This window comes from Stenotrophomonas sp. 62841_Sma (genome assembly GCF_056482945.1).
Genome location: NZ_CM151224.1, coordinates 1660395 through 1881491, shown reverse-complemented (window position 1 = coordinate 1881491; position 221097 = coordinate 1660395). Strand labels below are relative to the sequence as shown.

213 protein-coding genes, 14 tRNA genes and 1 riboswitch (2 of these 228 running past the window's edge) are annotated in these 221097 nt (G+C 65.8%); of the genes, 76 read left to right on the top strand and 151 right to left on the bottom strand.

All coding sequences use genetic code 11. From position 1 onward, the window contains the following. The 5 genes from ACZK5G_RS08895 to ACZK5G_RS08875 all read left to right on the top strand — a co-directional run. Positions 1-1524, top strand: the 3' portion of a protein-coding gene (locus tag ACZK5G_RS08895) for an esterase/lipase family protein (RefSeq protein ID WP_478466062.1). The gene continues 498 nt to the left of window position 1, outside the view; only the last 1524 of its 2022 coding nucleotides appear in the window; the start codon falls outside the window, past its left edge; its stop codon occupies positions 1522-1524. An 84-nt stretch (positions 1525-1608) separates the two neighbouring features. After that, positions 1609-2481, top strand: coding sequence for a glyoxalase III HchA (gene hchA / locus ACZK5G_RS08890; protein ID WP_107432382.1), 873 nt, complete (start codon positions 1609-1611; stop codon positions 2479-2481). A gap of 5 nt (positions 2482-2486) precedes the next feature. Next, positions 2487-3191, top strand: coding sequence for a PA1136 family autoinducer-binding transcriptional regulator (locus ACZK5G_RS08885; protein ID WP_049423583.1), 705 nt, complete (start codon positions 2487-2489; stop codon positions 3189-3191). Positions 3192-3278: 87 nt separating this feature from the next. Continuing rightward, a complete protein-coding gene (locus tag ACZK5G_RS08880; protein ID WP_032128272.1) occupies positions 3279-3512 on the top strand; it encodes a hypothetical protein in 234 nt (77 codons plus the stop codon). A gap of 308 nt (positions 3513-3820) precedes the next feature. Continuing rightward, positions 3821-4675 (top strand): endonuclease/exonuclease/phosphatase family protein, encoded by an 855-nt coding sequence (locus ACZK5G_RS08875; RefSeq protein WP_478466060.1) that lies wholly within the window; start codon positions 3821-3823, stop codon positions 4673-4675. Between the two features lie 19 nt (positions 4676-4694). Here the strand turns inward: ACZK5G_RS08875 and ACZK5G_RS08870 are convergent, their stop codons facing one another. Then, positions 4695-4955: a hypothetical protein gene (locus ACZK5G_RS08870; protein WP_180844920.1), complete on the bottom strand. Its 261-nt coding sequence runs from the start codon at positions 4953-4955 to the stop codon at positions 4695-4697. Between the two features lie 140 nt (positions 4956-5095). Between ACZK5G_RS08870 and ACZK5G_RS08865 the strand changes: the two genes are divergently transcribed. Beyond that, the gene (locus ACZK5G_RS08865; RefSeq protein ID WP_154263208.1) at positions 5096-5473 is read left to right on the top strand and encodes a VOC family protein; all 378 of its coding nucleotides are present in this window, start codon (positions 5096-5098) and stop codon (positions 5471-5473) included. A gap of 41 nt (positions 5474-5514) precedes the next feature. On the opposite strand, the gene ACZK5G_RS08860 is transcribed toward ACZK5G_RS08865, so the two are convergent. From ACZK5G_RS08860 to ACZK5G_RS08835, 6 genes are all read right to left on the bottom strand, one after another. After that, the gene (locus ACZK5G_RS08860) at positions 5515-6936 is read right to left on the bottom strand and encodes an efflux transporter outer membrane subunit (protein ID WP_121503706.1); all 1422 of its coding nucleotides are present in this window, start codon (positions 6934-6936) and stop codon (positions 5515-5517) included. Beyond that, on the bottom strand, positions 6930-7667 hold the full coding sequence (locus ACZK5G_RS08855) for an SDR family oxidoreductase (RefSeq protein ID WP_012510730.1): 738 nt from the start codon (positions 7665-7667) through the stop codon (positions 6930-6932). Before ACZK5G_RS08855 ends, ACZK5G_RS08860 begins: the two co-directional genes overlap by 7 nt. A gap of 64 nt (positions 7668-7731) precedes the next feature. Beyond that, a complete protein-coding gene (locus tag ACZK5G_RS08850; RefSeq protein WP_478466059.1) occupies positions 7732-10911 on the bottom strand; it encodes an efflux RND transporter permease subunit in 3180 nt (1059 codons plus the stop codon). A 127-nt stretch (positions 10912-11038) separates the two neighbouring features. Further along, positions 11039-12265 carry an efflux RND transporter periplasmic adaptor subunit gene (locus ACZK5G_RS08845; protein WP_032128263.1) on the bottom strand — a complete coding sequence of 409 codons (1227 nt, stop codon included), beginning with the start codon at positions 12263-12265 and terminating at the stop codon, positions 11039-11041. A gap of 91 nt (positions 12266-12356) precedes the next feature. Then, positions 12357-13127: an SDR family NAD(P)-dependent oxidoreductase gene (locus tag ACZK5G_RS08840; protein ID WP_049400332.1), complete on the bottom strand. Its 771-nt coding sequence runs from the start codon at positions 13125-13127 to the stop codon at positions 12357-12359. Next, positions 13124-13351 carry a hypothetical protein gene (locus ACZK5G_RS08835; protein ID WP_032128321.1) on the bottom strand — a complete coding sequence of 76 codons (228 nt, stop codon included), beginning with the start codon at positions 13349-13351 and terminating at the stop codon, positions 13124-13126. Before ACZK5G_RS08835 ends, ACZK5G_RS08840 begins: the two co-directional genes overlap by 4 nt. A 147-nt stretch (positions 13352-13498) precedes the next feature. On the opposite strand from ACZK5G_RS08835, the gene ACZK5G_RS08830 reads away from it, so the two are divergent. Continuing rightward, the gene (locus ACZK5G_RS08830; protein WP_005409107.1) at positions 13499-14530 is read left to right on the top strand and encodes a LysR family transcriptional regulator; all 1032 of its coding nucleotides are present in this window, start codon (positions 13499-13501) and stop codon (positions 14528-14530) included. A gap of 469 nt (positions 14531-14999) precedes the next feature. Here ACZK5G_RS08830 and ACZK5G_RS08825 read toward each other — a convergent pair whose 3' ends face one another. Further along, entirely contained in the window at positions 15000-15695 is a 696-nt protein-coding gene (locus ACZK5G_RS08825; protein WP_008267948.1) for a YiaD family glycine zipper/OmpA-like lipoprotein, read from the bottom strand. 139 nt (positions 15696-15834) lie between these two features. Beyond that, positions 15835-17250, bottom strand: coding sequence for a cryptochrome/photolyase family protein (locus ACZK5G_RS08820; protein WP_478466058.1), 1416 nt, complete (start codon positions 17248-17250; stop codon positions 15835-15837). A 109-nt stretch (positions 17251-17359) separates the two neighbouring features. Here ACZK5G_RS08820 and ACZK5G_RS08815 point away from each other — a divergent pair, with 109 nt between their 5' ends. Continuing rightward, positions 17360-17944 carry a hypothetical protein gene (locus ACZK5G_RS08815; RefSeq protein WP_478466057.1) on the top strand — a complete coding sequence of 195 codons (585 nt, stop codon included), beginning with the start codon at positions 17360-17362 and terminating at the stop codon, positions 17942-17944. Positions 17945-17963: 19 nt separating this feature from the next. Here ACZK5G_RS08815 and ACZK5G_RS08810 read toward each other — a convergent pair whose 3' ends face one another. Genes ACZK5G_RS08810 through ACZK5G_RS08795 form a run of 4 tightly spaced genes read right to left on the bottom strand, consistent with a single transcriptional unit; the run spans position 17964 to position 23602 of the window. Next, entirely contained in the window at positions 17964-18578 is a 615-nt protein-coding gene (locus ACZK5G_RS08810; RefSeq protein ID WP_478466056.1) for an inorganic diphosphatase, read from the bottom strand. A 10-nt stretch (positions 18579-18588) separates the two neighbouring features. Next, positions 18589-19956: a purple acid phosphatase family protein gene (locus tag ACZK5G_RS08805; protein ID WP_478466054.1), complete on the bottom strand. Its 1368-nt coding sequence runs from the start codon at positions 19954-19956 to the stop codon at positions 18589-18591. Beyond that, positions 19953-21068 (bottom strand): phytase, encoded by a 1116-nt coding sequence (locus tag ACZK5G_RS08800; protein ID WP_478466052.1) that lies wholly within the window; start codon positions 21066-21068, stop codon positions 19953-19955. Before ACZK5G_RS08800 ends, ACZK5G_RS08805 begins: the two co-directional genes overlap by 4 nt. Then, the gene (locus ACZK5G_RS08795) at positions 21068-23602 is read right to left on the bottom strand and encodes a TonB-dependent receptor (RefSeq protein ID WP_478466506.1); all 2535 of its coding nucleotides are present in this window, start codon (positions 23600-23602) and stop codon (positions 21068-21070) included. The genes ACZK5G_RS08800 and ACZK5G_RS08795 overlap by 1 nt, the downstream gene beginning before the upstream one ends. 214 nt (positions 23603-23816) lie before the next feature. Between ACZK5G_RS08795 and upp the strand changes: the two genes are divergently transcribed. Together upp and ACZK5G_RS08785 are read left to right on the top strand one after the other, a co-directional pair. Beyond that, positions 23817-24449 (top strand): uracil phosphoribosyltransferase, encoded by a 633-nt coding sequence (upp, locus tag ACZK5G_RS08790; RefSeq protein ID WP_005409099.1) that lies wholly within the window; start codon positions 23817-23819, stop codon positions 24447-24449. Between the two features lie 147 nt (positions 24450-24596). Further along, positions 24597-24890, top strand: coding sequence for a PsiF family protein (locus ACZK5G_RS08785; RefSeq protein ID WP_107432886.1), 294 nt, complete (start codon positions 24597-24599; stop codon positions 24888-24890). 85 nt (positions 24891-24975) lie between these two features. Here the strand turns inward: ACZK5G_RS08785 and ACZK5G_RS08780 are convergent, their stop codons facing one another. The 6 genes from ACZK5G_RS08780 to rsmD all read right to left on the bottom strand — a co-directional run bounded on the left by ACZK5G_RS08780 (position 24976) and on the right by rsmD (position 29791). Further along, the gene (locus ACZK5G_RS08780; protein ID WP_121503714.1) at positions 24976-25863 is read right to left on the bottom strand and encodes an MBL fold metallo-hydrolase; all 888 of its coding nucleotides are present in this window, start codon (positions 25861-25863) and stop codon (positions 24976-24978) included. 120 nt (positions 25864-25983) lie between these two features. Beyond that, positions 25984-27714: a gamma-glutamyltransferase gene (gene ggt / locus ACZK5G_RS08775; RefSeq protein WP_478466050.1), complete on the bottom strand. Its 1731-nt coding sequence runs from the start codon at positions 27712-27714 to the stop codon at positions 25984-25986. Further along, positions 27711-27992: a YfhL family 4Fe-4S dicluster ferredoxin gene (locus ACZK5G_RS08770; RefSeq protein WP_004153175.1), complete on the bottom strand. Its 282-nt coding sequence runs from the start codon at positions 27990-27992 to the stop codon at positions 27711-27713. Before ACZK5G_RS08770 ends, ggt begins: the two co-directional genes overlap by 4 nt. Positions 27993-28124: 132 nt before the next feature. After that, a complete protein-coding gene (locus ACZK5G_RS08765; protein ID WP_004153167.1) occupies positions 28125-28616 on the bottom strand; it encodes a hypothetical protein in 492 nt (163 codons plus the stop codon). A gap of 60 nt (positions 28617-28676) precedes the next feature. Next, entirely contained in the window at positions 28677-29186 is a 510-nt protein-coding gene (gene coaD, locus ACZK5G_RS08760) for a pantetheine-phosphate adenylyltransferase (protein WP_032130277.1), read from the bottom strand. 26 nt (positions 29187-29212) lie between these two features. Further along, positions 29213-29791, bottom strand: coding sequence for a 16S rRNA (guanine(966)-N(2))-methyltransferase RsmD (gene rsmD / locus ACZK5G_RS08755; protein ID WP_478466048.1), 579 nt, complete (start codon positions 29789-29791; stop codon positions 29213-29215). Between the two features lie 649 nt (positions 29792-30440). Between rsmD and htpG the strand changes: the two genes are divergently transcribed. Further along, positions 30441-32330 carry a molecular chaperone HtpG gene (gene htpG / locus ACZK5G_RS08750; RefSeq protein ID WP_478466046.1) on the top strand — a complete coding sequence of 630 codons (1890 nt, stop codon included), beginning with the start codon at positions 30441-30443 and terminating at the stop codon, positions 32328-32330. Between the two features lie 364 nt (positions 32331-32694). On the opposite strand, the gene ACZK5G_RS08745 is transcribed toward htpG, so the two are convergent. After that, positions 32695-32994 carry a hypothetical protein gene (locus tag ACZK5G_RS08745; RefSeq protein WP_277778607.1) on the bottom strand — a complete coding sequence of 100 codons (300 nt, stop codon included), beginning with the start codon at positions 32992-32994 and terminating at the stop codon, positions 32695-32697. 129 nt (positions 32995-33123) lie between these two features. Here ACZK5G_RS08745 and ftsY point away from each other — a divergent pair, with 129 nt between their 5' ends. The 3 genes from ftsY to ACZK5G_RS08730 all read left to right on the top strand — a co-directional run bounded on the left by ftsY (position 33124) and on the right by ACZK5G_RS08730 (position 35934). After that, positions 33124-34452, top strand: coding sequence for a signal recognition particle-docking protein FtsY (gene ftsY, locus ACZK5G_RS08740; protein WP_279913381.1), 1329 nt, complete (start codon positions 33124-33126; stop codon positions 34450-34452). Between the two features lie 82 nt (positions 34453-34534). Next, a complete protein-coding gene (gene mutY / locus ACZK5G_RS08735) occupies positions 34535-35659 on the top strand; it encodes an A/G-specific adenine glycosylase (protein WP_478466044.1) in 1125 nt (374 codons plus the stop codon). A gap of 5 nt (positions 35660-35664) precedes the next feature. Continuing rightward, positions 35665-35934: an oxidative damage protection protein gene (locus ACZK5G_RS08730; RefSeq protein ID WP_032128874.1), complete on the top strand. Its 270-nt coding sequence runs from the start codon at positions 35665-35667 to the stop codon at positions 35932-35934. 74 nt (positions 35935-36008) lie between these two features. Here ACZK5G_RS08730 and ACZK5G_RS08725 read toward each other — a convergent pair whose 3' ends face one another. From ACZK5G_RS08725 to ACZK5G_RS08680, 10 genes are all read right to left on the bottom strand, one after another. Next, positions 36009-36458: a DUF6491 family protein gene (locus ACZK5G_RS08725; RefSeq protein WP_049460626.1), complete on the bottom strand. Its 450-nt coding sequence runs from the start codon at positions 36456-36458 to the stop codon at positions 36009-36011. 204 nt (positions 36459-36662) lie between these two features. Then, positions 36663-37376, bottom strand: coding sequence for a lipoprotein-releasing ABC transporter ATP-binding protein LolD (gene lolD, locus ACZK5G_RS08720; RefSeq protein ID WP_005409083.1), 714 nt, complete (start codon positions 37374-37376; stop codon positions 36663-36665). Beyond that, positions 37369-38610: a lipoprotein-releasing ABC transporter permease subunit gene (locus tag ACZK5G_RS08715; RefSeq protein WP_049434175.1), complete on the bottom strand. Its 1242-nt coding sequence runs from the start codon at positions 38608-38610 to the stop codon at positions 37369-37371. Before ACZK5G_RS08715 ends, lolD begins: the two co-directional genes overlap by 8 nt. Positions 38611-38633: 23 nt before the next feature. Beyond that, complete coding sequence (locus ACZK5G_RS08710) at positions 38634-39083, bottom strand: hypothetical protein (protein ID WP_125895115.1); 450 nt, start codon at positions 39081-39083, stop codon at positions 38634-38636. Continuing rightward, on the bottom strand, positions 39034-39282 hold the full coding sequence (locus ACZK5G_RS08705) for an FAD assembly factor SdhE (RefSeq protein ID WP_005409080.1): 249 nt from the start codon (positions 39280-39282) through the stop codon (positions 39034-39036). Before ACZK5G_RS08705 ends, ACZK5G_RS08710 begins: the two co-directional genes overlap by 50 nt. A 98-nt stretch (positions 39283-39380) precedes the next feature. Next, entirely contained in the window at positions 39381-40166 is a 786-nt protein-coding gene (locus ACZK5G_RS08700; protein WP_005409079.1) for a succinate dehydrogenase iron-sulfur subunit, read from the bottom strand. Between the two features lie 66 nt (positions 40167-40232). Then, the gene (gene sdhA, locus ACZK5G_RS08695; RefSeq protein WP_134951043.1) at positions 40233-42023 is read right to left on the bottom strand and encodes a succinate dehydrogenase flavoprotein subunit; all 1791 of its coding nucleotides are present in this window, start codon (positions 42021-42023) and stop codon (positions 40233-40235) included. A 31-nt stretch (positions 42024-42054) separates the two neighbouring features. Next, positions 42055-42441, bottom strand: coding sequence for a succinate dehydrogenase, hydrophobic membrane anchor protein (gene sdhD, locus ACZK5G_RS08690; RefSeq protein WP_099554226.1), 387 nt, complete (start codon positions 42439-42441; stop codon positions 42055-42057). Further along, complete coding sequence (sdhC, locus tag ACZK5G_RS08685) at positions 42438-42830, bottom strand: succinate dehydrogenase, cytochrome b556 subunit (RefSeq protein WP_478466042.1); 393 nt, start codon at positions 42828-42830, stop codon at positions 42438-42440. Before sdhC ends, sdhD begins: the two co-directional genes overlap by 4 nt. 56 nt (positions 42831-42886) lie before the next feature. Then, positions 42887-43057: a DUF1674 domain-containing protein gene (locus ACZK5G_RS08680; RefSeq protein WP_005409075.1), complete on the bottom strand. Its 171-nt coding sequence runs from the start codon at positions 43055-43057 to the stop codon at positions 42887-42889. Positions 43058-43096: 39 nt separating this feature from the next. On the opposite strand from ACZK5G_RS08680, the gene ygfZ reads away from it, so the two are divergent. Beyond that, a complete protein-coding gene (ygfZ, locus tag ACZK5G_RS08675) occupies positions 43097-43972 on the top strand; it encodes a CAF17-like 4Fe-4S cluster assembly/insertion protein YgfZ (RefSeq protein WP_478466041.1) in 876 nt (291 codons plus the stop codon). 87 nt (positions 43973-44059) lie between these two features. On the opposite strand, the gene ACZK5G_RS08670 is transcribed toward ygfZ, so the two are convergent. Beyond that, positions 44060-45142 (bottom strand): ABC transporter ATP-binding protein, encoded by a 1083-nt coding sequence (locus tag ACZK5G_RS08670; RefSeq protein ID WP_071229277.1) that lies wholly within the window; start codon positions 45140-45142, stop codon positions 44060-44062. Between the two features lie 352 nt (positions 45143-45494). Between ACZK5G_RS08670 and zwf the strand changes: the two genes are divergently transcribed. The 5 genes from zwf to eda all read left to right on the top strand — a co-directional run bounded on the left by zwf (position 45495) and on the right by eda (position 51497). Then, on the top strand, positions 45495-46931 hold the full coding sequence (gene zwf / locus ACZK5G_RS08665; protein ID WP_478466039.1) for a glucose-6-phosphate dehydrogenase: 1437 nt from the start codon (positions 45495-45497) through the stop codon (positions 46929-46931). Continuing rightward, positions 46928-47935 (top strand): glucokinase, encoded by a 1008-nt coding sequence (gene glk, locus ACZK5G_RS08660; RefSeq protein WP_478466038.1) that lies wholly within the window; start codon positions 46928-46930, stop codon positions 47933-47935. Before zwf ends, glk begins: the two co-directional genes overlap by 4 nt. Further along, positions 47932-48657 carry a 6-phosphogluconolactonase gene (gene pgl / locus ACZK5G_RS08655; RefSeq protein WP_478466036.1) on the top strand — a complete coding sequence of 242 codons (726 nt, stop codon included), beginning with the start codon at positions 47932-47934 and terminating at the stop codon, positions 48655-48657. Before glk ends, pgl begins: the two co-directional genes overlap by 4 nt. A 58-nt stretch (positions 48658-48715) precedes the next feature. Further along, a complete protein-coding gene (edd, locus tag ACZK5G_RS08650) occupies positions 48716-50632 on the top strand; it encodes a phosphogluconate dehydratase (protein WP_478466034.1) in 1917 nt (638 codons plus the stop codon). A gap of 205 nt (positions 50633-50837) precedes the next feature. Continuing rightward, positions 50838-51497, top strand: coding sequence for a bifunctional 4-hydroxy-2-oxoglutarate aldolase/2-dehydro-3-deoxy-phosphogluconate aldolase (gene eda, locus ACZK5G_RS08645; RefSeq protein ID WP_032128859.1), 660 nt, complete (start codon positions 50838-50840; stop codon positions 51495-51497). A 334-nt stretch (positions 51498-51831) separates the two neighbouring features. On the opposite strand, the gene ACZK5G_RS08640 is transcribed toward eda, so the two are convergent. The 3 genes from ACZK5G_RS08640 to ispG all read right to left on the bottom strand — a co-directional run bounded on the left by ACZK5G_RS08640 (position 51832) and on the right by ispG (position 54675). Further along, complete coding sequence (locus tag ACZK5G_RS08640) at positions 51832-52479, bottom strand: response regulator (RefSeq protein WP_004153112.1); 648 nt, start codon at positions 52477-52479, stop codon at positions 51832-51834. 200 nt (positions 52480-52679) lie between these two features. Continuing rightward, on the bottom strand, positions 52680-53429 hold the full coding sequence (locus ACZK5G_RS08635) for a phosphatase PAP2 family protein (protein WP_478466032.1): 750 nt from the start codon (positions 53427-53429) through the stop codon (positions 52680-52682). Then, entirely contained in the window at positions 53410-54675 is a 1266-nt protein-coding gene (ispG, locus tag ACZK5G_RS08630) for a flavodoxin-dependent (E)-4-hydroxy-3-methylbut-2-enyl-diphosphate synthase (RefSeq protein ID WP_032128857.1), read from the bottom strand. Before ispG ends, ACZK5G_RS08635 begins: the two co-directional genes overlap by 20 nt. A 114-nt stretch (positions 54676-54789) precedes the next feature. Here ispG and ACZK5G_RS08625 point away from each other — a divergent pair, with 114 nt between their 5' ends. Next, positions 54790-56016, top strand: coding sequence for an ATP-binding protein (locus tag ACZK5G_RS08625; protein WP_032128856.1), 1227 nt, complete (start codon positions 54790-54792; stop codon positions 56014-56016). Continuing rightward, a complete protein-coding gene (locus ACZK5G_RS08620) occupies positions 56013-56582 on the top strand; it encodes a response regulator transcription factor (protein ID WP_087922228.1) in 570 nt (189 codons plus the stop codon). The genes ACZK5G_RS08625 and ACZK5G_RS08620 overlap by 4 nt, the downstream gene beginning before the upstream one ends. An 18-nt stretch (positions 56583-56600) precedes the next feature. Here the strand turns inward: ACZK5G_RS08620 and ACZK5G_RS08615 are convergent, their stop codons facing one another. The 9 genes from ACZK5G_RS08615 to pcnB form a co-directional block, all read right to left on the bottom strand. Beyond that, on the bottom strand, positions 56601-59498 hold the full coding sequence (locus ACZK5G_RS08615) for a type 2 lanthipeptide synthetase LanM family protein (RefSeq protein WP_478466030.1): 2898 nt from the start codon (positions 59496-59498) through the stop codon (positions 56601-56603). A gap of 80 nt (positions 59499-59578) precedes the next feature. Further along, positions 59579-59785 carry a DUF6229 family protein gene (locus tag ACZK5G_RS08610; RefSeq protein ID WP_049400943.1) on the bottom strand — a complete coding sequence of 69 codons (207 nt, stop codon included), beginning with the start codon at positions 59783-59785 and terminating at the stop codon, positions 59579-59581. Positions 59786-60101: 316 nt separating this feature from the next. After that, complete coding sequence (gene pgi, locus ACZK5G_RS08605) at positions 60102-61616, bottom strand: glucose-6-phosphate isomerase (protein WP_478466028.1); 1515 nt, start codon at positions 61614-61616, stop codon at positions 60102-60104. Continuing rightward, the gene (gene panD / locus ACZK5G_RS08600; RefSeq protein WP_032128853.1) at positions 61613-61993 is read right to left on the bottom strand and encodes an aspartate 1-decarboxylase; all 381 of its coding nucleotides are present in this window, start codon (positions 61991-61993) and stop codon (positions 61613-61615) included. Before panD ends, pgi begins: the two co-directional genes overlap by 4 nt. A gap of 87 nt (positions 61994-62080) precedes the next feature. Then, on the bottom strand, positions 62081-62578 hold the full coding sequence (locus ACZK5G_RS08595) for a hypothetical protein (RefSeq protein ID WP_478466026.1): 498 nt from the start codon (positions 62576-62578) through the stop codon (positions 62081-62083). Between the two features lie 66 nt (positions 62579-62644). Further along, entirely contained in the window at positions 62645-63484 is an 840-nt protein-coding gene (gene panC / locus ACZK5G_RS08590) for a pantoate--beta-alanine ligase (protein WP_329810788.1), read from the bottom strand. Next, positions 63481-64296, bottom strand: coding sequence for a 3-methyl-2-oxobutanoate hydroxymethyltransferase (gene panB, locus ACZK5G_RS08585; RefSeq protein WP_005416119.1), 816 nt, complete (start codon positions 64294-64296; stop codon positions 63481-63483). Before panB ends, panC begins: the two co-directional genes overlap by 4 nt. A 34-nt stretch (positions 64297-64330) precedes the next feature. Then, on the bottom strand, positions 64331-64816 hold the full coding sequence (gene folK / locus ACZK5G_RS08580) for a 2-amino-4-hydroxy-6-hydroxymethyldihydropteridine diphosphokinase (protein WP_032128850.1): 486 nt from the start codon (positions 64814-64816) through the stop codon (positions 64331-64333). A 3-nt stretch (positions 64817-64819) separates the two neighbouring features. Then, complete coding sequence (gene pcnB, locus ACZK5G_RS08575; protein WP_032128849.1) at positions 64820-66199, bottom strand: polynucleotide adenylyltransferase PcnB; 1380 nt, start codon at positions 66197-66199, stop codon at positions 64820-64822. A gap of 52 nt (positions 66200-66251) precedes the next feature. Here pcnB and ACZK5G_RS08570 point away from each other — a divergent pair. After that, positions 66252-66326, top strand: a tRNA-Glu gene (locus ACZK5G_RS08570). Between the two features lie 457 nt (positions 66327-66783). Here the strand turns inward: ACZK5G_RS08570 and ACZK5G_RS08565 are convergent. Beyond that, the gene (locus ACZK5G_RS08565; protein WP_478466024.1) at positions 66784-68208 is read right to left on the bottom strand and encodes a sugar porter family MFS transporter; all 1425 of its coding nucleotides are present in this window, start codon (positions 68206-68208) and stop codon (positions 66784-66786) included. A 192-nt stretch (positions 68209-68400) separates the two neighbouring features. On the opposite strand from ACZK5G_RS08565, the gene fdxA reads away from it, so the two are divergent. Further along, positions 68401-68724, top strand: coding sequence for a ferredoxin FdxA (gene fdxA, locus ACZK5G_RS08560; RefSeq protein ID WP_004153066.1), 324 nt, complete (start codon positions 68401-68403; stop codon positions 68722-68724). A gap of 243 nt (positions 68725-68967) precedes the next feature. On the opposite strand, the gene ACZK5G_RS08555 is transcribed toward fdxA, so the two are convergent. Together ACZK5G_RS08555 and dapA are read right to left on the bottom strand one after the other, a co-directional pair. After that, positions 68968-69483 carry a hypothetical protein gene (locus ACZK5G_RS08555; protein WP_006432432.1) on the bottom strand — a complete coding sequence of 172 codons (516 nt, stop codon included), beginning with the start codon at positions 69481-69483 and terminating at the stop codon, positions 68968-68970. 32 nt (positions 69484-69515) lie between these two features. Then, a complete protein-coding gene (gene dapA / locus ACZK5G_RS08550) occupies positions 69516-70409 on the bottom strand; it encodes a 4-hydroxy-tetrahydrodipicolinate synthase (protein WP_049463695.1) in 894 nt (297 codons plus the stop codon). 164 nt (positions 70410-70573) lie between these two features. Here dapA and ACZK5G_RS08545 point away from each other — a divergent pair, with 164 nt between their 5' ends. The 10 genes from ACZK5G_RS08545 (at position 70574) to ACZK5G_RS08500 (ending at position 76481) form a co-directional block, all read left to right on the top strand. Continuing rightward, positions 70574-71134, top strand: a complete 561-nt coding sequence (locus tag ACZK5G_RS08545; RefSeq protein ID WP_005409051.1) for a glycine cleavage system transcriptional repressor — start codon at positions 70574-70576, stop codon at positions 71132-71134. Positions 71135-71213: 79 nt separating this feature from the next. Next, positions 71214-71693, top strand: coding sequence for a peroxiredoxin (locus tag ACZK5G_RS08540; protein WP_049445310.1), 480 nt, complete (start codon positions 71214-71216; stop codon positions 71691-71693). 84 nt (positions 71694-71777) lie between these two features. Beyond that, a complete protein-coding gene (locus tag ACZK5G_RS08535; protein ID WP_010484287.1) occupies positions 71778-73178 on the top strand; it encodes a PhoH family protein in 1401 nt (466 codons plus the stop codon). Next, the gene (locus tag ACZK5G_RS08530; RefSeq protein ID WP_478466022.1) at positions 73175-73681 is read left to right on the top strand and encodes a hypothetical protein; all 507 of its coding nucleotides are present in this window, start codon (positions 73175-73177) and stop codon (positions 73679-73681) included. Before ACZK5G_RS08535 ends, ACZK5G_RS08530 begins: the two co-directional genes overlap by 4 nt. Positions 73682-73693: 12 nt before the next feature. After that, on the top strand, positions 73694-74362 hold the full coding sequence (locus tag ACZK5G_RS08525) for a YoaK family protein (protein WP_478466020.1): 669 nt from the start codon (positions 73694-73696) through the stop codon (positions 74360-74362). A gap of 64 nt (positions 74363-74426) precedes the next feature. Continuing rightward, on the top strand, positions 74427-75236 hold the full coding sequence (gene thiD / locus ACZK5G_RS08520; RefSeq protein WP_049423499.1) for a bifunctional hydroxymethylpyrimidine kinase/phosphomethylpyrimidine kinase: 810 nt from the start codon (positions 74427-74429) through the stop codon (positions 75234-75236). Next, the gene (locus tag ACZK5G_RS08515; RefSeq protein ID WP_065428277.1) at positions 75233-76159 is read left to right on the top strand and encodes an alpha/beta hydrolase family protein; all 927 of its coding nucleotides are present in this window, start codon (positions 75233-75235) and stop codon (positions 76157-76159) included. The genes thiD and ACZK5G_RS08515 overlap by 4 nt, the downstream gene beginning before the upstream one ends. Further along, positions 76150-76226 (top strand) — tRNA-Arg (locus ACZK5G_RS08510). Before ACZK5G_RS08515 ends, ACZK5G_RS08510 begins: the two co-directional genes overlap by 10 nt. A gap of 69 nt (positions 76227-76295) precedes the next feature. Next, positions 76296-76372 (top strand) — tRNA-Arg (locus ACZK5G_RS08505). 32 nt (positions 76373-76404) lie between these two features. After that, positions 76405-76481: transfer RNA gene (locus ACZK5G_RS08500), tRNA-Arg, on the top strand. 868 nt (positions 76482-77349) lie between these two features. On the opposite strand, the gene ACZK5G_RS08495 is transcribed toward ACZK5G_RS08500, so the two are convergent. Further along, positions 77350-78270 carry a LysR family transcriptional regulator gene (locus ACZK5G_RS08495; RefSeq protein WP_065723159.1) on the bottom strand — a complete coding sequence of 307 codons (921 nt, stop codon included), beginning with the start codon at positions 78268-78270 and terminating at the stop codon, positions 77350-77352. Between the two features lie 140 nt (positions 78271-78410). Between ACZK5G_RS08495 and ACZK5G_RS08490 the strand changes: the two genes are divergently transcribed. Further along, positions 78411-79112: a pirin family protein gene (locus ACZK5G_RS08490; RefSeq protein WP_012510689.1), complete on the top strand. Its 702-nt coding sequence runs from the start codon at positions 78411-78413 to the stop codon at positions 79110-79112. A 115-nt stretch (positions 79113-79227) separates the two neighbouring features. Here ACZK5G_RS08490 and ACZK5G_RS08485 read toward each other — a convergent pair whose 3' ends face one another. Both ACZK5G_RS08485 and ACZK5G_RS08480 read right to left on the bottom strand, forming a co-directional pair. Further along, the gene (locus ACZK5G_RS08485) at positions 79228-81432 is read right to left on the bottom strand and encodes a TonB-dependent siderophore receptor (RefSeq protein ID WP_478466018.1); all 2205 of its coding nucleotides are present in this window, start codon (positions 81430-81432) and stop codon (positions 79228-79230) included. Positions 81433-81579: 147 nt separating this feature from the next. Continuing rightward, positions 81580-82275, bottom strand: a complete 696-nt coding sequence (locus ACZK5G_RS08480; RefSeq protein WP_478466016.1) for an alpha/beta hydrolase — start codon at positions 82273-82275, stop codon at positions 81580-81582. Between the two features lie 184 nt (positions 82276-82459). On the opposite strand from ACZK5G_RS08480, the gene ACZK5G_RS08475 reads away from it, so the two are divergent. After that, the gene (locus tag ACZK5G_RS08475; protein ID WP_121504080.1) at positions 82460-83599 is read left to right on the top strand and encodes an MFS transporter; all 1140 of its coding nucleotides are present in this window, start codon (positions 82460-82462) and stop codon (positions 83597-83599) included. A gap of 82 nt (positions 83600-83681) precedes the next feature. Here ACZK5G_RS08475 and ACZK5G_RS08470 read toward each other — a convergent pair whose 3' ends face one another. Continuing rightward, the gene (locus ACZK5G_RS08470) at positions 83682-84800 is read right to left on the bottom strand and encodes an alpha/beta fold hydrolase (RefSeq protein ID WP_478466015.1); all 1119 of its coding nucleotides are present in this window, start codon (positions 84798-84800) and stop codon (positions 83682-83684) included. Positions 84801-84985: 185 nt separating this feature from the next. Between ACZK5G_RS08470 and ACZK5G_RS08465 the strand changes: the two genes are divergently transcribed. Further along, positions 84986-86332, top strand: coding sequence for a c-type cytochrome (locus ACZK5G_RS08465; protein ID WP_478466013.1), 1347 nt, complete (start codon positions 84986-84988; stop codon positions 86330-86332). Next, positions 86329-87255, top strand: a complete 927-nt coding sequence (locus ACZK5G_RS08460) for a c-type cytochrome (protein WP_478466011.1) — start codon at positions 86329-86331, stop codon at positions 87253-87255. The genes ACZK5G_RS08465 and ACZK5G_RS08460 overlap by 4 nt, the downstream gene beginning before the upstream one ends. A gap of 12 nt (positions 87256-87267) precedes the next feature. On the opposite strand, the gene ACZK5G_RS08455 is transcribed toward ACZK5G_RS08460, so the two are convergent. Further along, positions 87268-88407 (bottom strand): OmpA family protein, encoded by a 1140-nt coding sequence (locus ACZK5G_RS08455; RefSeq protein ID WP_478466010.1) that lies wholly within the window; start codon positions 88405-88407, stop codon positions 87268-87270. Between the two features lie 129 nt (positions 88408-88536). Here ACZK5G_RS08455 and ACZK5G_RS08450 point away from each other — a divergent pair. The 3 genes from ACZK5G_RS08450 (at position 88537) to ACZK5G_RS08440 (ending at position 91110) form a co-directional block, all read left to right on the top strand. Then, a protein-coding gene (locus ACZK5G_RS08450; RefSeq protein ID WP_181859227.1) for an IS3 family transposase occupies positions 88537-89639 on the top strand; the annotation gives its coding sequence in 2 pieces (ribosomal slippage) (positions 88537-88795 and positions 88795-89639; 1104 coding nt in all). Positions 89640-89698: 59 nt separating this feature from the next. After that, entirely contained in the window at positions 89699-90835 is a 1137-nt protein-coding gene (locus tag ACZK5G_RS08445; RefSeq protein ID WP_478466009.1) for an RHS repeat-associated core domain-containing protein, read from the top strand. Further along, a complete protein-coding gene (locus tag ACZK5G_RS08440; protein WP_478466007.1) occupies positions 90832-91110 on the top strand; it encodes an immunity 53 family protein in 279 nt (92 codons plus the stop codon). The genes ACZK5G_RS08445 and ACZK5G_RS08440 overlap by 4 nt, the downstream gene beginning before the upstream one ends. Positions 91111-91181: 71 nt before the next feature. On the opposite strand, the gene ACZK5G_RS08435 is transcribed toward ACZK5G_RS08440, so the two are convergent. The 4 genes from ACZK5G_RS08435 to ACZK5G_RS08420 form a co-directional block, all read right to left on the bottom strand. Next, positions 91182-91832, bottom strand: a complete 651-nt coding sequence (locus ACZK5G_RS08435) for an integrase domain-containing protein (RefSeq protein WP_478466006.1) — start codon at positions 91830-91832, stop codon at positions 91182-91184. A 59-nt stretch (positions 91833-91891) separates the two neighbouring features. Further along, positions 91892-92149 carry a phage integrase N-terminal domain-containing protein gene (locus ACZK5G_RS08430; RefSeq protein ID WP_478466005.1) on the bottom strand — a complete coding sequence of 86 codons (258 nt, stop codon included), beginning with the start codon at positions 92147-92149 and terminating at the stop codon, positions 91892-91894. A 1018-nt stretch (positions 92150-93167) separates the two neighbouring features. After that, positions 93168-93557: a hypothetical protein gene (locus tag ACZK5G_RS08425; protein WP_478466003.1), complete on the bottom strand. Its 390-nt coding sequence runs from the start codon at positions 93555-93557 to the stop codon at positions 93168-93170. A 64-nt stretch (positions 93558-93621) separates the two neighbouring features. Then, entirely contained in the window at positions 93622-94338 is a 717-nt protein-coding gene (locus tag ACZK5G_RS08420) for an STY4528 family pathogenicity island replication protein (RefSeq protein WP_478466002.1), read from the bottom strand. A gap of 546 nt (positions 94339-94884) precedes the next feature. Here ACZK5G_RS08420 and ACZK5G_RS08415 point away from each other — a divergent pair. After that, positions 94885-97263, top strand: a complete 2379-nt coding sequence (locus tag ACZK5G_RS08415) for a TonB-dependent receptor (RefSeq protein WP_478466000.1) — start codon at positions 94885-94887, stop codon at positions 97261-97263. 8 nt (positions 97264-97271) lie between these two features. Next, positions 97272-99380, top strand: a complete 2109-nt coding sequence (locus tag ACZK5G_RS08410) for a phosphocholine-specific phospholipase C (protein ID WP_478465999.1) — start codon at positions 97272-97274, stop codon at positions 99378-99380. Between the two features lie 102 nt (positions 99381-99482). Here the strand turns inward: ACZK5G_RS08410 and ACZK5G_RS08405 are convergent, their stop codons facing one another. The 4 genes from ACZK5G_RS08405 to ACZK5G_RS08390 form a co-directional block, all read right to left on the bottom strand. Beyond that, positions 99483-101078, bottom strand: a complete 1596-nt coding sequence (locus tag ACZK5G_RS08405) for an alkaline phosphatase D family protein (protein ID WP_478465997.1) — start codon at positions 101076-101078, stop codon at positions 99483-99485. 10 nt (positions 101079-101088) lie between these two features. Next, positions 101089-104022: a TonB-dependent receptor gene (locus ACZK5G_RS08400; RefSeq protein WP_478465995.1), complete on the bottom strand. Its 2934-nt coding sequence runs from the start codon at positions 104020-104022 to the stop codon at positions 101089-101091. A 141-nt stretch (positions 104023-104163) separates the two neighbouring features. Continuing rightward, positions 104164-105186, bottom strand: coding sequence for a FecR family protein (locus ACZK5G_RS08395; RefSeq protein ID WP_071229253.1), 1023 nt, complete (start codon positions 105184-105186; stop codon positions 104164-104166). Then, positions 105183-105698, bottom strand: coding sequence for an RNA polymerase sigma factor (locus ACZK5G_RS08390; protein WP_478465993.1), 516 nt, complete (start codon positions 105696-105698; stop codon positions 105183-105185). Before ACZK5G_RS08390 ends, ACZK5G_RS08395 begins: the two co-directional genes overlap by 4 nt. 138 nt (positions 105699-105836) lie before the next feature. On the opposite strand from ACZK5G_RS08390, the gene ACZK5G_RS08385 reads away from it, so the two are divergent. Both ACZK5G_RS08385 and aceE read left to right on the top strand, forming a co-directional pair. Continuing rightward, positions 105837-106136, top strand: a complete 300-nt coding sequence (locus tag ACZK5G_RS08385; protein WP_032128423.1) for a hypothetical protein — start codon at positions 105837-105839, stop codon at positions 106134-106136. A gap of 244 nt (positions 106137-106380) precedes the next feature. Further along, positions 106381-109053 (top strand): pyruvate dehydrogenase (acetyl-transferring), homodimeric type, encoded by a 2673-nt coding sequence (gene aceE, locus ACZK5G_RS08380; RefSeq protein WP_478465992.1) that lies wholly within the window; start codon positions 106381-106383, stop codon positions 109051-109053. A gap of 51 nt (positions 109054-109104) precedes the next feature. Here the strand turns inward: aceE and ACZK5G_RS08375 are convergent, their stop codons facing one another. The 3 genes from ACZK5G_RS08375 to ACZK5G_RS08365 form a co-directional block, all read right to left on the bottom strand. Then, the gene (locus tag ACZK5G_RS08375) at positions 109105-109587 is read right to left on the bottom strand and encodes a LuxR family transcriptional regulator (RefSeq protein ID WP_125895297.1); all 483 of its coding nucleotides are present in this window, start codon (positions 109585-109587) and stop codon (positions 109105-109107) included. Between the two features lie 122 nt (positions 109588-109709). Beyond that, the gene (gene fauA, locus ACZK5G_RS08370) at positions 109710-111881 is read right to left on the bottom strand and encodes a TonB-dependent alcaligin siderophore receptor FauA (protein ID WP_478465990.1); all 2172 of its coding nucleotides are present in this window, start codon (positions 111879-111881) and stop codon (positions 109710-109712) included. 111 nt (positions 111882-111992) lie between these two features. After that, on the bottom strand, positions 111993-112931 hold the full coding sequence (locus ACZK5G_RS08365; RefSeq protein ID WP_478465988.1) for a helix-turn-helix transcriptional regulator: 939 nt from the start codon (positions 112929-112931) through the stop codon (positions 111993-111995). Positions 112932-113070: 139 nt separating this feature from the next. On the opposite strand from ACZK5G_RS08365, the gene ACZK5G_RS08360 reads away from it, so the two are divergent. Further along, the gene (locus tag ACZK5G_RS08360) at positions 113071-115401 is read left to right on the top strand and encodes a TonB-dependent receptor (protein ID WP_478465987.1); all 2331 of its coding nucleotides are present in this window, start codon (positions 113071-113073) and stop codon (positions 115399-115401) included. A gap of 121 nt (positions 115402-115522) precedes the next feature. Then, positions 115523-115984 carry a DUF4189 domain-containing protein gene (locus ACZK5G_RS08355; RefSeq protein ID WP_478465986.1) on the top strand — a complete coding sequence of 154 codons (462 nt, stop codon included), beginning with the start codon at positions 115523-115525 and terminating at the stop codon, positions 115982-115984. A gap of 84 nt (positions 115985-116068) precedes the next feature. Here ACZK5G_RS08355 and ACZK5G_RS08350 read toward each other — a convergent pair. The 15 genes from ACZK5G_RS08350 to rlmE form a co-directional block, all read right to left on the bottom strand. Then, positions 116069-116161, bottom strand: a tRNA-Ser gene (locus ACZK5G_RS08350). A gap of 78 nt (positions 116162-116239) precedes the next feature. Next, on the bottom strand, positions 116240-116443 hold the full coding sequence (gene csrA, locus ACZK5G_RS08345) for a carbon storage regulator CsrA (protein ID WP_006432031.1): 204 nt from the start codon (positions 116441-116443) through the stop codon (positions 116240-116242). Positions 116444-116590: 147 nt separating this feature from the next. Beyond that, the gene (gene alaS / locus ACZK5G_RS08340; protein WP_478465984.1) at positions 116591-119239 is read right to left on the bottom strand and encodes an alanine--tRNA ligase; all 2649 of its coding nucleotides are present in this window, start codon (positions 119237-119239) and stop codon (positions 116591-116593) included. Between the two features lie 109 nt (positions 119240-119348). Beyond that, positions 119349-119840, bottom strand: coding sequence for a recombination regulator RecX (recX, locus tag ACZK5G_RS08335; protein WP_134950624.1), 492 nt, complete (start codon positions 119838-119840; stop codon positions 119349-119351). Between the two features lie 110 nt (positions 119841-119950). Then, positions 119951-120988, bottom strand: a complete 1038-nt coding sequence (recA, locus tag ACZK5G_RS08330; protein WP_134950633.1) for a recombinase RecA — start codon at positions 120986-120988, stop codon at positions 119951-119953. Positions 120989-121192: 204 nt separating this feature from the next. Continuing rightward, positions 121193-121828, bottom strand: a complete 636-nt coding sequence (gene lexA, locus ACZK5G_RS08325) for a transcriptional repressor LexA (RefSeq protein ID WP_032128412.1) — start codon at positions 121826-121828, stop codon at positions 121193-121195. Positions 121829-122040: 212 nt separating this feature from the next. Continuing rightward, positions 122041-123723, bottom strand: coding sequence for a 2-polyprenylphenol 6-hydroxylase (ubiB, locus tag ACZK5G_RS08320; RefSeq protein ID WP_478466504.1), 1683 nt, complete (start codon positions 123721-123723; stop codon positions 122041-122043). A gap of 34 nt (positions 123724-123757) precedes the next feature. Continuing rightward, positions 123758-124252 (bottom strand): CinA family protein, encoded by a 495-nt coding sequence (locus ACZK5G_RS08315; protein WP_010484249.1) that lies wholly within the window; start codon positions 124250-124252, stop codon positions 123758-123760. Between the two features lie 122 nt (positions 124253-124374). Next, positions 124375-125685, bottom strand: coding sequence for a ribosome rescue GTPase HflX (gene hflX / locus ACZK5G_RS08310; RefSeq protein WP_478465981.1), 1311 nt, complete (start codon positions 125683-125685; stop codon positions 124375-124377). Between the two features lie 14 nt (positions 125686-125699). Next, entirely contained in the window at positions 125700-125975 is a 276-nt protein-coding gene (gene hfq / locus ACZK5G_RS08305; RefSeq protein ID WP_004152891.1) for an RNA chaperone Hfq, read from the bottom strand. Positions 125976-126071: 96 nt separating this feature from the next. Further along, positions 126072-127025, bottom strand: a complete 954-nt coding sequence (miaA, locus tag ACZK5G_RS08300) for a tRNA (adenosine(37)-N6)-dimethylallyltransferase MiaA (protein ID WP_180859969.1) — start codon at positions 127023-127025, stop codon at positions 126072-126074. Continuing rightward, positions 127025-127921 (bottom strand): dihydropteroate synthase, encoded by an 897-nt coding sequence (gene folP, locus ACZK5G_RS08295; RefSeq protein WP_121503757.1) that lies wholly within the window; start codon positions 127919-127921, stop codon positions 127025-127027. The genes miaA and folP overlap by 1 nt, the downstream gene beginning before the upstream one ends. Positions 127922-128531: 610 nt before the next feature. Beyond that, positions 128532-128717: a hypothetical protein gene (locus ACZK5G_RS08290; protein WP_021202558.1), complete on the bottom strand. Its 186-nt coding sequence runs from the start codon at positions 128715-128717 to the stop codon at positions 128532-128534. 102 nt (positions 128718-128819) lie between these two features. After that, on the bottom strand, positions 128820-130754 hold the full coding sequence (ftsH, locus tag ACZK5G_RS08285) for an ATP-dependent zinc metalloprotease FtsH (protein ID WP_010485966.1): 1935 nt from the start codon (positions 130752-130754) through the stop codon (positions 128820-128822). 69 nt (positions 130755-130823) lie between these two features. Then, on the bottom strand, positions 130824-131456 hold the full coding sequence (gene rlmE / locus ACZK5G_RS08280) for a 23S rRNA (uridine(2552)-2'-O)-methyltransferase RlmE (RefSeq protein ID WP_005409014.1): 633 nt from the start codon (positions 131454-131456) through the stop codon (positions 130824-130826). Positions 131457-131521: 65 nt separating this feature from the next. Here rlmE and yhbY point away from each other — a divergent pair, with 65 nt between their 5' ends. Both yhbY and ACZK5G_RS08270 read left to right on the top strand, forming a co-directional pair. Then, positions 131522-131827, top strand: a complete 306-nt coding sequence (gene yhbY, locus ACZK5G_RS08275) for a ribosome assembly RNA-binding protein YhbY (protein WP_004152868.1) — start codon at positions 131522-131524, stop codon at positions 131825-131827. A 13-nt stretch (positions 131828-131840) separates the two neighbouring features. Then, positions 131841-132215 carry an Mth938-like domain-containing protein gene (locus ACZK5G_RS08270; protein ID WP_012510659.1) on the top strand — a complete coding sequence of 125 codons (375 nt, stop codon included), beginning with the start codon at positions 131841-131843 and terminating at the stop codon, positions 132213-132215. A 26-nt stretch (positions 132216-132241) separates the two neighbouring features. Here ACZK5G_RS08270 and ACZK5G_RS08265 read toward each other — a convergent pair whose 3' ends face one another. From ACZK5G_RS08265 to surE, 5 genes are all read right to left on the bottom strand, one after another. Further along, on the bottom strand, positions 132242-132730 hold the full coding sequence (locus tag ACZK5G_RS08265) for a YqhG/Tai3 family protein (protein ID WP_478465979.1): 489 nt from the start codon (positions 132728-132730) through the stop codon (positions 132242-132244). A gap of 174 nt (positions 132731-132904) precedes the next feature. Then, entirely contained in the window at positions 132905-133690 is a 786-nt protein-coding gene (locus tag ACZK5G_RS08260; protein ID WP_032130122.1) for a peptidoglycan DD-metalloendopeptidase family protein, read from the bottom strand. Then, a complete protein-coding gene (locus tag ACZK5G_RS08255) occupies positions 133687-134301 on the bottom strand; it encodes a YqaA family protein (protein WP_014036746.1) in 615 nt (204 codons plus the stop codon). Before ACZK5G_RS08255 ends, ACZK5G_RS08260 begins: the two co-directional genes overlap by 4 nt. An 18-nt stretch (positions 134302-134319) precedes the next feature. Continuing rightward, entirely contained in the window at positions 134320-134997 is a 678-nt protein-coding gene (locus ACZK5G_RS08250; RefSeq protein ID WP_478465978.1) for a protein-L-isoaspartate(D-aspartate) O-methyltransferase, read from the bottom strand. Continuing rightward, positions 134994-135773 carry a 5'/3'-nucleotidase SurE gene (gene surE / locus ACZK5G_RS08245; protein WP_478465976.1) on the bottom strand — a complete coding sequence of 260 codons (780 nt, stop codon included), beginning with the start codon at positions 135771-135773 and terminating at the stop codon, positions 134994-134996. Before surE ends, ACZK5G_RS08250 begins: the two co-directional genes overlap by 4 nt. Positions 135774-135982: 209 nt before the next feature. Here surE and ACZK5G_RS08240 point away from each other — a divergent pair, with 209 nt between their 5' ends. Continuing rightward, positions 135983-136522, top strand: a complete 540-nt coding sequence (locus ACZK5G_RS08240) for a Smr/MutS family protein (RefSeq protein ID WP_032130120.1) — start codon at positions 135983-135985, stop codon at positions 136520-136522. Positions 136523-136593: 71 nt separating this feature from the next. Here the strand turns inward: ACZK5G_RS08240 and truD are convergent, their stop codons facing one another. From truD to ACZK5G_RS08190, 10 genes are all read right to left on the bottom strand, one after another. Further along, positions 136594-137625, bottom strand: a complete 1032-nt coding sequence (truD, locus tag ACZK5G_RS08235) for a tRNA pseudouridine(13) synthase TruD (protein WP_478465974.1) — start codon at positions 137623-137625, stop codon at positions 136594-136596. Further along, on the bottom strand, positions 137622-138119 hold the full coding sequence (ispF, locus tag ACZK5G_RS08230) for a 2-C-methyl-D-erythritol 2,4-cyclodiphosphate synthase (RefSeq protein ID WP_478465972.1): 498 nt from the start codon (positions 138117-138119) through the stop codon (positions 137622-137624). The genes truD and ispF overlap by 4 nt, the downstream gene beginning before the upstream one ends. A gap of 34 nt (positions 138120-138153) precedes the next feature. Continuing rightward, positions 138154-138852, bottom strand: coding sequence for a 2-C-methyl-D-erythritol 4-phosphate cytidylyltransferase (gene ispD / locus ACZK5G_RS08225; RefSeq protein ID WP_049400377.1), 699 nt, complete (start codon positions 138850-138852; stop codon positions 138154-138156). After that, on the bottom strand, positions 138849-139202 hold the full coding sequence (ftsB, locus tag ACZK5G_RS08220) for a cell division protein FtsB (protein ID WP_032130117.1): 354 nt from the start codon (positions 139200-139202) through the stop codon (positions 138849-138851). The genes ispD and ftsB overlap by 4 nt, the downstream gene beginning before the upstream one ends. A gap of 4 nt (positions 139203-139206) precedes the next feature. After that, on the bottom strand, positions 139207-140499 hold the full coding sequence (gene eno / locus ACZK5G_RS08215) for a phosphopyruvate hydratase (protein WP_032130116.1): 1293 nt from the start codon (positions 140497-140499) through the stop codon (positions 139207-139209). A 96-nt stretch (positions 140500-140595) separates the two neighbouring features. Beyond that, positions 140596-140925, bottom strand: a complete 330-nt coding sequence (locus ACZK5G_RS08210; protein ID WP_049400376.1) for a hypothetical protein — start codon at positions 140923-140925, stop codon at positions 140596-140598. After that, positions 140925-141272, bottom strand: a complete 348-nt coding sequence (locus ACZK5G_RS08205) for a hypothetical protein (RefSeq protein ID WP_478465970.1) — start codon at positions 141270-141272, stop codon at positions 140925-140927. The genes ACZK5G_RS08210 and ACZK5G_RS08205 overlap by 1 nt, the downstream gene beginning before the upstream one ends. Beyond that, a complete protein-coding gene (gene kdsA, locus ACZK5G_RS08200; protein WP_014036736.1) occupies positions 141269-142099 on the bottom strand; it encodes a 3-deoxy-8-phosphooctulonate synthase in 831 nt (276 codons plus the stop codon). Before kdsA ends, ACZK5G_RS08205 begins: the two co-directional genes overlap by 4 nt. A gap of 89 nt (positions 142100-142188) precedes the next feature. Further along, entirely contained in the window at positions 142189-143853 is a 1665-nt protein-coding gene (locus ACZK5G_RS08195) for a CTP synthase (protein ID WP_014036735.1), read from the bottom strand. Between the two features lie 400 nt (positions 143854-144253). Beyond that, complete coding sequence (locus ACZK5G_RS08190; RefSeq protein WP_005416022.1) at positions 144254-144487, bottom strand: hypothetical protein; 234 nt, start codon at positions 144485-144487, stop codon at positions 144254-144256. 173 nt (positions 144488-144660) lie between these two features. Here ACZK5G_RS08190 and parE point away from each other — a divergent pair, with 173 nt between their 5' ends. From parE to ACZK5G_RS08175, 3 genes are all read left to right on the top strand, one after another. Beyond that, positions 144661-146550: a DNA topoisomerase IV subunit B gene (gene parE / locus ACZK5G_RS08185; protein WP_019338185.1), complete on the top strand. Its 1890-nt coding sequence runs from the start codon at positions 144661-144663 to the stop codon at positions 146548-146550. Positions 146551-146697: 147 nt separating this feature from the next. Then, positions 146698-147276 carry a GNAT family N-acetyltransferase gene (locus tag ACZK5G_RS08180; RefSeq protein ID WP_049421510.1) on the top strand — a complete coding sequence of 193 codons (579 nt, stop codon included), beginning with the start codon at positions 146698-146700 and terminating at the stop codon, positions 147274-147276. Between the two features lie 109 nt (positions 147277-147385). Next, positions 147386-148882, top strand: coding sequence for a S10 family peptidase (locus tag ACZK5G_RS08175; RefSeq protein ID WP_478465968.1), 1497 nt, complete (start codon positions 147386-147388; stop codon positions 148880-148882). Between the two features lie 375 nt (positions 148883-149257). Here ACZK5G_RS08175 and ACZK5G_RS08170 read toward each other — a convergent pair whose 3' ends face one another. Together ACZK5G_RS08170 and ACZK5G_RS08165 are read right to left on the bottom strand one after the other, a co-directional pair. Then, positions 149258-150379 (bottom strand): inorganic phosphate transporter, encoded by a 1122-nt coding sequence (locus tag ACZK5G_RS08170; protein ID WP_049400373.1) that lies wholly within the window; start codon positions 150377-150379, stop codon positions 149258-149260. 13 nt (positions 150380-150392) lie between these two features. Continuing rightward, positions 150393-151019 carry a DUF47 domain-containing protein gene (locus tag ACZK5G_RS08165; protein ID WP_004152833.1) on the bottom strand — a complete coding sequence of 209 codons (627 nt, stop codon included), beginning with the start codon at positions 151017-151019 and terminating at the stop codon, positions 150393-150395. 283 nt (positions 151020-151302) lie between these two features. Between ACZK5G_RS08165 and ACZK5G_RS08160 the strand changes: the two genes are divergently transcribed. Both ACZK5G_RS08160 and ACZK5G_RS08155 read left to right on the top strand, forming a co-directional pair. Continuing rightward, positions 151303-152646: a hemolysin family protein gene (locus ACZK5G_RS08160; protein WP_164080501.1), complete on the top strand. Its 1344-nt coding sequence runs from the start codon at positions 151303-151305 to the stop codon at positions 152644-152646. Beyond that, complete coding sequence (locus ACZK5G_RS08155) at positions 152630-153289, top strand: exopolysaccharide biosynthesis protein (protein ID WP_032128944.1); 660 nt, start codon at positions 152630-152632, stop codon at positions 153287-153289. The genes ACZK5G_RS08160 and ACZK5G_RS08155 overlap by 17 nt, the downstream gene beginning before the upstream one ends. A 92-nt stretch (positions 153290-153381) precedes the next feature. Here the strand turns inward: ACZK5G_RS08155 and ACZK5G_RS08150 are convergent, their stop codons facing one another. The 4 genes from ACZK5G_RS08150 to ACZK5G_RS08135 all read right to left on the bottom strand — a co-directional run bounded on the left by ACZK5G_RS08150 (position 153382) and on the right by ACZK5G_RS08135 (position 156592). After that, positions 153382-153879 carry a pyridoxamine 5'-phosphate oxidase family protein gene (locus tag ACZK5G_RS08150; RefSeq protein ID WP_049400371.1) on the bottom strand — a complete coding sequence of 166 codons (498 nt, stop codon included), beginning with the start codon at positions 153877-153879 and terminating at the stop codon, positions 153382-153384. Between the two features lie 68 nt (positions 153880-153947). Next, positions 153948-154943, bottom strand: a complete 996-nt coding sequence (locus ACZK5G_RS08145) for an LLM class flavin-dependent oxidoreductase (RefSeq protein ID WP_049400370.1) — start codon at positions 154941-154943, stop codon at positions 153948-153950. 222 nt (positions 154944-155165) lie between these two features. Next, the gene (locus ACZK5G_RS08140; RefSeq protein WP_478465965.1) at positions 155166-155933 is read right to left on the bottom strand and encodes a sulfurtransferase; all 768 of its coding nucleotides are present in this window, start codon (positions 155931-155933) and stop codon (positions 155166-155168) included. A 293-nt stretch (positions 155934-156226) separates the two neighbouring features. Continuing rightward, entirely contained in the window at positions 156227-156592 is a 366-nt protein-coding gene (locus ACZK5G_RS08135; RefSeq protein WP_478465963.1) for a DUF6164 family protein, read from the bottom strand. 70 nt (positions 156593-156662) lie between these two features. Here ACZK5G_RS08135 and ACZK5G_RS08130 point away from each other — a divergent pair, with 70 nt between their 5' ends. Both ACZK5G_RS08130 and ACZK5G_RS08125 read left to right on the top strand, forming a co-directional pair. Continuing rightward, positions 156663-157097: an FKBP-type peptidyl-prolyl cis-trans isomerase gene (locus ACZK5G_RS08130; protein ID WP_478465961.1), complete on the top strand. Its 435-nt coding sequence runs from the start codon at positions 156663-156665 to the stop codon at positions 157095-157097. Continuing rightward, on the top strand, positions 157084-158331 hold the full coding sequence (locus tag ACZK5G_RS08125) for a TIGR03862 family flavoprotein (RefSeq protein ID WP_164080505.1): 1248 nt from the start codon (positions 157084-157086) through the stop codon (positions 158329-158331). The genes ACZK5G_RS08130 and ACZK5G_RS08125 overlap by 14 nt, the downstream gene beginning before the upstream one ends. A gap of 128 nt (positions 158332-158459) precedes the next feature. On the opposite strand, the gene ACZK5G_RS08120 is transcribed toward ACZK5G_RS08125, so the two are convergent. The 4 genes from ACZK5G_RS08120 to ACZK5G_RS08105 form a co-directional block, all read right to left on the bottom strand. Then, positions 158460-158921: a GNAT family N-acetyltransferase gene (locus ACZK5G_RS08120; RefSeq protein ID WP_049399957.1), complete on the bottom strand. Its 462-nt coding sequence runs from the start codon at positions 158919-158921 to the stop codon at positions 158460-158462. 160 nt (positions 158922-159081) lie between these two features. Further along, positions 159082-160704 (bottom strand): FMN-binding glutamate synthase family protein, encoded by a 1623-nt coding sequence (locus tag ACZK5G_RS08115; RefSeq protein ID WP_049420983.1) that lies wholly within the window; start codon positions 160702-160704, stop codon positions 159082-159084. Between the two features lie 55 nt (positions 160705-160759). Beyond that, positions 160760-162046, bottom strand: a complete 1287-nt coding sequence (locus ACZK5G_RS08110; RefSeq protein ID WP_478465960.1) for a nucleotide sugar dehydrogenase — start codon at positions 162044-162046, stop codon at positions 160760-160762. 142 nt (positions 162047-162188) lie between these two features. After that, a complete protein-coding gene (locus tag ACZK5G_RS08105; RefSeq protein WP_032128935.1) occupies positions 162189-162623 on the bottom strand; it encodes a BLUF domain-containing protein in 435 nt (144 codons plus the stop codon). A gap of 132 nt (positions 162624-162755) precedes the next feature. On the opposite strand from ACZK5G_RS08105, the gene ACZK5G_RS08100 reads away from it, so the two are divergent. Then, positions 162756-162842, top strand: a tRNA-Leu gene (locus ACZK5G_RS08100). 23 nt (positions 162843-162865) lie between these two features. Here ACZK5G_RS08100 and hemN read toward each other — a convergent pair. Both hemN and ACZK5G_RS08090 read right to left on the bottom strand, forming a co-directional pair. Continuing rightward, positions 162866-164275 (bottom strand): oxygen-independent coproporphyrinogen III oxidase, encoded by a 1410-nt coding sequence (hemN, locus tag ACZK5G_RS08095; RefSeq protein ID WP_478466503.1) that lies wholly within the window; start codon positions 164273-164275, stop codon positions 162866-162868. 44 nt (positions 164276-164319) lie between these two features. Next, complete coding sequence (locus tag ACZK5G_RS08090; RefSeq protein ID WP_049399954.1) at positions 164320-164760, bottom strand: group III truncated hemoglobin; 441 nt, start codon at positions 164758-164760, stop codon at positions 164320-164322. 179 nt (positions 164761-164939) lie between these two features. Between ACZK5G_RS08090 and ACZK5G_RS08085 the strand changes: the two genes are divergently transcribed. Then, on the top strand, positions 164940-165227 hold the full coding sequence (locus ACZK5G_RS08085; protein ID WP_010486039.1) for a hypothetical protein: 288 nt from the start codon (positions 164940-164942) through the stop codon (positions 165225-165227). After that, positions 165224-166273: a 4Fe-4S dicluster domain-containing protein gene (locus ACZK5G_RS08080; RefSeq protein WP_478465958.1), complete on the top strand. Its 1050-nt coding sequence runs from the start codon at positions 165224-165226 to the stop codon at positions 166271-166273. The genes ACZK5G_RS08085 and ACZK5G_RS08080 overlap by 4 nt, the downstream gene beginning before the upstream one ends. Position 166274: 1 nt before the next feature. Here the strand turns inward: ACZK5G_RS08080 and ACZK5G_RS08075 are convergent, their stop codons facing one another. Next, positions 166275-166511: a hypothetical protein gene (locus tag ACZK5G_RS08075; RefSeq protein ID WP_032128931.1), complete on the bottom strand. Its 237-nt coding sequence runs from the start codon at positions 166509-166511 to the stop codon at positions 166275-166277. Between the two features lie 353 nt (positions 166512-166864). Then, a complete protein-coding gene (locus ACZK5G_RS08070) occupies positions 166865-167074 on the bottom strand; it encodes a helix-turn-helix domain-containing protein (RefSeq protein ID WP_182267563.1) in 210 nt (69 codons plus the stop codon). 111 nt (positions 167075-167185) lie between these two features. On the opposite strand from ACZK5G_RS08070, the gene ACZK5G_RS08065 reads away from it, so the two are divergent. Continuing rightward, positions 167186-167587 (top strand): transcriptional regulator, encoded by a 402-nt coding sequence (locus tag ACZK5G_RS08065; protein WP_010486043.1) that lies wholly within the window; start codon positions 167186-167188, stop codon positions 167585-167587. A 22-nt stretch (positions 167588-167609) separates the two neighbouring features. Continuing rightward, positions 167610-167673, top strand: a riboswitch (Fluoride riboswitch). 82 nt (positions 167674-167755) lie between these two features. Continuing rightward, positions 167756-168148 carry a fluoride efflux transporter CrcB gene (gene crcB, locus ACZK5G_RS08060; RefSeq protein ID WP_049452795.1) on the top strand — a complete coding sequence of 131 codons (393 nt, stop codon included), beginning with the start codon at positions 167756-167758 and terminating at the stop codon, positions 168146-168148. 3 nt (positions 168149-168151) lie between these two features. On the opposite strand, the gene ACZK5G_RS08055 is transcribed toward crcB, so the two are convergent. Beyond that, positions 168152-168985 carry an AraC family transcriptional regulator gene (locus ACZK5G_RS08055; protein WP_032128928.1) on the bottom strand — a complete coding sequence of 278 codons (834 nt, stop codon included), beginning with the start codon at positions 168983-168985 and terminating at the stop codon, positions 168152-168154. Positions 168986-169081: 96 nt separating this feature from the next. After that, on the bottom strand, positions 169082-169594 hold the full coding sequence (locus tag ACZK5G_RS08050; RefSeq protein WP_478465956.1) for a P-loop nucleotide/nucleoside kinase family protein: 513 nt from the start codon (positions 169592-169594) through the stop codon (positions 169082-169084). A gap of 261 nt (positions 169595-169855) precedes the next feature. On the opposite strand from ACZK5G_RS08050, the gene ACZK5G_RS08045 reads away from it, so the two are divergent. From ACZK5G_RS08045 to ACZK5G_RS08035, 3 genes are all read left to right on the top strand, one after another. Further along, the gene (locus tag ACZK5G_RS08045; protein ID WP_478465954.1) at positions 169856-170932 is read left to right on the top strand and encodes an alpha/beta hydrolase family protein; all 1077 of its coding nucleotides are present in this window, start codon (positions 169856-169858) and stop codon (positions 170930-170932) included. A gap of 88 nt (positions 170933-171020) precedes the next feature. Beyond that, positions 171021-171221, top strand: coding sequence for a hypothetical protein (locus tag ACZK5G_RS08040; RefSeq protein WP_032128925.1), 201 nt, complete (start codon positions 171021-171023; stop codon positions 171219-171221). A 118-nt stretch (positions 171222-171339) separates the two neighbouring features. Next, on the top strand, positions 171340-172104 hold the full coding sequence (locus ACZK5G_RS08035) for a thioesterase family protein (RefSeq protein WP_049461945.1): 765 nt from the start codon (positions 171340-171342) through the stop codon (positions 172102-172104). Between the two features lie 15 nt (positions 172105-172119). Here the strand turns inward: ACZK5G_RS08035 and ACZK5G_RS08030 are convergent, their stop codons facing one another. Both ACZK5G_RS08030 and ACZK5G_RS08025 read right to left on the bottom strand, forming a co-directional pair. Next, entirely contained in the window at positions 172120-172389 is a 270-nt protein-coding gene (locus ACZK5G_RS08030; protein WP_032128923.1) for a hypothetical protein, read from the bottom strand. A 123-nt stretch (positions 172390-172512) separates the two neighbouring features. After that, positions 172513-173217 carry an ArsR/SmtB family transcription factor gene (locus tag ACZK5G_RS08025; protein WP_049399948.1) on the bottom strand — a complete coding sequence of 235 codons (705 nt, stop codon included), beginning with the start codon at positions 173215-173217 and terminating at the stop codon, positions 172513-172515. Between the two features lie 105 nt (positions 173218-173322). On the opposite strand from ACZK5G_RS08025, the gene ACZK5G_RS08020 reads away from it, so the two are divergent. After that, complete coding sequence (locus ACZK5G_RS08020; RefSeq protein ID WP_478465953.1) at positions 173323-173964, top strand: flavin reductase family protein; 642 nt, start codon at positions 173323-173325, stop codon at positions 173962-173964. Between the two features lie 10 nt (positions 173965-173974). On the opposite strand, the gene ACZK5G_RS08015 is transcribed toward ACZK5G_RS08020, so the two are convergent. Beyond that, positions 173975-174496, bottom strand: a complete 522-nt coding sequence (locus tag ACZK5G_RS08015) for an N-acetyltransferase family protein (RefSeq protein ID WP_478465951.1) — start codon at positions 174494-174496, stop codon at positions 173975-173977. 107 nt (positions 174497-174603) lie between these two features. Between ACZK5G_RS08015 and ACZK5G_RS08010 the strand changes: the two genes are divergently transcribed. Then, a complete protein-coding gene (locus ACZK5G_RS08010; protein ID WP_032128919.1) occupies positions 174604-175008 on the top strand; it encodes an NUDIX hydrolase in 405 nt (134 codons plus the stop codon). Positions 175009-175085: 77 nt separating this feature from the next. On the opposite strand, the gene ACZK5G_RS08005 is transcribed toward ACZK5G_RS08010, so the two are convergent. The 3 genes from ACZK5G_RS08005 to ACZK5G_RS07995 form a co-directional block, all read right to left on the bottom strand. Beyond that, a tRNA-Cys gene (locus ACZK5G_RS08005) sits at positions 175086-175159 on the bottom strand. A 66-nt stretch (positions 175160-175225) separates the two neighbouring features. Further along, positions 175226-175301 (bottom strand) — tRNA-Gly (locus ACZK5G_RS08000). 142 nt (positions 175302-175443) lie between these two features. Further along, positions 175444-175519 (bottom strand) — tRNA-Gly (locus ACZK5G_RS07995). 130 nt (positions 175520-175649) lie between these two features. Here ACZK5G_RS07995 and ACZK5G_RS07990 point away from each other — a divergent pair. From ACZK5G_RS07990 to ACZK5G_RS07975, 4 genes are all read left to right on the top strand, one after another. Then, positions 175650-176051 carry a hypothetical protein gene (locus tag ACZK5G_RS07990; protein WP_049463679.1) on the top strand — a complete coding sequence of 134 codons (402 nt, stop codon included), beginning with the start codon at positions 175650-175652 and terminating at the stop codon, positions 176049-176051. Beyond that, positions 176044-176487 (top strand): hypothetical protein, encoded by a 444-nt coding sequence (locus ACZK5G_RS07985; RefSeq protein ID WP_478465949.1) that lies wholly within the window; start codon positions 176044-176046, stop codon positions 176485-176487. The genes ACZK5G_RS07990 and ACZK5G_RS07985 overlap by 8 nt, the downstream gene beginning before the upstream one ends. A gap of 173 nt (positions 176488-176660) precedes the next feature. Beyond that, positions 176661-178916: a T6SS immunity protein Tdi1 domain-containing protein gene (locus tag ACZK5G_RS07980; protein WP_478465947.1), complete on the top strand. Its 2256-nt coding sequence runs from the start codon at positions 176661-176663 to the stop codon at positions 178914-178916. Then, complete coding sequence (locus tag ACZK5G_RS07975) at positions 178917-179360, top strand: hypothetical protein (RefSeq protein ID WP_478465945.1); 444 nt, start codon at positions 178917-178919, stop codon at positions 179358-179360. Positions 179361-179370: 10 nt separating this feature from the next. Here ACZK5G_RS07975 and ACZK5G_RS07970 read toward each other — a convergent pair whose 3' ends face one another. Genes ACZK5G_RS07970 through ACZK5G_RS07955 form a run of 4 tightly spaced genes read right to left on the bottom strand, consistent with a single transcriptional unit; the run spans position 179371 to position 183620 of the window. Continuing rightward, complete coding sequence (locus ACZK5G_RS07970; protein ID WP_478465943.1) at positions 179371-180285, bottom strand: HlyD family secretion protein; 915 nt, start codon at positions 180283-180285, stop codon at positions 179371-179373. Beyond that, complete coding sequence (locus tag ACZK5G_RS07965; RefSeq protein WP_049399942.1) at positions 180282-181010, bottom strand: ABC transporter ATP-binding protein; 729 nt, start codon at positions 181008-181010, stop codon at positions 180282-180284. The genes ACZK5G_RS07970 and ACZK5G_RS07965 overlap by 4 nt, the downstream gene beginning before the upstream one ends. A 10-nt stretch (positions 181011-181020) precedes the next feature. Further along, positions 181021-182160: an ABC transporter permease gene (locus ACZK5G_RS07960; RefSeq protein WP_478465941.1), complete on the bottom strand. Its 1140-nt coding sequence runs from the start codon at positions 182158-182160 to the stop codon at positions 181021-181023. Beyond that, entirely contained in the window at positions 182157-183620 is a 1464-nt protein-coding gene (locus ACZK5G_RS07955; protein WP_478465939.1) for an efflux transporter outer membrane subunit, read from the bottom strand. Before ACZK5G_RS07955 ends, ACZK5G_RS07960 begins: the two co-directional genes overlap by 4 nt. 190 nt (positions 183621-183810) lie before the next feature. Between ACZK5G_RS07955 and ACZK5G_RS07950 the strand changes: the two genes are divergently transcribed. Further along, on the top strand, positions 183811-184149 hold the full coding sequence (locus tag ACZK5G_RS07950; protein WP_478465938.1) for a hypothetical protein: 339 nt from the start codon (positions 183811-183813) through the stop codon (positions 184147-184149). 76 nt (positions 184150-184225) lie between these two features. On the opposite strand, the gene ACZK5G_RS07945 is transcribed toward ACZK5G_RS07950, so the two are convergent. The 17 genes from ACZK5G_RS07945 to ACZK5G_RS07865 form a co-directional block, all read right to left on the bottom strand. Then, a tRNA-Gly gene (locus ACZK5G_RS07945) sits at positions 184226-184301 on the bottom strand. A gap of 114 nt (positions 184302-184415) precedes the next feature. Beyond that, positions 184416-185699 carry a type II toxin-antitoxin system HipA family toxin gene (locus ACZK5G_RS07940; protein WP_049399936.1) on the bottom strand — a complete coding sequence of 428 codons (1284 nt, stop codon included), beginning with the start codon at positions 185697-185699 and terminating at the stop codon, positions 184416-184418. Beyond that, positions 185692-186009: a helix-turn-helix domain-containing protein gene (locus ACZK5G_RS07935; protein WP_134950605.1), complete on the bottom strand. Its 318-nt coding sequence runs from the start codon at positions 186007-186009 to the stop codon at positions 185692-185694. Before ACZK5G_RS07935 ends, ACZK5G_RS07940 begins: the two co-directional genes overlap by 8 nt. 157 nt (positions 186010-186166) lie before the next feature. Beyond that, on the bottom strand, positions 186167-187273 hold the full coding sequence (locus ACZK5G_RS07930; RefSeq protein WP_478465935.1) for an NAD(P)/FAD-dependent oxidoreductase: 1107 nt from the start codon (positions 187271-187273) through the stop codon (positions 186167-186169). Between the two features lie 137 nt (positions 187274-187410). Beyond that, positions 187411-187486, bottom strand: a tRNA-Gly gene (locus ACZK5G_RS07925). Between the two features lie 293 nt (positions 187487-187779). Beyond that, positions 187780-188406 (bottom strand): CDP-diacylglycerol--glycerol-3-phosphate 3-phosphatidyltransferase, encoded by a 627-nt coding sequence (gene pgsA, locus ACZK5G_RS07920; RefSeq protein WP_012510614.1) that lies wholly within the window; start codon positions 188404-188406, stop codon positions 187780-187782. Between the two features lie 18 nt (positions 188407-188424). Then, positions 188425-190269, bottom strand: a complete 1845-nt coding sequence (uvrC, locus tag ACZK5G_RS07915) for an excinuclease ABC subunit UvrC (RefSeq protein ID WP_071228378.1) — start codon at positions 190267-190269, stop codon at positions 188425-188427. Continuing rightward, positions 190266-191678 (bottom strand): hypothetical protein, encoded by a 1413-nt coding sequence (locus ACZK5G_RS07910; protein ID WP_478465933.1) that lies wholly within the window; start codon positions 191676-191678, stop codon positions 190266-190268. Before ACZK5G_RS07910 ends, uvrC begins: the two co-directional genes overlap by 4 nt. Then, a complete protein-coding gene (locus tag ACZK5G_RS07905) occupies positions 191675-192163 on the bottom strand; it encodes a low molecular weight protein-tyrosine-phosphatase (RefSeq protein WP_478465931.1) in 489 nt (162 codons plus the stop codon). Before ACZK5G_RS07905 ends, ACZK5G_RS07910 begins: the two co-directional genes overlap by 4 nt. Continuing rightward, a complete protein-coding gene (gene kdsB / locus ACZK5G_RS07900; protein ID WP_478465929.1) occupies positions 192160-192933 on the bottom strand; it encodes a 3-deoxy-manno-octulosonate cytidylyltransferase in 774 nt (257 codons plus the stop codon). Before kdsB ends, ACZK5G_RS07905 begins: the two co-directional genes overlap by 4 nt. 74 nt (positions 192934-193007) lie before the next feature. Next, positions 193008-194027, bottom strand: coding sequence for a tetraacyldisaccharide 4'-kinase (lpxK, locus tag ACZK5G_RS07895; protein WP_032128905.1), 1020 nt, complete (start codon positions 194025-194027; stop codon positions 193008-193010). Next, positions 194027-195775: a lipid A export permease/ATP-binding protein MsbA gene (gene msbA, locus ACZK5G_RS07890; protein WP_032128904.1), complete on the bottom strand. Its 1749-nt coding sequence runs from the start codon at positions 195773-195775 to the stop codon at positions 194027-194029. Before msbA ends, lpxK begins: the two co-directional genes overlap by 1 nt. Further along, entirely contained in the window at positions 195772-196194 is a 423-nt protein-coding gene (locus ACZK5G_RS07885) for an ExbD/TolR family protein (RefSeq protein WP_032128903.1), read from the bottom strand. Before ACZK5G_RS07885 ends, msbA begins: the two co-directional genes overlap by 4 nt. A gap of 3 nt (positions 196195-196197) precedes the next feature. Next, positions 196198-196860, bottom strand: coding sequence for a MotA/TolQ/ExbB proton channel family protein (locus ACZK5G_RS07880; protein WP_019337175.1), 663 nt, complete (start codon positions 196858-196860; stop codon positions 196198-196200). A 3-nt stretch (positions 196861-196863) separates the two neighbouring features. Further along, the gene (locus tag ACZK5G_RS07875) at positions 196864-199263 is read right to left on the bottom strand and encodes a DNA internalization-related competence protein ComEC/Rec2 (protein WP_478465927.1); all 2400 of its coding nucleotides are present in this window, start codon (positions 199261-199263) and stop codon (positions 196864-196866) included. A gap of 58 nt (positions 199264-199321) precedes the next feature. Continuing rightward, the gene (locus ACZK5G_RS07870) at positions 199322-200674 is read right to left on the bottom strand and encodes a sensor histidine kinase (RefSeq protein ID WP_049462677.1); all 1353 of its coding nucleotides are present in this window, start codon (positions 200672-200674) and stop codon (positions 199322-199324) included. Position 200675: 1 nt separating this feature from the next. Continuing rightward, the gene (locus tag ACZK5G_RS07865) at positions 200676-201347 is read right to left on the bottom strand and encodes a response regulator transcription factor (RefSeq protein WP_032128900.1); all 672 of its coding nucleotides are present in this window, start codon (positions 201345-201347) and stop codon (positions 200676-200678) included. 145 nt (positions 201348-201492) lie between these two features. Here ACZK5G_RS07865 and ACZK5G_RS07860 point away from each other — a divergent pair, with 145 nt between their 5' ends. Continuing rightward, positions 201493-202260, top strand: a complete 768-nt coding sequence (locus ACZK5G_RS07860; protein WP_049412592.1) for a MipA/OmpV family protein — start codon at positions 201493-201495, stop codon at positions 202258-202260. A gap of 30 nt (positions 202261-202290) precedes the next feature. After that, the gene (locus tag ACZK5G_RS07855; RefSeq protein ID WP_032128898.1) at positions 202291-202575 is read left to right on the top strand and encodes a hypothetical protein; all 285 of its coding nucleotides are present in this window, start codon (positions 202291-202293) and stop codon (positions 202573-202575) included. Between the two features lie 44 nt (positions 202576-202619). Here the strand turns inward: ACZK5G_RS07855 and ACZK5G_RS07850 are convergent, their stop codons facing one another. Beyond that, positions 202620-202760 (bottom strand): hypothetical protein, encoded by a 141-nt coding sequence (locus ACZK5G_RS07850; RefSeq protein ID WP_165929929.1) that lies wholly within the window; start codon positions 202758-202760, stop codon positions 202620-202622. A 182-nt stretch (positions 202761-202942) separates the two neighbouring features. Between ACZK5G_RS07850 and ACZK5G_RS07845 the strand changes: the two genes are divergently transcribed. After that, the gene (locus ACZK5G_RS07845) at positions 202943-203275 is read left to right on the top strand and encodes a hypothetical protein (protein WP_121503791.1); all 333 of its coding nucleotides are present in this window, start codon (positions 202943-202945) and stop codon (positions 203273-203275) included. A gap of 98 nt (positions 203276-203373) precedes the next feature. Here ACZK5G_RS07845 and ACZK5G_RS07840 read toward each other — a convergent pair. From ACZK5G_RS07840 to uvrB, 3 genes are all read right to left on the bottom strand, one after another. Next, positions 203374-203448 (bottom strand) — tRNA-Val (locus ACZK5G_RS07840). A 98-nt stretch (positions 203449-203546) separates the two neighbouring features. After that, positions 203547-203621 (bottom strand) — tRNA-Val (locus ACZK5G_RS07835). 107 nt (positions 203622-203728) lie between these two features. Then, positions 203729-205753: an excinuclease ABC subunit UvrB gene (gene uvrB / locus ACZK5G_RS07830; RefSeq protein WP_032128896.1), complete on the bottom strand. Its 2025-nt coding sequence runs from the start codon at positions 205751-205753 to the stop codon at positions 203729-203731. 170 nt (positions 205754-205923) lie between these two features. Here uvrB and ACZK5G_RS07825 point away from each other — a divergent pair, with 170 nt between their 5' ends. Continuing rightward, positions 205924-206418 (top strand): GspH/FimT family pseudopilin, encoded by a 495-nt coding sequence (locus ACZK5G_RS07825; RefSeq protein WP_478445635.1) that lies wholly within the window; start codon positions 205924-205926, stop codon positions 206416-206418. 48 nt (positions 206419-206466) lie between these two features. Here the strand turns inward: ACZK5G_RS07825 and ACZK5G_RS07820 are convergent. From ACZK5G_RS07820 to grxD, 12 genes are all read right to left on the bottom strand, one after another. Continuing rightward, a tRNA-Asn gene (locus ACZK5G_RS07820) sits at positions 206467-206543 on the bottom strand. 79 nt (positions 206544-206622) lie between these two features. Continuing rightward, entirely contained in the window at positions 206623-207045 is a 423-nt protein-coding gene (locus tag ACZK5G_RS07815) for a type IV pilin protein (RefSeq protein ID WP_164079896.1), read from the bottom strand. A 38-nt stretch (positions 207046-207083) separates the two neighbouring features. After that, positions 207084-210854, bottom strand: coding sequence for a pilus assembly protein (locus ACZK5G_RS07810; protein WP_164079895.1), 3771 nt, complete (start codon positions 210852-210854; stop codon positions 207084-207086). An 11-nt stretch (positions 210855-210865) separates the two neighbouring features. After that, positions 210866-211384, bottom strand: coding sequence for a pilus assembly PilX family protein (locus tag ACZK5G_RS07805; RefSeq protein WP_478465925.1), 519 nt, complete (start codon positions 211382-211384; stop codon positions 210866-210868). Between the two features lie 2 nt (positions 211385-211386). Next, positions 211387-212547, bottom strand: a complete 1161-nt coding sequence (locus tag ACZK5G_RS07800) for a PilW family protein (protein WP_478445871.1) — start codon at positions 212545-212547, stop codon at positions 211387-211389. Between the two features lie 2 nt (positions 212548-212549). Further along, on the bottom strand, positions 212550-213023 hold the full coding sequence (pilV, locus tag ACZK5G_RS07795) for a type IV pilus modification protein PilV (RefSeq protein WP_164079892.1): 474 nt from the start codon (positions 213021-213023) through the stop codon (positions 212550-212552). Next, the gene (locus ACZK5G_RS07790) at positions 213020-213535 is read right to left on the bottom strand and encodes a GspH/FimT family pseudopilin (protein WP_164079891.1); all 516 of its coding nucleotides are present in this window, start codon (positions 213533-213535) and stop codon (positions 213020-213022) included. The genes pilV and ACZK5G_RS07790 overlap by 4 nt, the downstream gene beginning before the upstream one ends. Before the next feature lie 161 nt (positions 213536-213696). Then, positions 213697-215085: a nucleotide 5'-monophosphate nucleosidase PpnN gene (ppnN, locus tag ACZK5G_RS07785; RefSeq protein ID WP_478465923.1), complete on the bottom strand. Its 1389-nt coding sequence runs from the start codon at positions 215083-215085 to the stop codon at positions 213697-213699. Between the two features lie 788 nt (positions 215086-215873). Beyond that, complete coding sequence (locus tag ACZK5G_RS07780; protein WP_164079890.1) at positions 215874-216623, bottom strand: Fic family protein; 750 nt, start codon at positions 216621-216623, stop codon at positions 215874-215876. Between the two features lie 124 nt (positions 216624-216747). After that, positions 216748-219963, bottom strand: coding sequence for a TonB-dependent receptor (locus ACZK5G_RS07775; RefSeq protein WP_478465921.1), 3216 nt, complete (start codon positions 219961-219963; stop codon positions 216748-216750). 232 nt (positions 219964-220195) lie between these two features. Continuing rightward, positions 220196-220972: an SDR family NAD(P)-dependent oxidoreductase gene (locus tag ACZK5G_RS07770; protein ID WP_049399918.1), complete on the bottom strand. Its 777-nt coding sequence runs from the start codon at positions 220970-220972 to the stop codon at positions 220196-220198. After that, positions 220969-221097 carry the final stretch of a Grx4 family monothiol glutaredoxin gene (gene grxD / locus ACZK5G_RS07765; RefSeq protein ID WP_005408852.1) on the bottom strand. It continues 192 nt past the right edge of the window, so only the last 129 of its 321 coding nucleotides appear in the window; its start codon lies off the right edge, out of view; its stop codon occupies positions 220969-220971. Before grxD ends, ACZK5G_RS07770 begins: the two co-directional genes overlap by 4 nt.

Sequence of the window (221097 nt, the reverse complement as noted above, 5' to 3'; positions counted from 1 at the left end):
GGTTTCGAAGACCGCCAGACCCAGGTGCGCGACTACTACAACCTGGCCGTGCAGGAAGCCTCGGTACAGTTGTACAACGCCTATGCCACCGGGCGCGTGCATGGTGAAGCCAGCCACTTCCAGCTGGGCCGCTGGACGTTCGTGCTGGCGCCGTCGGGCCAAGCATCACCGCTGGATACGCGTACGCCCACCGAACTGGTACCGGCAGCCTCGCTGTCGTTCACCGGCACGCTGCGCAGCGTGCATCGCCGCGATGGCTTCGGTGCCGAACTGGTGGCCGTGATGGATGATCCCGCCGCCACTACGGCCACCACGCCGCCGGCCACCACAGCCGCCGCGCAGGCCACCACGCCCATCACGCAGAGCTGGAGCGAGATGCCGTCGCCATCGATGACGGTGCTGCTGCGCTTCTCCGGAAAGAACCTGTGGGAAGTACTGCACGACGACGAGCCGGAACTGGAGATCCACGATCCCTACCAGGTCACGGAAGTCACCCTGCATGGGCAGCAGGTGCCATTGGCCGCGAACTTCACCGCAGGCTACGCACTGTGGCTGGCGCGCTCCAATTTCAGCCACCAATCGCTGCGTTCGCTGTTCGGTGGCAAGGGCGGCATCGACACGCCGCATCTATACATGATGCAGCCCTACGACCCGAACCGCCGCGTGCTGCTGATGATCCATGGCCTGGCCAGCAGCCCGGAAGCCTGGGTCAACGTCGCCAACGAGCTGATGCGCGACGACGAGATCCGCCAGGACTTCCAGGTCTGGCAGTTCTACTACCCGACCAACATGCCCATCGCGATGAGCCACGATGCGATGCGCCACACGCTGGATGAGGTGTTCAAGCACTTCGACCCCAGCGGCAAGGCGCAGGCCTCTCATGACATGGTGCTGGTCGGGCACAGCATGGGTGGGGTGATCTCACGGCTGATGGTGTCTTCTTCCGGCGACCACCTGGTAGAGACCCTGCTGGCGACCGCACAGATGACGCCTGCGCAGCAGGAGCTGCTGCGCACCAAGGGCGCGCCGGTGCTGACCTTCCTGCCGGAACCGGAAGTATCTCGCGTGGTATTCATTGCCACGCCGCACCGCGGTACCGATGTGGCGAGCACCCGCCTCGGCCGCTGGATCGGCCGCCTGGTACGGCTGCCACTGACCGTCCTGGAGGACGTGGCCACCATCGCCAACGACGGCAAGATCGATCGCAACGACGGCAAGCACGGCTACCAGATGAACAGCATCCAGAACCTGGACAAGGACGATCCCTTCGTGCGCGCCGTGGCCGACCTGCCGATGGCACCGAAGGTGCGTTACCACTCGATCATCGCGCGCGCGAAGGCAGATGGTCCGCTGGAAAAGACCGACGACGGGCTGGTGCCCTACTGGAGCTCGCACCTTCCGCACGCGGATTCGGAGAAGGTGATCGTGTCCGGGCACAGCGTGCAGGAAGCCACGCCGGCCATCGTCGAACTGCGGCGGATCCTGCATGAAGACATGCAACAGCACGGCGCCGGGGTGAAATAGCAGGGGGCGAATGAGGGGGAAACCCTCATCGCCTGTACGCATCCGCCCTTCTATGCTGGCTCCACTACCCCACTGGAGGTCCGCATGAACACGCAAGAGCCCAGCCGCCACCCCAGCCCCGATCCGGCCGAGCGCGACGCCTTCTTCCCGTCGCCGTACTCGCTGTCACAGTTCACATCGGCGAAGAGCGACCTGTCCGGCGCCGACTATCCCGACGCGCGCCGCGATGGCCGCTGGAAGGTGCTGATGATCGCTGCGGACGAACGCTATCTGCCCACCGCCAACGGCCACCTGTTCTCCACCGGCAACCATCCGGTGGAAACCCTGCTGCCGATGTACCACCTGGACAAGGCCGGCTTCGACATCGATGTGGCGACGCTGTCCGGCAACGCCGCCAAGTTCGAGTGGTGGGCGTTCCCGCATGAGGACAAGGAGATCGGCGGACTGTACGACCGCTACGAAGCCCGCTTCCGCCAGCCACTGCCGTTGGATGAGGTGGTGGCAGGCCTCGATGCCGCGTCGGACTATGCAGCCGTGTTCATTCCCGGTGGCCACGGCGCCCTCATCGGACTGCCGCAGAGTCGAGCGGTAAAGGCGGCCCTGCACTGGGCGATGGCCGAGCAACGTCACATCATCACCCTCTGCCACGGCCCGGCCGCATTGCTGGCCGCAGGCGTTGACGAGGCCGACGGTGGTTCGCTGTTCCGCGGCTACCGCATCTGTGCCTTCCCCGATGCGATGGACCGGCAGACGCCGGAGATCGGCTACATGCCCGGGCAGCTGCCGTGGTTCTTCGGTGAGCGCCTGGCGCAGCAGGGCGTGCAGATCGTCAACGACGGCATCGATGGCAGCGTGCTGCAGGACCGCCTGTTGCTGACCGGCGACAGCCCGCTGGCCGGCAATGCGCTGGGCAAGCTGGCCGCGCGCACGCTGCTCGACGCATTGGCCGGGCGCTGACTGGCGTGAGCGATCTGGTGCAGGCGTTGCTGGAACTGGAACGCGCCCGCTCACTGAGTGCGGTGGGCGCGGTACTACGCGGCATCTCTGCACCGCTGGGCTACGACCGCGTGCTGGTGTTCGCCACCGGCACGGGGTTGGAACGCGGTACCCAGCGCGTGTACTGGATCGAGGGCGACTGGTTCGGCGACGGCAGCACTACCGACCTCGCGCGCTACCTGCACGCCTGTCCGGTCAATCGCCACGTTCTGGACAGTGACGCGCCGTTCTTCTGGAGCAAGCGCCAGGGCGTTCGCGGCGAGCGCTATCAGGTGGTAAAGCAGCCACGTGGTGAAGGCCTGCACGGTCTGCAGGTGCCGGTGTTCGGCACCACAGGGCTGGAAGGCGCGATCAGTTTTGCCGGGACAGCGATCGATGCATCGGCCAGCGCGCGACTGCTGCTGGATGCTGCTGCAGCTGCAGCATTCCGTGCCGCACGCCGGCTTTCCGAGACGCCCACCGAGCTTTCCGGAAGTGCGTTGAGCACGCGCGAACGCGAGGTGCTGCGCTGGGTCGCCGCCGGCCGTCGCCAAGCGGAAATCGCGGCCACGCTGGGGCTTTCCGCCCGTACGGTGGAGAATCATCTGCGACGCGCGCGCCAGCGCCTGGGCGTGGCAACCACCGCGCAGGCGGTGCGTGCTGCCAGTCGGCGCGGCGAGATCGAGGACTGATCCGGGCAAGACACTTCCGGCGCTCTGGTTCGCGTGTTACACACGCCATGCGCATGTGCGCGATTGCAGAAAGCAAGGACGATGCTTATGAAACTGCAACTGGCCGCGATGGCCGCGTTGGTGATGGCAACGGCAACCCTGGCTCCGGTGGCGGACGCCAATGCCGGGGGACCGAAAGAAAATGTTTCGTGCGTGCCGGTGAAAGTGGACCACAACCGGGTCCACCAGCACTGCACGGAAACCTACACCGATGAGTTCGGCAACGTGTACGAAGCCGAGTACTGGATCGACGAGTACGGCAACCCTTACCTGCGCGACTGAGCCGGCAGGGGACTGCGCCGGGCCGCCCGCCGGGCCGGCGCGCATGCAGCAGCTGCCGCTCGGAAGTGACGTACTTCGACGAGGACGGCACTCCCTACATCCAGGTGTACTGGATTGACCAGAATGGCCAGTGGTACCTGCCCGCAGACTAAGCACCCATGACCTCCTGATCGCGCCCGCGCGATCCGCCGGGCGGGACCTTCACCTCCCGCCCGGCATCTTCCATCCGCCCATCCCGGCATATCGCCGACCCCACCGTCCATGGCATGCTTCATGAAACCGTTTTCATGGAATGGAGGGATTCCACGATGTTGTCGCGTTTCCGTCGCCCTGCGCTGTATGCGCTGCTGGCGCTTGCTCTGCCTGCCGTCGCCTGGGCTGCTGCGCCGGCGCCACTGAAAGTGATGTCGTTCAATGTCCGTACCCCGGCCGATACCGAACCGGGCAAGCGCTGGCCGGACCGTCGCGATGCCATGGTCAAGGTCATCCTCGATGCACACCCGGCCGTGATTGGCACGCAGGAGCTGGTGAAGGAACAGGCCGACTTCCTGTCCGGGCATCTGCCCGGCTACCGCTGGTTCGGTGAAGGCCGCCGCGGTGGCAGCGGCGATGAACACATGGGCGTGTTCTACGACAGCAAGGTGCTGGCCATCGAGGAATCCGGCAACTTCTGGTTATCCGATACGCCAGAAGTACCCGGCAGCATCACCTGGGGCAACCTGTACCCGCGCATGGTCACCTGGGCCCTGTTCCGGCGCCTGGACGATGGCCGCCGTTTCTACTTCATGAATACCCACCTGCCCTACCGCGACGAGGACGAACCGCGCAGGGTGAAGGGTGCCGAGCTGATCGGCAAGCGCCTGCAAGCCCTGCCTGCCGACCTGCCGGTGGTCCTGACCGGTGACTTCAACAGCGAGCCCGGCGGTGACACCTACAAGGCATTCACCCGCCTGCTGCAGGACACACGCACGCAGGTGAATGCACCGCAGGGACCACGCCTGACCTTCCACGACTTCACCGGCAAGGCCACCGTGCAGCTGGACTGGGTGCTGGTGCGCGGCTTCCATGCCCGCAGTTTCCTCACCGATGACCGCCGCTTCGACGGCGTGCTGCCGTCGGATCACTTCCCGCTGGTGGTCGAGCTGGACTGGCCGAAGCACTGAATCTCCGCGGCCGCCGTGGCTACCGCGGCTGCCGCGACAACAGCCGGTACAACGCCAGGTGCTGGTTGCGCGCCTGGCAGATGCGGGCGCCGACAGCAAGGAACACGGCAACGCCGATCAGGCCCAGCCCCAGCATCGGATCAGGCAGTCGCAGGAAACCGATCGCAGCGGCCATCGTCGCCAGCACCAGCAGCACAACGACCGCCACCGAAAGGCCCGCGCCGGGTGGCCCCGGGTCGCCAAACAGCATGCGCTGGGTATCCCGCCTGTCATCACTCATCGTCTTTACTCCCTGGAATCTGCCCCACTAGTTACACGGCGGACACGGCTTCCGGCAGAGTCAGAAACGTCACGACTGTGACAACGTCCACAGCACACACCGCGCTACCCTGCCCCCGTTCCCGAACTGTGGAGAAAGGCATGGCACACCAGAGCCGCCTGGCCGGTTTCATCATCGATTGCGAGGGCATTCCCGCCGACGAAGGTGCCCGCTTCTGGTCCGCCGCGCTCGGCCTGCAGGCGCAGCCCGCCTATGCCGAAGACGGCGCCGAGTACGCCGACCTGCAGGGCGCGCCCGCAGGCCTGAACGTGGAGGTGCAACGCGTCAATCACCCTTCACGGGTGCACCTGGACATCGAGAGTGACGACATCGACGCCGAGGCCGACCGCCTGGAGAAGCTCGGCGCGCGGCGGATAGGCTTCGTCAAACGCTGGTGGGTGATGGAAGCACCGACCGGCCATCGCTTCTGCATCGTGCGCATGCGCGAGCGCGAGGTACCGGCCAATCGCTGGCCCTGAAAGAAGAAAGGGACGGAAGCCACTGCTTCCGTCCCCTGCGGTTACTGCACCTGCGCCACACTCGCCGGCTGCGGTGATTGACCCCAACCACCCAGCGCCTTGTACACCCCCACCACGCTGACGTTGACCTCGGACTCGGCCGCGGCCAACGCATCATCGGCTGCCAGCTGCGTACGCTGTGCATCGAGCAGGGTCAGGAAGTCCTCCGAGCCCTCGCGATAGCGGATCTGCGCCAGCGACTCGGCACGGCGTGCCGCCTGCGCCTGCTCGACCACGATCGCCAGCCGCGCCTGCTGCTTGGAATAGCGGGTCAGCGCGTTCTCGGTGTCTTCCAGTGCCAGCAGCACCGTCTGCTCATACTGTGCTGCCACGCCTTCGGCCTCGGCCTTGCTGGCACGCAGGCGTGCACGCACGGTGCCGAAATCGAAGGCCGCCCAGCTCAGCGACGGCGTCAGCGACCAGGCCTTGTTGTTGCCATTGACCAGGCCACTGGCATCGCCACCGAGGAAGCCGACGAATCCGGACAGCGACAGCCGCGGGAACAGATCGGCCGTGGCCACGCCCACCCGCGCGGTAGCGGCGGCAAGACGACGCTCGGCCACGCGCACGTCGGCGCGTTGGCGCAGCAGCTCGCGGGTATCGCCCAGCGGCAGCGCCTTGGCGAATGCCGGCACTTCGTGCGGCGCAAGCATGGCGGTCAGCGTTTCCGGACGCTGGCCCAGCAGAACCGCCAGGCGGTTGCGCGACTGCGTTTCGGCCACTTCCAGCAGCGGAATGTCGGCCTCGATCGCCTTCAGCCGCGCACGACTGCTCTGCACGTCCAGCTCGCTGCCGGCGCCCAGCTCCCAGCGTGCCTCGGTCAGCTTCTGCGTCTCGCGCAGATTGACCAGGGTGTGCTGGGCCACGGCGATGCGCTTCTGTGTGCCGCGCAGCTCGAAGTAGTTGCGTGCCACTTCGGCGGCGATCAGTACCTGTGCGTCGGCCAGGTTGGCCTGCTCGGCGTCGAGGTCGGCACGCGCGGCTTCTGCAGCACGGCGCTTGCGGCCGAACAGATCCAGCTCCCAGCCCGCATCGAAGCCGAGCTGGTAGCTTTCACTGAACACCCGCTGCCCACCCAGCTGCGGATCGGGTTGCTTGCGGCGATCGTAGCTGCCGCCCGCGGTAACGTGGGGCGCCTGGTCGAAGCGGCTTTCGACGAACACCGCGCGGGCCTGGCTGACGCGGGCCACGGCCACGCGCAGGTCCAGGTTGTCCGAAAGTGCGCCGTGAACCAGCTCTTCCAGCACCGGATCATCGAACTGCGCCCACCAGCTGGCCACCGGCGAGGTGGTGCTGAACACCGGTTGCTGCGCACCCTGCAGCACCACCGGATCCTGCACCGGCGCCTTGTAGTTCGGGCCGACGCTGACACAGCCTGCCAGCACCAGGCTGGAGACAGCCATCGCCAACGTGCGGATCACCATGGCAGCACCTCACCCAGGTAGGTGAAGCTGCCGTTCGGACCTTCATGGCCGATCAGTGCCATCTGCACGCTGGAGCGCGCGCCTTCGCTGATCTCGATCTCGCCGTGGCCGCCGTTCATATCGGTTTTCACGTAACCCGGATGCACGGTATTGACCTTGATCTGGGTGCTGCGCAGTTCATGCGCCAGTGCCAGCGTCCAGCTGTTCACCGCTGCCTTGGAGGCGTTGTACGCGGGGATCTTGAAATCGTAGATGCCCGAGGTCGGATCAGCGTGCAGGGTCTGCGAGCCGAGCATGCTCGAAACGTTGACGATGCGCCCGGACTTGGCCTGCCTGACCAGTGGCAGGAAGGCCTGGGTCACCGCAACCAGTGCGTACACGTTGGTGTCGAAAGTGCGCTTCCAGGTATCCAGCGACTGTTCGGACGGCGCTTGCGCCGGGTTCTCGATCATGATGCCGGCGTTGTTGACCAGGATGTCCAGGCGCCCATGGCGCTGGCGTACCTGCTCGACCGCTTCGGCGATGCTGGCTGCATCGGTCACGTCCAGCTGGATGGCTTCCACCGGCAGGCCCTCGGCCTGCAGCTTCAGCGCCTGCTCTACGGCGGTCTCGCGCTTGCGGCCGGCCAGCAGCGTATGCACGCCGGCCTGGGCCAGCTGGCGCACGGTCTCGGCGCCGATGCCGCGGGTGGCGCCGGTGACCAGCGCGATCTTGTTCTGATGAGAGTTCATGGATTCTTGCCTCGTGAGGGGGAAGCCGCCGCCGGCCAGCGACCGGCGGCGGCGGGGTTCCATGTCAGTGGTGGATGGTCGGCTCGCCGTGCTGCACCAGCTGGCCACCACCGTTGCGGGTGACGAACTTGCGCAGGGCCACGTAGAACACCGGGGTGAGGAACAGGCCGAACAGGGTCACGCCCAGCATGCCGGCGAACACGGTGATACCGGTCACCGAGCGCACCTCGGCACCTGCACCGTGCGACAGCACCAGCGGTACGGTGCCGGCGATGAACGCGATGGAGGTCATCACGATCGGGCGCAGGCGCAGGCGGCAGGCTTCCAGCGCAGCTTCAACGATACCCTTGCCGCCCATCTCCAGCTCTCTGGCAAATTCGACGATCAGGATCGCGTTCTTGCACGCCAGGCCCATCAGCACCACCAGGCCGACCTGCACGAACACGTTGTTGTCACCACCGGTCAGCCACACGCCGAACAGCGCGGACAGCGCGGACAGCAGGGTCATCGGCACGATCAGGATCACCGCCAGCGGCAGCGACCAGCTCTCGTACAGCGCGGCCAGCACCAGGAAGGCCAGCATGATCGCCACCGGGAACACGATGAAGGCGGCCTTGCCCTGGGTTGCCTGCTGGTAGCTCAGGTCGGTCCATTCGGTGGTCATGCCCACCGGCAGCACCTTGCCGGCGATCTCGGTCAGCTTGTTCATCGCCTCGGCCGAAGACAGCAGGCGCGGGTCGGCTTCACCGGCCAGATCCGCCGCCGGATAGCCATTGAAGCGCAGCACCGGGTCCGGGCCGAAGGTCTGCTTGATGGTGACCATCGAACCGATCGGCACCATCTCGCCGCGGTCATTGCGGGTACGCAGCTTGCCGATGTCCTCGACCGTTTCGCGGTACGGACCGTCCGCCTGCGCGATGACCTGCCAGGTACGGCCGAACTGGTTGAAGTCGTTGACGTAGGCCGAGCCGAGGTAGGTCTGCAGCGTGTCGAACAGTTCGGTGAGCTGCACGCCCTGTGCCTTGGCCTTGACGCGGTCGACCTCGGCATCCAGCTGCGGCACATTGGCCTGGTAGCTGGAAATCGGGAAGGCCATGCCCGGCGTCTGCGCAACGGTGCCCTGCATTGCCTGTACAGCATTCTGCAGCGCGCCGTAACCCAGGTTGCCACGGTCCTCGATGAACATCTGGTAGCCGTTGCCGTTGCCCAGGCCGAGGATCGGCGGCGGCATCATCGAGAAGGCGAAGCCTTCCTGCAGACCGGCGATCTTCTGGTTGATCTCGGCGTTGATCTGCGCGGCGGTACGGCCATGGCGCTCGGCGAACGGCTTGAGCGGAATGAACGCCACACCGGTGTTCGGCGTGTTGGTGAACTGCAGCGCGTTCAAACCCGGGAACGAGATGGTGTGGGCCACGCCATCGGTTTCCTGGGCGATCTTGGCGACCTTGCGCAGCATTTCATCGGTACGCGCGATCGACGAACCTTCCGGCAGCTTCACACCGGCAATCAGGTACAGTTTGTCCTGGGTCGGGATGAAGCCCGGCGGCACCAGCTTGAAGATCACACCGGTACCGACCAGCAGGATCGCGTAGACCACGAACACCGCACCACGACGGCCGAGGATGCGGGCCACGCCACGCTCGTACTTCTCCGAACTGGACTTGAAGAAGCGGTTGAACGGACGGAACACCCAGCCGAACAGGCGGTCGATCAAGCGGCTCGGGCCGTCCTTCGGCGCACCATGGGCCTTCAGCAGGCGCGCAGCCAGGGCCGGCGACAGGGTCAGCGAGTTGATTGCCGAGATCACCGTGGAGATGGCGATGGTGACCGCGAACTGCTTGTAGAACTGGCCGGTGACACCCGACAGGAAGGCCATCGGCACGAACACGGCACACAGCACCAGCGCGATCGCGATGATCGGGCCGGACACCTCACGCATGGCCTGGTGGGCCGCGGCGGTGGGCGACAGGCCTTCTTCGATGTTGCGCTCGACGTTCTCCACCACCACGATCGCGTCATCGACCACGATGCCGATCGCCAGCACCAGGCCGAACAGGCTCAGCGTGTTGATCGAGAAGCCCAGCAGGTACAGCGCGGCGAAAGTACCGACCACCGACACCGGCACCGCGATCAGCGGAATGATCGACGCACGCCAGGTCTGCAGGAACAGGATCACCACCAGCACCACCAGCGCGATGGCTTCCAGCAGCGTGGAGACCACGGCCTTGATCGAGTCGCGCACGAAGATGGTGGTGTCATACACGGCTTCGTACTTCACGTCGGCCGGCATGGTCTTCTGCATCTCGTCCATCGTCGAGATGACCTGGTCACGGATCTCCAGTGCATTGGCACCCGGCGACTGGAAGATACCGATACCCACCGCGTTCTTGCCGTCCAGCTGCGAACGCAGGGTGTAGTCACCGGCACCCAGTTCCAGGCGGGCCACATCGGCCAGGCGCACGATCTCGCCATCAACACCGCTCTTGAGCACGATGTCGCCGAATTCCTTTTCAGTCTTCAAGCGGCCCTGGGCATTGATCAGGGTCAGGAACTGGCTGTTCGGCAGCGGTTCGGCGCCGAGCTGGCCGGCCGAGACCTGCACGTTCTGCTCACGCATGGCGCGCACTACGTCACTGGCGGTCAGGCCGCGCGAGGCGACCTTGTCCGGGTCCAGCCAGGCGCGCATGGCGTAGTCACCACCACCGAAGATCTGCGCGTCACCCACGCCCGGAATACGTGCCAGCGCATCCTTGACGTGCAGACGGGCGTAGTTGCGCAGGTACAGGGTGTCGTACTTGCCGTTCGGCGAGGTCAGGTGCACCACCATCAGGAAGGTCGGTGACTGCTTCTGCGTGGTCACGCCCTGCCGGCGCACGTCCTCGGGCAGGCGCGCCTGCGCCTGCGCCACGCGGTTCTGCACCTTCACCGCCGCCGCATCCGGGTCGGTGCCCGGGCGGAAGGTGACGGTCATCTGCAGCACACCGTCCGAGCCGGCGACCGACTTCAGGTACATCATGCCTTCGACGCCGTTGATCGCCTCTTCAAGCGGCGTGGCGACGGTCTCGGCAATGACCTTGGGGTTGGCGCCCGGATACACCGTGCGCACGACCACCGACGGCGGCACCACTTCCGGGTACTCGCTGATCGGCAGGATTGGAATCGTGATCAGGCCTGCGGCGAAGATCACGATCGACAGCACCGCCGCGAAGATCGGCCTGTCGATGAAGAAACGGGAAAAGTCCATGGAGGAATTCCTGGGAAAGGCATTCGGCGGGCAACAGCCTCCCCGCCCCTCGCCGAGATGACGAAGGCAGGGAAGGCTGCTGCTGGCGCCGGCAGCTAAGCGGGGACGCGGATCAGGAGACGGCGGATCAGTGGTTCAGCGCGGCGGTGGCATCGCGGCCCGGTGCCGGTGGCGCAGCCTGCGGCTGCATCGCCACGGCCTTGGCCTGCACCGGCATGCCCGGCATGAAGACCTTCTGCACGCCGTCGATGATCACCTTGTCGCCGGCGGCCAGGCCGTGCTCGACAATACGCAGGCCGTCGGCGGTGCGGCCGAGCTGGATGTCACGGCGCTGGGCCTTGCCATCCTTGTCGACCACGTACACGTACTTGCGATCCTGGTCGGTCAGAACAGCCTTCTCGTCGATCAGCAGGGCCTGGAACTGGCCGCTGCCGAGCAGCTGCACGCGGGCGAACAGGCCCGGCGTGAACTGGCGATCGGCGTTGTCCAGCAGCGCGCGGACGCGGATGGTGCCGGTGCTGCGTGCCACCTGGTTGTCGAGGAAGTCGACCTTGCCCGAATGCGGGTAACCCTCTTCGCCGGACAGGCCGACCTTCACCGGCAGATCGCTGTCACGCTCGCTCGGGCGTTCACCCTTGCGTGCCATCTGTGCATAGCGAAGGAAAGTGCTTTCATCGGCATCGAAGTAGACGAACACGGTGTCCAGCGAGACCAGCGTGGTCAGCACGCTGGCGCTGTCGCCGGCGGTGACCAGGTTGCCGGCGGTGACCATCGCGCGGCCGGCACGGCCGTCGATCGGCGCACGCACCTTGGTGAACTCCAGGTTGAGGCGGGCCGCATCCAGCGCAGCCTGCGCCGCCTGTACGGCGGCACCGGACTGGTCAGCCGCAGCGCGACGCTGCTCGGCCGTCTCGGTGGAAATGGCCTGCTGCTCGGACAAGCGCTTGGCACGCTCGGATTCACTGCGGGCCAGCGTGGCCTGGGTGCGGGCGCGGGCCAGTTCGGCAGCGGCGCGATCGTACTCGGCCTGGTAACTGCGCGCGTCGATGGTGAAGAGCACTTCGCCCTTCTTCACTTCCTGGCCTTCGACGTAGTTGACCTTGTCGATGTAGCCGGACACGCGCGGGCGCAGTTCAACGCTCTGTACCGCTTCGACGCGGCCGCTGAACTCGTCCCACTGGCTGACCTGCTTGACCAGCACCGGTGCAGCACTGACCTGCGGCGGCGGCGGTGCACCGGCTTCTTCGGCGTGGCCGCCGCTGCAGGCCGCCAACACGGCTGCGGCGAGGATCGACACGCCAACCATCGCGATGCGATGGCCGAAACGATGTGGGGTGGAATTGGGGGAAGTCATGGCATGCATCCGTACGGAGGGGTGGTACAGCTAGATGAGAGCGTGTTGCAAAAACAGGCGGCGTATCCTGCGACCTCAACCATGGTCGAGGTCAAGCGACGCCTGCGGTATCGCGCCACAGGGGAGGAACGTCCAGGTGCAGCAGGCCGCGCGGCAGTTCGGCATCACTGCTGTCGCAGCGGACGATGGCGCGGTTGTCGCGGCAGCCGTCGAGCAGGGAGACCACGCGACGGCCGACCAGCAGTGAGCTGGGCCACTCGATGCAGGCATTGGCCGCGTTGGCCGGCGTACACACCGGGCTGCAGACTTCCAGCATCTGCGCGCGCACGCCCAATGCCTGGGCTTCCTGGTGCACCACCTGCGCGTACATACGCAGCGCCGCAGTGGTGATCGAGGTTTCGCCGTAGCCCGCCCATGGCTTGGCATTGGCCGGGCTGCCGATCATCACGTAGCGACGCGCATGCACGTTGTCCTGCAGCAGCGGCAGCAGATGACGCACTGCGTGCACGTGCGGCATCAGATCGGCCTGCATCGCGCCCAGCAGTTCATCGCCGTTGCGGTCAGTCACCCGGCCGCGACGGTAAGGGCCGCCCATTGCGGCGATCACTGCCGCCAGCGGACGCGGGCGATGCGCGATGCGTTCGGCCAGTGCGCGCGCCGAGCCGTCATCGCTGAGCGAACCCAGCAGCGTCTCCAGGCCCGGCTCATCGGCGAACTGCTCATGCAGCGCCGCCAGCCGGCCCGGGTCGCGACCGACCACCAGCACCGGGCTGCCGGCTTCCAGCAGTGCGCCAACCACGCCCTGGCCGACGGCACCGGTGCCGCCGAGGACCAGGACTTCGGGCGTCAGCATCCCATTCACGGGACATTTCCTCCCAAATCCGGGATAGTCCCGATTCGACGCAGCCGGTCGCCCTTGTGCGGGGCCAGGCGGATGGCACCGCCACGCTGCTGACGCATCGGCGCGGTAAACTCACGGAAGTCCTTGTGTACCAAGGAACTCGGGCGGACTTCAACGGTCATTGCCAGGTCCAGGGTGCTCTGGCCGGCGTTCCGGAGACGGGCAAGAATGTTGCGCAGGCTCATGGCGGACGGGCTCCAAATAACGAATGGCGCCACGATAGACCTCAAACCTTTACTTGATTAGTCCTGATTAAGGGGAATAATCATCCCGCTCCCGGTCCAATCGTTCTGTCACGATTGTCCCATCCCCGACGTCCAGGATCCCAGACCATGTCCCACGATCTCAACGAGACGCTGATCTTCGTCAAAGTGGTCGAGCAAGGCAGTTTCATTGCCGCTGCCAAATCGCTCGGCCTGCCCAAGACCACGGTCAGCCGCAAAGTGCAGGAGCTGGAAACGCGCCTCGGTGCGCGCCTGCTGCACCGGACCACCCGCCGCCTCGGCCTGACCGAAGCGGGTTCGATCTACCACGAACATTGCCAGCGCATCGCGCGCGAACTGGAAGAAGCCGAGAGCGCGGTGAGCCAGCTGCAGTCCGGTCCGCGCGGCTGGCTGCGCTTCACTGTGCCCTACTCGATCGGCATCACCTGGATTGCGCCGCTGCTGGGCCAGTTCCATGCGCAGTATCCAGAGATCCGCTTGGACATGCACATGGGCAACGAGAAGCTGGACCTGATTGCAGGTGAGGCGGACCTGGCCCTGCGCGTGGGTGCCCTGCCCGATTCCAACCTGGTGGCACGCAAGCTGGGCAGCCTGCGCACGCAGGTGTTCGCCAGCCCGGCCTACATCGAACGCTATGGTGAGCCGCTGCACCCGGAAGAGCTGCAGTTCCATCGCATCCTGGCGATGCGCAAGCCGTACCACACCGGCAACTCGCCGCGCTTCACCTGGCAGCTGGGCGAGAACGGCGGCGAGCTGCGTGACTTCCCGGTCACCCCGCTGATGACCGCCAACGACATGTCTGCGTTGAATGGTGCATTGGTGTGCGGCGAAGGCCTGCTGCTGACCGGCGATGTGATGGCCAAGCCGTTCGTCGAGTCGGGAATGGTGCGCCGCGTGCTGGCTGGCTGGACCGGGCCGGAAGTGGACTTCAACGCCGTGTTCGCCGGTGGCCGCCTGGTCTCGCCGAAGGTGCGTGCATTCGTCGACTTCCTGGTCGAGAAGCTCAACTTCGACGCCAATTACATGCTGGCGCAGTGCCCGGGCGCGAAGCTGGCGCAGCAGCAGAAGGAAAAGGAAGACGCGGCGCTGGAAAGCAGCGGCAAGCGGATCCTGGAGAAGGTGGCCGCTTCGGCCGCATGACCGGAAGCATCCACGCATGGCGTGGATCTACCGGCATTCCGTAGAGTCGAGCATGCTCGACTGCTCTTGCGCTTCAGTCGAGCAAGCTCGACTCTACGGGCGCTATCGGCGTGCCGAGCAAGCTCGGCACCTACAGAAAATGCCGCCTGCAAGGGCGGCATTTTCGTTCCGGCTACGTGGCTTTCGGTAGATGACGACCTTGGTCGGCGCCGTTCGGAGAAACCGCGACCGGGAGCGCTATCGGTGTGCCGAGCAACGCTCGGCACCTACAGAAAATGCCGCCTGCAAGGGCGGCATTTTCATTCCGGCAGCGTGGCTTTCGGTAGATGCCGACCTTGGTCGGCGCCGTTCGGAGAAGCCGCAACCGGAAGCGCTATCGGTGTGCCGAGCAAGCTCGGCACCTACAGAAAATGCCGCCTGCAAGGGCGGCATTTTCGTTCCGGCTACGCCGGAACCGTAACGCTACGCGTTACTGCTTCAGGGGAATCACGCGAATCTCGACGCGGCGGTTCTTGGCGCGGCCGGCATCGGTGCTGTTGTCGGCAATCGGGTACGACTTGCCGGCGCCCAGGGTTTCGATGCGCACGCTCTGCACGCCCTGCCCGATCAGGTACTGCGCGACCGAGTCGGCACGTTCCTTCGACAGGCGGTTGTTGACCGCGTCACTGCCGATGCTGTCGGTGTGGCCGACCACTTCGATCATGGTCTGGTTGTAGTCACGCAGGGTGCCTGCCACGCCATTGAGCGAGCCGTAGAACTGCGGCTTCAGGGTCGCCTTGCCGAAGTCGAAGGTGATGCCGTCCGGCAGGTTCAGCATGATGTTGTCGCCCTGCCGCTGCACATCAATCCCGGTGTTGGCAGTGCGCTCGCGCAGTGCGCGTTCCTGGCGATCCTGGTACTGGCCTACCGCGGCGCCGCTGAGCGCGCCGATACCGGCGCCGATCAGCGCATGCTGGCGGCGCTCCGTGGCGCTGTCACCGGTCAGCAGGCCGGCGGCTACGCCGATGGCGGTGCCGATCAGCGCGTTGCGGCCGGTGCGGTTCTGCTGCTCGGTCGGGTTGCCGTACTGGTCACTCTGTACGTAGGAGCCGCCGGTGGCGCAGGCCGACAGGACGGCCGCACTCATCAGGGCCAGTGCGACGTTGCGGGTGGTGTTGCGGATCATGAGGTTCTCCTTGGTTTCCGGTCGGCCGGCGGCCTGCGGGCGCAAAGAGAATAAACAGCCCGATGCGATGCCGGAATGATGATCGGGCACACCGACAGGGCCGCGTTCAGCTAACTGACCAGATCGCTCAGGTCGCCCTTTACCCCGCCCCCGACTGGCGGTAAGCCGCCAATGCGGCGTCGCGGCCCGCGGCCAGGTCCACCAGCGGCGTACGCGGATAGCCCGGGGCATGCGCGGCCAGCAGCAGCGGATGCTGCCACGGCGCGAAGCGCGCCTTCACCGGCAGCGCGGCCAGTTCGGGCACCCAGCGGCTGATGTAGCGGGCCTGGGGGTCGAACTTCTCGGCCTGGGTGACCGGGTTGAACACGCGGAAGTAAGGCGCGGCATCGGCACCGGTCCCGGCCACCCACTGCCAGCCCATCGTGTTGTTGGCCAGATCGGCATCGACCAGGGTGTCCCAGAACCAGCGTGCGCCATGCAGCCAGTGCGCGCGCAGGTGCTTGCACAGGTAACTGGCCACGATCATCCGCACCCGGTTGTGCATGTAGCCGGTGTGCCACAGCTCGCGCAGTCCTGCATCGACGATCGGCACGCCGGTGTTGCCTCGCTGCCAGTCGTGCAGCTGCGCGGCACTCGGTGTGGCCCACGGGAAACGGTCAAAGCGCGGGTTGAGGTTGTCGGTCGGCGTCTTCGGGAAGTGATGCAGCAGGTGATAGGCGAAATCACGCCAGCCGAGCTGGCGCAGATAGCCGTCGATGTCGGCGTCGGTACCGGCACTACGCAGCCCTTCCAGCGCATGGGCAATCCGCCAGGGTGCGATCTCGCCGAAATGCAGGTGCGGCGACATCCGCGAGGTGCCCACGCGATCTGGCAGGTCACGCTGCTCGCGGTAGCCGCGCAGCGCACCGTCCTCGAACACGGACAGCGCTTCCAGCGCACCGGCTTCACCCGGCTGCCAGTGCTCCCAGAAGCCGGTATCCCAGTCCAGCGTCGGTGCCAACTGGAGATCATCCAATGCCAGGCTGTCGACCGCGTGCGTCGCCAATGCTTCCGGTGCGGCCTGCAGCGCGGGCAGGCGCCAATGACTGAGTACATTGCGCCAGTACGGCGTGAATACCTTATAGGGCTGGCCCTGCTGGGTGGCGATGTCCCACGGCTCGAACAGCAGGCTGCCATTGCAGCTCTGTGCGTCGATGCCCTGCTCGCGCAGCGTGCGCTTGATGGTGGCGTCGCGTGGCTGGGTGGCCGGTTCGTACTTGCGGTTCCAGTACACCGCCTCGGCGCCGGTCTGCACGATCAGCAACTGCAGGGCCGGCAGGCTGTCACCGCTGCGCAGCACCAGCGAGGAACCCCGAGTGAGCAGGTCCGCATCCAACGCGGCCAGTGAACGGTGGCGCCACGCATCGGAGGCGGCACCCGGCACCCACTCACCCTCTTCGTGGGGCGCATGGATGTAGATCGGCACCACGTCGTGACCGGCATCCAGCGCGGCCTGCAGGGCCGGATTGTCCTGCAGCCGCAGATCACAGCGGAACCATACCAACGCTACCGACACAGGCACTGCCTTCGTTGTGGAAGGCGGACATGATAGCCAGCGGCGGTGAAGGCGTTGCACGCAGACGCCGTCTGCTAGGCTGCTGGGCCGCTCCTCGTTGGACCCCGCCATGGTTGATCTGCACGCCTCATTCGCCCGCTTCGGGCTGCTGCGGGCCCAGTACGAAGGTGACTGGCAGGGACCGTTCCCGTTACCTCCGGTGCTGGCGCGCTTCTACGCGCAGGTGGGACCGCTGGGTCATGAGATCAATGCGAAGGTGGGCAACTCCGGCATCACCATTCCGGGCCTCGATGTCTGGATACCGCCGCTGCGGCGTGTGTGGAGTCACCAGGCCGGCTATCGCTGGCATGGCATCAGCGGCGATCCGATCGACAACTGGCCATCGAACTGGCTGGTGATTGCCGATCGCGGCGCCGATCCGTTCATCCTCGACCTGGATGACGGCCGTGTGCTGTTCAGTCACCACGGTGCGGGCCTGCTGGATGCCGGCGAGGTCACTACCGATGTGCCGACCTTGATGGCGGCTCTGGCTGCTGCAGGCACGGTGTACCTCGATGCAGGCGATGACCTCTACAACGACGAAGACGATGGTGGCATCCGTCCTGAACACCAGGAGGCAGCCGTACAGGCGGTGGCCCGGGTACTGGGCGACCACCTGCAGGCCGAGTCGTTCATCGAGACGTTGCTGAACTGAATCCACGCATGGCGTGGATCTACTTTTCGAAGCGCTTCATCGCTTCGCTGATCAGTACCCGCGCCTCGGCGGCGTTGCCCCAGCCATTGAGCTGCACCGGGTTGCGTCCCGCCGGCAGGTCCTTGTAAACCCGGAAGAACGCCTCGATGCGCTGGCGCTCGACCTCCGGCAGATCCTTCAGGTCGCGGATGCTGGCGTAGGTCGGGTCGACCTTGTCGGTGGGCACGCCGATGATCTTCTCGTCGTGCTCGCCGCCATCGATCATCTTCAGATAGCCGATCGGCCGGAAGTGCACGATCACGCCCGGATGCAGCGGTTCACGGGTCAGCACCAGCGCGTCCAGCGGATCGTTGTCGCCGGCCAGGGTGCGCGGCATCGAGCCGTAGTTGGCCGGATAGGCCACCGGCATCGACTGGAAGCGGTCCACGTGGACCAGGCCGTCTTCCTTGATTTCGTACTTGGTGAAGCTGCCGGCCGGAATCTCCACCGCCAGATTCACCTCCTGCGGGGCCTGCTTCGGCTGGGCCACCAGGAACGGATGCAGCACGGTATCGGCAGCGGTCACCGCACTGGCCAGCAACAGCAGGGCGGCACCGATGGCGGCGAGCGGAAGGATGCGCCGGGGCGTGGTCATATGCGTCTTCTCACTCCCAGCAGCGGTCGGCACGACCCTTGGCGGTCTGAGCACGCGGGCAGTCGCGTGGCGTGATGCGACCTTCGGTCAGCTCCGTGCGCTGCTTGCCACCCTTGGCATCACGGCGCAGTTCGAAGGCATCGTAGAGACGGCCGGTCACCGTGCGTGCTTCATAGCGCAGGTGCTGCGGATCAATGTTCAACACCTGGAACAACTGGGTATCCTCGGCCACCGGATCCATCGTCCTGCGTGCTTCGTCGGAAAGGCGGTACTGCTTCGGCCCGGCCACGGTCACCACGTACTGCGGCGTGGCGGCCTGCCCTTCACCGCGACGGCCATAGGTGTGATCGTGGCCCTGCAGCACCAGGTCGACGTTGTGGCGGCGTACCACCGGCAGCAGCACGTCACGCAGCGCAGCGTTCTCGCGGCCTTCGCGGGGTGAGTAGAACGGCTGGTGCAGCAGCACAATGGTCCACGGCTGCCGGTTGCCGGCCAGGACCTTGTCCAGCCATTGCGCCTGTGCCTTGGCGGTGCCGAGGTCGAGTGCCGAGGTGCCATCGACCACCGCCACGCGTACACCCTGCGCATCGAACCAGTAGCTGGTCTGCTGCGCGGCGGTGGCGCCGTTGCCTGGCAGCGCGAAGGTGACCGGCCAATGCTTGCCCAGCACGCGCCGCTCCTGCGGGGTGTCCTCGAATTCCTCGAAATACTCGTGGTTGCCGATCGCTGGGGCCACCAGCGTTTCCTGCGCCAGCCAGCCGGTGGCAGCAAACCACTCGCCCCATTCGCTGTCATCCATGTTGTCGCCGCCGCTGACCAGGTCACCGGCGAACAGGCTCATGCGCGCCTGCGGTGCGGCCTTCTGCGCGGCGCGCACTACACGGCTGACATGGCTGACGTTCTTGTTCTGGGTATCACCGAAGTACAGCAGGGTCAGCGGCTGGTCGGCCGCGGCCAGCGTCCGCAGCTGGTTCCAGGCGCTCCAACTGCCGTTGCCCTGCACGCGGTAGACGTACTGGGTATCCGGCTGCAGGCCGCTGATGTCCGCGCGATGATGATGCGACAGCCCGTTCTCGGTCTGCAGCGCGCGGGTCGTTGCACGCACCTGGCGGATGCCCTCGATCGCCGGCGAATCCCCGGCGAGGGCAATCTCGAGCAGCGGTGCCTGCACGCTGCCGTCAGTACGCCAGGCCACGGCGAAACCGTGGCTGGGATCGACCGCCGGCGAGGCGACGATGCGGTCCGGCACCGTCGTCGCTGCGTAGTGGCGGCTGCCCGCCGGCACCTGGGTATTCGGCTCTGCCGCCGCGAACGACAGAGAGGGCAACGCCAGCAGCAGGCCCAGCGTCAGCGCGCGCATCACGCACTGCCGGCTCATGCGCCACACTCCAGCGGCAGCGCGAGCTGCTTGGCGATGCTCTCCCAGTCGAAGGCCACCACGCCCTGGTCGTCATGCACCGCATACAGCGCACCGTGCGGGAAGCGCGTGCTGGGCTGCTGCATCATCCAGATGCCATCGGTGTTGGCCACGGTATTGCCCTGGAACGCGCCCACCGGCTTCAGCGTGTGCCGATCGAACAGATGGAACACGCTGCGCTGCTTGCCCTGTTCGGTGGTGATCCACCAGCCGTCCTTGCCGCAGGTACGCAGGGTCACACCTTCGGCCTGCGCCTTGAACACGTCGCGACCGAATGTGGTGCCGGTGAAGCGTCCGGCAAGGGTGTAGACCTTGAACTCGCTGGCGTAGCTCTCATCCTCTTCGGCGATCAACAGGCGATCATTCTCCGGATCGCCCCAGATCGACTCGACCACGCGCAGCGCACCGGCTTCGCTGGTGTCACCGATGCTGGCCACCAGCTTCGCCTCGACCTTCGCACCGTCGCGGGTCACGTGGTACTGGCGCACGCGCTTGTCCAGCTCGGCCAGCGGCGGCAGGATGTCACGCCCCTGCGCATCCTCGCCGTTGTCCCAGGAGTCGGTGACGTAGACGCTGTAGCCATCGGCACGGCGGTCGACCCACAGCCCATACGGCTTGCGCAGGTCGTCCGCAGCGAACGTCGCCAGCGGCGCGAAGTCCGGCAGGCTCAGCACCTGCACGCGGTGATTGTCGCGCTCCACGATCCACAGCAGATCGTCGGTCACCGCGATGCCGTTTGGGCGGTCGAACTGCCCCGGTGCGGTGCCGCTGCTGCCGACGTCACGCAGGTGCTGGCCGGTGCTGCCGTCGTAGACCACCAGCTTGTCGGTGGCCTTGGCGGTGGCGATCAGCCACAGCGCGCCGTCCGGCGCGCGCCAGGCCGCCGGCGAGTCGATGTTGTCTGCCGGGGTCATCGGTGACAGGAAGGCTTCGGCGATGGTGGTCACCGTGCGCGCGCCCCCGGCTTTCGCTGCCGTGGGGGCCGCGGCCGGATCGTTGCCGGTCGCCGGCGTGCAGCCGGCGGCCAGGGTCGCCGCGAGCGCGACCGCCAGGACGGTGATGCCACGCCCCATCACAGGGCCACCTTTAGGCCGAGCGCGTAGGTACGACCGTATTCTTCCATCTGCAGGGTGCGCGAGCGCGTGCCCTGGTACAGTTCCAGCGGCTTGTCCAGCAGGTTCTGCGCTTCGAAATACATGCTCACCCGCGGGGTGAACTTGTAGTCCAGCGAGAAATCGAGCTGGGTGTTCGGCGCAACGAAGATATCGAAGGCACGGCCGGCACCAAGGGTATCCAGGTACTCACTGCGGTGCACGGCCGCCACACGGGTGCTCAGGCCATACTTCTCATAGCCGATGTGCGCGCTGTACACGTTCTTCGAGGCACGCGGCAGGGTGAAGTCCTCACCGGCGCGCTTGGCCAGGCCCGGGTCGAAATCAGTGTCCAGCCAGGTGCCGCTGGCACCCACCAGCAGGCCATCCCAGCCAGCCGGCAGGAACGACAGCTGCTGCTGCCAGTTGAATTCGGCGCCGCGCACCTTGGCCTTGTCGCCATTGATCGAGGTCACCACCGGCAGGCCGTCGTAGATGCCGTCGGTGCCGCCCTGTCGGACCTGCACGATGTAGCCGTCGATCGACTTGTGGAACACGCCCAGCGAGAGGATGCCGCTGTCGCCGATGTACTTCTCCACCGACAGGTCGATATTGGTTGACTCGTACGGATCCAGCTCCGGGTTGCCCAGGCGCACTTCATTGTCGTTGCGGGCCAGGCCAATGCGCGGCGAGGCATCGCCGAAGCCCGGGCGGGCCACCGTCTTGTTGGCGGCGAAGCGGAACACCCAGTCGTCGCTGGCGTCGTAACGCAGGTGCAGCCCCGGCAGTACGTTGTTGTAGCTCTTGCTGGCGGTGACCCGGGTCGCGGTGTAGGAGCGCCCGTCCTTGGCCACGTCCACGCGATTGCCGGTGGCGCTGAAGCGGGTGTTCTCCACACGCACGCCGCCGATCACGCGCAGCGCACCGATGTCCCAGGTGCCCATCGCATAGCTGGCGAACACGTCTTCGCGCGCGGTGTAGTCGCCTTCCAGAGACGTCGCGGCGTTGCCACCGACGTCCTGCGGACGGGCGCTGTACTCGCCACTGTGCTGCGACCAGTAGCTGCGCATCACGGACGAGTCCATGCCCTGCCCCATCGGGCCGTGGCGGTGTTCCGGCGAACCGGTGGTCCAGTCGCTGAGCTTGATCGCGGGGCCCACGCGCAGCGACGCCTCATCGACGTTCACGTCACGGTCGCGCCAGCGTCCGAGCAGGCCGAACTTGTAGCTGCTGTTGTCGCCGTCGAAGCGGATGTTGACCTGCGCGCTGCGCTCCTCGTCGTCCACCTTCTTCGGCTTGGCCACCACACGGTCGAACTTGTAGTTGGCGTTGTCCAGCCACTGGTCGTTGTCGAAGGTGTAGGTGGGCAGGCGGCTGCGCTGGTCCAACGTGCCATTGAAGACCTTGCCGTTGAGCTTGAAGCGCGACTCGATCTCGTCGTCCACGCGTTCTTCGGTGCGGGTATAGCCGATCTTGTAGTCCAGCACCGCGTCGGTCAGCGTGTTCTCGCCACCGAGGCTGGCGGCAAAGGTGTTCTCTTCCTTGGTGCGGTAGCGCATGCGCTTGTCGATCGAATCCTTCGGCATGCCGGCCAGTCGATACTGGTCAGTGCCGGTGGCGATCATGTCGGCGCTGTTGAAGTTGAAGATCACGCGCTGGCGGGTTTCGGCATCGTCGAACTGGCTGTACAGCGTGCGCAGGTAGTAGCGACTGTCCTCGTTCGGGCGCCAGTCGAGATTGAGGTTGGCGCCGATGCGCTTGCGCTCGATCTCGTACTTGCGGTTCTGCAGGTTCAGCGCGGTGATTTCGCCTGGACGGGTGGTGGTCAGATCCTTGTTGCCGCTGACATCACCGTATTCCACTTCGCTGTTGTCCGATTCGAACGTCCGCTTCTGGTAGTTCACGCCGGCGGCGATGCCGAAGGTGTTGTTGAACACTTCGCTGTAGTTGAAGGCGGCCTTCGGGCTGGTCTCGCCCGAAAGCTGCTGGTGGCTGCCTTCGATCTTGGCGCGCAGGCTGCGGCCATCACGATCGAACGCCGAAGCGGTCTCGACCAGGATCGCGCCACCGATGGCATCACCCGGCATGTCCGGGGTCGGCGATTTGACCACGCGCAGGCGCTCGGTCGAATCGGACGGGATCACGTCCATCGGTGCGGCGCGGCTGGAGTTGTCCGGGGTGCCGATGGCGATGCCGTCGACGCTGACGCTATTGAGGTTGGCATCCAGTCCGCGCACGACCACGTAGCGGCCTTCGCCCTGGTCGCGGGTCACACTGATGCCCGGCAGGCGCTGCAGTGACTCGGCCACGTTCTTGTCCGGGTACTGGCCCAGGGCATCGGACGACACCGCGTCTTCGATCGCATCACTGCTGCGCTTGAGGTCAACCGCGCGGATCTGTGATTCGAGCTGGGCGCGCACTTCGATGCGGTCCAGGTCGACCGCGTCGGACGCCACGGCGCCGGTGGCGGCTACCGCCTGCTGCCCGGCGGCCTGCAGCGGAGCTGCGGCACCCATTGCCAGGGTCAGCGTGATGGCAACGGCCAACGGAGTCTTGATATGCACTGGGAATCCCCATTCCTGTTAAGAATGGGTCTGCACGGTATGTCCGCAAGGTTGCATGGCAATGACATGCATCTGCACATTTCGCGTACCAGGGCCACGGCCCGGTTTGGGTTCGGCCCGCCGATCCGGCAAAATGGCGCCCTCTCTCCTTTTCCCCTTCCCGACCATGAAGATCGTCGAAGTGCGCCACCCGCTGGTGCAGCACAAGATCGGCCTGATGCGCAACGCTGCGCTCAGCACCAAGGATTTCCGCGAACTGGCCAACGAGCTGGGTACGCTGCTGGCCTACGAGGCCACCGCCGACCTGGACACCGAGCCGCACACCCTGCCCGGCTGGGCCGGCCCGGTCACCGTGCAGCGCATTGCGGGCGCCAAGATCACCGTGGTGCCGATCCTGCGCGCCGGCCTGGGCATGCTCAGCGGCGTGCTGTCGCTGATCCCGGCGGCCCGTGTCAGCGTGGTCGGCCTGCAGCGCGATGAGGAAACCCTGCAGCCGGTGCCCTACTTCGAGCGTCTCACCGGCCGCCTGGAAGAGCGCGACGCGCTGATCCTGGACCCGATGCTGGCCACCGGCGGCACCCTGATCGCCACCATCGACATGCTCAAGCGGGCCGGTGCCCGCCGCATCAAGGGCATCTTCCTGGTGGCCGCGCCGGAAGGCATCGAGGCGGTCAAGGCCGTGCACCCGGACGTGGAGATCTACACCGCGGCCATCGATGCCCAGCTCAACGACAAGGGCTACATCCTGCCGGGCCTGGGCGATGCCGGTGACCGCATCTTCGGTACCCGCGTCGGCTGATCGGACGATCCGGGGTCAGAGCCCTTTCGCCACGAAAGGGATCTGACCCCAACAGCGCAGGCCGTCGCGGCCGCGTTGCGATTCTTCACGTGCTCTTGGCGCCGGGAAGCGAATGCTCCGCGCACCCGCCACCCTTGGAGCTCACCGATGAAAGCCTCTTTCCTGCTGGCCGCCGTCCTGCTGGTCGGCCTGCCCCTGGCGGCCAATGCCACCACTCCGCAGCAGCAGCGCATGGCTGACTGCTCGGCCAAGAACAAGGGGCTGAAGGGCGATGCCTACAAGACTGCACAGAGCTCCTGCCTCAGCGGCCACGCCGCCGACGCCAAGCCGGTCAATACGCAGCAGGAACGCATGCGCAAGTGCAACGCTGACGCGGGCGCCAAAAAGCTGGCCGGTGATGCGCGCAAGACCTTCATGAGCAGCTGCCTGAAGGCGTCGTAATGGTCGCATCCGGATAAAACGCCATCCACGCATGGCGTGGATCCACGGACATCAGTGAAAGGCCGGGCATTGCCCGGCCATGCCATTACCCCAGGGCGCGTGCCTTCAGCTCACCCTGCTCGTGCAGGGTCACGAAACGCCCCTTGTCATCCCTGCCAAGCTGCGCCAATGCCACCTGCGGGTCGTGGGTGAAGAACAGCCGCACGTTGCGCGCCAGCTTGTCTTCCAGGAACTGCCGCTTCTCGTCGATCAGCAGCTCGGCATTGCGGTCATAGCCCATGGTGATCGGCACGTGTACCCATGAGCGGCCCGGGATCAGGTCGGCACAGAACACCACGCCACCATGCGCACTTTCGCCTGTATGCGCGTGACCGACGATCTCGGCCAGCATCAGCCCCGGTGTATGCCCGTCGCTGTAACTGAAGCGCACGCTGCGGCCGAGCGCCTTCGAGTACTCTCCGTCCACCACTTCCAGCCGGCCACTGGCCTGCAGCAGGCCCGGCAGTTCCGGAATGAAGCTGGCGCGATCGCGCGGGTGTGGCTGCACGGCGCGCTGCCAATGCTGTGCGCCGACCACGTAGGTTGCGTTGGGGAACAGCAACTCGGGCTCACGCCCTTCGCTCCATGCCGCCAGCAGTCCGCCGGCATGATCGAAATGCAGGTGGCTGAGCACCACCACGTCGATATCCTCGTGCTCGAAGCCGGCTTCGCGCAGCGAATCGATCAGCACGTGCTGGCTTTCCTGCACGCCGTAGCGCTCGCGCATGCGCGGATCGAAGAACGCGCCGATACCGGTTTCAAACAGCACCGTCTTGCCTTCCAACGGGCTGGCAAGCAGCGCACGGCAGGCCAGCTCGATGCGATTGAGCTCGTCCGGTGCCGCCCATTTTTCCCACAACGCGCGCGGCGCGTTGCCGAACATCGCGCCGCCATCGAGGCGCTGCGAGTTTCCACGAATAGACCAGAGTTTCATGTGTCGATTATCGGCGCCGGCTCGTTAAATAATCGCTAGAAGGGAAACAGAAAACCCCGCCGGCAAAGGCGGGGTTTCGATAATCAGCCGGATTGCCGGCCAGCAGCCGGCACCACCGGATCAGTGTGCCGGCACCACCTGGGCACTGCCCACCGGGTTGCGCGGGTCACTGCCACCGAACAGCTTGTTGGCCCTGCGGTCCCATTCCACGGTCTGCAGGTTGCCCCACACGTGGCTGGAACCGCGGCCACCCGCGGCGACATTGCCCGGCAGGTCGATCTTGTGGCCCATCGCCTGCAGCTGCTTCACCGTCGCCGCGTCGAACGCATCGTCCTCGGCTTCGATCAGGTCCGGCAGCCACTGGTGGTGGTAGCGCGGCAGTGCGGCCACCTGCTGCGCATCCAGGCCGTCGTCGTAGCCGAGGATGCCCAGCAGCACCATGGTGATGATGCGGCTGCCACCCGGGGTGCCCAGCACCACCACCTTGTCGGCGTTCTCCATGAAGGTCGGCGTCATCGAGCTGAGCATGCGCTTGCCCGGCTTCGGCGCATTGGCTTCATAGCCCATCACGCCGAACGCATTGGGCGTGCCCGGCTTCAGCGCGAAGTCGTCCATCTCGTTGTTCAGCAGCACGCCGGTGCCCTTGGGAATCAGCCCCGAGCCGTACAGCAGGTTGACGGTCTGGGTGGCGCCAACGCGGTTGCCGTCGCGGTCGATGATCGAGAAGTGCGTGGTCTCGTCGTCTTCCAGCGGCGTCGGGTTGCCCGACAGCAGGTCGCTGGGCGTGGCCTTCTCCGGATGGATGGTCGCCCGCAGGCCCTGTGCGTAGTCCTTGCTGGTCAGCACCTTCTGCGGGATCTGCACGAAGTCCGGATCGCCGAGGAAGAAGGTGCGGTCGCGGTAGGCGCGACGCATCGACTCCACCACCAGATGGGTGCGGTGCGCCGGGTCCATTTTCCTGATATCCCAGCCTTCCAGGATCTGCAGCATGCTGGCCAGCGCAATGCCACCGGACGACGGCGGCGGCGCAGTGGTGATCTTCCAGCCGTTGTAGTTGAACACGATCGGCTCGCGCTGCTTCACGCGGTAACCGGCCAGCTCTTCAGCGGTCCACTTGCCGCCGGCCTGCTTCACGCCGGCCAGCAACAGCGTTCCGGTCTGGCCCTTGTAGAAGCCATCGAAGCCACCTGCGGCCAGGCGCTCCAGCGTCTGTGCCAGCTCCGGCTGCTTGAACAGGTCACCGCTGGCGATCGGCTTGCCGTTGCGCAGGTAGACCTCGCGCGTTCCGGGATAGCGCTCCATCACTTCACGGCGCGAGGCATAGCCCTTGGCCATGCGGTCGTACACCGGGAAGCCTTCGCGCGCGATGCGGATGGCCGGCTGCAGCGAGGCCGCCAATGGCAGCTTGCCGTGCTTGGCCGACAGCTCGACCAGCGCTGCGGGCAGACCAGGAATACCGGCCGACCAGGCACCGTTGACCGAACGATCACGGTCGAGGTTGCGCTGCTTGTCGAGGAACGCCTGCGGGGTTGCTGCAGCCGGCGCGGTCTCGCGCGCATCCAGCATCACATCCTTGCCGGTGGCCGCATCGTGCAGCAGGAAGAAGCCACCACCGCCCAGGCCGGAACTGATCGGCTCGACCACCGCCAGCGTGGACGATACCGCCACCGCGGCATCGAAGGCGTTGCCGCCCTGCGCCAGGATGTCGATGCCCGCCTGGGTGGCCAGCGCATGGCCGCTGGCAATGGCCGCGCCATCGGGGCGCTCGGCACGGGCCGGGCTGTCGGCCCAGGCAATCGGGCTCAGCAGCAGGCCGAGCAGCAACAGGGGGCGGACGATCAGCGTCTTCATTCGGATGGGGGCTCCGCGTAGAGTTCGGGGTGATCGTGCTGCAGCTGGCGCAGCTTGGCCAGCAGCTGGTCTTCCGTTTCCACGATCTCCGGGTCCGGGTCGATGCACTCGACCGGGCAGACGACCACGCACTGTGGCTCGTCGAAATGACCCACGCATTCGGTGCAGCGCGCAGGGTCGATCACGTAGATGGTTTCACCCATCGCAATGGCCTGGTTCGGGCAGGCCGGCTCGCATACGTCGCAGTTGACGCAGAGCTCGTTGATTTTCAGCGACACGGCGATACTCCTCGCCCGCGCCCTGGGACAAAGGACCGGCCAGCGCGGGCGCGCGGGCCGGTCAGGTCATCAGCGGCGCCCTTGCAGGACGCCGCCCGGGCCATGCCGGAGCATGGCCGCCATGGCTCGGTATTACTTGGCTTCGACGAAAATGTACTCGGCACCGGTCGGCTGGATCGCAGCCTGTACGCGGGCGTTGTCGGCCGACTGACCGATGAAGACGACGCGCACGCCCTTCATCGAATCCGGCGACACGTCCTTGAACACGGCCTGGATCATGTCAGCCATCTTGCCCGAGGCCGACGAACCGAAGGCCAGCATGTTGCCCGGCTGCACGCCACGGGCCACGGCCTGGGTCGCGCTCTCGGTCTGGCGCTCGTACTTGGCCTGGAAGTCCGGGTCCGATTCCGGCGAGAGGTAGTACAGGAACGGGCTGTTGGTGATGTTGCCCATGTTCTGGATCGCCACTTCCTGCAGGTACTTCTTCCAGCCTGCATCGTCGTCCTTGGACGGAGCGACCAGGGCCTGCTTGGCCTCGTCGACCGGAGCGGCCTCTTCCTTCTTGCAGGCGGTGAAGGCCAGGGCCAACGAAGCGATCAGCATCGCGCGCATGGTGGTGTTCATGGGTTTCCTCCCGGAATGGTGCGTGGTGTTGTACGTAATGGGGTGCGGGTACAGCGGGGCTTACGACTGTGCCGACTTCGCTTCGCGGACCTTGCGCAGGGCTTCGAGCACCGCGGCCGGCACGAAGCCGGACACGTCGCCGCCCAGGCGCGCGATCTCGCGGACCAGCGAGGACGAAATGAAGCTGTGCTGCTCGGCCGGGGTCAGGAACAGGGTCTCGACCTCGGGGATCAGGTGCCGGTTCATGCTGGCCATCTGGAACTCGTACTCGAAGTCGGACACCGCGCGCAGGCCGCGCAGCAGCACCCCGCCCTGGACCGAACGTACGAAATGCGCCAGCAGGGTATCGAAGCCGATGACCTCGACGTTGCTGTGGTGGGCCAGCGCGCCACGCGCCAGCTGCACGCGCTGCTCCAGCGGCAGCGCCGGGCCCTTGGACGGGCTCTGCGCCACGCCGACCACGACCTTTTCGAACAGCGGCGCGGCCCGGCTCACCAGGTCGATATGACCATTGGTGATGGGGTCGAACGTGCCGGGGTAAACGGCGATGCGGCGATTGGCCACGGTCATGGGCGGTTGCAGATGTTCAGATGAGGTCAAAGTGTAGCAGTGGCGCGGCGGTACAGGGCAAAGCGCACCTCGCGGGTGCCGCCCTCGCGGTGCAGCAGCCAGTCCGGCGGCAGCACCGGCACGTGGCCGGCCGGCGATTCCAGGTACAGCCAGGCATCGGCGGCCAAGTGCCGCGGCAGCTGGGCCAGCACGTCCTGCCACAGGCCGTCGGCGAACGGCGGGTCGACGAAGACCAGATCGGCCTGCTGCGCCGGCGCGCCCCGCAGCCAGCGCAGGGCATCGGCCTGCACGACGCTGATCTGGTCGCTGGCCTGCAGCTTGGTCACGGCAGCGGTCAGATTGCGTCCCAGCTGCGCGTCGCGTTCGACCAGGGTGGCGTGTGCGGCACCGCGCGAGACCGCCTCCAGGCCCAGTGCGCCACTGCCGGCGAACAGGTCCAGCACGCGGGCCCCACCGAGCCTGGGCATCAGCCAGTTGAACAGGGTCTCGCGCACGCGGTCGCTGCTGGGCCGCAGCCCCGGCAGGGTCGGCACCGGCAGGCGGGTATTGCGCCAGCGCCCGCCGATGATGCGGACCTGGCCGTCATTGCCGCCACGGCCGCTCATCGGCGCCCCCGGCGGGAGGTATTCGAGAATTTCAGCATGAGCGGGATTGTAGTTCGGCCGGGCTTTGCCCGGCACCCGCAGAAGCCGCAGCAACGGCCGAAGCAACAGCAACAGCGGGCATTCCTTGGGATGGCGGGGTGGGTCCGGTTGAGGGGGGCGCTGCAAGTACATCCATGTAAGCTCGGTCGCCGCATCCATGCGGCTCACGCCCCCTCAACCGGACCCACCCCGCCTTCGACAGTTTCCTGCGATCTGTCGGAACGTCTCTTGGAGTCAGATCCGTTTTCCTGCGGAAAACGGATCTGACTCCATTTGATGTATCGATATCTGACAGATGTGTCGACCAAGGTCGACACCTACCAACAGCCGCGTGAACCTGTCAGAGGCGGGGCACTGTGGGTTCGCGGGGTGTGAGCCGCATGGATGCGGCGACCAAGGCTACATGGACGTACTTGCGCCGCCCCCGCGAACCCACAGTGCCCCGCCATCCCACGGGATGCCGCTCTGGCCCTGGCTTTGGCAGTTGCAGTTGCACTGAGCGGGTGCCGGGCGCAGCCCGGCCGACCAACCCCTTGATTTCGGGACAATCAGCCATACCCCTTGGCGAGGCCGCACGCGCTGGCGCGGCATTGCACACGGAGCCTTATCGATGACCGAGACCACCCAGACCGAAACCCTTGGCTTCCAGACCGAAGTCAAGCAGCTGCTGCAGCTGATGATCCACTCGCTGTACTCCAACAAGGAAATCTTCCTCCGCGAGCTGGTCTCCAACGCCGCCGACGCCGCCGACAAGCTGCGTTTCGAGGCCCTGACCCAGCCGGCCCTGCTGGAAGGCGACAGCGAACTGCGCGTGCGCGTCAGCTTCGACCCCACCGCCCACACCATCACCATCGAAGACAACGGCATCGGCATGAGCCGCGCCGAAGCCATCGCCCACCTCGGCACGATTGCAAAGTCCGGCACCGGCGATTTCCTGCGCCAGCTGTCCGGCGACCAGAAGAAGGATTCGCAGCTGATCGGCCAGTTCGGCGTCGGCTTCTACAGTGCCTTCATCGTCGCCGACGAAGTGGAAGTGACCTCGCGCCGCGCTGGCCTGGCTGCAGGCGAAGGCGTGCGCTGGACCTCGCGCGGCGAAGGCGATTTCGAAGTCGCCACGGTCGACAAGGCCGAGCGCGGCACCCGCATCGTGCTGCACCTGAAGGAAGGCGAGCACGACTTCGCCGATGGCTGGCGCCTGCGCAGCATTCTCAAGAAGTATTCGGACCACATCGGCCTGCCGATCCAGATGCCCAAGGAGGGCGAAGACGGCGCTGCCGGCGAGTGGGAGACCGTCAACCGCGCCAGCGCGCTGTGGACCCGCCCGCGCACTGAGATCAGCGACGCCGAGTACACCGAATTCTACAAGCACGTGGCACACGACCACAGCGATCCGCTGGCGTGGAGCCACAACAAGGTCGAGGGCAAGCTGGAGTACACCTCGCTGCTGTATGTGCCCGGCCGCGCACCGTTCGACCTGTATCACCGCGATGCACCCAAGGGCCTGAAGCTGTACGTGCAGCGCGTGTTCGTGATGGACCAGGCCGAGCAGTTCCTGCCGCTGTACCTGCGCTTCATCAAGGGCGTGGTCGATTCCAACGACCTGTCGCTGAACGTCTCGCGCGAGATCCTGCAGTCCGGCCCGGTCATCGATTCGATGAAGGCGGCGCTGACCAAGCGCTCGCTGGACATGCTGGAAAAGCTGGCCGCTGACAAGCCGGAGCAGTACACCACGTTCTGGAAGGAATTCGGCCAAGTGCTGAAGGAAGGCCCGGCCGAGGACTACAACAACCGCGAGAAGGTGGCCGGCCTGCTGCGCTTCGCCTCCACCCGTGGCGACGGCGATGCGCAGAGCGTGTCGCTGGCCGATTACCTCGGCCGCATGACCGAAGGCCAGGACAAGATCTATTACCTGACCGGCGAGAGCTACAGCCAGGTGCGCAACAGCCCGCACCTGGAAGTGTTCCGCAAGAAGGGCGTGGAAGTGCTGCTGCTGACCGACCGCATCGATGAGTGGCTGATGGGCTACCTGACCGATTTCGATGGCAAGGGCTTCGTCGACATCGCCCGTGGCGACCTCGACCTGGGCGCGCTGGAAAGCGAGGCGGACAAGCAGGAGCAGGAAGCGGCGGCCAAGGACAAGCAGGGCCTGGTCGAGCGCCTGAAGACGGTGCTGGGCGACGACGTGGCCGAAGTGCGCGTCTCGCACCGCCTGACCGATTCGCCGGCGGTGCTGGCCATCGGCGAACAGGACCTGGGCCTGCAGATGCGCCAGATCCTGGAGGCCAGCGGTCAGAAGGTACCGGACAGCAAGCCGGTGCTGGAGATCAACCCGGGCCACCCGCTGATTGCCAAGCTCGATGCCGAAGCCGATGGTGCGCGCTTTGACGACCTCGGCCGGGTGCTGTTCGACCAGGCTGCGTTGGCCGCCGGTGACAGCCTGAAGGATCCGGGTGCCTATGTGGCGCGCCTGAACAAGCTGCTGCTGGAGCTGTCGGCCTGATTGAGGCGGTGGTCGCCGGGCATGGCCCGGCGCTACCGGGTGCTGGTGGATGCCAACCTTGGTTGGCATTCCTGCTCTGGTAGGTGCCAACCTTGGTTGGCACTGTTGCCCTGGTAGAGGCCAACCTCGGTTGGCGCCCCAAAAGCGTGCCAACCAAGGTTGGCACCTACCAAGGCGGGTCGAGCGTGCCAACCAAGGTTGGCACCTACCAGGGCGGGTCGAGCGTGCCAACCAAGGTTGGCACCTACCAGGGCGGGTCGAGCGTGCCGACCAAGGTTGGCACCTACCAGGCTGGGTCGAAGCGTGCCGACCAAGGTTGGCACCCACCAGGGGCGGCGGTTGGCACCTGCCAAAACTGTGTTGCTCAGGCGTCCCGATCCAGCAGTGAGCCCAGCATCTGGTCCTGGCGACGGATCACCGTGGCATTGGCGGCGAAGGCCACGACCTCGGCTTTCGCGGCCAGCAGATCACCCAGCGGCGCGCCGGCATCGGCGCCGATGGACGCCACCGAAGCCTGCACCCCACCCTGCTCGGTGGGAATGCGCTGCAACTGCAGGTGCTGGGCATCCGGGGTCGCCAGGTTGGCCACGTTGTGCGCGGCCACCTGCACGCCCTGCTGGGCCGCACGCATCCCGCTGAGGGCGATTCCCATCACGTTGTCCATGGCGGTCTCCGGGCCGCACGACTCAGCCCTCCGGACCGGTTAACGGCCGGTGGGCCGCAACCTTGAGTCCACATCGGCCCGACAGGCCCGAGTGGTAGCATATCCCTCTGATTTCAGCGCCTTTTGCCAATGCTCAGTTTTTTCCGCCGCAAGAAGCCCCAGGATGCCCCCGCAACGGAGGCGCCCAAGACCCAGCACTACTCGGCTGAAGAGCTGGCGGCGGCATTCCCGTCGGCCGCGCCGGTCGAGGACAAGGAGCCGGCGCCGGTAGCAGTACCGGCCGAGCCTGTACCGGTCGAGCCGCCCCCAGCAACCGCCGTTCCGGTCGCTGTCGAGCCCACCCCGGTTATTCCGGCCCCAGCCGCACCGGTTCCGGCAGCTCCTGCGCCGACGGCTCAGATCGACGTCGCCCCTATCGCGACTCCGGCCATCGAACCGGCCCCCGTACCGCTGCCTGAGCCCACCCCGGCACCGACACCGGCACCGGTCACCGACGACCTGCCTGCCGCCGCCTCGATCGACGCCGTTCCGGCGCCGGCTGGCAAGCCCGGCTGGCGCGAGCGCCTGCGCAACAGCGTCATCGCGCGCAGCTTTGGTGGCCTGTTCTCGCGCAACCCCAAGCTTGACGACGACCTGCTGGACGAGCTGGAAACCGCACTGATCACCGCCGACGTCGGTGTCGGTGCCACCACCGACCTGGTCGAGGGCCTGCGCAAGCGCATGAAGTCGCGCGAGTTCGCCGACGCCAATGCGCTGCTGGCCGCGCTGCGCGCGGAGCTGATCGCGATCCTGCAGCCGGTGGCCAAGCCGCTGGTGATCGACCGCAACGCCAAGCCCTTCGTGGTGCTCACCGTTGGCGTCAACGGCGTCGGCAAGACCACCACCATCGGCAAGCTGGCCAAGCGCTTCAAGGACGATGGCCACAGCCTGATGCTGGCCGCCGGTGACACCTTCCGCGCCGCCGCCGTGGCCCAGCTGCAGGCCTGGGGCGAGCGCAACGGCGTGGCCGTGGTCGCGCAGGGGCAGAACGCTGATGCCGCTTCGGTGGCATTCGACGCGCTCCAGGCCGGCAAGGCCCGTGGCACCTCGGTGCTGATCGCCGACACCGCCGGCCGCCTGCATACCCAGTCCGGCCTGATGAACGAGCTGGGCAAGATCCGCCGCGTGCTCGGCAAAATCGACCCCACCGCCCCGCACGAAGTGCTGATGGTGATCGACGGCACCACTGGCCAGAACGCGCTGTCGCAGCTGCGCCAGTTCAATGCCGCAGTGAACGTGACCGGCCTGGTGGTGACCAAGCTGGACGGCACCGCCAAGGGCGGCGTGGTGTTCGCGCTGGCCCGCGAGTTCGGCATTCCGATCCGTTTCGCCGGCATCGGCGAGCGCCCGGAAGACCTGCGCGTGTTCGACCCGGAAGCTTTCGTCGACGCCCTGCTGCCCGAAGCGCTGGGCGCCTGATACACCGTGCAGCCACGCATGGCGTGGCTCTACTGCAATCCAGTAGAGCCACCCCATGGGTGGCTGCCTCTCTGGAACACCAATGCCCCGCCAGCCGCACGCCAGCGCCAAGACTGCCCGGGAAGACGGTTTCGTCGCCCGCCTGCTGCACTGGTTCGACGACCACGGCCGCCACGACCTGCCCTGGCAGCACCCGCGCAGCCCCTATCGGGTCTGGCTGTCGGAAATCATGCTGCAGCAGACCCAGGTGAGTACGGTCATCCCGTATTTCCAGCGGTTCCTGCAGCACTTCCCGACCCTGCCCGACCTCGCCGCCGCCAGCAACGACGCGGTGATGGCGCAGTGGGCCGGGCTCGGCTACTACGCCCGCGCACGCAACCTGCATGCCGCTGCGAAGCGCTGCGTGGAACTGCACGACGGCGACCTGCCGCGTGATTTCGATGCATTGCATGCCCTGCCCGGCATCGGCCGCAGCACCGCCGGTGCGATCCTCAGCCAGGCCTGGAACGACCCGTTCGCGATCCTCGATGGCAACGTCAAGCGGGTGCTCAGCCGTTACCACGGCATCGAGGGTTTCCCCGGGCTGCCGGCCATCGAGAAGCAGCTGTGGGCGATCGCCGAGGCGCATGTGGCGCAGGTGCCGGCCGAGCGCATGGCCGACTACACGCAGGCGCAGATGGACCTGGGCGCGACGGTGTGCAGCCGTGCCAAACCGGCCTGCGTGATCTGCCCGTTGCAGGATGACTGCGTGGCACGGCGCGAAGGCCGCACCGCTGAACTACCCACGCCCAAGCCCAGCAAGACCCTGCCCGAGCGCGAGGCCGTTGCGCTGCTGCTGCGCGACGCCCAGCAGCGTGTGCTGCTGCAGAAGCGGCCGGACACCGGCATCTGGGCGCAGTTGTGGACGCTGCCGCAGGCCGATGCCGGCAGCGTGCTGCAGGACTGGTTCGACGTGCACGTCGACGGCTCGCTGGAAGAGGCCGAAGAGCTGCCAGTGCTGCAGCACACCTTCAGCCACTACAAGCTGCATCTGCAGGTATTGTCGCGGCAGGTACACGGACTGCGCGTGGAAGAACCCACGCTGCGCTGGGTCGCCAGCGACGAACTGCACGCACTGGGCCTGCCGGCACCGATCCGCAAACTGCTCGACGGCGCAACGATCAAGACGCCGAAACGAAATTCCAAGAAACCCCGCAACCACGAGTGAATGCCATGTCCCGAACCGTCTTCTGCCAGTACGAACAACGCGATGCCGAGGGCCTGGACTTCGTGCCCTACCCCGGCGAACTGGGCCAGCGCATCTTCAACAACATCGGCAAGCAGGCCTGGGCTGCGTGGCTGGCGCACCAGACCATGCTGATCAACGAGAACCGCCTGTCGCCGCGCACGCCGGAGCATCGCGCGTTCCTTGAAGGCGAACTGGTCAAGTTCCTGTTCCAGAAGGACGCGGAAAAGCCGGCCGGCTTCACCCCGGAAGCCTGACACACAGGTAGTGCCGGCCGCTGGCCGGCAACCTGGCATCTGCGCGATGCCGGCCAGCGGCCGGCACTACCACGCTATTTCGTGCTTTCCTCGCGCTCCTGCACCTGCGCCTGGCGCAGCTCCTGCTCGGAGGCGCGCAGCGCCTTCACGTCCAGCTTGCGGATGCTGTCGATGAAGCACGGCATGCGCGGGCCACCGGCAGGGTCGCGCACCAGCACCTTGTCGAATCGCGCCGAAACACGGTTCATCTGGCTGGTCAGGCCGATGGCGGTGGCATACGGCAGGTCCTGGCAGGGACCCCTCAATTCCAGCAGATAGGCCTCGCTGGGACGCGTCCACACCGCCAACGCGCTGTCACCCAGTTCGGTCCAGCCGTTGAGGCTGCCGAAGAACTGCATGTCGTTCTGCGGCGCGCCGGCATGGGCACGGTACAGGTCAAGTTTCTCGGCAGAGCTGAGCCGGCCGGTGGTCGCGCAGGCGGCCAGCGCCAGGCAGAGTCCGGCCATCAGGATCGGGGTCTTCATGGCGATCTCCTCGGGGAACTGTCGCCATCATGCGCCTGCGCAGACAACGCCGGCGCGAAAGCCAGTACCCCATTCAGCAGCCGGTCGGCGGTCGCCCCAAGCAGGCCCAAGGCTCCGGATTCCGGTAGTCGCCAACCTTGGTTGGCGCTTGCCCTGCAAGAGCAGCCGACCAAGGTCGGCTTCCACCAAAGCGGGCCCGGCGCCTCAGACGTCGGCGTGGGCCAGCGCGTGCAGGCGCCCCTCGCGCAGCTCCAGCACCCGGTCCAGGCGCCGTGCCAGGCTGCGGTCGTGGGTCACCAGCACCAGGCTGGTATGCCGCGCACGATTCAGTTCCAGCATCAGCTCGAACACCGTCGCCGCGGTGCGGTCATCGAGGTTGCCGGTCGGCTCGTCCCCGAGCACGCAGGCCGGATGATTGACCAGCGCACGCGCCACTGCGGCACGCTGGCGTTCGCCACCGGACAGTTCGCCGGGCTTGTGGTCCAGGCGATGGCCAAGGCCGACCGCTTCCAGCAGCGTGGTGGCCCGGCTGCTCGCCTCGGCCACTGCAGTACCGGCCAGCAGCACCGGCATCATCACGTTTTCCAGCGCGGTGAACTCAGGCAGCAGGTGGTGGAACTGATAGACGAAGCCCAGCGCCTGGTTGCGCAGCAGGCCGCGCGCGGTATCGGACAGCGCTGACATGCGCTGGCCGGTCACATAGACCTCGCCGGCGGTCGGAATGTCCAGGCCACCCAGCAGGTGCAGCAGCGTACTCTTGCCGGCACCGGAAGCACCGATGATCGCCACCGTTTCGCCTGCGGTCACGGTCAGGTCCAGGCCATCGAACACCGGGGTCTGCATGCGCCCTTCGGCGTAGGTCTTGCCCAGTGCTTCGGCGCGGATCACTTCATCGCCCCGGTTGAAGACCTTATTCATAACGCAGGGCCTCCGCCGGCTGGGTGCGTGCTGCCCGCCAGGCGGGATACAGGGTGGCCAGGAAGCTCATCAGCAGCGCGACCACGGTGATCGCCACCACGTCGCCGGTCTGCATATCGGTCGGCAGGCCGGTGATGTAGTACACATCCTCCGGCATCAGCTTGACGTTGAACACGCTCTCGATGGCACCGAGGATGCGCTCCAGGTTGAGTGTGAGGGTGATGCCACCGATCAGGCCGGCCAGCGTGCCGAAGATGCCGATCAGCGAACCCTGCACCATGAACACCTGCATCACCCCGCCCGGGGTCAGGCCGAGCGTGCGCAGGATGGCGATGTCGGCCTGCTTGTCAGTGACCAGCATCACCTGCGAGGACACCAGGTTGAAGGCGCCCATGGCGATGATCAGCGACAGCAGGATGCCCATCACCACCTTCTCCATGCGCAGCGAGTGGTAGAGGTTGGCGTTCTGCTGGGTCCAGTCACTCACGCGGTACGCACCACCGAGGTTCTGCGCGAGGTCCACGCCCACTTCCAGCGAGCGGTCCATGTCGTGCAGCTTCAGCCGCACGCCGGTGGCGCCATCGGAACGCAGCACGCGCTCCAGGTCCTTCATGTTGGCGAAGCCGACGCCGCGGTCGACCTCGTTGTAGCCGGCCTCGAAGATGCCGCTCACGGTAAAGCGTTTCATCCGTGGCACCGCACCGGCAGGCGTGCCCTGCACTTCGGCGAACGTCACCAGCACCTGATCGCCGACATCGACGCCCAGCCAGATCGCCAGCTCCTTGCCCAGCAGCAGATTGAAGCTGCCCGGCGTGAGGCTGTCATAGCTGCCCTTGGTGACCTTCTTGTCGATCACCGATACCTTCGGCTCCAGCGCCGGATCGATGCCCTGGATGATCGCGCCCTGCACGCGCGGGCCGCTGATCATCGACTGGATCTCGATGTACGGCGCAGCACCGGCCACGCGCGGGTCCTTGCTGGCCACGTCGACTACGCGCATCCAGTCCGGCATCGGCTCACCGTCACGGCTGATGGTGGTGTGCGCGGTCATCTGCAGCAGGCGGCTGCGGATTTCCTTCTGGAAACCGCTCATCACGGCCAAGGTGGTGATCAGCACCGTGACGCCGAGCGCGATGCCCAGGATCGATGCCATCGAGATGAAGGAGATGAAGCCGTTGCGGCGCTTGGCGCGCAGGTAGCGCAGGCCAATGGCCACGGGAATGGGTTTGAACATGCAGGCACGCCGGTCAATTCAGCTTATGGTGCCATCGACCGGGGCCTACGGGAAACGCCACGTGCGGCCACGGCCAGTCGCAGTTCACGTCGCTGCCCGGAATCGAGCACATCCGGCCAGAACAGCAGGCGCCGGCGGCGCCGATCCTCACGCCAGAGCAACAACAGCCATGGGCCACGCACGACCAGCTGGGGTGCATCGGCGTCCTGCCCGGCCACCTGCAGCGGCTCAGGTGGTAGCGGCAGAAGCACCTGCACGCGTGGCCTGCGCTGGCGCCAGGCCAGTTCGGCCAACCCGATGACCCAGGCCAGCACCACCGCGGGCATCAGCAGCCGTGAAGGCAGATCCGATGCACGCAGCAGCCAGGGCGCAGCCAGCAGCACCGCCAACTGGGCGGCAGCCTGCAGCCGCGAGGGGCGCCACTCAAGGCTTGAGGGCGAGGATCTTCTGCATGAGGGGGATCGCGTGCGCATGTGGACAGGCCTCATAGCCCATGAACCAGCGCCACAACTTATCGTCCTCGCAGTCGAGCAGGAACAGGAAAACCTCGCGCTCTTCGGTCGGCGCAGTGCTCCATTCGTGGTCCAGGTAGCGACCGAACAGCTGGTCCAGCTCACGCATGCCGCGGCGGCAACGCCAGCGCAGCTTCTTCAGCAGAACGTCTTCTTCCATCATGTTTCTCCAGATACAGCAAAGCCACGCATGGCGTGGCTCTACTGGGGTGGCACAGCCACGCGTGGCGTGGCTCTACCGGGTACAGCCAGGCCTGATCAGGCGCGGCGTTCCATCATCAGCTTCTTGATCTCGGCGATCGCCAGCGCCGGGTTCAGGCCCTTCGGGCAGGTCCGGGCGCAGTTCATGATGGTGTGGCAGCGGTACAGCTTGAACGGATCTTCCAGATCGTCCAGGCGTGCACCGGTGTCCTCATCGCGCGAGTCGATGATCCAGCGGTAGGCCTGCAGCAGGATCGCCGGGCCCAGGTAACGCTCGCCGTTCCACCAGTAGCTCGGGCAGCTGGTCGAGCAGCAGGCGCACAGGATGCACTCGTACAGGCCGTCCAGCTTCTTGCGGTCTTCCGGCGACTGCAGGCGCTCACGATCCGGCGGTGCCGGAGTCTGGGTGCGGATCCACGGCTTGATCGAGGCGTACTGCGCGTAGAAGTGGGTCAGGTCCGGAACCAGATCCTTGACCACGTTCATGTGCGGCAGCGGGTAGATCGGCACTTCCTTCTTGCCGCAGTCCGAGATGGCTCGGGTGCAGGCCAGGGTGTTGGTGCCGTCGATGTTCATCGCGCACGAACCACAGATACCTTCGCGGCAGGAGCGGCGGAAGGTCAGGGTCGGGTCGATCTCGTTCTTGATCTTGATCAGGGCGTCCAGGACCATCGGGCCACAGGCGTCCAGATCGACTTCATAGGTATCGGTGCGCGGGTTGCTGTCGTCGTCCGGACTCCAGCGGTAGATCTTGAAGGTGCGCACGTTCTTGCCGCCGTTCTTGACGGGGAAGTGCTTGCCCTTCGTGATCTTGGAATTCTTGGGGAGTGAAAACTCGGCCATGGCTGCTCTCGTTGGCTCAGGCGGCCCGCGCCCGTGGGCGCGGATTGCATGGTAGGCGGGGTCGGATCAGTACACGCGCGGCTTCGGCGGCACCACGGACACGTCGTCGGTCAACGTGTACATGTGCACCGGACGGTAGTCGAAGCTGCACTTGCCCTTCTCGTCGACGCTGACCAGGGTGTGCTTCTGCCAGTTGACGTCGTCGCGGTCCGGATAGTCCTCGTGCGCATGCGCGCCGCGGCTTTCCTTGCGCTGTTCGGCCGAGTTGATCGTCGCCACCGCGTTGAGCAGCAGGTTGTTCAGCTCGTAGGTCTCGATCAGGTCCGAGTTCCAGACCAGCGAACGGTCAGAGACCTTCACGTCCTGGAACGAGTCGAAGATCTTGTCCATCTTCTCGCAGCCTTCCTTCAGCGTCTGGCTGGTGCGGAAGACGGCCGCGTCGGCCTGCATGGTGCGCTGCATGCGATCGCGGATGACCGAGGTCGGGGTATCGCCGTTGGCGTGGCGCAGCTTGTCCAGCAGGCCCAGCGCCTTGTCGCAGGCATCGGCCGGCAGCGGCTTGTGCGACGCGCCCGGCTTGATGGTCTCGGCGCAGCGGTTGGCCACTGCACGACCGAACACCACCAGGTCCAGCAGCGAGTTCGAGCCGAGGCGGTTGGCACCGTGCACGGACACGCAGGCGGCTTCGCCGATCGCGTACAGGCCCGGGATCACCGCATCGGGGTTGTCGCCATCCTTGCGCACCACTTCGCCGTGGTAATTGGTCGGAATGCCGCCCATGTTGTAGTGCACGGTCGGGATCACCGGGATCGGCTGCTTGTGCACGTCGACGCCGGCGAAGATGCGGGCGCTCTCGGCAATGCCCGGCAGCTTCTCGTCGATCACGCCCGGGCCAAGGTGGGTCAGGTCGAGCAGGATGTGGTCCTTGTGCTCGCCGACGCCGCGGCCTTCGCGGATCTCGATGGTCATCGAACGGCTGACCACGTCGCGCGAGGCCAGATCCTTGTAGTGCGGTGCGTAACGCTCCATGAAGCGCTCGCCGCTGCTGTTGCGCAGAATGCCGCCTTCACCGCGGACACCCTCGGTGATCAGGCAGCCGGCGCCGTAGATACCGGTCGGGTGGAACTGCACGAACTCCATGTCCTGCATGGCGATGCCGGCACGCATGGCCAGGCCGCCACCGTCACCGGTGCAGGTGTGCGCCGAGGTGGCGCTGAAGTAGGCACGGCCGTAACCGCCGGTGGCCAGCACCACGCCCTGGGCGCGGAACAGGTGCAGGGTGCCGTCGGACATGTCCAGAGCCAGCACGCCGCGGCAGGCGCCTTCGTCGTCGAAGATCAGGTCGAGCGCGAAGTACTCGATCATGAAGCGCGCATCGTGCTTCAGCGACTGCTGGTACAGGGTGTGCAGCATCGCGTGACCAGTACGGTCGGCCGCCGCGCAGGTACGCTGCGCCGCCGGGCCTTCGCCGTACTTGGTGGTCATGCCGCCGAACGGGCGCTGGTAGATCTTGCCTTCGGCGGTACGCGAGAACGGCACGCCGTAGTGTTCGAGCTCGATGATGGCCGGAATGGCCTCACGGCACATGTATTCGATGGCGTCCTGGTCGCCCAGCCAGTCCGAACCCTTGATGGTGTCGAAGAAGTGGTAACGCCAGTCGTCCTCGCCCATGTTGGCGAGTGCGGCCGAGATACCGCCCTGGGCGGCAACGGTGTGCGAACGGGTCGGGAAGACCTTGGTCAGGCACACGGTCTGCAGGCCCTTGGCGGCCAGGCCGAACGTGGCGCGCAGGCCGGCGCCGCCGGCGCCGACCACGACCATGTCGTACTTGTGTTCGGTAATCTTGTAAGCGGACATCTAGTCTGGATTCCTGTCTTGGCGCCTGGGCTCAGGCAACGCCGAGGGCGATGCGGCCCACCGCAAACACACTGACGATCATGCCGAGCACGGCGACGAACTTCACCGCGGTCTGCAGCACCAGGGCCAGCAGCGATTCGTGGATGTAGTCTTCCAGCACGACCTGCAGGCCGAGCTGCGCGTGCCAGAACATGGCGATCAGCAGGCCGATCAGCGGCACCGCGTTCCAGGGCTTGGCGATCGCGGCGGTGGCGGTCGCGTAATCCGAGCCCAGCAGGCCCAGCACGAACACGAGGAACCAGATGCCCAGCACCACCAGCGCGGCAGCGGTCAGACGCTGATGCACGAAGTGCTCGGTGCCGGTCTTGGCCGAACCCAGGCCACGCACGCTCTTCAGCGGAGTACGGAACTTGCTCATGCGGCACCTCCGAACATCACATAGCCCCACACGGCCAGGGTGATCGCCAGGCTGCCGATGACCGACATCCAGCTGCTGCGGATGAAGGTGGCGATGCGGAAGCCGATGGCGAAATCCTGCACGATGTGGCGGATGCCATTGCACAGGTGGTAGGCGAACGACCATGTCCACGCGAACAGGAACACGCGGCCATACCAGGCCCCGGCATGGCCGGTGAAGCAGTTCCAGGACTCGGGCCCCATCATCAGGGCCAGCAGGCCGGCGGCGATGATGAGGGCACCAACAGACAGAAAGACGCCAGTGGCTCGATGCAGGATCGAGGTGGCCATCTGAATCTGCCAGCGATACACCTGAAGGTGCGGGGAAAGTGGGCGTTGTCTGGTCGCCATTCGCTGGGCTCGTTGTCTCGGCTGGGCGGCACACGGCCGCGTTGGCTCAATGCTGATCAGAAATCGATGCAGCGTCCGTTTTTCTCCCAATCGCCATACCGCACCGGATCAAGTCCGCCGCGGCCGCCGAATTCCTCTGCTTTTTCCTGTTCCACGGGCACGGGTGCCGCGGGGACCAGCGGGGCTTCAGATTCGTCGTCGGGAGTGGGGGTTGTTTGGCCTATCATGTTCGGTCTCGCAACGCACAAATTTTAGACCTCGTTCACGTGCCTGACAACCTGCCCCCTGCTTTCGTCGGATATCCGCGCCTGCCCGGCCACCAGCTGCTGAGCCTGCAAGGCCCGGATGCGGCTGTCTTTGCCCACGCCCAGTTCAGCAGCGACGTCACCGCCCTGCCCCTGCTGCACTGGCAGTGGAGTGCCTGGCTGAGCGCCAAGGGCCGCACCCTGGCGGTGTTCCAGCTGCTTCGGCTGGCCGAGGACCACGTGATGCTGGTGCTGGCCGACGGTGATGCCGATGCGATTGCGTCGCAACTGCAGCGCTTCGTGTTCCGCCGCAAGGTGAAGGTGCTGGTGCGTAGCGACCTGGCCGTGGCCGGCGCGTTCACTGCGCCGGAGGCCGCCAGCGGCGCCGCGATTGCGCACGCTGCAGCGGACGGCTGGGAACTGGACCTGGGCAGCGACGCCTTGCCGCGGACCCTGCGCATTGGCAGCGCCGATGCCTTCGCCGCCGGCAATGAAGCCGATGAGGCCGCTTTCGCACTGGCCTGGCGCCAGGCAGACCTGCGCTACGGCCTGCCCCGGCTGCAAGAAAGCCAGCGCGAAGTGTGGACCCCGCAGCAGCTGGGGTTGGACCGCCTGAACGGTTACAGCGTGAAGAAGGGCTGCTATCCCGGCCAGGAAATCGTCGCCCGCACCCACTTCCTCGGCAAAGCCAAGCGCGCGGTGCAGCTGCTGCATACCGCGGCACCGGCGCAGGCCGGCGATGGCGTGCAGCAGGATGGCGCAGCGCTGGGCACGATTGCCTGCGTGGCCGGCGACCTGGCACTGGCGGTGCTGCCGCTGGAAGCCAGCGACGCTGATCTGCAGGTGGGTGATGCGATCGCGCAGCGCATGCCGTTGCTGGATGGCCTGGCGCGCTGAGCCCGGTGGATGAAGGAATGGTAGTGCCGGCCGCTGGCCGGCAACCACGCATGGTTGAGGTTGCCGGCCAGCGGCCGGCACTACCCGTTACAGCCGCTCGCCGGATTCCGGGTTGAAGAAGTGCAGGCCCTGCGGGTGGATCGCCACGCGGATCTGCTCGCCCACCGCCGGCAGCGACTGCGGCGCCACGCGCATGGTCAGCGCGTGCTGGCCACTGCTCAGGTTGACGAAGATCTCGTTGCCGACCGGTTCGATGCCTTCAATGCGTGCGGCAAATGCATGCGCATCATCGGCACTGGCCGGCTGCAGGTGTTCCGGGCGCACGCCCACCGCGATCGGCTTCTGCAGCCACGCCGGATCGATCGTGGCCTGGCCCAGCGGTGCCCGCCATTCGCCGTCGACCACGGTCACGCCACCGGCATCGCCCTGCAGCGTGCCACGCAGCACGTTCATCGCCGGGCTGCCGAGGAAACCGGCCACGAACAGATTGGCCGGGCGGTCGTACAGCGCCATCGGCGTATCGATCTGCTGGATGATGCCGTCCTTCAGCACCACGATGCGCTGGCCCAGGGTCATTGCTTCGACCTGGTCGTGCGTCACGTAGATCATGGTGGTGCCCAGCTTGCGATGCAGCTGCGCGATCTCGGTACGCACGCTGTGGCGCAGCTTGGCGTCGAGGTTGGACAGCGGCTCGTCCAGCAGGAACACCGCCGGCTCGCGCACCAGTGCACGGCCCAGCGCAACACGCTGGCGCTGGCCACCGGACATCGCCTTGGGCAGCTTGTCCATCATCTCGGTCAGGCCCAGGGTCTGCGCTGCTTCGGCGATGCGCTTGTCGATGGTCGCCTTGTCATGCCCGCGCAGCTTCAGGCCGAAGGCCAGGTTCTCGGCCACGGTCATGTGCGGGTACAGCGCGTAGCTCTGGAACACCATGGCGATGTCGCGGTCCTTCGGCGCCACGTCGTTGACCACGCGATCACCGATGGTCAGCGTGCCGCCGCTGATCTCCTCCAGGCCAGCCACCATCCGCAGCAGGGTCGACTTGCCACAGCCGGACGGACCGACCAGCACCATCAGCTCGCCATCGGCGACCTCGAAGCTGGCGTCCTTCACCGCGACCTGGCCGTTGTCATAGACCTTGCGCACACCCTGCAACTGCACTTTTGCCATATCACCTATCCGGTCCGCCCGAAGCCGGGCTGTCTTTTGGGACTGCCTCGGCCCTCCCGATGGCAGTGATGATTGCGCGCCTGCCGCATGACGGCGAGCACTGCAATCGAATACAGTTGCCCATTCTGCCATGTAAACGTTTTCACGTGGCACTATCCGATGATCGGTGCGCACCGATCTGCGTCGGCGGTTGAACGAAGGTTCCGCCGAGGCAGTGGTTTCGAATGGAACGGTCTTCCGCTACCCCGGAGATCGCCCCTGACGAACCTCGGACAGGCAGTTGCGCGGATGTCCCCCGAACCCAGCCATGAAGCGATTGACAACGATGTCACCCGGATCTGAAACTCGAGCGATGCACGACACCCTCTTCCTGTTCGGTGCCACAGGTGATCTGGCCCAGCGCTACCTGTTCCCTTCGCTGCTTCGCCTGCTTGGCGACGGCCTGCTGCCGGAGGACTTCCGCATCCGTGCGCTGGCCCTGTCCGGGCATGACACCGAAGCCTTCCATGACATCCTGCGGCCGCGCCTGCAGCAGGCCATGCCGATGGCCACGCAGGACGACATCAGCGCCCTGCTGCGCCGCATCGACTATCGTTCGGTGGACCTGCGCGACGTCGACTCGGTTGCCGCCGCGGTCTCCGACCTGGTGCACCGCAAGTGCGTCAGCTACCTGGCCATTCCGCCGGGCCTGTACATCTCCACCTGCAAAGGCCTGGCCAAGGGTGGCGCCCTCGCCGCACCGGCACGCCTGATGCTGGAGAAGCCGATCGGCAGCGACAGCGAGAGCGCCGAGGAAATCATCAGCACCATCGGCCAGTGGATCGACGAGGACCGCGTGTTCCGCCTCGACCACTACCTGGGCAAGGCCGCAGTGCAGAACCTGATCGCGCTGCGCTTCGGCAACACGCTGCTGGAAGCGGTGTGGAACCGCAACTACATCGAATCGGTGCACATCCTTGTGGCCGAGAGCGAAGGCGTGGATGGCCGCGACGCCTACTACGCCCGCTCCGGCGCGCTGCGCGACATGGTGCAGAGCCACATCCTGCAGCTGCTGTGCATGGTGGCGATGGAGCCGCCGGCCTCGCTGGAAGCCGACCGCATCCGCGACGAGAAGGTCAAGGTGCTGCGCGCCCTGCGCCCGCTCGATGCCAAGCACGCCGCGCGTGACAGCATCCGTGGCCGCTACACCGCCGGTACCATCAACGGCCAGCCGGCCCAGGCCTACCAGCCGCCGGAAGGCAGCGACGTGGAGACCTTCGCCGGGGTCACCGCGCATATCGACAACTGGCGCTGGAGCGGCGTGCCGTTCCATCTGGTCACCGGCAAGCGCCTGCCCGAACGCACCACCCGCGTGGTGGTCACGCTGAAGCCGGTCACCCACTGGCTGTTCGAGCGCCCGCAGCGCGCGCAGGCCGCACCGAACCGCCTGGTGTTCCAGCTGCAGCCGCAGGAAAACATCGAACTGGGCCTGATGAGCAGCCTGGCCGGCCCGGAATGGGGCGCGCTGGAGCTGCATCCGCTGGAACTGGAACTGTCGGTGCCGACTGGCCTGCACCGCCGCATCGCCTACGAACGCCTGTTCCTGGATGCCTTCAACGGCAACCACACGCTGTTCGTGCGCGATGACGAAGTGCGCGCCGCCTGGGCGTGGATCGACAGCGTCGCCGACGCCTGGAAGGATGCCAAGCTGCCGCTGGAACCCTACCCCGCCGGCCAGTGGGGCCCGGCCAACGCGGGCGAGTTCCTGCCGCAGGGCGTGGACGCGCCGGACAGCGGAGCGTCGGCATGAGTACCAGCTCGCAGCCGGTGCTGGTCGCCGACATCGGCGGTACCAACGCCCGCTTCGCCCTGGCCGACACCTCGCAGGACGCACCGCTGCAGAAGGACAGCATCCGCGAGTACGCGGTGGCGGAGTTCCCGTCGCTGGGTGATGCCGCGCGCCACCATCTGGAACAGATCGGCGCTACCGCCAGCCGCGGCGTGTTCGCGGTCGCTGGTCGCGTCGACGGTGACGAAGCGCGCATCACCAACCACCCGTGGGTGATCTCGCGCAGCCGCACCGCCGCCATGCTCGGCTTCAACGAACTGCACCTGATCAACGACTTCGCCGCACAGGCGATGGCGATTTCGCTGCTGCAGCCCGATGACGTGGTCCAGGTCGGCGGTGCCGCCTGGGTGCCGGGCAAACCCGGCCAGCCGCGCAACTACGCGGTGATCGGGCCGGGTACGGGCCTGGGTGTCGGTGGCCTGATCCTGCGCCACGGCCGCTGCTACCCGCTGGAAACCGAAGGCGGCCATGTCAGCTTCCCGCCGGGAACCCCGGAGGAGATCCGCATCCTGGAGATCCTGTCCGAGCAGTTCGGCCGCGTCTCCAACGAGCGCCTGATCTGCGGCCCTGGCCTGGTCAACATCCATCGCGCCGTATGCGAGATGGCCGGCATCGATCCGGGCCAACTGCAGCCGGTGGACGTGACCGCCCGCGCCCTGCACGGTGACCCGCAGGCGATGCGCACCGTCGATGTGTTCTGCGCCGTGTTCGGCGCCATCGCAGGCGACCTGGTGCTGACCCAGGGCGCGTGGGACGGCGTGTTCCTGACCGGCGGGCTGACCCCGAAGATGCTCGATTCGCTGCAGCACTCCGGGTTCCGCCAGCGCTTCGAACACAAGGGCCGCTTCTCTTCGATCATGGCGCGGGTGCCCTCGTTGGCCGTGATGCACCCCCACGCCGGACTGCTGGGCGCCGCCGCCTACGCCGCCGACGCCGAACGTGACGCACCTGGAGTTGCCGCATGAGCCCCACCACCTTCCACGACGACCGCATCGAGTTCATCCAGCACGGCGATGCCGATGGCTGGATCGAGGCGGTGGCCGCCGAGATGGCGCAGACCCTCAACCACGACATCAACGAAGTGGGCCGCGCCCGCATCCTGTTGTCTGGCGGCACCACGCCGGCACCGGTGTACCAGGCGCTGGCCGAACTGGACGTGCACTGGGATCGCGTGGAAGTGAGCCTGGCCGATGAGCGCTGGCTGTCGCCGCAGGATCGCGACAGCAATGCCTGGCTGGTACGCGAGAATCTGCTCAAGCGCGCCGAAGGTGCGCATTTCGATCCGCTGGTGCGCATCGGCAAGCCGCTTCCGGAATGCGTGTACACCGCCAACCTGCAGGCGCAGCATAGCCAACCGCCAAGCCTGGTGGCGCTGGGCATGGGCAACGACGGCCACACCGCCTCGCTGTTCCCGGGCTCGAAGGACCTGGCCCGCGCACTGGAAAGCACCCTGCCCTACGCGGCGCTGGATGCCACCGGCTGCCCGGGCGCGAACCAGTGGCCGCTGCGCATCACCCTGACCCCGCATGGCCTGCGCCAGTGCCGCCAGCGCCTGCTGCTGCTGCGCGGCAAGCAGAAGCTGCAGGTACTGCGCCAGGCGCTGGACAGCAATGACGTCCAGCAGTACCCCATCCTCAATGCGATCAACCTGGAAGGCGCGCGCCTGCGCGTCCACTGGGCTGATTGATGTTGGCGGCGGCGCCGTGCCGCCGCTTGCCTCTCGCCACCACGAACGCCGGTAGCCAATGAGCCTCCATCCGCAACTGCAAGCCATCACTGAGCGTGTCATCCGCCGCAGCGCCGCCTCGCGCGCCGCCTACCTGGCCGCGATCGACGCCTCCCTGCGTGAAGGCCCGTTCCGCAGCCGCCTGAGCTGCGGCAACCTCGCCCACGGGTTCGCCGCCTGCGGCGGCACCGACAAGAGCCGCCTGCGCGGCGGCGTGACGCCGAACCTCGGCATCATCACCGCCTACAACGACATGCTGTCGGCGCACCAGCCGTTCGAGACCTATCCCGAGCAGATCCGCGAGATCGCCCGCGAGCTGGGCGCCACCGCACAGGTGGCCGGCGGCGTGCCGGCGATGTGCGACGGCGTCACCCAGGGCCGCGGCGGCATGGAACTGTCACTGTTCTCGCGCGATGTGATCGCGCAGGCCACCGCGATCGGGCTCAGCCACGATATGTTCGACACCACCGTCTACCTCGGTGTGTGCGACAAGATCGTGCCGGGCCTGCTGATCGGTGCGCTGGCCTTCGGCCATCTGCCGGCGGTGTTCGTGCCGGCCGGCCCGATGACCCCGGGCATCCCGAACAAGCAGAAGGCCGAAGTGCGCGAGCGCTATGCCGCCGGCGAAGCCACCCGCGAAGAACTGCTGGAAGCGGAGTCCGCGTCGTACCACGGCGCCGGCACCTGCACCTTCTACGGCACCGCCAATTCCAACCAGGTACTGCTGGAAGCGATGGGCGTGCAGCTGCCGGGCGCATCGTTCGTCAACCCGGACACGCCGTTGCGCGACGCCCTCACCCGTGAAGCCACCGAGCGCGCGCTCGACATCACGGCACTCGGCGACGACTTCCGCCCGTTGGGCCGGATCATCGACGAACGCGCGATCATCAACGCGGTCATTGCGCTGATGGCGACCGGCGGTTCGACCAACCACACCATCCACTGGATCGCGGTGGCGCGTGCGGCCGGCATCGTGCTGACCTGGGACGACTTCGACGAACTGTCGCAGCTGATCCCGCTGCTGGCCCGCGTCTATCCGAACGGCGACGCCGACGTGAACCGCTTTGCAGCTGCCGGTGGCCCGGCCTTCGTGTTCGGCGAACTGATCAAGGCCGGCCTGATGCACGGCGACCTGGTCAGCGTGGCGCGTAGCGGCATGGCCGACTACGCACGCGAACCGCAGCTGCGCGACGGCAAGCTGGTCTACCTGCCGGGCCTGGAACGCAGCGCTGATGACGAAGTGGTGCGTGGCGTCGACAATCCGTTCGAGCACCAGGGTGGCCTGCGCCTGCTGCGCGGCAACCTGGGCAAATCGCTGATCAAGCTGTCGGCGGTGAAGCCGCAGTACCGCACGATCGAAGCACCGGCGGTAGTGGTCGATGCACCGCAGGTGTTGAACAAGCTGCATGCCGGCGGCCTGTTGCCCGAGCATTTCGTGGCGGTGGTGCGTTACCAGGGCCCGCGTGCGAACGGCATGCCGGAACTGCATTCGCTGGCGCCGCTGCTGGGCCTGCTGCAGAACCAGGGCCGACGCGTGGCGCTGGTCACCGACGGCCGCCTGTCCGGCGCCTCGGGCAAGATTCCTGCGGCGATCCATGTGACGCCGGAAGCGGCGCGGGGTGGTCCGCTGGCCAAGGTTCGCGAGGGCGACATGATCCGCCTCGATGGCGAGGCCGGCACGCTGGAAGTGCTGGTGGACGCAGCCGAATGGGCTGCACGTCCGCTGGCGCCGAACACCGCGCCTGCCGCGCATGATCTGGGCCGCAACCTGTTCGCGATCAACCGTCGTGTGGTGGGTCCGGCCGACCAGGGTGCGATTTCGATTTCGTGCGGGCCGGCGGCGGCTGATGGTGGGCCGTGGGAGTACGACGCGGAGTATGAGCTGGGGCACGATGCCGCGGCGGCTGCGGCGCCGCATGAGGCGAAAGACGCCTGAAGCGAAAAGCCGCGGCAGGCTTCCCGGCTTGGGCAGTAGAGCGCCCTGGCCGGGACACGCCGTAAACCCATCCATGGGGGCTCGATCGCGGCATCCATGCCGCTCACGGTCCCGGCCAGGGCGCTCTACTGCCCTTGGACAATTCCCGGCGCGTCATTTGCGCTGCGGCCACTGAATCAAGAAGAGCAAAGGCAAGGGCAAAAGCATGGGTATCGAACAACATCAGGTGAAGGCGGCGGAGCTGTTGCGTGCGGCGGGCATCCTGCCGGTGGTGACGATTCATACGCTGGACCAGGCGCGTGCGGTCAGCGCGGCGCTGCTGGAAGGTGGTTTGCCGGCGATCGAGCTGACGCTGCGCACGCCGGTGGCGATGGAAGCGCTGGCGATGCTCAAGCGTGAGCTGCCGGATGTGGTGGTGGGTGCGGGCACGGTGCTGACCGTGGAGCAGATGCAGCAGTCGATCGATGCGGGCGCGGACTTCCTGGTGACCCCGGGTACGCCGCCGGCGCTGGCCGATGCACTGGCCGCTGCGCCGCTGCCGGTGGTGCCGGGTGCGGCAACCCCGACCGAGCTGCTGTCGCTGTACGCGCGCGGCTTCCGCGTGTGCAAGCTGTTCCCGGCCACGGCCGTGGGCGGGCTGGCGATGATCAAGGGCCTGGCCGGCCCGGTCGCCGACCTCAAACTGTGCCCGACCGGTGGCATCACCGAAAACACCGCCGCCGAATACCTCGAGCAGAAGAACGTGGTCTGCATCGGTGGTTCGTGGATGGTGCCGGGCAACTGGATCGCCGACGGCGAATGGGACAAGGTGCGCGCCAGCGCCGCCGACGCGGCAAAGATCATCAAGCGCGTGCGCGGCCACTGAGCCCGACAAAGGTGTAGAGCCGAGCCCACGCTCGGCTCCGGCATCATCAAGGGTCAAAGCCCTTTCCCACCGGGAAAGGGATCCGACCCCGGGCGACGAGCGCGCACAGCGCGCGACCCGCTCCTGCTCTTCCTTCTTCATTCCGCGGTGGCGGCGCACGGAAACTGTCCGTGGCCGGGCGGATGGGTTGTGCAGGGGCGTGAGCCGCATGGATGCGGCGACCGAGCTTACAAGGACGTACTTGCAGCGTCCCCTGCTCAACCCATCCGCCCGGCCAACCACCACAATCCAACCGCACCACCACCGCGAGGGGCTCAGCCGTTGGCCGAAACCCTTACAGCGGCCGTGCCGGATCCACCAGCCCGTACTGGCTGGCCATCCGCGCCAACGCGATGTTGTCGTGGATCCCCATCTTCTCGAACAACCGCGCCTTGTGCGTGTTCACCGTCTTCGCACTCAGGCTCAGCCGCCGCGCGATGTCTTCCTGGCGCAGGCCCTGGGTCAGCAGCAACGCCACTTCCAGCTCGCGCGGGGACAGGCTGTCGAACGGCGAACCGTTGCCTTCCACCGTCGACAGCGCCAGATTCTGCGCGATGCTGGTGCCCAGGTAACGGCGGCCACCGGCCACGTCACGCACCGCGCGCAACAGCTCCTGCGCATCGCAGCCCTTGCCGATGTAACCGGCGGCGCCAGCCTCGAGCAGCCGCTTCGGCAGCGGGCCATCTTCCAGCACCGACACGATCACCACGCGGGTATTGCGGTGGCTGCGCACGATGCGCTCGGTCACTTCCATGCCGCTCACACCCGGCAGATGCAGGTCACACAGCACCACATCGGGCAGCAGCTGGCGGACTTCACGCAGCGCGTCTTCGCCGGTCTCGGCTTCGCCCACCACCTCGATGTCGGTTTCCCCCGACAGAATCATCTTCATCCCGGTGCGGACCAGCGCATGGTCATCCACCAGGTAGACTCGAATCGTCATTCACGTACCTCTTCGAATGCGGCCATTGCAGGTCAAGCTAGGCAGGGTGCCGATACCCTGCAAGCGCGTCCGGAATGCGGCGCTGGCGATCTGCCTTGCGCATCACACTACCGCGCGTTGTGCTTGCCCCCTGTCTTGCAGAACCTGCTGCAACGAAACAACTGATCTATCACGTAGACGTCCCTCAAGGGCCATCCACGTCAATCCCCCTGTGATGATGCTTCGCTGGCCTTCGCTGGCGGCGAGCCGTGACGTCGCCATGGGTGCCGGCGACTGAACATGACCAGATAGCACCCTACCACCCAAACCAGCGCGGCACACCATCCGGCCAGGATATCGGAGGGGTAATGCACCCCCAGGTAGACCCGGGACACGCTGACCAGCAGGCTGAATGCCGGTGCCAGCAGCAGCACCGGCCAGCGCCAGCGGGTGTTCCAGGCCAGCAGTACCAGGGTCACTGCCAGGGTCATCGAGCCCATCGCATGGCCGCTGGGGAAGCTGAACGTCGATTCCGGCGCGATCGATTCCCACAGGCTGGGGCGCTGGCGCTGGAAGAAGTGCTTGCTGCCCATGTTCAGCAGCGCCGAGCCGACGAAGCTGACCGCCACGAAGGTCGCCTCGCGCCAACGCCGGTAGCCCAGCAGCACGCCGATGATCAGCACGTCGGCCGGGATCAGGAACCATTCGTAGCCCAGTCTGGAAATGAGCACGAAGAAGCGGTCCAGCAGCGGCGAATGCAGGCCATGCATCTGCCACAGCAGCGGCGCATCGAAATGGAACGATTCAAACTCGTGCACCTCGTCAGCCAGGGCGACGAAGCCGGCCAGCGGCAGCAGCACGCCACCGAACAGCAGGACCAGGCGCCAGGCATTGCGCGCCATCCAGTGGCGGAAGCCGGAGGCGGACTCCGTTGCAGCGAGGATCGCAGGCTTATCCGGCGCTTCGGACATACTTGTGTTCGACGTAATCGTCGATCAGGGCGACGAATTCCTGGGCGATGTTCTCGCCACGCAGGGTCACCTTCTTTTCGCCATCGACGAACACCGGCGCTGCAGGCGTTTCACCCGTGCCGGGCAGTGAGATGCCGATATTGGCATGGCGCGACTCACCCGGTCCGTTGACGATGCAGCCCATCACCGCCAGGGTCATGTTCTCCGCACCCGGGTGGTGGATCTTCCACAGCGGCATCTTCTCGCGCACGTGGTTCTGTACCACCTTGGCCAGCTCCTGGAAGAACTCGGAGGTGGTGCGGCCGCAGCCCGGGCAGGCCGTGACCAGCGGCGTGAAGGCGCGCTGGCCGGTGGTCTGCAGCAGCTCCTGGGCGACGATCACTTCCTGCGTACGCGACTGGCCCGGTTCCGGGGTCAGCGAGATGCGGATCGTGTCACCGATGCCCTCCTGCAGCAGCACGCTCAGCGCCGCGGACGAGGCGACGATGCCCTTGCTGCCGATACCGGCCTCGGTCAGGCCCAGATGCAGGGCGAAATCCGAGCGCTGGGCCAGGTCGCGGTACACCGCGATCAGCTCCTGCACGCCACTGACCTTGGCCGACAGCACGATGCGGTCGCGCGGCAGGCCGAGCTCCACCGCCTGCTCTGCCGAATCCAGCGCCGAGCGGATCAGCGCCTCGCGCAGCACGCGGCCGGCGTCCCAGGGCTGCTCACGCAGGTTGTTCTCGTCCATCAGCTTTGCCGCCAGAGCCTGGTCCAGCGAGCCCCAGTTGGCACCGATGCGCACCGGCTTGTTGTAGCGGATCGCGAACTCGATCAGCTGGGCGAACTGCAGGTCCTTCTTCTTGCCGAAGCCGACATTGCCCGGGTTGATGCGGTACTTGGCCAGCGCTTCGGCACAGGCCGGTTCGGCGGTCAGCAGCTGATGGCCGTTGTAATGGAAGTCACCGATCAGCGGCACGTCGATGCCCATCATCGCCAGCTTGTCGACAATGCGCGGGATCGCCGCAGCGGCTTCCACAGTATTGACGGTCAGCCGCACCATTTCCGAACCCGCACGCCACAACTCGGCCACCTGCTTCACGCTGGAGGCCACGTCGGAGGTATCGGTGTTGGTCATCGACTGCACCACGACCGGCTTGCCTCCGCCTACGGTGACCCCGCCGATCTGGACGGCATGGGTCTGGCGGCGGGGCCAGGCAGTGGCATCGGAAGGGGGCGTCGGGCGGGTAACGGCGTCGTGCATGGGCGCATTCTACCGCCCGCCTCCGCATTCCGGGTGACTCGCATTCAGCCGGCGGCACGGCTGCGGCCGATTGTCGCAGGCACGGTCACGCGTGAACGCATACGATGAGCGTGAATGACCGGTCCCGACGCCCCGTTTCTCCGAACCCTGTGCAGCCTGCGCTGGCTTGCCGTAGGTGGCCAGGCCGCCACCATCCTGGTTGCCACCTGGGTGCTGGGCCTGCCGTTGCCGCAACTGCCATTGTGGGCGGGCGTGGCCGTGCTGACCCTGTTCAACATCTACACCCAGCTGCGCCCGGAGGCGGCCGACACCGCGCCACTGACCGCGTTCGGCCACATTCTGGTGGACGTGATCATCCTGACCTGGATGGTGGGCTGGAGTGGCGGCATGGCCAACCCGTTCAGTTCGCTGTTCCTGATCCTGATCGCGCTCGCCGCGTTCGCCCTGCCCCTGCGCTGGGCACTGGCGGTGGCGCTGGCCTGCCTGCTCGGCTACGCCGCCAGCGGCATCTTCGGCCAGTCGCTGCCGGATGGCTATTTCCGCGCCCAGGACCTCAACCGCTGGGGCGTGGTCGCCAATTTCCTGATTTCCGCAGCGGTCGTGCTGACCTTTTCCACCCGCCTGGCACTGGCGCTGCGCCAGCGCGAACTGGAACTGTCGGCCCTGCGCGAACGCTTCGCCCGCAACGAGGGCATCGTCGCCCTGGCCACCCATGCCGCCTCGGTGGCGCATGAACTGAACACGCCGCTGGCGACCATGACCCTGCTCGCCGATGACGTGGCCGAGCGCAGCGAAGAGCCCGAAGTACGCGAAGACATGGAAACCCTGCGCGAGCTGCTGGTGCAGTGCCGCGAGCGCGTGCTGGCGCTGGCCGCACCGGCCTCGGCCGATGCACCGGGTCGCAGCCACTCCAGCGCCCAGCAGGTACTGGAACAGTGGCGCCTGGTGCGGCCGACCATCGACCTGCATCGCAATGACGATGCGCCGCTGCGGCTGCCACTCGACCCGGGCGTGGGCCATCTGCTGATGGTCCTGCTCAACAATGCCGCCGATGCCGGCGAGCAGGCCGGCCGGCCGCGCGTGGACCTGGACCTGCGCATCGAAGGCGACGACCTGATCGGCGAAGTCCGCGACTACGGCCACGGCTTCGACGCCCGTGCCGCGGTGCTGCCGGGCAAGCTGTTCGGCAGCAGCAAAAGCGAGGGCATGGGCGTCGGCCTGGCCCTGTCCCATGCCACCATCGAACGCCTCGACGGCGAGATGTGGATGCGCCCGGCCCAGGGGGCCGGCAGCCGCGTCGGCTTCCGCCTGCCGCTGACCCCACGTGAGGACACCCCATGAGCCTTCATCACTCCCCCCTGGGCCTGCTGGTCGACGACGACGAGCTGTACCTGCGTACCCTGCAGCGCAGCCTGGCCCGCAAGGGGCTTGAAACGCAGACCGCACAGGATGCCGCCAGTGCGCTGGCGCTGGCCCGCCAGCATCCGCCGGCGTTCGCGCTGATCGACCTGAAGCTGGGCAGCGATTCCGGCCTGGCACTGATCCAGCCGCTGCGTGCCCTGCGCGCGGACATGCGCATCCTGCTGGTGACCGGCTATGCCAGCATCGCCACCGCGGTGGAGGCGATCAAGCTCGGTGCCGACGACTACCTGCCGAAGCCGGCCACGGTGCCGATGATCCTGCGCGCGCTCGGCGAGGAAGACGACGGCCCGGCCGACGATGGTGAAATGGAAGTGCCTGATGCGATGACGCCGATCAGCCGCCTGCAGTGGGAACACATCCAGCAGGCGATGCACGAGACCGGCGGCAACGTGTCCGCAGCCGCCCGCCTGCTCGGCATGCACCGGCGTTCGCTGCAGCGCAAGCTGGCCAAGCGGCCAAGCCCGGAACGCGATCCCAGCCGTTGATCGCCGGACCCGTCCGGCTCAGACCTCGGCCAGCACTGCTCGGTCCTGCGCGGCGCTGGAGCGCGACGCCGTCGCATCGACCCGCGCCGCTACCGTCTCCTGCAGCAGCGGCGACGGCAGCGTGCAGGCCGGATGCATGCGCAGGAAGCCATAGATCGTCCCTGCCAGACCGATCATCAGGCCCGGAGTAAAGGCCGCGCGGGTCAACCCGCCGACCATGCCCTGGTGCTCCTCGATCGAAGAAACGATCTCGATGGCGGCCTCGTCCTGCGGATAGGGACACTCCTCCGGATCCAGCGCAGCCGCCAGCACCAGCAACTCCCGGGTGGACACATCGCCATGGCACAGGGTGTGGCTGAACCCCCATTTGCCGCGCGCGTCGGCCACAGCCCGCCGCATGTCACGCAACTGCGCGGGATCGCCGGTGCGGGCATACAGATCCGCCGCCGCCAGACCGATGCCAACACTGCCATGGCACCAGGTCGGGAAATTCTTCTGCCCGTCCTCCAGGTGGATATCGCGCCAGCGCCCGGTATGCGTCTCGAACAGCGCCGCCTGGAACGCAAATGCTCCTTCGGCCAGCCGCCGCCAGGCGGCCCGCTCAGGCACGCTGCCGGCATCCGAACGCGCCAGCCGTGCCAGCGCCCAGCCCATCCCCATCGCGCCGTGGCCAAAGCCACCGATCGGCTCGCGGAACTGTGGCGTCGGCCAGCGTGCGCCGTCGGCATCGACGATCGCTGCTTCCTGCATGCGGCGCCCGGCTGCAGCCGCCAACTCCAGCCAGCGCGATCTGCCGGTGGCCTCGGCCAGCGCCAGCAACGGCAGGATCATGCCGGACACGCCATCAATCAGTTCGAATTTCACCGGCCCCTGGAAACCACGACGTTCCACTCCTTCCGCACAGCGCTCGGCCAGCGCGAGCAGTGCGGGGCGCTGCAGCAGATCATGCAATGCCAGCAGGGTCCAGATCTGCGAGCCCGAGCCGACGAATCCACCATCGATCTCGGCGGGATGCCGCTCACACATAGTCTGGAATACCGCGAGGGCGCCATCGATGGCCGGGGCCAGCCCCACTATCGGGTCGGCACGCCCCTGCTCCACTTCCCGGCAGTAGGCCGCCAGTGCGAACGCAATGCCTCCCAGCCCGAAATACAGGTCGGGCTGCACCGGCTGGACGGTCCATCCGGTACGGGTCACCTCGGGCGTGATCCAGGTCATCGAACCGTCTTCGCCGTGCACCGCCAGCCGCAGCAGGCTCTCCACCGCGCGCGCGGCCAGCGTGCGACGGCGTGCATCCAGGTCGTCCGCACGCGGATGCTGTGCTGCATAGCTGTGGCCGGATCTAGCCTCGGCGCGGGCCAGCGCATGCTGGTTCAGGTCGGTGGCTACCAGCGTACTGCGGATGGTCACGTCTTCCAGGTCGATGCGCATCGCACGCCAGCTGTCGGCGATGGAGCGGATGCGGGTCGCGTCCAGCTGTGAAGTGAAGATCGGAATGTCACCGTGGCGCAGGTCGTCCACTTCTCCACGAACGGTCTCCAGGTCCGATGGCGCAGCCGGTGACACCGCTGCATTGCGCACCAGCAGATCGATCGCGCGTTCAACCGCCTGGGCTTCCTTGTGCAGCGATGCCGGATGCCAGAGCATCCGCCCGAGCTCGGCGTAGGCCATGGTCGGCCGCCGCACATCGCGCACCTGGCAGCCTTCGAAACCGGCCAGCAACGGCATCAGTTCGCCCCTGGCATCCAGCGCACGCAGGCGCCCGCTGGCATCGACGAAACCCTCGCTGATGTGATCCCAGTACAACGACACATCGGGCTGCGGGCTCGGATGGTTCTGTGCGATGGCGACCTCTGCCTCGACCAGGCCCAGCCGCGCCGGCGCCGTCCCGTCTTCGATGATCACCGGCACCTGCACGCGCGGCTGCTCGCCCGGCAGTGCGCCGGCTGCGGACAGATCCACGCCTTCCATGCCCAGGCCGGCAGTACGGAATGGCACGATTCCGGTACGCAGCACTGAATTACGCATCAGCTTGACTGCCGTGTCATAGGCATCGCCCAGACCGGATGGTTCGACGTCGATGACCTGCGAGAACACGCTTTCGGCGTCGACCACCACCGGCACCGGCCCGACCGCGATCAGGTTCTCCAGATGGATGTCGGTCCCGCCCACCAGGCGCAGGATGGCCAGCCAGTGACCGAGACCGCGGTAGTAGGCGCGCAGCTCTTCGTCACCGGAACAATAACGGTGCTCGGCAAATGCAGCCCAGCCGTGGCTGCCACGATCCACCACGCGCGGCACGCGTACCCGGCCAGGGCCCTCGCCGAAGACGGCTTCAAGCAGGCCATCAAGCGTGGCATCGATGCGCAGCGAGCGCGGCTTGTACATCAGCGTACCGCCGTCGAACTGCAACCGCGCCACGGTCCGGCCGCCACCGTGCAGGTCACCGCGCCCCAGCGACACCGCACGCAGCGATCCTGCCGGACTGCCGAGCAGGTCCGTCAGCAGCGCACGATCACGGCCGATGCGCGCGGCCAGCTCCACCACAGCCGCACATTGTCCTTCGAGCATGCGCGACAGTCGCGGCAGCAGCACCGGGTAGCGTCGCTGCAGATGCTCATGGAAGCCCTCGCCGGTGGCGAGGGCCACGAATTCGTCCAGCGCACCGGCGCCCTCAAGCGGGCCGATGTCACCACCGCGCGCGGCCGCATGCAGTTCCAGCAGCAGTACGCGGTTGAGCTTGAGCTGGGCATGTTCACGAAGCGCCGCATCGCCCTGCTCATGCAGGAGTGCGCGCTCGTCTGGCCGCAGATCGATGGCGGGGTCATGCAGGCCAGCCGCCAACGCTGTGCGCGCGTGGACAAGAAAATGTTCGGTGATGCGCGCAAACGCGGCCGCAGCCGGAGAAGCGGTCATTACGCCCCCTGCAAAGTGTCCAGAGTCTGTTCCAGTCGCCGACACGCAGCGCAAGCCGCTGCGTGCCGGCTCGGGCTACATCAACAGCACAGGCAGTGATTGACCACCGACATCGTGGTAGTGCACTCGGTACCGCCACCGGTGATCAGGGTGTCGGAGGCCGACGTGAGCGCGGACTCGGTGGCCCCAGCGCCATAGATGAACAGCGAACCCGCAGGGTTGGCACACCCATCCACATCGTCCGAGCCATTGAGCCAGCCGGACACAACATCGTCGTTCAGATCCATTCGCAATCTCCTGTCATTCACAACATGAGGCGTTGAGGACATGGATCGATTCCACGTCCCTTCGGATACGGCCAGTCCCTGGCATCAACATCATGCTGCGAGCGATACTGGATGACAGGTACAGCCGCCCGTGCACACTGCATCCGCGTGTGAAGTGCGTCAAGCTGCGCTGCGGCAGGGCGCACGAATACGCTGCACGTGCGGTACGGAAGTGACGTGGAATGAGTGGCCGCGCCGCCATTCCTGCGTGACCGGATCGAAGGCAACCGCAGAGGCATCGGATGGCCGGCCGGCGCCGGCACATCCGCAGGCCGGGTCAGCCCTTCAGCTGCGCCAGGATCTCGCGGGTCATCGGATCGGCAATCGCCACATCCTCACCCTGCAGCGCCGGCAACAGGCCACTGGCCAACTGCTTGCCCAGCTCTACACCGAACTGGTCGAAGGCATTGATGTTCCAGATCACCGACTGCACATACACGGCGTGTTCGTACATGGCGATCAGCGCACCCAGCGCCTGCGGGGTCAGCGCGTCGAGCAGGATCAGCGTGCTCGGGCGGCCGCCCGGGTAATCACGGTGCGGGTCGTCGCTGCTCTGGCCATTGGCCAGTGCTTCGGTCTGCGCCAGCAGATTGGCCAGCAGGGCCTGATGATTGATCGTGTAGGGATCATCGTTGTGCACGCAGCCGATGAAATCTGCCGGAACGATGCTGGTGCCCTGATGCAGTGCCTGGAAGAAGCTGTGCTGCACATCGGTGCCCGCGCCGCCCCACCACACCGGCACGGTGTCGGTGGTGACCGGCTGACCGTCACGCTGCACGCGCTTGCCCAGGCTTTCCATCACCAGCTGCTGCAGGTAGGCCGGCAGCAGCGCCAGGCGCTGGTCGTAAGTCATCACCGCGTGCGTGGCATGGCCCAGCAGGTTGCGGTTCCAGATGTCGGTCAGGCCGTGCAGCACCGGCAGGTTGCGCTCCAGCGGAGCATCCAACGCATGCGCATCCATCTGCGCCGCGCCTTCCAGCAACTGTTCAAAGCGCTCGAAGCCGATCGCCAGCGCGATCGGGAAACCGACCGCCGACCACAGCGAGTAACGGCCACCGACCCAGTCCCACATCGGCAGCACGCGATCGGCAGCGATCGCGAAGGCCTTGGCGGCACGCTCCGGATTGGCACTGACCGCGTACAGGCGCTCGCTGCCACCCAGCCAGTCGTGCAGGATCTGGCCGTTGAGCAGGGTTTCCTGGGTACCGAAGGTCTTGGAGATGAGGATGCCGGCGGTCTTCGCCGGATCCAGCGTGGCCAGTGTGCGCTGCATGGCGGCGCCGTCCACGTTCGATACGAAATGCACGCGCAGGCGCGCGCCGGTGACCGGGCGCAACGCATCGGCGACCAGGCGCGGACCGAGATCGGAACCACCGATGCCGACGCTGACCACGTCAGTGACGCCGCTGTCTTCCAGCGCACGCACCAGCACGCCCATGCGCTGGCGGATGTCGCGCGCGGTGGCATAGGCCTCGGTCGCCACCGGCGCATCGACCACGTCGCCGCGCAGCGCGGTATGCAGCGCGGCGCGACCTTCGGTCAGGTTGACCTGCTCGCCACGGAACAAGCGGGTGATGGCACCACCGACATCACGGTCGGCGGCCAACGTGAGCAGGGCCTGCAACGCCGCGGCATCGTATTTCTGCCGCGCGAAATTGACATACAACGGACCGACCCGCAGCGCCAGGTCCTGCACGCGGCCGGGTTCGGCGGCGAGCAGACTGGGAATGCTTGCGCCCTTCAGGCGCTGGGCGTGGGAATGCAGCGAGTCGAATCCGTTGTTCGTTGTCATGCGGCCTGGGTCGGGATCGTGTCGTTGGTGTGGGAGATCTGGTTCTTGCCATCAACGTACACCAGCTTCGGCTTGAAGCTGTCAGCTTCCTGCTCGGTCATGCTGGCGAACGCGGCGATGATGATGATGTCACCGACCTGCACGTGGCGCGCGGCACCACCGTTGAGCGAGACAACGCCGCTGCCGGCTTCGGCACGGATGGCATAGGTCGAGAAGCGCGCACCGTTGGTCACGTCCCAGATGTGCACCTGCTCGAACTCGCGGATGCCGGTGGCAGCCAGCAGGTTGTCATCGATGGCGATCGAGCCTTCGTAGTTCAGCTCGGAATGGGTGACGGTGGCGCGGTGGATCTTGGTCTTGAGCAGGGACAGGTGCATGGGGGCGCTGCAACGGCAAAGGAAAGAGCGGATTCTAGCACCCGCTTGGCCATCGTCAGGGGGCTGCAGCAGGACGCTGAAGGCTGTTCAGGCCCCCTCCCCCGGCGGCGGCGGCGCGGCATGCCCGGGACGGCCCTCCAGAGACAGCCGGAACACCGTATGGAAGGCCAGCCCGGCGACCAGGCCGAAGCCACCTGCGGCCAGTACCTGCAAGGCATAGCTGATCACGTCGAAGGTGTCGACATAGCGCAGGCGCTGCAGCAGCGGACCATTGTCCGCGCCCGGCCAGGTGCAGGTGGCCATGGCCAGCGCGCCCAGTCCGAAGCCGACCAGCACGAATCCGGTCCGGCGCAGCCGCTGTTGAGACTGCAGGATCAGCGCCATCGGCAGCAACACCGCGATCGCATTGCACACGGCCAATACGAACATCAGCCCACCGCCGGTGAGCGCAGGCATCGGCGTGCGCCTGAATTCAAGCGCGAACAACAGGCCGCCAAACAACTGGGCCGGCAGCATGCCGGCGGCCAGCACCGCCAGGATCGAGGCCTGGGCAAGACGGCCGGTATCAGTGCTGGGGATCTTCATTTCCGGTCTCCCGTCCGTGGGAAGTCGAGAGGCGCCCGTTGCGGGCGCCCCGGAGCCGCATGCGGCTCAGAACTCCAGGTTGTCGATCAGGCGCGTGCTGCCCAGGCGTGCGGCGATCAGCGCCACGCGGCCACCGCCGTCGAAGGTCGGCTCGGCCAGTTCCGGCGTGCGCAACACGGCGTAGTCGACCTGGAAACCATCCGCCTGCAGCGCGGCCGTTGCGTCGGCCTCGATCTGCGCGCGCGACTGGCCAGCCACGTAACCCTCGCGCATGCCCAGCAGGGTGCGGTGGATGCTGGTCGCGACCGGGCGCTGTTCGGCGCTCAGGTACTGGTTGCGCGAACTCTTGGCCAGGCCATCCTCGTCGCGCACGATGTCCGCACCGACGATCTGGATCGGGAACGACAGCTCGGCCACCATCTGGCGGATGACCGCCAGCTGCTGGTAATCCTTGCGGCCGAACACGGCCACATCCGGCTGCACCTGCAGGAACAGGCGCGCCACCACCGTGCACACGCCATCGAAGTGCCCCGGACGGCTGGCGCCTTCCAGCACTTCACTCACGCCCGGCGCGTGCATGCGCGTGGTCTTGTCCACCCCCAGCGGGTACATCACCTCGACGCTGGGCAGCCACACCGCATCGCAGCCGGCCTGCTCCAGCCCGGCCACGTCGGCCTCGGGCGTGCGCGGGTAGCGACTGAAATCCTCGTTCGGCCCGAACTGGGTCGGGTTGACGAAGATGCTCGCCACCACCTTGTCGGCGTACTGGCGGGCCAGGGTCACCAGCGAATGGTGACCCCCATGCAGGTTGCCCATGGTCGGCACCAGCGCCACGCGCAGGCCCTCGCGCTTCCACTGGGCGATCTGCCCGCGCAGTGCACCGAGCTCGTTGAAGGTCTGGATCATTGGGCGTAGGCGTGCTGTTCGTCGGGGAAGCTGCCGTCGCGCACCGCGTCGGCATAGGCGCGGGTGGCACCGGCCACCGAACCGCCTTCGGCAAGGAAATCCTTGACGAACTTGGGACGGCGATGACCACTGTCCAGGCCGAGGAAATCATGCAGCACCAGCACCTGGCCATCGCACTGCGGGCCTGCGCCAATGCCGATGGTCGGCACATCCACCGCAGCGGTCACTTCGGCGGCGACCGGAGTCGGCACGCATTCGAGCACCATGATGCTGGCGCCGGCAGCGGCCACAGCCTTGGCATCTTCCACCAGCTGGCGCGCGGCATCGCCACGCCCCTGGATCTTGAAGCCGCCCAGTCGCAGCACCGACTGCGGGGTCAGGCCCAGATGCGCGCAGACCGGAATCTCGCGCTCCACCAGGTAGCGGATGATGTCGACCTTGAAGCCGGCACCTTCGATCTTGACCATCTCGGCGCCCGCCTGCAGCAGCTGCAACGAGGCATCCAGCGCGCGCTCCGGGGTGGCATCGGCGCCGAACGGCAGGTCGGCCACCAGCAACGCACGCTGCAGCACGCGGGCCACGGCGCGGGTGTGGTAGACCATGTCGGCCACGGTCACCGGCAAGGTCGAATCATGGCCCTGCACGACCATGCCCAGCGAATCGCCGATCAGGATCAGGTCGACGCCGTTGGCATCGAAAGTGCGGGCGAAGCCGGCGTCGTAGGCGGTCAACATGACCAGCTTCTGGCCATTGCGCTTGGCCTCGGCCAGGGCGGGAACGGTCCAGGGCTTGCTGTCTGCGTGGGTGCTCATGTGCTGATAACCGGGGGAGATAACCCGGGCATTATCACCCTATCGGCGCAATCCCGCAGGCATCCACCCGCATCACTGCATCCCGCACGCGGCCATGGCCGGGAATGGCCAGATCCGGCGCGATTTCGGCCAGCGGCACCAACACGAAGGCACGCTCGTGCAGGTAAGGATGCGGCACCTGCAGACCAGGCTGGTCGAGCACCTGCGCGCCATACAGCAGCAGGTCCAGGTCCAGCGCGCGCGGGCCCCAGTGCACCGCCGGATCGCGTACGCGACCAAAACGCTGCTCCAGCGCCAGCATCGCCTGCAGCAGCGTATCGGCGGGTAGCGTGGTCTCGACCGCAGCCACCGCGTTGACGAACGGCGGCTGGTCTTCATTGCCCCAGGCCGGCGTGGCGTACAGCCTTGAGGCTTGGCGCAGGCGGGTATCGGGCAGGCCGTCGAGCGCGGCAATCGCCGCGCCGACGGTGACGGCCGCGTCGCCAAGGTTGGCGCCGAGGCCGATCCAGGCAAGGGTCATCGTTTACTCGCCAGCCGCACCGGCCGGGGCACCCGGACGACGGCGGCGACGGCGGCGCTTGCGCGGTGCCCCGCTCTCGTCATCCCCCTCTTCGCTGTGCATCACGTCCAGCGACGATTCCAGCTCGCGACCGGACTGCGCCTGCGCCTCACGCCAGAACTCGACATCGGCGGCGTGCTCGGCCGAGGCCACCTGGCGCAGGCTGAGGAAGTCGAACGCAGCGCGGAAGCGCGGATGGGTCAGGGTACGGAACACGCGCTTGCGCTGGCGCGAGCTGAAGCGCGACTGCAGCAGCCAGATTTCCTGCATCGGCAGCGAGAAGCGGCGCGGCAGCGCGATGGTGCTCAGCTGCTGCACCGTGACGCGGTCGGCGGCACGGCGCTGCGCCTCTTCCGGTGCCACGCCCTGCTTGAGCAGGGTTGCCTGGGCCCGGCAGAACGCCGGCCACAGCAGCAGCGCAAACAGGAACGCGGGCGAGACTGGTTCATCGTTGGCCACGCGGGCATCGGTATTAGCCAGGCCCTCCACCAGCATGCGGCGCAGCGCGCCGGTGCGGTTGGACTTCAGTGCCTTGGCGCTTTCAGGGAACAGCACGTCCAGCAGGCCGTAGCGCTCAAGGCCTTCAAAGCTGGCCACGCCGTGCCCGGACAGGAACAGCTTGAGCACTTCCTCGAACAGGCGCGCCGGTGCGGCTTCGTTGAGCAGGCCCGCCAGGTGCGGGATCGGCGCGGCGGTGCCCTCTTCGATCTGGAAGCCGAGTTTGGCCGCCAGGCGCACCGCACGCAGCATGCGCACCGGATCTTCGCGATAACGCTGCTCGGGGTCGCCGATCAGCTTCATCAGGCGCGCCTGGACGTCCTCGAAGCCGCCGGTGTAATCACGCACCGAGAAGTCCTCGATGGCGTAGTACAGGGCGTTGCAGGTGAAGTCGCGGCGGATGGCGTCGTCTTCGATGGTGCCGTACACGTTGTCGCGCACGAGCATGCCGTTTTCCATCTCGCGGTCGCCGCTGCCGTCATCGCTGTTGGCACGGAAGGTGGCGACTTCGATGATCTCGCGGCCGAACACGACGTGGGCGAGGCGGAACCGGCGGCCGATCAGGCGGCAGTTGCGGAACAGCTGCTTGACCTGCTCGGGCGTGGCGTCGGTGGCCACGTCGAAATCCTTGGGTTGGCCATTGACCAGCAGATCGCGCACCGCGCCGCCGACAAGGTAGGCGCCGAAGCCGGCATCGCGCAGGCGATAAAGCACGCGCAGGGCGTTCGGGCTGATGTCCTTGCGGGAGATCGTGTGCTGGTCGCGCGGGATGACGCGCAGGCTGAACGGTGATGTAGCAGAGGAAATGATGTTGGCGCTTCCGGTTGAAGTTTCGGGATTGCCCAATGGCATCGAGGTGCATATACTAGCGCTCCTGCCTCGGCAGCGACACAGTTACGCTCCCTTCGTCTAGTGGTTAGGACGTGGCCCTCTCAAGGCTAAAACAGGGGTTCGAGTCCCCTAGGGAGCGCCAGTCGCCGCAGCAGGAACCGAAAAAGCCCGCCTTTGTGCGGGCTTTTCTGTTTTCCGGGGATTGCATTGGCATCGGTCGGCCTGGTCGCAGTAGCGCCTTCCTGTTCCTGCGCGGGAGGGGGCGGACCACCCCCTCCAGACGATTTCCCGCGACGGCGGCACGAACAGCCTCGCTCCTCCGCAGCCAATTCAATCCCGACGCGCAGGCCTGCGTCCGCCACCCGCAATGTGTCGAGAGGCTGCAGGCCAGCCGATCCAGGACCGTTGGCGCCATGGGTTGGGCGCATGCGCCCGACGGGTTGGGCAAGGAGCCCAACCCTGGTCTTGCCGAGTGCGCAGGACAGCGCACGCGAGCAAGGCGCCATCGAGCCCCCATGGACGGGTTTACGGCGTGTCCTGGATCGGCTGGCCTGCAGTCTCCCCACGGAGAAAGGAGGCGCTGAAACACAGGCCGGCCGTCAGCCTTCCATCTGCTCCAGCTCCTTGCCCTTGGTCTCGCGCACGTAGCGGACCACGAAGAAGATCGAAAGGATCGCCACGACCATATAGATGCCATAGGCACCGGCCAGGCCGATGCCGGCCAGCAGCATCGGGAAGGTCACGGTAATGGCGAAGTTCGAGGTCCATTGCGCCGCGCCGGCCACCGCCAGTGCCGGGCCGCGGATCTGGTTCGGGAACATTTCGCCCAGCATCACCCACATCACCGGGCCCCAGGACATGTTGAAGAACACCACATAGACGTTGGCCGCAACCAGCGCCAGCCGGCCCATGCCATCGGACAGCTGCAGGCGCCCATCGACCAGGCTGCCGCTGGCAAATGCCACCACCATCAGCACCAGCGCCACCGACATGCCAACCGAGCCGATCCACAGCAGCGGCTTGCGCCCGATGCGGTCGATCAACAGCACCGTCAGCAGGCAGGCGCCGATACTCAGCGCGCCGGACAGCACGTTGATCAGCAGCGCGTCGCTTTCCGAGAAGCCCACCGCCTGCCACAGCACCGCGCCGTAATAGAACACCACGTTGATGCCGACCAGCTGCTGGAACATGGCCAGGCCAATGCCTACCCAGAGGATCGGGCGCAGCTTGCCGGTGACCGTGTCGCGCAGGTCGCTGAAGCGCGGCTTGTGCTGATCCTGGGCCAGGCTGGCTTCGATCTCGGCCTGCTTGGTCGCCGCTGCCGCCTCGCCGTACAGCCGCGACAGTACCGCCCTCGCCTGCTGCTGACGCCCCTTCAGGACCAGGAAGCGCGGGCTTTCCGGAATCACCAGCAACAACAGCAGGAACAGCCCGGACGGCAGCGCCTGCATCCAGAACATCCAGCGCCAGGCCTCATGGCCCAGCCATAGCGGCTCGGTTGACGCCCCAGCAGCTCGGGCCAGCAGGTAATTGCTGAGGAAGGCGGTGAACAGGCCGCAGATGATCGCCATCTGCTGCACCGTGGCCAAACGCCCGCGATAGCGCGCCGAGGCCACCTCGGCAATGTAGGCCGGCGACATCACGCTGGCCGCGCCCACCGCGAAGCCGCCGAGCACGCGGGCGGCGATGAACAGCCAGGAAGCATGGGCGGCACCGGCGCCCAGCGCCGAGACCAGGAACATCAGCGCCGAGACGATCAGTACACCGCGACGCCCCAGGCGGTCGCCCAGCCAGCCCGCCAGGAAGGCACCGATCGCGCAGCCCAGCAGCATCGAAGCCACCTCGAAGCCCAGCGCGGCCTCGCTGGAGTTGAAGGCCTGGCGCAGGCCATCGACCGTGCCATTGATGACACCACTGTCGAAGCCGAACAGGAAACCGCCGAGGGTGGCCACGCAACTGATCAGGACGATGAATGCAGTGTTCTCACCACCATGGGAGGCGATGTTGGGCTGAGCTGGGGACATGAACGATCCTGCTGGGAAGGGGTCCGGCCATCCAACGCAGCCGGCTGACCCGCAGCGTCGCACAGGCCTCACCCTGCCGCCAACGACCACCACGGCCGCGCCTGCCAGACGCCCGATTTCCGCCCCGCGCCGACACCGGGGGCCAACCTGTTCTAGAATTGGCGGGTTCAGGAATCGATCCACCCCCAGCCCATGCCCTTTGTCGTCACCGAAAACTGCATCAAGTGCAAACACACCGATTGCGTGGAAGTATGCCCCGTGGATTGCTTCCACGAAGGCCCGAACTTCCTGGTGATCGACCCGGATGAGTGCATCGACTGCACCCTCTGCGAACCGGAATGCCCGGTCAATGCGATCTTCCCGGAGGACGATGTTCCTGCCGGCCAGGAGAGCTTCGTCGCCCTCAACGCCGAGCTGGCGAAGGAGTGGCCGGTACTGACCGTGCGCAAGGACCCGCCCGCCGACGCCGGCGAATGGGACGGCAAGCCGGACAAGCTGAAGCTGCTGGAGCGCTGAGAAGCGCCTCTTGCCGCAACGAAAAGGGCGCCTATGGCGCCCTTTTTCGTTGCTCGGCAGATAGCATCCGCGCGATCCGATAGGTGCCAACCGCAAGATCCGGTAGCTGCCAACCGCAAGATCCGGTAGCTGCCAACCGCAGGATCCGGTAGGTGCCAACCTTGGTTGGCACAGAAGCGCCGACCAAGGTCGGCCTCTACCCGGGCACGTGCGGACCTGGGCCCGCACCCACCCGACCGGCCCTTACTGGGCCAGCTTTGCCTTGAGCGCGGCGATCAGCTTCACCGGCGCTTCTGCAGTGGCCGGCAGGCCACGCGGGTCGACCGCGGAGATGTAGGCGCCGGCATCGACGGCGACCACGCGGACCAGGAAGTTGCTGCCTTCGTAGGCCACGTCATACGAGCCCAGCAGCTGCGCGCGGCTGGCGATGGTCACGCCTTCCACGCCTTCCAGCGCGGTGCCGACCTTGGCGAAAGCCTCGTCCTTGCCGCCGGCGATGGTGAAACCGGTGTTGCCCACGGCCGGGGCCGCAGCCACCGGGGCCGCCGGCTTGGTCGCCGAGGCAAGGGTCGGCACCTTGTTGTCACTGGTGGCGTTGGGCAGGTTCAGGTCCGGCGGCACTTCCAGCGGACGCATTTCCGGGGCCAGGGCGTAGTCGCCCTTGACGCCACGCTTGAAGCAGCCGGTGGTGCCGGCGGCAACGGCCACCGCAAGCAGGGCGTAGGACAGCACGCGGACGGTGGATACGGATTGACGCATGTGAATCTCCTGGGTCAGACCAAGACGGAAGGTCAGTGGCTGGAAAGGGCTTCGAGGGCGGCGATGTCGCCGGCAAGATGATCGGCCGCCGGATGGTGCGCCGCCGACAGCGGCAGCAGCGGCAGGCGCAGGTCGTGACCGATGCCGATACGGCGCAGCAACGCCTTGACCGGAATCGGGTTCGGCTCAACGCCGCAGAAATCATGGAACGGCTGCAGGCGCGCATCCCAGGACCCGGTGGCTTCGTGGTCGTGGGCGGCAGCCAGCTCGCACATCCGGCGGTAGGCACCGGGCAGCACGTTGGAGCCGACCGAGATCAGGCCATCGATACCCGCCTGGATCGAGCGCGCCGCCGTACCGTCGTCGCCACTGAGCACAGCAAACTGCGGGCTGCGCAGGGCGAGCAGCGCCTGCACCCGGCCGGTGTCACCCACCGCTTCCTTGATGCCGACGATGTTGGGGTGGCTGGCCAGCTCGGCCACGGTCTCCGGCTGCATGTCGCAACCGGTGCGGCCTGGCACGTTGTACAGCACGACCGGCAGCCCGCCCTGGTCGGCGACCGCGCGGTAGTGGGCGATCAGGCCAGCCTGGGTCGGCCGCACGTACGGCGGGGTGACCACCAGCGCGTGGCTGGCGCCAAGCGCGGCGGCACGGCGGGTCTGTTCGATGGTCTTGGCGGTGCCCGACAGGCCGGTACCGGCCATGACCGGGATGCGGCCGCCGATGCGCTCGACCGCGCTGGCCAGCAGCAGGTCGTACTCGGCATCGGTGAGGGTCGCTGCTTCACCGGTCGAGCCGGCTACGACAACGCCATGGACGCCACCTTCCAGTTGCAGGTGCAGCAGGCGCTGCCAACCGTCGGGATCGAGGGCGCCGTCGGCCCGGAACGGGGTCGCCAGCGCGGTGATGAGGCCGGAAAGGGACAAGGACGTGCTGCTCTTGGCTGGAAAGGGAAAACGCCCGCCACGAAAGGCCGGGGGCGACCTGAATGTTACTTGCGGCGCGAAAGCACGGGCAAGTATGCTGGACACCGGTGGATCCCCGCCTCTGGCGGGCATTCAGACTAACGCATGCATTACCCGGAATCGCCTTGACCGACACCACCCCGCGCCCCGCGCCGAGCGAAAACCACCTCCTGATCAACGCCTACACGACGCATCCGGAGTCTCCCCTGCTGTCCGTCACCCGCCGCATTGCCGACAGCGGCTGCAATCTGGTGGACGCACGCCTGGCCACGGTCGGCCGCGATGTCTCGGTCACCGCCCTGGCCACCGGCTCCTGGGACTCGGTGGCCAAGCTGGAAGCGATGCTGACCCGGCTGGAGCGCGAAGAGGGCCTGAAACTGGTCTGGTACCGCACCGCCGCCAAACAGGCGCAGTCCAACCTGCTGCCGTACATCGTCGAAGTGATCGCCGCCGACAAGCCGGGCATCCTGTTCCAGCTGGCCGATTTCTTCGACCGCCAGGGCATCACCATCGAGAACCTGCAGAGCACGCGCTACCGCGCCATGCAGACCGGTGCGGAGATGTTCAGCGCGCAGGTCACCATTGGCGTGCCGGCCAACATGCACATCGCCGCGCTGCGCGACGATTTCCTTGAATTCTGCGACCACCTGAACCTGGACGCGATCATGGACCCGATGAAATTCTGATTCTTCGCGCGCCTCTCACGGGCGCGTGGCGTTTCATGCAATTGTCGTAGAAAGAACCCAGGCTCGACAGAAGGACCTCATGAACAACGGCGATACCCTGGACAGCACCACCCTCTCCCTGCCTCTGGCGCTGTCCGGTGGCGAACAGGCCACTCTCGGCGACTACGCCGGCCACTGGCTGGTGCTGTACTTCTATCCCAAGGACAGCACCCCCGGCTGCACCACCGAAGGCATCGACTTCAACGCACTGCTGCCGAAATTCAAGAAGGCAGGCGCGGTGGTACTCGGTGTCTCGCGCGACTCGGTGAAGTCGCACGACAACTTCTGTGCCAAGCAGGGCTTCAACTTCCCGTTGGTCAGCGATGGCGACGAAGCGCTGTGCAGCGCCTTCGACGTGATCAAGATGAAGAACATGTACGGCAAGCAGGTACGTGGCATCGAACGCAGCACCTTCCTGATTTCCCCCGACAGCCGCATCGTGCAGTCCTGGCGCAAGGTCAAGGTTGCAGGTCATGCCGATGCCGTTCTCGCCGAACTGAAGGCCTCCCAGTCCAAGTGAGTCCCACTGCCTACTGTGTCTGCCATCACCCTGCCCCGCAGCAGGCCGTGGTGGTTTTTCCCTGTCCGTAACCAGGAATCGACGATGACCCGAGGCAAGCGCATCTACGTGCTGGATACCAACGTGCTGATGCACGATCCCACCGCGCTGTTCAAATTCGAGGAGCACGACGTCTACCTGCCCATGCAGGTGATCGAGGAGCTGGACAACGGCAAGAAGGGCACCTCCGAAGCGAGCCGCAACGCCCGCCAGGTGAGCCGCTTCCTCAACGAGCTGGTGCAGGAATCCGGCCTGGACAACCTGGCCGACGGCATTCCGCTGCAGCGACCCAATGGCCTGCAGCTGCGCGGCAAGCAGAGCGCCGGCAAGCTGCGCTTCCAGACCAGCCATTTCGACGCCGGCAAGAGCTTCGGCAAGGTCATCCCGGACAACGCCATCCTCGGCGCGATCCTGGCACTGAAGGAAGAAACCCCGGACCTGCCGGTGGTGTTCGTCTCCAAGGACATCAACCTGCGGATCAAGGCCGCGATCGCCGGCATCGTGTCCGAGGACTACGAGAACGACCGCGCGCTGGACGATTTCAGCCTGCTCTACACCGGCGCCACCGAGCTGCCGGAAGACTTCTGGAAGCGCCACGGCGATGACCTGCGCAGCTGGAGCGACAAGGGCCGCACGCATTACGAAATCCTTGCGCAGGATGGCGAGGAGTGGTACCCGAACCAGTACGTCTACCTGCCTGGCGAAGATGAAGTCGAGCTGCGCGTCAGCCGCGTGGTCGGCGACGGCAAGGTGGTGCTGTCACTGGTCGATGATTTCCGCCACGGCAGCCACGCCGTGTGGGGCATCAGCGCACGCAACCGAGAACAGAACTTCGCGCTCAACGCACTGATGGATCCGGAGATCGACTTCGTCACGCTGCTGGGTACCGCCGGCACCGGCAAGACCCTGCTGGCGCTGGCCGCCGGCCTGGCGCAGACGATGGACCAGCAGCGCTACCGCGAGATCATCATGACCCGCGCCACGGTCAGCGTCGGCGAGGACATCGGCTTCCTGCCCGGCACCGAGGAAGAGAAGATGACGCCGTGGATGGGTGCACTGACCGACAACCTGGAAGTGCTCACGCACAACCAGGAAGGCGGCACCTGGGGGCGCCAGGCAACCAACGACCTGCTCGCCAGCCGCATCAAGATCCGCTCGATGAACTTCATGCGCGGCCGCACCTTCCTGTCGCGCTACCTGATCCTGGACGAGGCGCAGAACCTCACCCCCAAGCAGATGAAGACGCTGATCACCCGTGCCGGCCCCGGTACCAAGATCGTCTGCCTGGGCAACGTCGAGCAGATCGACACCCCGTACCTGACCGAGACCACCTCGGGCCTGACCTACGCGGTGGATCGCTTCAAGAACTGGCCGCATAGTGCGCACATCACCCTGCGCCGAGGCGAACGCTCGCGCCTGGCCGATTACGCTTCGGAGGTGTTGTGAACCGCTGCACCCGCCTGCTGCTGCCCACGGCTGCGATCGCCCTCGCAGCCACCCTGGGTGCCTGCACCACCACGCGCGGCCCGGCCAGCGTGCCGACCGCCGAGCGCACCGGCCAATCCTGGGTGGTCACCCGCCCGATCATCGCCGCGCAGGTGCTCGATACCTGCTCGCGCCCCAGTCCCGGCCGCGAGGCCGGGCGGGTCAGTGGTTACTGGGCGCCCAGCCGGCAGCAGATCGACCAGCTGGAGGCGCAGCTGTCGTCGCTGGAATCACAGGTACCGAAGGTGCTGGACTTCGACCGCCAGTACGTCGGCATCGAAAGCGCCGGCAAGCGTCTGATCTACATCAACGCCTTCCATCTGCCCGACGACAGCGGCATCAACCCGGCACGGGAAGCGATCCGCGTCTGTGACGGCGGCACGCAGTTCTGGGGCGCGGTATTCGACCCGGCCAGCAACACCTTCAGCGAGCTGCAGTTCAACGGCGGCTTCGGCGGGCCCTGAGGGGCCCCGCCGATGGGAATACGCCTGCCCACCTGGGTCTGGATCGGCGCGGTCGCGCTCTCGTGCGTGGCCGGCATGGTCAACGTGGTCGGCTTCCTCGGTTTCGAGCACCAGGCGGTCAGCCACATGACCGGCAGCACCAGCCAGCTCGGCATGGCGCTGGCCCAGGGTGACTGGCGCGCGGTCGGCCACCTGTGGGGATTGCTGATCGCGTTTTCGCTGGGCGCGATGCTCAGCGGCCTGCTGATCCAGGACAGCGCATTGCAGCTGGGCCGCCGCTACGGTGTCGCGCTGGCGCTGGAATCGGCACTGCTGCTGGTCGCCATTCCGCTGTTCGAACAGCATCAGATCTGGGGTGCACTGGCCACCGCCATGGCCTGCGGCCTGCAGAACGCGATGGCCACCACCTTCAGTGGCGCGGTGGTGCGCACCACCCACCTCAGCGGCATGTTCACCGACCTCGGCATCGGCCTGGGCCACCTGCTGCGTGGACTGCCGCTGCAGGTTCGACGGCTGACCCTCAGCGGCCTGATCATCAGCGGCTTCCTCGGCGGCGGCATCCTCGGCGCCTGGTTGTTCATGCGCTGGCAATACGACGCCCTGCTCGCCCCCGCCCTGCTGACCGGCCTGACCGGGCTGGGTTATGTGGTGTACCAGCAGTGGGCGCGTTGGCGGCATTGAATCAAGGACATCCACGCATGGCGTGGATCTACCTTCCCCTGCGGGACCACGGCACAATCAACTGATGAGCCCGACCACTCCCGTTTCCGCCCTCACCATCGCCGGCTCCGACTCCGGCGGTGGCGCCGGTGTCCCTGCCGATCTCAAGGCCTTCGCCGCGCACCGCGTGCATGGCCTGGCCGTGTTCGCCGCGCTGACTGCACAGAACACCCGTGGCGTCACCGCCGTGCATGTGCCACCGATCGCATTCCTGCAGGCGCAGATCGAGGCCTGCTTCGATGACTTCGACATCCATGCCGTGAAACTCGGCATGCTGGCCAACGCCGAGGTGATCCATGCCGTCGCCGACGCACTGGAAAAGCATCGCCCGCCGCACGTGGTGCTGGACCCGGTGATGGTCGCCACCAGCGGCGCGCGCCTGCTGGAGGAAAGTGCGCTCAAGGCCATGCGCGAACGCCTGCTGCCGTTGGCGACGCTGGTTACGCCCAATACCCCGGAAGCAGAACTCCTGATCGGCCGGAAGATCGGCAACGGCGATGACGCCGAACAGGCTGCCTCTGCCCTGCTCGATCTCGGAGCCGGCGCAGTCCTGCTCAAGGGTGGCCACCTGCAGGAAGGCAACCGCGTGATCGATCGCTACTTCGACGGCGTCAGCAGCGAAGAATTCATCCACGCCCGCCTGCCGCTGGACGCACATGGCACAGGCTGCACGCTCGCCTCGGCCATCGCCGCGCAGCTGTGCAACGGCCTGAGCCTGGCCAATGCCTGCGAAGCCGGCATCGACTACGTTGCGCGCGGCCTGCAGCAGGGCTACGCGCCTGGCCGCAGCGAGGTGCTGGTGCTCGATCACTTCGGCGCGGCACCGCACGCATGAGCCTGACGTCGAGCGTCCTCGCCGTGCAGTGCGACGACGGCCATCGCTACGAAGTGATCGCCTGCGTGCCTGCACAGCCCATCGCGCGCCTGCTGTGGCTGCCAGCGCTGGGCGTGGCCGCGCGTCACTACCTGCCACTGGCATTGGCGCTGGCGGCGAAGGGCGTGGCGGTCTACCTGCATGAGTGGCGCGGCAACGGCAGCAGCTCACTGCGCCCGTCGCGCACGCAGGACTGGGGCTATCGCGAGGTACTCGAACAGGATCTGCCGGCCAGCCAGGCCGTCCTGGCCGCAGCCGATGACGCCGCCGACGCCCTGCCCTGGATCATCGGTGGACACAGTCTGGGCGGGCAGCTGGCCTGCGTGCATGCCGGCCGCAACCCGCAGCACTTCAACCGGCTGTGGCTGGCCGCCAGCGGCTCACCGTTCTGGCGCGGCTTCCCGCCACCGCGTGGCTGGCTGCTGCCACTGGTCTATCGTTTCCTGCCGTGGATCGCGCAACGCCAGGGCGTGCTGCATGGTCGGCGCCTCGGCTTTGGTGGCACCGAAGCGCGCGGGCTGATCGCCGACTGGGCGCGCGTTGGCCTGAACAACCACTACGCCGCGGCCGGCATGAACGAAGACCTCGATGCGCAGATGGCGCGCGTGCATGGCAGCGCACAGGCCGTGTTGATGGAGCACGACTGGTTGGCACCGACCGGATCGATGCAGACGCTGCTGGCGAAGCTGCCGAATGTGGACGCGCAGCTGCGCGTGCTGTCCGCGCAGGAATTGGGCACGCGCGCCGATCATTTCGCGTGGCTGAAGGCGCCGGAGGCCGTAGCTGACAGCTTTTTCATTCAGTTGGATGAAAATTTTCACAAAACTGTTGACGGTACGCGCCGACATCCGCATAATTCCGCTCCTGTCGCAGGGCGCCCGTAGCTCAGTTGGATAGAGTACCTGGCTACGAACCAGGCGGTCGGGAGTTCGAATCTCTCCGGGCGCACCACTCGACAGGTTTTCAGCATCCGCCGCTGGAAATGCAGTAAAATTAAGCAGTAAGTTGATTGTGTACCGCGCGCCCGTAGCTCAGTTGGATAGAGTACCTGGCTACGAACCAGGCGGTCGGGAGTTCGAATCTCTCCGGGCGCACCATACACAGTCAGCACAACAAGTTTATGTAATTGGCGCCCGTAGCTCAGTTGGATAGAGTACCTGGCTACGAACCAGGCGGTCGGGAGTTCGAATCTCTCCGGGCGCACCATTACACCGAAACAGCAGGCCCCGGCCTGCTGTTTTTTTATGTGTGTTTTTCGGCAGGGCTGCGCCCTGCACCCCTGGTAGTGCCGGCCGCTGGCCGGCAACCTCAACAGCAAAAGCAAAAGCTGGCATTCCGTGGAGTGGCGGGGCGGTGTCGGAGTGCGGGGACGCCGCAAGTACGTCCCTGTAGGCTTGGCAGCCGCTTGCTCGTGTGCGCAGTCCTGCGCACACGGCAAGACCCGGGTTGGGCCTCCTGCCCAACCCGCCCGAGGCATGCCTCGGGCCCATGCGGCTGACACCCCGCACTCCGACACCGCCCCACCTTCGACAGGTTCACGCGGCTGTTGGTAGGTGTCGACCTTGGTCGACACATCTGTCAGATATCGAATGAATTCATCCACGCATGGCGTGGATCTACCGTGTCGACCAAGGTCGACACCTACCAGAGCAGTACGCCGTTCCGACAGATCGCGGAAAACTGTCGAAGGCGGGGTGGGTCCGGTTGCGGGGGCGTGAGCCGCATGGGCCCGAGGCATGCCTCGGGCGGGTTGGGCAGGAGGCCCAACCCGGGTCTTGCCGTGTACGCAGGACAGCGCACACGAGCAAGCGGCGACCGAGCTTACATGGGTGAGGGCGCTTTGCTTGCGAAGCATTGCTTCGCAAGCGCCCGAACGCACAGCCGCCAGCGGCTGGGCCGGGCCCCGGAGGGGGACTTGCAGCGGCCCCCGCAACCGGACCCACCCCGCCTCCCCACAGGAAACCAGCTTCTGCTGTTGCTGTTGCTGTTGCTGTTGCTGTTGCTGTTGCTGTTGCTGTTGCTGTTGCTGTTGCTCCAGCTCGTAGCGGGTGCAGGGCGCAGCCCTGCCAAACCCCTACCCCCTGGCCATTGACTGCCACCACTGTGACAGCAGCTCCGGCCTGCGCAGGCGCTCTCGCCACCAGCGCAGTGCGGCGCCATCCTCGCCGGTGCGCCAAGCCAGCCAGAAGGTCTCTTCCGGCTTGTGCTCCTCCACCTCGCGGATCACCAGCTGGCCACGCGCCACCGCCGCGCGCGCGCACGGCTCGGGCAGGAAACCGAAGCCCACGCCTTCGCACTGCAGCTTCAGCTTGCTGGCCATGTCCGGCACCGTCAGCATCTCCTGCCCCATCAACAGACCGACCGTGCGCGGCAGCAGCCGCCGCGCCGAATCGGAGACCGCGATCGCGCAGTGCTCGACCAGCTGTTCGCGTCCGAGCACGCCCGGCACTGCGGCCAGCGGATGATCGGGGGCGACCGCGAACACGAACTCCACCGTGCCCAGCGGCTCGACCACGTAACCACCGCCACTGGGCCCCTCGCCCGGCGCACCGACCAGCAGGTCGGCACGGCGGTCCAGCAGGGCCTCCCAGGTGCCGGACAGGGCCTCGCCAATCAGCCGCAGCCGGGTCGGCGCCTCGGCCTCACGGAATGCGGCGATGTCCGGCCCCAACAACCAGGTCGGAAACACCGAGTCGACCGCCAGGGTCAGCTCGGTCTCCCAGCCCGAGGCCACTCGCCGCACCCGCAGCTCCAGCTCGCGCGCGGCGCGCAGCAGGTGCCTACCCTCCTCCAGCAGCGCGCGGCCGGCCTCGGTTGGTTCGGCGCGCGGTCCGACCCGGTCGAACAACTGCACGCCCAGGTCCTCCTCCAGCTTGGCCACGGTGTAGGAGATGGTCGAAGGCACTTTGTGCAGAGCCTTGCCGGCACCGGCGAACGAGCCGCGGCGGTCGATGGCGTCCAGGATCTGCAGGGCATCGAGACTGAGTTTGAGCATTCGAATTTTTCGATGATGGCTGTCAAAACTATCCGTTTTTCAAACCCCGGGCGCAAGCGGATACTTCTCTCCAACGGGGAAACACAGCGGCTACAAGCCCACCCCGCCCCATCGAAACCATCGAACAAGGAGATTCCATCATGCTGCAGATCCGCAAGAGCGCTACCCGTGGCCTGGCCGAGCATGGCTGGCTGTCCTCGCGCCATACCTTCTCCTTCGCCAACTACTACGACCCCCGCTACGTCAGCTTCGGACCGCTGCGGGTGATCAACGAAGACAAGGTGATCGGCGGCCAGGGCTTCGGCACCCACAGCCACAGCAACATGGAGATCGTTTCCTATGTGCTGGGCGGCGCGCTGGAGCACAAGGACTCGATGGGCACCGGCTCGGTGCTGCGTTACGGCGACGTGCAGCGCATGAGTGCCGGCAGCGGTGTCAGCCACAGCGAGTTCAATCACTCCGCCGACGAGACCGTGCACTTCCTGCAGATCTGGATCTTCCCGGACGCGGAGAACATTACTCCGTCGTACGAAGAGACCCACTTCGCACCGGAAACCAAGCGCGGCCAGCTGCGCCTGATCGCCTCGCCGGACGGTGCCGATGGTTCGCTGCGCATCCACCAGGATGCCCGCATCTTCGCCACCATCCTCGATGGCGGCCAGAAGCTGCACCACGCCCTCGGCAACGGTCGTGGCGCCTATGTGCAGGTGGCCCGAGGCCAGCTGCAGGTCAATGGCATCACCCTGGAAGCCGGTGATGCGCTGCAGGTCAGCGACGAAGCGCAGCTGACCCTGGAGAACGGCAACGACGCCGAAGTGCTGGTGTTCGACCTGCCGCTGTAACGACAACGCCCGCGATGCCGAAAAGCATCGCGGGCGTATTTGTAGAGCCGAGCCATGCTCGACTGCGGTTTGACAGCCAGCCGAGCGCGGGCTCGGCTCTACAGCACCACCGGCGTCAGAACTTGTACGTCATCGCCAACCGCACGTTGCGCGGCTCACCCCAGGTGTAGGTGCTGTACCAGCTGAAGATCGTGTAGTAACGCTTGTCCAGCAGGTTGTTGACGTTGAGCGTAGCCGACAGGCGATCGTTGAATTCATAGCGCGCCATCGCATCCAGCAGCCAATAGGGCTGGGTGCGATGCACCACCTTGGCCTGCGTGGCCGGGTTGGTGATCTCGCCGAAAGTGGAATCCTGCCAGCGCGCGCCACCGCCCAGCGTCAGCCCCTTCCAGTCGCCGCGCAGGCGGTAGCTGGTGTGCAGGCTGAACTGGTTTTCCGGCTCCAGTGTGGTCACCTTGGCACCGGCCTGGCGGGCGATCTTGTGCGAGAACCCACCCTGCACCTGCCAGCCCTCGGCCAGCTGGCCCGACATTTCCAGCTCGTAGCCCTTGGTACGCACGCCCATCAGGGCGCGATACGCATCCTGCCCGTCCGGCGTCTTGCCACCAGTGGGCTGGGCGAAGTTGTCCTGGTCGAGCTGGAACAGCGCCGCACTGGCGTTGAAGCGCCCATCGAGGAACTCGGCCTTCAGGCCCATCTCGTAGCTGCGGCCTTCCAGCGGATCCAGTGCCTTGCCCTGCTCGTCGCGTTCGCTATGCGGTTTGAAGATGGTGCTGTAGCTGGCATACACCGAATAGTGCTCGCCAAGGTCGTAGACCACGCCGGCATACGGTACGAACACGCCGGTTTCGCGCGTCTGCGGCGAACGGTAGCTGGCCAGGCGGCTGCCGACGATCACCTTCAACGGATCGGCCACGTCGAAGCGGCCGACCACGTACAGGCCGTTCTCACGCGTCACTTCGTTGTTGCTGTAGCTGCGCTGCCACTCCGGCTCGGGAATGTCGCCATTCCAGGTTCTGTAGTCCGGCACGGTATCCGGGAACCCCGCCTGCGGGCCGTAGCCGGTATTGGTCCAGCGCTTGCGCGAGGCGCTGCCACCGACCACCAGCTCATGCTCCCGCCCGAACAGGCCGAAATGACCGCTCACATAGAAGTCGGCAGCATTGCTGACGGTCTTGCCAACGTACTTGCCGAGCCACAGGCTGACGCCCTCGCCGGTCAACGGATCGGGATTGCCGGCGGCGGCGCCGGCCAGTGCGGCGTCATAGCCGTTGACCTGGTGGTTGAGTTGCAGCTTGGCAACCCAGTCATTGTTGAACGTGTGCTCCAACGTGGCAAAGCCGGTGCGCACATACTGGCGCCAGCCACTCCAGCGGGTGCCGTTGTTGAACGAACGCGGCATGTCATTGAAGTTGCCGGCACTGTCCAGCAGCGGGATGCCACCCCAGGTCGAGCCCTTCGGGTCGCTGTCCATCGTATCGCCACCCACGGTCAGCAGCGTGCGCTCGCCCAGATCGGCTTCCAGCACCGCGTAGCCCACCTTGCTGGTGCGCTGGTAGAAGTCGAGATTGGAATGCTTGTCCTGCCAGGCGCCCACCGCACGACCGCGCACGCGTCCATCGGCGGTCAACGGGCCGCCAACATCGATCTCGGCACGATAGTCATCCCAGCGGCCCACACCCAGCGTCGCACTGCCGGCGAACTCCTTGCCCGGCTTCTTGCGCACCAGGTTGATGGTCGCGCCCGGATCGCCCATGCCGGTGAGCAGGCCGGTCGCGCCCTTGAGCACTTCGATGCGGTCATAGATCGCGGTATCGCTGAGCGTGTTGCCCGCCGAATAGGCCGAGTCACGCGACATCGGGATGCCGTCGTACTGGAAGTTCTGCACGGCGAAGCCGCGCGCGTAGTACTCGGTGCGCTCGCTGTCGTAGGTCACGATGCTGATGCCGGGGGTCACCCGCATCACGTCATCGATGCCGTTCAGGCCAAAGTCGTCCATCTGAGCGCGGGTAATGACGCTGATGGTCTGCGGGGTCTGCCGTGGCGTCAGCACCAGGCGGGTGGCGGTGGCGATGGTGCCGGGCGTGTACGCGCCGCTGCCCTCGGTGATGGTGCCGAGCAGGTTGGCGGTGACCTGCACGGTCTGCAGGGTCTGCGATGCCGGGGCCTCGGCGGCCTTGTCCGGCTCGGTGGCGGACTGCGCGGCTGCGATGCCGCTGCTGGCCAGTGCGGTGATCAGCAGGCCCTGGGCAAGCGCCTGCGGCAACGCACGGCGACGCGGCAATGGGGACGGAATACGGGCATCAGGCACAGACAGCACGACGGGACCTCCACGATCGGGTGGGATCCTCTGGCGGCGGCTGGAGGGAAGACGGGGACGCGGCCAGATGGCCGCAGGCGCAGGAGTGTACTCCCCTGCGCCCCGGCTGTCGTGCGATGTGCTGTGGTGCGGCGCGCTGCCGCAGGCTCAGCCGCCGATGGCGGCGCAGGCCTCCAGGATCAGCGCGGTCACCTCCTTCGGCTGCGAGGCCAGCGAGGCATGGCTGGCATCCAGCTCCAGCAGTCGTTTGGGCTGCATGCGCGTGGCCATGGCCCTCTGGTTCTCCGGCGCGATCATGCGGTCGTGGCGGGACAGCTGGTACCAGCTCGGCCTGTGCTTCCACGCCGGGTCGCTCACCGCATCACCGAAGGTGCTGGCCAGCGGTGCCTTCTGGGTCACCGCCATCACCCAGCCCTCGTCTTCGCTCAGATCCTGGCAGAAGCTCTCATGGAACTTGTCCGCACGCAGCCACAGGTAGCCATCGCTGTCCGGCGCAAGGTTCGGCGCCGCCTCCGGCAGGTGCTGCTGGGTGATGCCACCGGGGCTCTCGCCGGCATCAGGCGCGAAAGCGGCGATGTAGACCAGGCCCTTCACGTTGTCCTCGTTGCCGACCTGGCTGATCACCGCGCCGCCATAGGAGTGGCCGACCAGCAGCACCGGCCCGTCGATCTGCCGGATCATTTTCCGGGTGCGTCCTGCATCATCAGCCAACGACGTGAGCGGCAACTCCACCGCCTGCACACGGTCATGGCCGTTGCGATGCAGTTCCAGGATCACCTTGGCCCAGTGTGCGGCCCCGCCCCAGAAGCCGTGGACGAGGAGGATGGTCGGTGTCGTGCTCATGTACAGGTCTCCGGCAGCGGGCGGCGGAATGCCGACCGTGCAGCCACTGTCCGTGGGCGACGTTAATCGCCAGTGACGCGATTGGGTCACTGCAATCGTATGCGTCGCCCGATATCACGCATGGCACTTGCCGAGCCGTCCTGAAAACGTTTTCATGAACACCCCCTGGAGCTTCGCACCGCGCATGACGCCTTCATCCCCACGTGCCCAACAGCACGCCACCCGTGCCGCCTTCTTCATCCCTGGATTCGCCACCGCCGCATGGGCGCCGATGGTGCCCTACGCCAAGGCCAAGGCCGGACTGTCCGACGCCAGCCTCGGCGCGGTGCTGCTGTGCCTCGGGCTCGGCTCACTGCTGGCGATGCCACTGGCAGGTGCGCTGACCGGGCGGCTGGGATGCCGCCGGGTGATGGTGATCACCTGCGCGACGATGCTGTGCGCCCTGCCCTTGCTGGTGCTGGCGCCCTCTCCGGTAGCGCTGGGCGCGGCCCTGTTCGTGTTCGGCGCCGGCGTCGGTGCACTGGATTGTGCGATGAACATGCAGGCGGTCGCGGTCGAGCGCGACGCCGGGCGCGCGATGATGTCCGGATTCCATGCCTTCTACAGCATCGGCGGCTTCGTCGGTGCCGGCTGCATGACCGGCATGCTGATCCTGGGTACGCCGCTGTGGCTGGCCGCGTTGGTTTCGGTGGCCGCTCTGCTGCTGGTGGCAGTGCTGTCGGCACCGCACTGGCGCCCACAACGGATCCTGCATGAAGGCCCCCTGCTGGCACTGCCGCATGGCGTGGTGCTGTTCATCGGCGTGCTGGCCTTCGTGGTGTTCCTCGCCGAGGGCTCGATGCTGGACTGGAGCGCGGTGTTCCTCGCCGAAGTGCGGCAGGTGCCACGTGACCAGGCCGGTGCCGGCTTCGCACTGTTCACCCTGGCGATGACCGCGATGCGCCTGTTCGGCGACGGCATCGTCGAGCGCCTCGGCCGGACCCGCACCCTGGTCTTCGGCGGCATCACCGCTGCTGCGGGTTTCACCCTGGCGACGCTGGTGCCATCGTTCCCGGTGGCGCTGGCCGGCTACGTACTGGTCGGGCTGGGCTGCGCCAACATCGTGCCGGCGCTGTTCTCGATGGCGGGCCAACAGCGGGTGATGCCGGAGAGCATCGCCATCACCGCGGTCACCACGCTGGGCTACGCCGGCATCCTCGCCGGACCGGCAGCGATCGGCGCACTCGCACACGCTACCAGCCTCGGCTTCGCCTTCCTCTGCGTGGCCGCGCTGCTGCTGGGCGTCGCGGCGTCTGCGCGCTCGCTGGCAAGACGGGTGGCCTGACAGAAAAAAGGGGACGGAGGGGATTAAGTCGTTTCTGGCCCAGCTGTGCGAGAAACGACTTAATCCCCTCCGTCCCCTTTTCTCAGCTGCGTGTCAGCCACTCGGCCTGGGCCGGCAGCTGGGGCGCCGGGCAGGCACTCTGCGGATGGTGCTCGTCGCGCGCCATCCAGTCATCGACCACTCCGGCCAGCAGGTCCAGCCGCAGCGGCAGGGTGATGTGGTCCTCGCCGCGCATCTCGATGTAGTGCGCGCGCGGATTGGCCTGCGCCAGTTCGCGGCCCTGGCTGACCGGAATGTGCTGGTCGCCCTGGCCGTGCAGCAGCAGTACGCAGGCGCGGGTATCGGCCAGCGCGCGCGCTACATCCACGCGGTCCAGATCGACGTCGATGCGGCGGCTGGCGGCGGCGATCACCTGGTTGATGTCCTGGCCGCCGTAGCGCCAGCGCGCGTACGACGCCACCGCCTGCGCCTTCAGGCCTTCCGGCTGCAGTCCCATCAGGTGCGGAATCATCGTGCGGATCGCCACACCGGCATTGGCGAACGATTCCATCGCCACCACGCCTTCCACCTGGTCACCGAGCTTGTCGGCGGTGAATACCGCTGTGGCGGCGCCATAGGACACGCCGAACAGGTACAGCGGGCCGGTTACTTCACCACGCGCGCGCAGCTCACCGATTACATCGACCACATCGTCGGATTCATAGGTGCCGTATCCGGACGGGCCTGCACCGGACTGTCCATGGTTGCGCAGGTCCAGCGTGATCACGCGATAGCCGGATTCGGCCAGCTGCAGCGACCACGGCAGCATCGAATCGCCGTTCATCATCCAACCGTGCAGCAGCACCACGGTGCCGCGCGGGGCCTGCGCGCGGAACGGTTGCGGTACTGCCAGGCTCAGGCCGGTATCCAGCGGCAGGCCGTTCTCGTGGCGCTGCGGCAGGTAGTGATAACGCGCGCCGTAGTCGCCGGGATCGAACACACGCCAGAAGATCGGCACGCCATCGCGGCCCGGCGCGAAGCCATGGCGGTTGGGCAGTTCGGCGATGGCCGCGGCAATACGCGGGCGATCGAGCAGGGTCGATACGCCACCTGGCGCGATCAGCCTGTCGGCGAGCGAGGTGGACGAGGCATTGATCGAGGAGGAGCATGCAGCCAGCCACAGGCCGACGCACGCCAGCAACAACAGCAGCAGGCGCTTCATATCACGTCATTGGGGTGAATCAGACAGGCTGGGACGTTAACGCCCCGATAGACCGGTCATCTATCGCGCGCGGATGACGGCTTGATGACAACGCAGGAACGATTCAGCTTGGTGTACAAGCTGTATCCGTTCAGTCATTGATCCGGATCAATGAACGCGCGCGCGGGATTGCCCACAGTGCCGCCATGCGCACCTCGCTCAAGCTCGCCATTGCCCTGGCCGCCACGTTTGCCGCCGCCTACGGCATCGCCCGCACCACGCCCTACTGGTTCGCACCGCGACAGACGGCGCAGGTCGACATCCACGATCCGACGCTGATCGCGCAGGGACAGTACCTGTCGCGCGCCGCCGACTGCGCCGCCTGCCACACTGCGCCGGGCGGCAAGCCGTTCGCCGGTGGCCTCGGCATGCAGACGCCGATGGGCACGATCTACTCGACCAACATCACGCCCGATCCGGACACCGGCATTGGCGCCTACGACTACGCCGACTTCGAGCGCGCGGTCCGTCGCGGCATCCGTCACGATGGGCAGCCGTTGTATCCGGCAATGCCGTATGCCTCATACGTGATCGCCAGCGATGCCGAGATCAAGGCGCTGTACGCCTACTTCATGGGCTCGGTGCAGCCGGTGAAGCAGGGCAACGCCGACAGCACGATCCCGTGGCCGGCCAACATGCGCTGGCCACTGGCCTGGTGGCAGCTGCTGTTCGCACGCCCGCGTACGTTCAACCCGGATCCGTCGCTGGATGCCAGCCAGCAGCGCGGCGCCGAACTGGTGGAAGGCCTGGCCCACTGCGGCGCCTGCCACACGCCACGCGGCCTGGCGTTCCAGGAAAAGGCGATGGCCGATGATGGCAGCCGCCAGTTCCTGTCCGGCTCGGTGCTGGAAGGCTGGTATGCGAAGAACCTGCGCAATGAATCAACCGGTCTGGCCAGCTGGAACGAGGGCGAGATCGTCGACTTCCTGCGCACCGGACGCACCGATCGCTCCGCGGCCTTCGGCGGCATGGCCGACGTGGTCGAGCACAGCACCCAGTACCTGTCCGACGCCGACCTGCTGGCGATGGCCCGCTACCTGAAACAGCTGCCGGCACGCGAGGGCCGCAGTGCGCAGTGGTCGCCGGGTACCGACACCACCACCGCCGCACTGCGCAGTGGCGACTATCGCGTGGCCGGCTCGCTGGCCTATGCCGAGCATTGCCAGGCCTGCCATCGCGCCGACGGCCGCGGCATGCCACGGGTCTACCCGGCCCTGGCCGGCAACTCGATCGTGTTCGCCGATGACCCCAGCTCGCTGGTGCAGGTGACCCTGATCGGCGGCCGCACGCCGCATACCCCGCACGATCGCATGGCCTTCACCATGCCCGGCTTCGAGCAGCTGCCGAATGCGCAGCTGGCACAGATCCTGACCTTCATCCGCAGCAGCTGGGGCAACCAGGCCAGCGCGGTGAGCGAGGTCGACGTGGCGCGCATGCGCCGGGTGGTGCGTGACAAGCCGGTGCACTACGTTCCGCAGGAGGCCGCACGATGAAACGTTCGCGCAAACGCTCCCGCCTGCTGGTCGGCAGCGTGGTCACCCTCGTGCTGCTGGCCGGCGCCGGCACCCTCGCCTATCGCCATCTGTACCCGGACCTGGATGCTGCCGTAGCCAGCACGATGGATATCCTCGATGCGCAGGGCAAGGTGGTCGGCCACTACCACGCACCCAGCGCCGAAGAGATCGCCGGGCTTGGCAATGCCGAATCGGTGATGCTTGGCCGCCGCCTCCTCAACGAGACCGCACGGCTGCTGCCGGACAACGTCGGCAACGATCTGAACTGCAATTCGTGCCACATGGCCGAGGGCAAGCGACCGTTCGGCAACCACTATTTCAACACCGGCGGCGGCGCCTATCCGCGTTACATGCCGCGCCCGGGCAAGGTGATCGGGCTGACCGAGCGCATCAATGGCTGCCTGCAGCGCTCAATGAACGGCAAGCCGCTACCGAAGGACTCACCGCAGATGCGCGCGATGCTCGACTACATGGCGTGGCTGAGCAGTCCCGTGCCAGACGGTGCAAAGGTGGCCGCCCCCAGCGAGGGCCCCATCGACAGCACGCTGACCCCGGACCCGATCCGTGGCCAGGCGCTGTACGCCGTGCAGTGTGCCGCCTGCCATGGCGACAACGGCGAAGGCAGGCGCGACGCCAGTGGTGATATCGCCTTCCCGCCGCTGTGGGGCGACCACAGCTTCAACATCGGCGCCGGCATGGCGCGCCTGTACAAGGCGGCCGGTTTCGTCAAGCACAACATGCCGCCGGCGGTGACCCGCGAGCCGCCACTGGGGCAGCAGGTGATGCCCGACCAGGATGCGGTGGACATCGCCAGCTACTTCATCAACCAGCCGCGGCCGGACTTCGCCAACAAGGCCAAGGACTGGCCGCGCGACCCGAAACCCAAGGACGCGCGGTACTGAGGAGGGCGTGGTTCAGCGCTTGACCAGCTCGACCCGGCGATTGCGCGCCTTGCCTTGCTCGCTGCCATTGTCGGCCACCGGCCTGTCGGCGCCGAAGCCGGCCGCCTGCAGGCGGTCGGCGTTGCCCCCCTTGGCGGTCAACGCCGCCACCACCGACCGCGCACGATCCTCGGACAAGCTGCGGTTGTGCGCGGCCGCGCCACTGTTGTCGGTGTGGCCTTCAATCGACAGTTTCAGCGACGGGTCGGCACGCAGCAGGTCCAGCACCTGCGCCAGTTGCGGTTCGGACGTCGGCAGGATCTGCGCCTTGTCGGTGGCGAAGTTGACCTGGATCGCCACGCGGCCGTCGCTGTCCAGCTTCTTCTTCAACGCATCGGCCGGCAGCAGCGCCGCGGTCTGGGTGAAACCCTTGCGCTCGACCACGACCCAGCCTGCGCTGAGGTATTCGAGGCGAGCATGCACCCACACCTGGCGGCCGTCAGCCAGATCGACGCGATAGACCACGGTGTCATAGTTGTCCCAGCTGTAGCTGGCCGCGTTGCCGTAGGACGACTGCACCTGCTTCGACACGCCCTCGGCCGCCTCGTGCGGGATGCGCCCCTCGAACACCTCGGTGCCGTTGACCTGGGCCATCATCGCCTCAAGGTTGCGACGGACTTCATGCATCGAGTATTCGCGCTCGCCCTTGTCGAAATCGGCAGCGAAGGTGCGGCCCTCGACCGGTTCGAAGTGATCTCCGGTCCAGAACGGGAAGGCATCGAAATCACGCTGCTCGGGCGTGTTGCGCTCGCGATAGCCGGCCGGCAGGGACAGGTGCGGGAAACGGTCCGACCACTGCGCGGTGGCCTTGAACGGCACGTCATCCACGACCACCAGACCGGCGCCGTTGCTGTCCACTGCCAGCTGCACCCACACGGTGCGGTTGACCTGGCGCAGCACGTAGACGGTGGTGGGTGCGTCCTGTTCACCGTTCACCGCATCGATGAAGCCACCCCCGATCTCGCCTTCCAGTTGCGGGCCGTAGTAGATGTCGCGCAGCAGCTTGCCTTCAAAGACCTTGCGGCCGCCGGCGGCGGTGATCACGCCGTCGAAGTTGCGCTGCACTTCCAGCGCGGAGAACGCCTTGTCGGGGGCCGCCTCACTGTCGGTCACGATGCGTGCCGACCAGCTCGGACCTTCCGCCCAATGCACACCCTCGCCCATCCGGAACGGGAAGTGACCTGCCCGGTTTCTCCGAGACATTGATATCTAGGAAGATGGCTCCAATCGGAAGATGAGCCCATGAAGAAGAGTCGATTCTCAGAAGAGCAAATGGTGACGATCCTGCGCGAGGCAGATCGCACGACGGTGGCGGAGGCCGCCAAGAAACACAAGGTCAGCGACGCCACGATCTACGCTTGGCGCAAGCACTTCGGGCAGATGCAAGCAGCCGATGTCAAACGCCTCAAGGCCTTGGAGCTTGAGAACAGCCGTTTGAAGAAGCTGCTGGCCGAGCGCGATCTTGACATTGAGATCCTCAAGGAGATCAACGCAAAAAAATGGTGAGCCCGCTGGCGCGGCGCGAGCAACTGGACTTCGTGCGTGCACGGGGCCTGAGTCTGCGCCGCGCCTGCGGGCTGATCGGAATGTCCCGGGCCACGCCGAGCTATCAGTTGCGCCTGCCGGCCAGGGATGCGCCGGTGCTCGCTGCGATGCGGGAGCTCTCGGCGCAGTACCCAAGATACGGCTACCGCCGCATCCGCATCTTCTTGCGCCGCAAGGGCTTCGAGCTGAGTTGGTCGCGTACGCATCGCTTGTGGCGCCGGGCGGGACTGCTGGTGCCCCGAAAGCGTCCACGCAAGCGCATCGCCTCGGTACGCCCGCGCATTCATACGCCCTTCAAGGCCAACATGGTCTGGGCCTATGACTTCGTCTTCGACACCACGGCCAGTGGTCAACAGATCAAGTGCCTGACCGTCGTGGACGAATACACCCGAGAGTGCCTTGCCATCGACGTGGCCGGGGCCATTCGCTCCAGGCGCGTGATCGAAGTGCTGTCGCGGCTGGTGAGCCTGCACGGCGCGCCGCTGTTCATGCGTTCGGACAACGGGCCGGAGTTCGTCAGCCACGCCATTCTGGAGTGGATCGCCCACTCGGGCATCGCCACCGTGCTCAACGACCCCGGCAAGCCGTGGCAGAACGGCACAGACGAAAGCTTCAACGGCAAGTTGCGCGACGAATGCCTGTCCATCGAGTGGTTCCGCTCGCGCCGCGAGGCCGCCGTGCTGATCGAAGCCTGGCGCGTTCACTACAACGAGGTGCGACCCCATAGCAGCCTGCAATACTTGACTCCGACGGAGTTCAAGCAGCAACCCCGTCACAACCTGCAACCCGCTGTCTTCTAGTTAAAACTGTCTCGATTAAACCGAGCAGGTCACACTACCAGTACGACGCCCGCGGCAACATGACCCAGCGCTGGCACAATGGTAAGGAGAGCCGCTACACCTGGGACCTGTTCGACCGGCTCACCCACTACGAGGACGAGCGCCTGGCGGTCGACTACACCTACGACGCCCTGGGCCGTCGGCTGTCCAAGCACAGCCAAGCGCATTACGAGGAAAGAAGAGAGGCGGGTCCGCTCTGGAACCGCGCCGAGCGCGTCAAGCGCAACCGCGAGCTGCTGTGCGGCTTCACGCTCTTCGGCTGGGATGGTGACAACTTGGCCTGGGAGAGCAAGATTGCCGACGAAGACGGCCTGGGTGCGCGCACCACGCACTACGTCTACGAGCCGGGCAGCTTCGTGCCGGTAGCGCAGGCGGTGCGTGAGGAAGCCATCGCGCTGCTCGATCAACCAGAATACGGTGACTACTACCGACAGGACGAAGACCCGCTGTGGTTCCCACCACCGCCGGCGCCGACCATCGACAGCCTGGCCTGGTACCAAACCGACCACCTGGGCACGCCGCAGGAACTGACGGACGAGCGGGGCGATATTGCCTGGGCCGCCGAATACCGGGCTTGGGGGGTGGTGAAAGAAGCGCTGCGCAAGGCATCGGGCAAGGCACCAATCGTTAACCCGATTCGTTTCCAGGGGCAGTACCATGACCACGAGACGGGGCTGCACTACAACCGCTATCGGTACTACGATCCGGAAGTGGGGCGTTTCGTCAGCAAGGACCCAACAGGGTTTACTGGTGGGTTGAACATCTTCCAATATGTACCAAACCCTGCAACATGGGTTGATCCATTGGGGCTGGCAAAACAGTGTGCGAAATGCTTGCCAAATTGCAATGACCACACTATCCAAGGTCCAAAAGACGCTACCCAAATGGCACAAGAGCTATCACAGCAAATCAACAAGAATTCGGCTTCTTTCTCTACTCCCGCCACACAGGGACATATAGATTTGCAGGGTGCGACGCATTTTGACAAAGCCACGGGAACAGATATCCCTACTCCTCACGTGCAATCACGTACGGTTAATGTCGGGCCAAACGGACAAGTGACAACGTCTAAGAAGACAGAGGTTACGACAGCAGCAACAAAGCAGGATGTACGTGTCGCACGAGAGTTGGCAAGACGCAGGGGACTTTGCAAATGAGTGATTTATTCGTAGAACTTCAGAAATGGTACGCATCACAATGCGACGGTGTCTGGGAACATTCCTACGGAATTGAGATCGTCAACATCGACAACCCAGGATGGCGGATAACAATAACAGGGGCCTCAGAGAGAGACGTAGTTGAAGAGAAAATTGATCGGAGCGACGATAATTGGGTGCGAATCAACGCCGAGTCAACCAAATTCATTGGATATGGTGGGCCAGAGAATTTAGAGGAACTCATACGTCGAGCTGCTAATTGGCTTCGAAAATAAGACTAGCGTTGGCTGATAGTTAGTGTAGTCGGCTGTGAATCGGGCTGATGGTGAGATGCGCCCCGTCTCGGTCAGTTGTGGCATATCGTCACGAACCCCTGGACCTGCTGCTCAAGGTGCATAGAAACCGAGGCAGTCCGATCACCAACACATGCACCGCCCCTTAACAAGCCGCCTTTTCGCCCCAAGTAAACCGCCGTAATCTGCGTCCGCTCGTGCCCCAGTTCGCGACTGATTTCCTGGCGAGCCTGTGCATCGGTGTCCCGTTGCGCGGGTGTGAGCGAACGCGCCGGTGGCCCGCCAGCGGCCGGAGCCTTCCACCCCGTCAGCACCTCATAGCGATCTTGCGCGTACCGATGCCGCAGGCCATGCATGTTGCTCAGGCCAGCCGCCTTGCACTGCCCGTCATAGGTGTGGCGCTGCTGGATATAGCTCTTGTGTGCTGGGATCAACGATCCCGCCCCCGCCAACTGATGCGCTAGGTCGAGAACCCGCCTCTGCTCGGCGGTGGTGATCGGCACGCTGCGCTCGCGTCCGCCCTTGGTCCAGCTGCCTTTAAGCGCGATATGGTCGCCCCGGTCGGCATAACCGGGCTGGAACTTGATGGACTCTTCCCGGCGCAACCCGAAGGCTTGCTGCAATTGCAGGCTCATCCGCACATGGGTATCACCAACCCTGTCCAGAGCATCACCCAGCGCCTTTGATTTGTCGGCATTGGTCACATGCTGCCGCTCAGGGATACCCAGGCAGGTGTTGTCTGCTGGAATGACTCCGGCCTTACCTACCTTCTCAGCCCACCAGCGCAGATGCGCCAGGCGGTTCTTGAGCGTCCTGTGGACAGTCCTTCGGACTGCCAGCGCTCCACCAGCGCCTCCACATGCTTGCCCTTGATCGAGCCAGTACCCATCCGCCGAAAGCCCGCCTCGCTGAGTTGCTGCGCAACCAGCGTCAATCCGCGTAGTCGGTCAGCCTGGGTCGCATGACTGCCATCCCGATTGCGTCGGCAAAGCTGCCGCAACCCGTAGGTCAGATCGTCCATACAGCCCCCATTGGTTTCGTGTCCTGCCCTGCTTTTCTGAGATTGAATCGGTAAGTGAAGTTGCCGGCTCGCCAGGGCGAGGCTCCCGAAGGACAAGGGCATGGTGCTCAGAACACCGGTTTGCCTCGAAGATGAGGCGTCCGCCTTGCTCCCTGGAGAGAGACAGGACGGAGGTACAGCGAAAGACCAAACAAGCCAGTAGCGGTGATGAAAACCTCCTTTGAGTGTGAGTGGGATAGCTGGGGCTGTCCCGAGCGTTGCGCTCGATACATGGCCAGGGAGTAGCGCGCCGTGGGCGCAAGAAGGGGATGAGGACAAGCGGAGAACAGTGGCTCTACCCCGTGGGTAGGGGCGGCATGCGGGGGAGCCTGAGCACGCCTGGGGGTGGTTCCACCCTGGGTAGGGAGACGCTTGCGGGAACCCGCGTCGTTGGGGTTGCCGATGTACGAAGCCCATCGGTCTTGGCGTAGTGCAGGGTCAGTGTATTTGGGCATCGTCACGCATGCCGCAAACAATAGGAACATGCCCATGCCCATATTTCGTGCGGGTTCCGTGGGGCCGTCACTGCCGAAGCAGTGACGGCCCCTTCGCGTCGCTGGGGGACCGTGCAAAAGGCCAAAGGCGCTGCGGCAGCATTCGCGCATAGGGGACTGGGCCAGCCGTATGCATGTCGGCTGACGCGCCCCCGCGGGGCTTGTCGGCTACCCACCCTGGGCGCGCAAGGGGGTCCCCCTTGCACACCCAGCGCGGGCAGCTCCGTTTGTGCAGCGGCTTGCCTGGGGCGAGCGTAGTGGGGGTCAATGGCGGGCGCGCAGGCCGCAGCGGAGCGCAGCCGAAGGCGAGCACCGAACGGGTGAGCACCCGGCGCAGCGCACCATTGACGGCCACGCAGCGACCCCAGCCTTGCGGCGGGGTGCAGGGAGCTTTTCCCCCTGCACCCTTGCCCTTCGGCGAGAACGGAGTTCCAAGAGGCAGCGCCTCTTGGTCAAGGCCGCAGGCCGCGAAGGCTGGCCCGGCGCTAGGCGGGACTCGGCTTCCATTGGCCGCTCTGCATCAGCTCGGCCGCCAGATCACCCACTTTCACCGGCATGTGCAACATCGAGCGGATTGACTCCAGGTGCGAGCGCACAACCTCCGGCGCTGCGGGCCTGAACGCCGGCACCACGCTTTGCGGTGCATCCGGCAAGACCTTGGCCTCTGGGCTGGCGACGTGCTGCGCGACCTGCTGCACTTGCTCGACCAGCCTCTTGCCAGCCCAGAGCCGGAACTCACCCTGGCCTACACGACGAATGAGCGCAAACAGGTAGGCCACCACGTTGCGCACGCCGCCGCCCCGATGACGCGCCTCCAGCTCTTGCAAGACTTCCTGGCACACCTGCCGGGGCAAGCGGCGCAAAGCGGTTTGCATGTCCCTGCGTTGATCCGCTGCGGCGCGTTCGAGGCACGGCGGCAACGGCAAGGGAGCCGCAGGCTCACACACGCGCGCGCACGCGGTACGTACATATTTTTTTATACTTAGTTTCTTTATACGTATACGTAGAGGAGTGCCGCTGCATTGTCTGCCGCGTTTGATCGTTCTGCTGCGGAACGCTCGGCTCGCTGGCAGAATCAGTCGAAGGCGAACCATCGGGGAGCGTGGACTGCGCTTGCATTGACGGTGGGGATGACGGCGGGTCTTCATCGTCATCGTATTCCTGAGCCGCGCTAGTGGTCGCCACGGCAGTGGCTTTAAGCCCATCACGGATGTGAACGGCAACGCGATCCACCTGGTTGTTTTCGTGGCCGATGGAGTCTTGCAGAAGTTGCGGAAGACTTGCGTCGAGGTCGCATGCCTGTTGGAACGTCAGCGCGGTTTCGTGGGCGTGATACAGCTCGCTGAGGACATGTCCAGACAGCGGATCGCGGTGCTGTCCAACGAGGCTAATCCACCCGGTCAACCGCAGCACGATAAGTGCCCGCCAGGCGGTTTCGTACCCGGCACGCTGCCCCAGCGGCGTAGCTGTGAGATAGCGGCGAAGTTGCGCCAGGTTTGCCAATGCACTGCGACCATCGGCGGCATGCAACATGCGCAGAACCTGCCATGCGTTGCGCTCCAACGGTGTGAGGCGGATATCAAGCATCAACGCGGTTGGTACGGTGAATAGCGCTGCATGCGCCTGCGGGAAAGAATTGCTTTGATTGTCTGCCATGATTGATCTCCGGGGTATGGGCCACAACGGCCTGTTCCCTCGCATCTCATCGCATGGGGTGCACACACTTCATCGAACAATACGGCCTGCACTACAACCGGATTGATCGGGAAAAATTGGGGTGAAGTAGGCACCGTTCGGCAGTAGAATCGGGAGAGTTTGGCATCAACGATGCGACATTGCGCGTCATTGGCGCGCCTTGAACGGCGTTGGCAGCGAGGGACTTATCCACAGATCCCTAGAGCCGCCTGATCGCGGGTCTTCCATTGGTATCCACAGCAGCATATGGAAGGCTGGACTTCAAAGTATGTCCAAGTTTATGTCCAAGCGTCTAAAGAACCTAAAAATAAATGCTTTAGAATCAAGTGGTTAGACGGCTTTCTCCAGTTTCTGCATCGTCACCACCTCAGGTCCATTGAAGCGCCGAGCATACCCGAAGGCCGTGACCGCCCCCACAGTGCCATCGTTCCTGCGCTGCCACGTCATGCCGATGTCATTGGCGCTGCCGACACTCCGGGGTTTCCTCCCTCTGAAGGTCCGGTTTCGATGCGAATGATTGCGCGTTTTCCCCGTGTCTCGCTGCTGGCCCTGCTGATCGCCCCCGCCCTGGACGCCCTCGCAGAAGCACCGCAGGGCGATACGGGCGAAGCGCGCAGCAGCGATGCGCGTACCCTCGACCAGGTACAGGTGATTGGTCAGGCCACCAGCTACGCGAAGACTTCGGTGCGCGCGGAAACACTGAACCGGCAGACGGTGATGAGCAGCGTCAACGACGCGCTCAACGAAGTGCCCGGCGTGGTGGTCAGCGAGGCCGATGCCACCGGTTCGTCGGTGTGGGGCACGCAGATCAGCATGCGCGGCTTCGTCACCAACCGTGACACCCAGCAGATCGGGACCACCATCGACGGCCTGCCCAATGGCGGCTCGGGCTACGGTGGCGGTTCGCTGGCCAACCGCTACATCGATACCCTGGACCTGGAAACAGTGGAAGTCAGCCAGGGCACTGCCGACATCTCCTCGCGCTCGAACGAGGCGCTGGGTGGCACGCTCAACTTCCTCACCAGCGATCCGCTGCAGGACAGCCGCCTGCGTTTCGTGGTCGGTGCCGGTGACAACGAGGCGCGCAAGTACTACGTGCGCTACGACACCGGCCTGCTCGGCGGCCATACCCGCGCCTGGGTCAGCGCTTCTTCCGCACGTGTGCACGACTGGATCGATGGCAGCGGCAAGACCAGCAACGACCACATCGCCGGCAAGTTCATCACCGAGCTGGATCGCTGGACGCTGACCGGCTACCTGTCCTACAACGATGCCGACGAGCCGGAGTACACCAGCGTCTCGCCGAAGGGCTTCGCCACCAATCCGGACCGCGACAACCTGGTCGGCACCCTCACCGGCATTCCGTACCTGGACCAGAACTACCGTTCCGGCTCGCGTGCGCTGCGCGAGAACACCTTCGGCTACCTGCGCGCGGCCTTCGACGGCGGCAACGGCTTCAAGGCCTCGGTGGCGGCTTACGGGCACCGCATGGAAGGTCGTGGCGACTGGCTGCCCCCCTACCTGGCGCAGGTCAGCGATGATGGTGCCGGTCGCCCGGAGTCAGAGTACATCGGTGGAAAGACCGTGTACGGCGGCAGTAACCGCGGCCAGATTTTCTTCGTCAATCCCGATGGCAGCGCCGCGCAGCGCCTGGCCAGCTGCACCCCACGGCTGGGCTTCACCGCCGAGTACGATCCGAACTGCTACGCGGGCAACGTGCTGGGCGCGCAGTCCTACCGCCACACCCACTACGACAACGACCGCATGGGCGTGACCGCCGACGTCGAATGGCGGCAGACCTTCGGTGCCGTCGACAACACGATCCGCGGCGGCCTGTGGGTGGAAAAGCTGGACCGCTCGGCGCGCCGCGACTGGCATCGCCTGCTCAACGTCGGCCAGGACATCGCCTTCGACCATCAGCCGTACTGGGTGCAGTTCGAGGACAAGTACAAGGTTGACGAGCAGATGTACTACGTCGAGGACGTGGCCCGCTTCGGGCCGTTCAGCGCACGCCTGGGCGTGAAGCAGTTCTTCGTCGACCAGTCGCGCCGCCGCGTGATCGGTGCCAGCGAGCACGTCAAATCCGATTCCAAGTCCGATCCGCTGCTGTCCACCGGCTTCACCTGGGCACCCGGTGTGGAAGGCATGGAGCTGTTCGCTGGCTTCTCGCAGAACTTCGCCGCCATTCCCTCCGGCGTGCTCGGCGAGACCGACCCGCAGCGCTTCCGCAACGTCGAGCCGGAGACCGCCGACAACATCGAAGTCGGCATGCGCATCAGCCGCTGGCCGCTGACCGCGTCGGTCACCCTGTACAACATCAAGTTCGACAACCGCATCGTCTATCTGCCGGCCGGTTTCGTCAGCGGCATCGACTACCTGGGCGAGACCGACGGTGTCTACGAGAACTTCGGTGGCGTGGAAAGCAACGGCCTGGAGGCGGCGTTCGGCTACGGCTGGGACAATGGCTGGCGCCTCAACGCCGCCTATACCTACAACCGCTCCAAGTACCTGGGCAGTGGCGATGCCGCACGTGATACCCAGCTGGGCATCGTCGACGGTGCCAAGGTGATCGGCCAGCCCGAACAGACCCTGGTGCTGTCGGCCGACTGGCAGGGCGAAAACTGGAACTTCGGCCTGTCCGGTCGCTACCTCGGCACGCGCTACCTCGATGCCGCCAACGTCAACAAGCTGCCCTCGGCCACCGTGTTCAACGCCAATATCGGCTTCGACCTGCAGGGCCTGTCGCCACGCCTGAAGGGCATGGGTGCCAACCTGGTGGTGAGCAACCTCACCGACAAGGGGTATCTTGCAGGGGTGGACGGCCGCGACAACGCCTTCATCGGCGCCCCGCGCACTGTCGGCATCTCCTTCCGTGTGGACCTGTGAGTGAGCCCGTGACTGATATCGGCCGACGCCGGTTGTTGCAGGCCGGCGTTGCCGCCGGCCTTTCCCCGCTGCTGCCCAGCATCGCCCGGGCCGCAGCGATCGCCCCCGCCGCGCAGACGCGCAGCCTCGAAGACCTGCAGCACATCGTGGTGTTCATGCAGGAAAACCGCTCGTTCGACCACTACTTCGGCACGCTGCCGGGCGTACGTGGCTTCGGCGACCGCTTCGTGGCCCCGGCCGCTGCGCTGCAGGCCGGCGGCCGCACGCGCAGCCTGTGGCTGCAACCCGATGCCAGCGGCACGCGCGCGATCGCACCGTTCCCGCTGGATACCGCCGCGCACTTCGGCTACATGCGGGTGGAGGGCACACCACACACCTGGCCGGACGCACAGCGCGCCTGGGACCACGGCCGCATGGGGCAATGGCCGAAGGCCAAGCAGAACCACTCGATGGGCTACTTCCAGCGCAGCGACCTGCCCTTCCAGTTCGCACTGGCCGATGCCTTCACCATCTGCGACGCCTACCACTGCGCGATGCAGGCCGGAACTAACCCGAACCGGGTGTTCCTGTGGACCGGTCACAATGATGCACACGCGCGTGCTGGCGGCCCGGTGATCGCCAACTCGCACGACAACTTCCCCGAGCACGGCGGGCATCCGGCGTCGTATCGCTGGACCAGCTATGTCGAACGCCTGCAGAAGGCGGGCGTCTCCTGGCAGATCTACCAGGACATGGCCGACAACTTCACCGATAACCCGCTGGCCGGCTTCGAGGCTTTCCGCCAGGCCTACCGCGCTGCGCCGGGGCATGACCCGCAGCTGCGAGCACGCGGGGTCAGCACGCGTGGCCTGGCGCAGCTGCGCCAGGACGTGGTCGATGGGCGTCTGCCGCAGGTCAGCTTCATCATCGCCGACGCGGCCGGCAGCGAGCATCCCGGCCCCTCCAGCCCGGCCCAGGGCGCGGCCTATACCGCACGCGTGCTGGATGCACTGACCGCCGATCCGGAGGTGTGGAGCCGCACCGCCCTGCTGCTGATGTTCGACGAGAACGACGGCTTCTTCGACCACATGCCGCCACCGGCACCGCCTTCACCGATAGACGGTGGCTGGGCGGGTACGTCTTCGGTCAGTACCGAAGGCGAGTACCACCGCCATCCGGCACCGGGCGACGAGAAGTACGACGACGCCGAGCTGCGCGGCCGCCCCTATGGGCTGGGTCCGCGCGTGCCGCTGTGCGTGATCTCGCCCTGGAGCCGCGGTGGCTGGGTCGATTCGCAGGTGTACGACCACACCTCGGTCATACGGCTGATCGAACGCCGCTTCGGCGTGGCCGCACCGGATATCTCACCCTGGCGCCGTGCGGTCTGCGGAGACCTGAGCAACGCCTTCGACTTCGCCCAGCGCGATACCCGTCCGTTCATACGCGGCCTGCCCGACGTGAGCGCGGCGGCCGCACGTGCCGCCGCCCTGCCGGGACGCACCGTGCCGGCGTTGCCGGAGGGGCTGGAGCCGGCGCAACAGGAACGTGGCGTACGCCCGGCGCGTGCCCTGCCCTACCGGCCGCAGGCATCGATTGCTGCGATCGACACATCGGGCCTGGACCTGGCGTTGTCCTGCGAAGGTGCGGCAGCGGTCCTGCATGTCTACGATCGGCTGCGGCTGGGTGCGGTGCCACGCCGCTATACACTGGTACCGGGCACGCCACTGCGGGAGCGCTGGCCACTGGATGTGCACGGTCGCTACGACCTTTGGCTGCTGGGCCCGAATGGCTTCCACCGTCACTTCCTGGGCGCTGCCAAAGGACCCGTTGTGCAGGCGTCGGTCGAGCGCGCCGACGGCCAGCTGCGGCTGCACCTGCGCAATCTCAGCGATGCCGCACAGCAGCTGCGCGTGCATGCCGGCGCCTATGCCGGGCACATGCCGGAACAGACGCTGGCGCTGCCGGCGCATGCGGAGACCGCATTGGCGTGGGATGCAGCGCCTACCGCGGGCTGGTACGACCTGCAGGTCGGCGCGGGTGAGAGCATGCTGCGTCTGGCCGGGCGTGCCGAGGATGGTCGCCCTGGCACCAGCGACCCCGCGATGGGCAGCGAACCATTGCGGTTCGAGCACGATTGAACCGTCGCGCTGTTGTAGAGTCGAGCCATGCTCGACTGCTTTTCGATCATTTACCGGAAAAAGCAGTCGAGCATGGCTCGACTCTACAGTGGTGCTGGCTGATCAGGCCTCCTGCAACCCCGGGCGCCCGTGCTCGACCGCGTAGCGCTTCCAGCTCTGCAGCGCGCCATTCGGCTGCATCACGGTATCCAGCGTCTTCATGTCGCCGATCCAGGCATCACGGGTGACATCGCACAGCACATAGCCACGCTTGTCGGTGGTCGCCTTCAGATAAGGGCTGTGCGCGAGCTGATTCCTTGCGTACGCATCCACGCCCTGGCCGTCGGAGCCGGACGTGATCGAAGTGGCGAGGAACTCACTTGAGACCACGCCCGAATCACGATGGTCCTGCACCAGGTCGCTGGCGTAATGCCGGTGCGCGTCGCCACACGCCGTCACCACGTTGCCGAAGCCCACCTTCTGGATGTGGTCGAGCAGGCGCCGGCGGCTGTCCAGATAGCCCGACCATTGGTCGTCGGACGACTGCACCATCCCGTCCTTCTCGCGCATGTAGTTGCCCAGTGCCACCTGGTGGGCGATGGTGTGCCAGCGCGGCGCGGCATCGGCCAGGCCGTCGAACAGCCAGCGCTCCTGCTTCGCACCCACAATGCTGCGCTCCGGCGATTCCACCTCCCCGCGCAGCGCCATGTTCACCTGCTTGCTGCGGTACTGGCGGGTGTCGAGCAGGTGCAGGTCCATCAGCGTGCCATAGCGGGCACGCCGATACATCTGCATGTGGCCGTTGCGCGGGAATGCCGATCTGCGCAGTGGCATGTTCTCGTAGTAGGCCTGGAACGCCTGTGCGCGGCGCAGCAGGAACACTTCGCTGGGCGTATCGTCCTGGTCTTCGGCGCTGGCCCAGTTGTTGTCCACTTCGTGGTCATCGAAGGTGACGAACCACGGCGCCGACGCATGCGCGGCCTGCAGGTCGGCATCGCTCTTGTACTGGGCGTAGCGGCGACGGTAGTCGTCCAGCGTGTAGGTCTGCGGCCCGACATGATTGCGCAGGTTGGTGAACGGCTGGCCGTTCATTTTCCGCAGACCCGGCTGGCTTTCGCCTTCGTAGATGTAATCACCGTAGTGGAAGACGAAATCCAGCGGTTCCTCGGCAATGCGCCGCCACGCGGTGTAGTGGCCTTCTTCGTAGTGCTGGCAACCGGCCACCGCAAAACGCACGCGATCCACTGCGGCCGTGGCTGCGGGCAGCGTGCGGGTGCAACCGACCGCACTGGCGTGGCCGCCTACGGTGAAGCGGTACCAGTATGGCCGTGCGGGCGCCAACCCACCCAGCTCCACGTGCACAGCGTGGCCGAGTTCGGGATGCGCCATCGCCGAACCCTGGCGTACCACCTTGCGCATGCCCTCGTCCGCCGCCAGCTGCCATTCGACCACCATCGGCCGGGTCGGCATGCCACCGCCGAACACCAGCGGCTCGGTCGCCAGCCGTGTCCACAGCACCATGCCATCGGCCGAAGGATCACCCGAGGCCACGCCCAGGGTGAACGGCGTGCTGGCGAACCGCGGCGACGCCAGCAGGTTGCGCGGGTTCAGCGCGGCGGCATCGGTCTGTGCGGACAGCGCGTGCGCCGTGCCCATCCACGCGCCGGCAGCAGACAGGCCGGCCAGGGCCAGGAATCGCCTGCGATTGATCGTATCCACGGCTGCGCCCTCAGTTGTAGATGATGTGGAAATAGAAGAAGCGGCCGTAGTCGTCGATCTCGGTACGGAAGCGCCCGTTCGGACCAGTGCTGTAGGTCGGCTGGGTGTTGAACAGGTTCTTGGCCTCGTACTTCAGCGTCACGTGCCTGCTGACCTTGTGGCTGAAGGCCATGTTGAAGGTCATGTACGGGTCGTAGTACGAATCCAGCCACTGGGTATCGCCGAAGTCGACCAGCATCCGGCTGCGGTAGGTTCCGGACAGGCGCAGCTGCGCGCTCTTCCACGGCATGCGCCAGATCACCGACCCATTGAGCGACCAGTCCGGCTGGTACAGCAGGCGGTCCAGGCGGCGTTCGGTGCCATCACTGATGCGGTAGTTGGTCTGGCCTTCCAGCCGCGTGGCGTTGAAGTACATGTCGAAGCGCTGGCGGCCCCACTGCAGGTTGCGATTGGCGACCGCGAACTCGACGCCGCGCAGCCTGGACTCATCGGTGTTCATCGGCTGGGTGACCCGGTAGCGCGTGTCACCCACGTTCTCGAAGGTGGTCAGGGTGTAGATGTCGTCCTTGATCACCTTGTCGAACAGCGCAATCGAGACCAGGCCGTTATTGCCATTGAAGTACAGGTCCCACGCCAGGTCGATGTTGGTGGAACGGCGCGGCTGCAGGTTGGCGTTGCCCTGCTTGATGGTGCAGAAGCCCCTGCCCTCCTCGTCATCACCACAGCTGGTGCTGGTGGCCTGGGCGATGTTGCTGGGTGTCGGCCGGCCCAGCGTTCGGCTGGCGGAGAAGCGCAGGCGCTGGTCCTCGCTCAGCTTGAACGTCGCATTCAATGAAGGCAGCAGGTTGTTGTAGCCACCGCTCGTATTGCGGAAGGCAGAGGTATACGTAGTGCCGCCATCATCGCTGAATGGGCTGTAGGCATCGAAGCGGGTGTGGTCGTAGCGCAGGCCGCCGATCAGCAGCAGTCGGTCCCAGGCGTAGTGTGCGGACACGTAGGCATTGGTGATGTCCTCCACGTACTTGTAGTCGCTGGTGAAGTTGGCATTTGGATACGCCGCATTGTTGTTGCCCAGTTTCGGCAGCAGTTCCTCGTTCCACTTGCGGTTGTCGATCAGCGGGAAGCCCGGCACGCTGCCCAGCAGGGTCGAACCCGGATACAGGTAATCGTTGAGCGTGGCACTGTTCTTGAAGTAGTCGAAGTCGATGTCCTGCCAGATCTTCAGATGGCGGTATTCGGCGCCGGCGGCCAGGCCGAAGCCACGCGCATCGGCGTCGATGTTGTAGCTGAAGTCGGCACGCAGGTTGTCGATGCTCTCCTTGGCGTCGCGCGGCGAGACATAGGCCTGTGCCGGGTTCAGCTTGAACGCCGAGCTGGTCAGCAGGCTGGAATCGGAAACCGCCACTGCGTTCGGGAAGCCGTGGCTGTCGTTCTCGTAGTCGACGAACAGATTGCTTGGGTAGGCGCGCACACCCCAGTAGACCTGGTTGTTGTGGAAGGTCTCTTCGGTGTGGCCACCGCGCAGGGTCAGCCGCGAGCGATCACCGATATCCCAGTTGAAGCTGGCGATGGCGCCACGGTTGCTGCGGTCCCAGCGGTCGTGGCGGTTCTTGATGTAGATGCTGTTGATCTGGGTGGTGCCACTGTCTTCGGTCTGGTTGCGGATCGGAAACTTGGCGTTGCCGTACAGATCGGTCTTGTTCATCGTCGAGTTCTCGTAGAACCGGTACGAGTACAGCAGCAACGATGCGTAGAAAGGATCGTCCGATGGCTTCCATTCCAGCTTGGCCGAGCCACCGAAGTTGGTGATGAAGTTGGTGTAGGTGCCGGTGCTGAAGTTGCCCGGCGCACGCAGTCCGTTCCAGCCCTTGGCCTCGTCCGGCCCGGTGGTGCCGTCGGTGAGGTACTTGCCGGCGTCGTTGTAGTAGTAGTTCGACTCCACCCAGCGCTTGACGCTGTTGCGCGAACGCTGCTCATAGCGCGCTACCGCAACAAGGCCGAATTCCTGGTCGGCACCGAACTGGTTGGAGAACACCATCTTGGCGCTCTTGCCGAAATGCCCCAGGGTCTCGTGGTTGCCACCGGCACTGCGCTCGACATTGGTCTCCGCCGTGGAATAGATGCCGGCCACATCGGCGAACACGTACTTGCCGGACCGGTCGAAGGCACTGCGGCTGATGATGTCGATCACGCCGCCGATCGCATCCGGCGCCTGCTCCGCGCTGAAGCTCTTGTAGATGTCGGTGCGGGTGCCGATGTCGCTGGGAATCAGCTGCAGGTTGTTCATGCGCTCACCCGAGCCACTGCCACCCACGCTGGCAATCGCGATGCCATCGATGGTGGTGTAGTTGAGGTTGGCCTGCACGCCACGCACCGTCACGTAACGGGGCTCACCAGCATCCTCCACGGCACTCAGGCCCGGCGCGGCCATCAGGCTCTCGGCCAGGGTCTCGTCGCCGTAGCTGTCCATCTCGTCGTAGACCACCGAATCCTTGATCACCGGCGAGGTCTTCTTCTGGTCGATCACCTCATGCGCAGCAATCACCTTCACCGTGCCCAGGGTCGGCGCCACCACCGCTTCGGCCTCGCGCGGCTTCGGCGCGGCCGGCTTCGGTTCGTTGTGTGCCGGCGCAGGATCAATGGCGATGACGTTGCCATCCACCACGGTGTAGCCCAGGCCGGTCCCTGCCAGCAGCGCGTCCAGCGCCTGCTTGACGGTGGCACCGCGCGGCACCGCACCGGCCATGTGCACTTCACCACTGCCCGAATACAGGAACTGCACGCCGGAACTGCGCGACAACTGCTCCAGCGCGCGCGCCAGCGGCTGCGCCGCGATCGGCGCCGAAACGCGGGCCTCGAGGCCATCGGCAGTGGCCGCAGCCGCCAGCGGCACGCTGCAGGGAGACAGCGCGAGGATGATCGACAGGTAAAGCGTGTTGCGCATCACGGGTCCTTGGAAGAGAGAAAGCAGCAGGTGCCGCTGCGTGACTCGGCAGCGGCTTCTCCCAAGTAAGAGCCCGCATCCACCGAAGTGGAGAACGCGGATTTGATGAATTTTTTCTGACAACCCACGGCCATGTCGACCTCAGCGACTGCCAACCCGCACGGTGTCGCCTTCGCGCCGCACCACGAAGCGCGGGTCGCGCTCGAGGAAGGCCTGCAGCGCACCGATGCGATGCGCGTCCAGGCTGCCGGACAACCGCGCCGACGCCGCACCTTCATCCAGCACCCGCACCTGCACCTGGTTGTGGCGGTTGAAGGCGGCGGCCACCTCATCCAGCCGCTCGTCCAGGAAAGAGACCTTGCGTTGCTGCCAGTCCAGCAGCATCGACAACGGCACATCCAACGACTCGACCGCATGGCTGCGCGCGTCGACCTGCACCACCTGACCTTTACCCAGTTGTGCAAGACGCCGCGCATCCGCACCGTGGCTCCACACTTCCACCTCGCCGGAAACCACACCGATGCGGGTGCCCTGCAGCCGTCGCGACACGTCGAACACCGTGCCGATATCGCGGATCTGCAATCCGTTCACCTGCACCTCGAACGGCCGTCGGTCCTGGGCGATGTCGAACGTGGCCTCGCCCTGCAGCAGCTCCACCCTGCGGCTGAACCCGCCCATGCGCACCCGCAGGCGGCTGTCCGCGTTGAGCCGCACCTGGGTCTGGTCGGGCAGCACCAGGTCGCGAATTTCTCCATGTCCGGCGCTGTAAAGCTGCTCGGTAGGCATCAGCTGCGGAACCAGGCCCACGCCGAGCAGGGCGATACAGGCTGCGGCAGCCGCCACCCACCAACGCGTGCGACGGCTGTGCGGCGCACTGCGCAGCGGGGCCTGTGCGTGTCCGAACAGCGGCACGACCTTGGCAGCGGCCTGCTGTGGCGGCACCGAGGCCTCTTCAGCCAATGCCGATTGCAGCGCCTCACCAACCTGCCGGTGCAGTGCGAGCGCGTGCATATAGGCGCGCACATGCTCCGGCGAGCGCTTCATCCAGTCCAGCAACGCAACCCGCTCGGCTTCGCCCAGCACGCCCTCGCGATTGCGCTGGAACCAGTCCATGGCCTCGCTGGCGATCACGTCGTCGGCCGCACCCGATGGATTCCGTTTCATGTGAGCTCCCTGGCGCCCAGCGCCTTCCTGCAGGCGTCCAGCCCCTTGCCGATATGCTTGCGCACCATGTGCACCGACACCTGCAGCTGCTGGCTGATTGCCGGGCAGTCCAGCCCGTCGCGGTAGTGCAGCTCCATCACCCGCCGCGTGGTCGCCGGCAGCCGAGCGATGGTGCTGCGGATATCGTTCCAGCGCTGCGCGCGCTCGAACTCGCCTTCGATGTCTTCTTCGCTTTTCAGCACTTCCGCCAGTAGATCAACGTCTTCCAGCGGCGGCAGCGACGAGCGCGCGCGCGCGTGCTCGCGCGCCAGGTTGGCCGCGACGGTGAACAGGTAGGCTTCCGGGTTCTCGACCGCGTCGGCATGCTCACCGGTGCTGCGCAGCAGCCGCAGGTAAACCTCCTGCGCCAGATCTTCGGCATCTTCGCTGGCAGAACCCCGGCGCAGGAAGAAGCCGCGCAGCAGCCGCCGCCGCAGCGCATAACTCTTCTCCCAGATCCTCACGCTGTTCACGGCCGGCCAACCACCCCAAGGCTGGAAAGCCCCGCAGGGTGACGGCCATCGATGACAGTGGCGTTTCAACTGCCGGCAGGCAGCCGCTAGAATGCCGCCTCTGCAGTTTCCGGCAGCCGGCACAAGGAGTGCCCCGCAATGAACGCCCGCACCGCCATCAACACCCTCAGCAGCCTGCTGTTCCTGCTGCTGGTCGCCCACACCACCGCCTACCAGCAGCAGATGTGGCCGCCCAGCCGTGTCGTCCACGTGCATCCGGTGGTCGTCGCCCTCGCCTACGCGCTGGGCCTGCTCACCCTGCTGCTGTGGATCGGAGGACGCCGCTTGCCGGAACGCTGCCAGCAGCTCTCAGGCTGGCTGCCGATCGTGGCCTGGTGCCTGCTGGGGGTTGGTGTGGCGGTCATCCCGATGTTCTTCCCGGGCCTGTCCCCGGCCTGATCAGCGGCCGCACCCGGCGCGCCCGGCCATGATACGGCGCGCCGTGCCAACCCTTGCTTGCCAGAGACCCAAGCCCTGCCCGCCTATCGAAGCCGGGGGGCCGGGCCTACGCTTGTCTTCTCGGCGGCCGCCACGGTCGCCCTTCGCGTCACGGCCCCGCCGTTGCGACCCCGCTCCAGTGCTGTGCGCCCTGCCGGTGTTGTCGCCCAGGCAGAAGTCCGACCGGCGCCCTCTGGAGACAGTCATGAACCAAGCGCTCATTCCCTTCGATACCGATCCGCTGGAAACCCGCGAGTGGCGTGAATCACTGGAAGCGGTGATGCAGGCCGGTGGCCGGCCGCGCGCGCACTACCTGATCGACCAGCTGAGCGAGCTGGACGCCCAGCAGCACGGCGACCTGCATACCCGTGCCTGGACCGCCTACGTCAACACCATCCCGCCCGAGCGCCAGCCGGCCTACCCGGGTGATCTGGCCATCGAGCGCCGCCTGAATGCGATGATCCGCTGGAATGCGATGGTGATGGTGCTGCGTGCCGGCAAGCATTCCAACGTCGGTGGCCACATCGCCACCTACCAGTCGGCGGCAGTACTGTACGACGTGGGCTTCGATCATTTCTTCCGTGGCCGTACCGACACCTTCGACGGCGACATGATCTACATCCAGGGTCATTCAGCGCCAGGCATCTACGGACGCGCCTATGTGGAAGGCCGCATCGATCCGGCGCGCATGGACAACTTCCGCCGCGAAGCGGGCCGCGAAGGCCTGTCCTCGTATCCGCACCCTCGCCTGATGCCGGAGTTCTGGCAGTTCCCCACCGTGTCGATGGGGCTGGGGCCGCTGACCGCCGCCTACCAGGCGCGCTACATGCGTTACCTCGAGTATCGCGGTCTGAAAGAACACCAGGGCCGCAAGGTCTGGGCCTTCCTCGGCGACGGCGAGATGGATCAGCCCGAATCGCTGGCGGCAATTTCCCTGGCCGGTCGCGAGCGGCTGGACAACATCGTGTTCGTGGTCAACTGCAACCTGCAGCGCCTGGACGGTCCGGTGCGCGGCAACGCCAAGGTCATCCAGGAACTGGAAGGCACCTTCCGCGCGGCCGGCTGGAACGTGATCAAGCTGATCTGGGGCAGCGGCTGGGACGACCTGCTCGCCCGCGACCACAGCGGCCTGCTGCGCCAGCGCATGATGGAATGCGTGGACGGCGACTACCAGACCTTCAAGTCGCAGAACGGTGCCTACGTGCGCGAGCATTTCTTCGGCCGCTACCCCGAGCTGCTGGAGCTGGTCGCGCACATGAGCGACGACGACATCTGGGCGCTGGCACGTGGTGGCCATGATCCGCAGAAGGTGTTCGCCGCCTACCAGCAGGCGGTGAACACCAGCGGCCGGCCGACGGTGATCCTGGCCAAGACGGTCAAGGGTTTCGGCATGGGTGAAGCCGGCGAAGGCCAGAACATCAACCACCAGCTGAAGAAGATGAGCGCCGACGCGGTGCGTGCGTTCCGCGACCGTTTCAACCTGCCGGTCAGCGATGAGCAGCTGGAGGAAATGCCGTACCTGCGTCCGGAGCCGGGCAGCGCCGAGGCGACCTACTTCGCCGAACGCCGCCGCATCCAGGGCGGGCAGCTGCCGGCGCGCCTGGCCAAGGTCGATCCGCTGCCGCTGCCGCCGCTGTCGATCTTCAACACCCAGCTGCAGGGCAGCGGCGATCGCGGCCAGTCCACCACCATGGGCTTCGTGCGCATCCTCACCAGCCTGCTGAAGGACCCGGAACTGGGCAAGCTGGTGATTCCGATCGTGCCCGATGAATCGCGCACCTTCGGCATGGAAGGCCTGTTCCGCCAGATCGGCATCCACTCCTACCTGGGCCAGCTGTATACCCCGCAGGATGCCGGCCAGCTGAGCTACTACAAGGAAGCCAAGGACGGCCAGATCCTGCAGGAAGGCATCAACGAATCCGGCGCGATCTGCTCGTGGATTGCCGCCGGCACCGCCTACAGCAACCACGGCCTGGCGACGATCCCGTTCTACATCTTCTACTCGATGTTCGGCCTGCAGCGCGTCGGTGACCTGGCCTGGGCCGCCGCCGATGCGCGCACCCGTGGATTCCTGCTGGGTGCCACCTCCGGCCGCACCACGCTGATGGGCGAAGGCCTGCAGCATGACGACGGCCACAGCCACGTGCTGTCGTCGGTCATCCCGAGCTGCGTATCCTACGACCCGACCTACAACTACGAGCTGGCGGTGATCATCCACGACGGCCTGCGCCGCATGTACGTCGAGCAGGAAGACATCTACTACTACATCACCGTACTCAACGAGAACTATCCGCAGCCGGCGCTGCCCGAGGGCGCCGAGGCCGGCATCCTGAAGGGCCTGTACCTGCTGCACCCGACGGCCGCCGACAGCGACTCGCAGCCACGCGTGCAGCTGATGGGCAGCGGTTCGATCCTGCGCGAAGTGGAAGCCGCCGCAGAACTGCTGCAGCAGGACTTCGGCATCGCCAGCGATGTGTGGAGCGCGACCAGCCTGACCGAACTGCGCCGCGATGGCCTGGCTGCCGAGCGCTGGAACCTGCTGCATCCGGCCGAGGAGCCCCGCGTGCCCTACCTGCAGCAGTGCCTGCAGGGCCATGAAGGCCCGGTGGTGGTGGCCACCGACTACATGAAGATCGTCGGCGACCAGATCCGTCCCTTCATCAACGACCGCCGCTTCACCGCGCTCGGCACCGATGGCTTCGGCCGCTCCGACACGCGTGAGTCGCTGCGCACGTTCTTCGAAGTGGACCGCCACTTCATCGTGCTGGCCGCCTTGAAGTCGCTGGCCGACGAAGGCCGCATCGAGCGCGCGCGGATGCAGGACGCCATCGACAAGTACGGCATCGACACCGGCAAGCGCGACCCGGCTGCGGTGTAAGGCTGCTGCATTCACCACGCCCGTTCTACGGGCGTGGTGCCGGCGGCAACGCTAGGGCATTCGCTTGAACAGATTGGTCTGCAGGATCGGCGTACCATCGTGGCTGTAGAACGCCTTGGTCTCGGTCATCGTCGAGCGGTCAGCCGCCACGGTATAGATACGGGTGGAGGCCGGCGTGCCGTGGTCCACCAGCTGCATCACCAGGGTGTTCGGCGCCGGCAGTTTCAGGTTGGCCTTGTCCGCGCCATAGGTGCCGGACAGGGCGCCCGGCGTACCATCCAGCGCCAGCGTGCCGTCGGATTTCATGGTCTTGCCATCGTGCAGGACGATGTCCACATGTGAACTCCAACGCCCCGCACCGGCGTCCTTGAACTCCAGCACCACCTGCTTCGGGCGCTGCGCCTCGGGCAACGCAGACGTAGCGATATCCAGCGACCAGCGCCCCAACAGCGGTGAAGGAGACGCCTCCACTGCCAGTGCCGGAACGGCGGGGAATGAAAGCGCAGACAACAACACAGCGGACAACAGCTTCATACGTTGCTCCGTTCCCGTGAAGAGGACGCTGCGTGAAGCACTGTGGGGCGCAGCATCCGGATGCTGCACAGCATCGGCGCCCCGCACAAGGCAGGGCGCTGAACGGAGGGCAACGCCGTGCCTTAATAGCCAACCTTCACAGTGAACATCACGTTTCGCGGCGCGCCGTACCAGCCCTGGTTGTAGAAGCCGATCTGCGAGTAATAGTGGCGGTCGAACAGATTGTTGATGTTGACCGCCGCAGAGACGTGGGAACTGAACTGATAGCGCGCCATCAGGTTCACCAACGCGTAGCTGGGCTGCTCCACCGGCACCCGGCGATTCCCTGGCGCGGTGGCGGTCTGGTACATGCGGTTCTGCCAGTCCACGCCACCGCCGATCGTCAGCCGGTCCCAGGCACCCGGCAGCCGCCAGGTGGTGAACAGCTTGAACAGGCTGCGCGGCTTGGCGGTGTTGATCGCCCGTCCCTGTGCATCCTGCGCGATGAAGGTGGTGAAGCTGGTACCCAGGCTCCAGCCCGGCAGCGGCTCGCCGGCCAGCTCCAGTTCCAGGCCATCCACGGTTGCGCCCTTCACCGCACGGTAGGCCGCCTGCGTGCTGCCTTCGACCAGACCACCAGTGGCCTCGGCCAGGTTGTCCTGCTGGGTGCGGAACAGCGCCGCCGACGCATTCAAGCGCTCCTGCAGCCAGCTGCCCTTGAGGCCCAGCTCATAGCTGCGGCCACTGACCGGATCGAGGATCTGCCCGGATTCGTTGCGGTTGTTCTGCGGCTTGAAGATGCCGGTGTAGCTGGCGTACACGCTGCTGTAGCCGTTGAGGTCCCAGACCACGCCGGCATACGGTACGAACTCGTTGCGGTAGCGGTACTTCCGCTTGGTGCCAAAGTAGACCTGGTCGGTCTCCCAGTTGCTCATGCGGCCACCGACGATCACGTGCAGCGGATCGGCCAGCGACAGCCGCGCCACCGCGTAGGCACCGCTCTGCTGGTTGTCCAGGTCATCGGCCTGGGTCTTGCTGCTGGCCCACATCGGCTCAGGCGTGCCCGGCCCATGCCAATCCAGATAGCTGGCCAACGGCGGCAGCGGCGCCAGTGCGCGGTACTGCCCCAGCGCGATTTCATCGCGTGAGCGCGACCAGCCGATGGACGCAGTGTGCTGGCGGCCGAACAGCTGGAACGGACCGGACAGGCTGGCACTGATCGCTTCGCGGCGCACCGGACCGTCGTAGCGGGTGAAGCTGTTGCCATTGGGCATGGCGCCGGTAACCGGATCGGGGTAGCCACCGCGATAGAGATGCTTCATTTCCATGTCGGTATGCGAGCGGCTGTAGGACACGCGCGCCTGCCAGTCGTTGCCGAAACGATGGTTGAAGTCGAAGAAGCCATTGCGGGTGTCGGTGGTCATCCGTGCCCACGGCGCGGTGGCTGATACCGAGCGGTCGAAATGGGTGCGCGTGCCATCGGCGTTGAACAGCGCGAAGCCGCTGCCGAAGCCACGGTTGTCGTTGCCCTGGTAGGAGATGCCGGCGATCAACCCGGTGTCCTCGCCCAAGTCCACGCTGACCACGCCGTAGAGCGTCTTCGCCGTACTGTCCAGGCCAGCGGTGTAGCTGTCGCCCTCTGCCTGCGCAGCAACCACGCGCCCGCGCACACGTCCTTCCCGGCTCAACGGACTGGACACATCCACCCAGGCACGGCGCGCGTCCCAGCTGCCGAGGCTGATGCCGCCGCTTGCAGCGAATTCACGCAGCGGGCGCTTGCGCACGTAGTTCACTGCCGCCGAGGGATTACCGGCACCGGTCATCAGGCCGTTGGCACCGCGCACGATCTCGATGCGGTCATACACCACCATGTCCAGGTTGTTCTCGCCGAAATTCCACGGCGACAGCACCGGCATCACCACGCCATCGAACTGGTAGTTGTCGATGTCGAAGCCGCGTGCGGAGAACGAGTAGCGGTTGGCGTCGCTGCGCGTGACCGAGATGCCAGGTGCGGTCGCCAAGGCATCGGCGGTGCTGAGCAGGCCACGGTCCTCGATCTGCTGGCGGGTGACCACGCTGACTGATTGCGGGGTCTGCCGCGAGGTCAGCGACAGTCCGGTCGCAGTGCCCATCGAGTCGGTGGTGTAGGAACGCGACGTTTCGGTGCTGCCATCGAGGTCGGCCGTGACCTGCACGGTTGGAAGCTGGGAAGGCGTTACGGACGGAGTGCGCTCGGCGGCGTGGGCAGCGTTGAACAGCGCCAGGGTCGTGCCGATGGCGCTAGCCAGGGCACACGGGCGGAAACAGGCAGGCATGGGAGATCCAGCGGGAAGGAAAGGCTGGATGAGAATTATTGTCATTTGAGCGTGAGCGTACGTATGCGCGGACGCAGCAGGCGTATGCGCACTGCCGACGGTGGTCCGGACTCAGCGAAGCTCGCTGGGCGCGATGCCGTAGCGCGCGCGGAATGCCGTCGCGAAATTGGTGGCGTGCCGGTAGCCGACGAAATGTGCGGCCTGCTGCACGCTGCAGCCCTGCCGCAGTTGCTCGCAGGCCAGCTGCAGGCGTCGCTCGCGCAACCACGCGAATACCGAACAGTGGTGCACCTGCTGGAACTTCAGCCGCAGGCTGCTCGGGCTCATGCAGGCCAGGCGCGCCAGATCCTCCAGGCTGTGGTCAGCCGCAGGTGATGCCTGCAGGCAGTCGATCACCCGTTGCAGCATGCGGCGATCACGTGCTGAAACACGCTGGTCCGGCGATGCCTCCTGGGCAGGCGCACCCAACGCCATCGCCAGCATCTGCAGGCCCACACCCTCGCACAGCAGCGCATGCATTGCGCCCTGCCAGGTCCCCGACAGCAACTGTTCGGCGGCATGTTCAAGATGCGCGGGTACCTGCCAGCTGTGCAGCCGCCGGCGACCATGGCGATGAGCCTGCAACAGCAGTTCGCTGATCACCGGATCATCCATCTCGGCCGGTGCATCCAGCGAGACATTCAGACTGCGCATCCGTTGACCGGCCGGATGAATCGCAGTCATCGGCGTGGCATCGGCCAACACCATCGCGCCGGCGCCGCGGTTCATGCCGATTACAGCCTGCCCTTCCAAGCGTGCTCCGGCACGACCTTCCAGCATCACGATCGCAGCGAACGGCGGGGGTGCCTCCGAAGTCGCCTCGAACGGCTGATGCGCGACCACGTCCGACAGCGCCAGGCTGATGCCAGGGCGCAGGCAGCGCTGTTCCACCCTGCCCTCGACCACGCACAGCGCGCCCGAATCGGCGGCGGACGCGAGTGCTGGCAGCCGATAGCGGAAACCACTGCTGCGGCCCAAGCGGTCCAGGTCGGCGAGGGTGAGGCTGTGCATGGTGCGCCCGTGAAGAATCACCCGCCATTCTCATATGAGAACCGTTCTCATATCCAGCCCTGGTGGCAAGGCCCAATCCGCCCTTGTCGATACAAATAGTTACGTTATAACATTTCACATCAACTTCACGGATCGTGTCATGCGCCGCCATCTCCTTGCTGCAGCCATTCTGTTCGCCGTCCACACCGCCCAGGCCGCGGACGAACCCACCCTCCCCACCCTCCAGGTCCAGGCCACCCAGCCTTCGCGCATCGACAGCCGGGTCACCGTCGACAATCCGCAGGCGCAGAACCGCACCCTCGGCGGCCTGCTCGAACACGTCTCCGGTGTGCAGAGCAGCGCCTTCGGGCCAAACGCGGGCGCTCCGGTCATCCGCAGCCTCAGCGGCAACCGCGTGCAGATCCTGCAGGACGGCCAATCGATTCTGGGCATGAACGCGATCAGCGGTGACATCAACATCCCGTTCGATCCGCTGTTCGTACGCAGCGTCACCGTCAACAAGTCCTCCGACACCGTGCGCTATGGGGGCAATGCGATCGGCGGCAGCGTGGAGATCGACTCGGGCCTGATCTCCCGCAGCATGGAAGACAAGGATCAGTCGATGGAACTGGTCCTGCGCAAGGGCTTCAACGCGGCCGACGCGCAGGGCTTCCGCATGAACTTCAACAACCAGCGCAACATCTCCACCAATCTGCAGGTGTCGCGGCAACGCATCTCGCACTACGACATCCCCGGCAACAGCAAGGCCAGCGTCTGCAACACCGGACTGTTCCCGGCCGGCGGGGGCGTCAACTCGGCGCTGGCCGACGCATGCCAGAAAGAGGCGCGCGTCCAGCAGCTCTACAACAAGGCCTCGCAACCCTACATCGACCAGTTCATGACCGAGAACCCGGACTGGGCCGATGGTGATTTCTCCTTCTACACCAACAATCCGACATCGGTCTGGCAGCGCCGCACCTACATCAATCCGGTCAACCCGGCCTACGTGCCCGGCACGCCGTCGTATGTGCAGAAGCAGATCAACAACGATGTGACGCCCAACTACCATCGCCGACTGGGCAACAGCTATGCGCGCAACAGTCAGGTGGCCTTCGGCTCGACCCTGTTCTTCGACCGTGGCTACGTGGGTGTCAGCATTGATGCCAAGGACAGCGAGTACGGCGTTCCAGGCTTCTCGATGCAGAACCTGTCGTTCGGTTCCAACTATGCCGATGGCCTGCCGGTGGGCGTAGTGATCAAGCAGCAGCGCTACGCACTGGAAGCCCTGCTGCGTGATCCACTGCCGTGGTTCGAGCGCGCGGAACTCCGTGTTTCCAAGCTGGACAACACCTCAGGCGAGCGGCTGGGCGCCACCAAGGCCAACGACTACGATTTCGAGAGCTCCCAGGCCGAGCTGCTGCTCAGCCATCAACGCATCGGCCCGCTCAGCGGCCTGCTCGGTTTCAGCCATCAGTCGCGTGATGTCACCGGCAGTGGTTCTCAGCGCTACCTGCCGGACGTGGACACCCGCAGCAATGCGGTGTTCCTGAAGGAGACGCTGGACTTCGGCTGGGCCACCTTCGATGCCGGCGTGCGCCACGAGCGCGTCGACCACGCACTGCAGCCCAGCCGCTTCAAGACCGCGCGCAATGCCGCCAACACCAAACTGCAGAACCGCGACTACCGGCTCAACAGCTACAGCCTCGGCTCGTACGTCGAGCTCGGCCCCTTGTTCTCAGCCAAGATCCGTTACTCATCCTCACAGCGCGCCCCGGAGATCAACGAGCTGTATGCCAGCAACGCGCACTATTCGGTGATGACACAGGAAGAAGGCAACCAGAACCTGGAACCGGAGCGCGCGAAGAACCTGGAACTGACCGGCCTGTTCCACCTCGGTGGTTTCGAGCTGTCCGCCACCGCTTACCGGATGCGGTACGAGAACTACCTCTACCTCGGCTACTCCGGCCTGCAGACCGCCAACCGCCTGCCACTGAAGTACTGGAAGCAGACCGACACCACGGTGAAGGGCTTCGAGATCGATGCGTCGCAGGCACTGGACCTGGGCCGCTATGGCACGTTGAACGTCTCCGCCTTCGCCGACCTGGTGAAGAACAAGGCCGACCACCCCGATTCGCTGCGTGCCCACAATGACGGCGAGTACCTGCCGAACATGCCGACCAACCGCTACGGCGCCAACCTGCAGTGGCAGCGCGAGGGCTGGAAGGCGCAGTTGTCCAGCACCTACTACGACACCCAGAAGTACCTCGGCCGCAACGTCAGCGAGGAAGTGCCGCTGGATGCGTTCAACCTGGTCGACCTGCAGGTCAGCCGCGAACTGCCGGTGCGCAACAGCTACATCGCCGGCGTGGAGGTGTTCGTCAACGGCAGCAATCTGCTCAATGAAGAAGCACGTCCGCACAACTCGCCGTTGAAGTACATCGCACCGTTGCCCGGGCGAGGCTTCCAGGTGGGTGTGACGGTGAAGCTCTGACAACCGGATGCATCGGTACACGCCTGCAGGCAGACGGCCTGCAGGCGTCGTCCATCGCACCCCCTGCGTGGTTGCACCACGCTCCCCGGTTGATTCACCATCGGCAGAGAAGGAGAGCGTGATGAACTGGAAGCATGCGGTTTCACTGGCACTGTTGTTGTCCGTTTCATCAGGCGCAAGTGCTGCGTCTGCGATCACCTACGACAAGGATGGCCGCTACGGCTATTCGATGAACCAATCTTCCCTCACCACTGCGATGCAGCAGTCGCTGCACTACTGCGCAGCGCGATCGCGCAATTGCGGTCAGTCCGCCAGCACCAGCAGCGAAGGCTATTCGGCCATAGCGACCGGCACGATTGCGTTGGGCTTTGCACTGGGTGAGAAGACCGCGGACGCCGCGCAGCGGAAGGCCGAAAGAATGTGCAGGGAACGTGCCAACGACTGCACGCTTGCCTTGCTGTGGCGGGAAACCCCACCTCGCTATCTTGAACCGCCACAGCTGCCCGGTGCGCCCGCTCCGGCACCAGCGGCGACGCCCGCGCCCATGCCAACGCCTGCCATCCGCACCGATCAGCCAGAATAGCCAGCTCCACGCCGGCTGTACTTTCGAGTGTCGGATAAAGAAAAACGCCTGCAGATCGAGGATCTGCAGGCGCTTCTTTGTATCTGGCGGAGTGAGAGGGATTCGAACCCTCGATAGAGCTTTTGACCCTATACTCCCTTAGCAGGGGAGCCCCTTCGGCCACTCGGGCATCACTCCGGGGTTTTCTCCGCGTCTGGTGCGTTGCACCTCAGCGGGGCGTGAATCATAACGTTAATCGAGTGCGAAGGTAAAGCGTTATTCGGCAGAATTTTCGCTACCGGCGCCACCGGCTTCGTCACCGCGCTGGATGCGCTGATAGATCTCTTCGCGATGCACAGCGACGTCCTTCGGCGCGGTGATGCCGATACGCACCTGGTTACCCTTGACGCCAAGCACGGTGACGCTCACCGAGTCTCCGATCATCAGGGTTTCGCCGACGCGGCGAGTCAGGATCAACATTTTTGTAAGTCTCCATGGAACCGTGTGGAAGGGTATCCCCCACCGGCTTGACGCTCCGTCAAGAAGCGCTACCACGACAAAGGGAAAAGATTCGCAATGGTACCGTCAGCCGTCCCGCTCCTACAAGGAGGGGGACGGCCAGGTTCATCACAGGCGGGGGCTGACCCATTCGACGACTGCAGCCAGCGCAGTGGCAAGGGCGGGCCCGTCCTCGCCACCACCCTGGGCGAGGTCCGGGCGTCCGCCGCCCTTGCCCCCGATCTGACCGGCGATATGGGACAACAGTTCCCCGGCCTTGACCTTGCCCATTGCGCTGCCGTTCACACCTGCGACCAGGGCGGCCTTGCCGTCCTGGGCGCCAGCCAGCACGATCACCGCATCGCCCAGCTGCTGCTTCAGGCGGTCCATGGCGTCACGCAGGGCCTTGGCATCGAAGCCCTCCAGACGGGCGGCCAGCACCTTCACACCGGCAACCTCGACCGCCTGGCCGGACAGGTCGGCGGTAGCACCGGCGGCAACCTTGGCCTTCACGGCGTCCAGTTCGCGCTCCAGCTGCTTCTGGCGCTGGCCGAGGGCACGGATCTTCTCGACCACGTCGGCAGCGCTGCCACCGAGCAGGTCGGCGGCTTCGGCCAGGCGGGCCTCTTCGGCGTCCACGTAATCCAGGGCGCCCTGGCCGGTGACCGCTTCGATACGGCGCACGCCAGCGGAGACACCGCCCTCGGAGGTGATCTTGAACAGGCCGATGTCGCCGGTGCGGTTGACGTGGGTACCGCCGCACAGCTCGGTGGAGTAGTCACCCATCTTCAGCACGCGCACGTGTTCGCCGTACTTCTCACCGAACAGGGCCATCGCGCCGAAGTCCAGCGCTTCCTGCATGCCCATGTTGTGCACTTCGGCAGCGTTGTTGGCACGCACCTGCTGGTTGACCTTGCGCTCGATCACCGCCAGCTCTTCCGCGCTGATCGGCTGGAAGTGCGAGAAGTCGAAACGCAGGCGGTCCGGAGCGACCAGCGAGCCCTTCTGCTGCACGTGGGTGCCGAGCACTTCGCGCAGGGCGGCGTGCAGCAGGTGGGTGGCAGAGTGGTTGAGGATGGTGGCGCCACGGCGCTCGCCATCGACCTGGCCGGACAGCACGTCACCGACCTTCAGGCCGCCTTCGGACAGGGTGCCGACGTGGCCATGGAACTGGCCGGCGAACTTCTGGGTGTCTTCCACCACCAGGCGCACGCCGTTGCCGGTGAGCACGCCGGTGTCGCCGACCTGGCCGCCGGACTCGGCGTAGAACGGGGTCTGGTTGGTGATCACGATGACCGCATCACCGGCATCGGCCGACTGCACCGGACGACCGTCCTTGAGCAGGGCCAGCACGGTCAGGCCGTCGGCCTGCAGGCGGTCATACCCCAGGAACGCGGTCGGGCTGAGGGTCGCCACCAGCTCGGCCGGCAGCGTCACGCCGCCACCGAATTTGCCGGCCGCGCGCGCAGTCTCGCGCTGCTGCTCCATCGCGGCGTCGAAGCCGGCAATGTCGACGGTCAGGTCGCGCTCGCGGGCGATGTCCTGGGTCAGGTCAAGCGGGAAGCCATAGGTGTCGTACAGGCGGAAGGCGTCAACGCCCGGGATCACGCCATTGCTGGCCTTGCCCGCGACGTCCTCGAAGATCTTCATGCCGGCGTCGAGGGTTTCGGCGAAACGCTCTTCTTCGGCCTGCAGCGCACGGGTGACGGTGTCCACCGCAGCCGGCAGTTCCGGATAGGCCTCGCCCATCTGCTCGACCAGAGTCGGCACCAGCTTGCTGAAGAACGGCTGGCGCACGCCCAGCATCCAGCCGTGGCGCAGTGCGCGGCGGATGATACGGCGCAGCACGTAGCCGCGGCCTTCGTTGGACGGCAGCACGCCGTCGACGATCAGGAACGAACAGGCACGGATGTGGTCCGCGATCACGCGCAGTGACTTGTTTTCCAGGTCGGCGGTGCCGGTCAGCTCAGACGCCTTGCGGATCAGGGCCTGGAACAGGTCGATCTCGTAGTTGGTGTGCACATGCTGCAGGATCGCCGCCAGGCGCTCCAGGCCCATGCCGGTATCCACGCACGGTGCCGGCAGCGGCACCAGGGTGCCATCCGGCTGGCGGTCGAACTGCATGAACACCAGGTTCCAGATTTCGATGAAGCGGTCGCCGTCTTCATCCGGGGAACCCGGGGGGCCACCGGCGATATGGTCGCCGTGGTCGTAGAAGATCTCGGTGCACGGGCCGCACGGGCCGGTATCGGCCATCTGCCAGAAATTGTCCGAGGCGAACGGCGCACCCTTGTTGTCACCGATGCGCACGATGCGCTCTTCCGGCACGCCAACCATGTCGCGCCACAGCGCGTAGGCCTCGTCGTCGGTCTGGTAGACGGTGACCAGCAGGCGCTCGGCCGGCAGCTTCCAGACCTGGGTCAGCAGCTCCCAGGCCCAGGCGATCGCGTCCTTCTTGAAGTAGTCGCCGAACGACCAGTTGCCCAGCATTTCGAAGAAGGTGTGGTGGCGTGCGGTGTAGCCGACCTGGTCAAGGTCGTTGTGCTTGCCGCCGGCGCGCAGGCAGCGCTGCACGTCGGCCGCGCGCACGTAGCTGCGCTTCTCCGCGCCAAGGAACACGTCCTTGAACTGCACCATGCCGGAGTTGGTGAACAGCAGGGTCGGATCATTGCCCGGCACCAGCGGCGCCGACGGCACGATGGTGTGGCCTTTGCCCTTGAAGAATTCAAGGAAGTCGCTGCGGATCTGGGAAGTCGTGAATTTGGCGGATGCGTTCATTGGGGGCTGGCAGTCTGCGGGCCGGCGGGCCCGGACCACCGGCCGCGTTGGCCAGGGTCGCGAGGGACCGCCGAAAACCTAAAGGGTATCAGGCCCGGCGCCGCCAGTCTCAGTCATCCGGGTCGTAGCGGGTCGCACGGCGGATGCTGTCGCCGTCGAAGCCCCGTCGGGCCAGCAGATCGGCGGCCTTGCGCCGCTGCGTCAGGTCCTGCGGACCGGCCTCGCCAAAGCGTCGGCGGACCAGATCACGGGCATTTTCCTGCCAGTCGCCTTCAAAGCTGTCCATCGCCGCCGCAATCGCGGCGCTGTCCAGTCCGTGGGTACCAAGTTCGGCGCGGACATGGATCGGCCCATAACCGGTGTTGGCGCGCATCCGCACCAGGTTCTCGGCGAAACGGGTGTCGTCCTGCCAGCCGGCCTCTGTCAACTTGGCCACAGCCGCCTGCGCGGCTTCGTCTTCGATGCCGCGTGCGGTCAGCTTGCGGGTGAGCTCCTTGCGCGAGTGCTCGCGGCGGACCAGCAGGCCCAGCGCTCGTTGCACGGGCGTCTGCTCGCGCGGCCGGCGTTTGCGGCCGGTGGGAATGTCGTCAGCGTCGGACATCGGTGCTCCAAGGGTGGCGCCATCCGTGGCGCCCAGCCCATCCCTGGGCGATTCGAACCTGCGGGACAGGGCGACGTCACTGACGGCGCCGCCCTGCCCCACAGCAAGCCTTATTCGTCGTCGCCTTCGTCGTCGCCTTCCTCACGGCTGGCTTCGGCCGGCTGGAATTTCTCGCGCAGCTCGGCCTCGAGCTTGGCGGCGACCGTCGGGTTGTCGCGCAGGTAGCCGCGGGCGTTGTCCTTGCCCTGGCCAATGCGTTCTTCACCGTAGCTGTACCAGGCGCCAGCCTTCTCGACCAGCTTGGCATCCACACCCATGTCGATCAGCTCGCCTTCACGGCTGATGCCTTCGCCATACAGGATCTCGGTGATGACCTGCTTGAACGGAGGTGCCAGCTTGTTCTTGACGACCTTGATCTTGGTCTGGTTACCGATGATCTCGTCACCCTTCTTGATCGCGCCGATACGGCGGATGTCCAGGCGGACCGAGGCGTAGAACTTCAGCGCGTTGCCACCCGTGGTGGTTTCCGGGCTCTGGCCCGGCATCATCACGCCGATCTTCATGCGCAGCTGGTTGATGAAGATCACCAGGGTGTTGGAGCGCTTGATGTTGCCGGTCAGCTTGCGCAGCGCCTGGCTCATCAGGCGGGCCTGCAGGCCCGGCAGCTGGTCGCCCATCTCGCCTTCGATTTCGGCCTTCGGGGTCAGCGCGGCGACCGAGTCGATCACCAGGATGTCCACCGAACCCGAACGGACGAGCATGTCGGCAATTTCCAGCGCCTGCTCGCCGGTATCCGGCTGCGACAGCAGCAGGTCGTCCACGTTCACGCCCAGCTTGGCGGCGTAGATCGGGTCCAGCGCGTGCTCGGCGTCGATGAAGGCCGCGGTGCCGCCCATCTTCTGGCATTCGGCGATGGCCTGCAGGGTCAGCGTGGTCTTGCCCGAGGATTCCGGCCCGTAGATTTCAACGACACGGCCCTTCGGCAGACCGCCAATGCCCAGCGCGATGTCGAGCATCAGCGAACCGGTCGGGATGGCTTCGACGGGCTCGACCACGCGGTCGCCCATGCGCATCACCGAGCCCTTGCCGAACTGCTTTTCGATCTGGCCCAGAGCTGCAGCGAGGGCGCGCTTCTTGTTCTCGTCCATCGGATTGGTCCTTGCAGAGGTCGTGTCGTTGGAGGTGCTGTCTTTGGGGGTCTTCTTTGCCATGGGTTCACTTTAAGTCGGACGTATCGCACAGGCTGAGATTCTGCCCGGCGCTCTGAAAAGAATTATCGGACATCCGTACCAACCTCAGTGGAACCAGAGAATCGCCACAAAAGACCGCGGGGTAATGCGCTATGGAACGGGTCAACGGTTGGGTCGCAACAGGCCGCAATAGAGGCCCTCAATCGAGAAGTCCTGGTCAGGCAGCACCTCGATCGGCTTGTAGTCGGGATTGCGCGGCAGCAGGCGGATACGATCCTTGGCGATCTTCAGCAGCTTGACGGTGATCTCGTCATCGATGCGGGCCACCACGATCTGTCCGGAATGGGCATCGCGGGTGCGGTGCACACCGATCAGGTCACCGTCGAAGATGCCCTCGTCGATCATCGAATCGCCCTGCACCTTCAACAGGTAATCCGGTGCCGGCGAGAAGAACACCCGGTCCAGCACCACGAAGTCGTCCGAGCCGATATCAGCACCGATCGGCAGACCGGCTGCGACACGGCCCAGCACCGGCAGGCGCAGGACGCTGTCGGGCAGGCCCGGCTCGGCCAGCTTCTCGACCGGTGGCGCCTGTACCAGGCGGATGCCGCGGGCCTGGCCCGGGATGCGACGGATCGCACCGGCCTGCTCCAGGGCTTCCAGGTGGTACTGGGCCGCGCGCACGCCCTTGAAGCCGAACGCACGTGCGATTTCAGTCTGCGACGGCGGCGCGCCTTCGCTCTCGATACGCTCGGCGATCAACTGCAGGATCGCCTGCTGGGTGTCGGTCAGGTCCATGGTTAGTAGTATTACTACTAATGAGCGGGGCTGCAAGTGCCGGGGGCGACACGGCGTCAGCTGTAGTGCCGAGCCGTGCTCGGCGATCGTCGCTGGGCTCGGCCTGGCTGGCAGAGACAAAGGCGGAGCAAAAGCAGCCGACCAGCGGTCGGCTCTACAGGAATCGCGCAGCGATTCAGCGGCTCCCGTTGGGAACCGCTGCGGCAAGCACACTATGTGTGCTTGCCGCTTCTCCAGATCGAAAACAGGATCCAGACGCCGCAGAAGCCGGCGCCGATGAAGCCGCACACGCCCAGTGCCAGCAGCCAACGGCTGGAGACGCCGCCAACGCTGTGCATCACGATCGACGAGCCGATGATCAGGGCGGCAGTGACGATGCCCATCACCAGCCGGTTCGCCGCACGGTTGACCTGCTCGCCGAAGCCCTGCAGCGCCGTGGTTTCCACCTTCAGCTGCAGACGCCCACGGCGGGCGGCCTGGACCAGCTTGCGCAGGTCGCGGGGCAGTTCACCGGCGAAGTCGACCAGGCCCAGCAAGCTGCGGCGGCCGCGCTTGAGCAGGGCCCTGGGCGCATAGCGCTGCAGCACCACCCGTTCCAGGAACGGGCGCGCGGCACTGGCCATGTCGAAATCAGGGTCCAGCTGCCGCCCCATGCCTTCCAGTGTCAGGAACGCCTTGATCATCAGCGCCAGGTCGGCCGGCAGGGTCAGGCTGTAGCTGCGCAGCAGCTGGGTGATGTCGCCCAGCATCAGACCGATGCGCAGGTCCTTCAGCGGCACGCCACGGTACTGGTCGACGAACTGGCTGATGTCGTGCTGCAGCCGATTCTCGTCCACTTCCACGCCGCCGGCCCAGTCCAGCAGCACGTCGGCCACACCCTGCGGGTCCTGCTCGACCAGCCCGTGCAGCAGCTGCGCGACCTGAAAACGACGCACTTCGGACAGCGCACCGACCATGCCGAAATCGATCACACCGATGCGGCCGTCACGCAGGTAGATGATGTTGCCCGGGTGCGGATCAGCGTGGAAGCTGCCGTCCTCCAGCACCATCTTCAGCACGATGCCCGCACCGCGTCGCGCCAGTTCGCGCCGGTCCAGTCCTGCCGCATCAACGCCAGCCAGATCACGCCCTGGAATGCCGTCGACGAAGTCCTGCACGTTCAGGCTTTCGCAGGTCCACTGCCAGTGCACGTCGGGAATCAGGATGTCGTCGCGGCCTTTGAAGTTGCGCGCGATGCGCTCGGCATTGCGGCATTCGGCGGCGAAATCCAGCTCGCGACGCAGCGACACGGTGAACTGCTGCACCACCTCGGCCGGGCGATAGCGGCGCAGGTCCGGCAGGCGCGCCTCGACGATCTCCGCCAGGCGGGCCAGCAGCCGCAGGTCGGCCTCGACCACGTCGCGGATGCCGGGGCGACGCACCTTCAGCACCACCTCGCGACCGTCATGCAGGCGCGCGCGGTGGGCCTGCGCCAGCGAAGCGGCGGCCATCGGGGTTTCATCGAGGAAGGCGAACACTTCTGAAGGCGATGCACCCAGGTCGGCCTCGAGCTGCTCGCGGATATCCGCGTACGGCAGCGCCGGCACCGCGTTCTGCAGTTCGGAGAGCTCGGCGATCCATTCCGGCGGCAGCAGGTCGACGCGCGTCGCCAGTACCTGGCCGAGCTTGACGAAGGTCGGGCCGAGATCCTGCATCGCGCTGCGCACGCGCACCGGCGCGGTCATCCGCAACAGTTCCTGCCGCTCCTCGTTCCAGTGCAGCAGGCGCCCTGCCCGCTCCAGCGTGCTGGCCAGGCCGATGCGCCGCACCACATCGCCGAAGCCATAGCGGATCAGGACGACGGCGATTTCCTGCAGTCGGCCCAGGTCACGGACCGTGCCCAGCGTTTCCCACATCATGCGTGCTCCGGACGATTACCGGAGCAGCATGTCACAGCTGGGCGTCGATACCGCGCAATGCCGCCGCCACGGTTTGCCGGCGGATGGCTTCGCGGTCGCCATCGAACTGGAACAGCTCGGCACGGGCATAGCCGCCGCGGCGCTTCCAGCCAATCCAGACGCTGCCCACCGGTTTGTCCGGGCTGCCGCCACCAGGACCGGCGATGCCGGTCACCGCCACGGCGATACCGGCGCCGGAATTGACCAGCGCACCGGACACCATTTCCAGCACGGTTTCGCGGCTGACCGCGCCGAACTGCTCCAGGGTCTGCGCACGCACGCCCAGCAGGCGCTGCTTGGCCTCGTAGCTGTAGACCACCATGCCGCAGTCGAAGAACGCCGAGGAACCGGCGATATCGGTCATGCACTTGGCGATCCAGCCACCACTGCAGCTTTCAGCGGTCACCAGCTGCAGCGAAGCCTGCTGCAGGCGCTGCCCGAGCGCGGCGGACTGGGCATTGAGTTCAGCGTCGGTGGGAATGGACATCGGCATGACGGTGGGGTGAAGAACCTGCACGTTGTACCGCAGATGACAGCTGGATGTCGCGCCCCTCCGGCACGGTTGCGCTGCCGGCCAGCGGCCGGCACTACCGGGCATGGGCCGCTACCTCACCACTCCGGCAGTTTCTCCGGCAGCAGCGCCCGGATCGGCGCGCCGTCGGCACTGGCGGCCAGCTTTTCGGCTTCGGCAATCGGCAGGTCGACCTGCAGCAGCCAGCCGTCTTCGTCGGCCTGCTCGCTGCGGATCACTTCCAGCTGGTGCAGGCGCGCACGCAGGCGGCCGGCATCCGGCGGCAGGCGCAGCTCACCGGTCACGTGATGCAGGCCCAGGCGCTTGCCCAGCACCGCCTGCAGCAGCTCCAGGCCCTGCCCGTCACGCGCGGAAATCCACACCCGCTCCCGGCGCGACTCATCCGGGATACCGTCCTGGCCATCGTGGCGGACGTCGGCACCTTCGATGCGGTCGATCTTGTTGAACACCAGCAACTGCGGCAGGTCACCGGCACCGACCGCGGTCAGTACCTCGTCCACCTGGGCGATGCGCTCCTCGCGGTGCGGATCGGCGGCGTCGACCACGTGCAGCAGGAAATCGGCCTCGCGCGCCTCGGACAGGGTCGAGCGGAACGCAGCGACCAGGTCATGCGGCAGATCACGGACGAAGCCGACGGTGTCGGCCAGCACCACGTTGCCGCCCGGCACCGCGATGCGACGCACGGTCGGGTCCAGCGTGGCAAACAGCTGGTCGGCGGCATAGGCCTCGGCGCCGGTCATGGCATTGAACAGGGTCGACTTGCCGGCGTTGGTGTAGCCGACCAGGGCCACGCGCGGCAGCTCGCTGCGCACGCGCGCACGGCGCATCTGGGTGCGCTGCACCTCGACCTTTTCCAGCCGCTTCTGCAGCTGCTCGACCCGCTTCTGCAACAGGCGGCGGTCGGTTTCCAGCTGGGTTTCACCCGGGCCACGCAGGCCGATCGAACCACCGCGCTGGCGCTCCAGGTGGGTCCAGCCGCGCACCAGCCGCGTGGCCAGGTGACGCAGCTGTGCCAGCTCGACCTGCAGCTTGCCCTCGTGGCTGTGCGCACGCTGGGCGAAGATGTCCAGGATCAGGCCGGTACGGTCGATCACCCGGCGCTCGAGGAAGCGTTCCAGGTTGCGCTCCTGGCCCGGGCTCAACGCATGGTTGACCAGGATCAGGTCGGCACCGCTGGCATCGGCCGCGGCCTTGATCTCGTCCAGCTTGCCGCTGCCGATCAGGGTCGACGGATTCGGACGGTCCAGGCGTGCCGTGATCGTCGCGGCGATGCTGGCCCCAGCCGAGCGGGCCAGATCACCGAACTCTTCAAGCACATCGTCTTCCAGCTTGCCGAAATGGGGCTGGATCAACAGGGCGTGTTCGCCCTTCTTCGAGCGGTCAAACATTCACCGCTCCGGTATTACTCGTCTGCTTCATCACCTGCCTGACCACCTTCACCCGACTGCACGTAACCACCGCCCGGACCGACCTTCACGTTGCGTGCCGGAACGACCGTGGAAATGGCGTGCTTGTAGACCATCTGACTGACCGTGTTGCGCAGCAGGACCACGAACTGGTCAAACGACTCGATCGTGCCCTGCAGCTTGATGCCGTTCACCAGGTACACCGAAACCGGCACGCGTTCGCGCCGCAGTGCATTCAAGAAAGGATCCTGCAGCGATTGCCCCTTGGACATTGCACACTCCTGATTATTGTTCTTATTGGGTTGCCGACGGTTGCCACGGCCCCCGAGCCGCCCGCCGACCGATGATGTTACACGGCTGGCGGGGGTTCAGCGTGCGACGAAGGTCGACACCGCGCCGGCCAGGCGCTCGTGGTCGATATGGGGGTCGAACCAGCGCGCATCAAGCTCGCCGCGCAGCCAGGTCAGCTGGCGCTTGGCCAGCTGGCGGGTGGCGAAGATCGCCTTGTCACGGAAGCGGGCAGCATCGCCCTCCCCGTCCAGGTACTCCCAGGCCTGGCGATAGCCGACCGCGCGCACTGCCGGCAGGTCCAGCGGCGCCTCCACGGCAGCCATTTCCGGCATCGCGCGCAACGCTCGCACCTCGTCGAGGAAGCCCTGCGCCAGCATGGCGTCGAAGCGTGCCTCGATGCGCTGGTGCAGCACCGCGCGGTCACGCGGCGCCAGGATCAGCTTGAGGGTGCGCACCGGCAACGGCGCCACGCCCGGCCGGCGCTGCCATTCAGTGATGGGGGTGCCGGTCAGGCGATAGACCTCCAACGCCCGCTGGATGCGCTGCGGGTCGGTAGCATGGATGCGTGCGGCCGCCGCCGGATCGACCTGGGCCAGCTCTGCGTGCAGTGCTGCCCAGCCACGCTCGGCCGCCTCGGCGCTGAGTGCTTCGCGCATCGCCGGATCGGCCTCCGGCATCGGCGACAGGCCCTGCAACAGGGCGCGGAAGTACAGGCCAGTGCCACCGGCCAGGATCGGCATCTTGCCGCGTGCCACGATGTCGGCCACGACCCGGCCGGCATCGGCGGCGAATTCGGCTGCCGAGTAGGTCTGCCAGGGATCGCGCAGGTCCAGCAGATGGTGCGGCGCCTGCGCACGCTCTGCCGCATCGGGCTTGGCCGAACCGATATCCAGGTGGCGGTACACCAGCGCCGAATCGACGCTGACGATTTCGCCATCCAGCTGCTTCGCCAGGGCGATCGCGGTGGCGGTCTTGCCGCTTGCGGTCGGCCCCATCACGGCGATCGCCAGTGGCCGCCGGTCGATGCCCATCAGTCTTCGTCCGGCCAGCGGATCGTCGGCGTGGCGTCGGCGCGCGGCGTCGGCACCGCCTCGACCGCTTGCCAGATCTTCAGCGCATCGACGGTGGCCGCCACGTCATGCACGCGCACGATGCGCGCACCACGCTGGACCGCAATCAGGTGCGCGGCCACCGACGCGGCCACGCGTTCGGACGGCGTATCGCGGCCGGTCAGTTCCCCCAGGCTGCGCTTGCGCGACAAGCCGGCCAGCATCGGCACGCCCAGTTCCAGGAAGCGCTCGGAGCGCGCCAGCAGGGTCATGTTGTGGGCGGTGGTCTTGCCGAAGCCGAAACCAAGATCGACCAGCAGATTCTTCTTCGCAATGCCCGCCATTTCCGCGGCGAACAGGCGCTGCACCAGGAAGCCATGCACCTCGGCGACCACGTCGTCGTAATGCGGATCGGCCTGCATATGGCCCGGCTCGCCCTGCATGTGCATCAGCACCACTGGCACGCCGGCTTCAGCGGCGGCATCCAGCGCCCCCTCCTGGCGCAGGCCGTAGATGTCATTGATCATGCCGGCGCCGGCGGCCACGGCCGCACGCATCACCTCCGGCTTGAAGGTATCGATACTGATCGGAACCTGCGTACGGGCGGCCAGCTGCTCGATCACCGGAAGCACCCGGCGCAGCTCTTCCTCGACCGATACCGGCGCGGCGCCCGGGCGGGTGGATTCGCCGCCGATATCGAGCAGGTCCGCGCCCTCCTCGACCAGCTTCAGGCCATGTGCGACCGCGGCCTCGGTGGTGTCGTGCGCGCCGCCATCGGAGAACGAGTCCGGGGTGACGTTGACGATGCCCATGACCCGGGCGCGGTCGAGGCGCAGGATGCGGCCGGCGCAATCGAGCTGGGGCGAGGTATCGAACATGGGCAATCCTGCAGGGACAACGGCGGGTAGTTTAGTTCGGCAGGGCGGCGCCCTGCACCCGCAGAGGCCAGAGCTACAGCAAGAGCCGGAGCAACAGCGGGTTTACTGAGGGATGGCGGGGTGGGTCCGGTTGCGGGGGACGCCGTGAATCCCCCTCCGGGGTCCGGCCCAGCCGCTGGCGGCTGTGCGTTCGGGCGCTTGCGAAGCAGTGCTTCGCAAGCAAAGCGCCCTCACCCATGGAGGCTCGGTCGCGCCATCCATGGCGCTCACGCCCCCGCAACCGGACCCACCCCGCCTTCGACAGTTTTCTGCGATCTGCAGTAGATCCACGCCATGCGTGGATGACTCATTCGATATCTGACAGATGTGTCGACCAAGGTCGACACCTACCAACAGCCGCGGAGATCTGTCAGAGGTGGGGCGGTGTCGGAGGGCGGGGTGTCAGCCGCATGAATGCGGCTGCCAAGCTTACAGGGACGTACTTGCAGCGTCCCCGCACTCCGACACCGCCCCGCCATCCTACGGAAAGCCCGCTGTTGCTGTTGCTGCTGAGGTTGCCGGCCAGCGGCCGGCACTACCGCGGGTGCAGGGCGCAGCCCTGCCGATACCCTCAACGGCGGCGGCGCTTGCGGTCCACGTACAGGGTCCTGGCGATGCTCAGCACGATGCCGACACCGATACCCACCACGCAGCCCAGCAGCAGATTGTCGGCCCCCAGGCCCACACCCACGCCGACCACGGTGGCGATGACCATTTCGGCGGTGTGGGAAATCGGTTCGGGCTTCGGGGCGGACATGCGGGCTCCAGCGTCAGATCAGTTCTTCGGGATGGGCCAGTGGCCCGGAAACGACGAAGCCGGGTTGCCCCGGCCTCGTCTGGTGTCACGTGCAGCGGGCCGTCAGTGCGATTCGGCCGGGCCTGCGATCGGCGGCAGCGGACGGGCGTCGCCGCCCTTGTCGTTGCCACCATCCTTGTTCGACTTGTTCCAACCGGCCGGCGGCGGCGGATCACGGCCTTCCATGATGGCGTCGATCTGCGGCGCGTCGATGGTCTCGTACTGCAGCAACAGCTGGGACATCGCGTGCAGCTTGTCCAGGTTGGCCGTCATCAGCTCGGTGGTGCGTGCGTAAGCCTCGTCGAGGATGTTGCGCACTTCCTCGTCGATGCGGCGCGCGGTGTCGTTGGACACGCTCTTGTGCTGGGTGACCGAACGGCCCAGGAACACCTCGTCGTCCTCTTCGCCATAGGCGATCGGGCCGAGCTGGTCGGACAGGCCCCACTTGGTGACCATGTTGCGGGCCATCTTGGTGGCGCGCTCGATGTCGTTGGAGGCGCCGGTGGTGACCTTGTCGGCACCGAAGATCAGCTCTTCGGCCACGCGGCCACCGTACAGCGAGCACAGCTGCGACTTGATCGCCACGCGGTTCATCGAGTACTTGTCGCCTTCCGGCAGGTACATGGTCACACCCAGCGCGCGGCCGCGCGGAATGATGGTGACCTTGTAGACCGGGTCATGCTCGGGCACCAGACGGCCGACGATGGCGTGGCCGGCTTCGTGGTAGGCGGTGAGGGTCTTCTCCTCCTCGCTCATGGCCATCGAGCGGCGCTCGGCACCCATCAGGATCTTGTCGCGGGCACGGTCGAAGTGGTCCATGCGGACCTCCTTCTCGTTGCCACGCGCGGCGAACAGGGCAGCCTCGTTGCAGAGGTTGGCCAGGTCGGCGCCGGAGAAGCCCGGGGTACCACGCGCGATCACCATCGGCTCGACGTCGTCGGCCAGCGGCAGCTTACGCATGTGCACCTTCAGGATGTGCTCGCGACCCTTCACGTCCGGCAGGCCGACCACGACCTGGCGATCGAAACGGCCCGGGCGCAGCAGCGCCGGATCCAGCACGTCCGGACGGTTGGTCGCAGCGATCACGATCACGCCTTCGCCACCTTCAAAACCGTCCATCTCGACCAGCAGCTGGTTCAGGGTCTGCTCGCGCTCGTCATGACCGCCGCCCAGGCCGGCGCCACGGTGACGACCGACGGCGTCGATTTCGTCGATGAAGATGATGCAGGGGGCGTGCTTCTTGGCCTGCTCGAACATGTCGCGCACGCGGCTGGCGCCGACGCCGACGAACATTTCCACGAAGTCCGAACCGGAGATCGAGAAGAACGGCACCTTGGCTTCGCCGGCGATGGCCTTGGCCAGCAGCGTCTTGCCGGTACCCGGCGGGCCGACCATCAGCACGCCGCGCGGAATCTTGCCGCCCAGCTTGGTGAACTTGGAGGGGTCGCGCAGGAAGTCGACCAGCTCGCCCACTTCTTCCTTGGCCTCGTCGCAGCCAGCGACGTCGGCGAAGGTGACCTTGATCTGGTCTTCGCCCTGCAGCTTGGCGCGCGACTTGCCGAAGGACATCGCGCCCTTGGCACCGCCGCCACCGCCCTGCATCTGGCGCATGATGAACAACCAGAAGCCGATGATCAGGATGACCGGCAGGAAATTCATCAGGATCGCGCCGAGGGAAATGCCGCTGGACGGCTCCTCCTGCACGATCTCCACGTTCTTGGTACGCAGCACGTTGATCAGGTCACGATCGAACGGTGCGGTGATGGTGGACGACTGCCCACCGCGGGTGGTGTAGGTCAGCTGGCTGGTGCCGCCGCGCATGTCGCCACCAAAGGCGACCTTCTGCACGTTGCCGCTGTCCACCTGGTCCAGGAACTGCGAGTACGACGCGCCCTGCGCGCCGGCCCCGGAGGACTTCGGCGAGAAGCTCTGGAAGACCACCATCAGCACGACGGCGACGACCACCCATAGCAGGAGGTTCTTGGTCAAGTCGTTCATCCTCATTGGCTCCGGTGTTCCTCTCAGTGCTGGCGTTGCGTTGGGGTCGAACTTGCGTACGTTGCGAGCTTACTTCATGTGGGCGCGTTTTCCCTGACCCAAGGCATACACCTCGGGAGAGCGCTTGCGCGAGGCTTCCGGCTTGCGGATGGAGACCTTGTCGTACCGGCGGCGCATGTCGCGCACGTAGTCGTCAAAGCCCTCGCCCTGGAACAGCTTGATCAGGAATGCCCCACCGGTCTTCAGGTGGTTGTCGGCAAAATCCAGGGCCAGCTCCGCCAGGTGCATCATCCGCGGCTGGTCGACCGCGCCTACACCACTCTTATTGGGGGCCATGTCCGACAGCACAAGGTCTACCGGCTGATCCCCGAGCATGGCTTCAAACTGCGATAGAACGGCTTCTTCCCTGAAGTCACCATGAAGGAACTCCACGCCGGCCAGCGGCGGCATGTCCAGGATATCCAGTGCCAGCACGCGGCCGGTATCGCCGATCTGTCTCCGAACCTGCTGAGACCAGCCGCCGGGGGCCGCGCCAAGGTCGACCACCACCATGTGCGGCTTCAGCAACCGGTCACGTTCCAGCAGCTCTTCGAGCTTGTAGGCCGCGCGCGAGCGCATGCCTTCGGCCTGGGCCTTCTTCACGAAGGGGTCGGAGAAGTGTTCCTTGAGCCAGCGCTGGCTGCTTTTGCTGCGGGTAGCCATTGAAAATAGGGGCTGATGGGGTCCTCATGATACCCTGATCGCCCCATTCAACCGTGTTTTCCTGCATGTCCATCGCCCTGACCGCTTCCCAGACCCGTTTCCTGCGCGGCCAAGCCCACGACCTGAAGGCCCTGCTGCAGACCGGCGGCAAGGGCGTGACCCCGGCCTTCATCGCTGAGCTGAACGAAGTGCTGGAGCGCCACGAGCTGGTCAAGGTGAAGGTCGCTGCCGAAGACCGCGACGCCCGTGACGTGATGATCGGCGAGATCGTCGAAGCCACCGAGAGCGCGTTGGTACAGCGCATCGGCCACGTCGCCGTGCTGTACCGCCCGAGCAAGGAACAGCGCCAGATCGTGCTGCCGCGCGGCTGATCGCCTTACTGCCATGCAGCTGAACCACGAACCGCCCGATTACGCCTACAGCCTGCGCGCCGCCGATGGCCGCTCGGCCAAGGTGAATGACCAGGTGCTGGGCAGCAGTTTCTTCCTGACCCCGGACCAGCTGGTCACGCAATGGCCGGTAGTGAGCGCCACCGCGCTGCAGCTGGCTGACCTGGAGCCGATCCTGGCGCTGAACCCGGCGCTGATCGTGCTCGGCACGGGTGACCGCCAGGTATTCCCGCCGGCAGTGGTGATGGCTGCCTGCCTGTCACGCGGCATCGGCCTGGAAGTGATGAACAATCCGGCCGCCGCGCGCACCTTCAACATCCTGGCGGGCGAAGGCCGCAAGGTCGCGGCAGCTTTCATTCTGGAAGGCTGAGTCGAGGCGTCGGGCGCGCCCCGGCGCTAGCCGCCAGAAGCGGTGCAGCGGAAGGCCGAGAACTGCTTCAGCCGCCCGATCAGGTTGCCGCCTTGGCCCCAGCGGATGTCCATGATCTTCCAGTCCTGGCCCTGCCTTTGCAGCAGGACACGGTCGGTCCAGCGATAGTCGCCTATCGCCATTTCGACGGGTACCCAACTGCCATCGCCGCTCGTCGCGGGCAGCCCCACCTTTACCGTTTCCGGCCGATCCGGCGCCATGAGATACGGGCTCTGGTCCAGCATGTGCGGCTTCTCGTCATGCGCGGCCAGCACCGCACAAGTCCGCTCGTAAGCGCGCTGCGCATCGATGGCTGAGCGCAGCGCATCGCCCAGCAACGGCGGAATGGTCGCTTCGTCCGAAGCCGGCGCCTGGACGGCCGCGTAAAGACGGGTGACCACGTCGCGCGGATCGCTGGCTGCGGAGGCCAGCGGCGCGACGATGAGCAACGCGAGAGTGGAAGCAGGACGGAGCATGGGGCACCGGATTGACTGGGACCGCTCAAGAATGCCGGGTATCCCGTCCGCCGTGAAGGTGAGCCTGCGACACACAAGATCGCAAATGACCACTCTGCGGTACCCGAGTCGAGCATGGCTTGCCTCTACAGCTCAGGAACGCCGGGCATGGCCCGGCGCTATCGCATCTGACGATCAGCGTGCCGGCAGGTACTGCTGCGGGTCGACCGGCTTGCCGTTGTAGCGAATCTCGAAGTGGACCATGTCGCGGTTCGCACCGGTACGGCCCATTTCGGCGATCTGCTCACCGGCCTTCACGCTCTGCCCTTCATTCACCAGGCGCTTGCGGTTGTGGCCATAGGCCGACAGCCACTGGTCGCTGTGCTTGATGATGATCAGCTCGCCGTAGCCGACCAGGCCGGCGCCGGAATACACCACCACGCCATTGGCGGTGGCCTTGACCGCCTGGCCGCTGGTGCCGGCGATGTCGACGCCCTGCTTGGTCGCATCACCAGCCACGTAGCGGCCAACGATGGCGCCATCAGCCGGCCAGCGCCAGGCGATGTTGCTCTTCACCGGACCGACCGGCGCCGGGGCCGGCGTGGTGCTGCCGCCACTGCTGCCACCGGAACGCGGCGGGGTGACCACCGTGGTGGGCGCGCGGCCGCCGCTGGCACCGGCCGGATACAGCCGGATCACCTGCCCCGGGTAGATCGTCGAGGGGTTGTCCAGGCTGTTCCAGGCAATCAGGTCGGCCGGGGTGATGTCATGGATGCGGGCCAGCGCATAGATGGTGTCGCCCTTGCGCACCACCACGGTCTGCCCCGGCTTGGGTACCGAGGTCTTCGGCGTGGTCACACCGCCACCGGTGCTGCCACCACCAGGACGAACCACGGTGGCGGTGCCGCAGGCGGCCAGGGTGGAAACCAGCAACGCCAGCGCGCCGATGCGCACTCCCTTGCTCAGACGATCAGGACTCATGCGAACTTCGACCTCCATACAAGCCAGGCGATCAGCACCACCACCAGCGCGGTGGCGATCCAGCCCAGCGGTTCAATCCAGCGACGCAGTGCCGCTTCAGCACGCGCACCACCGATACGGATGACCGCAGCCAGCACGAACACGCGCTTGCCACGACCGATCAGCATGCTCAACAGGTACTGCGGCATCGGTACACCGACGATACCCGATGCCCACGTGAAGACCTTCATCGGGATGGGCATGAATCCGCCCAGCACCAGGAAGGTGAACACTGCCCACGGCGACTCGGCCATCTTCGCCTGCACGGTGGTGATGCCCTGCTCGATGGCCGGCAGCATGCCCAGCGCTTCGAACAACGGCTTGATCGCCTCGAAGGCGTAATGACCCAGCGCGTAGCCAACCAGTGCACCGACCATCGAGCCGGCCAGGCTCAGGGTGGCGAACCACCAACCGCGCTTGGGCTGGGCCACGCACATCGGCGCCAGCATCACCTCCGGCATCACCGGGAAGATGATCGCCTCGAAGAAGCTCAACACCGTCAGGTAGGTCGGCGCGCGTTCGTGCGCCGCCCACTTCATCGCCCGCTCGTACAGCGGCCCGAAAATCTTCATGCAACCCTGCTCCGTGGATTAGTCGAGCATGCCAGACAGCAGCGGCACGAACGTGACCGGCGCCAGCACGTGTTGTTCGATGCTGCTGTCGGCCTTGCGGTCCAGCTGTACCAGCGACTGCGCCCCGGGGCCACCGACCGGCGCCACCAGGCGGCCGCCCTCGGCCAGTTGCTCGATCAGGGCGTCGACCAGTGCCGGCGCCGCCGCAGTGACCACGATGGCATCGAACGGACCGTGCTCGGCCCAGCCGACGCGACCGTCGTCATGCTTGGTGCGGATGTTCATGCCCAGCGCACGGAAGCGCTTGCGGGCCTGCCGCAGCAGATCACCGATGCGCTCCACGGTGTAGACCTCCAGGCCCAGCGCACCGAGGATGGCGGCCTGGTAACCGGAACCGGTGCCGACTTCCAGCACCCGTTTCGGCGCGACCTGGAGGACCGCCTCGGTCATCCGCGCGACCACCCAGGGCTGCGAGATGGTCTGGCCGTGGCCGATCGGCAGCGCAGTGTCTTCATACGCGCGCGAGGCCAGTGCCTCGTCGATGAACAGATGGCGCGGCACCACCCGGATCGCATTCAAGGTCGGCTCGTCAACGATGCCGGCTTCGCGCAGGCGGTCGACCAGGCGGTCACGCACACGCTGCGAGGTCATGCCGATACCGACGGCTTCCGGTTGCAGGCGCAGGCGTGGACTCATGCCGGCTGGTCCAGCTCGGCACTGAGGCCGCCGACCCAGCTGGCCACTTTCTCCAGTGCCTGGTAGCGGGTCAGGTCCACCTGGATCGGGGTGATCGAGATATGCCCGGTGCGCACCGCATGGAAGTCGGTACCGGGGCCGGAATCCTGCTCACGGCCGGCCGGGCCGATCCAGTACACCTCGTTGCCGCGCGGGTCTTTCTGCGCGATGCAGCCTTCGGCGCGGTGGCGGTTGCCGAGGCGGGTGACCTCGAAGCCCTTGACCTCGCCCCACGGCAGGTCCGGCACGTTGACGTTGAGGATGGTGTCAGCCGGCAACGGATCGGCCTTGAGCCGGGCAACGATCTCCACCGCAGCGCGCGCGGCGGTCTCGAAGTGTTTCGGATCGTGGTTGCGGGTAACCAGCGAGACCGCCACGGCCGGCAGCCCGAGGAAGCGACCTTCCATCGCCGCCGAGACGGTGCCGGAGTAGATCACGTCATCGCCGAGGTTGGCGGCATTGTTGATGCCGGACACGACAATGTCCGGTTCGAACTCGAGCAGCCCGGTCAGCGCCAGGTGCACGCAGTCGGTCGGAGTGCCGGCCACCGAGACGGTGTAATGGTCGATGCGCTTGAGGCGGATCGGCAGGTCCAGAGTCAGCGAATTGCTGGCGCCGGAGCGATCACGGTCGGGCGCGACCACCGTGACTTCGTGTCCGGCCTCGCGCAGCACCGAAGCAAGCATCCGGATGCCTGCGGCGTCGACGCCATCGTCGTTACTGACCAGGATTCGCATCTTCGATTTAACCGCTTGATTTTCCAAGAATTCGATTCCGTCACCGTGCAGTGTGGGCGGGACCGTCGTACTCCCCTGCGGAAGCCGTCGACCCTGCAAGGGCATCGTCTATTGTGCCGCATGCGAGCCGCCGGTCCTACCCTGTCGGCGGTCATGACCGACATCGAACCGTCATAGGCAGAGCTGCGCCGGCGGTTTACCCTGTGCGCATGTCGCACCCTGAAGACGAAGATCCGGCCGCATTGTTCCGTGCGGCCATCGGCGAAGTGACGCCGCTGCGCAAGGATGCCGAGCCGGCGCCTGCCGCGCCCCGGCCGAAGCCGCGCGCGCGCATGGCCGAACGTGACGAGGCCGAAGCCGCCGGCGAATTCGCCCGGCTGCTGCGCGACAGCACGCCGCTGGAAGCCGGCGACGTGGCCAGCTATCGCCGCGACAACCTGCCACCACGCTTGTTCCAGCGCCTCAAGCGTGGCCAGTACTCGGTGCAGGACGAGCTGGACCTGCACGGCGCCACTGCGTCGCAGGCGGAGGCGCTGCTGCGCCAGTTCCTGCTGGAAGCGCATGCACACGACTATGGCTGCGTGCGCATCATCCACGGCAAGGGCCTGCAGTCCGATGGCGGTGCACCGGTGCTGAAGAATCTGGTCGATCGCCTGCTGCGGCTGCGCAACGACGTACTGGCGTTCCATTCGGCGCCGACCGGACAAGGCGGCACCGGCGCGGTGCTGGTGCTGCTGGCGCGCAGATGAAAAAAAGGGGACGGAGGGAATTAAGTCGTTTGTGCCACAAACGACTTAATTCCCTCCGTCCCCTTTTTCTGTCAGGCCTGCGAGGCGTCTTCGACGGGGCCGAGTTCGTGCAGTACGGCGGTGGCGTAGCAGCCTGGCGGCAGCGCGAATGACAGCTCCAGCACGTCGTCGGCCAGCCACTGGTGCTGCAGCAGCGCCGGGCGCAGGCGCAATGCGCGGCGCTCCTGCTTCAGCCGTGCGTCTTCCAGGCCGGCCCGCAGTGCCTTTGACTCCTCGTCGTCCAGCGCGGCCAGCTCCAGCTCACGTGCCACGTCGGCGCTGCGCAGCTCGCCTTCGCCCCACAGCGGTGCGCTGGGATGGATGTCGAAACGCGCCAGTCGCTCGGCCAGCACGTCGGTGTACGGCTCGGGTCCGAACACGCTGCGGCTGCCATCGAGCATCCACACTTCGCCATCGAGCGGCTGATCCCAGTTGCCCTGCTCCACGCGCGCGGCCAGCACGCGGTTGAACAGCGCCGAACGGGCTGCAGAGAGCAGCAGCGAACGCTGGTCCTTGCGCATGCGGCGGCCACCGAACATCGCCAGTGCGGCCGGTACGTTGCCACCGTCGCGACCGAAACGCTGTTCACCAAACCAGTTCGGCAGGCCGCGCGCGGCAATCTGCTGCAGGCGCTCGCTGATCGCGGCGGCATCCCCCTGCACCTCGCGCAGTACCAGCTTGAAGCGGTTGCCGGCCAGTGCACCGCGCTGCAGCTTGCGGTTGTGCCAGGTCGCTTCGAGCACCTCGATTTCGTCACTGGCCAACTCGGCCAGATCCGGCGCGATGCGCTTGGGCAGGTGCACGCTGAACCGCTGGGTGGTGACCGCGTGGCGGTCTTTCATCCCGGCATAGCTCACCGCCATTTCCGGCAGGCCCGCCCACTTGGCCAGCAGCTTGGCCACATGCACGGTGTTGGCACCGCGCTTACGGATGTGCAGCAGCAGGTGTTCGCCTTCACCGGTCGCCTCGAAGGCCGGCAGTTCGTCCACCTGGAAATCGTCCGGCGTGGTGCGGATGCGCGCCGTCAGCAACGGTGCACCAAACGCCAACGGCAGCGGGATCATGCCGCCACCAGCAGTACCACCGCCTGTGCGGCGATGCCTTCGCCACGACCAGTGAAGCCCAGCTTCTCAGACGTGGTGGCCTTGACGCTGACTGCATCCAGCGGCAACTGCAGCAACCCACCGATGCGCTCACGCATCGCCAGCGCATGCGGGCCGACCTTCGGCCGCTCGCAGATCACGGTGATGTCGGTGTTGCCGACGCGCCAGCCACGCTCGCGCAGCAGGCTGTGGCAATGGCGAACGAAATCACTGCTGTCGGCGCCCTTCCAGCGGTCGTCACTCGGCGGAAAATGCTGGCCGATATCGCCCAGCGCCAGCGCGCCGAGCATCGCATCGCACAGGGCGTGCAGGATCACGTCGCCATCGCTGTGCGCGAGCACGCCGCAGCTGTGCGGCACGTTCACGCCGCCGAGCATGATGTGATCGCCTTCACCGAAGGCATGGACGTCGTAGCCCTGGCCGATGCGGACGGGCGGGAACGGTGCGGTGCTCATGGATGCAACCCTTGCAACAGGGCCGCGCGGACGGTCAGCCGGCGCGGCGGGAAAGTACGAATTCGAACCGGTCCAGATCGGCCGGGGTGGTGACCTTGAAGTTGTCCTCGCTGCCTTCCACCAGCAGCGGGCGCTGACCCTGGCGTTCCATGGCCATGGCCTCGTCGGTGACGTCAACACCGGCGGCCGCTGCGTCGGACAGCGCGCGGCTGAGCTGGTGGCGGCGGAACAGCTGCGGCGTCAGTGCGCGCCACAGGCGCTCGCGTGGCTCGGTGCCATCGATGCCGCCGTCGTCGCCAGCGCGCTTGAGGGTGTCGCGCACCGGCGCAGCCAGGATCGCCCCGACCGGGTCGGCACGACCGACTTCAAGCAGACGACCGAGATCGGCCAGCGACAGGTTCGGCCGTGCAGCATCGTGAACCAGCACGAATTCATCGGCACGCACGGTGTCCGGCAGCGCCTGCAACCCGGCCAGCACCGAGGCGGCACGGGTCGCGCCGCCGATGCAGGTCAGCACCGGCTTGCCCGACCACTCATTCCAGCCCGGCCAGTCGGCATCGTCCTGGCCGATCACCACCATCGCTCCGGCCACGGCGGGGTGCGCCAGCAGCGCGTCCAGCGTGTGGGCGAGCAGGATCTGCCCGCCCGCCTGCAGGTACTGCTTGGGCAGCGGTGCACCGAAGCGGGTGCCACGGCCGGCCGCAGGAACAACGACCCAGATCGCCGCGCTCATGGCACGTCTGCCGGGTGTTCGCCCGCCTGGGCAGTGACGCCGGCAGCAGGCTGCGCCGGGTGGACCGGCGCATCCTCGACCACACGGTAGAACTTCTCGCCAGGCTTGATCATGCCCAGCTCGCTGCGCGCGCGTTCCTCGATGGCGGACTGGCCTTCCTTGAGGTCCTTCACTTCGGCAGCGAGCGCGTCGTTGCGCTGCTGCAGACCCTCATTGTCCCGCTCCTGGTTGGCGACCTGGGCTTCGAGCATCATCACTTCACCCGAGTTGCCCGGACCGAACCAGAAGCGGTACTGCAGCCAGCCCAGCAGCAGGGCCAGCACCAGCAGCATCCAGCGCCAGTCGCGCATCGGCTCAGCGCTTCAGTGAAACGAACGCGTCACGACCGGCGTAACGCGCGCCGGCGCCGAGGGCTTCCTCGATGCGCAGCAGCTGGTTGTACTTGGCCACGCGATCGCTGCGGCACAGCGAGCCGGTCTTGATCTGGGTGGCGGTGGTGGCCACCGAGATATCGGCAATGGTGGTGTCTTCGGTTTCGCCCGAACGGTGCGAGACGACGGCGGCATAGCCGGCGCGGTCGGCCATCGCGATCGCTTCCAGGGTTTCGCTCAGGGTGCCGATCTGGTTGACCTTGATCAGGATCGCGTTGGCGGTGCCCGAGTCGATGCCTTCCTGGAAGATCTTCGGGTTGGTCACGAACAGGTCGTCGCCAACCAGCTGCACCTTCTTGCCGATGCGGTCGGTCAGCAGCTTCCAGCCGGCCCAGTCGTTCTCGGCCAGGCCATCTTCAATCGTGATGATCGGGTACTGCGCGGCCCAGTCGGCGAGGAAGTCGACGAACTGCTCGGAGGTCAGGCGCTTGTTCTCGCCGACCAGGTTGTACTTGCCGTTTTCGAAGAATTCGCTGGAGGCGACGTCCAGGCCCAGCAGCACGTCTTCACCGGCGGTATAGCCAGCCTTGCCGATCGCTTCGAGGATGGTGTCGAGTGCTTCGACGTTGCTACGGAAGTCCGGTGCGAAGCCGCCTTCGTCGCCGACCGCCGTGCTCAGGCCGTGGCCCTTCAGCACCGACTTCAGCGAATGGAAGATTTCGGTGCCCGCGCGCAGCGCTTCGGAGAACGAGGTGAAGCCGACCGGCAGCACCATGAACTCCTGGAAGTCGACGTTGTTGTCGGCGTGCGCGCCGCCGTTGATGATGTTCATCATCGGCACCGGCAGCGACGGGGTCACGCCGGTCTTGGCAGCCAGGTACTGCCACAGCGCCTGCTTGTTCGATGCAGCGGCGGCGTGCGCGGCGGCCATCGAAACACCCAGCAGCGCGTTGGCGCCGAGGCGGCCTTTGTTCTCGGTGCCGTCGAGGTCGATCAGGCGACGGTCGAGGCCGGCCTGGTCGGTGGCTTCGAAGCCCTTCAGCGCATTGGCGATGGTGGTGTTGACGTTGTCGACAGCCTTGCGCACACCCTTGCCCAGGTAACGGGTCTTGTCGCCATCACGCAGCTCGACCGCTTCCTTGGTGCCGGTCGAGGCGCCGGAGGGAACCGCGGCACGACCGAACGAACCGTCCTCCAGGATGACTTCGGCTTCCAGCGTGGGGTTGCCACGGCTGTCGAGGATTTCACGGGCGTGGATGCTGCGGATCGTACTCATGGTCGGGCCGGTTACCTGTATGGAGAGGGGGCGACAAAACGAATGCCGCGTGATTATCCCCGGCTGCCCGCCACTTGCCAAATGGCGTGGGCAGCTTCAGCCCCAACTGGACCCGATCACGATCAGGATCATCGACACCAGCATCACCAGCAATGCACCGGCAATCGCTGCCAGGATGGGGCCACGCCGCCGTCGCCAGGCCAGCACCATCGCCACCGGGCTACCCAGGAAGGACAGCACCATCGTGACCAGCGCGCCCAGCAGCCACCACTGCGTGGCCTGCACGCCGTTGTTTCCATCCCCCGGCGGCCGGAAACCGGACGTGAAGGCCAGCACGCCCACCACCAGGGCGATCCAGGTCAACACGGACAGCCCCAGGGCGATCAGGCCCCAGGGCCAGCCACGCGCCGATGTGGTCGTATTCATCAGAGCAATCCGTAGAACAGGGCGCCCAGCCACAGCGAGAGCAGGATGATCGCCAGGGCAGCCGTGACCTTGCCGCGGTTCAGCCGCCAGGCCAGCACAGCGGCAGCGACGCAGCCCACGGCACCGAGCAGCTCCGCCACCAGCAGCGCAATGAAGTACGCCCGCAGATCGAGCGTACTGCTGCCATCACCGGGGGGCCGCACCGACGCAGCGCCGATCAGTACCAGCCCGAACATGCCCACGGTGAACAGCACGGCCAGACCCAGTGCGATCACGCCCCAGGGCCACCGTTTCCAGTGCCGGCGGTGACGCTGGGTTTCCAGCGCCCCCCGCGGGTCACGACTCACGCGAAGCGCGAAAAGCCGTGCTTCTTGGTCACCGCATCGAGTTCCATCAGGGTCTCGAGCAGCGCTTCCATCTGGTCCAGCGGCCACGCATTGGGGCCATCGGACAGCGCCTTGGACGGGTCCGGATGGGTCTCGGCGAACAGGCCGGAGATGCCCACCGCCACGGCGGCACGGGCCAGCACCGGCACGTGCTCACGCTGGCCACCGGAACTGGTGCCCTGCCCACCCGGCAGCTGCACCGAATGGGTGGCGTCGAACACCACCGGGCAACCGGTATCGCGCATCACCGCCAGCGAACGCATGTCGCTGACCAGGTTGTTGTAGCCGAAGCTGGCACCGCGCTCGCAGACCATGATCTGCTCATTGCCGGTGGCCTTGGCCTTTTCCACGACCGGCTTCATGTCCCACGGCGCCAGGAACTGGCCCTTCTTGATGTTGACCGGCTTGCCGGCCGAGCACACCTTGCGAATGAAGTCGGTCTGGCGGACCAGGAACGCCGGGGTCTGCAGCACGTCCACCACCGAGGCCACTTCGTCCATCGGAGTGTATTCGTGGACATCGGTCAGCACCGGCACGCCGATCTGCTTCTTGACCTCGGCCAGGACCTTCAGGCCCTCTTCCATGCCCGGGCCGCGGAATGCGGTGCCCGAAGTGCGGTTGGCCTTGTCGAAGCTGGACTTGAAGATGAAGTTGACGCCGAGCTTGTCGGTGACTTCCTTCAACTTGCCGGCGGTATCGAGCTGCAGCTGCATCGACTCGATCACGCAGGGGCCGGCGATCAGGAACAGGGGCTGGTCCAGCCCGACCTCGAATCCACACAGTTTCATGGCGTTTCCTTGTTGTCCTCGGCACCGGCCGGGCCGGTGCGCTGGGGGTTGAAGCGTGCAAGATGGGGGCCGGCGGCCCCCATCACAAGTCAGGCGCGGGCTTCCTGCAGCAGCTTGCCGCCAGCCTTGCGCTCGCGTGCGGCACGGATGAAACCGATGAACAGCGGGTGGCCGTCACGCGGCGTGGACAGGAATTCCGGGTGCGCCTGGCAGGCCAGGAACCACGGGTGCGCATCGCGCGGCAGCTCCACCACTTCCACCAGGGTGTCATCCATCGACTTGCCAGCGATCACCAGGCCCGCATCTTCCAGCTGGGTGCGGTAGCGGTTGTTGAACTCGTAGCGGTGGCGGTGGCGCTCGGCAACCACGTCCTTGCCGTACAGCTCACGGGCCAGCGTGCCCGGCTTCAGGCGCTGTTCCTGCAGGCCCAGGCGCATGGTGCCACCGAGGTCGCTCTTGTCATCACGCTTTTCGACGTCGCCGGTTGCCGTACGCCATTCGGTGATCAGGCCGATCACCGGGTTCGGCGACTGGCGGTCGTTCTCGGTGCTGTTGGCACCTTCCAGGCCGACCACGTTACGGGCGTAATCGACGACGGCCGCCTGCATGCCGTAGCAGATGCCGAAGTACGGCACGTGCTGCTCGCGGGCGAACTTCGAGGTCAGCACCTTGCCTTCGAAACCACGGTCACCGAAGCCGCCCGGCACCAGGATGCCGTCGACATCGGCCAGTGCGGCCATGTCGGTGCCTTCCAGGTCCTGTGCTTCCAGCCACTTCAGGTTGACCTTGGTGCGCTGGCGCAGGCCGCCGTGCTTGAGCGCTTCGCCGACCGACTTGTAGGCATCCTGGTGGTCGACGTACTTGCCGACCACGGCGATGGTCACTTCGTCCAGCGGGTGCAGGGTCGCATCGACCGCGTCTTCCCACATCGACAGATCGACCGGGCCGGCCTTGTCGGCCAGCTTCAGCTGGTTGACCACGATCTCGTCCAGGCCCTGCGCGTGCAGGCCCGACGGAATGCGGTACAGCACGTCGACGTCCGGCACGCTGATCACCGCGCGCTCGGAAACGTTGGTGAACTGGGCGATCTTGCGGCGCTCCGAATCCGGCACCGCCTGCTCGGAACGGCACAGCAGCACGTCCGGCTGGATGCCGATCGAACGCAGTTCCTTCACCGAGTGCTGGGTCGGCTTGGTCTTCAGCTCGCCAGCGGCGCCGATGTACGGCACCAGGGTGAGGTGCATGAACAGTGCCTTCTCGGGGCCACGCTCGGTGCGCACCTGGCGGATCGCTTCCAGGAACGGCAGCGACTCGATGTCGCCGACAGTACCGCCGATCTCGACCAGCGCCACGTCGTAGCCTTCGGTGGCTTCGTCGATGCAGCGGCGGATCTCGTCGGTGATGTGCGGGATGACCTGCACGGTCGCGCCCAGGTAGTCGCCGCGGCGCTCCTTGCGGATCACGTTCTCGTAGATGCGGCCGGTGGTGACCGAGTTCTTGCGGCTCAGGCGGGTGCGCACGAAGCGCTCGTAATGGCCCAGGTCGAGGTCGGTCTCGGCGCCGTCGTCGGTGACATAGACCTCACCGTGCTGGAACGGGCTCATGGTGCCCGGGTCGACGTTGATGTACGGGTCGAGCTTCATCATCGTGACCTTCAGGCCACGGGCTTCGAGAATGGCGGCCAGCGACGCGGCGGCAATGCCTTTGCCGAGCGAGGACACCACGCCGCCGGTTACGAAAATCAAGGGAGTCATGGCTGCAAGCATCCTGTCTGGAAATGGAAAACGGCAGCACCACGCGCGCCCGGAGGGCAGGCATGGTGCTCAGAGGGGGTTTTCCGGTTCGCTGTGGCAGCGAGGGAGGTGCGGATCCGTGCGACGGCAGGCGCCGGACGGGGACCACCGTGCGAGGTCGGGGCGACCGTGCCGGTCAAATCGACCGTCACCTGCGACCCGCCATGCTGGAAGCCACGCTTGGCCGCTCCAGCCCATTCGCAAATGGTGGACACGCACTTACTCCCGGAAAGCCATAGTTTACAGATTGATGGCCGCCAACCCAAGAGGCAGATGGCACGCCACTAAAAAGAAACGCCCCGCAAAGCGGGGCGTTCCGGAGCGCAACCCTTGTCGCAAGGGCGCCTGGCAGGGGGCGGGATCAGCGCTTCTTGCGCGCTTCCTCTTCCTCTTCCTGCTGCGGGGCCGGCTGGCCCTGCGCCTTCATTTCGGCATTGGCCTGGGCCCGACGCTTGGCCTTGGCATCGGCCTCGGCCTGCGCCTTGTCGGCCTGGTCACCCTGCTGCGGGGCCGGCTGGCCGGCGTTCTGCGCCACCACCAGCGGCACTGCAACGGCGGCAGCGGCCAGGATCGCAATGGTCAGCAACTTCTTCATGAGGTCCTCCTCGCGGTATGGCTTGGATGTTTCGACCCAACGGGGGTCGCCGGTGTTCAGATTCCAGCAGCTGCCATTTTACCCCCCTCTGCGTCGCCGAGACTGAACCGCAGGCGTGCAAAATCCCGTGCCAGACCCCACACTTGCCCGTCGCTCCAAGCTTTCGAAGACAGATGAACGCCCGTTATAACGCCGCCGATATTGAAGTCCTGTCCGGCCTTGACCCGGTCAAGCGCCGTCCCGGCATGTATACCGACACCGCGCGCCCGAACCACCTGGCGCAGGAAGTGATCGACAACTCGGTGGACGAGGCCCTCGCTGGCCACGCCCGCTCGATCGAGATCACCCTGTACAAGGACGGCAGCGTGGAGGTCAGCGATGACGGCCGCGGCATGCCGGTGGACATCCACCCGGAAGAGAAGATCCCGGGCGTCGAGCTGATCCTCACCCGCCTGCATGCCGGCGGCAAGTTCAGCAACAACAACTACACCTTCTCCGGCGGCCTGCACGGCGTCGGCGTCAGCGTGGTCAATGCGCTGTCGACCCTGGTGGAAGTGCACATCAAGCGCGAAGGCGCCGAACACCGCATCACCTTCCGCAACGGCGACCGCGCCACCCCGCTGGAAGTGGTCGGCAGCGTCGGCAAGAAGAACACCGGCACCCGCGTGCGCTTCTGGCCGGACCCGAAGTACTTCGACACGCCCAAGTTCGCGGTGCGCGCGCTCAAGCACCTGTTGCGCGCCAAGGCCGTGCTGTGCCCCGGCCTGACCGTGAAGCTGACCGACGAAGCCACCGGTGAAGTCGATACCTGGTACTACGAAGACGGCCTGCGCGATTACCTGAAGCTGGAGCTGGGCGATCGCGAGATGCTGCCGGCCGAGCTGTTCGTCGGCAACCTGAAGAAAGACACCGAGATCGTGGACTGGGCCGTGGCCTGGCTGCCGGAAGGCGAGCTGGTGCAGGAAAGCTACGTCAACCTGATCCCCACTGCCCAGCACGGCACCCACGTCAACGGCCTGCGCACCGGCCTGACCGAGGCGCTGCGCGAGTTCTGCGACTTCCGCAACCTGCTGCCGCGTGGCGTCAAGCTGGCCCCGGAAGACGTGTGGGACCGCGTGTCGTTCGTGCTGTCGCTGAAGATGACCGACCCGCAGTTCAGTGGCCAGACCAAGGAACGCCTGTCCTCGCGCCAGGCCGCCGGCTTCATCGAAGGCGCCGCCCACGATGCGTTCAGCCTGCTGCTGAACCAGAACGTGGAGCTGGGCGAGAAAATCGCGCAGATCGCCATCGAGCGCGCCAGCGCGCGCCTGAAGACCGAAAAGCTGGTCGTCCGCAAGAAAGTCACCCAGGGCCCGGCCCTGCCCGGCAAGCTGGCCGACTGCATCAGCCAGGACCTGTCGCGCACCGAGCTGTTCCTGGTGGAGGGTGACTCGGCAGGCGGCAGCGCCAAGCAGGCGCGTGACAAGGACTTCCAGGCGATCCTGCCGCTGCGCGGCAAGATCCTCAACACCTGGGAAGTGTCCTCCAACAGCGTGCTGGCGTCGGAAGAAGTGCACAACCTGGCCGTGGCCATCGGCTGCGACCCCGGCAAGGACGACATTGCTGGCCTGCGCTACGGCAAGGTCATCATCCTGGCCGACGCGGACTCGGACGGCCTGCACATCGCCACCCTGCTCACCGCGCTGTTCCTCAAGCACTTCCCGGCGCTCGTCGATGCCGGCCACGTGTTCGTGGCGATGCCACCGCTGTTCCGCATCGATGTGGGCAAGCAGGTGTTCTATGCCCTGGACGAAGAAGAGAAGCGCTCGATGCTGGACAAGATCGAACGCGAGAAGATCAAGGGCGCGATCAACGTCACCCGCTTCAAGGGCCTGGGCGAGATGAATCCGCCACAGCTGCGTGAATCCACCATCCACCCCGACACCCGTCGCCTGGTGCAGCTGACCGTGGACGACGGCGAGCAGACCCGTTCGCTGATGGACATGCTGCTGGCCAAGAAGCGCGCCTCCGACCGCAAGGGCTGGCTGGAGAGCAAGGGCGACCTGGCTTCGCTGGAAGTCTGACCCGGCGCGGGGCCGGATCCGTTTCCTGCAGGGAAACGGCTCTGGCCCCATCGCCCGGTAATGCCGGTTCATGTGCCCTTGGCATTACGCCCCCATCGGCAAACCCGGCGGCGCCATAATGCGCGTCCATCTGTGTGGACCATCGTATTGGCCAGCCACTCGCTGCTGTTCCCGGGCCTGCCGCTGCACAGCGCGCGCCTGGTCCTGAGCCCGATCCGCCGCGACGATGCGGCCGCCCTGTTCGCGATCCAGTCCGATCCGGACGTGATGCGGTTCTGGAACCACCCGGCGTGGACACGACCGGCCGAAGCGCGCGCGCAGATCGACGATGACCTGGCGGCACAGGCCACCGGCACCCAGCTCAAGCTGGCCGTGCGCGAAACGCTGGACGGCCCGTTGCTGGGCATCTGCGTGGTGTTCGCCCTGGATCGCGATGCCGCTCGTGCCGAGATCGGCTACCTTCTGGCCCCCGACAGGCAAGGCCAGGGCTACATGCACGAAGCGCTGCAGCATCTGCTGGACTACCTGTTCCAGACTCTGCGCCTGCATCGCGTGGAAGCCGAAGTCGACCCGCGCAACCGGCCCTCGGCACACGTGCTTGAACGGCTGGGCTTCCACCTGGAGGGCGTGCTGCGGCAGCGCTGGCGCATCCAGGGCGAACTGTCCGATTCGGCGGTATACGGCCTGCTGGCTGACGACGACGTGCGCACCCCCCTGCCCGCTTGACCCAATCTGGCCAGTGGCGGCCTCGACGCGCGGCCATGCCTTTGGACACATACGACATGCCCTCCACCGGCCTAGCATCGGAACCCCCTTCCGCTGCCGATCCGGTGCCATGAAGTCCCTGCTGCACACTGCCGCGCTCTGCGTCGGCCTGCTCATCGCCCCAGCCAGCGTGCTGGCCGCGCCCGACGCCGAGGCCAAGCCCGATCCGAAAGACGACAAGACCGAAGCGCCCGCGCTGCCCGCCGATGCGTCAGCCCGCCAGAGCATGCGCCTGGCCGGCCGCACCCTGGACTACACCGCCACCGTCGGCACCCTGCCGGTGCGCGATGCCAAGGGCAAGGTGATCGCCGATGTGGTGTTCACCGCCTATACGATGCCGGGCAAGGACCGGCCGGTGACCTTCGCGCTCAACGGCGGCCCGGGTGCATCGTCGGTCTATCTCAACATGGGCGCGATCGGGCCCAAGGTGGTCACCTTTGGTTCGGAGGGTGACAGCGCATCGGCGCCGGCCACCCTGCACGACAACCCCGGCACCTGGCTGGACTTCACCGACCTGGTGTTCATCGACCCGGTCGGCACTGGCTTCAGCCGTGCACGCATCGGCGATGACGAGGCGAAGAAGCAGCTGTACAACCCCAGCGCCGACATCGAATACCTGTCGCGCTCGATCTACGACTGGCTGCTGCGCAACCAGCGCATGGGTGCACGCAAGTACCTGACCGGCGAGAGCTACGGCGGCTACCGCGGCCCGCGCATCACCCACTTCCTGCAGACCCGCCTGGGCGTGGCGATGAACGGCCTGGTGCTGGTGTCGCCCTACCTGAGCCCGACCCTGGAAGACAACCCCGATGTCTCGCCGATGGCGTGGATGCAGACGCTGCCGTCGATCGCTGCAGCGCACCTGGAGCGCCAGGGCAAACTGACCGATGCGGCGATGCGCGACGTGGTGGAATACACCCGCGGCGACTACGCGACTGCGCTGATGAAGGGCCGCAGCGATCCGCAGGCGACCGAGGCGATGCTGCGCCGGGTAACCGAGCTGACCGGGCTGGACCCGCAGTTCGTGCGCCGCGCCGGTGGCCGACTGGAGACGCAGGCCTATCTGCGTGAGGTGTTCCGCGACAAGGGCACGCTGGGCAGCCGCTACGACTCCAACGTGACCGCGTTCGATCCGTTCCCGAATGATCCAGAACAGCGCGCCAACGATCCGCTGCTGGACAGCATCATTGCGCCGACCACCACCGCGATGGTCGACTTCGTGACGCGCGTGGTCGGCTGGAAGGTGGATGCACGCTACCAGGCGCTGAACTACGACGTGAACCGGTTGTGGGACCGCAACGGCGAGCTGCGCCAGGGCGCGGTGACCCAGCTGCGCCAGGCGGTGGCGATCGATCCGCATCTGCAGGTACTGATCGTGCATGGCTGGAATGATCTGTCGTGCCCGTTCATGGGATCGATCCTGACGGTGGACCAGATGCCGGCGATGGGCAGCAATCCGGACCGGGTGCAGGTGCGCAGCTATCCGGGCGGGCACATGTTCTACAGCCGGGCGGACAGCCAGGCGGCGTTCCGCAGGGATGTGCAGGCGTTGTTCCAGCGCAACTGAGGGTGGTGGTGGTGGCCGGGCCTGCGGCCCGGCACCCGCTGGGGATCAACTGCCACTGCAACAGCAAGAGCTGGCATTCCGTGGGTTGGCGGGGTGGGATGGGCAGGCGGGGGACGGCAAGAACTGCTCCTGCGTGCCTCGTAGAGCGCCATCCATGGCGCTCTGCGCCCCCGCCTGCCCATCCCACCCCGCCTTCGACAGTTTCCGTGCGCTGTTGGTGGGTGCCGACCGTTGGTCGGCACGGGGGCGGATCCCTGGTTCTGCTCTGGTAGGTGTCGACCTTGGTCGACACGATGTGTCCGGAAGAATTCTCTGCCCATGAAAAAAGCCCGCCGGTATCCGGCGGGCTTTTTCGTGTGCACCTTGGCGCGGCGATCAGGTCCAGCCGAACAGCTCGAACAGCTTCAGGATCAGGTACGCGCAGCCGCCCGCGGCCGGGATGGTCAGGATCCAGGCCCAGACGATGCGTTCGATCACGCCGAACTTCAGCGAGCGCGGGTTCTTGGCGAAGCCGACGCCCATGATCGCGGTGGAGATGCTGTGCGTGGTCGAGACCGGCATGCCGAAGTGGGCGGCCAGGGTCAGAATGGTGGCCGAGCTGGTCTCCGCGGCGAAGCCGTGGATCGGGTGCAGCTTGACCATCTTGTGACCCAGGGTCTTGATGATCTTCCAGCCGCCCGAGGCAGTACCGGCCGCCATCACCACCGCACAGGTCAGCACGATCCACATGGCGATGCCGTCACCGGCGCTGGCGTCCGGGTGCATGAAGGCCAGCCACGACGGCAGGTCATCCAGCGCACCGGTGGCCTCGGCACCGATCAGTGTCATGGCGATGATGCCCATGGTCTTCTGCGCGTCGTTGTGGCCGTGGGCGAAGCCCATGTAGGCCGCCGAGGCGATCTGCGCCTTGCCGAAGAAGGCGTTGACGATGCGCGGGCGGGCCAGACGACCGATGGCACCACCGATCTTGGCCAGGCCGGCGATCAGCGCCCACAGCAGCACCATCACCACGATGCCGAGCAGGAAGCCGGCGATCGGCGAGGTGATCATCGGCACGAACACCTTCCACAGCAGGCCCTTGTTCTGCGCCCAGCTGCCCAGGCGCTCGGACCAGATCAGCGCGTCCCAGTTGTTGTGGGCAGCGGCCAGGCCGGCGCCGCAGAGGCCACCGATCAGGGCGTGCGAGGACGAGGACGGCAGGCCCTTCCACCAGGTGATCAGGTTCCAGATGATGCCGCCCAGCAGGGCGCACAGGATCACCTGCGGGGTGACGTCGACCACGTTGGTGTTGAGCAGGCCCGAAGCGATGGTCAGCGCCACCGCGGTACCGGTCAGTGCACCGATGAGGTTCATGAAGGCGGCCAGCATCACCGCCCAGCCGGGCGAGAGCACCTTGGTCGCCACCACGGTGGCAATGGAGTTGGCGGTGTCGTGGAAGCCGTTGATGAACTCGAAGACGAGCGCGGCCAGGATCACCACCAGGACAAGGGTCAACATGCGGCGGCGTCCGTCAGCTGTTCTTCAACACGATCTGGTACGCCACCACGCCGGCCTCGCGGCAGCGGTCGATGGCCTTTTCCAGGATCTCGAAGAATTCCTTCAGCAGGAACATCTGCAGGTTGTCCAGGCGGCCCGAGTAGATGTCGCGGTACAGCTCGAGCATCAGGCGGTCGGCCTCGTTCTCCAGCGAACGCAGCTTCTCGTTGAGCGCGGTCATCCGGTCCAGGTTCATGTGGCGCAGGTCGGCCACCATCTCCACCACCACGCCGGCAGCCTGTTCCAGCATCGCCGCGCGCGGCGCGAAGTCGATGTGCTCCAGGTGGGTCGTGGCCAGCGAATAGCGATCGGCGAACTTCTCGATCTGCTTCGGAATCTTGTACAGCGCCGAGCCCAGCGCTTCGATGTCTTCGCGCTCGATCGGGGTCATGAAGCTGTCCACCAGCGCCTGGCTGATCTTGTCCGAGGCCGCGCGTTCGCGCAGGCGGGCCAGCTTGAAGGCGTCCAGCGCGGGCTGGCGGTCGGCCTCGCGCAGCATGGAATGCAGCGCCTTGGCGGCGTCGGAAGCCGCGACGGCAGCCTCATCGAGCAGGGTGTAGAACTGTTTGCCGGAACCGAAAATGGTCTGCAGAGAGAACATTGAGAAACCTGTCAGCCGTCGCGGGAAGGACGGCACCAGACGGAATTATGACGGCTAGATGACCATCACGGGTATCCCTGCCCCCTTCCGGGGCTCTGGAAGCCCCAACCTGAACAGGCGGTTGCCACCCTGCCACGCCCCTTTGCTAAGATGCCAGCGCGCCTTCGGGCGCACCTTATGGACGACGACCCTTACCCCCCTGCGCCGCGCCGGACCCTGTTCCTGAGCGCCAGCCGCCATCGCAAGCACCCGCCCTCCCTGCCACCAACCGGGGACGACGCCCGTGTTTGAGATCCTGATAGTTTTGGCCCTGATCGTGTTCAACGGCTTCTTCGCCATGTCCGAAATGTCGGTCATGACCTCGCGCAAGAGCCGCCTGAAGCAGATGGCCAGCACTTCCAAGCGCGCCGCCAAGGCGCTTGAGCTGTCCGAGAAGCCGGAGAACTTCCTGTCCACCGTCCAGATCGGCATCACCCTGGGCGGCATCCTGACCGGCGTGTACGGCGGTGAGGCCATCGGTAACAGCATCGCCCACCACCTTCAGGTGTTGTTCCCGTCGCTGGCCGACACCATCACCCTGTTCGGCAATCCGCAGCCGCTGTCGAACCTGATCGGCAAGACGCTGGCCGTGGCGCTGATCACCTTCCTGACGCTGATTTTCGGTGAGCTGGTGCCCAAGCGCCTGGCCATCACCCGTTCGGAAGACATCGCTGGCATGGTAGCCCTGCCGATGGGCTGGCTGGCCCGAATTGCATTCCCGGCCGTGTGGCTGCTGTCCCATTCGACCCGCTTGGTCCTGCGCCTGATGGGGCTAGGCAAGGACGAAGTTGCCTCGGTGACCGAAGAAGAGATCCGCATGCTGGTGGCCGAGAGCCACGAGGCCGGTGTGATCGACGCCCACGAGCGCGACATGATGAACCGCGTCATGCGCCTGGGCGACCGCACCGCCGACAGCCTGATGACCCCGCGCAACCGTATCGCCTGGCTGGATACCCAGGCTGGGCTGGAGCGCAACCTGGAAATCATGGCCGAGCACGAGTTCTCGCGGTACCCGGTGTATCGCGACAACGACATGGACGTGGTCGGCGTGCTTGAACTGAAATCGCTGGCCACACGCATGGCGCGCGGCGACAACGCGCTGTTCCAGACCCTGCGCGAACCGCTGTACGTGTCTGAATCCACCCACGCGATGAAGCTGCTGGAGATCTTCCGCGAGGAACAGCAGTCGATGGCGCTGGTGGTGGACGAGTACGGCGAGATCCAGGGCCTGGTGACCATCAGCGACCTGATGGGCGCGGTGGTCGGCCGCCTGCAGGCGGTGGAGAACGCCGACGAAGATGCGTTGGTGGTGACCCGCGAAGACGGTTCGCTGCTGGTGGACGGCTCGCTGCCGATCGAGGACCTGCGCGAGCTGATCGGCAGCAACGATCTGCCCGATGCCGAAGATGGCGATTACTACACGCTGGCCGGCATGTGCATCCACTACTTCGGCCGCATCCCGCACGCGGGCGAGTACTTCGACTGGGCCGGCTGGCGCTTCGAGGTGGTCGACCTGGATGGTGCGCGGGTGGACAAGCTGCTGCTGCGCACGCTGTCCGACGAGCAGGCCGATGAGCTCACCGCCTGAGGCCGGCCAGGGTCCGGGCGTTGAGCGCCCGGCCTACCGTAACGAGGGCATCCGCACCCTGCTGGAGATGTTCGCCTCCGGCGACCCGGCCGAGCACATGCCGCTCGGCCAGATCCTGTGCAACCTGCAGCAGAGCGCGTTCGGCGTGTTCCTGTTCGTGGCGATCCTGCCATCGTTCATCCCGATCCCGGGCATGGGCGGCGCGGTCAGCGGCCCGCTGGTGATCCTGATCGGCCTGCAGATGTTGTTCTGCCTGCGGCGGCCGTGGCTGCCCGGCTTCATCGCCCGCCGCGGGCCCAAGCGCGGCACCATGCACCGTTTCCTGGACCGCATCGACCGCCCACTGCGGCGGTTGGACAAGATGCTGAAACCGCGCCTGCCGCAGCTGCTGACACCGCTGCCGGCGCATGCCTTCAGCGGCCTGCTGCTGGTGTTGCTGGGCCTGCTGCTGTCGTTACCGATTCCCTTCACCAACTTCCTGTTCGGCTTCCAGCTGCTGCTGTTCTCGCTGGCACTGCTGGAACGCGATGGCGCGCTGATGCTGTTCAACTGGATCGCGGCGCTGGCGGCGATCGCCTTCTTCGGTTTCAGTTCGGGGCAGCTGGTGGGCTATACGGTGGAGCTGTTCCAGCGCTGGTTCTGAGCCGGAATCCGGTAGAGCCGGCCGCTGGCCGGCTGCCACGTTTCCAGATTTGCCGGCCAGCGGCCGGCACTACCAATACCGGACATCGGCCATCATCGAAGGTCGATGAATCCGTTGTCGGCCAACGCCGCCGGTTCGTCCTGCACGGCTGACAGCACGAAACTCAGCGCTGTGCCCAGCAGCGTGCCCGGTCCATCCCAGTACTCGGCCGAGTCGGCGCGCACCTGGATCAGGCGCAGGTTCGGGTCGTCCTTGCCGCCCGGGAAGAACAGCTTCATCGCCGGCGACCACAGTTCCTCGATCTTCGCGCGATCATCAACCACGCGCGCGCGCCCGGCCACCGACACATAGGTGTTCTTCGATGGCGAGGCATAGGCCACGTTGACGCGCGGGTCGAGCGCAATCTCGGCCACCTTCGGGCTGTCGGCAGTGATGACGAACCACAGATCACCGTCGAAGGTGACCTGCTGGGTGGCCAGCGGCCGGCTGTAGAGGCGGCCGTCGACGCCGGTGGTGGTAAACATCGCCACCTCCACGTCCTTGATCAGTTCTGCCAGCTGGGCAATGTGTTCGGCGCGGGTGTCGGCCATGTGGGGGCTCCTTCGATATGAGCCCCCATCAGACGCGGTTCGGCCGCAATGGGCCGTGACGCAATTGTTCAGCCCGCGTGGCGGGCGTGCCAGGCCTGCATCGCCAGTTCGAACGAGCGCAGGCGCGCGCGGTGGTCATACAGGTTGGCGGTGAGCATCAGCTCGTCCGGCTTGTGGCGCTCGACAAACGCGGCGATGCCTTCCGCCACCTGCTGCGGATCCCCCAGCACGGTGCAGGCCAGTGCCCGCTCCACGCCCACTTTTTCGTGCGGCTCCCAGAAGGACTCGATGTCGTCGATGGGTGCCGGAATCTTGCCCGGTCGGCCACGACGCAGGTTCACGAAACTCTGCTGCTGGCTGGTGAACAGGCGCCGCGATTCAGCTTCGCTGTCGCTGGCAACGACGTTCAGGGCCAGCATCGCGTGCGGCTGCTTCAGCGTGGCCGAGGGGCGGAACTCGCGTCGGTATACCGCCAGCGCTTCGTCCATCACGTCCGGTGCGAAGTGCGAGGCGAACGCGTATGGCAGGCCCATCGACGCGGCCATGCGCGCACCGAACAGGCTGGAACCGAGGATCCAGGTCGGCACCCGCAGGCCACCACCCGGAACCGCCTGCACCGCCTGCCCGGGCTGTACCGGTTCGAAGTAATGCAGCAGCTCGCGCACGTCCTGCGGGAACTGGTCGGCGCTGTCGAAATAGCGGCGCAGTGCACGCGCGGTCGGCTGATCGGTGCCCGGCGCACGGCCCAGGCCGAGGTCGATGCGGTCCGGGTACAGCGAGGCCAGCGTGCCGAACTGCTCGGCCACCTGCAGCGGCGCATGGTTGGGCAGCATGATGCCGCCTGCCCCGACGCGGATGCGCTTTGTGCCACCCGCCACGTGACCGATCAGCACGGCGGTGGCCGCGCTGGCGATGCCAGGCATGTTGTGGTGTTCGGCCAGCCAGTAGCGGCGGTAGCCCAGCGCATCGGCGTGCTGGGCCAGTTCCAGCATGTTGGCGAAGGCAGCGGTGGTGTCACTGCCCTCGCAGACCGGGGCCAGGTCAAGGATCGACAACGGGATCATCAGCGGTTTTCCGTCACAGGATCCCCCATGCATGGGGTCGGCCGGGCGCGGCGGCCAGTGACGGTGGCGGGATGCTGATTCCCGTGGGACGGGTTCAGGGCCCGCCGGACCGATCCGGGGTGCCCTGATCCGCGCCAAGCGCGATTGGTAGTGCCGGCCGCTGGCCGGCATACAGGTAGATCGCTTCGCAGCCGGCCAGCGGCCGGCTCTACCAAGGAAGCGTCAGAACGCGCTGGGGCGCGGCTCCGGCAGCGGCTGGTCGACCATCGGCTTCAGCTCGGCATCCAGCGCCACGCGCTCGTCGAACACGAAGCAGCGGCCTTCGTAACCTTCGCCGCCCACCTCCTCGAAGTAGCCGAGGATGCCGCCGTCGAGCTGCAGCACATTGTCCATGCCGTCGTTGACCATCCACAGCGCGGCCTTCTCGCAGCGGATGCCGCCGGTGCAGAAACTGACCACGGTGCTGTCCTTCAGCGCTTCGCGGTGCGGCGCCAATGCCTCGGGCAGGTCGGTGAACTTGTGGATGGGCAGCACCAGCGCATCCTTGAAGGTGCCGTACTCCACTTCCTGCAGATTGCGCGTATCGAGCATGACCACCGGCTTGCCGGCGTCATCATGCCCCTGCCGCAACCAGCGCTGCACGGTAGCCGGATCGACCGCCGGTGCACGCGGATACTCCAGCGGCTGGCCGTCATCACGGCGGAAGCTGATGATCTCGTCCTTCACCTTGGCCTTCAGCCGCGCGAACGGCTGATGCTCGCTCAGGCTGGTCTTGACCCGCATATCGGCAAAGCGCGCATCGGCATGCAGCGCGGCATAGAAGCCCTCGACCGCCTCCGGCGCACCGGCCAGGAACAGGTTCAGCCCCTCGCCCGCCACCAGGATCGTGCCGCGCAGCTGCGCCGCCTCGGCGCGCGCCAGCAGCTGGTCACACAAGACCTGGGGAGCGTCGATGACGGCGAAATGGTAGGCAGCGGTATTGGCGATCATCCCGCCATTTTAGCGCCTCCCGCTCGCACGGACAGTTTCAGGGGTCAGAGCCCTCTGCGCGGCAGAGGGATCCGACCCCGGCAGGCACCCGGAATCTGTCAGAGGCGGGGCGGTGTGGGCAGGCGGGACCGTTGGCGCCATGGATGGCGCCATCGAGCCCCCATGGACGGGTTTACGGCGTGTCCCGCCTGCCCACACCGCCCTGCCCACCACGGATTGCCTGCTGTTGCTGTTGCTGTTGTAGTTGCCCTGGCATCGGCGGGTGTCGGGTGCAACCCGACCGGAAGCACCCCTTACCCCCGCAACAGCACGAACGGCAGCAGCACCAGCGCCGCCGCACCGGCCATCGCCAGCAGCACCAGCACCACATATACCGGCCGGCGCCGGAACAGGCTACCGAAGGTCTCCGCCGTCCCCTCGCGCAACGCCTGCTCGCGCTCGGCACGGATGCGCGGCCCGCGTTCGGCCTGGTACTCGGCCATCAGCGCCTTTGCACGCGGATGATCGGCGTCCTCGCGCAGCCACAGGCCGCCGTTGGAAATGCCCCAGGGGCTGGGTTCGGTGCGATACCAGGCGATGCCGTGCTGGTCGAGCAGCGTGCAGACATCGGCGTATTCGTCGTCGCCGACATTGCGCAGATTGAGCAGGAGTCTTGCCATGCCCCCATGATACCCGGCGCCGATGCGCTACCCTTGCCGCCCTCGCCCTGCGCCCTTCCGGAGACGCCCGATGCGCCGCCTGCTGCTTCCCCTGCTGCTGTCCCTCGCCGCCGTTGGCTGCTCGACCGAACCGTCCGGCCCACCACCGGGTGGCACCCTGACCACCTTCGAGCACATCGATACCGTCCCGGGCACCGGCACCGAAGCCGTTGCCGGCAACAAGGTCACCGTGCACTACACCGGCTGGATCTACGACAACCGCACCGAAACCAAGCACGGCAAGACCTTCGACAGCTCGGTCAGCCGTGGCGAACCGTTCACCTTTGCGCTCGGCGCCGGCCAGGTCATCCGCGGCTGGGATGAGGGCATGGCCGGCATGAAGGTCGGCGGCAAGCGCACGCTGATGATCCCGCCGGACTACGGCTACGGCGACCGCCGGGTTGGCCCGATCCCGGCCGGCTCGTCGCTGGTGTTCGATGTCGAGCTGCTCGATGTCAAACCGTAATACCGCAACGCCTCCACGGGTCGCCGTCATCGGCGGCGGCCCGGCCGGCCTGTTTGCCGCCGAGCGCCTGCGCGCCGCTGGGATGGACGTGGACCTGTACGAGGCCAAGGGTTCGCCCGGCCGCAAGTTCCTGATCGCCGGCAAGGGTGGGCTCAACCTCACCCATTCCGATCCGCGGCCGCTGTTCGACAGCCGCTACCGCGAGCAGGCCTCTGCCGTGGGACGCTGGCTGGACGGCTTCGACGCGCAGGCGCTACGCGACTGGGCTGCCGGCTTTGGCGTGGAGACCTATGTGGGCAGCTCCGGCCGCGTGTTCCCGGTCGACCGCAAGGCAGCCCCACTGCTGCGCGGCTGGGTGCGCCGCCTGAAAGAACAGGGTGTGCGCCTGCACGCCAACCACCGCTGGATCGGATGGAGCGACGACGGCGCCCTGCGATTTGAAACCGAAGACGGCGCCGTTGAAGTGCATGCCGATGCTACCGTGCTGGCCATGGGCGGCGGCAGCTGGCCGCAGCTGGGCAGCGACGGCGCCTGGGTCTCGCCACTGCAGGCACGTGGCGTGGACATCGCACCGCTGCAGTCGGCCAACTGCGGTTTCGACGTGGACTGGACGCCGTTCTTCGCCGAGCGCAATGCCGGCGCACCGTTGAAGCCGGTGGTCGCGCACTGGCTGGACCTGGCGGGACAACCGCAGTCGCTGCAGGGCGAGTGCGTGGCCAGCGAGTACGGCATCGAAGGCAGCCTGATCTACGCATTGGCCGCAGACCTGCGCGAGACCATCAACCGCGATGGCCACGCGATGCTGTGGCTGGACCTGGTACCGGGCCGCGATGAAGCACGCCTGCTGGCCGACCTGTCACGCCCGCGCAAGGGTCGCAGTTTCGGCGAGCACCTGCGCCGCCAGGCCGGCCTGGATGCAGTGAAAGCCGCACTGGTGTTCGAGATGCTGGGCAAGGAAGCGGGCAACGACCTGCCTGCCGTGGCAGCTACGCTCAAGCGCCTGCCCCTGCGCCTGCTGCGCCCCCGGCCGATGGCCGAGGTGATCAGCACCGCCGGTGGCGTGCGCCTGGATGCGCTGGATGATGGCCTGATGCTGCGGGCAGTGCCCGGCGTGTTCTGTGCCGGCGAGATGCTGGACTGGGAGGCGCCGACAGGTGGCTACCTGCTGACCGCGTGCTACGCCAGTGGCCTGCGTGCTGCGGAAGGCGTGATCGGGTGGCTGGCGGCGCGGTAGGACCGGCCCGGTAGAGTCGAGCTTGCTCGACTGCTTCGCGCTGTAGAGCCGAGCCACACTTGGCTTGAATCAACAGCAGTCGAGCAAGCTCGACTCTACAAGAGCAGTCGAGCAAACTCGACGCTACATCACCACGGCCGGCGCATGCTCACCGAGGCCAGCGCCACGCCACTGGGATGCGGATAGGTCTCTTCGCGCACGCTGATGAACCCGTGCCGTTGATAGAACGGCACGGCGTTGAGCGAGGCCGACAGCACTACCTCACGATCACGATCGGCCATCGCCAGCAGGCGCTGCATCAGCGCCTGGCCGATGCCCTTGCCGCCGCGATCCGGATCGACGAACAACGCATCAACCTCGTTGGCATCGGTATCAAACACGCCGAACCCGAGCAGGACACCCTGCCCGTCCTCGGCCACCACGCAGCCCCCCTGCGACAACAGCCGCGCGTACTGCGACGGTGGCGGCGAGGCAGACCAGGGCGCGATGACCTCGGGAGGGTAATGGCTGCTGCAGGTCTCGCGCACACAGCGCGTGCGCAGGGCCCACAGCCTGGCCACATCATCCATGGTGCCGGTCCTGAACTGCATGACGCCTCCTTGTAGAGCCGAGCCCATGCTCGGCTGTTCTTCGTTCCAACAGCGCGATGCCTGATTGAAAGGCAGTCGAGCAAGACTCGACTCTACAGAATCGTTAATCTCGACGCCTGATCGAAAGGCAGTCGAGCAGGGCTCGACGCTACAGCAACGGTTACCGCGACTTGCTGGCGCGCAGCGCCTGGATCTTCGGCGGCGGCTGGAACGAGTCGCTGCGTGCATCGGCCCAGAACGCATGGAACACCGCATGGTCGGGCACCTTGTGCAGCAGTTCGCCTGGTTCCAGGTAGCGGTACAGCGAGGCCAGCGAACGGATTTCCACCGGTGAGACGCGGCGCAGGATGTGCTCCGGCCCCAGCTCGGCAGGATCGTTCAGGCCCGCCGCACACAGCAGCTCCTTCAGGGCGTGCAGCGTGTGCTCGTGGTAGCTGTACACACGGGTGGCCTTGTCCGGTGCATCCAGATGCTTCCAGCGTGCAGGGTCCTGGGTCGCGATGCCGGTCGGGCACTTGTCGGTATGGCAGCTCAGTGATTGGATGCAGCCCAGCGCGAACATGAAGCCTCGGCCGGCATTGCACCAGTCAGCCCCCAGCGCGATGGTCCGCGCGATGTCGAACGCGCTGGTGATCTTGCCGGCCGCACCGATGCGGATGCGATCGCGCAGATCCAGGCCGACCAGAGTGTTGTGCACCAACAGCAGCGCTTCGTGCATCGGCACGCCGACATGGTCGACGAACTCCGCCGGTGCCGCACCCGTGCCACCCTCGGCGCCGTCGACCACGATGAAGTCCGGTAGCAGCCCGGTTTCCTGCATCGCCTTGGCAATGCCGAACCACTCCCACGGGTGGCCAATGGCCAGCTTGAAACCGACCGGCTTGCCACCGGACAGCTCGCGCAGGCGTGCAACGAACTGCAGCAGCTCGACCGGCGTCGAGAACGCCGAGTGGCGCGACGGCGACACGCAGTCCACACCCATCGGCACGCCACGCGTCACCGAGATCTCGGCGGTCACCTTTGGCGCCGGCAGCACGCCACCGTGGCCGGGCTTGGCGCCCTGCGACAGCTTGATCTCGATCATCTTGACCTGATCATGGGTGGCATTGGCAACGAAGCGTTCCTCGCTGAAACCGCCCTTCTCGTCACGGCAACCGAAGTAGCCCGAGCCGATCTCCCACACCAGGTCGCCGCCCATCTCGCGGTGGTAGGGCGAGATCGAACCTTCGCCGGTGTCGTGATAGAAGCCACCGCGGCGTGCGCCTTCGTTCAGCGCGCGGATGGCATTGGCCGACAGCGAACCGAAGCTCATCGCCGAGATGTTGAACACGCTGGCCGAATAAGGCTTGGCACAGTTCGGGCCGATCAACACACGGAAGTCATGCTTGGCGATGGCGGTCGGTGCCAGCGAATGGTTGATCCACTCGTAATCCACCGCATAGGTGCTGCGCAGGGTGCCGAACGGCACCGTGTCCATTTCGTTCTTGGCGCGTTGGTAGATCAGTGCACGCTGCTGGCGCGAGAACGGCACGTCTTCCAGGTCGCTCTGCACGAAGTACTGGCGGATCTCCGGGCCGATCGATTCCAGCCCGTAGCGGAAGTGCGCCATCACCGGATAGTTGCGGCGCAGCGTGCTGCGCTTCTGCAGCAGGTCCCAGGTCCCCAGCGCCACCATCGCGGCAGTCAGACCGACGCCCCAATACCAGGCCGGCCAGATCGTGGCCAGCCACAGGCATATCGGGAACATCAGGATGGCGAGCAGGTAGACGATATACCGGTGCATGGCTTTCCTCGGTTGCAACTGCCCCAGAGTCTACCGCGCCACCCGCTGCCAAGGCTTACAAGCGATCGTCAACCACGTTGCGCGGCCAGGCCGATTTCACGTCGTAGACCAGGCCTCCCGGCGCCAGCAGGCCCCGGATTGCGGATTCATCCATCGCCTTGAAACGGGCGTGGGCCACTGCCAGCACCACCGCGTCATAGCACCCCGCCCCGGGATCGGCCAGCCAATCCAGGCCCTCGCTGGTCAGCGCCGCCGGGCCGACCCAGGGGTCGCTGACCTCCACCTGCGCACCGGCATCACGCAGGCGTTGCGCCAGTTCCAGCGCGCGGCTGTTGCGCAGGTCCGGGCAATCCTCCTTGAAGGTCACGCCCAGCACCAGGATGCGTGCGTCCGCCGGCGCACGGCCACGCTCGGCCAGCATCGCCAGCACCCGCGCCGCCACGTGCTCGCCGACGCGGTTGTTGACCTGTCGTGCGGTGTGGATCAGGTCCGGGTGATAGCCCACGCTCTCGGACTTGTGCAGCAGATAGTACGGGTCCACGCCGATGCAATGGCCGCCGACCAGCCCCGGCCGAAACGGCAGGAAATTCCACTTGCTGCCGGCGGCGTCCAGTACGTCCTGGGTATCGATGCCCAGCCTGTCGAAGATCAGGGCCAGCTCGTTGACCAGCGCAATGTTGACGTCGCGCTGGATGTTCTCGACCACCTTGGCCGCTTCGGCCACCCGCATCGACGGTGCCGGGAAGGTACCGGCGGCGATGATGCGCTGGTACAGACCATCAATCACCGCAGCAACTTCCGGTGTCGAGCCGGAAGTGATCTTGCGGATGTCGGCCAGGCGCCGCTGGCGGTCGCCGGGGCTGACCCGTTCCGGGCTGTAGCCGCAATAGAAGTCTTCGTTGAAGCGCAGGCCCGAACCCTGCTCCAGCAGCGGCACGCACACTTCCTCGGTGGTACCGGGGTAGACCGTGGACTCGTAGATCACCAGGTCGCCGGCGCGAAGATGACTGGCAATCAGCCGTGTCGCTGAACGCAGGGGCTCCAGGTCGGGCTGCTCGTAAGCATCGATCGGGGTCGGCACGGTGACGATGTAGACGTTGCAGGCATCGAGCAGTGCCGGATCGCTGCCGTACTGCAGCAGCTGCGCACTGGCCAGCTCGTCGGATTCCATTTCCAGCGTGTGGTCCTGGCCGTTGCGCAGCTCGGCGATGCGACCGGCATCGATATCGAAACCCAACGTCGGCCACTGCCGGCCAAACGCCACCGCCAACGGCAGGCCGACGTAGCCCAGGCCGATCACCGCAAACCGGGGTGCGCTGGCCGCCGCTACCGGCGCACTCATCGGCACATCCCGCGCAACGGATGCGATCGCACATACGCTGCCATGGCCTCGGCCAACACACTCATCTGCTGCACCACTCCGGAAAACCTGCGCCAGAAAGGGTACAGCCTACCGGCCCCGGCGCCCTGCCGCCAAGGCGGGCTCAGGACCCCAACGCCACCGCGGCCGGTTCCAGTTCGCCGTCTGCGCCGGTCCAGGCCTGCAGCAGGCGCTCGAATCCACCGCTGCCAAGCAGGAAGCCGGGCCACGCGGCGTCGACGATCTGTGCCAGCAGCTCCGGTTCGATCCGCCGCGTGCCCATCGACCAGCGCGGAAATGCGCGCTGCACCACGGGGGCACGGCACAACACTTTCAGCTGCCCGTGGCTGCGCGCATTGAGGATGCGCTGGAACACCGAATCGATGCCGTCCTCCGGGCCCTCGAGATACTGCAGGAAGCGCGCTCCGTCGAACATCAGCACACCGGTGACACCGGCTACACGATTGAATGCCGTGGCGTCGGCCAGCAGGCGGTCAAGATCGGTTGTCTGCAGATCGGCGCGGGCCTCACTGGCATAGGCAATCGCGTGCAGCGACATCAGGTGGCTCCCCCCCCTGGGAACGATGGCAGGGACTATGACATGAATGCGATCGACAGTTAAGCACGCCGCGGCCATGATGCAATCCGGTTGCGGAACCGCAGGTGGGCTACAATCGGCGCCGCGCTGCAGGCCCGGATGGCGAAACTGGTAGACGCATCGGACTTAAAATCCGCCGGGGGCAACCCCATGCCGGTTCGATTCCGGCTCCGGGCACCACACGCACGCAGCACGTCCCGCTTTCAGATCGCCCGCGAATAACGTGGTTGCTCGTGCGCGGCACGCAGATACGGGTCAAAGCACATCGCCAGCAGCCGCAGCAGCGGTCGCCCGGGTTCACTGGCGCGCACCACGCCATCGCGGTATTCGGCCAGGCCGTCTTCCTGCAGCCGCTGTACCGAACGCAGGTCCTCGGCGAAGTACTGCTCGAAATCCACGCCGTGACGCTGCCCCAGCAGCACGCCATCCACTTCGCCCTGGCACATCAGCTGCTGGATCAGTTCCGCACGCAGCTGGTCGTCGGCACTCAGTGCCACGCCGCGCCAGACCGGCAGCTGGCCCTGGTCCACCGCATCCTCCCACGACGGCAGGTCGCGCGGATTCTGGCTGTAGGTGGCACCGATGTGGCTGATCGCACTCACGCCCAGGCCAAGCAGATCGGTATCGGCGTGGGTGGTGTAGCCCATGAAGTTGCGATGCAACTGGCCGGCACGCTGCGCACGCGACAGATCCTCTTCCGGCAACGCAAAGTGATCCATGCCGATGTACTGGTAGCCGGCCGACGAGAGCCTCTCCACCGCCAGGCCCAGCAGCGCCAGCTTGTCTTCCGGTGACGGCAAGCGGCTTTCGTCGATCTGCTTCTGCGCGCGGAACAGATGCGGCAGATGCGCGTAGCCGTAGACCGCCAGACGGTCCGGGCGCAGCGCCAGCACCAGCTCGAGGGTGCGACCGAAGCCTTCCAGGCTCTGTCCCGGCAACCCATAGATCAGATCGACGTTGACCGAACGCATGCCGCTGTCGCGGCAGGCGCGCAGGATGTCCAGCGTCTGCTGCACGCCCTGCACGCGGTTGATCGATTCCTGCACCTGCGGATCGAAATCCTGCACGCCCAGGCTGGCCCGGTTGAACCCCAGCCGCGCCAGCATGGCGACGTCGCGGGTGTCGATGAAGCGCGGATCGAGTTCGATCGAGAAATCGCGCTGCGGCGAATCACTGAAATCGAAGCGCCGGCGCAATCCTTCCACCAGCGTGGTCATCGCTTCGGCATCGAGGAAGTTCGGCGTACCACCGCCCAGGTGCAGCTGGATCACCTCACGGCCGTCATCGAACTGCGGCGCCAGCAGGTCGGCCTCGGCCAGCACGCGTGAGACGTAGCTGTGGCCACGACCGCGATCACGGGTGATCACCCGGTTGCAGCCGCAGTAGAAGCAGGGGCTGGAACAGAACGGCACATGCACGTACAGCGACAGCGCACGGGCCAGCTGGTTGCTGTCGGCGATCGCCTGGCGCAGTGCCGGCGCGTCGAAGCCATCATGGAAATGCGGCGCGGTCGGGTACGAGGTGTAGCGCGGGCCCGGCCGGTCGTGCCGACGCAGAAGATCGGGGTCGAAGGTCCAGGCCAGGCCACCAGCGGCGGGAGAGAACGTGTCCATGCCGCCAGCATCGCGCCGGGCGGCCTGCGCCGCCTTGACCCAGATCAATCCTTGCCGGGGATCCCCAGCACCGGCAGGCCGACCTGCGGCCAGCGCAGCATCTGGTAGCGCTTCCAGAAGGTGTCACCGATGCGCGCGGCCACGTCGTTGGCCAGCTCCTGCATCGGCGGGTTGTTGCATTCGGCGGTGGTGATCCGGAACAGCACCAGCCAGCGGTCGAACAGGTCCTTGTCCAGCTCGATGGCCATGTGCTTGGACATCGGCGAGCCCTTGAACCGGCGGGTGCCGCGCAGCATCGCCGACCAGAAGTCGACCAGCTGCGCCAGGTGCTCGGGCCAATCGTGGACGTGCGCGCCGAACACCGGCCCCAGCCGCTCTTCCTCGCGCACGCGGGCATAGAAGTCGTGAACCAGGCGGGTCACTTCCTGCTCGGTGCACAACTCGGGCGAGGCGACGGGGAGGACAGGCGGCGGTGTTGCGTTCATCGGGGTACCCAAAGCGTGCCGGCAGTGTGCCGCAGCCGGCCATCACCACCGTTGATCCAGATCAATGTCGGCGCAGTCCGCTGCGCCTAGGCTGGCACGCTTGCAGGAAGCATGCCCTGCGGATGCGGCGCCGACCCTGGCGAAGTATACGCGCCGCCCACTTTTCGATCCGGGACAGCATGAACAGACCTTCTCCCAACCGCCGCCAGCGGCTGATCCAGCAGTGGGGCGCCATCCTCTGGCCCAGCTTCATCGCCGCCGGCGTGGCCAGCGTGGTGTTCTTCGCCTTCGTCGATCCATTGCGCCTGCAGGCCATCAGTTTCCCGGGCACCGCAATCAGCCGCGAACTGGGCTACACGGCGGGATTCTTCATGTTCTGGTCGGTGACGGCACTGTCCAGCGCGGTCACCTGGTACCTGCAGCGGCCCATGCCGAGCGATGACGACGACGAGCTGCCGCTGGGATGAGCATGTCATGTACCCGGACTCCCCGTCCCTGGCACTGGCGCGGCACGCTCAGCGCCGCCCTGCTGGCGCTGTTCTACGCACTGCCGTGGCTGCGCTGGGAGGGCCGCCAGGCGCTGCTGCTGGACATCAACGCGCGGCGATTCGACCTGTTCGGCTGGACCCTGTGGCCCGGCGACGTCGGCGTACTGATCGGCCTGCTGGCGGTGCTGGCCGTCGGCCTGGCGCTGCTTACCCACCTCGCCGGACGCATCTGGTGCGGCCATGCCTGCCCGCAGACGCTGTGGCGGCGCGCCTTCGACTGGATCGCCCGCAGCGCGGCCCGCATGCTGCCGGCACCTGCTGTACGCCCGGTCACCCAGCTTGCCTGGGGACTGCTGTCAGTGTGGACCGGCATTACCTTCGTCGGCCTGTTCAGCCCGATCACCGGCTTGCTGGCCGCCGCGCCAAACGCTGGCTGGAGCGGCTGGGAAACGTTCTGGGTACTGTTCTATGCCGCTGCCACCTGGGGAAACGCCGGTTTCCTGCGCGAGCAGGTCTGCCGTTCGCTGTGCCCGTTCGCACGCATGCAGCCACTGCTGACCGATCCGCATACGCCGCGCATGCTGTACGACGCCCGTCGCGGTGAGCCGCGCGGGCCACGTCCATCCGGGCTTGGCGGGGTGCTGGGCCGTGGCCGCGGCCTGCTCGACCCGACCACTGCGCAGGACTACGTATTCCGCGCCGCGCATCCGCTGCTGGCTGGACCGATGCCGACCTTCAGCGCCGACCGTCTGGGTGATTGCACCGATTGCGCGGCCTGCGTCATTGCCTGCCCGATGCAACTGGACATCCGACAGGGACCGCAAGCCGATTGCCTGGCCTGCGGTGCCTGCCTGGAGGCCTGCGCACAACAGCAGCACCGGGCCGGTTTCGGTCCGGCGCTGGTGCGCTACTGCAGTCCGCAGGCAATGGCCGGACAACCGAAGCGCCTGTGGCGACCCCGGACGTTGGCCCTGCTGTCCTTGCTGCTGGCGCTGCTTGCCTGCGGCGCCTGGCGCCTGCTCTGAATCAACGCGACCCGCTGGCGTGCGGCGGCACAAGCTGCGCACGCCGGACGATGCCCAGCTGTTCGATGATCAGCGCCATTTCGTTGGTGACTTCGGTACGCTCGGTCCCCTGCGGGACCAGACGGTCCAGCACCTGCTGGTAGGTATCCCAGAACGCCGGACCGCATCCGTGTTTGTGGTAACTGGCTTCCAGTTCGCGGCGTACCCGTTCAGCCAAGCCATGCATGCCGTATTCCATACGACCTCCGTTGGACTTGTTCTGCATTGTTGACGGTCTACCGACTCACTTGCGTGCTACTGAAAGACTCCCAGGCTTCACGCTTGGTTGACTCCAATTAGTCATAGATTTCACGACAGGTCAATTACATGCGGCGACTTTAGCGATTGAAATTATTAATCGTTCACGAAACTACATACGGGACCCCGGGGCCCCCGGATGGGGTGAAGCCGACAGGCCGCGGGAACCATGGACCGATGACTCCAGTAGATGGCGCCGATTGTGACCATCAGATCGATCGATCTTGCCTATTTCGCTAAGCATACTTAGCAAATTGCGCTTAGCGCGCTAAATGCGACAAAAGGCGGCGCAAGTCAGATGGATTCGCCCGCCGACGCTTCTGTCGTGGGGAACAGGTTCGGATAGCGCTGATGCAGGATGTACTGCCGCAGGGCCGGAATCGGGAAATCTTTCGGCCATTGCGACACTGCGGAACGGCTGATGCCAAAGAAGCGGGCCAGTTCGGCATCGGTCTGGAATCCCAGCCGGGTGCGCACCTGCCGCTTGTTCCAGAATTCGGTCACGGTCGGTCCTTCTGTTAACCAGACTGATTCTTGCGACAAGGCTTCTTCGCAATCCACGCGTTAAGCTGGCTTGCATAGATGAATACTCTCGGCCAACGACTCGCGGCAGCCATGAAGAAAGCCGGGCACCCACGCCCGGCCGATCTGGCACGCGCCGCCAAATCAACGACAGCAACCATCAGCAACTGGCTCAACGACCACGTGAGCGCCTCGCACGTGAAAGCCGAACAGCTGTTCCGCATCGCCGATGCGGCCAAGCTGGACGCACGCGAGCTGCTGTACGGGGTCAGCGGGCTCGGCGTCGGTGAGCCTGGCAGTGCCTACATTCCCAGCCAGGCCCATCTGGATGTCTGGCAGGACGCCTACGAGCTGGTCAGTCACCTGGTGGCCGAGAACGGGCTGGAGATCGACCATCGCCGCCATGCAGCGTTGGATCTGCTCGCGTTCGAACTGCTGATGGATGGCTTCAGCCGCAGCAAGGTCGCCCGCGTGCTGACGACCTCGATGACGTGAATGCACCGCCGCTGGTAGCATGGACCGCGATGGGGATGGGGCTCCCCCGATAACCGCCTGAGAAGGCTGATGGCTCCTGCCAGGACGAACCCGGTGTTCGTCGACGGCAGGTCGTGCCTGCCCTCGGCGTTCGCCATTGACCCTGCGAACCCGCATTCGAGGCACGCCATGCAAGCACTGAACAATTATTTCCTGGTCTTCGTCGGAGGCGGCATCGGTGCCTGCCTGCGCCATGCCTGCAACCTGATCGGCGCGCGGGTGGCCGTCGGCAGTCCCTGGCCCTGGTCGACCTTCCTGATCAACGTCAGCGGCGCCCTGCTGATGGGCGTGGTGGTCGAGGTCTTCGCGATGCGCAATGGCGCCTCGCCGCAGCTGCGCCTGCTGCTGGCCACCGGCATCCTCGGCGGCTACACCACGTTTTCCACCTATGCGCTGGAGATCGGCCTGCTGCTGCAGCGTGGCCAGCATGGGCTGGCGGCACTGTATGCCGGCGGCTCGGTGGCACTGGGCCTGGCCGGCCTGTTCGGTGGGATGAAGCTGGCCCGGCTGGTGCTCGGCTGACGCTCAGGCCGCACTGGCACGGGCCTGTCCCCGCCATTCCCGCGGCGACTGCCCGGTGTGCGCCTTGAACGCGCGCGACAGCGCCGCTTCGCTGCCATAGCCCACATCATCGGCAATCCGCTTCAGCGGCCGCCCCTGGCGCAGTGCCTGCTGCGCCAACCCCACCCGCCAGCCCTGCAGGTACTGGCCCGGCGTGGTGCCCATCGCCTCGCGGAAGCTGGCGGCGAACACGCTGCGTGACATGCCGGCCACTTCGGCCAGGTCTTCCAGCGTCCACGCCTGCGCCGGCGCTTCATGCATCGCCACCAGCGCCAACCGCAGCCGCGGATGACCCAGCCCGGCGAACAGGCCGCCACGCATCTCGCCGCCTTCCATCAGCTGACGCAGCACCTGGATCATCACCACCTCGAACAGCCGGTTGACCATCGCCGCCCGCCCGCAACGCTGCTCGAACGCTTCTTCGAACAGCAGTTCCAGCGCCGCGTTGCCGCCATACAGATCGGCCAGCGGCAGGCAGATGAAATCAGGCAGCGCGGCGCTGATCGGATTGAGCCGACCGCCCTCGAAATGCAGGTTGGCGCAGGCCATGTCGGCGCCCTGCTGCGGGTCGGTGCTGAAGCGATGCGGCATCGGCCGCGGATACAGCAGCAGGCTCGGCACTTCGACCTGCACGGTCTGCTGCCCGTGGCTGACCTGCACCGGCCCGCGCCGCACCAGGTGCAGCTGACCCGCCTCGTCTTCGCCCTCCAGCGTGTTGATGCCGCACAGCGCACCGGCATGGAATACCGAGGCGGTCACCGCAAAACGTTCAAGCAGTATGGCGAGACGGTCGACCATGACGGGACTCCGGGTCAAGCGAGGCGAGCTCAATGCGACAGATCGTATCGGAATCACCACCGAAATGGTCGACTGAACGCCGCCCTCTCCGCGCCCTCAAGCATCCTGTGAATGGCGGATCACCACGAAGCCCTCCTCCTGCGCAGGTGCCACGAAGTGACGGGTGATCTGCTCGAAGGCTTCGTCGCTGGCCTGGAACGGGTGCTCACCGCGCGCGTTACGGGCATGCAGCCGCGCCTTGCAGATGGCGTCGGCAACATCGAGAAAATGCAGCTGGTGGGCAACACCGGCCGACTCGAACAGTTCGCGGCCCCATGCACGGGCGGCCGGCGTGTTGAACGGAACGTCGAGCACGACTGAAACGCCGGCCTGCAAGATCGCGCATACATGCTGCATCAGCGCTCCGCGCAGCGCGGCCGCGCGCTGCAGGTAATCGGCAACGGAATGGATCTGGTCGGGATACAGCGCGGCCAGCCAGGCGTCCTCGCTGATCAGCACATGACGTGGCTGCGCCGCCAGCTGCTGCGACAGGGTGGATTTGCCGGCACCGATCTTGCCGCACACCAGGTGCAGGGTCGGCGCATTGTCGGTCGATGAAAGATGATGCATCTGCGTTCTCCTCGATGGATTCCAGTACCCGGGAGAGCGCCGCATGCAACCCGCCTTCCCGGGCGGGTTGCATGGCCGTGGCGACCGCGCGCTATCCCGCCTTCCCGTGGGGAATGCGGATAATCGACGCGGTGCTGTGCAGGACCATGCCGCCAGCGTAGAGCGCAGCCTGGCCGGCGGGCAATCCCCTGCGGCAGTGCAGCGCGCGCAAGGTTTTGCGGGGATCTATGCTCGGCGCGATTCCCGCATGGAATGACCACGATGCGACCCTTGCTTCGATGCGCCCTCGCCCTCGGCCTTCTGCTGCCTGCGGCATCGCTGCTGGCTGCGCCCCCCACGGCACCACGCATGCTCAGCGGTGAGCTGCAGGGCGCACCCTGGCGCCTGGACGTGCCGGCTGACTGGAACGGCGACCTGGTGATGCTGGCGCACGGCTACGAGCCGGTGGGCGTGCCACGCACTACGCCGATGACCGCCAATGACAGCACCGCAATGCTGCTGTCCGCAGGCTACGCCGTCGCGCAGAGTGCCTACGCCAGCCAGGGCTGGGCAGTGGCCGATGCGATCACCGACATGGAGCGCCTGCGCCAGCACGCGCTGGGCGAACTCAAGCGCGTGCGCCACACCTGGCTGCTCGGATTCTCGATGGGCGGCGCGGTGACACTCGCCAGCCTCGAGCGCTTCCCGCAGCACTACACCGGCGGCGTCTCGCTGTGCGGTGCCAATCTCAGTGGCGAACAGATCGCCGCAGATCTGCTGACCACGCTGGTCGCCTTCGATTACTTTTTCCCCAACGCTGCAGGCCTGCCGGCCACCGGACTGGCGTCGCATGAAGCGGCCGTGCTGCCGCAGGGAGTGCTCTATCAGGGCATCGCCGACGCGCTGCAACGGAATCCCCAGCATGCCGACGTGCTCGCCAAGCGACTGCAGGTCGCTCCGGATGCACTGGCCGGGACAATCAGCCTGCACACGCTGGTCCTGCATGAACTGGCCACGCGCAGCGGCGGCATGCCGGCCGGCAACCTTGGTGTGGTGTACAGCGGATTCGGTGACGACGCCGCGTTCAATGCCGGCGTGCAGCGCATCGCTCCCGTGCCTGCGGCACAGGCCGATGTCCGCGCGAAGCTGGCACTTAGCGGCGCGTTGAAGCGACCGCTGGTGGTCCAGTTCAACAACAACGATCCCACCATCGTGCCGCACATGCAGGCGGTGTATCCGCAGATGGCCGCACAGGCCGGCGCGCGACCATTGCCGCGCGTGCTGCCGCCGGTGGGCGAAGGGCATTGTGGCTTCTCTGAAGCACAGGTTGTCGATGCCTTGAAGGCAATCCAGCGTTGAGCTCAACGTGTCGCAGCGCATCAGGGGCGCGCCATAAGGACTGCTATGGTGGCCGGGCCCATTGACGGGCACACAAAGGACTGACGTGATGATCAAGACGACCTTGAAGACCGTGATGTTCCTTGGCATGGCCGTGACCGGGCTGGCCTTCGCCGCAGGCCCCTGTGAATTCTGCAGCCAGCAGTACGAATATTGTCTGCGCGCAACTTCAGGTCCACTGGCCAAGACACCCGCAGAATGCCTGGCCCAGTACAAGATGTGCCGCGAAATGGATTGCCAGTCCTCCTGACCGGCATCCGGCCGGCTCCTGCGGGAGCCGGCTCAGCCGGCCACGCTGCCAAACGCTTACGATGCAGGAACCCGCGCAGCATCTGCCGCCTCCCCTCCCTGCTGACACAACGCATACGATGGCCTTCTTCGAACGACTGAGCGACACCCGCTACCTGCCGACCGAACACACGGGCGGCGCCTGGAACATCCGCGAACAACACATCGCACCTGCGATCGGGCTGCTGGCGCACCACCTGGAACGCGACGCCGCAGCGCGTGGGCACGGTTTTCTGATCGCGCGCCTGTCCTACGACATCCTCGGCACCATTCCGATCGAAGCGATGGAGGCCGACGTACAGGTGCTGCGCGGTGGTCGCACCATCGAACTGGTCGAAGCCACGCTGCGCCATGACGATCGCCCGGCGCTGCGCGTGCGTGCATGGCTGATGCGCCCGAACGATACGCAGGCCATCGCCGGCACGCCGATCACCGGCATTGCGCCGCCGGAATCAATGCCCGCGTGGGACCCAGGTACGGTCTGGCCAGGTGGTTTCATCAAGAGCGTGGAGATCCGCCGACATGATCAGGGGCCCGGCCGTGCCACCTACTGGGCGCGCGCGAAGCACGCGCTGCTGGACGGCGAGCCGGTCAGTCCGCTGGCCCGTGCCGCCACCCTGTTCGATCTGTCCAATGGCATGGCCGTGCGCGCCGATCCGAAGGAGGTCGCCTTCCCCAACCTCGATCTGACCGCGCACCTGTTCGGCATGCCCGAAGGCGAGTGGCTGGGCTTCGACACGTCGGTGTCGTTTGGCCACCAGGGTCTTGGCTTGACCAGCACCGTGCTGCACGATGCGCGCGGTCCGATCGGCATGCTCGGCCAGGCACTGACCGTACGCCCGTGACCCCAAAGGGCGGCGTCAGCCGCCCAGCGTACCCATGGTGAAGGTGTAGCCGGAGCTCATCAGGAATTCGCGCATGCGCATCTCCGCGCGCCGCGGTGAGGCGAGGTTGGCCGGTGCATACAGCGCGTAGACCACGCCCGCGCCTTCGATGGCTTCACGCCGCACGCCACAGTGGCGGGTCTCCGAAGCAATCACCCATCCATCCTTCAGCCGATCCGGTCCGATCGACTGGCCGTTCATCAGGCGGAACGTCAGCCAACGTACTTCCACAGAAGATTTGCTCATTGCCGGCATACCGCCAGCGTGCCGCGATCGTTCATGTCCTTGCTCGCCATTGCAGCTCCCTAAGACTTGGAACTCGACCATAGCGCCTTGCCATGTCGTGGGCGAATGAGACTGGAGGGGCCCTTATGTCGCCAGGCCGAACCGCGTCCACAGCGCTTCGCGCCCCGGCTGCGTCAGGCGCAGTTCGCGTCGACCCTCAACCCGCCGAAGCCAATCGTTCTTCACGAAGCTGTCCAGCATCGCCTCGCCGACCAGCCCGGCCAGATGCGGGCGCCGCTCGGTGCAGTCCAGGCATCCTCGGCAGTAGCGCGCAGGCTTGACCGTCACGGGAAGCCGCAGCAGCTCAGCCAGCGGCTGGCCGAGCTCCTGCAGGAACGCTGCGCCCTCCACACTCACCTGCCAATGCGCTTGGTGCGGGACCAGGTGCCCTGCCTGCAACAAGCGGTCGGTGATCGCCACCGCATGCACACCGGCCAGATGCCGGTAGCAGGAACGCGCCTGGCGCAACGCCGGCATGCTGCGTGATGCCTCAGCGGTGCAGGACGGCGTGCGGTCCGCAACGCGCAGGATGCCCTCCAGCATGTCGGCGACTTCATGCGAGGCCAGCCGGTGATAGCGATGGCGCCCCTGCGCGACAGCGACCAGCAGGTCGCCCTCGACCAGCCTGCGCAGATGCGTGCTCGCCGTCTGCGGTGTTACCCCAGCCACGCGTGCCAGCTCCGTCGCGGTATACGCACGCCCATCCATCAACTGCAGCAGCATGGATGCGCGCGCCTGGTCGCCAACCAGGGCACCGACGCTGACAAGGGAACCGGAGGTGTGGACCATGCCCGCATTGTGGCACGCCGTTGCAGGCCGACAGTTCGATGCAGGCCGAAGCATCGGCACCCGCTGCCACGGCACAGTGGCCACCCCGATAGTGCAAGGCCTGCCGTGAAAACCGCTCCGATTCCCCGCCGCTGCATCACCCCTTCGGTCCTGTACCCGGGCACGCCTGTGCTGCTGATGACCACGCTGAACGACGACGGCAGCAGCAACATCAGTCCGTTGTCTTCGTTCTGGGCCCTGGGCAACCGGGTAGTGCTGGGCCTCGGCGTGCAGGGTCAGGGCTATCGCAACCTGCAGCTGCGCAACGAGTGCGTACTGAACTTCCCATCCTCCGCGCAGGCCGCACAGGTCGAGGCCATCGCGCGCGCGACAGGCTGCGACCCGGTGCCCACTGCCAAACAGGCGATGGGCTACGTGCACGTCCGCGACAAGTTCGCGCTGGGGGGCTTCAGTGCGGTCGCCTCGACGCACGTCGCACCAGAGGCGATTGCCGAGTGCCCGCTGCAGGTGGAAGTCAGCGTGATGGCGATGCACCCGCCCGGCGAGGATGACGGTCAGGGCTTCGTGATCGTCGAAGGACGGATCCGTTGCGTGCATGCGCACGAAGCGATCACCGTGGCTGGCACCCAGCACATCGATGTCGCCCACTGGAAACCGTTGATCTATCTGTTCCGCCACTACCTGAGCGTGGGTGAACCAGTCGGGCGCAACTTCCGCGCGCAGACTCCGGTCCACGATCCGGCGTAGAGCGGGTGATTCAAGGTGCCGGCGATGGTGGGTGGCTGGTCACTGAAATCCAGTACGACACCATGTCCACATAGCGGCCGTCGCGCTTCACCGCGCGCGGCTCGACGCCGGATTCGGTGAAACCCAGCGATTCATACAGCGCGCGCGCGGCGGCGTTGTCCGCCAGCACCGTGAGAGTGAGCGATTCGACGCCTTCCGCGCGCGCAGCCGCGAACGCGGCAAGAAGAAGCTGACGGGCGATACCCTGGCCTCGATGGCCAGCACCCACATGGACACTGTGCACTTCCGCCGTATGCCGTCGCGCCATCCGCACCGGGCGTACGTAACGCAGGAAACCCACCAGCATGCCGTCCACGAATGTGCCGAAGTAGCGCGTACCAGGATCGGCAAGCTGGGCGCGCATCACATCCGCCGAGTCATTCTGTGCCTCGGCCAGCGTGGACAGGAACGCAGCGGGCGACTCACGAAGCGCCTGCAACCGTGCCTGCCAGAGAATGTCGGCGTCGTCAGCACCGAGTTGCCGGATAAGCATGCGACAAACCTGTGAGCTTGTTGATGCACAGGTGCCCAGCCTAGCGCGGGTTCGCCTGATACGGCGTGCATGCAAGAATGAAGTCAGCTCCTTCTTCATTCTCCGCCATGACTGAACTGCAGATTCCCCGCGTTGGATGCGGCGCCGTCGTCCGTGATGCCGACGGCCGCATCCTGCTGATCCAGCGCGGACGCGATCCGGAGCGCGGGCACTGGGGCCTGCCCGGCGGCAAAGTCGACTGGATGGAAACGGTGGAGGCTGCCGTGGTCCGCGAAACTCGCGAGGAGACGGCGTTGGAAGTGACGCTGCTGCGCCTGCTGTGCGTGGCCGATCATTTCGAGCCGACACTTGCGCAGCACTGGGTCGCGCCGATCTTCGAGGCTCGGGCACCTGCCGGTGCCGAGGCCTCCATCCAGGAGCCGGGTGTGCAGACAGGGCTGGGCTGGTTCGCGCTGGATGCGCTGCCCCAGCCACTGACCCAGGCCACGGTGCAGGCGCTGGCCAGGCTGTAGCGGATATCGATCCGGACGCAGGTTAGCTGGCATCCAGACAAACAAAAAAGCCCTGACCGGAGTCAGGGCTTTTCAATTGGAGGCCTCAAGCGGAATCGAACCGCTGTAAACGGATTTGCAATCCGGTGCATAGCCACTCTGCCATGAGGCCAACGTACTGCGCGCCAGGAACGGAGCCCTGACAAGACAAAACCCCATGATGGGGCCTGTCGGAACATGGAGCGGGAAACGAGACTCGAACTCGCGACCTCAACCTTGGCAAGGTTGCGCTCTACCAACTGAGCTATTCCCGCATAAGCCGCCATGGTACCGGAAATCCGGAACACACACCAGCGATTTCACTTTTCTGACTGCGCGTAAAGCCTTGTGGCCCAACGTGCCCCGCCTTGCCGTGGCGGGAGAAAAACAAGGCCCCTACCGGGGCCCTGTAGAATCTGGAGCGGGAAACGAGACTCGAACTCGCGACCTCAACCTTGGCAAGGTTGCGCTCTACCAACTGAGCTATTCCCGCAGATTCCGTTCGACCTGCGTCGAAGGAGCGCTATTGTGTCCAAATTCCTTCACGCCGTCAACAGTCTTCACACGATGCGGTCATGGGCGTCCGCACTGGGGTACGCTGCCCCGCCCAGCCCTGTGCGCCCATGTTCCTTCGCGGCAAGCCCCTGTTGATCGCCCTGCTGCTGCATCTGGTAGTAGCGCTGCTGTACTGGGCACTGATTCCGCTGGGAATGAACTGGTATCGCGACAATTTCGGCTTCACCTCGCATCGCGACATCGGCCTTGGCATCGCCCAGTTCTATCTGTTCCATATGTTCCTCGGCGCCCAGCCACTGATTGCGGTGCTGCGGCCGCTGTTCGCCAAACTGTTGGTGCTGGCGGTTCCGCTGACGTTCGCGACCTGGACGCTGATGCACAACCACCCGCTGCGCCTGCTGTACTTCACTGTCGGGCCTGGCCTGCTGGCGCTGGCCGCGATCGCGACATCGGTGTGCTATGCATCACGCAGCCGCCTGCCCGCTACCATGGACACCGCCGATGCCTAGACGTTACATCCGCCTGTTCTGGTTGCTGGTCGCGCTGACCTGGCTGGCGCTGATCGTCGCGCTGGTCAATGCCGGCTTCACCCCGGACTACTGGTTGCTGCACCGCCTGGAAGGCGCCGAGCTGCCCTACCCGACCAGCACTGTCATCGTGTTCGCGTTGCTAGGCACGGTTGAACTGGTCGTGGCCGCCTTGATCGTGCGGCCATGGAAACTGAAGCGACTGTGGCTGCGCCTGTTGATTGCCTTCGTTCTGCTGCTGGCGTGGTCGGTACCGTGGATGCTGTCGGCCATGCATCAGCCACCGGTGCACGGCATGCACCTGCTGTGGTTGCTGCTGCTGGACGTGGGACTGCTGCTGACGCTGTGCGTGGTGTCGGCGGTGAGCGCATGGCGGGCGCTCAGGCGAGCTTCTTCCAGCAACTCCGACTGCCGGTAGTCGAAGATGCTGAATCGCGAATGCGAGGCCACGCCCGCGCGCCTCTTTTCAGATTAGTTGCATAGCCTCAAGGTAGATCTATGACAGACAGTATCTGACCCGAGGTCTCCAGCACTGGCAGCGTTCCGATTGACCATGCCCAGCAGTGACCTCCTGTCGAGTCAGGACCGTCCATGCAGCAATCGAGCCTTTTGAATTCTGCCCCCCTCAGCAACGTAGAAGTTGACGCACTAGAAAACGTAATACCAGCTGCGATTCGCGACCTGCTGATCCGTCGCGGGCGATCAGTCTTCAGAGGCGGCCGCATCCAGCTATGCCATCCGCAGGATCTCGCAATGGTGATGGAGCTGGCGTTACGGCACGATCCGGATCTCGCTCCAGAGGACACACTCGCCTACGCTTACTCTGCGTTCGGCACCATCTACTTCGTGCATACGCAGTACGGTCCGGGCCAGATCGATCTCTTGAGCGGCTCAGTCCTCTGCAGGCGATTGACGGAGGACAGATTCTCGCCAGGTGATATCGGCGGAGATGCAACTTCCGTCTTCCGGCTCCCTGAAGAGAGGTTGGACTTGGTCGACAAAGACGGCCATCCAATGTTCGATGCAGCAGTGCTGGCGCAAGGCCCCTTGGGTGTAGGACATTGCTACGGATTCTTCCCTGCACTCGGATTGGGAGGCGTCGCGCAACTGGACTCACTGCAGGTGGTTGAGGCACCCGTGCACTTCTCGATACTGGCCCAGCTTGTCGAGTTCCAGCTCTTCCGTGAAGCGTCGCATGGCGAACTCGTCGCCGTCATGCGACAACCGCCCGTACCGACACCCGAGGAAATCGTTGCTCACCTTTCTCCGGAATGCCCCTTTCAGGTCGTCCGATACGCCGACATAAAGGCTGAGGTACCGCAGGACTCAACATACGCACCAGAGCACTACGTCTGGGGTGATCCCGATGAGTTGGTTCTCCTAGTTGATGGCGATCTCAAGCTGGACACACTGGATCTCGACGACCCGCTGGCCCCGTGGCGGGAAGAGGATCTTGGTGCGTACATCCGTTTCATTCTGGTTCGCGGCAATGCAGAGATCACACGCCATGTTCACAGCCTTGAAACCGACGGCGCATGCGGACTGCTTGTCTCGGGCGACCTGACGACAACCAATGCCATCGTCGGCGGACAGGAAATCCGCGTAGGCGGCAACCTACGGGTCCGCGAGCTGTTCTGGGGCGACTACAACCATGGGGAACTGCACGTCGTTGGGAACACCGAGGCAGCGGCTCTCATTCAAACCGACTACTCCATGCAATTCGATGGCTCGGTTCACTGCGTGCGTCGGATGGACGACGAAGCCATCACTGACGACGGAATTGAGCAGATCATCGAACCCGACTGTCTGTCACGCGAATCCGAGGATCCGGACAGCTTCTGGTCATTGGACGCGGGAGCCATGCTGGAAAGGCTCACTGCTGGAAAGAGCGTCATCCGTGCGGAGGGCCTGTCAGCGCCGGACCCGCTGCTATGCACAGTGAATCTGTTTGGCGACGGCACTATCAGTCCAGACAACTTCCTGCGGATCTGCGCCGAAGACATGCTTCCGATGAACATCTGCGGCTATGATTTCCATCGTGACGGCCTCTCACTTCAAGTACGAGCGGACATCGAGGATGCTGGCGCCCCCTCTTACATCATGCAGATGGAAGACCCATCAAGGAATATCGCCGCACGCTTCGTCATGGAGCGGGTTGAGACATCTGTCGGAATAATTGATCGCCTCAAGGGACGAAGGCCCGAGACTGGCTGGGGTCTCTGGAATTACATCTGCAGTGATGTCAATAGCGACCAGAGCGAATGGGCGCGAGTGGAAGCGCATGAGATCCCGCCCGCCCACGTTTCACTCGTCCTAAAAGCCTGGCAATTTCTGCAGGAAGGGGCGTCCAGCCGCCATTGGACCGCGGAGATCATTCCAGCGAGCGAGATCAAGGATCTTCTTGCGCTGGAGATCTGCAAGCCCTACGACAACTATGACGATGATGACCGTTGCGGATTCTGGATCGGTCACTGTCATGCGGCATTTCGCCAACAGGAGCAGGGACCAGATTCAGTGGAGCCCACACTTCGCCTGTCTCGCGAACTGAATCAGCCTGACGGCACGAGCGTGATCGAGAGCTATTACTTCGACGTTGAAACCTGCATGGATGGCAATGAGCGCGTCCGAATCCGCTACAAGGCCGACCAGGATCTGGAGGACTCTCCGGCTCAGCTGGATCCCGTTGGAGGAGCTGAACTGGCAGGCGCACTGCGTGTCTACAAGCGTGGCGCGAGGGAAATGCGCAGTGCGAATGCTGACCTGCTGAGCGGAGAAGCCCCGTACTTCGCGAGAGATGATGCGTTCGCGATGAACTTCTGGAAGCGGCAGGGTTACCTGACCCAGTAGATGAAATCCTCTTCCCAGCCCCCTGCAGCATCAAGAGGCTTCTGGCAGTTCGCACTGGTTGTGTGGCTGCTGCTGGTTGCCGCGCTCATCCATGCCGGCTTCAAGCCAGACTACTGGCAACTGCGTCACACCGAGTCCGGGACGCTGCCCTATCCCATCGGCTCGGTGATCACATTCGCGCTGATCGTCCTCGTGGAAATGACAGCGCTGGGCCTGGCTGTGCAGCCATGGCGGTTCCGCCGCCTGTGGCTGCGGATCCTGATCAGCCTCATTCCATGGCTGGGGTGGAACGTCCTATGGGGCTTGGCTGCCATGCATCAATCCCCCGTGCGCGACGTCCATTCGAACTGGCTGCTCGGCATGAGCGCCCTCCTGCTGCTTGCACTGCTCGTGGTTGTGCCGGCCTCACTCTGGCCTAGCCTGCGACGTTGGCTCGAGAACTGAGGCCCGCGCCCTAATTCCGGAACTCCACCCGCACATGCTGGCCGAAGCGCGCCTTGGCCGCGCCGTCGAACTCCAGCACGCACTCCACCACCTTGGCCACGCCCCGCCCGGCATCTTCAGGCAGGCGCGCCTGCGCGAACACCGGACTGATGCGCACCACGCGCGCGGGTGGCAGTGAGCCGGTGTTCTCGGCGCCATCGCTGTCCGGCACGACGGTGGCCTTCATGCCCACCTGCACGGCATCGGCATAGGCGGCGCTCAGTTCTGCACGCACCTGCAGCGGGCGTGCCGGCAGCAGCGAGATCGCCGGCTTGCCAGCCTGCACGAAGGCGCCGAGGCCCGGCACCTGGCCGACCACGGTGCCGGCTTCCGGCGCGCTCAGCGACATCTGCTGCAGTTTCAGTCTGGCGTGCTCCAGCTTGTGCTGGGCCATGTCGACCTGCGCACCGGCCACATCGACATCGGCACGTACGCCGGCCAGCTGCTGCTTGGCCGCATCGGCCTGCTGGTTGGACGACACGCCTTCGCTGGCGCCGGTGGACAGCCGGGTGGCGTTGCGCTCCAGTTCGCGCAACTGCGCCTGGCTGCCCTTCAGGCGGTCGTTGGCCAGGGCCAGATCGGCGGTGGCCATCGCCACTTCCTGCTGCAGCAGGGCGCCATCCAGCGACAGCAGCAACTGTCCCTTCTTCACCGTCGCACCCTCCTTCACCGGCGCGGCGGTGATCGAGCCATCCACTGGCGGCGCCAGCGCGATCAGGCCACCCTCGACGTCGATGATGCCGCGCGCGACCGCAACCTTGCCGGCGGTGGCAGTGCTGGATTTACCTGCAGGTGCATGGGCAGGCGCGTCCTTGGAACAGGCGCCGAGCAGCAGCGCCGCGGACAGTACCAGGCTGAAGGGAAGCAGGTGCAACGTCTTGGTCATGGGGCGGACTCTACAGTTTCGTTCTGGCGGCGGTCATCACGGACCATGCCGTCTTCCATGGCGATCACCCGATCCGCATGCCGGATCAGGCGTGGATCGTGGCTCACGCACAGCACGGTGGCGCCATGCGCACGTGCGTAGCGATGCAGGATGTCGATCACGCGCTGGCCGTTCTCGGCGTCCAGCGCGCTGGTGGGTTCGTCGGCGAAGATCAGCGTCGGCGACTTGGCGAAGGCGCGCGCAACGGCCACGCGCTGCTTCTCACCACCGGACAGCTGCGCCGGTCGCATGTGGCTGCGGTGGCTGAGGCCCACCTCGTCCAATGCCTTGCGGGCCAGCGGTTCGCTTTCGCGATTGCTCATGCCGCGATAGCCCAGCGGCAGCTGCACCTGTTCCAGTGCGGTCAGTGCGGGGAACAGATTGAAGCCCTGGAACACGAAGCCGACATGGTGCAGGCGGAAGCGCTCCACTTCACTGCGCGTCATGTGGCCCACATCCTGCCCGAGCGCGTGCACGCGACCGCCATCGGGCGACGACAGGCCGGACAGCAGCGACAGCAGCGTGCTCTTGCCACAGCCGGACGGGCCCGATACCAGGGTCAGTTCACCGGGATAGATGTCCAGTGACAGGCCACGCAGCACCGGCACCTGCACGTCGCCGGACATGAAACCCTTTTCCAGTGCGTCGGCCTGCAGGGTCGGGGCGACGGCGCGTATGGAAGTCATCGGCTGGTCCTCAACGCAGCAGCAACGATGGATCGGAGCGGACGACACTGCGTACTGCCATGATGCTCGACAGCATGGCCATCACCGCGACCAGTGCCACGCAGCCGATGATGACCATCGGCGTCAGCTGCACCGGCACGCGCTGAGTCTGTGCGATCAACAGCACGACGGTGCTGAACGCCGCCGCCAGCAACATGCCCACGCCACCGATCAGCAATGCCTGCTCGAACACCACCCGCGCCAGCGCATAGCGTCCGGCACCGAGTGCGTTGAGCGTGGCGTACTCGCGTACCGAACCAGCCACCACCGAAGCGAACGACTGGTTGGTGATCACCGCGCCGACGAAGCAGACGATGACGGCCATGAACAGCACTGCGATGCCGGCACCGGTATCGAACAGCCAGTATTGCTGCGAGCGGCTGGCGAACTCCGGTGCGGTCCAGAACTCGACCGGCGTGGCCTGCCCCATCGACGCGGCCAGGCGGTCACGCACGCCGTTAGCCAGGCCCGGCGAGCGCAGTCCTGCCACGAAATAGGTGCTGCCCTCATGTGGGTCTGTACCGGCAATGGCGCGCGCGGTATCCAGCGACGCCAGCACGTTGACGCCACCGAGGCCACGCAGGCCCGGTTGTGCCGCGACCACGCGCACTGCCTTGCCATTGATCCACGCACGGTTGTTCTGCAGGTCCACGCCCAGCGTATCCAGATCGGCGCTATCGACGATCACCGCACCGGGTTCGCGCAGCTGCGCGCGCAGGTCGGCGGGCAGGATGCGCGCGAACATCATCGCGTCGCCTTGGGTGGAGATGCCGGACAGATACACAGACACGTTACCGGTACCCTGCGCGCTGGAGCGCCATTCGCCATCGACCCACTCGTAGGGTTCGACGCGGGTGACATCCGGGTCCATGCGCAGGTGGCTTTCCACATCCGCACTGATTGCATGGCCGTAGTTCACGCTCTGGGTGCCGGGGAAACCGGCCCAGATATCAGCCGACGATGCCTTCACGTAGATCGCGGCGGTACCGAAGATACCCAGCACCAGCGCCGCCTGCACGATCAGCAGCACGCCAGCGAAGCACATCGCCAGCACTACCGGCAGAAACCGGCGCCACTCATAGGCCAGGGTCTTGCGGGCCAGCGCGATCATTGCTGTTCGCCCTCACCCTCAGCCGGCAGCGGTGCACCGCCAAGCGCGCGGTACAGCGAAGCAAACGCGAGCACGCGTGCGCCCTGCGCACCGATCAGATCAGCCTGCGAGGCGAGCGCGGCACGCTGCGTGTCCAGTCCATCGAACTCGCTGGACAGGCCCAGCTGCACCTGCCGCGCTTGGCGCTTGACCTGCTGGCCGGCGGCATCATTGGCCGCACGCAGCGACTGGATGCTGCTGTCCTGGCGCGCCAGGCTGCCCAGCGCGCCCTCCACTTCGCTCACGCCTTCCAGTACCGCCTTGCGGTAACCGAGCAGTGCAGCATCCAGCTGCTTTTCATCGGCATTGAAGCGCGCACGACGCTGGCCCCAATCCCACAGCGGGATATCGACGTACGGGCCGATCGACGGACTGGAATCGGAGTTGGAGCGGGCGTTCTGGGTGAGGTTGTAGGCGTACAGGATCGAGCCACCAAGACTGACCCGCGGATACATCGAGGCACGTGCGGAGCCCTTGCTCGCCGCAGCCTGCATCACTTCAGATTCGGCCAGCAGAATCTGCGGGCGGTGGCGCAGCAGATCGGCCGGTACCTGCTGCAGGGAGAACGTGCCCAGCTTCGGCGGCGAGCGATAGGCGCGCCAAGCCGGATCCGGGCCATCACGGCCCAGCAACAATGCCAGCGCACGGGCGGCGTTGTCGGCGTTTTCCCGGGCTTGTGCGATGGCGGCGTGGGTGGCGGCCTGGCGTGCACGCAGGCGATCAAGTTCGCCGGGCTCATCCAGGCGCAGGCGCTGGCGGACCAGGGCCAGGTGCTCGCCGCGGTCATCCACCGATTGCTGGCGGGCCAGCAGGTCCTGCTGGGCCTGTGCAACGGTCAGGTCCAGATAGCTGCGCACCACGTCGGCAATCACCGCCACCTGCGCGGCATTGCGCAGCGCCTCGGCATTGCCGGCCGAAGCCTGCGCGCTCAACTGCGCGCTCTCGGCGGCACCGAACAGGCCCAGGTCCCAGATCGCTTCGATGCCGGCATGGAAGTAGGTATCGACGGCGGCGGCGTCCTGCACCTGCTTGGCGCTGGCCGAGATTTCCGGCAGGAAACGCGAGTCGGAAGTGCCGGCGACGATCCGAACGGCCTGCAGGCGCAGCGTAGCCTGCTGCAGGTCCAGATTGCCGGCGATGGCCTGGTCGACCAGGCCATCCAGTGCCGGGTCGGACAGCACTTTCCACCACTGTCTGGCATCCACTGCCACGCCCTGGCCCTGCGGCACCTGGGTCCAGGTGCTGGGCGTGCGGTCAGGCAGGTCCGGAACAGGCACCGACATGCAACCGGCCAGGGCCAGGCTTGCCAACAACGCACCAGGGCGCAGCACTGCATGCAGGGAGAGTCGGTGCCCGGCCTTGGGCACTGCCACTGAAGTGATACGCCTGACCACCAGCCCGCCAACGTGTAGAAGGAGCATGAAGGCTACCGTGCGATTGTGGAGCGAACATGGAGAAATCGTCCGAAAAAGGTCACAGCACGCGTGCGGTTCAGGCAACGCCGACCCAGTCTTTCACTACGCTTTCAATGCGTTCCCGGCACGGAACACTGGACGACTTTCACAGCGTATTGCACATTGCGGCATTGTCTTGCTTCGATGCTGCCCGACCGTGAAACGCCCTCGCCGCTGGCTACTGATTGGCTCGATCACGACAGCGACTGTCGGTGTGATCGTGCTCGTCCTGACCACCCCACTGGTCTCGAACGCCACGCTGCTACTGATGGAGCGCAGCAACTTCATCCCTCGTGAATCTTCGATCTTCACGTTCGAGCCATATGCCATCAACCAGGGCTCGTCGAACTACTGGTTGTACGGAAAGGACCGGACCTACTACTACCACTTCACCTACGAAGATGACGCTCCCTACGTCTACATCCCGCAGGACAACCGCTGCCCCGGTTTCCACCGGCAGGATGCCCGGACTTGGTGCAGCGCCCTGCCCGGCTAGGCACGCTAGCGCGGCGGTGGTGCAACCGGTGTGACAAACGAAAAACGCCCCCTTGCGGGAGCGTTTTTCTTGAATCTGGAGCGGGAAACGAGACTCGAACTCGCGACCTCAACCTTGGCAAGGTTGCGCTCTACCAACTGAGCTATTCCCGCAGATTCCGTTCGACCTGCGTCGAAGGAGCGCTATTGTGTCGATATTGCTGCACGGCGTCAACAGGAATTTTCGCGTGCATTGTGGGGCGGCGTTCAGGCCCCTGCGCCCGGGCCTCAGGTCCGCAGGCCAGGCCGGACTTGCCGCAGCAGAGCCACGTTCTCGTTGATACGCCCTTGGATCATGCTCAGGGTGTCTTGAGCAATAACGCTTGAATACATGCCGTTGGCGATTTCGGTGAATTGGCTGGCCACCTCGCAGATGCTGTCAATCGCCAGACTGGCGTCACCCTGCTGCACTTCTGCTTCCTCGGCAAGCCGAAGCATGTCAGCACGGGAAATCGCCAGTGCCTCCCCCATGACGTCCATCTGGTGATATCCGTTGGGTCCTTCGCAGAAGGTCACGTCGTAGGCCGGGGCCAAGCGCCATTGCCCATCCGGCGACATGATGTAGGCAAAATTCTTCGGATGGTCGTCCCGGTTGTTGAAGGCGACGTTGAAGACCGCACGCTCGAAGGCCACGGCCATTTGCCGCACGTCATTGGTACACAGCTGGGTCGCGCGCAGGAAGTTGACATAGTCCAAGGACCCCGCCGTCTGGTAGTTGGCGCCCGTGAATGCGGCAAGACTCTGCATGGGTACACGCAACCCATCGTGGCGATCAAAGCGCTTGCTGGCGAACGCGGCCAGCCCATTGGGCAGGCTAAAGTACTGCGTGTCCGGGGTCTCGATGCCGCACCTGCGCAAGCACTCGGCGTAGACCATTTCGATGGCGCACACCTCGGCATGCTCTTCTCTGGCCGGGAACTTGACCAGCCAGGCTTCGAACCCTGGCTCGGCGGCCGTGGTGAACCCACCGAACTGCGGATCGCGATAGACAAGTGCCTTGGGCCTTGCACCTTGGGGTGAGCCGCCCACCAGCAGCAAGGTCTGCAGAAATTCGCCACCTTCTCCCCGGAGCACCTCCTGCACTTCGGCGGCAAGCTGCTCCAGCGGGACGTGGACCTGCGGCGCCTCGCCCTCGGGTGCCACAGGTTCAAACGTCATGGCCCCCATCGCGTTGCCACCGATGCAGGCCAAACGCTGGAGCGGGCCGATGCGTGCTGTGCTGATCCTTCGGCGCCTGAACATGCGGTCCATCAGCAGCATGCCCCAGCCGTCTGGCAAGGCGTCATACACGGGCCCGGGCAGTTGCAGTTGATGGTCCGGAAAATCCCGCCGCAACGGAGGGCCGGCCAGCGGCAGCTTGTACGAAGACAGCTCCAGCCCCCTTTGCCTGGCCTCGTTGCTGTACTCGAACGCGATCAGCGGGCGACCGGTCAGGGCGGTGGTGGAGACCAGCGTTCCCCAGAGCCATCGCTCTCCCCACCCCTCGTAGAAGACATTCACTTGCTCAGGCATTGCGGGGCTTCCTCTTCGTCCGGAGGCGATTCGCGGCCTCTTCGTAGCGCCGAATGTCTTCGATGCTGTCCAGCTTTGGCTGGAACAGGCCTTCGAGTTCGTTGATCCGACCAAGGACCATCGCCACGCGGACCACCGCCTCGAAGCCAACATTGCGCCCGGCCTCCAGGTTGGACACGGTGTTGGTCCCAATGCCGGCACGCCCGGCCAGATCCGACTGTGTCATACCCAACGCCATGCGCTGTGTGCGCAAGCGCTCGCAGAGTCGCTTGACGACCTCGCCGGGCTTGCTGAAGCCCAAATCCAACATAGCGCTCACCACCCTCTTCCCATGCCAGTTGTCACCCAAATTATAGGATCGGCACCACCCCTGTTCAATGAATTTAATTCCCTAATTTTGTGGCTTATATGCGTATTTGCGTAAATAAATACAGAATCACGGAATTAGATGGCCATCGAATTGCGAATCACGTGCGCAGGCCACGACGGTGGAAGTAGACCTGCTCAGCGATGCGCCGCGTGGCCGCCGTATGCAGCAGTGCGTTGAGCGGCCAGTCGGCCTGCAGATGATCCATCGCCCAGCGCAGCAGGTACTTGCCATGGAATGCCGGCGCCACCTGCCGCGCCACCCGTTCCGCTTCCGGCCCTTGCCCACGTAGATGGCGGGCAATCGCCTCGCCGACCGCCCAGCCGTGCCGCCACGAGGAATGGATGCCTCCGGCGGACAGTGGTGAGACGATGCCCGCCGCGTCGCCGGTCAGGATCAGCCGTTGGCCGGTGATCGGCCCATCCGGCCGGCCGCAAGGCACCAGGCCGGCACGGGTAGCCGAGGGGCGCGCCGAAGGCGGAATGCCGACCACATCGCGCACGTGCTCAAGAAAGCCATCGATGTCCGGCGGCCGTACCTGTTGCGGATCGTGACGCAGCGCCAATCCCACCTGCAGGCCGGTTGGATTCTGCGCGACCCAGCCGATGTAGCCCGGTGCAAAGCGCTTGCTGACGAAGCAATGCAGTGCGTCGCCCTGCGGCAACTGCAGACCGGCGAACTCACGTTCGACGCCGTAGAGGTTGTCAGGCACCTTGCCGAGCCCGGTGCGCTGGGCAACGCGTGAGCGTGCACCATCGGCACCGACCAGGTAGGCGCACCGCCCTGCCCCTTCCACCAGCCAGCCATCGCCACTGCGCCGGGCGTCGGTGAAGGACTGCTGCAGGCGCAGGTCCACGCCATTCGCGCGCAGCTCGCCGGCCAGCCAGCGCATCAGGTTCGGCGTATCGGTGGTGAGGAAGTAATAGCCCGGTGCTGCCAGCAGCACGCTGCGCAGGTTCGGCGCATACAGACGCACATTGGCAACGCGTTGCACCAGGTGTTCCGGCATTCGCCCCAGCCAGGTCTGCTCCATCACCTCCTTCACCACGATGCCGGTGGTGTGCAGGCGCTCGCCAGGGTCGGCTTTGCGTTCCAGCACGCAGACGCGCAGACCGTACTGCGCGGCGGCCAAGGCGCAGGCGGCACCAGCGAAACTGGCGCCGACGATGACCACATCGTGGTCGTAGGCGGAGGATTGATGAAGCATCGCGGCGTCACCCTTGGAACGAAGGATGCAGCATCCAACCTTCATGTGGTGGGGCGATGGGGCGACGGTGAAGTGGCAATGAAGCGCGTTGGACGCAAACGAAAAACGCCCCCTTACGGGAGCGTTTTTCTTGAATCTGGAGCGGGAAACGAGACTCGAACTCGCGACCTCAACCTTGGCAAGGTTGCGCTCTACCAACTGAGCTATTCCCGCTTGGGAGGCGAAATTTTACCTATTCCAAGAATGGCGTCAAGCGCTTTTTCTCAGGGTCTGCGTGGCACCTTGCATTGCGTATCCACGCATGGCGTGGATCTACCATGGCATCCCCGCAAACCGATGGATCCGCATCATCCGTCGATGCGGCATTTCCAGTAGATCCACGCCATGCGTGGATGGGGCATTACCGTAGATCCGTCCAGCGCGTCGAGTAGATCCACGCCATGCGTGGATAGACGCATCGATGGGGTCAGAGCCCTTTCCTGCAGAAAGGGATCCAACCCCGGGGCTCAGTTGCCCAGCTTCTTCTGCCGCGCACGCTCGCGCGCCGCGCGCTCGTCATCGCGCAGGCTCGGCCAGGCGGCGTGCAGGTACTGCAGGCCCGACCACAGGGTCAGCACCGCGGCGATCGCCAGGGTCCAGTCGCCGATGTGGAACACCGGCCAGCCCATCCAGATGTCTTCCACCGGCACGTTCGGTGCCACCGAATACAGCAGGCAGAGCAGCGCGACCATCTGCGCCGTGGTCTTGACCTTGCCGATCATCGCCACGCGCACCTTGGCGCGCTGGCCGAGTTCGGCCATCCATTCGCGCAGCGCCGATACCGCAATTTCACGGCCGACGATGACTGCCGCCCAGAACGCCATCCACGGCGTCGGGTGACCCTGCACGATCAGGAACAGCGCCACCGCCACCATCAGCTTGTCCGCGACCGGGTCGAGGAAGGCACCAAAGGCCGATTCCAGCTGGTAACGGCGTGCGATCCAGCCATCGAGCCAGTCGGTGATCGCGGCCAGGCCGAAGATCGCCGCCGAAGCGAAGTTGGTCCAGGTGTAGGGCAGGTAGAACACCAGCACCAGCACCGGGATCATCACGATCCGCAACAACGTCAGCCAGGTGGGCAGGGTCAACTTCATGCTTGCGTGCTTCTCTCTCTACTCGGCCGCATCAGGCGTGGCCAACCCGTGCAGGTTAGCGTAGATACGTGCCGCGAGGGCGTCATTGATACCTTCCACCTTGGCGATTTCCGCTTCGCCAGCGGCTTTCAGGCCCACCAGGCCGCCGAAATGCTTGAGCAGGCTGGCGCGGCGGCGCGGCCCGATACCAGGGATGTCCTCCAGCTTGCTGGTCATCCGCGCCTTCTGGCGGCGGCCGCGGTGGCCGGTGATGGCGAAGCGGTGCGCCTCATCGCGCACCTGCTGGATGAACTGCAGCGCCGGATTGGCCGCGCCCGGGCGCAGCTCGCGGCCATCGGGCATCACCAGCGCTTCGTGGCCGGCGCGGCGTTCCACTCCCTTGGCCACGCCCACCAGCAACACGCCTTCCACGCCCAGGTCGGCCAGCGCGGCCTGGGCCTGGGCCAACTGGCCGGCGCCGCCGTCGATCAGCAGTACGTCCGGCAGCACGCCCTGCTCTTCCACCGCACGGCGGAAACGGCGGTCGATGGCCTGGCGCATGGCGGCGTAGTCGTCGCCCGGCTCGATGCCGCTGATGTTGAAGCGGCGGTACTGCGCGCGCACCGGACCGGCGGCGTCGAACACCACGCATGAGGCCACGGTGGCCTCACCCATGGTGTGGCTGATATCGAAACATTCAACACGCTTGACCGGCTCGGCCAGGCCCAGCATGTCGCGCAGTGCATCGCTGCGCGCGTGCTGCGCGTTGCGGCTGTTGAGTTCGGTCGCCAGGGTCAGCTGCGCGTTGCGGCTGGCCAGTTCCACATAGCCGGCGCGTTCGCCGCGCACGTTCCACTTCAGCTGCACCTTGCGCTCGGCTGAGGCTGACAGCGCGGCCACCAGCAGGTCGGCATCGGGAATCTCGCGGTCCAGCAGGATCTCGCGCGGCGGCTCGAATTCGATGTAGTACTGCGAGACGAACGCGGCCAGCACTTCCTCCGGGCTTTCTTCACCGTTGGTGCGTGGGAAGAACGGGCGGGTACCGAGGTTGCGGCCATCGCGGAAAGCCAACAGCAGCACGCAGGCCTGCGAACCCTGCATGGCCACGGCCAGCACGTCCAGGTCGGCGGCGCGGCCATCCACGTACTGGCGGGTCTGCATGCTGCGCAGTGAGGAGATCAGGTCGCGCAGGCGCGCGGCCTGCTCGAACTCCAGTGCCTCGCTGGCGGCCTGCATCTGCTCGCCCAGTTCGCGGGTCAGCTCGTCGCTCTTGCCTTCCAGGAACAGTGCGGCGCGACGCACCGATTCGGCGTAGTCCGGCGCCGGCACCAGCTCCACGCAGGGCGCGCTGCAGCGACCGATCTGGTACTGCAGGCACGGCCGCGAGCGGTTGCGGAACACGCTGTCCTCGCAGCTGCGCAGCTTGAACAGCTTGTGCATCAGGTTCAGCGTTTCGCGCACGGCGGTAACGCCGGGATACGGCCCGAAGTAGCGGCCGGGAATGGCGCGCGGGCCGCGATGCAGCGCGATGCGCGGCCAATCCTCGCGGGTCAGCAGCACATGCGGGTAGGTCTTGTCGTCGCGCAGCGAGACGTTGTAGCGCGGCGACAGCGACTTGATCAGCTGGTTTTCCAGCAGCAGCGCCTCGGCTTCCGAGCGCGTCACGGTCACGTCCATGCGCGCGATCTGCGAGATCATCGACATGATCCGCGCGTTCTTCGGGCTGCCGTTGAAATAGCTGCCGACACGGTTGCGCAGCGCGCGCGCCTTGCCCACGTACAGCAACGTGTCGTCGGCGGCGTACATGCGGTACACGCCAGGGGCGGTACTGAGCTGGGCCGCGAAGGCCTTGCCGTCGAAGGCCGGGGCGGGAACGTCTGTCATTCGCTGATCGGGACTTCGCTGAGCACGCCGCTATCCGGGTCGAATCGCAGCACGGCATGGGCGTCGGTCTCGGCGATCCACACCGCACCGGCGCCTACCGCCAACCCCGCCGGGCCATGCAGGCGTCGTGGCAACGGCTGGGTGGTCAGTTCGCCACCGCCCAGGCGCAGCGTGCGCAGGCGGCCGTTGCCGGTATCGGCAATCCACAACAGCGGCGCATCCGGGCTGAGCGCGATCGCCTGTGGGAACTGCAGGCTGGCGTCCGAACGCGGACCGTCTTCGCTGCCGAAGCGCCACGGCCCCTGCCCGACCAGGGTCTGCACCAGGTCGCCACGCAGCTGCAGTGCACGCACTGAAGATCCCAAGGCATCAGCCACGTACAGCACCTGCTGCACCACGGCCAGCGCAGTGGGTTGGGCGAAGGCGGCCAGATGCCCGCTGCCATCACGCTCGTCGATGGAACCACTGCCCGCGCGCCATTGCAGGCTGCGCTGGCCCAGGTGGTAGCTCCAGATGCGGTTGTCGCCAGCCATGGCGATGTGCAGCTGGTTGTCGGCAATGGCCAGGCCGACAGGATGGTCCAGCGCAACCTGCCGCGCCTGCGCGACCGGGCCTTCCATCGGTGCACCGGGACGGCCGTTGCCGCACAGGGTATCGACGATCCCGGTCAGCAGGTTGATACGGCGCACCGCGTGGTTGCCGGTGTCGGCGACGTACAGCGAATCGCGCTCCAGCACCAGCGACTGCGGGCGGTGGAACGCGGCTTCGGCGAGGTTGCCGTCCATGAAATCGGCGGTGCCCAGCCCGAACTGGCGAAGGATGCGGCCACCATGGCTGCATTCGAGGATGCGGTGATGGCCGCTGTCGGCGATGTACAGGCGTTCGGTGCTGACCGCCAGGCCAAGCGGGAAGCGCAGCGCCTGGCGGGGTTCCGGGTGCAGTTCGCTGCCGCCACGCGGCGGCGCCGACGGTGCGCCTTCGCACAGCGCGTTCAAGGCACGCTCCAGCTCACCGGGTGCACCCTGCCCGACCAGCCGTTGCTGTTCGCGGCCCTGCGCATCCAGCAGCACCAGGGTCGGCCAGGCGGTGATGCCGAAGCGGCGCCAGCCATCCCAGTCGGCATCGAGCAGGACCGGCATTGTCAGGCCCTGGCGACGCAGCAGCTTCAATGCGGCGCCGGCCTCGCGTTCGAAATCGAAGCGCGGCACCTGCAGCACCAGCGGCTGCAGCTTGCCGGGGTGGCGCGACAGCCATTGGCCGAACTCGGCCAGGCGTTGCGCGCTCCAGGCGGAAGCGGCGTTGACAAACAACAGCGCCACCGGCCGACCGCGCAGTTCGGTCAGGGTGCAGGGGGTGGCGTTGAGCCAGGTGGCGAACTCGGGCAGGTCCGGGACGGGCTGGACGTTCATGGCCCGATTATGCCGGAGTCGGCGTCATGCAACAGTCGTGCCACGGCACGTTTTGCAGCATCGTCGACCAATGTCCAGACCTGTTCGAAATGCTCACTGCCGCCGGTGTACGGGGCCGGGATCGCACCCCTGCCCTGCCCGCCGGACCACGGCAGGTACAGCGCCAGGCGTTCGCGCTGGGCGGGTGTGGCCAGGCGACCCGCATCGCGCAGGTTGGCCTCATCGGCGCACAGGATCCAGTCGAAGCGGTCGAAATCCGCGACCTGCAGCTGGCGCGCGCGCAGGCCGCCGATGTCCACGCCATGCCCGGCCGCGCAGGCGATCGCTCGCCGGTCCGGTGGCTCGCCCACATGCCAGTCGCCGGTGCCGGCCGAATCGACCTGCACCCGACCAGCCAGCGGCGAGGCGTCCAGGCGCGCGCGCAGCGCACCTTCGGCCATCGGCGAACGGCAGATGTTGCCGAGGCAGACGACCAGCAGCTTCATCGGGCAGCCAGCGTCTGCAGCAATGCTTCGGCGCGTTCCAGGTCCTCGGGCGTGTCGATGCCCGGCGGGAACGGTTCGGGCGAGATCGCCACGCTGATCGGGAAACCCGCTTCCAGCACGCGCAGCTGTTCCAGCGATTCGATCTGCTCCAGCTGGCCCGGCGGCAACGCCGCGAACTGCTGCAGGAAACCGGCGCGATAGCCGTAGATGCCGATGTGGCGCAGCCAGTTGTGACCGGCCGGCAGCGTGTCACGGCTGCGTGCAAAGCCATCGCGGTGCCAGGCGATCGGGGCGCGGCTGAAGTACATCGCCTCGTTGCGCACGTTGCGCACCAGCTTCACCACGTTCGGGTCGAACAGGGTATGCGCGTCTTCGACGGTCGTGGCGAGGGTCGACATCGGCGCATTGCCTTCAACCAGTGCCTGGGCCACCGCGCGGATACCCGCCGCCGGCGCGAACGGCTCGTCGCCCTGCAGGTTGACCACGACGGTGTCATCGGCCCAGCCGGCGATGCGCGCGCACTCGGCCAGGCGGTCGGTGCCGGACGCATGCGAGGTCGCAGTCATCGCCACCCTTACTTCGGCCAGCCCGGACAGTGCGTCGGCAATGCGTTGATCGTCGGTAGCGACCCAGACCTCGCCGGCACCGGCCTGCAGCGCGCGACGCGCCACGTGCAGCACCAGCGGCTCACCGCCCAGCGGGCGCAGCGGCTTGCCCGGCAGCCGCGAGGCGGCATAGCGGGCCGGGATGGCGACGACGAATTCGGTCATGGGGCGGTACTCGGCAGGCTCGTTACAACGGGAATGCGGCCGGCGGCGCATGAATGCAAGCGCCGCCGCGCCACTCAGTTCGGTCGCAGCTTGTCCAGGCGGTCGGTCAGCGCCACCCAGAATGCGGCAGGCAGCTCGGCGCGCAGCGGGACCGCGTAGTGCCAGTCATTGCCGAACGCGCGGCATTTCACCGCGTCCTTCTCGGTCATCAGCACCGGCAGCTGGCTGCCAAAGGACAGGTCCTGCGGCTGATAGGCCTGATGGTCAGCGAAGGCGTGCGGCACGACGCCGATGCCACGCGCGCGCAGCATGTCGAAGAAGCGCTGCGGGTGGGCGATGCCGGCCACGGCGTGCACACGCTGGCCCTTGAAATACGACAGCGGACGGGCACGGCCACCGGCCAGCGGTTGTGCGCTGTCGATGTGCAGGGCCATCGGCCACTGGCCGAAGCCGCAGGCCTGTGCTGCAGTCTCCTCATCGGCCTGGCCGAGGTTGACCACGCGGAAATCGCACTCGCTGGCGCGGCTGACCGGCTCACGCAGCGGCCCGGCCGGAATCATCCGGCCATTGCCGTAGCGGCGCTGCGCATCGACCACTTCGATCTCGATGTCCCGCGCCAGCCGGTAGTGCTGCAGGCCGTCGTCGCAGACGATCACATCGCAGCCGGCCTCGATCAGCGCCTTGCCGGCTGCAACACGATCACTGTCCACGCGCACCGGCACGCCGGTCTTCCAGGCAATCAGCACCGGCTCGTCGCCACCCTTGGCGGTCGGCGTATCGGCCTTGACCCACAGCGGCTTGTCGGCATCTTCGCGGCCGTAGCCACGACTGGCCACGCCCGGCTTCCAACCGGCGGCGCGCAGGCGCTCCACCAGCGCGATGGTCAGCGGCGTCTTGCCAGTTCCACCGGCGGTGATGTTGCCAACCACGATGACCGGCACCGGCAGCGTGTAGCGCTTGCGCCAGCCACGCCGATAGGCGCGCCGGCGCAGCGCGGTGACGCCGGCATACAGCGGCGCCAGCAGGCGCATTGCCCACGGAACCGGGGTGCCGTCGTACCAGTACGGCGGGGTCTGGGTACCCTTGCCGGCCATCAGTCCTGCCTTTCGCGGAACTGCATGCTGTGCAGATGCTGGTACAGGCCACCCATGGTGAGCAGCTCCTTGTGGGTACCGCGCTCGACGATGCGACCGTGGTCCATCACCAGCACCTGGTCTGCATGCTCGATGGTCGACAGGCGATGCGCGATGACCAGCGTGGTGCGCTCGGGCATCAATCGCTGCAGCGCGTCCTGCACCAGGCGCTCCGATTCGTTGTCCAGCGCTGCGGTGGCTTCATCGAGGATCAGGATCGGCGCGTCGCGCAGGATCGCACGGGCGATCGCCAGGCGCTGGCGCTGGCCACCAGACAGCAGCGCGCCGTTCTCGCCCACCGGGGTCTGCAGCTGCTGCGGCATGCGTGCGATGAACTCCCAGGCATTCGCGGCTTCAGCTGCCGCTCGGATCTGTTCATCCGTCGCGTCCATGCCATAGGCGATGTTGGCGCCGATGGTGTCGTCGAACAACATGACCTTCTGCCCGACCATCGCCACCTGGCGACGCAGGTCGGCCAGCGGATAGTCGTCCAGTGCCACCCCGTCGAGGGTGATGCGCCCGCCGCTGGGTTCGTAGAAGCGCGGCACCAGCCGGATCAGGCTGGTCTTGCCGCTGCCGGATCGACCAACGATGGCGGTGACCGTACCCGGCTTGGCCACGAAGCTGATGTCGTCCAGGGCGATGCCACTGTCTTCGCGGTAACGCAGCATGACGTGCTCGAAGGCCAGTTCGCCACGCACGCGCTGCACCGTGTTGCGGCCTTCGTCGCGCTCGACCGGCATGTCGAGGATGTCGAACAGGCGCTCGGCGGCGGACACACCGCGGGAGATCGAGGACTGCACGCTGGTCAGGCGGCGCAGCGACGGGATGATCGCCGTCATCGAGATCATCAGGCCCATGAACTGGCCGGCATTGAGGCGCCCTGCCAGTGCTTCACGGGTCGACACCCAGACGATCACCGCCAGCGCCAGCGCGGCCAGGAACTGGACCACGCTGGAGGCACCGGCACGGGTGATTTCCACCTTCATGTTCAGCGCCAGCATGCGGTTGGCCAGGCGCGAGTAGCGCGACATCTCATGCTGCTGGGTGCCGTGCACCTTCACTTCCTGCTGGGCCGCCAATGACTGCTCGGCGGTCTGCGCCATCGTGCCCATGCCGTCCTGGATACCGCGGCTGATGCGCCGGTAGCGCTTGCCCACGTAAGACACGATCACGCCGATCATCGGCACCACCACCAGCATGGCCACGGTCACCTTGACACTCATCTGCAGCATCACCGCCAGCATGGCGATGATGGTCAGGGTGTCGGCAACCACGGTCTTGAGCGCATCGGCGCTGGCCTGGGTGACCTGCTCGGTATCGAAGTTGAGGCGGCTGACCATCACCGGCGTCGATTCGGTATCGAAATGCGAGGACGGCAGGTGCAGGTACTTGGCCAGCACCTGTTCACGCAGGTCGCGCACCACGCTGCGACCGGTCTTGGCCAGCGCGTAGTCGCTCACCCAGGTGGCGGCGCTGCGCATCAGGAACAGGCCAAGGATGGTCAGCGGCAGGATCACCGCCATTTTCGGTTCGGGATTGACGAAGCCACGGTTGACCAGCGGCTCCATCAGCTTGGTGAAGTGGTAGCCGGCTACCGACTCCACCGCCATGGCGATGACGGCGGCGACCATCATGCCCCAGTAGGCACGGGTGTATCCCAGCAGACGTTTGTAGATCGGCCACACCGGCGCGTGTTTGGAACTCATGGACGCACCTCGGGTGCTGTTGCAATGGCAATACGGCGGAAGCCGAGCTGACCCAGCGCATCCTGCGCGGTCACCACGGCCTGATAGGGCGTGCGGGCATCGGCACGCAACAGCACCGGCTGGGTACGGTCGCTGCCGGCAACGGCCGCGATGGTCTGCTTGACCGACTCGACGTCGCTGCGCAGCACTTCCTGGTCATTGATGAAGTAGCGGCCTTCGGCGTTGATCAGCACGCTCAACGAGCGCGGCGGCTCATTGCTGGGCTGCTGGCTGGCCGTAGGCAGCTCCACCTGGAGTGTCGAGCGCGCATCGAAGGTGGTGGTGACCACGAAGAAGATGATCAGCACCAGGATGACGTCGATCAGTGGCACCAGGTCGATATGCGGCTCATCCTGGGATCGGTCGTTGCCGATACGCATCGATCAGGCCTTCGCCGTGGCCGCGCCGGCCGGGCGCGTGGCAGCAGCAGGGTTCATCACGCCGGGGCGGCCATCCAGCGTATCCAGCAGCGCGCTGGCTTCCTGCTCCATCTCTACCACGTAACCGTGGATACGGCCCTTGAAGTAGCGGTGGAACATCAGTGCTGGAATGGCGACGATCATGCCGGTGGCGGTGCACACCAGCGCCTTGCCGATACCACCGGCCAGCTGGTTCACATCACCCACGCCATGGTCGAGGATGCCCAGGAACATCTGGATCATGCCGATCACAGTACCCAGCAGGCCCAGCAGCGGCCCGGCCGATGCGATGGTGCCCAGCGCGTTGAGGAAACGCTCCATGCGGTGCACCAGGTGGCGGCCGGTGTCTTCGATGCGCTCGCGGATCTGGTCACGCGGACGGTTGCGCGCTTCCAGCGCGGCGGCCAGCAGCGCGCCCAGCGGCGAGTTCGCCCGCAGGGTCTGCAGGTGGGCCGGGTCGAGCTTGCCGCGTGCCGCCCAGTTGCGCACTTCCTGGCCGAGGCCGGGCGGCAGCACTTCAGTACGTCGCAGGGACCAGAAACGCTCCAGGATGATCGCCAAAGCCAGTACGCCCAACAGCAGCAGCGGCACCATCGGCCAGCCACCGGCCTTGACCAGTTCCCACACGTTTCAACCCTCCGGCCCAACGGCCGCTTGTTCGATCGGCGATAGGATAGCAGCCGACCGCGCCCGCCCAGCGGCATCCCACCACCGGGATGCGTGGATGCGCTGTTCACGCAGCTGCAGCCCTTGTGCGCCAAGCCATATGCGGATCGCCCCGGAATCGGCCGTGGCCAGCACTTCCGCCCCTTGCGCCTGCCAGCGCTGGACCACGTCCTGGCGGGGGTGCCCGAAGCGGTTGCGGTGCCCGGCCGAGACCACCGCCAGCCGTGGCGCCACGGCGGCCACCCACGGCGCGCTGGAGCTGCCGCCACTGCCATGGTGCGGCACCAGCACCACATCCGCCTTCAGCGCTGCCGGAGACGCCTGCAGCAACACCTGCTCGGCCGGGCGGCCGATATCGCCAGGCAGCAGGACCACGCCGTGACGGCTGGCGACGCGCAGCACGCAGCTGTCTTCATTCTCGGCCTGGCGGCTGCCCGGCGCCGGGTGCAGGACCTGGAAATCAACTCCGTCCCACTGCCACTGCATCCCTTGCTGGCAGGGCGCAGCGCCGGCGATGGTGCTGCCCGGTGGCGCCAGCAGCTGCAGCCCGGGCAGCTGCCTTCGCAGGCTCGGCAGGCTGCCGGTGTGATCAAGATGGTCATGGCTGAGCATCGCCTGCTGGGGCGGCCCCTGTCCGAGCGCGCGCAGGGCCGGGACCAGAATGCGTTCGTTGCCGTCGCCGCCGGTCGGCGGCCCCACGTCGTACCAGAGCGCGTACCTCGCCGTACGCACCAGCACCGCGGTGCCCTGCCCTACGTCGTGCACCAGCAGCTCCAGTTCGCCTTCAGCCGGTGCATGCCGGGCGGGCCACAGCAGCGGCAGGCACAGCAGCAGGCCTGCCAGGCCACCGCCAGCGCCGCGTGGCAGCAGCCACCAGAACACCCCCGCCAATGCCGCCGGCACCGCCCAGCGCGGTGCCTCGGCCAGCCACCACATCGCCTGCGGGTGCAGCGCCAGTGGCTGCAGGGCCTGCCAGCTGAGCTCGAACAGCCAGGCGGCGGCGCGCCATGCCCAGCGCCCGGCACCATCCTGCAACGCGTGCAGGCCGGTACCCAGCAGCGACAACGGCACCACTAGCAGGGTCCACCACGGAATGATCGGCAGATTGACTAGCGGCCCCAAGCGCGCGGTGCCGCCGAACAGGGCCACGCACAGCGGCAACAGGCCGAGGCTGGCCACGCCCTGGGCAGCCAGAAAGCCGCGCAGGCCCCCACCGACGCCGTCCGGCCCGGTCCGTGGAAGGCACCACAGCAGCCACAGCACGCCCCCAAAGCTGAGCCAGAAGCCGGCCGACAGCACCGACAGCGGCGCTGGCAGCAACATCACCATCGCGGCCAGGGCCAGTCCCTGCCCCGCACCCACCGGGCGACGCCCGGCACGGGCCAGTGCCACCAGCCCGATCATCAGCGCCGCACGCACTGTTGGAAGCGCGCCGCCGGCGGCCACGGCATAGACGGCTGCGGCCAGCGCCGCACCCCATGCCGCCGCCTGCGGCCGAGGCCAGAACCGTCCCAGCACCGGGCACAGCCACCACGACACGCGGCACAGCAGTACGCCCAAGCCAGCCACCACGCCAACGTGGAAACCGGAAATGGCGACCAGATGGGTCAGGCCCAGCGCGCGCAGGTGCTCCCAGTCGGCATCGGACAGGCCGCGCGTGTCGCCCAGTGCCAGGGCCTGCACGAACCGCGCGGCAGGATGTGCCACCTGCGTTGCGATGGCGTCACTGCTGCGCTCGCGCCAGGCCGGCAGGCCCTGTGCAGGCGCGCGCTCACGCGCAGCGCCGGGGTCGCGCACCGTGCCATTGCCGGAAATACCGCGCAGCAATGCATGGCGTTCGCCGTCGAAGCCGCCAGGATTGATCCGCGAGCGTGGCGCGCGCACGCGCAACGACAACTGCCAATGTGATCCCGCACGAACCGCGAGGCGCCCGCCCTCCGCCTCGTGTGCTGGCGATCCGCGCCACGGGTCGTTCCAGGTGATCTGCAGGCGCTTGCCACGCAACGAGGGCAGCGCATCGGCCTCGTCGACCTTCAACACGAAACGGGTATAGCCGGGGCCACTGTGTGGAAGATCAACCACTCGGCCAAGGACCTGCACGTCCTGCGCGGGCCCTCCGGGTGGAAGCTGGCCCTGCAGGACCCAGTGTCCGTGCAATGCCGCCCACGACAGGCCGAACAGCGCAGCCGTCCAGGCGCGGCCGCGCCAAGGCACGATCCAGCCTGTGGCGCTGGCAATGGCCAACGGCATGCACAGCCACAGCGGCGGCAGCACCGGCAGCTGCACGCAGGCCAGCGCACCCAGCACCAGACCGGCGGCACAACCACTGCCAAACAGCGGTGGAGCGGATCGTTCGGCGACCATCACCCCAGCCTGCCGCCGGGGCAGCAGCGTGCCTATCGGGCTTTAGCCCGTATTGGCGTCAGCGGCGGACGCTACCGCGATGGAAGTTGACCCGGAAGCTGGCACCACCGCCGGCAGCTTCGCCGACACTGACCGAACCGCCGTGATGCTGCACGATTTCCTTCACCAGATGCAGGCCCAGGCCACTGCCACTACCCGCTGCGCGCAGACGATGGAACGGCTCGAAGATCGCTTCACGATCGCCCACCGGAATACCGGCGCCCTGGTCGCTGACCTCCAGCAGGCCACGTGCATCCAGGCGCACGCAGATGGTGCCGCGTCCGCCGCCGTGGACGATGGCGTTGTGCACCAGGTTGGCGATCACCCGCCCCAGCGCCAGGCTGTCGCCATGGATCCACACTGGCATCTCGGGTGCATCCACTTCGAAGCCGTAACCGGCCCCCACCACCAGCGGCGCCAGATCGGCGGCCGCTTCGCGCACCAGCAACGCCAGATCCAGCCGCTGCAGTGCGCCGACATTACGATCAAGTCGCTGCAGGTCAAGCAGGTGCTCGGCAACGTTACCGAGCCGCGCCACGTCGGTCAGCAGCTGCGACTTCAGCTCGCCCTGCGGCAACTGCGACAGGCGCGCCTGCACCACTGCAATCGGCACCCGCAGTTCGTGCGCGGCATCGGCAAGGAACTTGTCACGCGCGGCATACCCCTGCTGCACCTTGTCGATCGCGTCGTTGAAGGCTTCCACCAGCGGTGCGACCTCGGTCGACACCAGCTGCGCATCCAGACGCGCCCCCGGCTGGCCGATATCCAGCTCCTTGGCCTGTTGTGCGGAGCGGCGCACGCCGCGCATCGCGCGGTGGATCACGGTCGGCATGACCAGCAGCGTGATCACGATCAGCGGCAGGAAAAACCACAGCCCGATCAGGCGCAGCACCATCAGCGCACCGTCCAGCAACCCGCCCTTCGGCGCCCCACCCACCATCACCGTGATGCGCCGCCCGTCCTCCTTGCGGATCATGACCCGCGCCACGTCCAGGTACGGCGGCACCAGCGAGCCGAGTTCGGTGGCACCCAGCGTCGGCAGGCGCGCGAGCAGCGGGGCGTGGATCGCCGGAATCGTGCCGCGTTCCAGCCAGACACCCTTGTCGTCGACCGCCGCGAACCAGAGGTTGCCCCCGGCCTCGGCGTCGAGCTTGTTCCAGCGCGCCTGGTCCAGCACCAACCGCCCGCCTTCACTGTGCACGGCCTTGGCCACGGCTTCGGCCATGAACATGTCCATGCCCCAGGTGTCCTTGTCGCCCCAGGTCAGGATCAGCGCAACAACGGCGAACAGCACGGTGAAGGCCTGCGCCAGGAACAACCGCCAGGCCAACCCCAGCGTGATGGAACGGATCGGACGTGTCGGACGCGCCATCTCAGGCCTCCGCCAGCAGGTAGCCGACGCCCCGGATCACATGGATTTCAACGCCCGCCCCGGCCTGCTGCAGCGCCTTGCGCAGCTTGGAAATGTGCGCATCGAGCGCATTGGACTGGATCTCATCGTCGAAGCCGTACACCGCGGCCTCCAGTGCCGTGCGGGTGACCGTGCGCCCCTGGCGCATCGCCAGTGCCTGCAGTACCAGCACCTGGCGCCGCGGCAGCGCCAGCGGTTGGCCCTCCACCTGTGCCTGCAGCGATTCGAAGTCGAATTCCAGCCGGCCCAGATGCAGGCTCGGTGTCACCATGGCAGAGGGCCGCCGCGAGACAGCACGGATCCGCGCCATCAGCTCCTCGATCGCCACCGGCTTCACCAGGTAGTCGTCGGCACCGACATCCAGGCCCTCGACCTTGTCCGACAACCTGCCCTTGGCCGTCAGCATGATCACCGCCAGGTTCGGGCGCAGCGCGCGTGCGGTGGCGACGAAAGCCACGCCATCGCCATCGGGCAGCTGACGGTCCAGCAGCATCAGCTGATGCACCGGCTCGCGCAGCGCAACCGCGGCTTCGGCCAGGCTGCCGACCACGTCGGCGACCACGCCCTGCCGCTCCAGGCCCGACTGCAGGGCTCGGGACAGATCGGGATCGTCTTCGACCAGGAGAATGCGCATCAGGGGCTCGGCTACCGGAAACGGTGCCGATCATAGTGCCTGGCGCCAGGTTTGGGCGTCTTCGTGTGCCAGTTGCGAAGGCGCAATGTTCTGACAATGTTGTGCCCGCACCATGCACAGCCATCCCCCGCAAAGTGGTTGATCGATGCCGTCGCTGTCCCCGACCCTGCTGCGCCCGTTGCTGTTCTCCGCTGCCATCGGCCTGCCGTTGATCACCCACGCCGCCGACCGGAACCCGGGCGTGCAGGCCGGTATCAGTGCCGGCGCGACCTCGGGGGCGTACGCCCACTACGACGTCAAGCCGCTGGTCGTACCGTCCATTGCCTGGCAGGGCGAGCGCTTCTTCGCCAGCCCGGGCTCGCTGGGCATGTACCTGTACAAGCGCGAGGGCCTGCGCCTGTCGGCGGCAGTCACGCCCTACACGCTGCGCTTCAAGACCGACGACGTGAACGATCCGCAGCTGCGTCGCCTGCACAGCCGGCAGATGTCGGCCATGGCCGGCATCAACGGTGAGTACAGCGCCGACTGGGGCATCGTCGAGGCCAGCGTGATGCGCGAGGTCACCGGGCACGGAGGTGGCATGGAGTCGCGCCTGCACTACAGCTATCCGATCCAGGCCGGTCGCTTCACCTGGGTGCCCAAGGTCGGCGTGGTGCACTCCAGTGCGCGCCTGCTCGACTACTACTACGGCATCACAGACGAAGAAGCGCTGCGCTCGGGACTTGCCGCCTACAACCCGGGCAGCGCGACATCACCGAGCCTGCAGATCGCAGTCAGCACGCCCTTGGGCACGAAGTGGCGCGCGACCGGCGTCGTCGCCAACCAGTGGTTCGGCGATGCAGTAAAGGACAGCCCGATGGCCCGTCGCGGTACGCAGACGTCGGCCTTCGTTTCCCTGATGCGCTCGTTCTGATCGAGCGCCCGCAACGGACAAGGACCCCCCATGGCCTCCGTCTCCCCTGCTGCTGAAGCGCACGCGATCCTGCGTGCCCCCGACCTGGACAGCGCCGAGCGCGTCTACCTGGGGCTGCTGCCCGACCTGGAACACGTGAACGCGCTGACGCGCCGCGCACTGGGCCTTTCGCGTGCTGCCGATGCGGCACGCGGCTACGCGTTGTCGATGACGCTGGTGGGATTGCGCCTGCAGGAACTGGAGATGGGCGAAGCGACCGCAAAGGAACATCGCCAGGCCACGCTGCGCAGCCTGCGCCAGGCCTTCAGCGCCTGAGCGCAGGCCAGCGACGCCGCCGCTGCCGCAGGCAGCGGGAAGACTCAGCGGAACGTGGTCCACGCCAGCACTGCCGCCAGCAGGGCCACCCAGATCACCGCCTTGAAGGTACCCTCCAGCATGTTGCCGCCGAACAGCAGTTCGATGATGGGATTGGGCCGGGAAACCGGAACGTGATCACTCATGCGGCAGCTCCTTGCAGTGACGGCGCGATTGCGCAGTAGACCGGAGTCTACGCCTGCACGGCCCGGATTCATCGCCCCCCGGCCGTCTTTGGCGGTTCAATTCCGGCCTTCGTCGCAGGCCGGCTGCAGCACCCCACATGTCATGCCAGCCTGCGTGCACTTTCCCGCTGGAGCACCGTGCCATGCCGATGCTTGCCCTGATGCTGCTGCTCTCCAGCCTGTTCGGCGCTGGCAACGGGCCCACTGAAGAGGCCCTTCGCAGCCAGATCCTGCTTGCCGAAACCCAGCAGCCGGACGTCGTACGAAAGGATTGCGGTTCGCCCTCCCTGCTGCTTTACCGGCTGCGCCAGGACCGGGTCCTGAGGCTGGCCAACCAGCCCCTGCAACACGAACCCGGCGTTGCCCAGCCCACGCGTGGTGCGACGGTTCGCGTCGCCCAGCTCTGGGAGCGCGTGGACGGTCACTGGAAGCTGCAGCGGATGATCAGCGTCGAAGACCTGGTCGTGCAACGCTGACCATGTGGAACCGTGATCGATGCCTGAAACGAGAAAAGCCGGCACAAGGCCGGCTTCCGTCGTGATCCACCGCTGCACCGGCAATGCCGGGAGCCAGGTGGTGGGCGGTACAGGGTTCGAACCTGTGACCCCTACCATGTCAAGGTAGTGCTCTACCGCTGAGCTAACCGCCCATCTTGTTCTTGCCGCCCGAAAGCTGGCCTTGCTACGTAAAAACCCGGCGCCAGGGCCGGGCTTTGCAGTTCACGACAGCCCCCTTCCAGGGACTTCGTGGTGGGCGGTACAGGGTTCGAACCTGTGACCCCTACCATGTCAAGGTAGTGCTCTACCGCTGAGCTAACCGCCCGATTTTGCTTCTGAACGTCCGCGATTGCGTCGGTGCAGGCCGCGTATATTACGGATGCCGGCCGTGAAGCGCAACACTTTTGTGAAGAAGATGCTGCACTGCCGCGTTCAGCCCAGACTCGCTTCCTTCAGCTGCCGGATCTGGTCACGCACGCGGGCGGCATCCTCGAATTCCAGGTCCTTGGCGTGCTGGTACATCTGCTGCTCCAGCGCCTTGAGACGGGACGCCAGCTGGGCCGGGCTGAGCGATCGATAGTCACTCCCTTCCTCGGCAACGCCGGGCCTGCCCTTGCCCTTGCCCTTCTTTGCTTCCTTCTCGGCCGCATCGGAGCGCGCACCTTCCAGCACGTCGGTGATCGGACGCGCCACCGAGCGCGGCACGATGCCGTGCTGCTCGTTGTACTCGACCTGCTTGGCGCGACGACGGTCGGTCTCGTCGATCGCCGCCTGCATCGAACGGGTGATCTTGTCCGCATATAGGATCGCCTTGCCACGCACGTTGCGGGCGGCACGGCCGATGGTCTGGATCAGCGAGCCGGTCGAGCGCAGGAAGCCCTCCTTGTCGGCATCCAGGATCGCCACCAGAGACACCTCGGGCATGTCCAGGCCCTCGCGCAGCAGGTTGATGCCCACCAGCACATCGAACTTGCCCAGGCGCAGGTCACGGATGATCTCCACGCGCTCGACCGTGTCCACGTCCGAGTGCAGGTAGCGCACGCGGATGCCGTGCTCAGTCAGGTATTCGGTGAGATTTTCGGCCATGCGCTTGGTCAGCGTCGTGACCAGCACACGGTCACCGGCCTTGATGCGCGCGTTGGCCTCGCTCATCAGGTCGTCAACCTGGGTGCCCACCGGGCGGATCTCCACCACCGGGTCGATCAGGCCGGTTGGGCGTACGACCAGTTCAGTGATCTCGTCACCGGCCTCGCGGTACTCATAGGGGCCTGGCGTGGCCGACACATAGATGCTGCGGGGGCAGCGCTCTTCCCACTCCTCGAAGCGCAGCGGCCGGTTGTCCAGCGCCGAGGGCAGCCGGAACCCGAACTCGACCAGCGTCTCCTTGCGCGAACGGTCGCCCTTGAACATGGCGCCGATCTGCGGAATGGTCACGTGCGATTCGTCGATCACCAGCAGCGCGTCGGCCGGCAGGTAGTCGAACAATGTCGGCGGCGGTTCGCCGGCGTTCTTGCCGGTCAGGTGCCGGGAGTAGTTCTCGATGCCGTTGCAGTAGCCGACCTCGGCCATCATTTCCAGATCGAACTGGGTACGCTGCGCCAGGCGCTGCGCCTCCACCAGCTTGTTCTGCGCGTACAGCTGCTCCAGGCGCTCCTTCAGCTCGACCTTGATCGTCTCGATCGCCGCCAGCACACGCTCGCGCGTGGTGGCGTAATGGGTCTTCGGGTAGACCGTGAAGCGCTGCATGTTGCGCAGCGTCTCGCCGGTGAGCGGATCGAACAACGTGATCTTCTCGACCTCGCCATCAAACAGCTCCAGGCGCAGCGCCTCGCTGTCCGACTCGGCCGGGAACACGTCGATGACTTCACCACGCACGCGGAAGGTACCGCGCTGCAGCTCGTATTCGTTGCGCGTGTACTGCAGCTGGGTGAGGTGGTTGATCAGGTCGCGCTGGTCGATGCGCTCGCCCTTGGACAGGATCAGGCGCAGCGACAGGTAGTCTTCCGGCGCACCCAGGCCATAGATTGCCGACACCGTCGCCACCACGATCGCGTCCGGGCGCGACAACAGGGTTTTGGTCGCCGCCAGCCGCATCTGCTCGATGTGCTCGTTGATCGAACTGTCCTTCTCGATGAAGGTGTCCGACGACGGTACGTAGGCTTCCGGCTGGTAGTAATCGTAGTAGCTGACGAAATACTCCACCGCGTTGTGCGGGAAGAACGCCTTGAACTCGCCATACAGCTGCGCCGCCAGCGTCTTGTTCGGCGCCATGATCAGCGTCGGCTTCTGCACGTTCTGGATGACGTTGGCGATGGTGTAGGTCTTGCCCGAGCCGGTGACGCCCAGCAGGGTCTGCTTGGCGATGCCCGCTTCGAAGTTGCTGGTCAGCTTCGCGATGGCATCAGGCTGGTCGCCCGCCGGCGAGTACGGCGAGACGAGTTCAAAACGGTCGCTCATGATGGTGCCAGTTCCCGGGAGTAGTGAGTATACGGGGCATGGAGTGACGGCCCGCTGAGGGGTTTTCGGGCAGGTGAGCGCGGCGTTGGCTGATGGTGGCGCCTAGCTGGACAAGGGAGGCTGGACCCATGCGCCACCTCCCCTTCCCCAGCCCTACCGCACCGCGAGGCATGCATCTGGTCGAACTGTTGGCGGTCGTGGCAGTGATGGCCGTGCTACTGGCGGCCGGCTGGCCCTCCCTGCAGTCCCTGCTGTTGCGGCAGCGCGCGGACGCCACCCGCATCAACTTGCAGTCCGGACTCGCTACTGCGCGCTACCAGGCGATCATGCGGCGAACCTTGATCGGCATCTGCGCAAGCACCGATGGCCACCACTGCGGCGACGACTGGAGCCAGGGCTGGATCATCTACAGGGCAATCGGCGGGCGACAACCACCCTCTTCTGCCGACGCCATTCTGATGCACCAGACAGGCTTTCCGAACATCAAGATCCGGGGAGCCACCAGCAGTGGCCGACCACAACTTTACTTCCAACCGGATGGCCGCAGCCCTGGCGCCAACCTGACGCTGCGCATCTGCGCGGACGGCCGTGAGCACTCCCGGATAATCGTCAGCAACAGCGGTCGCGTCCGATCAACACGGACCAGGACCGATCGACCCTGCTGAAAACAAAAAAGGCCTGCGGATGACCGCAAGCCTTTGATGCGTATAACTTGGCGCCCGAAGTTGGACTCGAACCAACGACCCCCTGATTAACAGTCAAGTGCTCTAACCGGCTGAGCTATTCGGGCGGGGAGGCGCATTGTAATCACCTCGGTCAGAGAGTGCAACACTCCTGTCCACGACGACCGCCGACGCACTTTTCCCACATCACCAGCATTCGGACAGCGTGCCCTTGGACGTCTTCACATTGGCCTGGTTGAGGGACAGGTCACCACACTTGTCTTTGGTCTGAGCATTGGCAGCCGTCGCCGTAAATGTAAACGTCGATTGCGCGGCTTCCATGGACAAGGTGTAAGCCGCCGTACCACCCTCACGAGGAGAGTTGATGGAATCCGCGCCGCCCGGGAAGGTGAAGCCCACATAGGTGTTGTTGACGGTGTGGTAGCGCTCGGCCAGCTGCGCGTACTCCACCAGGTCGGCCTTGGCCTGCGCCCGCCGCGACTTCCGCACATGTTCGCTGTAGTTCGGGTAAGCAATCGCAGCGAGGATCGCCACGACCGCCACCACGATCATCAGTTCAATGAGAGTGAACCCGCGGGCCAGGCGGCCAGGGGCAAACGTCGTGTGCATTGCGGCAACTCCATTGATCGACGAAGCACGGATGCCACTCACTGGATCTGCCTCCACGACTGGCGACCACACGGGTAAGGCAAGTACATCGGTTTCGCACCTGCCACCGAAATCTGCATCAGGCAGGCCTCGCCAGGCGGCGTCGGAGGCGGGGTCCCTGGCTCACCCGGATCCGGCGGCGCAAGGCGAGGGACAACAGAGGTCGTGACATCCCTGACCGGAGCGTTACCGCCCGTTTCCAGGGGTACACCAGCCGTACCTGCCCCCGGCGACGTGCCATCCGGTGCACCGAAGCGCACCTGCGACATTGCCGCTTCGCCACTGCCGGCCTGCAGGCCAAACACCCAGTTCGCACCATCCACCGAGCAGCCCCTGGCCTCGGACGGGATATAGGTTGGCATGAAGACCACCCCGGAAACGATGCGCGGATTGCCGACTGCACGCTCCTTGTCGGACAGCGTTACGGTCCAGCCACGGCTCAGCGTCGGGATAGTACCCGGCAGCAGGGTACGAACGTCATTCTCAAACTGTGCCGCGAACGGACGCAGATTGGCCGAGGTCAACGTGGCACTGGGCTGCCCGGTTTCGACGTCATTGATGCCATAGAGCGCCTGCACCGCAGCATCGTTCTCATCGCCGTAGTACGAGAAGCTGCCGGTCCCGAAGATCAGCATCACGCCACCGGACGGGCCCGCGGTCACGGTCATGCCGCCGGTGATCGGTTGGCGATAGGTCCGCTTGTCGCTGCGATCGACATGAGTATCGGTGGTGAACAGCGGAACTGTCGGTGCCGCGTCGGCGCGCAGGTCGAACTTCCAGACCGCTCCCCGCTTGTCAGCACCATAGACGGTATCGGCAAGACCATCGCGGACCCGTTCGCTCTGTCCAGCCCCGCCCCAACGATCGACCACGACGATGTTGCCCAGCCCATTGCTACCGGCGGGCAGATCTGTACCCGACTCGACCGCCTCGATCATGCGGATGGTCGGCGTGCTGCCTGCTGCCATGTCGACCACGAACAACACGGCTTTGCCACTCTCGCTTTCATAGCCATTGCCAAAGATCGCCCGGAAGCCCACCGAGCCATCGGCATTCTTCATCGGCACGATCACCGGCTTGCCCAGCACATGGCCGATATTCGCTCGCACTTCGTCATCCAGTGCGGCGTTGAGATCACTGATTTCCCATAGCAGCGAGCCGGTGCCGCCGAAGCTGGCCGGATCAGACACATCCAGCGCGAACACGCTGCGGCCACCTGCGCCGGCCGTACCCACCAGCGAGGTGGTCCAACCGCTGCTGCCATAGGTATCGCTGATTGTCACTGGGCCATCGACGTAGTAGCGATGCTGGAAGCGCTGGATGTTCTGGTTGGTGGGATCGTTGGGCAACAACAGATTGCCCATATGACCCAACGACGTGGACGGGATATAGGCAAACAGCTCCTTGCCACCATCGCTGTCCATCTCGCCATCCGCGCCCATGCCGCCATCAAAGGCGTGCAGCATCCCGTCGTTGGCAGCCGCGTAGACCATGTAGCGTCGGTCATTGCGCTTGGTGACCATGTAGTCGGCATAACTGGTGCCCATCGCGCCCGGCAGACGGCGGAAGCCGTAGTCATCGAGCGGCGAGCTCAGGGCCGGCGTAGAGGTGATGATGTCCCCAAGCACTGTGGTACGGTCGCGCAGCTTGCCACCGCTGCGCTTTTCGTTGGTTGTGTCTCCACGCAGATACGCCACGGCGGTCGCCGAATCCGTGGCGAGCCCTTCCAGTTCCGAGGCACTGCAGATCAGCATGCCCGGATACATCACACCCGACTTGTCGCACAGGTTGGCCAGGCTGACATTACTGCCGGTGAAATCAACCAGTTCACCGTTGCGCCAGAAGCGGATGCGGCGCGATGCGGCCGCTGGCATCTTCGCCGACGCTTCCCATGCCTCCTCCGAGACAATCCTGCGCGTTGAGTCGTCCACTTTCAGCGAGTAGGCATGCAACCTGCCGTACCAGTCGGTGCCGTTGTTGGTCGCCTCGTAGAACGGCTCCACCGACAGCGAGCCCACGCCGATACGAGCCCCCGTCAACGAACGCGAGCCGGACGGCGTGGCCCCTTGGGCAACATTGCTGATGATCCGGCGCATGGCAGCGGTGATTTCGCCCGGGCGCGTGGCGTTGACCATCTCGCCGCGGGTGTCATATACCGCGTTCCACAGCTCGTCGACCGCTTCCGGCTTGAGATCCTGCGTCGTGGTCGGGAAATTGGGCTTGACCACGTACGGATCGGGGCTGAGCACCCAGGGGCGCTTCGGATCCGGAAGGTACTTGACGCCGAACTCTTTGCCCTGAGTACCCAGCGTCACACCGTAGAAATTCATGTGCAGTTTTCTGTTGCAGTCCAATGACGGGTCCGGACTGGAACTGCTGCACTCTGCAGGAACCGGCACAGAGCCGTTATCAAGGTCTTCGACCAGCGGGCCCTTGTAGTAAGGCGCCACCAGGTCCTTCATCAGAGTATTGTTGCCGCTTTCATTGATGTACCCATCAGTGAACAGCATGCCCGCATTCTTCTGGCAAGCCAGCAGCACAGGCGCCCCTTCATCCGTGCGCTGGAACTGCTGACCAAGGTATTTTGCGGCAGAACGGTTAGGCGTGGAGCCACTGGCTCGCATTCTGCTCATGATGTCGTACAGCAACTTCGACTTTTCGGTCTCGTCGGTCATGTTGTGCATCTTGACCTTCTGCAGATCATCCGGCCGATCGTTGATACGGAACCAGCCCACGCGCAGGTTCGTAGTGCCATGCAGCGCATTGGTGGCCGCACCGATCAAGGCTTCGCGACGGGTCCGATACAGACTGAACCAGTTGGCGAAGTTCCGCATCGCATTGTTGAACTTGGCCTGATCCTTGTTGAAGTTATCCAGCTTGATCTCATACTTGTAGAGCGTACCCGGACGCCCGCCAACTGGGTTGGTCACCGCCACCGGGGATGCGGTATAGCCGTAATCGGCCGGCAGCGAGGCCGGGTTTTCCAGGAAGAACGTGGCCGGATAGAACACCATTGCGGCACTGCAGCTTTTGCTCAGCGTCACCTTCTTATTCAGCACAGCGAAGCCGTCCTTCACGCTACTGTTTCCGCCTTTTCCGCTGGTAATATCGCTGCACCGATTGTCTTCAATCCTCGTATCTTTCGGAAGTTCCATACCGCTATAGAACTGAAAGCGCCAGTTTGCGGATTTTCCACTCACGACAATGGACCTCATTGTCGAATCGGCGGTGAGGTCAAGGGTGCCGGTCTTCTTGCCGTCTGGCGTGCCCGGTCGCGGATCCAGGGGCGCTGCGGCCGGATCAATCGGACCACTTGGGAAATTGGCAGCCGAGCCCGTGAGCCCGGTTTTCCACGAATCATAGGTCTCGCGAGGATCAAAGTAGGAGCCGTTGACATCCGGAGATCGCACAAAGCCATAGGCATCCAATGGCGGAACTGCCAGATTCGAATCCCGGCCGTAGTTCGGGAATACGTAGTGATATATGTTCCCGAAATCGACATAGCCGTACGCCACGCTGCCACTGTAGAAGCTCGTCCCGCTCCAGCGATATACACCATCACGAGTATTGTTCAGCGTTTCCCACAGCATCGAACCGGAATCATCCAGTGCCATCAGGAAAGCCGGTGCCGTCTGCACCTGGATGTTCAGCGGCGCCTGTGCCAGCGTGCCCTGGCCCTGGGCCGCCATCAGCGTATAGATGAAGTAGCCCCCACCCAGCGCCAGTGCGGCGCCACCTGCGGCCATGAAGCGGAATTTGCGCGAAGCCATGGCCTGCGTCCTCAGAGTTTGAATACGGTATCGATGACCACTGCGGACGAGCTGGCATCCGCATCGTCAGTGGCGAACCCAGTGATCTGGTAGATCGGCGTGATGTCTTCCAGTGGCCGCCCCATCTCCAGCGCCGATTCACCAATTACGCAACTGTCGATCTGCCTTACATTGACGGCAGAGCGAGTATCGTCGCGGCGCTCTACGGCCCAATCGGCCGGGTCGAATCCATCATCGCAGACCCGCGACACATCGCTGGCCTGCACCAGGCTCTCGTCGCCGACATCCTGGCGATTGGCGATCTGTTCCACCGTGCGCTCGGCTGCACGCACCACGCCTTCCGAATTCTGGAACGCCCGGTTGGCGGCTCGGTAATTGGCTGCCATCTTCTCCTGCATGCCCGCCACCTGCATGCCAGCGATACCCAGCAATGCCAGCAGGATGAGCATGATCAACGCGACATACAGCACCGCACCACGCTGCTGGCGGGGAGCGGTGATCGGCCTGAACGAACGCTGGAAATGGGCCATGATCAGTTTCCGAACAAGCGATTGCGCAGGGCAATCGAGACTTCATAACTGGAGCGGTAGCGACCGTCGGGCTTGTCACTGTTGGTGAACTCAACGCCGAGCACCGATAGCGCATTGGCCGATTGGGCCGAGGACGACGGCGATGGGCTGCGCGCCAGCAATCCGACCTGCACTTGCCCCACACGCAACCACTGTGCGGCACCTTCGGCATTGGCATCCGTGCTGACCCCGCCGGCTGCGGCGAGCTGGGTGATGTTGCCGGCCGGCGGAGCACTGATGCTGATGTTGGCGGTGTTGTCCAGGCCGTACATCAGTTGCAGGCTTTCGATGCCTTCCACCAGCTCTTCATTGATCTTGTACTCCCCATCGCTGTCTGCACGCGCTCGCCGCAGCCCAGGCTGTTTCGTCTCCGGATTGATACCCACGTAGTAGACCATCGACTCGGCGCGATAGAGCATCGTCTGCCCGGTTGGCTGCGCCACGTAGCGCGACAGATCCAGAGAGGTCGCAGTCACCCGCGCAGCGCTCAACGTGCCTGCGAACACATCGGCATGCCCACAGTCGGCGATGCCGAACAGAGTGGGCGTGCTGATGCCATCGCTGGTCAGGCGCGCGACGTGGTCACTATCCACGTCCAGGAGTGCATCGCCGCCATCGGAAGAAATCGCCGTGACCGGCACCCCCATGGGGGCGAAGAAGCGGAGCAACAGCACATCGCTGCCGCCGGCCGGTGCCGGGCTCAATCCGGCGATCGCAGCCGGCAGGCCTTGCGGCGCGGACCAGTCCGCGCCTAGCGCCAGACTGCCGCCGGGAGCCGTGCCGGGAGCGTCGAAGCCCTGGATGGAAACACTGAAATCCAACGGACTGCCAGCACCGGAGGTAGCACCAAGATGCGATACCGGGTCTCCCTGGTTCTTTACTACATGGGCCTGGTCGTTGACACAGCCCATGTGCCCGGCCATTCGGATGTCCCGCTCCAGGAAGTCCAACGCGAATCGTGCATTCTCCTGAACGCGGGATGCTCCCTCAGACAGGCGCGAAGCCGTCTGTGAGGCAATGAACACCTGGACCACACCCAGCATCAACACCAGGCTGATCACCAGCGCGACCATCAGTTCGACCAGCGATAGACCAGCCATGGCGGTACGACGTTTCATGGTCATGCTCACAATTCCGTCGCCAGAGCGAAGGTGGTGGCCTTGTCCGGATCATCCGGATCCCAGCGCTGGTCGCCCCAGGTGATCGCCACGTTCACCACACCCCCCTTGTAGGTCACCTCGGCGCCGGCATCGTCACCCAGCGCTTTTACAACCTGGCATTGCCAACGTTCAATCTTTGCACCAATAGCGACTTCGCCGGTATCGGCGGCGCACGCCTTCTCTGCGGTTTTGCTGCCTGCCGCAAACGACGCGGCGGTGTACCACGCCGCTTGATAGCGGTTGCTGCGCATCTGCTCGGTCAAGTCGTAGGCGAGATTGGTTGCCTGGGTACGGTAGTTGGCGCTCTGTACGAAGCGGACGTTCATGGTCTGCAGCAGGGCGAATCCCAGCAGGCCGAATGCCAGAACGATAATTGCAATCAGCACTTCCAGCAGAGTGAAGCCGCCCGCTTGGCGTGCACGGATCGAACGCGGGTTCATGAGCAGGTTTCCTTGGTGCTGCGGATCTGCCCAGAGGCATTTACCGTAAGAGTGCGTTTGTCCAGTGCGCCCTTGCTGCAGACATCCGGCTCCAGCAGGATCGACTGATCGCTGGCGGCCCTGCGGCGCCCCCGCCCATCGAAGGCGATCTCTTCCGACGGTCCACTCAGCTGCAGCTTGGGGCTGCCGCTGACGAACCGCAGTACGGTTTCCTCGGAGGACATCGTGCCATCACCATCGGTGTCAGTGAACGCCAACATGCCGGCAGACCAGCTACCGTCACAGCTCGCGCCGTCGCTGCTGCCACACACGCCACCGCCACGGTTGCTGCGAATTGCCTCGCTCCGCGCCAGGCTGAGCAGGCCCAGTACTTCATTGTTTGCCGACGCAACCCGATTGGAGCGGAGAGTGCCTTGGAAACTCGGAAAGGCGATCGCGGCCACGATCGCCAGCACGGCAACCGTGACCATCAACTCAACCAGCGTAAAGCCGTTTTGCCGGCGCAAAGACATTGGACGCTCCCCAGCGTGTTGATGGCCACGATGGGCCATCGTCCTGCCACCGGCAAGCGGCGGCAGGATGAACGGTCATTCCGGGGCGACGGGCGTCAACGCCTTGACGGCCCGCCCTCCCCTGCCTGTCCCGGCGCGATCCCCATCGCGCCGGCGCAGGCTCAGGCCAGCACCTGGTAGCAGGGCTGGTATTCGCCGGAGATCTTCATCCGGCGCTGTTCGACGAAGGCGCGCAGCAGCGCGTCCAGGGCCTGCATCATGTCCGGGTCACCGTGGATCTGGAACGGCCCGAACTGCTCGATGCGGCGCATGCCGTCTTCCTTCACGTTGCCGGCAACGATGCCCGAGAACGCCCGGCGCAGGTCGGCCGCCAGCGCGTGCGGGGCGCATCCGTGGTGCAGGTCCAGCGCGGCCATTGCCTCGTGGGTCGGCACGAACGGCTGCTGGTACTCCCACGGAATCTCGATCGACCAGTTGAAGAAGAACGAGTCCTTCTGTGCCAGGCGGTGCTCACGCACGCGCTTGATGCCGTTGGCCATCTTCTTTGCCACCGCCACCGGGTCGCCGATGACGATCTCGTAGCGCTCGGCGGCTGCATCGCCCAAGGTCAGGCGGATGAAGCGATCGATCTGCTCGAAGTACGGCGCCGCCACCGTCGGGCCGGTCAGGATCAGCGGGAACGGCAGGTCCTTGTTTTCCTCGCGCAGCAGGATGCCGAGCAGGTACAGGATTTCCTCGGCGGTGCCGACGCCACCGGCGAACACGATGATGCCGTGGCCGATGCGGACGAAGGCCTCAAGGCGCTTCTCGATGTCCGGCATGATCACAAGGTGGTTGACGATCGGGTTCGGCGACTCGGCCGCGATGATGCCCGGCTCGGTCAGGCCGATGTAGCGCGTCACGGTGCGGCGCTGCTTGGCGTGGGCAATGGTGGCGCCCTTCATCGGGCCCTTCATCGCGCCCGGGCCGCAGCCGGTGCAGATGTCCAGGCCGCGCAGGCCCAGCTCATAACCCACCTGCTTGGTGTACAGGTACTCGTCGCGCGAGATCGAATGGCCACCCCAGCACACGACCAGGTTCGGGTCGCCCGGGTTGAGGATGCGCGCATTGCGCAGCAGGCCGAACACCGCGTTGGTGATGCCCTCGGACGACTCCAGCTCGGCCGCGTAGGCCGGGCCCATCTCGATGGCCATGTAGGCCAGGTCACGCACCACGGCGAACAGCAGTTCGGCGACGCCGCGGATGATCTCGCCATCGACGAAGGCCATCGCCGGTGCATTGACCAGGTCGATGCGCACGCCGCGATCCTGCTGCGCCACCTGGATGTCGAAATCGGGATACAGATCGCGCGCCGCGCGCGGATCGTCAGAGGCACTGCCGCTGGTCAGCACGGCCAGCGCGCAGCGGCGCAGCAGCTCGTGCATACCGCCGGCAGACGCATCGCGCAGGCGGGCCACTTCGGCCCGCGACAGCACATCCAGCCCACCGCGCGGGTAGATCCGCGCGTCCTGCACCGGCAGTGCACGGGCTGATTTTTCGTTCGTGGTCATGTCCAATTTTTCGCTTCCTTCAAGGTTTCCGACTGTACTGCCACCCCCTTAAAAAGCAAAACGGCCGGGAAGCCCGACCGTTGGATGTGTGCTTCCCGCGTTCGCCTTTCCGGGACCGCATCGGCGGCGTTGGCACCGCGCACATTTCCGGATGCTACGCCGATGCCAGGTGACCTGCAAGGACTTTCGCATGAACGGAAAACGGCCGGGTTTCCCCGGCCGTTCGACAGAGAGAAGGCTCAGCCCTTGGACTGTATCAATGCATACAAGCCAGGTTACCTCCTGCAATCAAATATCGGCACAGGATTAGGATCGATGGGCACTGATGATGATGGATCAGTTATCTTCCAAGATTCATATGCAAGCCTCCCGTGGAGTTCCGGGATATCACGATAGGCTACGAAGTACTCCCCCCTATCCGAGTTTTCGTAGTAGTCAACTCGATATTCCAAAGGCAGTGAAAGGAAGCTAGCCAGCACCGCAGCATATCGCTCCTGCACCGGGGTATCGCAACTCATGTGCGCGCCGGAAACAAGAAGAAACGCATCCCCGCTCCGCCCCGAAGTGGACGTATCCCCCCCACCCGGATAGGTCGGAGTCGGGGGGCAGTAGCTTGGATTACACCAAGGATCCAAAGCACTGACCTTCGATGCCGCAGTCATACCCATACCAAATACGACAGATGCGATGATCACACTCAACTTCATGGCAACTCATCCTTGTTTTGATTCCAACGTTGAACTTCAGAACACTTCACCTACGGACGTCCACTTCTACACATTGCAACTTCACGGCTCGGCCAGAATCCTTCCAAGCAGGACTCCGCGCCCCCACTCCTCCAACCCACCCGGATTCACGCTCAACCGCTCGAAGAGTTCGAGCGCAGCACAATTGAACTCCTCCAGGGCACCTGGCGCACCATCAGCGGCCAGTTCGATCGCGTGAACAAATTCTCTTTGCATGACCTTTATATAGATCGCCAGGAAAGCAAAGAAATCACAGTGATAGTGGATCGAAAAGACGAACGCAATCGCTCGCATCAATCGACCATTTCCATCCTCGAACGGATGAATGATGTTGACTGTCAACAGCAGCGCATACAGCCGAACGATTGGCGCCATTTTTTCAGTGGCACCAATAATTCGAGACAGATGTGATTGAACATCGATATGTGCTGCAACGAAGCTCTGAGGTACATCCCTCGGACCGACCCATATTCGCCCGACCCGAAATCCGGCACGTTCCACAGCACCACTGGAAAATCTAGCGTGAATGAAGAGAAGTGAACGAGCGTGCATACTCAGGATGTTGCACTTTCCTGCAGACTTAAGGTATTCAGCACCTCGGCGACAGCGCAGGAAATGATCATCTGCAGAACGACAGCTCGGACAAAACCGCATTCGACATGAAAGCACACGAGCGAACAGCTCTCTCAGGCGTCGACTCGAGCAATGATCAGGAGCATTCTCCGGCAGTGCAAATTTACAATCCTGCAACCCTGCTATGGACGACTCCGGCAATCCGTACCTGACCTTCATTTCCGCCTTCCATGGGGAACCACACCGGTCACTTATATCGAACAGAAAATTACTTGTCCATCTCAAAAAAGAAACGGCCGGGTTTCCCCGGCCGTTTCCACTTACTGCTTCAAGCTCTGATGGATCAGAACTCGTAACGCAGGGTCAGCATTGCAGACCAACGCGAAACGACGCGTGACGGGTAGCCCGAGCTGAAATCGTACTCACGCAGTTCCTGCGGCGAGTTGCGACCCAGATCGTACTCGTACGAACCGTCGGCCTTGACCTTGCCAGTGGTCAGGTAGCGAGTATCGAAGTCAGACGCGTTGCGGGTCCGACCCCAGCTCTTGTCCAGCATGTTCAGGAAATTGTAGATATCCAGGCGCAGGATCGACTTGTGCTCCTTGAAGAAGCCCGGGAGTTCCTGCTGGATGGCCACATCCAGCTGATTGACCCACGGGTTGCGGGCACCATTGCGCTCGGCGACCGAACCGCGACGCGCTGCCAGGTACGGATTTTCGTCAATGCGGCGCTGGAACTCGGCGATCTCGTCGGCGGTTGCGGCGCGATTGCCCTTCACGTACGAAACCTTGGCGTCATTCAGCAGCGGGATGTACGCGGGATCCTGGAAAATGCCGTCACCGTTCATGTCACCATCAACCAGCCACGTGTAAGGCAGGCCGTTGCGACCAGTGTAGAAGCCGGTAATGCTGGTTTTGTAGTCACCGAAGAACGCGTGCTCCCAACCCAACGACAGCTTGATCTGATTGCGGATCTCGCGAGTGGCGGTGCCGGCATACTCCTCGTTCGGGTTCAGGCGCGAAACGAACTGGTAGCTCGACCAGGCCTGTGAACTGGTGTCCGAACCCACCTCCGTTGCCTTGGTGTAGGTGTAGGACAGGTTGCCGTACCAACCATTCGCCATCGGCTTGTCGAGCGAGAAGGTGACTGCAGTGGAGCTACCCTTGTCGGAGTTGGTCAGGTAGGTCGAGTTGGTGGTGTAACCCGGCTTGCTGCCATTGTTCTTCACGCCGCCCGGAGTGACCCAGTAGCTGTCACGACCGTCGAACAGCTGGCCGTTCGGCGTTCCGATATTCAGAGCGTTGTAGAACACTGCATCCTTGTTCTTCAGGTACTGCACTTCGACAGTGCCCACCAGCCCCATCCACGGCAGCTCATGATCGTAGCCCAGGCTAGCCTTCCAGACGGTCGGCAGTTTGAAGTCCGGATCAATGGAATCCATCTGCGCATTGGTCGGCGCGGCTGCACCGCTCGGGAACGGCTGGTTGAATGCATCCGGGCTGAACGCGTACTGGCCGTTGTTCGGAACACAGCCGCGAACCACGGTGTTGCCATAGGCGCAGAACGAAGCCGAGGTCATGCCGTTGTTCTGGTACGGATTGGCAAGCCAGACGAACGGCGGGACTGACTGGAACAGGCCCACGCCACCGCGCAGCTGCGAGTAGCGCTCGGTATCGAAGGTGTAGTTGAACGAGAAGCGCGGCATGATCACCTTATTGCTGCTGCCGAGCTTGTAGTCATTTCGGAAGCCGAAGGTTTCCTCGAAGCCCGGCTTGCGCGGCGGCGCCTTGTCGGCCTTCGGGATATTGGCGCGCACACCATAGGTGATCGACAGGTTGTTATTTACCTGCCAAGTATCCTGCAGGTACGGGCTGAACATGGTGAAACCAATCGCAGCTGCAGTGTCGGCTTCGGAGTACCCACCGATCGGGCGGCGCACATCGTAGCGGTAGTACTTGCCTGCTTCGAAGTCAGCGATGCTGTCAAAGGTATACACGCCGTGCAGATCTCGGCCATACAGATTCAACGCGTCGGTATCTTCATAGTCGAAACCACCCTTGATAGTGTGATCGCCAGCGTAGTAGGTACCAAAGATCGAGGCGGTCTTCTTCTTGGTGTTGATCGCATTCTCGTGTCGGTTGCGATCTTCACCCAGGCGCACACCGTTGCTCGAGCCAGACTGGGTGCTGGCCACACCCACATTGATGGTCGGCAGGTTCTGCGAAGCTCCCGAGACCTGTTCGAACTTCTGGTAGCTGAACTTGGCCTCCGTGGTGAAGTTGTCGGTCCAATCACTGAACAGCTGCAGTGCAGTGTTCTTGGTCTCGCTGGTCTTGGTGAACCAACGACTGGTAAGAATCACAGAATTTGCGTTGCTGTCGTACGGCTGCGGCAGCGACTCCTCAGTCTGCTGGTAGGTCAGGCTGGCGCGATGTGAGTCGTTGATGTTCCAGTCGATTTTGCCCAGATAGCGCTTGTTGGTCAGATTCACGCCACCGGCTGCACCATAGGTACCCGGGTCGATCCCGTACTTGTTCTTGGAAATGTCGATGACCCGGTCGATCTCCGCGCGGGTCACCGCACCAGTGCTCAGACCGTCGGAAGACGCCGCGCCACCGAAATCGGTGATTTCCTGTTCTTCATACGACCCAAAGAAGAACAGGCGATCCTTCAGGATCGGACCGCCCAGGGTGAAGCCCTTGGTGGTGTCCTTGCCGAAAGCATCGTAGTCCTCGCCGTTGCGCTTGCCCACCATGCTGTCGGCCTTCTTGTACACGTAGTACGCCGAGCCGTGGAACTCATTGGTACCAGACTTGGTGACCGCATTGATCGCGGCGCCGACCACGTCCTGAGACACGTCATAGTCGCTGACTTTGATGTCGTAGGCAGCAATCGTGTCCACCGAAATCGGCGAGCCGGTGTACGGCATGCCGTTGGCGTTGAGGCCGAACGGGTCACCCTGAGACAGGCCGTCGACCGAGATTTTGTTGTAGCGGTTGTTGATACCCGCGACCGAGATTGCGCCGGTGGCCTGGTCAGTCACGCTGATGCGCGGATCCAGACGAGCGACGTCATCCAACGAACGATTGCCCTTCGGCGCCAGCTCCAGCTTGCGGCCGTCAACCGAGGTACCCACGCCCTTGTTTTCCGAGCTGAAGACGCTCGAACCGGCAGTGGCAACAACGTTCACGGCATCCAGGTTCGTTGCAGCCAGATCACCGCCCAGGTTGGCGTTGACCGTGTTGACCTGGTTCAGGTTCAGGAAGACTCCCTCTTCGGTCTTGGTCCCTGCACCCGGCTTGGTGATGGTGATGGTATACGGGCCACCCACGCGCAAGCCGCGCGCGGTGTAGCGACCCGACGCATCGGTGGTGGCACGCGAAACGGTGCCCGACTCGGTGTGGGTGATGGTGACTTCAGCGCCGACCACAGGCTGGCCTGCGGCGGACATCACCTGGCCGCCGACACCGGCAGAGGTGCTCTGGGCGAAGGCGGGAGCGGCGGCGAGCGCAGCCACGAGACCAAGGGTGAGCTTGGACATCCGGAGTGGGTGGGTCATTTTTCGGTAGCCTCGATGCGAGTTGGCGATGGCGGAAAAAAAGCGCATCCAAACAGCCCTGCGGGTGGCTGGTCGGACATTTATCTGGGGTTCCCTACCGCTTGGCTGAAGGAAGCCACAACGGTTAACACTAGATTAACACGCTACGCCTTCAATGTGACGGTTGTGCGACAAACGGCACCGGATCGCAACGCAATCGTGACGGGTTCTTCACTCCGCCTTTCCCCGGCGCTCACTCGGCCGGGGACGCCCCGCTGGCATCGAGAATCCGGCCGCGCCAGGTGGCGCCAGCACCGGACAACAGGGTCACGGCCGCAGCGGCGGCGGCCTCCGGGCCTTGGGCGGCCGGGTCCTGGTCGACGGAATACGCCCGGGCCCGCAGGGCTGTGCGCAGTGGGCCGGGGTACAGGCCACTGACCCGTACCGGGCTGCGGCCGAGTTCGTCATGCAGGCTGGCGATCAGGCCACGCAGGCCATGCTGGGCCACACCGTAACCGCCCCAGTAAGCCTGCCCGACCCGGTCGGGGGCATCGACCGCAAACACCAGCGCCGCATCTTCGCGCTGCCGCAGCAGTGGCAGGCAGGCCTGGGCCAGCCAGGCCGGCGCGGTCAAGGTAACGTGCACCGCGCGGGCGAAACTGGCCGGGTCGGCCAGCTCGAACGGGGTCAGGCCCGGGAAGTGGGCGGCACAGACCAGCAGGCCGTCCAGCCGCCCCAGCTCGCGCTGCAGGGCCTGGGCCAGCTCGGCATAGTCATCAGGGCCGGCGCCTTCCAGGTCCAGCGGGTACAGCAGGGGTTCCGGGCCGACCGCCTGCACCTGGGCGTAGACACGGTCCAGGCGCCGCGGCTTGCGGCCCAGCAGGACCACGGTGGCACCGGCCGCTGCGGCCGCAACGGCCGCCGCACTGCCCAAGCCACCGCCAGCGCCTGCAACCAGCACCACGCGATCCTGCAACGGGCGGCCATCGAGCGCCCCGTCGGTCGGTGACGTCGATGGCCAGGCACTCATCCCTGGGTCGCCTCTTCGACGATGCGCTTGAGCTCGCCGGCTTCGAACAGCTCCAGCACGATGTCGCAGCCGCCGATCAACTCACCGTTGATGAACAGCTGCGGGAAGGTCGGGAGGTTGGAAAA

What these genes read in the sequence shown, in the direction of transcription:
- ACZK5G_RS08700 (WP_005409079.1), bottom strand. Translation starts at nt 40,166, where the DNA reads ATGGCCGAGTTTTCACTCCCCAAGAATTCCAAGATCACGAAGGGCAAG.
- uvrB (WP_032128896.1), bottom strand. Translation starts at nt 205,753, where the DNA reads ATGAGCGACCGTTTTGAACTCGTCTCGCCGTACTCGCCGGCGGGCGAC.
- ACZK5G_RS07860 (WP_049412592.1), top strand. Translation starts at nt 201,493, where the DNA reads ATGCCGTCGCTGTCCCCGACCCTGCTGCGCCCGTTGCTGTTCTCCGCT.
- recX (WP_134950624.1), bottom strand. Translation starts at nt 119,840, where the DNA reads ATGTCCGACGCTGACGACATTCCCACCGGCCGCAAACGCCGGCCGCGC.
- ACZK5G_RS08110 (WP_478465960.1), bottom strand. Translation starts at nt 162,046, where the DNA reads ATGAGTGCGCCGGTAGCGGCGGCCAGCGCACCCCGGTTTGCGGTGATC.
- ACZK5G_RS08855 (WP_012510730.1), bottom strand. Translation starts at nt 7,667, where the DNA reads ATGAACTCTCATCAGAACAAGATCGCGCTGGTCACCGGCGCCACCCGC.
- ACZK5G_RS08115 (WP_049420983.1), bottom strand. Translation starts at nt 160,704, where the DNA reads ATGCACCGGTATATCGTCTACCTGCTCGCCATCCTGATGTTCCCGATA.
- zwf (WP_478466039.1), top strand. Translation starts at nt 45,495, where the DNA reads ATGCACGACACCCTCTTCCTGTTCGGTGCCACAGGTGATCTGGCCCAG.
- ACZK5G_RS08620 (WP_087922228.1), top strand. Translation starts at nt 56,013, where the DNA reads ATGAGCCTTCATCACTCCCCCCTGGGCCTGCTGGTCGACGACGACGAG.
- ACZK5G_RS08015 (WP_478465951.1), bottom strand. Translation starts at nt 174,496, where the DNA reads ATGCTTATCCGGCAACTCGGTGCTGACGACGCCGACATTCTCTGGCAG.
- eno (WP_032130116.1), bottom strand. Translation starts at nt 140,499, where the DNA reads ATGAGTACGATCCGCAGCATCCACGCCCGTGAAATCCTCGACAGCCGT.
- ACZK5G_RS07770 (WP_049399918.1), bottom strand. Translation starts at nt 220,972, where the DNA reads ATGAGTGCCTGGCCATCGACGTCACCGACCGACGGGGCGCTCGATGGC.
- ACZK5G_RS08120 (WP_049399957.1), bottom strand. Translation starts at nt 158,921, where the DNA reads ATGCAGTTCAGGACCGGCACCATGGATGATGTGGCCAGGCTGTGGGCC.
- ACZK5G_RS07970 (WP_478465943.1), bottom strand. Translation starts at nt 180,285, where the DNA reads ATGACCAAGACGTTGCACCTGCTTCCCTTCAGCCTGGTACTGTCCGCG.
- ppnN (WP_478465923.1), bottom strand. Translation starts at nt 215,085, where the DNA reads ATGACCACGAACGAAAAATCAGCCCGTGCACTGCCGGTGCAGGACGCG.
- ACZK5G_RS07805 (WP_478465925.1), bottom strand. Translation starts at nt 211,384, where the DNA reads ATGGCCCATTTCCAGCGTTCGTTCAGGCCGATCACCGCTCCCCGCCAG.
- ACZK5G_RS08565 (WP_478466024.1), bottom strand. Translation starts at nt 68,208, where the DNA reads ATGTCCCCAGCTCAGCCCAACATCGCCTCCCATGGTGGTGAGAACACT.
- ACZK5G_RS08830 (WP_005409107.1), top strand. Translation starts at nt 13,499, where the DNA reads ATGTCCCACGATCTCAACGAGACGCTGATCTTCGTCAAAGTGGTCGAG.
- crcB (WP_049452795.1), top strand. Translation starts at nt 167,756, where the DNA reads ATGCAAGCACTGAACAATTATTTCCTGGTCTTCGTCGGAGGCGGCATC.
- rlmE (WP_005409014.1), bottom strand. Translation starts at nt 131,456, where the DNA reads ATGGCTACCCGCAGCAAAAGCAGCCAGCGCTGGCTCAAGGAACACTTC.
- ACZK5G_RS08010 (WP_032128919.1), top strand. Translation starts at nt 174,604, where the DNA reads ATGACTGAACTGCAGATTCCCCGCGTTGGATGCGGCGCCGTCGTCCGT.
- ACZK5G_RS07865 (WP_032128900.1), bottom strand. Translation starts at nt 201,347, where the DNA reads ATGCGCATTCTCCTGGTCGAAGACGATCCCGATCTGTCCCGAGCCCTG.
- hemN (WP_478466503.1), bottom strand. Translation starts at nt 164,275, where the DNA reads ATGGACACGTTCTCTCCCGCCGCTGGTGGCCTGGCCTGGACCTTCGAC.
- ACZK5G_RS08270 (WP_012510659.1), top strand. Translation starts at nt 131,841, where the DNA reads ATGCAGCTGAACCACGAACCGCCCGATTACGCCTACAGCCTGCGCGCC.
- ACZK5G_RS07855 (WP_032128898.1), top strand. Translation starts at nt 202,291, where the DNA reads ATGGCCTCCGTCTCCCCTGCTGCTGAAGCGCACGCGATCCTGCGTGCC.
- ACZK5G_RS07850 (WP_165929929.1), bottom strand. Translation starts at nt 202,760, where the DNA reads ATGAGTGATCACGTTCCGGTTTCCCGGCCCAATCCCATCATCGAACTG.
- htpG (WP_478466046.1), top strand. Translation starts at nt 30,441, where the DNA reads ATGACCGAGACCACCCAGACCGAAACCCTTGGCTTCCAGACCGAAGTC.
- ACZK5G_RS08725 (WP_049460626.1), bottom strand. Translation starts at nt 36,458, where the DNA reads ATGAAGACCCCGATCCTGATGGCCGGACTCTGCCTGGCGCTGGCCGCC.
- edd (WP_478466034.1), top strand. Translation starts at nt 48,716, where the DNA reads ATGAGCCTCCATCCGCAACTGCAAGCCATCACTGAGCGTGTCATCCGC.
- ACZK5G_RS07800 (WP_478445871.1), bottom strand. Translation starts at nt 212,547, where the DNA reads ATGACCATGAAACGTCGTACCGCCATGGCTGGTCTATCGCTGGTCGAA.
- hflX (WP_478465981.1), bottom strand. Translation starts at nt 125,685, where the DNA reads ATGTTTGACCGCTCGAAGAAGGGCGAACACGCCCTGTTGATCCAGCCC.
- upp (WP_005409099.1), top strand. Translation starts at nt 23,817, where the DNA reads ATGAAGATCGTCGAAGTGCGCCACCCGCTGGTGCAGCACAAGATCGGC.
- ACZK5G_RS08085 (WP_010486039.1), top strand. Translation starts at nt 164,940, where the DNA reads ATGAACAGACCTTCTCCCAACCGCCGCCAGCGGCTGATCCAGCAGTGG.
- ACZK5G_RS08715 (WP_049434175.1), bottom strand. Translation starts at nt 38,610, where the DNA reads ATGTTCAAACCCATTCCCGTGGCCATTGGCCTGCGCTACCTGCGCGCC.
- ACZK5G_RS08375 (WP_125895297.1), bottom strand. Translation starts at nt 109,587, where the DNA reads ATGAAGCTGTTGTCCGCTGTGTTGTTGTCTGCGCTTTCATTCCCCGCC.
- pilV (WP_164079892.1), bottom strand. Translation starts at nt 213,023, where the DNA reads ATGAACCCGCGTTCGATCCGTGCACGCCAAGCGGGCGGCTTCACTCTG.
- truD (WP_478465974.1), bottom strand. Translation starts at nt 137,625, where the DNA reads ATGATCCCGCTGCCGTTGGCGTTTGGTGCACCGTTGCTGACGGCGCGC.
- panD (WP_032128853.1), bottom strand. Translation starts at nt 61,993, where the DNA reads ATGCACCTGTCCCTGCTCAAGACCAAGATCCACCGCGCCACCGTCACC.
- ACZK5G_RS08640 (WP_004153112.1), bottom strand. Translation starts at nt 52,479, where the DNA reads ATGACGATTCGAGTCTACCTGGTGGATGACCATGCGCTGGTCCGCACC.
- ACZK5G_RS08075 (WP_032128931.1), bottom strand. Translation starts at nt 166,511, where the DNA reads ATGGAATACGGCATGCATGGCTTGGCTGAACGGGTACGCCGCGAACTG.
- ispD (WP_049400377.1), bottom strand. Translation starts at nt 138,852, where the DNA reads ATGAGCGCGGCGATCTGGGTCGTTGTTCCTGCGGCCGGCCGTGGCACC.
- ACZK5G_RS08045 (WP_478465954.1), top strand. Translation starts at nt 169,856, where the DNA reads ATGCGACCCTTGCTTCGATGCGCCCTCGCCCTCGGCCTTCTGCTGCCT.
- ACZK5G_RS08865 (WP_154263208.1), top strand. Translation starts at nt 5,096, where the DNA reads ATGGCACACCAGAGCCGCCTGGCCGGTTTCATCATCGATTGCGAGGGC.
- alaS (WP_478465984.1), bottom strand. Translation starts at nt 119,239, where the DNA reads ATGAACGCATCCGCCAAATTCACGACTTCCCAGATCCGCAGCGACTTC.
- ACZK5G_RS07825 (WP_478445635.1), top strand. Translation starts at nt 205,924, where the DNA reads ATGCATCTGGTCGAACTGTTGGCGGTCGTGGCAGTGATGGCCGTGCTA.
- ACZK5G_RS08745 (WP_277778607.1), bottom strand. Translation starts at nt 32,994, where the DNA reads ATGGACAACGTGATGGGAATCGCCCTCAGCGGGATGCGTGCGGCCCAG.
- ACZK5G_RS07965 (WP_049399942.1), bottom strand. Translation starts at nt 181,010, where the DNA reads ATGACTTCCATACGCGCCGTCGCCCCGACCCTGCAGGCCGACGCACTG.
- ACZK5G_RS08420 (WP_478466002.1), bottom strand. Translation starts at nt 94,338, where the DNA reads ATGGCAGACAATCAAAGCAATTCTTTCCCGCAGGCGCATGCAGCGCTA.
- mutY (WP_478466044.1), top strand. Translation starts at nt 34,535, where the DNA reads ATGCCCCGCCAGCCGCACGCCAGCGCCAAGACTGCCCGGGAAGACGGT.
- ACZK5G_RS08190 (WP_005416022.1), bottom strand. Translation starts at nt 144,487, where the DNA reads ATGAAGAAGTTGCTGACCATTGCGATCCTGGCCGCTGCCGCCGTTGCA.
- ACZK5G_RS07885 (WP_032128903.1), bottom strand. Translation starts at nt 196,194, where the DNA reads ATGCGTATCGGCAACGACCGATCCCAGGATGAGCCGCATATCGACCTG.
- ACZK5G_RS08625 (WP_032128856.1), top strand. Translation starts at nt 54,790, where the DNA reads ATGACCGGTCCCGACGCCCCGTTTCTCCGAACCCTGTGCAGCCTGCGC.
- ACZK5G_RS08535 (WP_010484287.1), top strand. Translation starts at nt 71,778, where the DNA reads ATGACCCGAGGCAAGCGCATCTACGTGCTGGATACCAACGTGCTGATG.
- ACZK5G_RS08515 (WP_065428277.1), top strand. Translation starts at nt 75,233, where the DNA reads ATGAGCCTGACGTCGAGCGTCCTCGCCGTGCAGTGCGACGACGGCCAT.
- ACZK5G_RS08150 (WP_049400371.1), bottom strand. Translation starts at nt 153,879, where the DNA reads ATGGCCGACACCCGCGCCGAACACATTGCCCAGCTGGCAGAACTGATC.
- pgi (WP_478466028.1), bottom strand. Translation starts at nt 61,616, where the DNA reads ATGACAACGAACAACGGATTCGACTCGCTGCATTCCCACGCCCAGCGC.
- glk (WP_478466038.1), top strand. Translation starts at nt 46,928, where the DNA reads ATGAGTACCAGCTCGCAGCCGGTGCTGGTCGCCGACATCGGCGGTACC.
- ACZK5G_RS08825 (WP_008267948.1), bottom strand. Translation starts at nt 15,695, where the DNA reads ATGATCCGCAACACCACCCGCAACGTCGCACTGGCCCTGATGAGTGCG.
- ACZK5G_RS08765 (WP_004153167.1), bottom strand. Translation starts at nt 28,616, where the DNA reads ATGAACACCACCATGCGCGCGATGCTGATCGCTTCGTTGGCCCTGGCC.
- ACZK5G_RS08705 (WP_005409080.1), bottom strand. Translation starts at nt 39,282, where the DNA reads ATGGAAGAAGACGTTCTGCTGAAGAAGCTGCGCTGGCGTTGCCGCCGC.
- eda (WP_032128859.1), top strand. Translation starts at nt 50,838, where the DNA reads ATGGGTATCGAACAACATCAGGTGAAGGCGGCGGAGCTGTTGCGTGCG.
- yhbY (WP_004152868.1), top strand. Translation starts at nt 131,522, where the DNA reads ATGTCCATCGCCCTGACCGCTTCCCAGACCCGTTTCCTGCGCGGCCAA.
- ACZK5G_RS08610 (WP_049400943.1), bottom strand. Translation starts at nt 59,785, where the DNA reads ATGGATCTGAACGACGATGTTGTGTCCGGCTGGCTCAATGGCTCGGAC.
- ggt (WP_478466050.1), bottom strand. Translation starts at nt 27,714, where the DNA reads ATGAAGACGCTGATCGTCCGCCCCCTGTTGCTGCTCGGCCTGCTGCTG.
- ACZK5G_RS07875 (WP_478465927.1), bottom strand. Translation starts at nt 199,263, where the DNA reads ATGGTCGCCGAACGATCCGCTCCACCGCTGTTTGGCAGTGGTTGTGCC.
- ispF (WP_478465972.1), bottom strand. Translation starts at nt 138,119, where the DNA reads ATGAGCACCGCACCGTTCCCGCCCGTCCGCATCGGCCAGGGCTACGAC.
- ftsY (WP_279913381.1), top strand. Translation starts at nt 33,124, where the DNA reads ATGCTCAGTTTTTTCCGCCGCAAGAAGCCCCAGGATGCCCCCGCAACG.
- folP (WP_121503757.1), bottom strand. Translation starts at nt 127,921, where the DNA reads ATGTTCGATACCTCGCCCCAGCTCGATTGCGCCGGCCGCATCCTGCGC.
- sdhC (WP_478466042.1), bottom strand. Translation starts at nt 42,830, where the DNA reads ATGGCGACCAGACAACGCCCACTTTCCCCGCACCTTCAGGTGTATCGC.
- ACZK5G_RS08385 (WP_032128423.1), top strand. Translation starts at nt 105,837, where the DNA reads ATGAACGCCCGCACCGCCATCAACACCCTCAGCAGCCTGCTGTTCCTG.
- ACZK5G_RS08540 (WP_049445310.1), top strand. Translation starts at nt 71,214, where the DNA reads ATGAACAACGGCGATACCCTGGACAGCACCACCCTCTCCCTGCCTCTG.
- ACZK5G_RS08415 (WP_478466000.1), top strand. Translation starts at nt 94,885, where the DNA reads ATGCGAATGATTGCGCGTTTTCCCCGTGTCTCGCTGCTGGCCCTGCTG.
- thiD (WP_049423499.1), top strand. Translation starts at nt 74,427, where the DNA reads ATGAGCCCGACCACTCCCGTTTCCGCCCTCACCATCGCCGGCTCCGAC.
- ACZK5G_RS08615 (WP_478466030.1), bottom strand. Translation starts at nt 59,498, where the DNA reads ATGACCGCTTCTCCGGCTGCGGCCGCGTTTGCGCGCATCACCGAACAT.
- ACZK5G_RS08290 (WP_021202558.1), bottom strand. Translation starts at nt 128,717, where the DNA reads ATGTCCGCCCCGAAGCCCGAACCGATTTCCCACACCGCCGAAATGGTC.
- lolD (WP_005409083.1), bottom strand. Translation starts at nt 37,376, where the DNA reads ATGAATAAGGTCTTCAACCGGGGCGATGAAGTGATCCGCGCCGAAGCA.
- ACZK5G_RS08040 (WP_032128925.1), top strand. Translation starts at nt 171,021, where the DNA reads ATGATCAAGACGACCTTGAAGACCGTGATGTTCCTTGGCATGGCCGTG.
- ACZK5G_RS07955 (WP_478465939.1), bottom strand. Translation starts at nt 183,620, where the DNA reads ATGCTCCTTCTACACGTTGGCGGGCTGGTGGTCAGGCGTATCACTTCA.
- ftsH (WP_010485966.1), bottom strand. Translation starts at nt 130,754, where the DNA reads ATGAACGACTTGACCAAGAACCTCCTGCTATGGGTGGTCGTCGCCGTC.
- ACZK5G_RS08035 (WP_049461945.1), top strand. Translation starts at nt 171,340, where the DNA reads ATGGCCTTCTTCGAACGACTGAGCGACACCCGCTACCTGCCGACCGAA.
- ACZK5G_RS08165 (WP_004152833.1), bottom strand. Translation starts at nt 151,019, where the DNA reads ATGTTCTCTCTGCAGACCATTTTCGGTTCCGGCAAACAGTTCTACACC.
- ACZK5G_RS08490 (WP_012510689.1), top strand. Translation starts at nt 78,411, where the DNA reads ATGCTGCAGATCCGCAAGAGCGCTACCCGTGGCCTGGCCGAGCATGGC.
- ACZK5G_RS07960 (WP_478465941.1), bottom strand. Translation starts at nt 182,160, where the DNA reads ATGATCGCGCTGGCCCGCAAGACCCTGGCCTATGAGTGGCGCCGGTTT.
- ACZK5G_RS08315 (WP_010484249.1), bottom strand. Translation starts at nt 124,252, where the DNA reads ATGTCCATTCCCACCGACGCTGAACTCAATGCCCAGTCCGCCGCGCTC.
- ACZK5G_RS07910 (WP_478465933.1), bottom strand. Translation starts at nt 191,678, where the DNA reads ATGAACGTCCAGCCCGTCCCGGACCTGCCCGAGTTCGCCACCTGGCTC.
- uvrC (WP_071228378.1), bottom strand. Translation starts at nt 190,269, where the DNA reads ATGACAGACGTTCCCGCCCCGGCCTTCGACGGCAAGGCCTTCGCGGCC.
- ACZK5G_RS08495 (WP_065723159.1), bottom strand. Translation starts at nt 78,270, where the DNA reads ATGCTCAAACTCAGTCTCGATGCCCTGCAGATCCTGGACGCCATCGAC.
- ACZK5G_RS08460 (WP_478466011.1), top strand. Translation starts at nt 86,329, where the DNA reads ATGAAACGTTCGCGCAAACGCTCCCGCCTGCTGGTCGGCAGCGTGGTC.
- ACZK5G_RS08030 (WP_032128923.1), bottom strand. Translation starts at nt 172,389, where the DNA reads ATGAGCAAATCTTCTGTGGAAGTACGTTGGCTGACGTTCCGCCTGATG.
- ACZK5G_RS08785 (WP_107432886.1), top strand. Translation starts at nt 24,597, where the DNA reads ATGAAAGCCTCTTTCCTGCTGGCCGCCGTCCTGCTGGTCGGCCTGCCC.
- ACZK5G_RS08145 (WP_049400370.1), bottom strand. Translation starts at nt 154,943, where the DNA reads ATGATCCCGTTGTCGATCCTTGACCTGGCCCCGGTCTGCGAGGGCAGT.
- folK (WP_032128850.1), bottom strand. Translation starts at nt 64,816, where the DNA reads ATGACCCTTGCCTGGATCGGCCTCGGCGCCAACCTTGGCGACGCGGCC.
- ACZK5G_RS08880 (WP_032128272.1), top strand. Translation starts at nt 3,279, where the DNA reads ATGAAACTGCAACTGGCCGCGATGGCCGCGTTGGTGATGGCAACGGCA.
- ACZK5G_RS08465 (WP_478466013.1), top strand. Translation starts at nt 84,986, where the DNA reads ATGCGCACCTCGCTCAAGCTCGCCATTGCCCTGGCCGCCACGTTTGCC.
- pgsA (WP_012510614.1), bottom strand. Translation starts at nt 188,406, where the DNA reads ATGAAGTTGACCCTGCCCACCTGGCTGACGTTGTTGCGGATCGTGATG.
- fdxA (WP_004153066.1), top strand. Translation starts at nt 68,401, where the DNA reads ATGCCCTTTGTCGTCACCGAAAACTGCATCAAGTGCAAACACACCGAT.
- fauA (WP_478465990.1), bottom strand. Translation starts at nt 111,881, where the DNA reads ATGCCTGCCTGTTTCCGCCCGTGTGCCCTGGCTAGCGCCATCGGCACG.
- ACZK5G_RS07980 (WP_478465947.1), top strand. Translation starts at nt 176,661, where the DNA reads ATGCAGCAATCGAGCCTTTTGAATTCTGCCCCCCTCAGCAACGTAGAA.
- ACZK5G_RS08475 (WP_121504080.1), top strand. Translation starts at nt 82,460, where the DNA reads ATGACGCCTTCATCCCCACGTGCCCAACAGCACGCCACCCGTGCCGCC.
- msbA (WP_032128904.1), bottom strand. Translation starts at nt 195,775, where the DNA reads ATGAGTTCCAAACACGCGCCGGTGTGGCCGATCTACAAACGTCTGCTG.
- rsmD (WP_478466048.1), bottom strand. Translation starts at nt 29,791, where the DNA reads ATGAGCGGCCGTGGCGGCAATGACGGCCAGGTCCGCATCATCGGCGGG.
- ACZK5G_RS08445 (WP_478466009.1), top strand. Translation starts at nt 89,699, where the DNA reads ATGACCCAGCGCTGGCACAATGGTAAGGAGAGCCGCTACACCTGGGAC.
- ACZK5G_RS08365 (WP_478465988.1), bottom strand. Translation starts at nt 112,931, where the DNA reads ATGCACAGCCTCACCCTCGCCGACCTGGACCGCTTGGGCCGCAGCAGT.
- hfq (WP_004152891.1), bottom strand. Translation starts at nt 125,975, where the DNA reads ATGTCCAAGGGGCAATCGCTGCAGGATCCTTTCTTGAATGCACTGCGG.
- sdhD (WP_099554226.1), bottom strand. Translation starts at nt 42,441, where the DNA reads ATGAGCAAGTTCCGTACTCCGCTGAAGAGCGTGCGTGGCCTGGGTTCG.
- ACZK5G_RS08845 (WP_032128263.1), bottom strand. Translation starts at nt 12,265, where the DNA reads ATGACTTCCCCCAATTCCACCCCACATCGTTTCGGCCATCGCATCGCG.
- ACZK5G_RS08170 (WP_049400373.1), bottom strand. Translation starts at nt 150,379, where the DNA reads ATGTTGACCCTTGTCCTGGTGGTGATCCTGGCCGCGCTCGTCTTCGAG.
- ACZK5G_RS08125 (WP_164080505.1), top strand. Translation starts at nt 157,084, where the DNA reads ATGTCAAACCGTAATACCGCAACGCCTCCACGGGTCGCCGTCATCGGC.
- ACZK5G_RS08195 (WP_014036735.1), bottom strand. Translation starts at nt 143,853, where the DNA reads ATGACTCCCTTGATTTTCGTAACCGGCGGCGTGGTGTCCTCGCTCGGC.
- ACZK5G_RS07935 (WP_134950605.1), bottom strand. Translation starts at nt 186,009, where the DNA reads ATGTTGGATTTGGGCTTCAGCAAGCCCGGCGAGGTCGTCAAGCGACTC.
- ACZK5G_RS08265 (WP_478465979.1), bottom strand. Translation starts at nt 132,730, where the DNA reads ATGCTCCGTCCTGCTTCCACTCTCGCGTTGCTCATCGTCGCGCCGCTG.
- lexA (WP_032128412.1), bottom strand. Translation starts at nt 121,828, where the DNA reads ATGGACCTGACCGACACCCAGCAGGCGATCCTGCAGTTGATCGCCGAG.
- ftsB (WP_032130117.1), bottom strand. Translation starts at nt 139,202, where the DNA reads ATGCGCGACTGGCGCTGGATGCTGCTGGTGCTGGCCCTGCTGCTGGGC.
- lpxK (WP_032128905.1), bottom strand. Translation starts at nt 194,027, where the DNA reads ATGGCCGGCAAGGGTACCCAGACCCCGCCGTACTGGTACGACGGCACC.
- ACZK5G_RS07940 (WP_049399936.1), bottom strand. Translation starts at nt 185,699, where the DNA reads ATGCCTGAGCAAGTGAATGTCTTCTACGAGGGGTGGGGAGAGCGATGG.
- ACZK5G_RS07990 (WP_049463679.1), top strand. Translation starts at nt 175,650, where the DNA reads ATGTTCCTTCGCGGCAAGCCCCTGTTGATCGCCCTGCTGCTGCATCTG.
- miaA (WP_180859969.1), bottom strand. Translation starts at nt 127,025, where the DNA reads ATGGGCATCGACCGGCGGCCACTGGCGATCGCCGTGATGGGGCCGACC.
- ACZK5G_RS08525 (WP_478466020.1), top strand. Translation starts at nt 73,694, where the DNA reads ATGGGAATACGCCTGCCCACCTGGGTCTGGATCGGCGCGGTCGCGCTC.
- ACZK5G_RS08670 (WP_071229277.1), bottom strand. Translation starts at nt 45,142, where the DNA reads ATGGCAAAAGTGCAGTTGCAGGGTGTGCGCAAGGTCTATGACAACGGC.
- ACZK5G_RS08425 (WP_478466003.1), bottom strand. Translation starts at nt 93,557, where the DNA reads ATGCAAACCGCTTTGCGCCGCTTGCCCCGGCAGGTGTGCCAGGAAGTC.
- ACZK5G_RS07985 (WP_478465949.1), top strand. Translation starts at nt 176,044, where the DNA reads ATGCCTAGACGTTACATCCGCCTGTTCTGGTTGCTGGTCGCGCTGACC.
- ACZK5G_RS08835 (WP_032128321.1), bottom strand. Translation starts at nt 13,351, where the DNA reads ATGAGCCTGCGCAACATTCTTGCCCGTCTCCGGAACGCCGGCCAGAGC.
- ACZK5G_RS07870 (WP_049462677.1), bottom strand. Translation starts at nt 200,674, where the DNA reads ATGGCGCGTCCGACACGTCCGATCCGTTCCATCACGCTGGGGTTGGCC.
- ACZK5G_RS08595 (WP_478466026.1), bottom strand. Translation starts at nt 62,578, where the DNA reads ATGAAGATCCCCAGCACTGATACCGGCCGTCTTGCCCAGGCCTCGATC.
- ACZK5G_RS08860 (WP_121503706.1), bottom strand. Translation starts at nt 6,936, where the DNA reads ATGGTGATCCGCACGTTGGCGATGGCTGTCTCCAGCCTGGTGCTGGCA.
- ACZK5G_RS07930 (WP_478465935.1), bottom strand. Translation starts at nt 187,273, where the DNA reads ATGCTTCATCAATCCTCCGCCTACGACCACGATGTGGTCATCGTCGGC.
- ispG (WP_032128857.1), bottom strand. Translation starts at nt 54,675, where the DNA reads ATGCACGACGCCGTTACCCGCCCGACGCCCCCTTCCGATGCCACTGCC.
- parE (WP_019338185.1), top strand. Translation starts at nt 144,661, where the DNA reads ATGAACGCCCGTTATAACGCCGCCGATATTGAAGTCCTGTCCGGCCTT.
- ACZK5G_RS07780 (WP_164079890.1), bottom strand. Translation starts at nt 216,623, where the DNA reads ATGAAGGTCAGGTACGGATTGCCGGAGTCGTCCATAGCAGGGTTGCAG.
- ACZK5G_RS08355 (WP_478465986.1), top strand. Translation starts at nt 115,523, where the DNA reads ATGAACTGGAAGCATGCGGTTTCACTGGCACTGTTGTTGTCCGTTTCA.
- ACZK5G_RS08800 (WP_478466052.1), bottom strand. Translation starts at nt 21,068, where the DNA reads ATGGGGCGTGGCATCACCGTCCTGGCGGTCGCGCTCGCGGCGACCCTG.
- ACZK5G_RS08780 (WP_121503714.1), bottom strand. Translation starts at nt 25,863, where the DNA reads ATGAAACTCTGGTCTATTCGTGGAAACTCGCAGCGCCTCGATGGCGGC.
- ACZK5G_RS08395 (WP_071229253.1), bottom strand. Translation starts at nt 105,186, where the DNA reads ATGAAACGGAATCCATCGGGTGCGGCCGACGACGTGATCGCCAGCGAG.
- ACZK5G_RS08140 (WP_478465965.1), bottom strand. Translation starts at nt 155,933, where the DNA reads ATGATCGCCAATACCGCTGCCTACCATTTCGCCGTCATCGACGCTCCC.
- ACZK5G_RS08255 (WP_014036746.1), bottom strand. Translation starts at nt 134,301, where the DNA reads ATGAAGATTTTCGGGCCGCTGTACGAGCGGGCGATGAAGTGGGCGGCG.
- ACZK5G_RS07790 (WP_164079891.1), bottom strand. Translation starts at nt 213,535, where the DNA reads ATGTCTTTGCGCCGGCAAAACGGCTTTACGCTGGTTGAGTTGATGGTC.
- ACZK5G_RS07845 (WP_121503791.1), top strand. Translation starts at nt 202,943, where the DNA reads ATGCCGATGCTTGCCCTGATGCTGCTGCTCTCCAGCCTGTTCGGCGCT.
- ACZK5G_RS08175 (WP_478465968.1), top strand. Translation starts at nt 147,386, where the DNA reads ATGAAGTCCCTGCTGCACACTGCCGCGCTCTGCGTCGGCCTGCTCATC.
- ACZK5G_RS08870 (WP_180844920.1), bottom strand. Translation starts at nt 4,955, where the DNA reads ATGAGTGATGACAGGCGGGATACCCAGCGCATGCTGTTTGGCGACCCG.
- ACZK5G_RS08710 (WP_125895115.1), bottom strand. Translation starts at nt 39,083, where the DNA reads ATGCGCACGCGATCCCCCTCATGCAGAAGATCCTCGCCCTCAAGCCTT.
- ACZK5G_RS08815 (WP_478466057.1), top strand. Translation starts at nt 17,360, where the DNA reads ATGGTTGATCTGCACGCCTCATTCGCCCGCTTCGGGCTGCTGCGGGCC.
- ACZK5G_RS08090 (WP_049399954.1), bottom strand. Translation starts at nt 164,760, where the DNA reads ATGAACGCAACACCGCCGCCTGTCCTCCCCGTCGCCTCGCCCGAGTTG.
- ACZK5G_RS08130 (WP_478465961.1), top strand. Translation starts at nt 156,663, where the DNA reads ATGCGCCGCCTGCTGCTTCCCCTGCTGCTGTCCCTCGCCGCCGTTGGC.
- ACZK5G_RS08480 (WP_478466016.1), bottom strand. Translation starts at nt 82,275, where the DNA reads ATGAGCACGACACCGACCATCCTCCTCGTCCACGGCTTCTGGGGCGGG.
- recA (WP_134950633.1), bottom strand. Translation starts at nt 120,988, where the DNA reads ATGGACGAGAACAAGAAGCGCGCCCTCGCTGCAGCTCTGGGCCAGATC.
- ACZK5G_RS08260 (WP_032130122.1), bottom strand. Translation starts at nt 133,690, where the DNA reads ATGAGTCCTGATCGTCTGAGCAAGGGAGTGCGCATCGGCGCGCTGGCG.
- sdhA (WP_134951043.1), bottom strand. Translation starts at nt 42,023, where the DNA reads ATGTCCGCTTACAAGATTACCGAACACAAGTACGACATGGTCGTGGTC.
- ACZK5G_RS08135 (WP_478465963.1), bottom strand. Translation starts at nt 156,592, where the DNA reads ATGGCAAGACTCCTGCTCAATCTGCGCAATGTCGGCGACGACGAATAC.
- csrA (WP_006432031.1), bottom strand. Translation starts at nt 116,443, where the DNA reads ATGTTGATCCTGACTCGCCGCGTCGGCGAAACCCTGATGATCGGAGAC.
- kdsB (WP_478465929.1), bottom strand. Translation starts at nt 192,933, where the DNA reads ATGACCGAATTCGTCGTCGCCATCCCGGCCCGCTATGCCGCCTCGCGG.
- ubiB (WP_478466504.1), bottom strand. Translation starts at nt 123,723, where the DNA reads ATGTGGGAAACGCTGGGCACGGTCCGTGACCTGGGCCGACTGCAGGAA.
- coaD (WP_032130277.1), bottom strand. Translation starts at nt 29,186, where the DNA reads ATGACCGTGGCCAATCGCCGCATCGCCGTTTACCCCGGCACGTTCGAC.
- ACZK5G_RS07815 (WP_164079896.1), bottom strand. Translation starts at nt 207,045, where the DNA reads ATGCACACGACGTTTGCCCCTGGCCGCCTGGCCCGCGGGTTCACTCTC.
- ACZK5G_RS08810 (WP_478466056.1), bottom strand. Translation starts at nt 18,578, where the DNA reads ATGACCACGCCCCGGCGCATCCTTCCGCTCGCCGCCATCGGTGCCGCC.
- ACZK5G_RS08555 (WP_006432432.1), bottom strand. Translation starts at nt 69,483, where the DNA reads ATGCGTCAATCCGTATCCACCGTCCGCGTGCTGTCCTACGCCCTGCTT.
- aceE (WP_478465992.1), top strand. Translation starts at nt 106,381, where the DNA reads ATGAACCAAGCGCTCATTCCCTTCGATACCGATCCGCTGGAAACCCGC.
- ACZK5G_RS08730 (WP_032128874.1), top strand. Translation starts at nt 35,665, where the DNA reads ATGTCCCGAACCGTCTTCTGCCAGTACGAACAACGCGATGCCGAGGGC.
- ACZK5G_RS08400 (WP_478465995.1), bottom strand. Translation starts at nt 104,022, where the DNA reads ATGCGCAACACGCTTTACCTGTCGATCATCCTCGCGCTGTCTCCCTGC.
- ACZK5G_RS08440 (WP_478466007.1), top strand. Translation starts at nt 90,832, where the DNA reads ATGAGTGATTTATTCGTAGAACTTCAGAAATGGTACGCATCACAATGC.
- ACZK5G_RS07775 (WP_478465921.1), bottom strand. Translation starts at nt 219,963, where the DNA reads ATGACCCACCCACTCCGGATGTCCAAGCTCACCCTTGGTCTCGTGGCT.
- ACZK5G_RS08080 (WP_478465958.1), top strand. Translation starts at nt 165,224, where the DNA reads ATGAGCATGTCATGTACCCGGACTCCCCGTCCCTGGCACTGGCGCGGC.
- kdsA (WP_014036736.1), bottom strand. Translation starts at nt 142,099, where the DNA reads ATGAAACTGTGTGGATTCGAGGTCGGGCTGGACCAGCCCCTGTTCCTG.
- ACZK5G_RS08850 (WP_478466059.1), bottom strand. Translation starts at nt 10,911, where the DNA reads ATGGACTTTTCCCGTTTCTTCATCGACAGGCCGATCTTCGCGGCGGTG.
- ACZK5G_RS08635 (WP_478466032.1), bottom strand. Translation starts at nt 53,429, where the DNA reads ATGTCCGAAGCGCCGGATAAGCCTGCGATCCTCGCTGCAACGGAGTCC.
- ACZK5G_RS08055 (WP_032128928.1), bottom strand. Translation starts at nt 168,985, where the DNA reads ATGGTCGACCGTCTCGCCATACTGCTTGAACGTTTTGCGGTGACCGCC.
- pgl (WP_478466036.1), top strand. Translation starts at nt 47,932, where the DNA reads ATGAGCCCCACCACCTTCCACGACGACCGCATCGAGTTCATCCAGCAC.
- ACZK5G_RS08210 (WP_049400376.1), bottom strand. Translation starts at nt 140,925, where the DNA reads ATGAATACGACCACATCGGCGCGTGGCTGGCCCTGGGGCCTGATCGCC.
- ACZK5G_RS07905 (WP_478465931.1), bottom strand. Translation starts at nt 192,163, where the DNA reads ATGAAGCTGCTGGTCGTCTGCCTCGGCAACATCTGCCGTTCGCCGATG.
- ACZK5G_RS08875 (WP_478466060.1), top strand. Translation starts at nt 3,821, where the DNA reads ATGTTGTCGCGTTTCCGTCGCCCTGCGCTGTATGCGCTGCTGGCGCTT.
- ACZK5G_RS08025 (WP_049399948.1), bottom strand. Translation starts at nt 173,217, where the DNA reads ATGGTCCACACCTCCGGTTCCCTTGTCAGCGTCGGTGCCCTGGTTGGC.
- panC (WP_329810788.1), bottom strand. Translation starts at nt 63,484, where the DNA reads ATGATCCAGACCTTCAACGAGCTCGGTGCACTGCGCGGGCAGATCGCC.
- ACZK5G_RS08155 (WP_032128944.1), top strand. Translation starts at nt 152,630, where the DNA reads ATGAGCTCACCGCCTGAGGCCGGCCAGGGTCCGGGCGTTGAGCGCCCG.
- ACZK5G_RS08050 (WP_478465956.1), bottom strand. Translation starts at nt 169,594, where the DNA reads ATGCATCATCTTTCATCGACCGACAATGCGCCGACCCTGCACCTGGTG.
- ACZK5G_RS07810 (WP_164079895.1), bottom strand. Translation starts at nt 210,854, where the DNA reads ATGGCTTCGCGCAAATTCCGCTTCATGGCCGCAGGTGGCGCCGCACTG.
- ACZK5G_RS08250 (WP_478465978.1), bottom strand. Translation starts at nt 134,997, where the DNA reads ATGAGTCCACGCCTGCGCCTGCAACCGGAAGCCGTCGGTATCGGCATG.
- ACZK5G_RS08360 (WP_478465987.1), top strand. Translation starts at nt 113,071, where the DNA reads ATGCGCCGCCATCTCCTTGCTGCAGCCATTCTGTTCGCCGTCCACACC.
- ACZK5G_RS08065 (WP_010486043.1), top strand. Translation starts at nt 167,186, where the DNA reads ATGAAGAAAGCCGGGCACCCACGCCCGGCCGATCTGGCACGCGCCGCC.
- panB (WP_005416119.1), bottom strand. Translation starts at nt 64,296, where the DNA reads ATGAGCACCCACGCAGACAGCAAGCCCTGGACCGTTCCCGCCCTGGCC.
- ACZK5G_RS08805 (WP_478466054.1), bottom strand. Translation starts at nt 19,956, where the DNA reads ATGAGCCGGCAGTGCGTGATGCGCGCGCTGACGCTGGGCCTGCTGCTG.
- ACZK5G_RS08105 (WP_032128935.1), bottom strand. Translation starts at nt 162,623, where the DNA reads ATGTCGCTGCACGCGATTGCCTATGCCAGTGAGGCCCGCGCCGATCTG.
- ACZK5G_RS08680 (WP_005409075.1), bottom strand. Translation starts at nt 43,057, where the DNA reads ATGATAGGCCAAACAACCCCCACTCCCGACGACGAATCTGAAGCCCCG.
- ACZK5G_RS08430 (WP_478466005.1), bottom strand. Translation starts at nt 92,149, where the DNA reads ATGGACGATCTGACCTACGGGTTGCGGCAGCTTTGCCGACGCAATCGG.
- ACZK5G_RS08240 (WP_032130120.1), top strand. Translation starts at nt 135,983, where the DNA reads ATGTCGCACCCTGAAGACGAAGATCCGGCCGCATTGTTCCGTGCGGCC.
- hchA (WP_107432382.1), top strand. Translation starts at nt 1,609, where the DNA reads ATGAACACGCAAGAGCCCAGCCGCCACCCCAGCCCCGATCCGGCCGAG.
- ACZK5G_RS08795 (WP_478466506.1), bottom strand. Translation starts at nt 23,602, where the DNA reads ATGGGTGCCGCAGCTCCGCTGCAGGCCGCCGGGCAGCAGGCGGTAGCC.
- surE (WP_478465976.1), bottom strand. Translation starts at nt 135,773, where the DNA reads ATGCGAATCCTGGTCAGTAACGACGATGGCGTCGACGCCGCAGGCATC.
- ACZK5G_RS08470 (WP_478466015.1), bottom strand. Translation starts at nt 84,800, where the DNA reads ATGAAGCGCCTGCTGCTGTTGTTGCTGGCGTGCGTCGGCCTGTGGCTG.
- ACZK5G_RS07975 (WP_478465945.1), top strand. Translation starts at nt 178,917, where the DNA reads ATGAAATCCTCTTCCCAGCCCCCTGCAGCATCAAGAGGCTTCTGGCAG.